The organism is Enterobacter sp. SA197 (genome assembly GCF_054131575.1).
The window spans coordinates 3,912,643-4,143,328 of the sequence record NZ_CP096393.1; the positions used below are offsets into that span (position 1 = coordinate 3,912,643).

Annotated in this window: 202 protein-coding genes, 4 tRNA genes, 1 other RNA gene and 5 pseudogenes (1 of these 212 cut by a window edge); 88 read left to right on the top strand and 124 right to left on the bottom strand. The window is 54.2% G+C overall.

The annotated features are described in order from the left end of the window. Positions 1-134 precede the first annotated feature (134 nt). Together M1D91_RS18365 and M1D91_RS18370 are read left to right on the top strand one after the other, a co-directional pair. Positions 135-500, top strand: coding sequence for a hypothetical protein (locus M1D91_RS18365; protein ID WP_437432591.1), 366 nt, complete (start codon positions 135-137; stop codon positions 498-500). A gap of 10 nt (positions 501-510) precedes the next feature. Next, on the top strand, positions 511-2,607 hold the full coding sequence (locus M1D91_RS18370) for a pyrroloquinoline quinone-dependent dehydrogenase (RefSeq protein ID WP_437432590.1): 2,097 nt from the start codon (positions 511-513) through the stop codon (positions 2,605-2,607). A 123-nt stretch (positions 2,608-2,730) separates the two neighbouring features. Here the strand turns inward: M1D91_RS18370 and pdxR are convergent, their stop codons facing one another. After that, on the bottom strand, positions 2,731-4,209 hold the full coding sequence (gene pdxR / locus M1D91_RS18375; protein ID WP_437432589.1) for a MocR-like pyridoxine biosynthesis transcription factor PdxR: 1,479 nt from the start codon (positions 4,207-4,209) through the stop codon (positions 2,731-2,733). A 380-nt stretch (positions 4,210-4,589) separates the two neighbouring features. Between pdxR and M1D91_RS18380 the strand changes: the two genes are divergently transcribed. The 4 genes from M1D91_RS18380 to M1D91_RS18395 all read left to right on the top strand — a co-directional run bounded on the left by M1D91_RS18380 (position 4,590) and on the right by M1D91_RS18395 (position 9,065). Beyond that, positions 4,590-5,042 (top strand): GNAT family N-acetyltransferase, encoded by a 453-nt coding sequence (locus M1D91_RS18380; protein ID WP_437432588.1) that lies wholly within the window; start codon positions 4,590-4,592, stop codon positions 5,040-5,042. 117 nt (positions 5,043-5,159) lie between these two features. Beyond that, positions 5,160-5,654 carry a hypothetical protein gene (locus tag M1D91_RS18385; protein WP_437432587.1) on the top strand — a complete coding sequence of 165 codons (495 nt, stop codon included), beginning with the start codon at positions 5,160-5,162 and terminating at the stop codon, positions 5,652-5,654. A gap of 285 nt (positions 5,655-5,939) precedes the next feature. Further along, positions 5,940-8,501 (top strand): DNA mismatch repair protein MutS, encoded by a 2,562-nt coding sequence (gene mutS, locus M1D91_RS18390; protein ID WP_437432586.1) that lies wholly within the window; start codon positions 5,940-5,942, stop codon positions 8,499-8,501. A 135-nt stretch (positions 8,502-8,636) separates the two neighbouring features. Then, the gene (locus M1D91_RS18395) at positions 8,637-9,065 is read left to right on the top strand and encodes an OsmC family protein (protein WP_437432585.1); all 429 of its coding nucleotides are present in this window, start codon (positions 8,637-8,639) and stop codon (positions 9,063-9,065) included. Between the two features lie 338 nt (positions 9,066-9,403). Here the strand turns inward: M1D91_RS18395 and rpoS are convergent, their stop codons facing one another. Then, positions 9,404-10,396, bottom strand: a complete 993-nt coding sequence (gene rpoS / locus M1D91_RS18400; protein WP_437432584.1) for an RNA polymerase sigma factor RpoS — start codon at positions 10,394-10,396, stop codon at positions 9,404-9,406. 117 nt (positions 10,397-10,513) lie between these two features. Further along, positions 10,514-11,587 (bottom strand): murein hydrolase activator NlpD, encoded by a 1,074-nt coding sequence (gene nlpD, locus M1D91_RS18405; RefSeq protein WP_457976349.1) that lies wholly within the window; start codon positions 11,585-11,587, stop codon positions 10,514-10,516. On the opposite strand from nlpD, the gene M1D91_RS18410 reads away from it, so the two are divergent. Beyond that, the gene (locus tag M1D91_RS18410; RefSeq protein ID WP_457976350.1) at positions 11,529-11,660 is read left to right on the top strand and encodes a peptidase; all 132 of its coding nucleotides are present in this window, start codon (positions 11,529-11,531) and stop codon (positions 11,658-11,660) included. The two genes, nlpD and M1D91_RS18410, sit on opposite strands and share 59 nt — an antisense overlap. Before the next feature lie 92 nt (positions 11,661-11,752). On the opposite strand, the gene M1D91_RS18415 is transcribed toward M1D91_RS18410, so the two are convergent. The 11 genes from M1D91_RS18415 to cysG all read right to left on the bottom strand — a co-directional run bounded on the left by M1D91_RS18415 (position 11,753) and on the right by cysG (position 20,634). Beyond that, positions 11,753-12,379, bottom strand: coding sequence for a protein-L-isoaspartate(D-aspartate) O-methyltransferase (locus M1D91_RS18415; RefSeq protein ID WP_437432582.1), 627 nt, complete (start codon positions 12,377-12,379; stop codon positions 11,753-11,755). Next, positions 12,373-13,134 carry a 5'/3'-nucleotidase SurE gene (surE, locus tag M1D91_RS18420; RefSeq protein ID WP_437432581.1) on the bottom strand — a complete coding sequence of 254 codons (762 nt, stop codon included), beginning with the start codon at positions 13,132-13,134 and terminating at the stop codon, positions 12,373-12,375. Before surE ends, M1D91_RS18415 begins: the two co-directional genes overlap by 7 nt. Continuing rightward, positions 13,115-14,161 (bottom strand): tRNA pseudouridine(13) synthase TruD, encoded by a 1,047-nt coding sequence (gene truD, locus M1D91_RS18425; protein WP_437432580.1) that lies wholly within the window; start codon positions 14,159-14,161, stop codon positions 13,115-13,117. Before truD ends, surE begins: the two co-directional genes overlap by 20 nt. Beyond that, the gene (gene ispF, locus M1D91_RS18430) at positions 14,158-14,637 is read right to left on the bottom strand and encodes a 2-C-methyl-D-erythritol 2,4-cyclodiphosphate synthase (protein WP_437432579.1); all 480 of its coding nucleotides are present in this window, start codon (positions 14,635-14,637) and stop codon (positions 14,158-14,160) included. The genes truD and ispF overlap by 4 nt, the downstream gene beginning before the upstream one ends. After that, positions 14,637-15,347, bottom strand: a complete 711-nt coding sequence (gene ispD / locus M1D91_RS18435) for a 2-C-methyl-D-erythritol 4-phosphate cytidylyltransferase (protein ID WP_437432578.1) — start codon at positions 15,345-15,347, stop codon at positions 14,637-14,639. Before ispD ends, ispF begins: the two co-directional genes overlap by 1 nt. A 19-nt stretch (positions 15,348-15,366) precedes the next feature. Further along, positions 15,367-15,696 carry a cell division protein FtsB gene (gene ftsB / locus M1D91_RS18440; protein ID WP_437432577.1) on the bottom strand — a complete coding sequence of 110 codons (330 nt, stop codon included), beginning with the start codon at positions 15,694-15,696 and terminating at the stop codon, positions 15,367-15,369. Positions 15,697-15,872: 176 nt separating this feature from the next. Further along, the gene (locus M1D91_RS18445) at positions 15,873-16,196 is read right to left on the bottom strand and encodes a DUF3561 family protein (protein WP_437432576.1); all 324 of its coding nucleotides are present in this window, start codon (positions 16,194-16,196) and stop codon (positions 15,873-15,875) included. A 71-nt stretch (positions 16,197-16,267) separates the two neighbouring features. After that, a complete protein-coding gene (cysC, locus tag M1D91_RS18450) occupies positions 16,268-16,873 on the bottom strand; it encodes an adenylyl-sulfate kinase (RefSeq protein ID WP_437432575.1) in 606 nt (201 codons plus the stop codon). After that, positions 16,873-18,300 carry a sulfate adenylyltransferase subunit CysN gene (gene cysN / locus M1D91_RS18455; RefSeq protein WP_437432574.1) on the bottom strand — a complete coding sequence of 476 codons (1,428 nt, stop codon included), beginning with the start codon at positions 18,298-18,300 and terminating at the stop codon, positions 16,873-16,875. The genes cysC and cysN overlap by 1 nt, the downstream gene beginning before the upstream one ends. A gap of 9 nt (positions 18,301-18,309) precedes the next feature. After that, positions 18,310-19,218: a sulfate adenylyltransferase subunit CysD gene (gene cysD / locus M1D91_RS18460; protein ID WP_437432573.1), complete on the bottom strand. Its 909-nt coding sequence runs from the start codon at positions 19,216-19,218 to the stop codon at positions 18,310-18,312. Between the two features lie 9 nt (positions 19,219-19,227). Next, a complete protein-coding gene (cysG, locus tag M1D91_RS18465; RefSeq protein ID WP_437432641.1) occupies positions 19,228-20,634 on the bottom strand; it encodes a siroheme synthase CysG in 1,407 nt (468 codons plus the stop codon). Positions 20,635-20,878: 244 nt separating this feature from the next. On the opposite strand from cysG, the gene M1D91_RS18470 reads away from it, so the two are divergent. Next, on the top strand, positions 20,879-21,922 hold the full coding sequence (locus M1D91_RS18470; RefSeq protein WP_437432572.1) for an aminopeptidase: 1,044 nt from the start codon (positions 20,879-20,881) through the stop codon (positions 21,920-21,922). A gap of 45 nt (positions 21,923-21,967) precedes the next feature. On the opposite strand, the gene M1D91_RS18475 is transcribed toward M1D91_RS18470, so the two are convergent. The 4 genes from M1D91_RS18475 to cysJ all read right to left on the bottom strand — a co-directional run bounded on the left by M1D91_RS18475 (position 21,968) and on the right by cysJ (position 26,993). Continuing rightward, positions 21,968-22,246, bottom strand: a complete 279-nt coding sequence (locus M1D91_RS18475; protein ID WP_437432571.1) for a DUF5339 domain-containing protein — start codon at positions 22,244-22,246, stop codon at positions 21,968-21,970. A 416-nt stretch (positions 22,247-22,662) separates the two neighbouring features. Beyond that, positions 22,663-23,397 carry a phosphoadenosine phosphosulfate reductase gene (cysH, locus tag M1D91_RS18480; protein WP_437432570.1) on the bottom strand — a complete coding sequence of 245 codons (735 nt, stop codon included), beginning with the start codon at positions 23,395-23,397 and terminating at the stop codon, positions 22,663-22,665. A 72-nt stretch (positions 23,398-23,469) separates the two neighbouring features. Continuing rightward, positions 23,470-25,182: an assimilatory sulfite reductase (NADPH) hemoprotein subunit gene (cysI, locus tag M1D91_RS18485; RefSeq protein ID WP_437432569.1), complete on the bottom strand. Its 1,713-nt coding sequence runs from the start codon at positions 25,180-25,182 to the stop codon at positions 23,470-23,472. Next, the gene (cysJ, locus tag M1D91_RS18490; protein WP_437432568.1) at positions 25,182-26,993 is read right to left on the bottom strand and encodes an NADPH-dependent assimilatory sulfite reductase flavoprotein subunit; all 1,812 of its coding nucleotides are present in this window, start codon (positions 26,991-26,993) and stop codon (positions 25,182-25,184) included. Before cysJ ends, cysI begins: the two co-directional genes overlap by 1 nt. 317 nt (positions 26,994-27,310) lie before the next feature. On the opposite strand from cysJ, the gene queD reads away from it, so the two are divergent. Next, complete coding sequence (gene queD / locus M1D91_RS18495) at positions 27,311-27,673, top strand: 6-carboxytetrahydropterin synthase QueD (protein ID WP_437432567.1); 363 nt, start codon at positions 27,311-27,313, stop codon at positions 27,671-27,673. 378 nt (positions 27,674-28,051) lie between these two features. Here the strand turns inward: queD and queE are convergent, their stop codons facing one another. The 6 genes from queE to rlmD all read right to left on the bottom strand — a co-directional run bounded on the left by queE (position 28,052) and on the right by rlmD (position 37,441). Beyond that, positions 28,052-28,723, bottom strand: coding sequence for a 7-carboxy-7-deazaguanine synthase QueE (gene queE, locus M1D91_RS18500; protein ID WP_437432566.1), 672 nt, complete (start codon positions 28,721-28,723; stop codon positions 28,052-28,054). 130 nt (positions 28,724-28,853) lie between these two features. Next, the gene (eno, locus tag M1D91_RS18505; protein ID WP_437432565.1) at positions 28,854-30,152 is read right to left on the bottom strand and encodes a phosphopyruvate hydratase; all 1,299 of its coding nucleotides are present in this window, start codon (positions 30,150-30,152) and stop codon (positions 28,854-28,856) included. Between the two features lie 200 nt (positions 30,153-30,352). Beyond that, positions 30,353-31,990 (bottom strand): glutamine hydrolyzing CTP synthase, encoded by a 1,638-nt coding sequence (pyrG, locus tag M1D91_RS18510; RefSeq protein WP_437432564.1) that lies wholly within the window; start codon positions 31,988-31,990, stop codon positions 30,353-30,355. A 223-nt stretch (positions 31,991-32,213) separates the two neighbouring features. Next, on the bottom strand, positions 32,214-33,023 hold the full coding sequence (mazG, locus tag M1D91_RS18515) for a nucleoside triphosphate pyrophosphohydrolase (RefSeq protein ID WP_437432563.1): 810 nt from the start codon (positions 33,021-33,023) through the stop codon (positions 32,214-32,216). 832 nt (positions 33,024-33,855) lie between these two features. Next, positions 33,856-36,090 (bottom strand): GTP diphosphokinase, encoded by a 2,235-nt coding sequence (gene relA / locus M1D91_RS18520; RefSeq protein WP_437432562.1) that lies wholly within the window; start codon positions 36,088-36,090, stop codon positions 33,856-33,858. A gap of 52 nt (positions 36,091-36,142) precedes the next feature. Beyond that, a complete protein-coding gene (rlmD, locus tag M1D91_RS18525) occupies positions 36,143-37,441 on the bottom strand; it encodes a 23S rRNA (uracil(1939)-C(5))-methyltransferase RlmD (RefSeq protein ID WP_437432561.1) in 1,299 nt (432 codons plus the stop codon). 56 nt (positions 37,442-37,497) lie between these two features. Here rlmD and barA point away from each other — a divergent pair, with 56 nt between their 5' ends. After that, complete coding sequence (gene barA / locus M1D91_RS18530; RefSeq protein WP_437432560.1) at positions 37,498-40,242, top strand: two-component sensor histidine kinase BarA; 2,745 nt, start codon at positions 37,498-37,500, stop codon at positions 40,240-40,242. A gap of 483 nt (positions 40,243-40,725) precedes the next feature. On the opposite strand, the gene M1D91_RS18535 is transcribed toward barA, so the two are convergent. The 8 genes from M1D91_RS18535 to syd form a co-directional block, all read right to left on the bottom strand. Then, a complete protein-coding gene (locus M1D91_RS18535; RefSeq protein ID WP_437432559.1) occupies positions 40,726-41,865 on the bottom strand; it encodes a glycerate kinase in 1,140 nt (379 codons plus the stop codon). An 87-nt stretch (positions 41,866-41,952) separates the two neighbouring features. After that, a complete protein-coding gene (gudD, locus tag M1D91_RS18540; protein WP_457975821.1) occupies positions 41,953-43,293 on the bottom strand; it encodes a glucarate dehydratase in 1,341 nt (446 codons plus the stop codon). Positions 43,294-43,312: 19 nt separating this feature from the next. Continuing rightward, positions 43,313-44,653, bottom strand: a complete 1,341-nt coding sequence (locus M1D91_RS18545; protein ID WP_437433657.1) for an enolase C-terminal domain-like protein — start codon at positions 44,651-44,653, stop codon at positions 43,313-43,315. Between the two features lie 2 nt (positions 44,654-44,655). After that, positions 44,656-46,008, bottom strand: a complete 1,353-nt coding sequence (gene gudP / locus M1D91_RS18550) for a galactarate/glucarate/glycerate transporter GudP (protein WP_437433658.1) — start codon at positions 46,006-46,008, stop codon at positions 44,656-44,658. A gap of 495 nt (positions 46,009-46,503) precedes the next feature. After that, positions 46,504-46,953, bottom strand: a complete 450-nt coding sequence (locus tag M1D91_RS18555; RefSeq protein WP_437433659.1) for a flavodoxin — start codon at positions 46,951-46,953, stop codon at positions 46,504-46,506. Between the two features lie 17 nt (positions 46,954-46,970). Continuing rightward, on the bottom strand, positions 46,971-47,753 hold the full coding sequence (gene truC, locus M1D91_RS18560; RefSeq protein WP_437433660.1) for a tRNA pseudouridine(65) synthase TruC: 783 nt from the start codon (positions 47,751-47,753) through the stop codon (positions 46,971-46,973). Continuing rightward, positions 47,753-48,082, bottom strand: coding sequence for a YqcC family protein (locus tag M1D91_RS18565; RefSeq protein ID WP_437433661.1), 330 nt, complete (start codon positions 48,080-48,082; stop codon positions 47,753-47,755). Before M1D91_RS18565 ends, truC begins: the two co-directional genes overlap by 1 nt. A gap of 656 nt (positions 48,083-48,738) precedes the next feature. Beyond that, entirely contained in the window at positions 48,739-49,284 is a 546-nt protein-coding gene (syd, locus tag M1D91_RS18570) for a SecY-interacting protein (RefSeq protein WP_437433662.1), read from the bottom strand. A gap of 69 nt (positions 49,285-49,353) precedes the next feature. On the opposite strand from syd, the gene queF reads away from it, so the two are divergent. The 5 genes from queF to xni all read left to right on the top strand — a co-directional run bounded on the left by queF (position 49,354) and on the right by xni (position 55,724). After that, a complete protein-coding gene (queF, locus tag M1D91_RS18575) occupies positions 49,354-50,199 on the top strand; it encodes an NADPH-dependent 7-cyano-7-deazaguanine reductase QueF (RefSeq protein ID WP_437433663.1) in 846 nt (281 codons plus the stop codon). A gap of 118 nt (positions 50,200-50,317) precedes the next feature. Further along, the gene (gene ppnN / locus M1D91_RS18580; RefSeq protein WP_437433664.1) at positions 50,318-51,682 is read left to right on the top strand and encodes a nucleotide 5'-monophosphate nucleosidase PpnN; all 1,365 of its coding nucleotides are present in this window, start codon (positions 50,318-50,320) and stop codon (positions 51,680-51,682) included. A 458-nt stretch (positions 51,683-52,140) separates the two neighbouring features. Then, positions 52,141-53,430, top strand: coding sequence for an HAAAP family serine/threonine permease (locus M1D91_RS18585; RefSeq protein WP_437433665.1), 1,290 nt, complete (start codon positions 52,141-52,143; stop codon positions 53,428-53,430). Between the two features lie 60 nt (positions 53,431-53,490). Continuing rightward, entirely contained in the window at positions 53,491-54,858 is a 1,368-nt protein-coding gene (locus M1D91_RS18590; RefSeq protein ID WP_437433666.1) for an L-serine ammonia-lyase, read from the top strand. Positions 54,859-54,965: 107 nt separating this feature from the next. Then, on the top strand, positions 54,966-55,724 hold the full coding sequence (xni, locus tag M1D91_RS18595) for a flap endonuclease Xni (RefSeq protein ID WP_437433667.1): 759 nt from the start codon (positions 54,966-54,968) through the stop codon (positions 55,722-55,724). 49 nt (positions 55,725-55,773) lie between these two features. Here xni and rlmM read toward each other — a convergent pair whose 3' ends face one another. From rlmM to M1D91_RS18615, 4 genes are all read right to left on the bottom strand, one after another. Further along, positions 55,774-56,874, bottom strand: a complete 1,101-nt coding sequence (rlmM, locus tag M1D91_RS18600) for a 23S rRNA (cytidine(2498)-2'-O)-methyltransferase RlmM (protein WP_437433668.1) — start codon at positions 56,872-56,874, stop codon at positions 55,774-55,776. Next, positions 56,867-57,262 (bottom strand): DUF423 domain-containing protein, encoded by a 396-nt coding sequence (locus M1D91_RS18605; protein WP_437433669.1) that lies wholly within the window; start codon positions 57,260-57,262, stop codon positions 56,867-56,869. Before M1D91_RS18605 ends, rlmM begins: the two co-directional genes overlap by 8 nt. 37 nt (positions 57,263-57,299) lie before the next feature. Then, positions 57,300-58,214, bottom strand: a complete 915-nt coding sequence (gcvA, locus tag M1D91_RS18610; protein ID WP_437433670.1) for a glycine cleavage system transcriptional regulator GcvA — start codon at positions 58,212-58,214, stop codon at positions 57,300-57,302. A gap of 350 nt (positions 58,215-58,564) precedes the next feature. Continuing rightward, positions 58,565-58,795: a YgdI/YgdR family lipoprotein gene (locus tag M1D91_RS18615; RefSeq protein ID WP_437433671.1), complete on the bottom strand. Its 231-nt coding sequence runs from the start codon at positions 58,793-58,795 to the stop codon at positions 58,565-58,567. 192 nt (positions 58,796-58,987) lie between these two features. Between M1D91_RS18615 and csdA the strand changes: the two genes are divergently transcribed. Next, on the top strand, positions 58,988-60,193 hold the full coding sequence (csdA, locus tag M1D91_RS18620) for a cysteine desulfurase CsdA (protein ID WP_437433672.1): 1,206 nt from the start codon (positions 58,988-58,990) through the stop codon (positions 60,191-60,193). Further along, complete coding sequence (csdE, locus tag M1D91_RS18625) at positions 60,193-60,642, top strand: cysteine desulfurase sulfur acceptor subunit CsdE (RefSeq protein WP_437433673.1); 450 nt, start codon at positions 60,193-60,195, stop codon at positions 60,640-60,642. Before csdA ends, csdE begins: the two co-directional genes overlap by 1 nt. Here csdE and tcdA read toward each other — a convergent pair. After that, entirely contained in the window at positions 60,633-61,439 is an 807-nt protein-coding gene (tcdA, locus tag M1D91_RS18630; RefSeq protein ID WP_437433674.1) for a tRNA cyclic N6-threonylcarbamoyladenosine(37) synthase TcdA, read from the bottom strand. The genes csdE and tcdA overlap by 10 nt on opposite strands. 80 nt (positions 61,440-61,519) lie before the next feature. Further along, the gene (gene mltA, locus M1D91_RS18635) at positions 61,520-62,617 is read right to left on the bottom strand and encodes a murein transglycosylase A (protein WP_437433675.1); all 1,098 of its coding nucleotides are present in this window, start codon (positions 62,615-62,617) and stop codon (positions 61,520-61,522) included. 205 nt (positions 62,618-62,822) lie between these two features. On the opposite strand from mltA, the gene M1D91_RS18640 reads away from it, so the two are divergent. The 3 genes from M1D91_RS18640 (at position 62,823) to M1D91_RS18650 (ending at position 63,142) form a co-directional block, all read left to right on the top strand. Continuing rightward, a tRNA-Met gene (locus M1D91_RS18640) sits at positions 62,823-62,899 on the top strand. 45 nt (positions 62,900-62,944) lie between these two features. Next, a tRNA-Met gene (locus M1D91_RS18645) sits at positions 62,945-63,021 on the top strand. A gap of 44 nt (positions 63,022-63,065) precedes the next feature. Further along, positions 63,066-63,142 (top strand) — tRNA-Met (locus M1D91_RS18650). A gap of 404 nt (positions 63,143-63,546) precedes the next feature. On the opposite strand, the gene amiC is transcribed toward M1D91_RS18650, so the two are convergent. After that, positions 63,547-64,800, bottom strand: coding sequence for an N-acetylmuramoyl-L-alanine amidase AmiC (amiC, locus tag M1D91_RS18655; RefSeq protein WP_437433676.1), 1,254 nt, complete (start codon positions 64,798-64,800; stop codon positions 63,547-63,549). A 231-nt stretch (positions 64,801-65,031) separates the two neighbouring features. Between amiC and argA the strand changes: the two genes are divergently transcribed. After that, the gene (gene argA, locus M1D91_RS18660) at positions 65,032-66,363 is read left to right on the top strand and encodes an amino-acid N-acetyltransferase (RefSeq protein ID WP_437433677.1); all 1,332 of its coding nucleotides are present in this window, start codon (positions 65,032-65,034) and stop codon (positions 66,361-66,363) included. 177 nt (positions 66,364-66,540) lie between these two features. Here argA and recD read toward each other — a convergent pair whose 3' ends face one another. From recD to rppH, 12 genes are all read right to left on the bottom strand, one after another. Further along, positions 66,541-68,382, bottom strand: a complete 1,842-nt coding sequence (gene recD / locus M1D91_RS18665) for an exodeoxyribonuclease V subunit alpha (protein WP_437433678.1) — start codon at positions 68,380-68,382, stop codon at positions 66,541-66,543. After that, complete coding sequence (gene recB, locus M1D91_RS18670; protein ID WP_437433679.1) at positions 68,379-71,924, bottom strand: exodeoxyribonuclease V subunit beta; 3,546 nt, start codon at positions 71,922-71,924, stop codon at positions 68,379-68,381. Before recB ends, recD begins: the two co-directional genes overlap by 4 nt. Then, positions 71,921-74,812: a pitrilysin gene (gene ptrA / locus M1D91_RS18675; protein ID WP_437433680.1), complete on the bottom strand. Its 2,892-nt coding sequence runs from the start codon at positions 74,810-74,812 to the stop codon at positions 71,921-71,923. Before ptrA ends, recB begins: the two co-directional genes overlap by 4 nt. 151 nt (positions 74,813-74,963) lie before the next feature. Beyond that, entirely contained in the window at positions 74,964-78,335 is a 3,372-nt protein-coding gene (gene recC, locus M1D91_RS18680) for an exodeoxyribonuclease V subunit gamma (protein ID WP_437433681.1), read from the bottom strand. Positions 78,336-78,347: 12 nt separating this feature from the next. Continuing rightward, complete coding sequence (locus M1D91_RS18685) at positions 78,348-78,668, bottom strand: prepilin-type N-terminal cleavage/methylation domain-containing protein (RefSeq protein ID WP_437433682.1); 321 nt, start codon at positions 78,666-78,668, stop codon at positions 78,348-78,350. Beyond that, positions 78,653-79,060, bottom strand: coding sequence for a DUF2509 family protein (locus M1D91_RS18690; RefSeq protein WP_437433683.1), 408 nt, complete (start codon positions 79,058-79,060; stop codon positions 78,653-78,655). The genes M1D91_RS18685 and M1D91_RS18690 overlap by 16 nt, the downstream gene beginning before the upstream one ends. Then, positions 79,057-79,620 carry a prepilin peptidase-dependent protein gene (locus M1D91_RS18695; protein WP_437433684.1) on the bottom strand — a complete coding sequence of 188 codons (564 nt, stop codon included), beginning with the start codon at positions 79,618-79,620 and terminating at the stop codon, positions 79,057-79,059. The genes M1D91_RS18690 and M1D91_RS18695 overlap by 4 nt, the downstream gene beginning before the upstream one ends. Next, complete coding sequence (locus M1D91_RS18700; RefSeq protein WP_437433685.1) at positions 79,614-80,075, bottom strand: prepilin peptidase-dependent protein; 462 nt, start codon at positions 80,073-80,075, stop codon at positions 79,614-79,616. The genes M1D91_RS18695 and M1D91_RS18700 overlap by 7 nt, the downstream gene beginning before the upstream one ends. A gap of 183 nt (positions 80,076-80,258) precedes the next feature. Next, entirely contained in the window at positions 80,259-81,053 is a 795-nt protein-coding gene (gene thyA, locus M1D91_RS18705; protein ID WP_437433686.1) for a thymidylate synthase, read from the bottom strand. Between the two features lie 6 nt (positions 81,054-81,059). Beyond that, entirely contained in the window at positions 81,060-81,935 is an 876-nt protein-coding gene (lgt, locus tag M1D91_RS18710; RefSeq protein ID WP_437433687.1) for a prolipoprotein diacylglyceryl transferase, read from the bottom strand. Positions 81,936-82,173: 238 nt separating this feature from the next. Further along, positions 82,174-84,420, bottom strand: a complete 2,247-nt coding sequence (gene ptsP, locus M1D91_RS18715) for a phosphoenolpyruvate--protein phosphotransferase (protein ID WP_437433688.1) — start codon at positions 84,418-84,420, stop codon at positions 82,174-82,176. 12 nt (positions 84,421-84,432) lie between these two features. Then, on the bottom strand, positions 84,433-84,963 hold the full coding sequence (gene rppH / locus M1D91_RS18720) for an RNA pyrophosphohydrolase (RefSeq protein WP_437433689.1): 531 nt from the start codon (positions 84,961-84,963) through the stop codon (positions 84,433-84,435). Positions 84,964-85,415: 452 nt separating this feature from the next. Between rppH and M1D91_RS18725 the strand changes: the two are divergent. The 5 genes and pseudogenes from M1D91_RS18725 to M1D91_RS18745 form a co-directional block, all read left to right on the top strand. Continuing rightward, positions 85,416-85,490: pseudogene (locus M1D91_RS18725) on the top strand (hypothetical protein); the annotation flags it as partial. 151 nt (positions 85,491-85,641) lie between these two features. Further along, positions 85,642-86,337 (top strand): DNA mismatch repair endonuclease MutH, encoded by a 696-nt coding sequence (gene mutH, locus M1D91_RS18730; RefSeq protein WP_437433690.1) that lies wholly within the window; start codon positions 85,642-85,644, stop codon positions 86,335-86,337. Between the two features lie 64 nt (positions 86,338-86,401). Next, on the top strand, positions 86,402-87,115 hold the full coding sequence (locus M1D91_RS18735; protein ID WP_437433691.1) for a TerC family protein: 714 nt from the start codon (positions 86,402-86,404) through the stop codon (positions 87,113-87,115). Positions 87,116-87,250: 135 nt separating this feature from the next. Continuing rightward, positions 87,251-87,469, top strand: a complete 219-nt coding sequence (locus M1D91_RS18740; RefSeq protein WP_437433692.1) for a YgdI/YgdR family lipoprotein — start codon at positions 87,251-87,253, stop codon at positions 87,467-87,469. 130 nt (positions 87,470-87,599) lie between these two features. Next, positions 87,600-88,640 carry an NADP(H)-dependent aldo-keto reductase gene (locus M1D91_RS18745; protein WP_437433693.1) on the top strand — a complete coding sequence of 347 codons (1,041 nt, stop codon included), beginning with the start codon at positions 87,600-87,602 and terminating at the stop codon, positions 88,638-88,640. A gap of 33 nt (positions 88,641-88,673) precedes the next feature. Here M1D91_RS18745 and lplT read toward each other — a convergent pair. Both lplT and aas read right to left on the bottom strand, forming a co-directional pair. Next, positions 88,674-89,868: pseudogene (gene lplT / locus M1D91_RS18750) on the bottom strand (lysophospholipid transporter LplT). Continuing rightward, entirely contained in the window at positions 89,861-92,020 is a 2,160-nt protein-coding gene (gene aas / locus M1D91_RS18755) for a bifunctional acyl-ACP--phospholipid O-acyltransferase/long-chain-fatty-acid--ACP ligase (RefSeq protein ID WP_437433695.1), read from the bottom strand. The pseudogene lplT and the gene aas overlap by 8 nt, the downstream one beginning before the upstream one ends. Positions 92,021-92,632: 612 nt before the next feature. On the opposite strand from aas, the gene galR reads away from it, so the two are divergent. Continuing rightward, entirely contained in the window at positions 92,633-93,640 is a 1,008-nt protein-coding gene (gene galR / locus M1D91_RS18760; protein ID WP_437433696.1) for an HTH-type transcriptional regulator GalR, read from the top strand. On the opposite strand, the gene M1D91_RS18765 is transcribed toward galR, so the two are convergent. From M1D91_RS18765 to M1D91_RS18785, 5 genes are read right to left on the bottom strand one after another with little or no spacing between them, the layout of a single operon-like run. Next, complete coding sequence (locus M1D91_RS18765; protein WP_437433697.1) at positions 93,637-94,086, bottom strand: GNAT family N-acetyltransferase; 450 nt, start codon at positions 94,084-94,086, stop codon at positions 93,637-93,639. The two genes, galR and M1D91_RS18765, sit on opposite strands and share 4 nt — an antisense overlap. Beyond that, the gene (locus tag M1D91_RS18770) at positions 94,083-94,856 is read right to left on the bottom strand and encodes a GntR family transcriptional regulator (RefSeq protein WP_437433698.1); all 774 of its coding nucleotides are present in this window, start codon (positions 94,854-94,856) and stop codon (positions 94,083-94,085) included. Before M1D91_RS18770 ends, M1D91_RS18765 begins: the two co-directional genes overlap by 4 nt. Before the next feature lie 59 nt (positions 94,857-94,915). Next, positions 94,916-95,233 carry a PTS sugar transporter subunit IIB gene (locus tag M1D91_RS18775; protein WP_437433699.1) on the bottom strand — a complete coding sequence of 106 codons (318 nt, stop codon included), beginning with the start codon at positions 95,231-95,233 and terminating at the stop codon, positions 94,916-94,918. Positions 95,234-95,242: 9 nt separating this feature from the next. Next, complete coding sequence (locus M1D91_RS18780) at positions 95,243-96,670, bottom strand: glycoside hydrolase family 1 protein (protein WP_437433700.1); 1,428 nt, start codon at positions 96,668-96,670, stop codon at positions 95,243-95,245. Between the two features lie 11 nt (positions 96,671-96,681). Then, positions 96,682-98,019 carry a PTS sugar transporter subunit IIC gene (locus M1D91_RS18785; RefSeq protein WP_437433701.1) on the bottom strand — a complete coding sequence of 446 codons (1,338 nt, stop codon included), beginning with the start codon at positions 98,017-98,019 and terminating at the stop codon, positions 96,682-96,684. Between the two features lie 289 nt (positions 98,020-98,308). Here M1D91_RS18785 and M1D91_RS18790 point away from each other — a divergent pair, with 289 nt between their 5' ends. Beyond that, a complete protein-coding gene (locus M1D91_RS18790; RefSeq protein ID WP_437433702.1) occupies positions 98,309-99,322 on the top strand; it encodes a LacI family DNA-binding transcriptional regulator in 1,014 nt (337 codons plus the stop codon). A gap of 211 nt (positions 99,323-99,533) precedes the next feature. On the opposite strand, the gene lysA is transcribed toward M1D91_RS18790, so the two are convergent. Further along, complete coding sequence (gene lysA / locus M1D91_RS18795) at positions 99,534-100,796, bottom strand: diaminopimelate decarboxylase (protein WP_437433703.1); 1,263 nt, start codon at positions 100,794-100,796, stop codon at positions 99,534-99,536. A 116-nt stretch (positions 100,797-100,912) separates the two neighbouring features. On the opposite strand from lysA, the gene M1D91_RS18800 reads away from it, so the two are divergent. After that, complete coding sequence (locus tag M1D91_RS18800; protein WP_437433704.1) at positions 100,913-101,839, top strand: LysR family transcriptional regulator; 927 nt, start codon at positions 100,913-100,915, stop codon at positions 101,837-101,839. On the opposite strand, the gene M1D91_RS18805 is transcribed toward M1D91_RS18800, so the two are convergent. From M1D91_RS18805 to kduI, 3 genes are all read right to left on the bottom strand, one after another. After that, on the bottom strand, positions 101,836-102,528 hold the full coding sequence (locus M1D91_RS18805) for an aspartate/glutamate racemase (protein WP_437433705.1): 693 nt from the start codon (positions 102,526-102,528) through the stop codon (positions 101,836-101,838). The genes M1D91_RS18800 and M1D91_RS18805 overlap by 4 nt on opposite strands. Positions 102,529-102,643: 115 nt before the next feature. Beyond that, complete coding sequence (gene kduD / locus M1D91_RS18810) at positions 102,644-103,405, bottom strand: 2-dehydro-3-deoxy-D-gluconate 5-dehydrogenase KduD (protein ID WP_437433706.1); 762 nt, start codon at positions 103,403-103,405, stop codon at positions 102,644-102,646. Between the two features lie 63 nt (positions 103,406-103,468). After that, positions 103,469-104,305 (bottom strand): 5-dehydro-4-deoxy-D-glucuronate isomerase, encoded by an 837-nt coding sequence (gene kduI / locus M1D91_RS18815; RefSeq protein WP_437433707.1) that lies wholly within the window; start codon positions 104,303-104,305, stop codon positions 103,469-103,471. Between the two features lie 750 nt (positions 104,306-105,055). Here kduI and dinQ point away from each other — a divergent pair. Continuing rightward, positions 105,056-105,139 (top strand): damage-inducible type I toxin DinQ, encoded by an 84-nt coding sequence (dinQ, locus tag M1D91_RS18820; protein ID WP_437433714.1) that lies wholly within the window; start codon positions 105,056-105,058, stop codon positions 105,137-105,139. A 104-nt stretch (positions 105,140-105,243) separates the two neighbouring features. Here the strand turns inward: dinQ and M1D91_RS18825 are convergent, their stop codons facing one another. From M1D91_RS18825 to M1D91_RS18840, 4 genes are all read right to left on the bottom strand, one after another. Continuing rightward, on the bottom strand, positions 105,244-106,425 hold the full coding sequence (locus M1D91_RS18825) for an acetyl-CoA C-acetyltransferase (RefSeq protein WP_437433708.1): 1,182 nt from the start codon (positions 106,423-106,425) through the stop codon (positions 105,244-105,246). A gap of 155 nt (positions 106,426-106,580) precedes the next feature. Further along, positions 106,581-107,393: a MetQ/NlpA family ABC transporter substrate-binding protein gene (locus tag M1D91_RS18830; protein WP_437433709.1), complete on the bottom strand. Its 813-nt coding sequence runs from the start codon at positions 107,391-107,393 to the stop codon at positions 106,581-106,583. A 144-nt stretch (positions 107,394-107,537) separates the two neighbouring features. Next, positions 107,538-108,206 (bottom strand): methionine ABC transporter permease, encoded by a 669-nt coding sequence (locus M1D91_RS18835; protein ID WP_437433710.1) that lies wholly within the window; start codon positions 108,204-108,206, stop codon positions 107,538-107,540. Then, positions 108,199-109,218: a methionine ABC transporter ATP-binding protein gene (locus M1D91_RS18840; protein ID WP_437433711.1), complete on the bottom strand. Its 1,020-nt coding sequence runs from the start codon at positions 109,216-109,218 to the stop codon at positions 108,199-108,201. The genes M1D91_RS18835 and M1D91_RS18840 overlap by 8 nt, the downstream gene beginning before the upstream one ends. A gap of 397 nt (positions 109,219-109,615) precedes the next feature. Between M1D91_RS18840 and M1D91_RS18845 the strand changes: the two genes are divergently transcribed. Then, positions 109,616-110,986 (top strand): pyridoxal-phosphate dependent enzyme, encoded by a 1,371-nt coding sequence (locus M1D91_RS18845; protein WP_437433712.1) that lies wholly within the window; start codon positions 109,616-109,618, stop codon positions 110,984-110,986. A gap of 9 nt (positions 110,987-110,995) precedes the next feature. Continuing rightward, the gene (locus M1D91_RS18850) at positions 110,996-112,138 is read left to right on the top strand and encodes a trans-sulfuration enzyme family protein (RefSeq protein ID WP_437433713.1); all 1,143 of its coding nucleotides are present in this window, start codon (positions 110,996-110,998) and stop codon (positions 112,136-112,138) included. Between the two features lie 493 nt (positions 112,139-112,631). Here M1D91_RS18850 and M1D91_RS18855 read toward each other — a convergent pair whose 3' ends face one another. Next, positions 112,632-113,504 carry an aldo/keto reductase family oxidoreductase gene (locus M1D91_RS18855; RefSeq protein ID WP_437434543.1) on the bottom strand — a complete coding sequence of 291 codons (873 nt, stop codon included), beginning with the start codon at positions 113,502-113,504 and terminating at the stop codon, positions 112,632-112,634. 187 nt (positions 113,505-113,691) lie between these two features. Here M1D91_RS18855 and M1D91_RS18860 point away from each other — a divergent pair, with 187 nt between their 5' ends. From M1D91_RS18860 to gudD (M1D91_RS18870), 3 genes are all read left to right on the top strand, one after another. Continuing rightward, positions 113,692-114,693: a sensor domain-containing diguanylate cyclase gene (locus M1D91_RS18860; RefSeq protein ID WP_437434542.1), complete on the top strand. Its 1,002-nt coding sequence runs from the start codon at positions 113,692-113,694 to the stop codon at positions 114,691-114,693. Between the two features lie 215 nt (positions 114,694-114,908). Next, on the top strand, positions 114,909-115,061 hold the full coding sequence (locus M1D91_RS18865) for a hypothetical protein (RefSeq protein WP_437434541.1): 153 nt from the start codon (positions 114,909-114,911) through the stop codon (positions 115,059-115,061). A 733-nt stretch (positions 115,062-115,794) separates the two neighbouring features. Further along, positions 115,795-117,135, top strand: coding sequence for a glucarate dehydratase (gene gudD / locus M1D91_RS18870; RefSeq protein WP_457975822.1), 1,341 nt, complete (start codon positions 115,795-115,797; stop codon positions 117,133-117,135). A gap of 53 nt (positions 117,136-117,188) precedes the next feature. On the opposite strand, the gene M1D91_RS18875 is transcribed toward gudD (M1D91_RS18870), so the two are convergent. Then, positions 117,189-118,022: a helix-turn-helix transcriptional regulator gene (locus M1D91_RS18875; RefSeq protein WP_437434524.1), complete on the bottom strand. Its 834-nt coding sequence runs from the start codon at positions 118,020-118,022 to the stop codon at positions 117,189-117,191. Between the two features lie 107 nt (positions 118,023-118,129). Here M1D91_RS18875 and M1D91_RS18880 point away from each other — a divergent pair, with 107 nt between their 5' ends. The 13 genes and pseudogenes from M1D91_RS18880 (at position 118,130) to M1D91_RS18940 (ending at position 132,746) form a co-directional block, all read left to right on the top strand. Further along, entirely contained in the window at positions 118,130-118,870 is a 741-nt protein-coding gene (locus M1D91_RS18880; RefSeq protein ID WP_437434523.1) for an AzlC family ABC transporter permease, read from the top strand. Continuing rightward, positions 118,871-119,194 carry an AzlD domain-containing protein gene (locus M1D91_RS18885; protein WP_437434522.1) on the top strand — a complete coding sequence of 108 codons (324 nt, stop codon included), beginning with the start codon at positions 118,871-118,873 and terminating at the stop codon, positions 119,192-119,194. A gap of 298 nt (positions 119,195-119,492) precedes the next feature. Continuing rightward, positions 119,493-120,035, top strand: coding sequence for a cysteine hydrolase family protein (locus tag M1D91_RS18890; protein ID WP_437434521.1), 543 nt, complete (start codon positions 119,493-119,495; stop codon positions 120,033-120,035). A 248-nt stretch (positions 120,036-120,283) separates the two neighbouring features. Beyond that, a complete protein-coding gene (locus M1D91_RS18895) occupies positions 120,284-121,012 on the top strand; it encodes a MerR family transcriptional regulator (RefSeq protein WP_437434520.1) in 729 nt (242 codons plus the stop codon). A gap of 433 nt (positions 121,013-121,445) precedes the next feature. Further along, positions 121,446-122,405, top strand: a complete 960-nt coding sequence (locus tag M1D91_RS18900) for an IS110 family RNA-guided transposase (RefSeq protein WP_457975823.1) — start codon at positions 121,446-121,448, stop codon at positions 122,403-122,405. A gap of 330 nt (positions 122,406-122,735) precedes the next feature. Further along, the gene (locus tag M1D91_RS18905) at positions 122,736-123,050 is read left to right on the top strand and encodes a nuclear transport factor 2 family protein (protein ID WP_437433931.1); all 315 of its coding nucleotides are present in this window, start codon (positions 122,736-122,738) and stop codon (positions 123,048-123,050) included. A gap of 20 nt (positions 123,051-123,070) precedes the next feature. Further along, positions 123,071-123,352, top strand: a pseudogene (locus M1D91_RS18910) (DUF3833 family protein); the annotation flags it as partial. Next, on the top strand, positions 123,349-124,308 hold the full coding sequence (locus M1D91_RS18915; RefSeq protein ID WP_437433932.1) for a YbgA family protein: 960 nt from the start codon (positions 123,349-123,351) through the stop codon (positions 124,306-124,308). The pseudogene M1D91_RS18910 and the gene M1D91_RS18915, both read left to right, overlap by 4 nt. 306 nt (positions 124,309-124,614) lie before the next feature. Further along, complete coding sequence (locus M1D91_RS18920; RefSeq protein ID WP_437433933.1) at positions 124,615-127,551, top strand: ligand-binding sensor domain-containing diguanylate cyclase; 2,937 nt, start codon at positions 124,615-124,617, stop codon at positions 127,549-127,551. Between the two features lie 61 nt (positions 127,552-127,612). Continuing rightward, on the top strand, positions 127,613-128,245 hold the full coding sequence (locus M1D91_RS18925; RefSeq protein WP_437433934.1) for an ECs1377 family protein: 633 nt from the start codon (positions 127,613-127,615) through the stop codon (positions 128,243-128,245). Between the two features lie 37 nt (positions 128,246-128,282). Continuing rightward, entirely contained in the window at positions 128,283-128,864 is a 582-nt protein-coding gene (locus M1D91_RS18930; protein ID WP_437433935.1) for a GNAT family N-acetyltransferase, read from the top strand. Between the two features lie 706 nt (positions 128,865-129,570). Further along, a complete protein-coding gene (locus M1D91_RS18935) occupies positions 129,571-131,010 on the top strand; it encodes an MFS transporter (RefSeq protein WP_437433979.1) in 1,440 nt (479 codons plus the stop codon). 56 nt (positions 131,011-131,066) lie between these two features. Then, positions 131,067-132,746 carry a glycoside hydrolase family 43 protein gene (locus M1D91_RS18940; protein ID WP_437433936.1) on the top strand — a complete coding sequence of 560 codons (1,680 nt, stop codon included), beginning with the start codon at positions 131,067-131,069 and terminating at the stop codon, positions 132,744-132,746. A gap of 214 nt (positions 132,747-132,960) precedes the next feature. Here M1D91_RS18940 and M1D91_RS18945 read toward each other — a convergent pair whose 3' ends face one another. The 3 genes from M1D91_RS18945 to actS form a co-directional block, all read right to left on the bottom strand. Next, positions 132,961-133,833: a DUF6998 domain-containing protein gene (locus tag M1D91_RS18945; RefSeq protein WP_437433937.1), complete on the bottom strand. Its 873-nt coding sequence runs from the start codon at positions 133,831-133,833 to the stop codon at positions 132,961-132,963. Positions 133,834-134,170: 337 nt separating this feature from the next. After that, positions 134,171-134,244: transfer RNA gene (locus M1D91_RS18950), tRNA-Gly, on the bottom strand. 93 nt (positions 134,245-134,337) lie between these two features. After that, on the bottom strand, positions 134,338-135,042 hold the full coding sequence (gene actS, locus M1D91_RS18955; protein ID WP_437433938.1) for an amidase activator ActS: 705 nt from the start codon (positions 135,040-135,042) through the stop codon (positions 134,338-134,340). Positions 135,043-135,403: 361 nt separating this feature from the next. Between actS and idi the strand changes: the two genes are divergently transcribed. Further along, positions 135,404-135,955, top strand: a complete 552-nt coding sequence (idi, locus tag M1D91_RS18960) for an isopentenyl-diphosphate Delta-isomerase (protein WP_437433980.1) — start codon at positions 135,404-135,406, stop codon at positions 135,953-135,955. A gap of 45 nt (positions 135,956-136,000) precedes the next feature. Here the strand turns inward: idi and lysS are convergent, their stop codons facing one another. The 5 genes from lysS to xerD form a co-directional block, all read right to left on the bottom strand. Continuing rightward, positions 136,001-137,518 (bottom strand): lysine--tRNA ligase, encoded by a 1,518-nt coding sequence (gene lysS, locus M1D91_RS18965; RefSeq protein WP_437433939.1) that lies wholly within the window; start codon positions 137,516-137,518, stop codon positions 136,001-136,003. A gap of 9 nt (positions 137,519-137,527) precedes the next feature. Beyond that, a protein-coding gene (gene prfB / locus M1D91_RS18970; RefSeq protein WP_437433940.1) for a peptide chain release factor 2 occupies positions 137,528-138,626 on the bottom strand; the annotation gives its coding sequence in 2 pieces (ribosomal slippage) (positions 137,528-138,550 and positions 138,552-138,626; 1,098 coding nt in all). A gap of 91 nt (positions 138,627-138,717) precedes the next feature. Beyond that, positions 138,718-140,451 (bottom strand): single-stranded-DNA-specific exonuclease RecJ, encoded by a 1,734-nt coding sequence (gene recJ / locus M1D91_RS18975; RefSeq protein WP_437433941.1) that lies wholly within the window; start codon positions 140,449-140,451, stop codon positions 138,718-138,720. A gap of 5 nt (positions 140,452-140,456) precedes the next feature. After that, positions 140,457-141,170 (bottom strand): bifunctional protein-disulfide isomerase/oxidoreductase DsbC, encoded by a 714-nt coding sequence (gene dsbC, locus M1D91_RS18980; protein ID WP_437433942.1) that lies wholly within the window; start codon positions 141,168-141,170, stop codon positions 140,457-140,459. Positions 141,171-141,193: 23 nt separating this feature from the next. Continuing rightward, positions 141,194-142,090 carry a site-specific tyrosine recombinase XerD gene (gene xerD, locus M1D91_RS18985; RefSeq protein WP_437433943.1) on the bottom strand — a complete coding sequence of 299 codons (897 nt, stop codon included), beginning with the start codon at positions 142,088-142,090 and terminating at the stop codon, positions 141,194-141,196. Positions 142,091-142,191: 101 nt separating this feature from the next. Here xerD and fldB point away from each other — a divergent pair, with 101 nt between their 5' ends. Next, positions 142,192-142,713, top strand: coding sequence for a flavodoxin FldB (fldB, locus tag M1D91_RS18990; RefSeq protein ID WP_437433944.1), 522 nt, complete (start codon positions 142,192-142,194; stop codon positions 142,711-142,713). 9 nt (positions 142,714-142,722) lie between these two features. Here the strand turns inward: fldB and M1D91_RS18995 are convergent, their stop codons facing one another. Together M1D91_RS18995 and sdhE are read right to left on the bottom strand one after the other, a co-directional pair. After that, positions 142,723-143,139, bottom strand: coding sequence for a protein YgfX (locus M1D91_RS18995; protein WP_437433945.1), 417 nt, complete (start codon positions 143,137-143,139; stop codon positions 142,723-142,725). After that, complete coding sequence (sdhE, locus tag M1D91_RS19000; RefSeq protein ID WP_437433946.1) at positions 143,120-143,386, bottom strand: FAD assembly factor SdhE; 267 nt, start codon at positions 143,384-143,386, stop codon at positions 143,120-143,122. Before sdhE ends, M1D91_RS18995 begins: the two co-directional genes overlap by 20 nt. A 249-nt stretch (positions 143,387-143,635) precedes the next feature. On the opposite strand from sdhE, the gene ygfZ reads away from it, so the two are divergent. Then, positions 143,636-144,616, top strand: a complete 981-nt coding sequence (gene ygfZ, locus M1D91_RS19005) for a tRNA-modifying protein YgfZ (protein ID WP_437433947.1) — start codon at positions 143,636-143,638, stop codon at positions 144,614-144,616. 44 nt (positions 144,617-144,660) lie between these two features. On the opposite strand, the gene trhA is transcribed toward ygfZ, so the two are convergent. Both trhA and yqfB read right to left on the bottom strand, forming a co-directional pair. Continuing rightward, positions 144,661-145,320 carry a PAQR family membrane homeostasis protein TrhA gene (trhA, locus tag M1D91_RS19010; protein ID WP_437433948.1) on the bottom strand — a complete coding sequence of 220 codons (660 nt, stop codon included), beginning with the start codon at positions 145,318-145,320 and terminating at the stop codon, positions 144,661-144,663. 159 nt (positions 145,321-145,479) lie between these two features. Then, positions 145,480-145,791: a N(4)-acetylcytidine aminohydrolase gene (gene yqfB / locus M1D91_RS19015; protein ID WP_437433949.1), complete on the bottom strand. Its 312-nt coding sequence runs from the start codon at positions 145,789-145,791 to the stop codon at positions 145,480-145,482. A gap of 52 nt (positions 145,792-145,843) precedes the next feature. On the opposite strand from yqfB, the gene M1D91_RS19020 reads away from it, so the two are divergent. Together M1D91_RS19020 and M1D91_RS19025 are read left to right on the top strand one after the other, a co-directional pair. Beyond that, complete coding sequence (locus M1D91_RS19020) at positions 145,844-146,572, top strand: MurR/RpiR family transcriptional regulator (RefSeq protein ID WP_437433981.1); 729 nt, start codon at positions 145,844-145,846, stop codon at positions 146,570-146,572. Between the two features lie 119 nt (positions 146,573-146,691). Then, positions 146,692-148,125, top strand: coding sequence for a 6-phospho-beta-glucosidase (locus tag M1D91_RS19025; protein ID WP_437433950.1), 1,434 nt, complete (start codon positions 146,692-146,694; stop codon positions 148,123-148,125). 351 nt (positions 148,126-148,476) lie between these two features. Here the strand turns inward: M1D91_RS19025 and M1D91_RS19030 are convergent, their stop codons facing one another. The 8 genes from M1D91_RS19030 to M1D91_RS19065 all read right to left on the bottom strand — a co-directional run bounded on the left by M1D91_RS19030 (position 148,477) and on the right by M1D91_RS19065 (position 158,544). Next, positions 148,477-149,220, bottom strand: coding sequence for an SDR family oxidoreductase (locus M1D91_RS19030; RefSeq protein ID WP_437433951.1), 744 nt, complete (start codon positions 149,218-149,220; stop codon positions 148,477-148,479). 70 nt (positions 149,221-149,290) lie between these two features. Further along, a complete protein-coding gene (gcvP, locus tag M1D91_RS19035) occupies positions 149,291-152,164 on the bottom strand; it encodes an aminomethyl-transferring glycine dehydrogenase (protein ID WP_437433952.1) in 2,874 nt (957 codons plus the stop codon). A 123-nt stretch (positions 152,165-152,287) separates the two neighbouring features. Further along, a complete protein-coding gene (gcvH, locus tag M1D91_RS19040) occupies positions 152,288-152,677 on the bottom strand; it encodes a glycine cleavage system protein GcvH (RefSeq protein WP_437433953.1) in 390 nt (129 codons plus the stop codon). Between the two features lie 25 nt (positions 152,678-152,702). Then, the gene (gene gcvT, locus M1D91_RS19045; protein ID WP_437433954.1) at positions 152,703-153,797 is read right to left on the bottom strand and encodes a glycine cleavage system aminomethyltransferase GcvT; all 1,095 of its coding nucleotides are present in this window, start codon (positions 153,795-153,797) and stop codon (positions 152,703-152,705) included. Positions 153,798-154,218: 421 nt separating this feature from the next. Next, positions 154,219-155,421, bottom strand: coding sequence for an FAD-dependent 2-octaprenylphenol hydroxylase (gene ubiI, locus M1D91_RS19050; protein WP_437433955.1), 1,203 nt, complete (start codon positions 155,419-155,421; stop codon positions 154,219-154,221). 28 nt (positions 155,422-155,449) lie between these two features. Further along, positions 155,450-156,628: a 2-octaprenyl-6-methoxyphenyl hydroxylase gene (ubiH, locus tag M1D91_RS19055; protein WP_437433956.1), complete on the bottom strand. Its 1,179-nt coding sequence runs from the start codon at positions 156,626-156,628 to the stop codon at positions 155,450-155,452. Beyond that, the gene (gene pepP / locus M1D91_RS19060; protein ID WP_437433957.1) at positions 156,625-157,941 is read right to left on the bottom strand and encodes a Xaa-Pro aminopeptidase; all 1,317 of its coding nucleotides are present in this window, start codon (positions 157,939-157,941) and stop codon (positions 156,625-156,627) included. The genes ubiH and pepP overlap by 4 nt, the downstream gene beginning before the upstream one ends. Positions 157,942-157,965: 24 nt before the next feature. Next, positions 157,966-158,544: a YecA/YgfB family protein gene (locus M1D91_RS19065; protein WP_437433958.1), complete on the bottom strand. Its 579-nt coding sequence runs from the start codon at positions 158,542-158,544 to the stop codon at positions 157,966-157,968. Between the two features lie 214 nt (positions 158,545-158,758). Here M1D91_RS19065 and zapA point away from each other — a divergent pair, with 214 nt between their 5' ends. The 3 genes from zapA (at position 158,759) to M1D91_RS19080 (ending at position 159,937) form a co-directional block, all read left to right on the top strand. Then, positions 158,759-159,088: a cell division protein ZapA gene (gene zapA / locus M1D91_RS19070; protein WP_437433959.1), complete on the top strand. Its 330-nt coding sequence runs from the start codon at positions 158,759-158,761 to the stop codon at positions 159,086-159,088. A 41-nt stretch (positions 159,089-159,129) separates the two neighbouring features. Continuing rightward, positions 159,130-159,313, top strand: a non-coding RNA gene (gene ssrS / locus M1D91_RS19075) — 6S RNA. 18 nt (positions 159,314-159,331) lie between these two features. Continuing rightward, positions 159,332-159,937 carry a 5-formyltetrahydrofolate cyclo-ligase gene (locus tag M1D91_RS19080; protein ID WP_437433960.1) on the top strand — a complete coding sequence of 202 codons (606 nt, stop codon included), beginning with the start codon at positions 159,332-159,334 and terminating at the stop codon, positions 159,935-159,937. 14 nt (positions 159,938-159,951) lie between these two features. Here M1D91_RS19080 and M1D91_RS19085 read toward each other — a convergent pair whose 3' ends face one another. From M1D91_RS19085 to rpiA, 4 genes are all read right to left on the bottom strand, one after another. After that, positions 159,952-160,563 (bottom strand): DUF2238 domain-containing protein, encoded by a 612-nt coding sequence (locus tag M1D91_RS19085; protein WP_437433961.1) that lies wholly within the window; start codon positions 160,561-160,563, stop codon positions 159,952-159,954. A gap of 75 nt (positions 160,564-160,638) precedes the next feature. After that, entirely contained in the window at positions 160,639-161,871 is a 1,233-nt protein-coding gene (serA, locus tag M1D91_RS19090) for a phosphoglycerate dehydrogenase (protein ID WP_437433962.1), read from the bottom strand. After that, entirely contained in the window at positions 161,837-162,097 is a 261-nt protein-coding gene (locus M1D91_RS19095; protein WP_437433963.1) for a hypothetical protein, read from the bottom strand. Before M1D91_RS19095 ends, serA begins: the two co-directional genes overlap by 35 nt. A 40-nt stretch (positions 162,098-162,137) precedes the next feature. After that, complete coding sequence (gene rpiA / locus M1D91_RS19100) at positions 162,138-162,797, bottom strand: ribose-5-phosphate isomerase RpiA (protein ID WP_437433964.1); 660 nt, start codon at positions 162,795-162,797, stop codon at positions 162,138-162,140. 165 nt (positions 162,798-162,962) lie between these two features. Between rpiA and argP the strand changes: the two genes are divergently transcribed. Then, positions 162,963-163,862, top strand: coding sequence for a DNA-binding transcriptional regulator ArgP (argP, locus tag M1D91_RS19105; protein WP_437433965.1), 900 nt, complete (start codon positions 162,963-162,965; stop codon positions 163,860-163,862). A 31-nt stretch (positions 163,863-163,893) separates the two neighbouring features. Here argP and M1D91_RS19110 read toward each other — a convergent pair whose 3' ends face one another. Together M1D91_RS19110 and argO are read right to left on the bottom strand one after the other, a co-directional pair. After that, on the bottom strand, positions 163,894-164,634 hold the full coding sequence (locus M1D91_RS19110) for an oxidative stress defense protein (RefSeq protein WP_437433966.1): 741 nt from the start codon (positions 164,632-164,634) through the stop codon (positions 163,894-163,896). 88 nt (positions 164,635-164,722) lie between these two features. Next, complete coding sequence (gene argO, locus M1D91_RS19115; protein WP_437433982.1) at positions 164,723-165,364, bottom strand: arginine exporter ArgO; 642 nt, start codon at positions 165,362-165,364, stop codon at positions 164,723-164,725. Positions 165,365-165,570: 206 nt separating this feature from the next. Between argO and dctP the strand changes: the two genes are divergently transcribed. Further along, positions 165,571-166,620 (top strand): TRAP transporter substrate-binding protein DctP, encoded by a 1,050-nt coding sequence (dctP, locus tag M1D91_RS19120; protein ID WP_437433967.1) that lies wholly within the window; start codon positions 165,571-165,573, stop codon positions 166,618-166,620. A 46-nt stretch (positions 166,621-166,666) separates the two neighbouring features. Here dctP and mscS read toward each other — a convergent pair whose 3' ends face one another. From mscS to tkt, 11 genes are all read right to left on the bottom strand, one after another. Next, positions 166,667-167,542, bottom strand: a complete 876-nt coding sequence (gene mscS / locus M1D91_RS19125; protein ID WP_437433968.1) for a small-conductance mechanosensitive channel MscS — start codon at positions 167,540-167,542, stop codon at positions 166,667-166,669. 187 nt (positions 167,543-167,729) lie between these two features. Beyond that, complete coding sequence (fbaA, locus tag M1D91_RS19130) at positions 167,730-168,809, bottom strand: class II fructose-bisphosphate aldolase (RefSeq protein ID WP_437433969.1); 1,080 nt, start codon at positions 168,807-168,809, stop codon at positions 167,730-167,732. 100 nt (positions 168,810-168,909) lie between these two features. Further along, the gene (pgk, locus tag M1D91_RS19135; RefSeq protein ID WP_437433970.1) at positions 168,910-170,073 is read right to left on the bottom strand and encodes a phosphoglycerate kinase; all 1,164 of its coding nucleotides are present in this window, start codon (positions 170,071-170,073) and stop codon (positions 168,910-168,912) included. 49 nt (positions 170,074-170,122) lie between these two features. Continuing rightward, complete coding sequence (epd, locus tag M1D91_RS19140) at positions 170,123-171,142, bottom strand: erythrose-4-phosphate dehydrogenase (protein WP_437433971.1); 1,020 nt, start codon at positions 171,140-171,142, stop codon at positions 170,123-170,125. 282 nt (positions 171,143-171,424) lie between these two features. Continuing rightward, a complete protein-coding gene (locus M1D91_RS19145) occupies positions 171,425-172,135 on the bottom strand; it encodes a nucleoside/nucleotide kinase family protein (protein ID WP_437433972.1) in 711 nt (236 codons plus the stop codon). Then, on the bottom strand, positions 172,132-172,641 hold the full coding sequence (locus M1D91_RS19150) for an MltR family transcriptional regulator (RefSeq protein WP_437433973.1): 510 nt from the start codon (positions 172,639-172,641) through the stop codon (positions 172,132-172,134). The genes M1D91_RS19145 and M1D91_RS19150 overlap by 4 nt, the downstream gene beginning before the upstream one ends. 15 nt (positions 172,642-172,656) lie before the next feature. After that, complete coding sequence (gene glpX, locus M1D91_RS19155; protein WP_437433974.1) at positions 172,657-173,628, bottom strand: class II fructose-bisphosphatase; 972 nt, start codon at positions 173,626-173,628, stop codon at positions 172,657-172,659. After that, complete coding sequence (locus tag M1D91_RS19160; protein ID WP_437433975.1) at positions 173,625-174,902, bottom strand: zinc-binding dehydrogenase; 1,278 nt, start codon at positions 174,900-174,902, stop codon at positions 173,625-173,627. Before M1D91_RS19160 ends, glpX begins: the two co-directional genes overlap by 4 nt. Positions 174,903-174,922: 20 nt before the next feature. Beyond that, a complete protein-coding gene (locus tag M1D91_RS19165) occupies positions 174,923-176,302 on the bottom strand; it encodes a PTS mannitol transporter subunit IICB (RefSeq protein WP_437433976.1) in 1,380 nt (459 codons plus the stop codon). Between the two features lie 26 nt (positions 176,303-176,328). Further along, the gene (gene cmtB / locus M1D91_RS19170) at positions 176,329-176,772 is read right to left on the bottom strand and encodes a PTS mannitol transporter subunit IIA (RefSeq protein ID WP_437433977.1); all 444 of its coding nucleotides are present in this window, start codon (positions 176,770-176,772) and stop codon (positions 176,329-176,331) included. A gap of 315 nt (positions 176,773-177,087) precedes the next feature. Continuing rightward, on the bottom strand, positions 177,088-179,079 hold the full coding sequence (gene tkt / locus M1D91_RS19175; RefSeq protein WP_457975824.1) for a transketolase: 1,992 nt from the start codon (positions 179,077-179,079) through the stop codon (positions 177,088-177,090). Positions 179,080-179,360: 281 nt separating this feature from the next. On the opposite strand from tkt, the gene loiP reads away from it, so the two are divergent. Continuing rightward, the gene (loiP, locus tag M1D91_RS19180) at positions 179,361-180,119 is read left to right on the top strand and encodes a metalloprotease LoiP (protein ID WP_437434384.1); all 759 of its coding nucleotides are present in this window, start codon (positions 179,361-179,363) and stop codon (positions 180,117-180,119) included. A 47-nt stretch (positions 180,120-180,166) separates the two neighbouring features. Here loiP and speA read toward each other — a convergent pair whose 3' ends face one another. The 3 genes from speA to M1D91_RS19195 form a co-directional block, all read right to left on the bottom strand. Then, positions 180,167-182,143 carry a biosynthetic arginine decarboxylase gene (gene speA / locus M1D91_RS19185; protein WP_437434385.1) on the bottom strand — a complete coding sequence of 659 codons (1,977 nt, stop codon included), beginning with the start codon at positions 182,141-182,143 and terminating at the stop codon, positions 180,167-180,169. After that, positions 182,136-182,285, bottom strand: a complete 150-nt coding sequence (gene yqgB / locus M1D91_RS19190; RefSeq protein ID WP_437434386.1) for an acid stress response protein YqgB — start codon at positions 182,283-182,285, stop codon at positions 182,136-182,138. Before yqgB ends, speA begins: the two co-directional genes overlap by 8 nt. Before the next feature lie 88 nt (positions 182,286-182,373). Beyond that, the gene (locus M1D91_RS19195) at positions 182,374-182,517 is read right to left on the bottom strand and encodes a hypothetical protein (protein WP_437434387.1); all 144 of its coding nucleotides are present in this window, start codon (positions 182,515-182,517) and stop codon (positions 182,374-182,376) included. Positions 182,518-182,923: 406 nt separating this feature from the next. Here M1D91_RS19195 and metK point away from each other — a divergent pair, with 406 nt between their 5' ends. From metK to M1D91_RS19210, 3 genes are all read left to right on the top strand, one after another. Further along, entirely contained in the window at positions 182,924-184,078 is a 1,155-nt protein-coding gene (gene metK / locus M1D91_RS19200; protein ID WP_437434388.1) for a methionine adenosyltransferase, read from the top strand. Between the two features lie 389 nt (positions 184,079-184,467). Beyond that, positions 184,468-185,862, top strand: coding sequence for a sugar porter family MFS transporter (locus tag M1D91_RS19205; RefSeq protein WP_437434389.1), 1,395 nt, complete (start codon positions 184,468-184,470; stop codon positions 185,860-185,862). Positions 185,863-186,193: 331 nt separating this feature from the next. Beyond that, positions 186,194-186,814 carry a response regulator transcription factor gene (locus M1D91_RS19210; RefSeq protein WP_437434390.1) on the top strand — a complete coding sequence of 207 codons (621 nt, stop codon included), beginning with the start codon at positions 186,194-186,196 and terminating at the stop codon, positions 186,812-186,814. Here the strand turns inward: M1D91_RS19210 and M1D91_RS19215 are convergent. From M1D91_RS19215 to M1D91_RS19235, 5 genes are all read right to left on the bottom strand, one after another. Continuing rightward, positions 186,804-192,407, bottom strand: coding sequence for a trifunctional serine/threonine-protein kinase/ATP-binding protein/sensor histidine kinase (locus M1D91_RS19215; protein ID WP_437434391.1), 5,604 nt, complete (start codon positions 192,405-192,407; stop codon positions 186,804-186,806). The two genes, M1D91_RS19210 and M1D91_RS19215, sit on opposite strands and share 11 nt — an antisense overlap. Then, positions 192,407-192,790 carry a response regulator gene (locus tag M1D91_RS19220; RefSeq protein ID WP_437434392.1) on the bottom strand — a complete coding sequence of 128 codons (384 nt, stop codon included), beginning with the start codon at positions 192,788-192,790 and terminating at the stop codon, positions 192,407-192,409. Before M1D91_RS19220 ends, M1D91_RS19215 begins: the two co-directional genes overlap by 1 nt. A 36-nt stretch (positions 192,791-192,826) precedes the next feature. Continuing rightward, complete coding sequence (locus M1D91_RS19225) at positions 192,827-193,087, bottom strand: XapX domain-containing protein (protein WP_437434393.1); 261 nt, start codon at positions 193,085-193,087, stop codon at positions 192,827-192,829. 2 nt (positions 193,088-193,089) lie between these two features. After that, on the bottom strand, positions 193,090-193,338 hold the full coding sequence (locus M1D91_RS19230; RefSeq protein WP_437434394.1) for a DUF1427 family protein: 249 nt from the start codon (positions 193,336-193,338) through the stop codon (positions 193,090-193,092). A gap of 63 nt (positions 193,339-193,401) precedes the next feature. Then, the gene (locus M1D91_RS19235; RefSeq protein WP_437434395.1) at positions 193,402-194,091 is read right to left on the bottom strand and encodes a hydrolase; all 690 of its coding nucleotides are present in this window, start codon (positions 194,089-194,091) and stop codon (positions 193,402-193,404) included. Positions 194,092-194,445: 354 nt separating this feature from the next. On the opposite strand from M1D91_RS19235, the gene M1D91_RS19240 reads away from it, so the two are divergent. The 14 genes and pseudogenes from M1D91_RS19240 to ruvX all read left to right on the top strand — a co-directional run bounded on the left by M1D91_RS19240 (position 194,446) and on the right by ruvX (position 210,694). Continuing rightward, a complete protein-coding gene (locus M1D91_RS19240; RefSeq protein ID WP_437434396.1) occupies positions 194,446-196,320 on the top strand; it encodes an amidohydrolase in 1,875 nt (624 codons plus the stop codon). A gap of 5 nt (positions 196,321-196,325) precedes the next feature. Next, positions 196,326-196,751, top strand: coding sequence for a DoxX family protein (locus M1D91_RS19245; RefSeq protein ID WP_437434397.1), 426 nt, complete (start codon positions 196,326-196,328; stop codon positions 196,749-196,751). After that, positions 196,735-198,369, top strand: coding sequence for an MFS transporter (locus tag M1D91_RS19250; RefSeq protein ID WP_437434398.1), 1,635 nt, complete (start codon positions 196,735-196,737; stop codon positions 198,367-198,369). The genes M1D91_RS19245 and M1D91_RS19250 overlap by 17 nt, the downstream gene beginning before the upstream one ends. Before the next feature lie 45 nt (positions 198,370-198,414). Continuing rightward, positions 198,415-199,236, top strand: a complete 822-nt coding sequence (locus M1D91_RS19255) for an alpha/beta fold hydrolase (protein ID WP_437434399.1) — start codon at positions 198,415-198,417, stop codon at positions 199,234-199,236. A gap of 327 nt (positions 199,237-199,563) precedes the next feature. Further along, entirely contained in the window at positions 199,564-203,688 is a 4,125-nt protein-coding gene (locus M1D91_RS19260; RefSeq protein ID WP_457975825.1) for an RHS repeat-associated core domain-containing protein, read from the top strand. Continuing rightward, the gene (locus M1D91_RS19265) at positions 203,685-204,266 is read left to right on the top strand and encodes a hypothetical protein (protein ID WP_437433538.1); all 582 of its coding nucleotides are present in this window, start codon (positions 203,685-203,687) and stop codon (positions 204,264-204,266) included. Before M1D91_RS19260 ends, M1D91_RS19265 begins: the two co-directional genes overlap by 4 nt. A 31-nt stretch (positions 204,267-204,297) precedes the next feature. After that, a pseudogene (locus tag M1D91_RS19270) lies at positions 204,298-205,120 on the top strand (RHS repeat-associated core domain-containing protein); the annotation flags it as partial. Between the two features lie 2 nt (positions 205,121-205,122). Then, positions 205,123-205,641, top strand: coding sequence for a hypothetical protein (locus tag M1D91_RS19275; RefSeq protein WP_437433539.1), 519 nt, complete (start codon positions 205,123-205,125; stop codon positions 205,639-205,641). A 671-nt stretch (positions 205,642-206,312) separates the two neighbouring features. After that, positions 206,313-206,813, top strand: a complete 501-nt coding sequence (locus M1D91_RS19280) for a SprT family zinc-dependent metalloprotease (RefSeq protein ID WP_437433540.1) — start codon at positions 206,313-206,315, stop codon at positions 206,811-206,813. Between the two features lie 95 nt (positions 206,814-206,908). Then, a complete protein-coding gene (gene endA / locus M1D91_RS19285) occupies positions 206,909-207,607 on the top strand; it encodes a deoxyribonuclease I (RefSeq protein ID WP_437433541.1) in 699 nt (232 codons plus the stop codon). A 113-nt stretch (positions 207,608-207,720) separates the two neighbouring features. Beyond that, positions 207,721-208,453: pseudogene (gene rsmE / locus M1D91_RS19290) on the top strand (16S rRNA (uracil(1498)-N(3))-methyltransferase). A gap of 13 nt (positions 208,454-208,466) precedes the next feature. Beyond that, entirely contained in the window at positions 208,467-209,414 is a 948-nt protein-coding gene (gene gshB, locus M1D91_RS19295) for a glutathione synthase (protein ID WP_437433543.1), read from the top strand. Positions 209,415-209,714: 300 nt separating this feature from the next. Next, positions 209,715-210,278, top strand: a complete 564-nt coding sequence (locus tag M1D91_RS19300) for a YqgE/AlgH family protein (protein WP_437433544.1) — start codon at positions 209,715-209,717, stop codon at positions 210,276-210,278. Further along, positions 210,278-210,694 (top strand): Holliday junction resolvase RuvX, encoded by a 417-nt coding sequence (ruvX, locus tag M1D91_RS19305; RefSeq protein WP_437433545.1) that lies wholly within the window; start codon positions 210,278-210,280, stop codon positions 210,692-210,694. Before M1D91_RS19300 ends, ruvX begins: the two co-directional genes overlap by 1 nt. A 137-nt stretch (positions 210,695-210,831) precedes the next feature. Here the strand turns inward: ruvX and M1D91_RS19310 are convergent, their stop codons facing one another. After that, positions 210,832-211,524 carry an IclR family transcriptional regulator domain-containing protein gene (locus M1D91_RS19310; RefSeq protein WP_437433546.1) on the bottom strand — a complete coding sequence of 231 codons (693 nt, stop codon included), beginning with the start codon at positions 211,522-211,524 and terminating at the stop codon, positions 210,832-210,834. Positions 211,525-211,588: 64 nt separating this feature from the next. On the opposite strand from M1D91_RS19310, the gene M1D91_RS19315 reads away from it, so the two are divergent. Beyond that, entirely contained in the window at positions 211,589-213,847 is a 2,259-nt protein-coding gene (locus M1D91_RS19315; RefSeq protein WP_437433547.1) for an FAD-dependent oxidoreductase, read from the top strand. Here the strand turns inward: M1D91_RS19315 and M1D91_RS19320 are convergent. Then, positions 213,844-214,824, bottom strand: a complete 981-nt coding sequence (locus tag M1D91_RS19320) for a type IV pilus twitching motility protein PilT (protein ID WP_437433548.1) — start codon at positions 214,822-214,824, stop codon at positions 213,844-213,846. The genes M1D91_RS19315 and M1D91_RS19320 overlap by 4 nt on opposite strands. A 17-nt stretch (positions 214,825-214,841) precedes the next feature. On the opposite strand from M1D91_RS19320, the gene M1D91_RS19325 reads away from it, so the two are divergent. The 6 genes from M1D91_RS19325 to M1D91_RS19350 all read left to right on the top strand — a co-directional run bounded on the left by M1D91_RS19325 (position 214,842) and on the right by M1D91_RS19350 (position 218,578). Beyond that, positions 214,842-215,546: a YggS family pyridoxal phosphate-dependent enzyme gene (locus M1D91_RS19325; protein WP_437433549.1), complete on the top strand. Its 705-nt coding sequence runs from the start codon at positions 214,842-214,844 to the stop codon at positions 215,544-215,546. An 18-nt stretch (positions 215,547-215,564) separates the two neighbouring features. Beyond that, complete coding sequence (locus tag M1D91_RS19330; protein ID WP_437433550.1) at positions 215,565-216,128, top strand: YggT family protein; 564 nt, start codon at positions 215,565-215,567, stop codon at positions 216,126-216,128. Continuing rightward, complete coding sequence (yggU, locus tag M1D91_RS19335; RefSeq protein WP_437433551.1) at positions 216,125-216,415, top strand: DUF167 family protein YggU; 291 nt, start codon at positions 216,125-216,127, stop codon at positions 216,413-216,415. The genes M1D91_RS19330 and yggU overlap by 4 nt, the downstream gene beginning before the upstream one ends. Positions 216,416-216,423: 8 nt before the next feature. Continuing rightward, on the top strand, positions 216,424-217,017 hold the full coding sequence (locus tag M1D91_RS19340) for an XTP/dITP diphosphatase (protein ID WP_437433552.1): 594 nt from the start codon (positions 216,424-216,426) through the stop codon (positions 217,015-217,017). After that, on the top strand, positions 217,010-218,152 hold the full coding sequence (gene hemW, locus M1D91_RS19345) for a radical SAM family heme chaperone HemW (RefSeq protein ID WP_437433553.1): 1,143 nt from the start codon (positions 217,010-217,012) through the stop codon (positions 218,150-218,152). Before M1D91_RS19340 ends, hemW begins: the two co-directional genes overlap by 8 nt. A gap of 63 nt (positions 218,153-218,215) precedes the next feature. Further along, positions 218,216-218,578 (top strand): DUF559 domain-containing protein, encoded by a 363-nt coding sequence (locus M1D91_RS19350; RefSeq protein WP_437433554.1) that lies wholly within the window; start codon positions 218,216-218,218, stop codon positions 218,576-218,578. Between the two features lie 258 nt (positions 218,579-218,836). Here the strand turns inward: M1D91_RS19350 and M1D91_RS19355 are convergent, their stop codons facing one another. Genes M1D91_RS19355 through trmB form a run of 3 tightly spaced genes read right to left on the bottom strand, consistent with a single transcriptional unit; the run spans position 218,837 to position 220,655 of the window. Then, entirely contained in the window at positions 218,837-219,556 is a 720-nt protein-coding gene (locus tag M1D91_RS19355) for a YggN family protein (protein ID WP_437433555.1), read from the bottom strand. A 53-nt stretch (positions 219,557-219,609) separates the two neighbouring features. Further along, on the bottom strand, positions 219,610-219,936 hold the full coding sequence (locus tag M1D91_RS19360; RefSeq protein ID WP_437433556.1) for a YggL family protein: 327 nt from the start codon (positions 219,934-219,936) through the stop codon (positions 219,610-219,612). Continuing rightward, the gene (trmB, locus tag M1D91_RS19365; protein ID WP_437433557.1) at positions 219,936-220,655 is read right to left on the bottom strand and encodes a tRNA (guanosine(46)-N7)-methyltransferase TrmB; all 720 of its coding nucleotides are present in this window, start codon (positions 220,653-220,655) and stop codon (positions 219,936-219,938) included. Before trmB ends, M1D91_RS19360 begins: the two co-directional genes overlap by 1 nt. 143 nt (positions 220,656-220,798) lie before the next feature. Between trmB and mutY the strand changes: the two genes are divergently transcribed. The 5 genes from mutY (at position 220,799) to M1D91_RS19390 (ending at position 225,861) form a co-directional block, all read left to right on the top strand. Continuing rightward, positions 220,799-221,857 (top strand): A/G-specific adenine glycosylase, encoded by a 1,059-nt coding sequence (mutY, locus tag M1D91_RS19370; RefSeq protein ID WP_437433558.1) that lies wholly within the window; start codon positions 220,799-220,801, stop codon positions 221,855-221,857. 27 nt (positions 221,858-221,884) lie between these two features. Then, positions 221,885-222,160: an oxidative damage protection protein gene (locus M1D91_RS19375; RefSeq protein ID WP_437433559.1), complete on the top strand. Its 276-nt coding sequence runs from the start codon at positions 221,885-221,887 to the stop codon at positions 222,158-222,160. 88 nt (positions 222,161-222,248) lie between these two features. Continuing rightward, the gene (gene mltC / locus M1D91_RS19380; protein ID WP_437433591.1) at positions 222,249-223,331 is read left to right on the top strand and encodes a membrane-bound lytic murein transglycosylase MltC; all 1,083 of its coding nucleotides are present in this window, start codon (positions 222,249-222,251) and stop codon (positions 223,329-223,331) included. Between the two features lie 436 nt (positions 223,332-223,767). After that, positions 223,768-225,027, top strand: coding sequence for a nucleoside permease (locus M1D91_RS19385; protein ID WP_437433560.1), 1,260 nt, complete (start codon positions 223,768-223,770; stop codon positions 225,025-225,027). A gap of 159 nt (positions 225,028-225,186) precedes the next feature. Further along, a complete protein-coding gene (locus tag M1D91_RS19390) occupies positions 225,187-225,861 on the top strand; it encodes a class I SAM-dependent methyltransferase (protein ID WP_437433561.1) in 675 nt (224 codons plus the stop codon). A 39-nt stretch (positions 225,862-225,900) separates the two neighbouring features. Here M1D91_RS19390 and citG read toward each other — a convergent pair whose 3' ends face one another. The 6 genes in view from citG to citC are tightly spaced (at most 19 nt apart) and all read right to left on the bottom strand, a layout consistent with a single transcriptional unit that may run on beyond the window. After that, on the bottom strand, positions 225,901-226,731 hold the full coding sequence (citG, locus tag M1D91_RS19395; RefSeq protein ID WP_437433562.1) for a triphosphoribosyl-dephospho-CoA synthase CitG: 831 nt from the start codon (positions 226,729-226,731) through the stop codon (positions 225,901-225,903). After that, positions 226,709-227,248 carry a citrate lyase holo-[acyl-carrier protein] synthase gene (gene citX / locus M1D91_RS19400; RefSeq protein WP_437433563.1) on the bottom strand — a complete coding sequence of 180 codons (540 nt, stop codon included), beginning with the start codon at positions 227,246-227,248 and terminating at the stop codon, positions 226,709-226,711. Before citX ends, citG begins: the two co-directional genes overlap by 23 nt. Next, positions 227,245-228,771 carry a citrate lyase subunit alpha gene (gene citF / locus M1D91_RS19405; protein ID WP_437433564.1) on the bottom strand — a complete coding sequence of 509 codons (1,527 nt, stop codon included), beginning with the start codon at positions 228,769-228,771 and terminating at the stop codon, positions 227,245-227,247. Before citF ends, citX begins: the two co-directional genes overlap by 4 nt. A gap of 10 nt (positions 228,772-228,781) precedes the next feature. Beyond that, the gene (citE, locus tag M1D91_RS19410; RefSeq protein WP_437433565.1) at positions 228,782-229,657 is read right to left on the bottom strand and encodes a citrate (pro-3S)-lyase subunit beta; all 876 of its coding nucleotides are present in this window, start codon (positions 229,655-229,657) and stop codon (positions 228,782-228,784) included. Further along, positions 229,654-229,947 (bottom strand): citrate lyase acyl carrier protein, encoded by a 294-nt coding sequence (gene citD / locus M1D91_RS19415; protein ID WP_437433566.1) that lies wholly within the window; start codon positions 229,945-229,947, stop codon positions 229,654-229,656. The genes citE and citD overlap by 4 nt, the downstream gene beginning before the upstream one ends. 19 nt (positions 229,948-229,966) lie before the next feature. Continuing rightward, positions 229,967-230,686 carry the 3' portion of a [citrate (pro-3S)-lyase] ligase gene (gene citC / locus M1D91_RS19420; RefSeq protein ID WP_437433567.1) on the bottom strand. 300 nt of this gene lie beyond the right edge of the window, so only the last 720 of its 1,020 coding nucleotides appear in the window; the start codon falls outside the window, past its right edge; the stop codon is at positions 229,967-229,969.

The following is a 230,686-nucleotide window of genomic DNA, read 5'->3' on the forward strand; positions in this document are numbered from 1 at the left end:
CGTTTAACTGATGCTGCCCCTGCTTTTTGTGCCGGGCTTCTGTTGAGTTCCTCGCGCTAAAGCGGCCGTTCAGCCCCGGTTAAACGATATTTTGATGTTTTTTTCCGGTACTTTTTAATAAGGGACTTCCTGGTATGTTGCAATCTCAATCCTCACGCGCCGGCACGTTACTGCTGCTGTTAGCTGCAGCGATCGGCGTTGCCGTGGCGTTATATGCCTGGTTTACGCCGCTTACCGGCGTTACCGGTACTATTGGTGCGCTGGGCGTGGCAGTCGCCTGCGTCCTGCTGGCGATTCTGACCTTTCTGTTAGGTGCTGCAACCCGTCGCAGCGCGCGCCTCTTTCTGATCATTGTCATCCTTGTGGTGCTGTGTGGCACGGGCTTCGCAGCCATGCTGTTGCACCAGTACATCATTACGGTAGCTATGGTGGTCGGCCTGGCTGGTCTGATTGCGCTGAGCAGCAATTCCGTTCGTCACACTCATCGCGTCAGAGACTGAGGAGCCACCTGTGCATAAAAATAAACATTACCCGTTACTGAAAATGAGCATGACGGCGCTGGCATTACTGGTCGCTCCGCTCACGCTGCAGGCGCAGGACAAGGCTGCTGAGGCTTCTCAGGGGACGCAGGAAAAACTCAATGTGGATGCGGCCGACCAACAAGCGCCGGGGACAACCAACACCACCGATCATGCATCAACCGAAAATACCGAGGGGCAGAACGTGGCGGCGGTCAGCCAGCCCGCGACGCCGCTGGTTCCTTCTGCCGCAACCTGGGACAGTTTTCACGGGCAGCTCAATGCTCAGAAATACAGCCCCCTGACCCAGATCACGGCGGATAACGTCGGCAAATTAAAAAAAATCTGGGAGTTTCATACCGGCGACGTCTCGGATGGTAAAGGCGACACGCCCGCTACTGTCTGGTCCGCTACCCCTATTTTCGCCAACGAGACGCTTTATATTGGCACCCCCTTCGATCGCCTTATTGCCCTGGATCCGGGCACTGGCAAAGAGAAGTGGCACTATGACACTAAATCGCCCCGCGAGGCCCTGACCCAACCGGTGCTGAAGAATCGCGGCGTCTCCTACTGGCAGGCAAAAAATCCTGTCGCCGGTGAGGCGTGCCAGAAGATCGTTTATATGGGCACCGTTGACGGCAAACTCTTTGCGCTGGACGCCGATTCAGGCAAACCCTGCAAGGACTTTGCGGATAACGGGGTGCTGAATGTGAACCAGTGGAACACGGTTAATGCCAAATTCCCACTGTCCATCCTTCAGCCGCCAACGGTCGTCGGTGACCATCTTCTTGTAGGCTGGGCGGGTAAAGACTGGGCTTATGCCGAGGCGCCTCCGGGCAGTGTATTCTCAATCAATGCCCGGACCGGCAAGCGTGAATGGACGTTTGACGCTATTCCGGCCGAGATCCGCAAACGCACGGGGACGGCAAACGTCTGGACACATATGTCTGCCGATGAGGCGAATGGTCTGGTCTATCTTCCGGTTTCCTCTCCGTCTCCCAACTACTGGGGCGGTAACCGTGTGGATGCCATCCCGCTGGGTACATCCACCACTGCGCTGGATATCAACACCGGTAAAGTGGTCTGGTCCCGCCAGTGGGTGCATCATGATGTGTGGGATTACGATATCAACTCTGCACCAACGCTGATGGATATTACGGTCAATGGCAAACAGATCCCGGCGCTTATCCAGGCCACCAAGCAGGGGTTCCTGTTTGTGGTTAACCGCCTGACGGGCGAGGACGTCTGGCCTATCGAAGAGCGGCCGGTGCCTCAGGGCGACGGTTCAGTGAAGGGCGAAGTGCTCTCGCCCACGCAGCCATTCCCGACCAAACCAGCGCCACTGCTGGATCAATCGAAAAAACCAGAGATCTGGAAGCTGGCTGACGCCGTCGGTGCAGGCCAGTGTTCTCGCCTGTGGGATAAGCTCACCTATGAGGGGATGTACACGCCTCCGACCACCAAAGGCGAAGGTGCGCTGACCTATCCGGACAGCGCCGGCGGGGTCCAGTGGGGTGGTGTTGCTTTCGATCCACACAAACAAATCGCGATCGTGAATACCTCACATATTGTGCAGTATGTGAAGCTCTACAGCCGCGAGGATTATGATAAAGCGGATAAAGATGCGGGCAACGAGAGCGGCTTTGCGCCGCAGGAAGGCGCGCCGTACGGCATGCGACTGCTGGTGGCAAACAACTGGCTGGGTATGCCGTGCTGGCAGCCGCCGTTTGGTGAAATAGTCGCGCTCGATATGCATACCGGGGACGTTAAATGGCGCCGTCCGGTTGGCGCCTCGCAGCAGTATGGTTTCTTTATGCCAGAGAGCTGGGGTTCCCCCACTATTGGTGGTCCGGCTGTGACAGCGGGTGGCGTGATATTCATCGGTGCCTCAATGGATGCCAAAGTGCGTGCCTACTCGGTGGAGAGCGGCGAAGAGCTGTGGTCCGATCAGGTTGAAGCGCCTGCGGTAGCCAACCCGTCGGTCTATGAGTACAAGGGCCGTCAGTATGTGGCGTTCGTGGCCGGGGGAAATACCATTCTGAAGGACCAGGTGGGCGACCAGGTGGTGGTTTACGCACTGCCTGAATAGTTTCCCGCAAAGAGTCTGAGAAATGAGAGTGGGGCCTGCGGGCCCCATTTTTACACCGGGATGTGCACGATAATTGACTGCATGAACTTAAGCCCGGTCAACAAGCGCGGGCCATTGAACGCATTAAAGAAGGCGAAAAATGGCGGCGAGTGCTTCAACTGCGTCTTCTAACTCTTTTTCGTTGTAAGCGGCAAATCCCATCAGAAATCCAGTGCTGGCAGGCTCTGCTGCATATAACGCGGTAAGCCCGAGCATATCAATACCCTTACGACGGGCGGCAAGAGCTATCTCTGTTTCAGAGATCCCATGCCGGAGATGGCAAGGCATCTGCATTCCGCCACTCGGCTTTACATAGAAAACAAAGTCAGAAAGATAGTGGTCTATCAGCGCGGCCAGTTTGTCACGACGAGCGACATAGACACCACGCATCATGCGAACATAAGCGCCAAAATGCCCCCCTTCCAGAAACTTCGCCAGCGTCAGTTGGGTAATTGAAGCGGTATGACCGTCCATTAATGTTCTGGCTATCGTAAAGGGCTCAACCAGTTCCGTTGGTACGATCATGTACGCAATACGTAGCCCGGGAAAGAGGGATTTAGTGAATGTCCCGATGTAGATTGTACGGTTGAAAGAGTCCAGTCCTTGTACGCAGGCCATGGGCTTGCCTTCATAGTGAAACTCACTGTCGTAATCATCTTCAATGACCCAGGCCCCGTTACGGTTTGCCCAGTCGGTAACGGCAAGCCTTCTGTCAAGGGAGAGCGTGGTGCCGGTAGGATACTGATGAGACGGGGTAAGATAGATAGCCTTTGCCGCGACTGGCAGTACGTTAAGGTGTTCAATGCATAAGCCTTTTTCATCCAGGGGGACAGGAATGATATTCAGCCCGGCGGCGTTAAAGGCCTTTTGCGCCCCCTGATAGACAGGATCTTCAGTGACAATGTAATCCTTGCTATCCATCAGCACGTTTGAACAGAGGGTCAGGGCCTGCTGGGAGCTTGTCAGGATAATGATACGATCTGCGGTGGCATGGGCGCCGCGTTCCAGGTTGACATATTCTGCAATTGCCCGTCGCAGGCGTTCCATCCCCTGGGGCGGGCTTTGCTCCAGGGCATGGTGGCGATATTCTTTCAGTACCTGCCGCTGAAGACGCTCCCAGATTTGCAGCGGGAATAAGCGGGTTTCGGGAATGCCCGGAGCCAGGGGGCGGGGTAAGGAAAATTCCCGTATTCCGCCGCTCTCGTAAATCACTGTTCCCCGGGTGCTGAGCTTTGCTTCACGCGAGGTGACGTGTGCCTGGCGCTGTCTTGCGTGGGATTTCAGCAGTCGAAAACTGGCTGAAACGAAGCTGCCTTTTCCGGTATGCCTCTCGATAAAACCCTCCGCATGCAGGCGGGTGTAGGCAGCTTCGATGGTATCCCTGGAGACATCAAGCGATGTTGCCAGTGCGCGTGAGGCAGGAAGCGCCTTACCATTGGATAATACCCCCTCCAGTATTAACGTCCGTATGGCTCTCTGGATCCTTTCATGAAGCGGTAGTGACCCGTTAGCAGGATCAATCATCCACGCCTTCACCGTTTCAAGTTGCGCGTGCTTAAACATTGTTCTCCCCCCACCATGACTCTTTTCCTCATCCAGTCTAAAACAAGAGCGTCTGATGCCATACCGTTAATTGGTCTGGTTTGATTGTGTAAATTGGTGGGGCTAAACCTGCCATTCAACTTTTATACTTATCCCGCTGGCATGAACGGGTGAGGCAGCGGCTGAGTGCAGGGTCGTTCCCTGAAATCAGGATCTTAAGGTAGGCACTTTCACCCTGCCTGTTGTACTGGAACATTGCGACCGTGCGACATTGCCTGGCCACAGACGAAGATGCTCTGCAACTAACCCGTTGGCATACCAGGCGTTAATGGCAGAGTTTGCTATTTTCCTGCGCCAGCACAGAACACAATTTATTAAGAAAAACACAAGAGGTTATAAATATGAATAATGAAATTATTATTGAAGCTGCCAGCGCCACTGATTATGAAGACTGGTTGCCACTGTGGAAAAAATATCAGCAGTTTTACAACGTTGATATTTCTGATGCTGTCACTGAACGTACCTGGCAACGTTTTTTCAGCCCACTTGAGCCCGTTTTCTGCGTAGTAGCAAAACATAATGGAGCTGTCGTAGGGTTTGCTCATTATCTTTTTCACCGCTCAACCTGGGCTGACAGTGATTACTGTTATCTGGAGGATTTATATGTCTGCGAAACACTTCGCGGTAAACAGATTGGCAAACAATTAATTGAATATGTGCAGAAGGAAGCCAGAAAACGTCATTCCAGTCATCTTTACTGGCATACCCATGAAGCCAATTACCGTGGACAACGGTTATATGACTGGGTTGCGAAAAAAAGTGGAATGATTGAATACCGGATGCAGGTCAGATAATTCTCTTATGTAGTAAAAGAAAAGGCTGTTATTCCCTGTTAGCTAAATCAGCCACTTTTCATTTGTGATGCAATTTATTATCTGTTATGGCAATTTGTCTGCATAAGAATTTAGCAGATGCCGAGGTTCATTATGTTCAGGCTACTGGATAACGTAACGCTACAACTCAGGGACGCCCCCACGCCGAAAGCCGTGGGGAAATATGAAGTCCTGATGGCCGGAAAAGGGACGGGCATTATGCTTCCTGTTCAGGTTATAGAGGCGTCGGTTATGGTGGACGATAAGCGGCTGCTGTTATTTCTTACTGATGACGTGCCCTTTGAAGAAATGCTTGAAATCGCACTGCTCGATGTGAATGACGGGGTGAAAGAAATAGTGACGCTGGGTGGAGCCTACCTGACAGGCACCTTTGCTGACCTGAACATTTATCCAAATGCAGTTGAGTTCAGCTTTATTGGCGATACAACATGGCGGGTTGAAATACCCGCGATGCCCTTCATGAAACTTCCATTCATCGGTGATCCACGGGGCGTGTCGCGATCGCCCGCCTGGAAGCATTACATTAAAATCAGCGCCAGCCCCGCACCAGCACGCTTCGACGGAAGCCGCTAATCCAGGTGTCATAATCTTCGCCAGGTTCAGTCTGTAGCCCTAAAAACCCTCGGAATGCTCCATTCAGCGTTAATGTAGCGACCAGACTGCATCATTTCTGCGGCTTTAGACGAGCATGGCTTTCGCGCTTGTTTTCCTGCCATAAAGAGTCCGTTATCATGCTCCCTGCGTATTTATGACACGAAATCCAGGCATACAGCAGATCAAATGAGACGGCGTGATACTTAATCAGAACAACAAACATCACGCACTCATTAAAATTTTAAAAACGGACATTACAAACCGATGAGCACATTAGAGAATTTCGACGCCCACACCCCCATGATGCAGCAGTATCTCAAGCTGAAGGCTCAGCATCCTGAGATTTTACTGTTCTATCGGATGGGCGATTTTTACGAACTGTTTTACGACGATGCTAAACGCGCTTCCCAGTTGATGGACATCTCGCTGACCAAACGCGGTGCTTCCGCGGGCGAGCCGATTCCGATGGCGGGTATCCCGCATCATGCGGTGGAAAACTACCTGGCGAAGCTGGTCAACCTTGGGGAGTCGGTCGCGATTTGCGAACAAATCGGCGATCCTGCCACCAGTAAAGGCCCGGTAGAACGCAAAGTGGTCCGCATCGTCACCCCCGGCACCATCAGTGATGAAGCACTGCTGCAGGAACGTCAGGATAATCTGCTCGCGGCCATCTGGCAGGACGGTAAAGGCTTCGGTTACGCCACTCTGGATATCAGCTCCGGACGTTTTCGCGTCAGCGAACCGGCTGACCGGGAAACCATGGCAGCAGAGCTCCAGCGCACCAACCCCGCAGAGCTGCTTTATGCGGAGGATTTTGCCGAAACGGCATTAATTGAAGGTCGGCGTGGGTTGCGCCGTCGCCCGCTGTGGGAGTTCGAAATTGATACCGCTCGTCAGCAGTTAAACTTACAGTTTGGCACGCGTGACCTGGTGGGATTTGGCGTAGAAAATGCGCCGCGCGGCCTCTGCGCGGCCGGCTGCCTTCTGCAGTATGTTAAAGATACGCAACGCACCTCCCTGCCCCACATTCGCTCAATCACCATGGAGCGCCAGCAGGACAGCATCATTATGGATGCAGCGACGCGTCGCAATCTGGAAATAACCCAGAACCTCGCGGGCGGTATCGAAAATACCCTTGCCTCGGTGCTGGACTGTACCGTGACACCAATGGGCAGCCGTATGCTAAAGCGCTGGCTGCACATGCCGGTGCGCGACAGCAAAACGCTACGTGAGCGGCAGCAGACCATCGGTGCCCTGCAGGAGAGTACCGGCGAGCTGCAACCGGTATTGCGTCAGGTGGGCGATTTAGAACGTATCCTGGCGCGTCTGGCGCTGCGTACCGCCCGGCCGCGGGATCTGGCCCGCATGCGTTATGCCTTCCAGCAACTACCGGAACTGCGTGCGCAGCTGGAACGCGTTGACAGCGCACCGGTGCAGCAGTTGCGTGAAAAAATGGGTGAATTTACCGAACTACGTGAACTCCTGGAACGCGCGATTATTGAGGCACCACCGGTCCTTGTGCGCGACGGTGGTGTCATTGCCCCCGGCTATAACGCCGAGCTTGATGAGTGGCGTAGCCTGGCGGATGGCGCGACCGATTATCTTGACCGACTCGAAATTCGTGAACGCGAGAAACTGGGGCTGGATACGCTCAAAGTGGGCTACAACGGCGTACACGGTTACTTTATTCAGATCAGTCGGGGCCAGAGCCATCTTGCCCCTATTCACTACGTCCGCCGCCAGACGCTGAAAAACGCCGAACGCTATATCATTCCTGAATTAAAAGAGTACGAAGACAAAGTTCTGACCTCAAAAGGCAAAGCGCTGGCGCTGGAAAAACAGCTTTATGATGAGTTGTTCGATCTGCTGTTGCCGCATCTCGAAGCGTTGCAGCAAAGCGCCACGGCGCTGGCAGAACTGGATGTGCTGGTCAACCTGGCGGAGCGAGCGGACACGCTTAACTACTGCTGCCCAACCTTTATCGACAAACCCGGCATTCGTATTGTTGAAGGGCGTCACCCGGTGGTGGAACAGGTCCTGAAAGAGCCGTTTATCGCCAATCCGCTCAGCCTCTCGCCCCAGCGCAGGATGCTGATTATTACCGGCCCAAACATGGGCGGTAAAAGTACCTATATGCGCCAGACGGCACTGATTGCGCTACTGGCCTATATCGGCAGCTACGTGCCGGCGCAGAAAGTAGAAATTGGCCCTATTGATCGCATCTTTACGCGCGTGGGCGCAGCGGACGATCTGGCGAGCGGTCGTTCAACCTTCATGGTGGAAATGACCGAAACCGCCAATATTCTGCATAACGCCACCGAGCATAGCCTGGTGCTGATGGATGAGATCGGGCGCGGTACCTCGACCTACGACGGCCTGTCGCTGGCATGGGCGTGTGCGGAAAATCTGGCCAATAAAATCAAAGCGCTGACGCTATTTGCGACCCACTACTTCGAGCTGACCCAACTGCCGGAAAAAATGGAAGGCGTGGCCAATGTCCATCTTGATGCCCTTGAGCATGGCGATACTATTGCCTTTATGCACAGTGTACAGGACGGTGCCGCCAGCAAAAGCTACGGGCTTGCCGTTGCCGCCCTGGCTGGCGTACCGAAAGAGGTCATTAAGCGGGCACGCGGGAAATTGCGCGAACTTGAAAGTCTCTCTCCGGGCGCTGGCGCGACGCAAATTGATGGCACCCAGATGTCTTTACTCGCAACGCCTGAGGAGACCAGTCCTGCCCTTGAAGCACTGGAAAACCTTGATCCTGACACTTTAACGCCCCGCCAGGCGCTGGAGTGGATTTACCGACTGAAAAACCTGCTCTAACCCTCAGGCCCGCACAAGCGCTGCGGGCCGCACTCCCCGGAATAAATTTCACGAATGCCAGGCAAGCCTGTGTTCGGCTTCTATACTTTTTAATTCTCTCAATTTTTTTCTCTCAATAATGAAAGGAACGATGCGATGGCAATTCAAAAGAAAGGACAGGCTCACTGGGCAGGCGATCTTAAACGTGGCAAAGGGACCGTTTCAACTGAGAGCGGCGCGCTGAAAGAACTGCCTTATGGCTTTAACACACGCTTTGAAGGCACGCCGGGGACTAACCCGGAAGAGCTGATTGGTGCGGCACATGCTGCCTGCTTCTCAATGGCGCTCTCCATGATCCTGGGCGAAGTGGGCTATACGGCCGACAGTATCGACACTACGGCAACCGTTACCCTTGATCAGGTAGACGGCGGCTTTGCCATTACCAAAATCGCACTGAAAAGTGCCGTCAAAGTGCCAGGTGCCGACGCAGCCAAATTTGATGAAGCCATTCAGAAAGCCAAAGCCGGTTGTCCGGTATCCAAAGTGCTGAATGCCGATATCTCGCTGGAATACACCCTTAACTAACCACCGTTGAGTGCACAAACCGCCCGCAGTGGGCGGTTTTTTTTGGCCGGGTACTCAGCTCTTATCTTTCGAGTCAGCGGGGTAAACTGCCCTCGCTCCGCTTCACTCAGTCGTCCGGGGAGGGTATTTCAGTGTCAGCCCTGCCTGTACAGCTGGCGTAATGCCGGGCCGCTAAGACTTAGCATAACTTTATCCCGAGGCTTTCAGATGCAGGAAGGGACTCATGATGCCCCGCAGGAGCCTGCCATTTCGCCTTTGCTGGCGAAAGCAAACCGGTAGCAGTGACTAAAAGAGATAAAAAAAGCCGGTCAGGTGACCGGCTTTTTCGTGTTCAGGACTTATTCGCGGAACAGCGCTTCAATATTCAGCCCCTGTGCCTGCAGAATTTCACGCAGACGACGCAGACCTTCAACCTGAATCTGACGAACGCGTTCACGGGTCAGACCGATTTCACGACCCACATCTTCGAGGGTTGCGGCTTCATAACCGAGCAGACCAAAACGACGTGCCAGTACCTCACGCTGTTTAGCGTTCAGTTCAAACAACCACTTAACGATGCTTTGCTTCATATCATCGTCCTGCGTGGTGTCTTCAGGACCGTTGTCTTTTTCGTCTGCCAGGATGTCCAGCAGCGCTTTTTCGGAATCGCCGCCCAACGGAGTATCAACAGAAGTGATACGTTCGTTCAGGCGCAGCATACGACTCACGTCATCAACGGGTTTATCCAGCTGCTCTGCGATTTCTTCGGCGCTCGGTTCGTGGTCCAGTTTATGGGACAACTCACGCGCGGTACGCAGATAGACATTCAGCTCTTTAACAATGTGAATCGGCAAACGAATGGTACGGGTTTGATTCATGATCGCCCGTTCGATGGTTTGACGAATCCACCAGGTCGCATACGTTGAGAAACGGAACCCACGTTCAGGGTCAAACTTCTCGACAGCACGGATGAGACCCAAATTCCCCTCTTCGATCAGATCCAGCAGCGCAAGGCCACGGTTGCTGTATCGACGGGCAATTTTCACCACCAGACGCAGGTTACTTTCAATCATGCGGCGGCGGGATGCAACGTCACCACGCAATGCGCGGCGTGCAAAATAAACTTCTTCTTCGGCCGTCAGTAATGGGGAGTAACCAATTTCCCCAAGATAGAGTTGAGTTGCATCCAGCACACGCTGGGTAGCCCCCTGAGATAACAACTCCTCTTCGGCCACGTCGTTATCACTGGGTTCCTCTTCTACTAAGGCCTTCTCGTCGAAAACCTCTGCTCCGTTTTCATCAAATTCCGCATCTTCATTTAAATCATGAACTTTCAGCGTATTCTGAGTCATAAGGTGGCTCCTACCCGTGATCCCTTGACAAAGCACTTAGGCTTTCCGGTTTTGTATGTTGCAGCGACATCTGCGTGCTGCAACAACGAAAGAGGAAGGCTTCACTACTTTGCCGAATTATCGCTGCGGCAAATAACGCAGCGGGTTTACGGATTTCCCCTTGTAACGAATTTCAAAATGCAACCGTGTGGAACTGGTTCCGGAGCTACCCATGGTAGCTATTTTCTGCCCCGCCTTGATTTCTTGTTGTTCCCGGACCAGCATCGTATCGTTATGGGCGTAGGCACTCAGGTAATCATCGTTGTGTTTGATGATAATAAGATTACCGTAACCACGCAGTGCATTACCGGCATATACCACGCGACCATCTGCGGTCGCGACAATAGCCTGTCCTTTACTACCTGCGATATCGACCCCTTTATTACCACCTTCGGTGGCAGAGAAGTTGTCGATGACCTTGCCCTCAGTCGGCCAGCGCCACGTTGAAATCGGCGCGCTGTTTGACGTGCTGCTAACAGTCGGTTCGGTTGTACTAACTTGTGGAGCCGTAACAGGCGCTGTGACAGGGGTCGCAGGCTTATTGTTCGGCAACATCTTGTTAGCACTTTGTTCACCTGAGTCCTCAGAATACGTAATTGTCGGTTTGGACGCAACAGCCACGGTTGAATTTTGTGCAGGCTTTGTGATGATTCCTTGAGCAGATGCATCAGCCTGAGTTATAGCATTTCCGCCAGTGATTGGTGTGCCGGAAGCATTTCCAACCTGAAGCGTTTGCCCAACATTCAAGCTATACGGGGCCGCAACGTGGTTTCGCTGCGCCAAATCCCTGAAATCGTTCCCGGTGATCCAGGCGATATAAAAGAGCGTATCCCCGCGTTTTACCGTGTAAGTGCTGCCGCCAGTATAACTACCTTTCGGAATATTCCCGTACTTCCGGTTATAAACTATACGACCATTTGCGGTCTCAACAGGTTGTTGAACGACGGGCTGCACAGCGGCTGTTTGATTTGTTGGCTGAATATTTGGCTGCTGTACCGGTTGGATCTGTGGCTGCGACTGGCTGCTTGTCATGGGTGGCGGCGTGATTAACATTCCGGAACCGTTGCTGGAACCGTTGTCGCCGCCTACGGAACTGACTGGCGCAGGCGCATTGTTGGAGCTTGTACAACCCGCAAGCCAGAGTGAAACCAGTGACAGTGCCGCCACACGACGTACGGTGAATTTTGGGCTTCCCGCGCTCATTTATCCCCCAGGAATGTATTAGTTACCAATGACTTAAACACCGTGAAACCGCGGTGCGCAAATTTGCTCACCATACGCTGATAAAGCATGATTAACCCAGGAAAAATCTGTTTCTCAGGCCAGTTCACCCTTTACCAGAGGCACAAAACGCACGGCTTCGACAGTATCGATGATAAATTCGTCTCCCCGCCGACGAACACGCTTAAGTTGCTGATGTTCATCGCCCACAGGTAAAACGAGAATGCCGCCTTCATCCAGTTGCGACATGAGCGCCGTCGGAATTTCTAACGGCGCAGCCGTCACAATAATAGCGTCAAACGGGGCGCGTGCCTGCCAACCCTGCCAGCCATCACCATGACGTGTTGAAACATTATGTAAATCAAGTTGTTTGAGACGGCGGCGCGCCTGCCATTGCAAACTTTTAATACGCTCGACGGTACACACATGGTGCACAAGGTGCGCCAGTATTGCGGTCTGGTAACCGGAACCTGTGCCAATTTCCAGTACGCGCGACTGCGGAGTGAGCTCCAGCAACGCGGTCATTCTGGCAACCATATAGGGCTGAGAAATGGTTTGGCCCTGCCCTATCGGCAAGGCTACGTTTTCCCATGCCTGGAGTTCAAACGCTTCATCAATAAACTTTTCGCGCGGTACCTGCGCGATAGCTTCCAGGACATGCTCATCCGCGATGCCCAGTGTACGTAACTGATTGAGAAGCGTTTGTATGCGTTTACTCACCATTGCGTGGTGACTCCGGCACGTTCAAGCCACCCCGAAAGCACATCCTGCGCACTGTAGGCGGTGAGATCGACCTGCAGCGGCGTCACCGAGACATAACCTTCATCAACGGCGGCAAAATCGGTATCCGGCCCGGCGTCGTACTTCTCGCCCGGTGGACCAATCCAGTACAGCGTATTACCCCGCGGGTCCTGCTGCGGAATGACCTGATCGGCCGGATGCCGGCTTCCACAACGGGTAACACGAATGCCTTTGATTTCATCAAGCGGCAGATCGGGAACATTGATATTCAGGATGCGCCCCGTGCGCAGAGGCTCACGCGACAACCCGCGTAAAAGAGAGCAGGTTACCGCTGCTGCCGTGTCATAATGTTTGTGGCCATTTAACGACACGGCCAGCGCAGGAAAGCCCAGGTGACGCCCTTCCATAGCCGCAGCAACGGTGCCGCTGTAGATGACATCATCGCCCAGATTCGGGCCGGCATTAATACCAGACACCACCACATCCGGGCGCGGTCGCATCAGTGCGTTAACCCCCAGAAAGACACAGTCGGTTGGGGTGCCCATCTGCACCGCGATATCGCCATTTTCAAATGCAAAGGTACGAAGAGAGGATTCCAGCGTCAGTGAATTCGAAGCACCACTGCGGTTACGATCGGGAGCGACGACCTGAACATCAGCAAATTCCCGAAGGGCTTTTGCCAGCGTCTGAATACCCGGCGCGTGGATACCGTCATCGTTACTCAGCAATATTCGCATAATCACCCGTATTGATAATTTCCCTTACCACACTGGTAGCAAAGCTTCCCGCAGGCAGCCAGAAACGCACCTCAACGGTTACGTCATCCCACCAGTTCCAGCTCATCCGCTGCGGAAAAAGACGCATTGCGCGGCGAGCCGCTTCCACCTTTTCACGCACCAGCAAATGTTGTAATTCCGGCGCATCTGCCACGGCGGCCTGCTCGAATGCCAGCGCATCGCCTTGCGGTCCCCATTCGCCACTGCCCGGCAGTGCAGCCGTTATCATTAATTCTTTTGCATCCACACGCGCCTGCAGCGCTTCGCGCTCGTCAGCCGTTGCCACAAACCAGCTTCCGCGTCCCGCTAATTGTAGCGCATCGCCGTCAACAACTTGATTAAAGTCCGGTTTTTTCAAACGCTCGTGGACTATCTGATTAAACAACGCGCTACGCGCCGCCGACAACCAGAAACTGCGTTTATTGCGATCGCGAACCGGGGCATCGCTTTGTGCCCAGCGCTGCGCACCCAGCAGGTTACTGCCGCCCAGGCCAAAACGCTGCGCGCCGAAGTAGTTCGGCACACCCTGCTCGCTAATAGCCTGCAGGCGCACCTCGACGTCGTGGCGATCGGTGATACCCCGCAGCACCAGCGTAAAGTTATTGCCTTTAAGCGCACCTGTACGCAGCTTACGCTTATGGCGTGCGTACTCCAGCACTTTGCACCCTTCCAGCTGGAACGCGCTCAGATCCGGCATTCCATTGCCCGGCACGCGGGCGCAAAGCCACTGTTCAGTAACGGCATGCTTATCTTTCTGACCCGCGAAGCTCACCTCGCGGGCGTGTATTTTAAGGAATTTTGCCAGCGCGTCGGCAACAAAACGGGTGTTGCAGCCGTTTTTCAGAATCCGCACCAGAATATGTTCACCCTCGCCGTCTGGTTCGAAGCCTAAGTCTTCGATAACGACGAAATCTTCCGGATTAGCTTTCAACACCCCGTTGCCGGCAGGTTTGCCATGCAGGTATGTCAGTTGCTCAAAATCGGTCATTTTCCCGCCTTATGCAGAAGAGCCACCGCTTCGCAGGCGATGCCTTCACCACGCCCGGTAAAACCGAGTTTTTCAGTAGTAGTGGCTTTCACGTTAACGTCATCCATATGGCACCCCAGATCTTCTGCAATGAAGACGCGCATCTGCGGGATATGCGGCAACATTTTAGGCGCCTGGGCAATGATGGTGACGTCGACATTGCCAAGCTGGTAGCCTTTGGCCTGGATACGGCGCCAGGCTTCACGCAGCAACTCACGGCTGTCTGCGCCTTTGAACGCGGGATCGGTATCCGGGAAGAGTTTACCGATGTCGCCGAGTGCCGCTGCACCCAGCAGAGCATCGGTCAGCGCATGCAGGGCAACGTCACCATCTGAGTGTGCCAGCAACCCTTTTTCCCAGGGAATGCGCACGCCGCCAATAATGATGGGGCCTTCGCCGCCGAAGGCGTGTACGTCAAAACCGTGTCCAATGCGCATTATGCTTTCTCCTGGTATTGGGAATGGGTGAGGTAAAACTCAGCAAGTTGTAAATCTTCCGGCCGGGTGACTTTTATATTATCCGCCCGACCCACCACCAGCTCGGGGTGATAGCCGCAGAACTCCAGCGCCGAAGCTTCATCGGTAATGGTCGCGCCTTCGTGAAGGGCCCGCGTGAGGCAGTCATGCAGGAGTTCATGGGGGAAAAACTGTGGCGTGAGCGCATGCCATAAATCGTTACGATCAACAGTGTGTGCAATAGCGCGCTTGCCGGGTTCAGCACGTTTCATGGTGTCACGTACGGGGGCCGCAAGAATACCGCCTACCCGGCTGGTTTCGCTCAGTTGCAGCAGTCGGTTTAAGTCATCCTGATGCAAACAGGGGCGCGCGGCATCGTGCACCAGAACCCAGGGCGCACCTTGTGCCGCTTTCAGACCTGCCAGGACGGAGTCGGCACGCTCGGCGCCGCCATCCACCACAGTGACGGCGGGATGATGTGCGAGAGGAAGCTGAGCAAAACGCGCGTCACCTGGTGTGACGGCAATGAACACACGTTTAACGCGTGGATGCGCCAGCAGCGCCGCCACGGCATGTTCGAGGATCGTTTTATCGCCAATAGAGAGATATTGTTTGGGACATTCCGTTTGCATGCGGCGGCCAAATCCTGCGGCCGGCACCACGGCATAAACGTCCGGAAGGATTGCTGCCATGTCATTAACCCGGGATTGTTTATCGATTATTTTGCGTATTTTGTCTGTTTTGCACTGACCCCTGAGCGCGTTTAGACGCGTCTGGCACCAGACGATAGAACGTTTCGCCCGGTCTGGTCATGGTTAATTCATTGCGTGCGCGCTCCTCAATTGCCTCCTGCCCGCCATTGAGGTCATCAATTTCGGCAAAGAGTTGATCGTTTCGCGCTTTAAGTTTGGCGTTCGTTGCCTGCTGAACCGCAACGTCGTCATTTACACGACCATAATCATGAAGGCCGTTTTTGCCGAACCACAGCGAGTACTGCAGCCAGACAAGCAAAGCCAGCAACAGCAGCGTTAATTTACCCATCCTGCCCCCTGAAAAACGGCCTCATCATCCCATAACTTTTTCTCAGACTCCACACCGGGGCCGGGTGATACAGGATCACCGCGTCAGAATGTAGCATATTTGCCCGTCTTACCGAAGGTTTGTCCCCGCCGGACACATTGTCTTAACCTGCGTTACGGTTTGAAGTATGGATGGGTTTAGCCCATCAGCCACATAAACAAGCCACCAAACATGGCCACGACCATCAGCAGTGTCGAGACGATGCTATACAGCAGCTTTCCATCAAGCAGAGAATGCAGGGCAATGCCTACCACGACAGCGACAGGCATCAGTGCGAGGAAAAAGGGCCACGTATACAAGAAGAAGAACAGCGTATTCGGGCCATAGAGCAGAAACGGAATTGACAGCGCCAGCAGCCATGCGACAAAACCCACGATGGCCCCAGGGAAGGACCAGGTGGTTTCATCGCTGGTCGTTAAGTTCTCCGACCCTGAAATGGTGATGTTCTGACTGTTGCGCATATCGGACCCCATAGCCTTTTCGGCTGGCAAAACCGGGATACCCTTCAGGCATCGGTATCCACGGTGCTGTCTTAGGATCTGATAATATCGTCCCGTCTCATGAGGTCTAATAATTGACTCACTAAATTTGTTACTAATTGTTCACCTTCAAGGTGAACTTCTGGTGATTCAGGCGCTTCGTAAACCGCGTCAATGCCGGTAAAGTTTCGCAGTTCACCAGCGCGCGCTTTTTTATAGAGTCCTTTTGGGTCCCGCGCTTCACAAATGGCCAATGGGGTATCGACGAAAACCTCGATAAACCGCCCTTCCCCCAGACGCTCGCGCACCGTCTGCCGCTCCGCCCGATGAGGTGAAATAAAGGCGGTCAGGACAACCAGCCCTGCATCGACCATCAGGCGTGCCACTTCCCCCACCCGACGGATATTTTCTTTACGGTCATCATCGCTAAACCCAAGGTCACTGCACAGGCCGTGGCGGACATTGTCACCGTCCAGCAGATAGGTACTCACACCCAGCTTATGCAATGCCGCTTCCAGCGCACCGGCGACGGTAGATTTACCGGAGCCAGACAGCCCGGTAAACCACAGCACCACGCCACGGTGACCGTGGAGAGTTTCGCGTTGCTGCGCCGTCACCGGATGGTCATGCCAGACGACATTTTCGTCATGCTGCGCCATTACTTGCCTCCGAGCAGGTCGCGCGCACCCCAGTGCGGGAAATGCTTACGGACAAGCTGATTCAGCTCCAGCTCAAAGGCGCTGAACGACGAAGGAGCGGCGTTGTCATGATGATGCACCTCGCGCACCATACCGGCCCCTACGGTGACGTTGCTTAAGCGATCGATAAAGATCAGGCCGCCGGTCACCGGGTTTTCCTGGTAAGGATCCAGGGTCAAGGGCTCATCAAACGTCAGATCCACCAGCCCGATACCGTTGAGCGGCAGGTTGTCGACTTCACGTTGATGCAGATTATTGATATCGACCTGGTACTGGATCGCATCCACACGGGCGCGGGTCTTCTTACCGGCGATTTTGATGTCATAGCTCTGGCCTGGCGTTAAAGGCTGTTCCGCCATCCACACCACATCAAGCGACGCGTGTTGTACGGAAGGAACCGTTTCGCTGGCGTCCAGAATCAGGTCACCACGGCTGATGTCGATTTCATCTTTCAGCACCAGGGTAATGGCCTCCCCCGCATGGGCTTCTTGTAAATCACCATCGAAGGTCACAATACGTGCAACGGTAGACTCCACGCCTGACGGCAATACTTTTATACGTTGCCCCACGGACACAGCACCGGATGCCAGCGTGCCGGAAAAGCCACGGAAATCCAGGTTCGGGCGGTTTACATACTGCACCGGGAAGCGCATCGGCTGCGTCTCAACCACGCGGTGAATAGCCACGGTTTCCAGTACTTCAAGCAACGTAGGGCCGCTATACCAGGGGAGTTTTGCGCTCTGGGAGGCCACGTTATCGCCTTCCAGCGCGGAAAGCGGCACAAAGCGAATATCCAGATTGCCCGGCAGCTGTTCAGCAAAGGTCAGGTAATCCTGACGAATCGACTCGAACGTCTCTTCACTAAAGCCAACCAGATCCATTTTGTTCACTGCCACCACCAGGTGCTTAATACCCAGTAACGTGGAGATAAAGCTATGACGGCGGGTCTGATCCAGTACCCCTTTACGGGCGTCAATCAACAGGATGGCCAGATCGCAGGTCGAGGCCCCGGTCGCCATGTTGCGGGTATACTGCTCATGGCCAGGGGTATCCGCAATAATAAATTTACGTTTTTCGGTGGAGAAGTAGCGATACGCCACATCAATGGTAATGCCCTGCTCACGCTCGGCCTGGAGGCCATCCACCAGCAGCGCCAGATCGAGTTTTTCCCCCTGCGTCCCGTGACGCTTACTGTCGTTATGCAGAGTGGAGAGCTGATCTTCATAAATCTGACGGGTGTCGTGCAGCAGGCGACCAATCAGGGTGCTTTTACCGTCGTCGACGCTGCCGCAGGTCAGAAAACGCAGCAGGCTTTTATGCTGTTGTGCATGCAGGTAGGCTTCAACGCCGCCTTCATCGGCAATTTGTTGGGCGATAGTGGTATTCATGGCGGCTCCTTAGAAGTATCCCTGACGTTTTTTCAGCTCCATGGAGCCTGCCTGATCGCGGTCAATGACGCGACCCTGACGTTCACTGGTGGTGGAGACCAGCATCTCTTCGATGATCTCCGGCAGCGTCTGCGCCCCGGACTCCACCGCACCGGTCAGCGGCCAGCAGCCAAGGGTACGAAAACGCACCATCTGTTTTTTGATCACCTCACCTGGTTGCAAATCAATACGATCGTCATCGATCATCATCAGCATGCCATCGCGCTCCAGGACCGGGCGCTCTGCGGCCAGGTACAGCGGAACGATTTCAATATTTTCGAGGTAGATGTACTGCCAGATATCCAGCTCGGTCCAGTTGGAGAGCGGGAAAACGCGGATGCTTTCGCCTTTATTAATCTGGCCGTTATAGTTGTGCCACAGCTCCGGGCGCTGGTTTTTCGGGTCCCAGCGGTGGAAACGATCGCGGAAGGAGTAAATACGCTCTTTCGCGCGCGACTTCTCTTCATCACGGCGTGCACCGCCGAAGGCTGCGTCAAAACCGTATTTGTTCAGCGCCTGCTTCAGCCCTTCGGTTTTCATGATATCGGTATGCTTAGCGCTGCCGTGCACGAACGGGTTAATACCCATCGCCACCCCTTCCGGGTTTTTATGCACCAACAGCTCGCAGCCATAGGCCTTCGCCGTACGGTCACGGAACTCATACATCTCACGGAACTTCCAGCCGGTGTCCACATGCAGCAGTGGGAAAGGTAGCGTACCCGGATAAAACGCCTTACGCGCCAGGTGCAGCATCACGCTGGAGTCTTTGCCGATGGAGTACATCATCACCGGATTGGAAAATTCGGCGGCCACCTCGCGAATGATATGGATGCTTTCTGCTTCCAGTTGTCGCAGGTGAGTGAGTCGTTTTTGGTCCATAACCGTTCCTTAAGCCAGATTCACCACGGAGGCATCAAACGCGTCCGGGCCTGTCGAGTGTTGAAACCAGGCGAGTTGATGATGCAATTGTACAACCTCTCCCACCACTAACAGGGCAGGCATCGGCGCATCTTTCGCCAGTTCTTCAAGTTGTTGTAATGTGCCGGTTCTGACCTGCTGGTCAGCCCGTGTGCCGCGAGAAATCACTGCAACAGCGGTGCTGGCATCGCGACCATGCGCAATCAGCTGCTCGGCGATCTCTGCAGCCTTCATTGTGCCCATATATATCGCCAGCGTCTGGCGGCTCTGCGCCAGTTGTGCCCAGTCGAACGGCGTGCTGTCCGCTTTGTAGTGGCCGGTCACAAAGGTGGCGCTCTGAGCAAAATCGCGATGCGTTAACGGAATGCCTGCATAAGCCGTTGCGCCCGAGGCTGCCGTCACGCCTGGCACCACCTGGAAGGGAATGCCCGCCGCCGCCGCGGCCTGCAGTTCTTCGCCCCCACGGCCGAAAATAAAGGGGTCGCCCCCCTTCAGGCGCACGACGGTTTTACCCGCCTGTGCGGCTTCGACCATCATGCGGTTAGTGTCGTGCTGCGCAACCAGGTGCGATCCCGCGCGTTTGCCAACGCTTATCAGCTCCGCATCCCGGCGGACCAGCTCCAGAACGCCTTCGGTGACCAGGTGGTCATAGAAGACCACATCAGCCTGCTGCATGACCTGCAAACCGCGCAGGGTCAGTAAACCGGCATCACCAGGCCCTGCTCCCACCAGAATAATTTCGCCCTGGCTGCTGCCAGGTTTCGCCAGCTCATCCGCCAGTGCCTGTTCCGCCTCCGACTCTTTACCTGCCGCCATCAGGCTGGCAAAACGTCCCCGAAAAGCGACATCCCAGAAACGGCGGCGTTCATCGGTGGTTTTCCGGTACGCTTTAATACGGTTACGCCAGCGGCCTGCAACTTCAGCCATACGACCCAGGTTTGCCGGCAGCAACGCTTCAATCTTTTCCCGCAGCAGACGTGCCAGCACCGGCGCATTACCGCCAGAGGAGATGGCCACCAGCAGCGGGGCACGATCGACAATGGAAGGAAAGATAAACGAGCACAGCGGCTGATCGTCGACCACGTTAACCAGCCGGTGACGTGCGTTGGCCGCGTCGAATACCCGACGATTAAGCGCCGCATCGTCAGTTGCCGCAATCACCAGAAAAACAGCATCAAGCTGAGAGTCGTCAAAGTGGCGTGCGATGCATTTAATCTGTTGTTGGTCAGCCAGACGCTGAAGCGATGGCTCAAGTGCTTCTGCCACCACCTGTACCTGCGCCCCCGCCTTGCGTAAGAAAGTAATTTTCCGCGCGGCGATCTCTCCCCCCCCAATCACCAGCACGGGACGGTCTTTCACAGCAGCAAACAAAGGCAGGTAATCCACAGGCGTTGACTCACTCATCAGCAGGAATAGTGGGACTATAGGGGGAGCCCTCAGGCGAATGAAATTACGAATTGGAATGAGTAGTTCCGCAAAGGAATAACGCGCTGGCAATGGTCATATCAAAAAGTGCTTAAGGCCCCGGTTTTCGCAACCTTGCGAAGAAATGAAATTGTGTAATCGGGGTCACAGTTTCATACTAAGCGCGGTAAAAATTTAGCATCAAAAAGGACTCCCTATGTTTTCCGCATTGCGCCACCGTACCGCTGCCCTGGCGCTCGGCGTATGCTTTATTCTCCCTGCTCAGGCAAGAGCCCCCCATCCTGGCGAATTTGCAAGCACTCAGGCGCGCCATATTGCTACCTATTTTCCTGGCCGGATGACCGGTACTCCGGCAGAGATGCTCTCTGCCGATTACCTGCGCCAGCAGTTTGCCCGGATGGGCTATAAAAGTGACATTCGTAAATTTAACAGCCGCTATACGTGGACGGCGCAGGATAACCAGCAGAACTGGCAGAACGTTACCGGCAGTACGGTGATTGCCGCCCACGAAGGTAAGCATCCGCAACAGATCATCATCATGGCGCATCTGGACACCTATGCCCCTCGCAGCGAGGCAGATATCGACCATAATCTGGGCGGACTGAGCCTGCAGGGTATTGATGACAATGCGGCAGGACTGGGGGTGATGCTCGAACTGGCGGAACAATTGAAGTCCGTGCCAACGGATTACAGCATTCGTTTTATTGCCACCAGTGGTGAAGAGGAAGGAAGCCTCGGGGCGCAGAATGTCCTTAAGCGCATGAGTGAAGCCGAGAAGAAACATACCCTGCTGGTCATTAATCTCGATAATCTCGTGGTTGGGGACCATCTCTATTTTAATAGCGGGAAAAAAACCCCTGCCTCAGTACGTAAACTCACCCGCGACCGGGCACTGAGCATTGCCCGCAGTCTGGGGATCCCCGCCAGCACGAATCCTGGTAAACATCCTGACTACCCTAAGGGGACCAGCTGCTGTGGTGACGCAGAGGTCTTTGATAATGAAGGTATTCCGGTACTGTCAGTGGAGGCAACGAACTGGATGTTAGGCAAAAAAGATGGTTATCAGCAGCGGGCAAAATCCCGGGCTTTCCCCGACGGGGTAAGCTGGCATAGCGTTAAGCTCGATAACATTCAGCATATTGACCAGGCGCTTCCGGGGCGGATTGAACACCGCAGCCGCGATGTGATGCGCATTATGCTGCCGCTGGTAAGGGAACTGGCAAAGGCCACGAAAACATAAAGCGGCCGATAGGGTTAAAGAAGGGAGCACTGGCTCCCTTCTTCATCATTTGATGCCCATCGCCGCGTTTAACTGCTTCATGGCTTCCAGACCCTGTTTGCATCCAACATCCCGCTGCTCAGGCGGATAGCTTTCCAGCTGCTTTTTGGTTTCGGCAATCTGGGTTTTCAGCATATCAACCTGCGCTTTTGCCTCTTCGTGTTTTGAGGCCTCAGCGATGAAATTATCCACCGTCGCGAAGTATTGTTTGCATGTCTCCGTTTGTGCAAAAGAGGAGGCGCAAAGGCCCATCAGCAGTGCTGCCAGCACGATCTTTTTCATCATATTATCCCTGTTTGAAGTATTGAGGTGATGCCATCCCACATGGCGCGGGTACGATAGCAAAATCAGGCAGCGGGGAGAGGTCTGGAACCGGACTGGTTGGGGGAAGGAAGAAGGTTACTGCTGGGCTGAGGAATATATGAACCTGAGCGGCCAGCGTGATAAAGGCTGGTTTATTCCCGCTCGCGCGGGGAACACTCTTAAATTAATTCATTGATTTCTAATAAAAAAATATCACCCTTAAAATTCTACCAACTTTCCTATGTTTTTTAAGAATCTTAAGATATTGATTTTACTCACTATGTGAAATGGTGCCTGGCGCAATATCACCTTTCACCGTCAGAGCGCCCTGCCACAAATAAAAAAACGCCCGGTGGTTAGCCGGGCGCTTATTCCTATGACGCATCCACAATCTACAGTCAGCCTTCGTGCAGGCCGCACTCGCGTTTCAGGCCGAAGAAGCGGGTATCTTCCTCCGCCATGCCGGGTTCCCATTTACGGGTGGTATGGGTGTCGCCGACGGAGAGATAGCCTTCGTCCCACAACGGATGGTATTTCAGGCCGTGCTTTTGCAGGTACTGATAGACGGTACGGTTATCCCAGTCAATGATCGGCAGCACCTTAAAGACGCCACGCTGAAGGCCGAGCACCGACAGATTGGCGCGGCTCTCGGACTGTTCACGACGCAGGCCCGCAAACCAGGTTTGTGCCTTCAGTTCCTTCAGCGCACGGTTCATCGGCTCGACTTTGTTGATATCGTTGTATTTTTCAATTCCCTCAACACCCTGCTCCCACAACTTGCCATAACGCGCCTCCTGCCAGGCAGGAGTTTGCGGCGCACGGAAGATTTGCAGGTTCAGCTTGAGCTTGTCCGTCAGCTCATCAATAAAGCGATAGGTTTCCGGGAACAAATAGCCGGTATCCGTCAGGATAACCGGGATATCCGGGCAAAGCTGATTCACCAGATGCAGGCTCACCGCCGCCTGAATGCCGAAACTGGAGGAGAGCACATATTCACCCGGCAGATTTTCCAGTGCCCAGGCCACACGCTCCTCAGCGTTTTTAGCTTCCAGCTGAGCGTTAACATCTGCAAGCGCAAGCGCACTCTCCTCTTTGGACAACGCATTCAGAGCAGAGAGATCAAGTACGGACATAGGTTCCTCACTTATGAATTTATCCTCATCCTGCTTTTCCCTTAAAAGAGAGCAGGACGAGGCCAAATTAGCTTATTCCCAGAAATCACGGGCCGGGTCGAGCACCGGGCGGATAATGCCCGTGCGGACAGTAAAGTCACCAAAACCTTCCCCTGATTCACGCTCTTTTGCCCAGCGCCCCACTAGCTCATCCAGTGATGCGATAATTTCCGGCTCAGTGATGTTCTCTTTAAACATGCGCGGGATACGCGTTCCTATGCGGTTGCCGCCCAGGTGCAGGTTATAACGGCCCGGGGCTTTGCCCACCAGACCAACCTCCGCCAGCATGGCGCGACCACAGCCGTTGGGACAGCCCGTCACGCGGGTCACAATATGCTCATCCGCCACGCCGTGCTTCGCCATCACCTCTTCCACTTTATCGACGAAGGAGGGCAGGAAACGCTCCGCTTCGGCCATCGCTAACGGGCAGGTCGGGAAAGAGACGCAGGCCATTGAGTTTTCACGCTGCGGCGTGACGGCGTCCATCAGGCCGCTCTGCCGGGCGATTTTCTCAATGTCTGCCTTCTGGCTTTCCGGCACGCCCGCGATGATCAGATTCTGATTCGCGGTAATACGGAATTCGCCTTTATGGATCTTCGCGATCTCAAGCAGCCCCGTTTTTAGCGGCCGGCCGGGGTAATCCAGAATGCGTCCGTTTTCAATAAACAGCGTCAGATGCCATTTATTGTCGATCCCTTTCACCCAGCCAATGCGATCGCCTCGCCCGGTAAATTCATAAGCGCGGATCGGCTCAAACTTAATGCCCGCGCGGCGTTCCACTTCCGCTTTGAACGTCTCAACCCCGACGCGCTCAAGGGTATATTTGGTCTTGGCATTTTTACGATCGGTACGGTTACCCCAGTCACGCTGGGTGGTCACAACAGCTTCTGCAACGGCCAGCGTATGTTCAACCGGAATATAACCAAACTCACTCGCGGTACGGGCATAGGTTTTTTTATTACCGTGTTCAATGGAAAGCCCACCACCTACCAGCAGGTTAAAGCCCACCAGCTTGCCGTTTTCGGCGATCGCCACAAAGTTCATGTCGTTGGCGTGCAGATCGATATCGTTCTGCGGCGGGATCACCACGGTCGTCTTGAATTTACGCGGCAGATAGGTCTGACCGAGGATCGGCTCTTCGTCAGTAGTGGCGACTTTTTCCTGATCGAGCCAGATCTCTGCATAGGCGCGGGTGCGCGGCAAAAGATGCTCGGAGATCTTCTTCGCCCATTCGTAGGCTTCAGCGTGCAGCTCAGACTCGTACGGGTTAGAGGTGCAGAGCACGTTACGGTTCATGTCATTGGCGGTAGCCAGCGCGTCCAGCCCCACCGAGTGCAGCATCTGGTGCACCGGCTTGACGTTCTTCTTCAGAATGCCGTGGAACTGGAAAGTCTGACGGTTAGTCAGACGAATACTGCCGTAAATAGTGTTTTCTGCAGCAAACTTATCAATCGCCTGCCACTGATGGGTGGTGATCACCCCGCCCGGCAGGCGGCAGCGCAGCAGCATCGCGTGGCGCGGCTCCAGTTTCTGGGCCGCTCGCTCGGCGCGAATATCACGGTCGTCCTGCTGGTACATACCGTGAAAACGGATGAGCAGGAAGTTGTCGCCTTTGAAGCCGCCGGTCAGACCGTCATTCAAATCTTCCGCAATAGTACCGCGCAGATAATTACTCTCGATCTTCATGCGCTCGGCGTCTGCCAGCTTACCTTCGACCACTAAAGGTCCTGGATGTTTTTCGCTCATTAGTAGACATCTCGCTGATAACGGCGCTCAACGCGCAGCTCACTTAAATATTCGTCTGCTGCTTCAGCGTCCATCGCGCCAAATTCAGCAATCACGTCCAGTAAAGCCTGCTCAACGTCTTTCGCCATGCGATTGGCGTCGCCACAGACATAAATATGGGCACCGTCATTAATCCAGCGCCACAGTTCCGCGCCCTGCTGGCGCAGTTTGTCTTGTACGTATATTTTTTCTTTCTGGTCACGGGACCAGGCCAGATCGATACGGTTCAGCACGCCCTCTTTGACATAGCGCTGCCACTCGACCTGGTAGAGGAAATCTTCGGTGAAGTGCGGGTTGCCGAAGAACAACCAGTTTTTCCCCTCAGCCCCCTCTGCCGCACGTTGTTGCATAAAGGCGCGGAACGGCGCAATACCGGTGCCTGGCCCAATCATAATTACCGGGGTTTGTGGGTTGGCAGGCAGACGGAAGTTGTCGTTATGTTCGATGAACACCCGAACTTCGCCCTCTTCTTCCACGCGGTCAGCAAGGAAACTGGAGGCTCCACCCGCGCGAGCGCGGCCTTCCACGTCGTAGCGCACGACGCCCAGCGTCACATGCACTTCCGTTTCCACTTCCGCCTGGGATGAGGCAATAGAGTACAGACGCGGGGTGAGCGGACGCAGCAGGCCGGTCAGGGCCTCAGCATCAAGTTGCGCCGGGGAGAAGCGCACCATATCCACAATCGGCGTGGTAGCCGCATAATGTTGTAACTGAGCCTTATCGCCCACCAGCGGCAGCAGAGATTCACTGCGGGTCAGGGTAGCGTAGTTCTCTACGATATTGGCAGTGTTCACCGTCAGTTCGAAATGCCATTGCAACGCTTCCGCCAGCGGCAGCGTTTTGCCGTCGACCGTGACCTGCTCATCCCCTTTCAGCCAAAGCAGTTCTACAAGCTCTTTGACCAGCGCCGGATCGTTCTCGTACCACACGCCCAATGCATCACCTGGCTGGTAACGCAGGCCGGAATCGCCCAGATCGATTTCAAGGTGGCGAACATCTTTTTCTGAGTTACGCCCGGTAATTTTTTGATTAACAGAGAGCGTCGCCGTCAGCGGTTCTTCTTTTGTATATGGGCTGGTGAAGACCTCGTTTACCACACCGCTTGCTGTTACCGCAGCCTGGGCTGGGGTCTCTTCAGGCACACGCGCTTTCAATACCTCGACGATGCGGGCACGCCACTCTGCCGCGGCGGCCTGGTATTCAACGTCAGCATCAACGCGATCGAGCAGACGTTCAGCCCCGAGCTCAGCCAGCTTATTGTCAAAATCTTTGCCCACCTGGCAGAAGAATTCATAGGAGGTATCACCCAGACCAAAGACGGCAAAGGCCGCGCCATTCAGCTTCGGCGCTTTTTTCGAGAACAGGAACTTATGTAATGCGACAGCTTCTTCCGGTGCGTCGCCCTCACCCTGCGTCGAGGCCACCACCACCAGTAATTTTTCGTTGGCGATTTGTTTGAATTTATAGTCGCCCGCGCTTACCAGATTTACGTTGAGTTTTGCCGCGAGCAGATCATCGCGCAGCGCTTCTGCCACACGGCGCGCATTGCCTGTCTGAGAGGCTGAAATCACGGTAATAGTGGGTGTTTCAACAGCAGAGGCCGGTGCTGTCGCGCCAGCGCTGGCACCTGGCTGCTGGTTGAGTACGCCCCAGAAATAGCCAGAAACCCAGGCAAGCTGGGTGGGGGTGAGGTCGGTAGTGGCCGCCGTCAGGCGTGCCAGTTGCTCCGGGTTCAGCGGAAGCAAAGCGGAAGGTGGGACCTGAGTCGTCATGCGTCGTTATGTTCCAGTAAGCAAAGCTGTTTCCACGCCCTGTCAGCGCGATAAAAACAGAAGAGAAAGTAAGGTTAACGGCGGGGATAATAACAATTAAAGAAAGGTTGGAAATATCAAATAACCAAAAGAACTAACCTGTTTTAGTTATAGTTTTTAACAGTAAAACAGATTAAACAAGTGGTTGATATGTAAATAAAAGATCAAAGCAAACCACGGGTATAGCCGCTACAAACACTTTTAGCGGTTTTAGTTAATGCTAAAAAAGGTTATTCGGGCTACCATGCGGCGGTTTTTTTTCAGTCAGAGAGTAAATTATGTCTACCACCTTATTTAAAGATTTCATGTTTGAAGCCGCCCATCATTTGCCTCATGTCCCCGCCGGGCATAAGTGCGGTCGTCTTCATGGCCACTCGTTTATGGTGCGCCTGGAAATCACGGGCGAGGTGGATCCCCATACCGGCTGGATCATGGATTTTGCCGAGCTGAAAGCGGCCTTCAGGCCGACGTACGATCGCCTCGATCACTTTTACCTTAATGAGATTCCCGGCCTTGAAAATCCAACCAGCGAAGTGCTGGCAAAATGGATCTGGGATCAGGTTAAACCTGTCGTGCCGTTGCTGAGCGCCGTAACGATTAAAGAGACCTGTACGGCAGGTTGCATATATCGCGGAGAGTAGCCTTTCGGCTACGCCCTCCTCTTCTGCCTGGGCTGGGGCCCCCATACTTTTGTGAAGGTTCATCCCCGCTGGCGCGGGGAACACTTATCGAGCAACCAGCCATACTCGCCCCCCTGCGGTTTATCCCCGCTCGCGCGGGGAACACCCTAATCGCAACCTGTTGAATGATAAAAAGATTTATCAAGCGCAAAAATCTACCGATTTTTTGACACGTGTGAACAAAACTAACGTATTGATTATTATTGAAAATAAAAAACCATCCAGGCCCAAATCTTATTTCACCGACCATCGTACAAAAGCTAACAGAAGAGAAATAAAAAAGCGCCTTGCTATAACACAAGACGCTTTTTTAAGAGGTGTCGCACCAGACGCGAAAAATCAGGCGATATTGAGGTACTTGTGCGTCTGCATCGATAGCCGCCAGTTGCGAGCGATACAGGTTTCAATGCACAGACGTGTTGCATCCTCTTTCTGGCTGATAGGCTGCAAGGCAATCACCCGGTGTTTATCGTCTTTCAGTTGGGTCAGCAATTCATCCAGCGCCTCAATATCTCGCATACGCCCGACCGGGTGCTTAATTTCATCCGCGCGTTCCAGCGCCTGCTGGAGGATGTCATACCCGCCGCGCATATTCACTTTCGGCGACACGGTCACCCAGGTCGCATGCGAAGTACGTATCTCATGGGTGCCGCTGGTTTCAACCTGGCAGCTGAATCCGTGTTTTGTCAGAAGGTGGGTCAGGGGAATCAGATCATGAATGCAGGGTTCGCCGCCGGTAATCACCACATGGCGAGCCGTCCAGCCCTGACGCTCGATAATCGTCAGCAGGTCTTCGCTGGTTGCCGCGCCCCACTTATCGTTCTCTTTGGTTTTAGCCAGAATGCTGTAGAGGGAGATTTCCCGATCTTCAAGCTTATCCCAGGTGTGTTTGGTGTCGCACCAGGCGCAACCCACCGGGCATCCCTGTAAACGAATAAAAATGGCGGGGACGCCGGTAAAGTAACCCTCACCTTGCAGGGTCTGGAACATCTCATTAATCGGGTACTGCATAGTAAACTCTATTGATGGGGTGAATATAAATTATCGCAGATGTTGTGCATCAGGTCATGTGCGAGAGCTGCTTTCCTGCGCCCATAAAAAAACCCGCCGAAGCGGGTTTTATTTCTCAGGCAAGTCAGGCTTATGCCTGGCCTTTGATCTCTTTACGACCGTGGTACGGCGCTTGTTCACCCAGTGCTTCTTCGATACGAATCAGCTGGTTGTATTTAGCAACGCGGTCAGAACGGCTCATAGAACCAGTTTTGATCTGGCCTGCAGCGGTACCAACAGCAAGATCTGCGATGGTCGCGTCTTCAGTTTCGCCAGAACGGTGAGAGATAACAGCGGTGTAACCAGCATCTTTCGCCATTTTGATCGCAGCCAGAGTTTCGGTCAGAGAACCGATCTGGTTGAATTTGATCAGGATGGAGTTAACGATGCCTTTTTCGATACCTTCTTTCAGGATCTTGGTGTTGGTTACGAACAGATCGTCACCAACCAGCTGGATTTTGTCGCCCAGTACTTTGGTCTGGTAAGCGAAGCCAGCCCAGTCAGACTCGTCCAGGCCATCTTCGATGGAGACGATCGGGTACTGTTTGGTCAGATCTTCCAGGAAGTGAGTGAACTCTTCAGAGGTGAAGGCTTTGTTGCCTTCGCCAGCCAGAACATATTTACCATCTTTGTAGAATTCAGATGCTGCACAGTCCATCGCCAGTGTGATGTCAGTGCCAAGTTCGTAGCCAGCTGCTTTAACCGCTTCTGCGATTACAGCCAGTGCTTCAGCGTTGGAACCCAGGTTCGGCGCATAGCCACCTTCGTCACCCACTGCTGTGTTCATACCTTTGGATTTCAGAACTTTAGCCAGGTTATGGAACACTTCTGAACCCATACGTACGGCTTCTTTCAGGGATTTCGCGCCAACTGGCTGAATCATGAATTCCTGGATGTCGACGTTGTTGTCAGCGTGCTCACCACCGTTGATGATGTTCATCATCGGAACCGGCATAGAGTATTTGCCTGGCGTGCCGTTCAGTTCAGCGATGTGTGCGTACAGCGGCAGACCTTTGGACGCTGCAGCAGCTTTAGCCGCAGCCAGGGAAACGGCCAGAATGGCGTTTGCACCAAAGTTGGATTTGTTTTCAGTGCCATCGAGGTCGATCATGATCTTGTCGATGCCAGCCTGATCTTTTGCGTCTTTACCCAGGATAGCCTGAGCGATCGGACCATTGACCGCGCCAACAGCTTTCAGTACGCCTTTACCCAGGAAGCGAGATTTGTCGCCATCGCGCAGTTCCAGCGCTTCGCGGGAACCAGTAGAAGCACCTGACGGAGCGGCTGCCAGACCTACGAAACCACCTTCCAGGTGAACTTCAGCTTCAACAGTCGGGTTACCACGGGAGTCGATGATTTCACGACCGATGACTTTAACGATTTTGGACATTAGGATTTCCTCAGTACAAGTTAAACTAAAACTCCAGACAAACAATGCCCGCTCTTTCATTCTCCGCCCTACAACTGCGTTAGCCTGCTTGTTCACGCCGGTCACTTAGATTACTAAGCTCCCGGGGGTTCACTCACAGGCTGCCTTGTAGTAGAACGAATGCTAGTGGAGCGCCTTAAGAAGCATTGCCGTTCAAACTCTTACTTCGCCTGACGTTTCTGGAACTCACTGGCGGCTTTCACAAAACCAGCAAACAGTGGGTGCCCATCACGCGGCGTAGAAGTAAATTCCGGGTGGAACTGACAAGCGACAAACCACGGGTGGTTTGGCACTTCGATGATCTCGACCAACTGATCATCGCCGGAACGGCCTGCAACACGCAGACCCGCAGCTTCAATTTGTTTCAACAGCAGATTGTTGACTTCATAACGATGGCGATGACGTTCAACAATGGTAGGCGCGTCGTACAACCGACGGACCAGGCTGTCATCGCTGAGCTGGCATTGCTGCGCCCCAAGACGCATAGTGCCACCGAGATCGCTCTTCTCCGAACGTACTTCAATCTGGCCTTCTTCATCTCGCCATTCGGTAATGAGCGCCACAACCGGGTACTTACAGTCTGGCACAAATTCCGTTGAGTTGGCGTTATCCATGCCCGCAACGTGGCGAGCAAACTCGATGAGAGCCACCTGCATACCCAGGCAAATACCCAGATAAGGAATATTGTTTTCACGTGCATAGCGTGCGGTGGCGATCTTGCCCTCAACCCCACGGTAGCCGAAGCCGCCAGGGATCAGAATAGCATCCAGATCTTTCAGAATTTCTACACCACGGGTCTCAACATCCTGCGAATCAATCAGCTTGATGTTAACGGTCACGCGGTTTTTCAGGCCACCGTGTTTTAGTGCTTCAATTACGGACTTATAGGCGTCAGGCAGTTCAATGTACTTGCCGATCATACCAATAGTCACTTCCCCTGCCGGGTTCGCTTCTTCGTAAATCACCTGTTCCCATTCTGACAGGTTTGCTTCCGGACAGTTCAAGCTGAATCGTTTACAAATATAATCGTCCAGGCCCTGTGATTTCAACAGGCCCGGAATTTTATAAATGGAATCGACATCTTTCATTGAAATAACGGCTTTTTCAGGCACGTTACAGAACAATGCAATTTTCGCACGTTCATTGGCAGGCACCGCACGATCGGAGCGGCAAACCAGAATGTCTGGCTGAATACCGATAGAGAGCAGCTCTTTTACAGAGTGCTGAGTCGGTTTGGTTTTAACTTCACCCGCTGCGGCCATGTACGGCACCAGGGTCAGATGCATGAACAGCGCGTGCTCACGACCAATGTCGACCGCCAGCTGGCGAATGGCTTCAAGGAACGGCAGAGATTCGATATCACCGACGGTACCGCCAATCTCGACCAGCACGACGTCGTGACCTTCGCCACCCGCAATGATGCGCTCTTTAATGGCGTTAGTAATATGCGGAATGACCTGAACGGTCGCGCCAAGATAGTCGCCACGGCGCTCTTTGCGCAATACATCAGAATAGATACGACCTGTCGTGAAGTTGTTACGACGCGTCATCTTGGTACGGATAAAACGCTCATAGTGACCCAGGTCCAGATCGGTTTCAGCGCCGTCTTCAGTAACGAACACTTCCCCGTGTTGGATTGGGCTCATGGTACCTGGATCGACGTTGATATACGGATCCAGTTTCATCATGGTCACATTGAGGCCACGGGCTTCAAGAATGGCTGCGAGGGAGGCTGCGGCAATGCCTTTACCCAGAGAGGATACGACCCCGCCGGTCACAAAAATATAGTTCGTTGTCATGCTGAACCTGAGAAGTTAGGGTGAAACGATGGAATAACCAGGACGGGAAAGTAGTATACCCGAACACGACGAGCGCCACAAACTTTCATTCTCCGTCTCCTGTCTCAGCCAAAACTCGCAATGGGAGTGAGAAAATAGCCACTTTCGGCTAAATGTTTTTGACGCAAATCAAGCGCTTGTTATTTAAAAAATCACACAAATAGCGCTTGATCGCAGAAACTCGTTAGAGATCAGTTTCCTGGCGTTTTACTTCCTGCCAGACTTCTTCCATCGTTTCGAGATCAACCCCGGTCATTTCCAGACCACGTGCGGTCACGATTCTTTCCACTTCGCGGAAACGGCGCTCAAATTTCAGGTTGGCTTTTTGTAAGGCGACTTCGGCTTTTACCCCCAGGTGACGGGAAAGATTGACGGTTGCAAACAGTAAATCGCCCATCTCCTCTTCCAGTTTTTTCTCATCCACGACGGCCTGTTTTGCCTCATCCATCACTTCATCAATCTCTTCATAAACTTTATCCAGCACCGGCCCAAGCGTCGTCCAGTCAAAACCCACCGTAGAACAGCGTTTCTGGATTTTATGGGCACGCATTAACGCTGGCAGGCTATGAGGGATATCGTCCAGCGCTGAATGCTGAGATTTTTCGGCGCGTTCCGCTGATTTGATCGCTTCCCAGCGCGCCAGCACCTCGGTGCTGTTCCCGGCATGGGCGTTACCAAAAATATGCGGATGACGACGTTCCAGCTTGTCGCTTATCGCGGCACAGACATCATCAAAGTTAAACAGCGTCTTCTCCTGAGCCATCTGTGCATAGAACACGACCTGGAAGAGCAAATCACCCAGCTCACCACGCAGATCGTCAAAGTCTTCACGGGCGATAGCGTCCAGCACTTCGTAGGTCTCTTCGAGGGTGTAAGGCGCGATGGTGGCAAACGTCTGTTCTTTGTCCCACGGGCAGCCGTTTTCCGGGTCACGCAGACGCGCCATGATGCCGAGCAGGCGATCGATTTGGGTTTTATTGTTGGTAACAGTCATACAGCCTCTTCTCATTTCAACGTTCACTCATGATAACCTGTCAGCGGACAGCTTCCACCTCCATCCTATATTCGCCGAAGCAATAGCGCATTCAGGACTGCGAAAAGAATGGCGCCCAACTTGATCGTATCGTAATCAGCTATATCGTATGTTCTCAGTATCGCGTACCCATAACCGCGATAACACACCACGTCGTAGTACCCGATAATAATATGAATCGCACCGAAAAAATTTATTATTACAACAAATAAAAAACGAGATAGTCTATTTGAATAAACACAACTATGCAGACGATAGCACCCGATAAAAAAAACGATCCCAGCCAAATAATAAAGTACAACCGGAAGCCATGGTTTTGATAAGAAGATAACATCCTGCTCCATACTTAGTGCCTCAGGTCGTTTTCATTAAAAGCAGGCATCAATGATAAAACTGTCACTTCATCGCTACTGCTTGCAAGCATAAAGCCAAAGGCAATAACACCTGACTTCCGCTATAACCCCTCTTGTCCGATACACATTAATACGCATCGCAGAGGGGGCTGGGGTATTCTCAGAGACCACAAGATAGAAAGTTAAAACACCCTGCTGTTTAAACGTCATTCATAAATGACGTATTATCTCGATGAATGTTTTTTTCATCGCTTTTCTTACGAGCCGTAATGGACAATGAGTGCCAACGCTATTTATTAAAATTTAAATGTTTCAGAAATGAATATCGAGGATAGTTTAACGTTCAGAAGTGCAAAAGGGGACTACCGGATGGTAATTCAGAAATCAGCCCGCTATTAAGAAGAGGCCATTGAACAACGTTCAATGGCCTTACGCTTTTATCAACCACCATGCAGTCGACGGGCGTCAATCACATCCGGCACCTGGTTCAGTTTACTGAGCACGCGGCCCAGTACCTGCAGGTTGTAGATTTCGATATTCATATCGATGGTGGCGAGCTGCTGTCTGGTGTCACTGCGGCTGGCAACGCCCAGCACATTTACCTTCTCGTTGGCGAGAATGGTGGTGATATCACGAAGCAGGCCGCTACGATCATTGGCGGTGACACGTACCACCAGTGAGTAGCCCGCAGAGTAACTCTCCCCCCAGACAGCATCCACCAGACGCTCTGGCGCATGGGCTCGCAGTTCATGGAGTTGATCGCAATCGGCGCGATGGATAGAAATGCCTCTGCCCTGGGTGATAAAGCCCACAATTTCATCGCCCGGAATCGGCTGGCAGCAGCGCGCAATGTGGTGCATCAGATTACCGACACCCTCAACCACCACACGGCCATTATCTTTGCTGCGTGTTTGCGGGGCGTAGGTTTTCTGCTGCAACTGCTTCAACGCCGCCGCATCCTGTTCTGCCGCGCTCGGTTTATTGAACTGCGCCTGCAGGAAGTTGACCATCTGGTTGAGACGAATATCGCCGCCGCCAATGGCCGCCAGCAGCTCTTCCAGATCGTTAAAGTTGTAACGCGGGAGGAGCTGTTTTTCCGCCTCTTTCAGGCTGATACCAAGATGGGCCAGTTCATCATCAAGGATTTGGCGACCGGCAAGAATGTTTTTATCCCTGTCCTGTTTACGGAACCAGTTATGGATTTTCGAGCGCCCACGGCTGGTAGTCACGTAGCCAAGGTTAGGGTTCAGCCAGTCACGACTTGGGTTAGGCTGTTTCTGGGTAATGATTTCAATCTGATCGCCCATCTGCAGCTGGTAGGTAAAGGGAACAATACGCCCACCAATTTTGGCACCGATACAGCGGTGCCCGACATCGCTATGGATATGATAAGCAAAGTCCAGCGGTGTGGAGCCTGCGGGCAGGTCAACCACATCCCCTTTCGGCGTAAACACATAGACCCGGTCGTCAAACACCTGGCTGCGCACTTCGTCGAGCATTTCGCCGGAGTCCGCCATCTCTTCCTGCCAGGCTATCAGCTTACGCAGCCAGGCAATACGATCTTCGTGGCTGGAGCGTGGTCCCGGTGTTGCCGTCCCTTCTTTGTACTTCCAGTGCGCGGCAACGCCAAGCTCGGCGTCCTCGTGCATCTGTTTGGTACGAATCTGAATCTCTACAGTTTTGCCGCCCGGCCCCAGCACCACGGTATGGATCGACTGGTAACCATTCGGTTTTGGGTTCGCCACATAATCATCGAACTCATCCGGCAAATGGCGGAAGTGGGTGTGCACAATACCCAATGCCGCATAGCAGTCCTGCAGACGCTCGGCCACGATACGTACGGCGCGGACGTCAAACAGCTCGTCAAAAGCGAGATGCTTCTTCTGCATTTTGCGCCAGATGCTGTAGATGTGCTTTGGACGACCATAAACCTCTGCCTTAACGCCTTCGTTTTTAATTTCAGAGCGTAAGTGACCCACGAATTCGTCGATGTAATGCTCGCGGTCGATGCGGCGTTCATGCAGCAGTTTGGCGATGCGCTTGTATTCCGCAGGGTGCAGGTAGCGGAAGCAGTAATCTTCCAGCTCCCATTTGAGCTGGCCAATCCCGAGACGGTTCGCCAATGGCGCGTAGATATTCGTACACTCTTTTGCAGCCAGCACGCGCTCGTCTTCTGGCGCATCTTTGACTTCGCGTAGATGGGCAACGCGCTCTGCAAGTTTAATCACCACACAACGGAAATCGTCCACCATCGCCAGCAGCATTCGGCGCACGTTATCGACCTGTTCAGAGGAGACTGAGTCGTTATGGGTGGCTTTAAGTTGACGGATGGCTGCCATATCCCGCACGCCGTGGATGAGCTCCACGATGGCACTGCCTACACTTTCCCGCAGTACATCTTCACTGACAACATCAGCATCTGCCAGCGGGAAAAGCATTGCCGCCCGCAGGGTGTCGATGTCCATACTGAGCATGGAGAGAATTTCCACCATTTCGACGCCACGCCACAGTAGCAACTCGGCATCGGGGTGTCCCTGTGTTTGTCGAAGACAATATTCCCAGGTTTCGGTTAAGCGTTCACACGACGGCTGACTGGAGATGCCCAGACTGGCGATCCATTTTTTAGGATCGAATTCACCCGCTTTATTCAAATGCGCACTTCTTACCGCAACCATTGTCCTCTCCTTTAAGGGACCGGGCCTGCCGAAGTCAGCAAGCCGAAATTAATCACTTATGCTCGAATAAAACCATCGATTCCAGATGACCAGTGTGCGGGAACATATCCAGCATCGCCAGCCGCTGAATCTGGTAACCCGCATTTAATAGCGCTTGACTGTCACGGGCAAGCGTTGCCGGATTACAGGAAACATATACCACTTTTTTTGGTGCCAGTTTTACCACGTACTGCATGACGCCAGCCGCACCCGCGCGCGCCGGATCCAACAGTATTTTATCAAACCCCTGCCGCGCCCACGGTTGCTGAGTGACATCTTCTTCAAGATTTTCATGAAAAAATGTCACATTGTGCAACGCATTTTGCCGCACGTTCTCCTGGCCCTTCTCAACCAGCTCCGCCACCCCTTCCACACCCACCACGCTCGCCGCATGGGTTGCCAGTGGCAGGGTGAAGTTGCCCATTCCGCAAAAAAGATCCAGTACGCGCTCGTCCGGTTGCACGTCAAGCCATGCCAGCGCGGCAGCCACCATTTTCTGATTGACGCCATCGTTGACCTGAATGAAGTCGCGTGGACTGAACGTTAAGCGTAGCCCGTCAGAGCAATACCAGGGAGCCTCACCGCTAATCCTTTCCAGTATCTCGCTTTCCGGGGCGAGATACAGCATCACGCCCTCGGAATGCGAAAAGCGTTCCAGTTTTTGCCTGTCAGCGGCAGAGAGGGGGGCGGTATGGCGCAAAATCATCATCGGGCCGTTATCTGCCAGCACCAGTTCGACATGCCCTAAGTGGCGTGCCCCCTGCAGGGTATCCAGGCAATTGCGCAGTGGCACCAGTAATGCTTCAAGACGGGGCACCAGTACCGGGCAGTGCGACACGTTAACGATGGTTTTGCCATTGGCCTGGCGAAAGCCCATCTCAAGGCGCTGTGATTTCGGCTGCCAGCTAAGGCTCAAGCGCGCTCGCCGGCGATATCCCCACGGGGAGGCGGCGATGACCTCATCAACGTCACGTTTCATCATCCTGGCGAGCGCCGCAGCTTTACTCTTTTGCTGTAGCGCCACACTGGCGTGCTGCTGCTGGCACCCGCCGCACACGCCGAAATGCGGGCAGCGGGGCACAAGTCGTTCAGGACTGTCATTGTGGCGACGCTTAACTTCACCACGGGCAAACTGCCGCTTATCCTCGACGAGAACAACGTCTGCGGTCTCCTGAGGCAATAATCCCGGCACAAACAACGCTTTTCCATTATGCCGCGCAACCCCCTGTCCAAAGGGATCGAGGTCGTTTACTGTTATGGTTACTTTCTGACTTGTCGTCACACGTCGTTTTGCAGAGTAGAATTGCGCCATTGCCGAGAATTTTCTCAATTACAGATAATGGCGACATTCTCCCATAACGGAACCCCATGACCAACTACAGCCTGCGTGCGCGCATGATGATTCTGATACTCGCCCCCACGGTGCTCATCGGTGTGCTGTTGAGTATTTTCTTCGTCGTCCATCGCTACAACGACTTACAGCGTCAACTGGAAGATGCGGGCGCCAGTATCATTGAGCCCCTTGCGGTCTCCAGCGAATACAGCATGACGCTGCAGGACCGGGAGGCCATTGGTCAGTTGATTAGCGTACTGCACCGTCGTCACTCCGAAATTGTCCGTGCTATCTCCATCTATGATGATCAAAACCATCTGTTCGTGACCTCCAATTTTCAGCTTGACCCACGGGGAGTACGTCTGGCCGATGGTGCCCCCTTTCCCCGACGCCTGACCGTCACCCGAATCGGGGATCAGATGATCCTGCGCACCCCCATTGTTTCAGAGGGCTATTCCCCCGATGAGTCTGCCGTAACCGACGCGAAACCGGCGGGGAATATGCTGGGCTATGTGGCGCTGGAACTGGACCTTAAATCCGTTCGGTTACAGCAATATAAAGAAATTTTCATCTCCAGCTTGATGATTTTGTTCTGTATTAGCATCGCGCTGGTCTTTGGCTGGCGCTTAATGCGGGACGTCACCAGCCCGATTCGCAACATGGTAAATACGGTTGATCGCATCCGTCGCGGTCAACTGGACAGTCGGGTTGAAGGTTTTATGCTTGGCGAGCTCGACATGCTGAAAAACGGTATCAACTCAATGGCCATGTCGCTGGCGGCCTATCACGAAGAGATGCAACATAACATCGACCAGTCCACCTCCGATCTGCGCGAAACGCTGGAACAGATGGAGATCCAGAACGTCGAACTGGATCTGGCGAAAAAACGCGCCCAGGAGGCGGCGCGCATCAAATCCGAGTTCCTTGCCAATATGTCGCATGAACTGCGTACGCCGCTCAACGGGGTGATTGGCTTTACCCGACTGACGCTGAAATCTGAGCTAAACCCGACCCAGCGTGACCATATGCTGACCATCGAGCGTTCGGCTAACAACCTGCTGGCTATCATTAACGACGTGCTGGATTTCTCCAAGCTGGAAGCAGGAAAACTGATCCTCGAAAGTATCCCCTTCCCGTTACGCAGTACCCTGGATGAAGTGGTCACGCTGCTGGCGCATTCAGCGCATGACAAGGGGCTGGAGCTGACGCTCAATACCCGCAATGATGTGCCGGATAATGTCATCGGCGACCCTCTGCGCCTGCAGCAGGTCATCACCAATATCGTTGGCAATGCCATTAAATTTACCGAAAGCGGTAACATCGACATTCTGGTGGAAAAACGTGCCATCAGTAATAACAAGGTCCAGATCGAAGTCCAGATCCGTGACACCGGTATTGGCATACCAGAGCGCGATCAGTCGCGCCTTTTCCAGGCGTTTCGCCAGGCCGACGCCAGTATCTCTCGCCGCCACGGCGGCACCGGGCTGGGGCTGGTCATCACCCAACGCCTGGTTAATGAGATGGGCGGGGATATCTCTTTCCATAGTCAGCCGCATCGTGGCTCCACCTTCTGGTTCCATATCAACCTTGACCTTAATCCCAATGCCATTACCGAAGGGCCGGTTACCGGTTGTCTTAAAGGTAAGCGTCTGGCCTATATCGAACCCAATGCGGCTGCCGCGCAAAGTACGCTGGATGTACTGAGCACTACGCCGCTTGAAGTGATATACAGCCCGTCGTTCTCCGCTCTGCCACCGGACCACTACGACATCATGCTTATGTCAATTCCTGTTACCCTCCACGAGCCGCTCAGCATGCAGCATGAACGGCTGGCGAGGGCCAAAGCGATGACCGATTACCTGCTGCTGGCGCTGCCGTGCCACGCGCAAATCAATGCCGAAGAGCTCAAACAGGACGGTGCGGCAGCCTGCCTGCAAAAACCTCTCACCGCTACACGTCTGTTGCCTGCGTTAACCGAGTACTGCCGCTCAGCGCGGCCCACGCCGCCGGTGGATGAGAGCAAGCTGCCGATGACGGTAATGGCGGTGGATGATAATCCAGCCAACCTTAAACTTATCAGCGTACTGCTTGAAGATCAGGTGCAGCATGTTGAGGTCTGCAATAGTGGTGCTCAGGCGCTGGAGCGTGCCAGACAGATGCCGTTAGACCTTATCCTGATGGATATTCAGATGCCGGAGATGGATGGTATTCGCGCCTGTGAACTCATTCGCCAGCTGCCGCATCAGCATCAGACTCCGGTGATTGCGGTGACTGCCCATGCTATGGCAGGCCAGAAAGAGAAGCTGTTGAGCGCAGGAATGAACGATTATCTGGCGAAGCCTATTGAAGAGGACAAACTGCATACTCTGCTGCTGCGCTATAAACCGGATCCCGTCATCACTCCCGAGCCTGCGGCGGTAGCGGAACCCGTGGTCAATGAGGACGTGACGCTTGACTGGCAGCTTGCACTGCGTCAGGCGGCAGGGAAAACCGACCTCGCCCGTGAACTGTTGCAAATGCTGGTGGCGTTTCTTCCCGAAATCCGTAACCGGGTGGAAGAACAACTGGTGGGTGAAGCCCCTGAAGGTTTGATGGAGTCTATCCATAAACTGCACGGCAGCTGTAGCTACAGCGGTGTTCCGCGCCTTAAAAAACTGTGCAAACTGATAGAAAATCATTTGCGCAGTGGTGTCCCTGCAGAAGACCTGGAGCCGGAGTTTCTGGAGCTGCTCGATGAGATGGACAATGTAACTCGCGAGACGCGAAAACTGATGGGGTAACCGGTGAGAGCCTCTCCCGCAAGGCGGAGAGATGCCTGGTAATATTTGGTTTTACAGCGATAACAATGTGCATTGAGAATATAACCGTCAACGCGATGACAGGGTCCGGCTGAAAATCGACGACGCGTATCCGCAAGGCCGGGGCGCCGCGCAGGGATGCGCGGCGAGGGCGGCTTTACAGGGAGGTTTCCTCCGCCCGTCCCCGATAAGCCTGAAGGATTAAGCGAAGTGGACCGCGAAGCGGCGATTTTCGTGGCCGGGAGCCCGGGTCGCCAGGGTGGTGGCGGTGAACCACCCTGGCACGTTCACGGGTTCTGGAGCTACAGAGAAGCAAGGAACATAAGGTGAACGGAATGACCTTCAGAGTCGCATGTTCCCCTCACCCTGACCCTCTCCCCAAAGGGGAGAGGGAACTGTCCATGCTCGTATTCTTTATATGGAGATCACTCAACCTGCCGGGTGAAGGTAACCGATGAACAAACGTTACTTGCCTTGCCCGATTTTTAATACCGCCGCGATGTTACGGGCCGCCATGCGGACGTTCTCTCCCGCACTGGCCAGCGCATCATCCAGCGAACAAATTTTATATATCACGCTGAAGACCGCATCAATGCCGTGGTCGTGAACCACACCCACATCAGCCGTCAGACTTCCGGCGATACCAATAACCGGAATGTTGTAGCGTTTGGCGACCTTTGCTACGCCAACAGGCACTTTGCCATTGATAGTCTGGCTATCGATACGCCCTTCCCCGGTTATCACAAGGTCAGCATCCGCGACATGGGCATCAAGAGATAATGCCTCAGTGACTATCTCAATTCCCCGACGCAGTTCAGCACCACAAAAAGCGTACAGCGCTGCCCCCATTCCACCTGCCGCACCACCGCCCGCCAGGTTGAGTACATCCTGATCCAGGTCGCGGGCAATCAGCTTCGCATAATGGCCGAGCGCCTGATCAAGCCGGGCAATCATTTTCGGTGTCGCCCCTTTCTGGGGGCCAAAGATGGCTGACGCCCCCTCTTTCCCGGTCAGTGGGTTCGTCACATCACAGGCGACTTCAATGCGGCAGTCAGCCAGCCGTTTATCCAGCCCGCGCACATCAATGCTTACCAGCGTTTCCAGGGCGGCACCGCCAGGACCAATCTGCTGGCCCTGCTCATCAAGCAATTTTGCCCCCAGCGCCTGCACCATACCGGCGCCGCCGTCATTGGTGGCGCTGCCGCCAATGCCAATAATGATATGCTTTACGCCCGCATCCAGCGCGTGACGAATGAGCTCACCGGTTCCCCATGAGGTGGTGATCAACGGATCGCGATTGGCGGGAGGAACCAGTTCGAGGCCGCTGGCTGCAGCCATCTCAATAAAGGCACTGGTTTCATCACCAGACAAACCATAAAAACCATCAACCGGCTCACCTAAAGGGCCTTTTACCGCCACACTGACAATGCGTCCGCGGGTCGCGGCAACCATGGCTTCAACCGTCCCTTCGCCACCGTCCGCCACCGGCAATTTCACATAGTCTGCCGTGGGAAAAATTTCGCGAAACCCGCTTTCAATCGCGGTCGCCACTTCTAAGGCACTCAGACTTTCTTTATAAGAGTCTGGTGCGATAACAATCTTCATAAGCCATCCTTACGCATATTCACTGCCGCAAGCATATACCCGGAAGCCTAAGGAAACTGCCAGCCTCCGCAGAGACTGGCGATCCCATTAACGCACCATGCAGGGACGCTTGTTGTCGAACGTCCAGCCGGGGATCAGGTACTGCATCCCCATCGCATCGTCACGCGCGCCCAGACCGTGTTTCTGATACAGCTCGTGCGCCTTCATCACCTGGTCCATGTCCAGCTCCACGCCCAGACCCGGTGTGGACGGCACCTGCACCATCCCGCCTTTGATTTCAAACGGCTCTCTGGTCAGGCGCTGGTTGCCCTCCTGCCAGATCCAGTGCGTGTCAATCGCGGTGATTTTACCCGGTGCTGCGGCCGCCACGTGGGTGAACATCGCCAGTGAAATGTCGAAGTGGTTGTTGGAATGCGAGCCCCACGTCAGGCCAAACTCGTGGCACATCTGCGCCACGCGCACCGACCCCTGCATGGTCCAGAAGTGCGGGTCTGCCAGCGGAATGTCCACCGACTGCAGCGACAGCGTGTGACCCATCTGACGCCAGTCGGTGGCAATCATGTTGGTCGCAGTCGGCAGGCCGGTGGCGCGACGGAACTCCGCCATCACCTCGCGGCCGGAGAAGCCCTGCTCCGCCCCGCACGGGTCTTCGGCATAGGCCAGCGAGCCTTTCAGGTATTTACCGATGCTGATGGCCTCGTTCAGGGACCAGGCCCCGTTCGGGTCGAGGGTCACACGGGCTTCGGGGAAGCGTTTCGCCAGCGCCACGATGGATTCGGCCTCTTCATCACCTGCCAGCACGCCGCCCTTGAGTTTGAAGTCGTTGAAGCCGTATTTTTCATACGCCGCTTCCGCCAGACGCACCACGGCATCCGGAGTCATCGCCTCCTCATGACGCAGGCGATACCAGTCGCAGCGCTCATCCGGCTGGCTCTGGTAGGGCAGTGGCGTCGCCTTACGGTTACCGACGAAGAAGAGGTAGCCGAGCATTTCCACTTCGCTGCGCTGCTGACCGTCACCGAGCAGGGAGGCGACGTTCACGCCCAGGTGTTTACCCAGCAGGTCGAGCATCGCGGATTCAATGGCGGTGACCACATGGATGGTGGTGCGCAGGTCAAAGGTCTGCAGGCCGCGGCCCGCGGCGTCGCGGTCAGCAAAGGCGCTGCGCACGTCATTGAGGACATTTTTATAGGCGCCGAGGGTTTTACCGACAATCAGCGGAGCAGCGTCTTCAATGGTCTGGCGGATTTTTTCGCCGCCGGGGACTTCACCGACACCGGTGTTGCCGGAATTATCAGTGATGATAACGATGTTACGGGTGAAGAACGGCGCGTGGGCGCCGCTCAGGTTCATCAGCATACTGTCATGACCGGCAACCGGGATGACCTGGACTGAGGTAACAACAGGAGTCGAACTTTGCATACTCATCGTGGATCCTTATTGCCTGTTACTGACGACCAAAGACCGGGCGTTTTCTGTCGAATGTCCAGCCTGGGATCAGGTACTGCATGGGGCCCGCATCGTTACGCGCACCGCCTGGCAGACGTTTGTAGGCCTCATGGGCTTTTTCAATCTGCGCCCAGTCAATCTCTACACCCAGACCTGGTGCATCCGGCACGGCAATCTGCCCACCTTTGATTTCCAGCGGCTGTTTTGTCAGGCGGGCATCGCCTTCCTGCCAGATCCAGTGGGTATCAATCGCGGTTGGATTGCCCGGTGCCGCCGCGCCCACATGGGTGAACATCGCCAGCGAGATATCAAAGTGATTATTTGAATGGCAGCCCCAGGTCAGGCCCCAGTCGTCACACAGCTGCGCCACGCGCACCGCGCCGGACAGCGTCCAGAAGTGCGGGTCTGCCAGCGGAATGTCGACCGCGTTAAGCATCACCGCATGTCCCATTTCACGCCAGTTGGTGGCAATCATATTGGTGGCAACTGGCAGACCGGTAGCACGACGGAATTCCGCCATCACTTCACGGCCGGAGAAGCCCTGCTCTGCGCCGCACGGATCTTCCGCGTAGGTCAGCACGTCCTGCAGCCCTTTACAGAGTTCAATGGCTTCATCGAGCAGCCAGGCCCCGTTCGGGTCGACGGTAATACGTGCATCCGGGAAGCGCTTTTTCAGTTCACGTGCGGTTTCGATCTCTTTCTCACCCGGCAGAACCCCGCCTTTGAGTTTGAAGTCTTTGAAACCGTAGCGGTCCTGAGAGGCCTCCGCCAGACGCACCACCGCATCGCTGTTCATCGCTTCCTGATGGCGCAGGTGATACCACTCATGGTTGCCGTCGGTTTTGTCGAGATACGGCAGGTCGGTTTTGGTACGGTCGCCGATGTAGAACAGATAACCCAGCACGGTTACCGCATCACGCTGTTTGCCCGGACCGAGCAGTTCACACACCGGAACGTTCAGCGCTTTGCCGAGCAGGTCCAGCAGGGCGGCTTCAAGCGCCGCCACTGCGTTGACGCGCAGCTCGAAGGTCCAGGCGCCCTTGCCGAAGTTATCAAAATCGTGCGCCTGATTACCTTTGTGCACGCGCTGAACCACTTTGTTCAGTCGGGCTACTTCCTGGCCCAGCACCATTGGAATGGCGTCCACCAGGGTCTGGTAAATCACTTCACCGCCGGGAGCCTCGCCAACGCCGGTGTTACCGGCGTTGTCCGTGAGCACGACGATGTTACGCGTGAAATAAGCGTTATGCGCACCGCCAATGTTCATCAACATGCTGTCATGGCCGGCAACCGGAATGACCTTCATATCTGTAACGACGGGGCTTGCTTGCGTACTCATAGTTATTGTCCTGTTACGGGTTTCAGTTCGATACGTTTGATATTGCCCACCAGTACCAGATAAGACAGTACGGCAACCAGAGCGTGAATACCGACGTAGATCAGCGCGCCGTTAAAGGAACCGGTCGTCCCCACGATGTAGCCGATAGCAATCGGGGTCACGATGCCGGAGATATTACCGAACATGTTGAACAGACCACCGCTCAGGCCACTGATCTCTTTTGGTGCGGTGTCGGCCATCACCGCCCAGCCCAGCGCACCGATCCCTTTACCGAAGAAGGCCATCGACATGAAGCCGATAATCATCCATTCCACGTCAGTGTAGTTACAGAACACCATCACCATGGAGAGCAGCATGCCCAGCACGATAGGTGTTTTACGCGCAATGTTCAGAGAGCCGGTACGACGCATTAACCAGTCGGAGATAATTCCCCCCAGTACGCCGCCCGCAAAACCGCAGATGGCCGGAACAGATGCGATAAAGCCCGCTTTCAGAATCGACATACCACGAGCCTGCACCAGATAAACCGGGAACCAGGTGATAAAGAAGTAAGTCAGGGCGTTAATGCAGTACTGTCCAAGATAGATACCCATCATCATGCGGGAACCCAGCAACTGCTTAATTTGTCCCCACTTCACGCTGAACGGTACTTTCACTTTCGTGTTGGCCTGATCCATGTTGATCAGCGCACCGCCTTCAGCGATATATTCCAGCTCCTTCTTGTTCACTTTCGGGTGCTGGTTCGGTTCATAAATCACTTTCAGCCAGATGAAGCTGATAACGATACCCAGACCACCCATAAAGAAGAACACATGTGACCAGCCCACTTCATGGGTCAACCATCCCATGATCGGTGCGAAAATGACCGTAGCGAAATATTGTGCGGAGTTAAAAATCGCGACTGCCGTTCCCCTCTCCTGTGCCGGGAACCAGGCCGCGACAATGCGACTGTTACCCGGGAAGGAAGGCGCCTCAGCAAGACCCACCAGGAAGCGCAGGGTGAAGAGCGCAACGATGATGCCAAAGCCGCTGAAAATATCGACGAAACCTTGCAGTAACGTGAAAAGGGACCAGATGAAGATGGACCAGAAATAAACACGTTTGGAACCGAAGCGGTCAAGCAACCAGCCGCCCGGAATCTGGCCAATGACATAGGCCCAGGAAAATGCTGAGAAAACATAACCCATACCGATCGGGTCAAGGCCAATGTCTTTGGCCATTTGTGAACCGGCGATCGACAGCGTTGCGCGGTCACCGTAGTTGAAGGATGTGACGATGAACAGCATCACCACTATCCAGTAGCGGGCGTTAGTGCGCTTTTCGGCGCTGCTCGCTGCTTGGCTTAATGAACTCATGGTTGTACTCCCGAAGCATAAATGTTCATGTACATTCGTCCTGAACAGCGCAACCGGTAGGGGAAGTCAGGATGATGTATTTGTGTTTTTCGCAGCTTTTATTGCCGGGTCGCTATTCCCTGCGTACTGCGTTTTATTGACTGGCGAGAAAAGTATAAAAAGGGGTAGGTAAACTCTCACCGTGCAACAACACAACATTCCCCGATCCTGTCAGCCTGGTTTAATGCATAAGCACAACGGGATGGGGACTAACTCACGGAAATGAAAAGTTGGGGCGCTAACATTTGGCCAAAAGTCATGCAGTTTCAATTAATGTGAAACCTGTCGCTTGACGCCGTGTAAGTGCACTTTTTTGGCAGGGAAAACAGGAGGTTTTACTGGCATATGCCTGAGGCTTACTCGATTCAGTTAGCAGATAATGACTTTCGTCGCTATTTCTTTGCTAATTGCCTGAAAAGAACGGTTAGCCCTCCGGGCAGGGGGAGGGCCATAACCTTACTTCAACAGGGTCGCCCAGTGCTCAACCCACGGATTGGAGCGGGTTTCAGGCTCAGGATCTTCGCTGGCATCAATCAGCAACATCTCTCCAACGCGTTGGGCATTTTGCTCCTGCAACAGCGCATCAAACTTTTTACCGCCACCGCAGAAATTCGAGTATGTGCTATCGCCCAGGGCAATCACGCCGTATTGCAGTTCTGGTTGGTAACCCAGGCTGTCGCGTATGAAGTGAAAAAGCGGCGCGATGTTTTCAGGAAAGTCACCCTGCCCGGTCGTAGAGGTTACGATGAGCGCGTATTTATCCTGATAGTTTTTCCAGTCTGCCGCCTCCGGGTCTTCAAAGACCGTGGCGTTGTGCCCCTGCTCAGTAAGGATGCTTTGTGCTTCCTCAGCCACCAGCAGCGCGTTGCCGTACATCGTACCGACAAATATTCCAACTTCAGCCATATCATTCACTCCTTGGGTTAAACACCATGCCTGTCATCCTGACCGCTGCAGGCGGCAAACTCAACCCTTTCATTGTCGGGGAGAAGGCCCCGCCAGCCGAAGTGGGACAGGGCCTGCATCCATACGTCATCAAGCCCGGCGCGAATCATCAAAGGCTCGCCGGTAAAGGGATGCGTGAGCGAAAGCTGGCTTGCGTGAAGCATCAGTCGATCGAGACCAAAATGGGCAGATGCACTACGGTTCTGGCGCAGGTCGCCGTGTTTGCTGTCGCCAATGATAGGGTGACGAAGATGGGCAAGATGGCGACGCAACTGATGCTTACGCCCGGTTTTCGGGTTTAGCTCAACCAGGCCATAGCGGGTGGTGGGAAACTTACTGGTGGCTACCGGCATCTCGGTGGTCGCCAGCCCTCGGTAATGGGTAACCGCAGGCTGCGGGCCTTTATCAACCCGGGAAAATTTATCAGCGATTTTATCCAGCTCTTCCACCAGTGGATAATCAAGGATCGCCTCATCCATTAACCAGCCACGCACGATGGCGTGATACTGTTTTTGGATCTGATGTTGTTCAAACTGCTGTGCGAGCAGCCGCCCCGCTTCGCTGGATAGCCCCATTAACAGCACCCCGGAGGTGGGTCTGTCGAGACGATGCGCAGTGAATACATGCTGGCCAATCTGGTCGCGTACGGTCTGCATGACCACGACCTTTTCATCTCGATCCAGCCAGCTTCGGTGCACCAGCCAACCTGATGGTTTATTGACTGCGACCAGCCACTCGTCCTGGTAGATTATCTCCAGCATTATTCTTCGTCGCCTGCGAACAATGCATCCAGCGCTTCGAGCTGTGCAAGAAGCGGGTCTCTGGCAGGATGCGTGGAATCAAGAGCGATTTCATAATAAGGGGCAACGGCGAATGACGCAGGCAGTGGATGATTACCATCCAGCAGCGCGTGCATACGCGGGATAAGCACCCACTGAAGCCACTCGAATGGCTCCAGCGTGTCCATGCAGAAAGGCTGAGTACTTTCAAACACACTCGCCTCAGGCGCAACAGATTGCCACTGGCCCTGCTCACGCAAAAGTGTCTCAATGAGGTGCAACTGGTGGCGCACGCGCTCAGATATCGTCATGGGAACCTCAGAAGGAAAGGAAAATAGCGCGCAGAATAGCATTTGTCACGGGAAATAAAAAAAGGGAGCACTGTAAAAACAGTGCTCCCGGTTCGTTTCGCAGCAGTCCAGCTACTTTTGGTGCTCCCTGCTCATCCTTGACAACTTTTCCTGTGGTCTCCTGACCTGTTCATCCTTAAACCCGTTTATCCATAAACCTGTGCATCCTGCTCGCATCACCCCGATGCGAAATAGCCTCATCCATAAAGCGTGTCCCTGATCTTCATGATCCGCCGAACATCCTGCCCGGCTCTCATTCTCCTTCCTGGAGGTGTCCCTCAATGCACTCCTGCACTTTCCTTTTGCTTCGTCCTGAAGCCTGTCCCTGAAGCACCGTCCACGGTGTAATCCTGATTCGAAATAACATCATCCTGATGTTCATTTCAGTGTGCGACTCCTTGTCGACGGGGGATAGAATCCCTTATTCCGCTTCGTCTTACAAGTGTTCTTAAGGCAAATATTTACCTGACTAACTATAAATAAACTAAGGGTATTATTTTTAATTAGTTGATTTTTCAGCGTTAGAAGAGAAAGGTTCTGTCATGTCCGGGGAGGCAACAGGCTGATCTCTCACAAGACGTGTAAGAGATCTCTCACAAGAAAAGTAGCAAATGGGATTACAGAACTGGCTCAATACGGTTAAGGAAGTCCGCAAGGTCTGGGGCAAGGACTACTCGCTGTGGGCGACCCAACGTCTCTTTCACTACCTCTCCGCTAAGGTTACAGAGTGAAATCACCTCGGTATCGCTCTCCAGAGTGGCGATAAACAGGGTAGGAGAAAGTTTGAGTCGTTTTTGCGTGACAAGATGGCCAATAAGGTTTTCCTGTACGCGCTGGAAATCTTCAGGGCTCCAGGTTTGCAACAGCGTGAACGTTTCAGACTGAAACCGTGCACACATATCCCCGGCAAACTGTGTGGTATAGAAAGCATGAATCGCTGGTTGTACCACAATATCCAGGGCACGTTCAATCGCGTTTACATTTTGTGAAGGCAAAAAGGGCCGCGGCTGCCAGGTGACCATCGTGTCGGTAGAGGAAAGGATACAGGGAGAGGGGACCCCATAAAGCGCCTCACTTTGTGGCCAGGTTTGATAGGTCGTTTGCCAGGCGTCGCAATAACGTGCGGTAAAAGCTTCCAGGGCCAGGGCAGTCTCTCTTTCCACGGGTTTCTCTCTTTCTTTAAGACAGGATACACTTTGCCCCTAGTGTAACTGTAAAAATGGCGATGAAACATGTCTTCCTATGATAACCATCAGGCGCTGGCTGGCCTGACGCTTGGCAAAAGCACCGACTACCGCGACCAGTACGATGCCAGCCTGTTGCAAGGGGTGCCCCGCAGCCTTAACCGTGAACCTTTAGGCCTCTACCCGGAAAACCTGCCCTTCCACGGCGCGGATATCTGGACGCTGTATGAACTCTCCTGGCTCAATGCCAACGGGTTGCCCCAGGTTGCCATCGGCCATGTTTCTCTGGACTACAGCAGCGTGAATCTGGTGGAATCCAAAAGCTTTAAGCTTTACCTCAACAGTTTTAATCAGACGCGATTCGCCTCCTGGGAAGCGGTCCAGCAAACCCTCACGCGGGATCTGAGCGCCTGTGCCGAGGGTCCTGTCACGGTGGCGCTTTATCGTCTCGATGCAATCGAAGGCCAGCCGATTACCCCTTTTCACGGCCACTGCATCGACGATCAGGATATCACCATCGACAGCTACACCTTCGACGCCGATCTGCTGACTGGGGCTGCCAGTGGTCATGTCGTTGAAGAGACGCTGGTGAGTCACTTACTCAAATCGAACTGCCTGATTACGCATCAGCCAGACTGGGGTTCCGTGCAGATCCAGTACCGTGGACCAAAGATTGACCAGGACAAGCTGCTGCGCTATCTGGTTTCTTTCCGCCATCACAACGAGTTTCACGAACAGTGCGTGGAGCGCATCTTTACCGACATTCAGCGTTTCTGCCAGCCGGAGAGCCTGAGTGTTTACGCGCGCTATACCCGACGCGGCGGGCTGGACATCAATCCGTGGCGCACCAATACCCGCTTTGAACCATCTTTGGGACGCCTGGTTCGTCAGTAAGGGCACGCTTTTTTACACTCTGCGAGAGAGATTCCATCTGGCAGGTTGTTAAACGTCATAAGCGGAGGCTATTGTAATCATCAGGGAAGATAAAATTTTCATCCCGTAAGGAGTTCACTTGATTACACATATTAGCCCGCTTGGCTCAATGGACATGTTGTCGCAACTGGAAGTCGATATGCTTAAGCGCACGGCCAGTAGCGACCTGTATCAACTGTTTCGTAACTGCTCACTCGCCGTCCTCAACTCCGGTAGCCTGACCGATAACAGTAAAGAGCTGTTGTCACGTTACGAAAGTTTCGACATTAATGTGTTACGTCGTGAACGCGGCGTAAAACTGGAACTTATCAACCCGCCCGAAGATGCCTTTGTTGACGGGCGGATTATTCGCTCGCTACAGGCAAACCTTTTCGCCGTGCTGCGCGATATTTTGTTCGTTAACGGGCAAATTCATAACGCAGGGCGTTTCCAGCATCTGAACCTGGAAAGCTCCATTCACATTACCAATCTTGTCTTCTCTATTTTGCGCAATGCCCGTGCCCTGCACGTGGGAGAAGCGCCCAATATGGTGGTGTGCTGGGGCGGCCACTCTATCAATGAAACAGAATATCTCTACGCCCGCCGTGTCGGTACGCAACTGGGTCTGCGTGAGCTGAATATCTGTACCGGCTGCGGGCCTGGTGCGATGGAAGCGCCAATGAAAGGTGCCGCGGTGGGACATGCCCAGCAGCGTTACAGAGACGGGCGTTTTATCGGAATGACGGAGCCTTCTATTATCGCAGCGGAACCACCAAACCCGCTGGTGAACGAGCTCATTATCATGCCGGATATTGAAAAGCGTCTGGAAGCGTTCGTGCGCATCGCCCACGGTATTATCATCTTCCCGGGCGGCGTCGGCACCGCAGAAGAGCTGCTCTATCTTCTGGGGATCCTGATGAACCCGGCGAACAAAGATCAGGTATTACCGCTGATTCTGACCGGCCCGAAAGAGAGCGCCGATTATTTCCGCGTACTGGATGAGTTTATCGTTAACACCCTGGGCGAAGGGGCACGTAAGCACTATCAGGTCGTGATTAACGATCCGGCAGAAGTCGCGCGTCTGATGAAAAAAGCGATGCCGCTGGTAAAAGAGAACCGTCGCGAAACCGGCGATGCCTACAGCTTCAACTGGTCGATTCGCATCGCATCCGATCTGCAGGTGCCGTTTGAACCGACGCATGAAAATATGGCCAATCTTAAGCTTTACCCGGATCAACCCGTGGAAGTGCTGGCCGCAGATCTGCGTCGCGCCTTCTCCGGTATCGTCACGGGTAACGTAAAAGAAGGGGGTATCCAGGCCATCGAAGCATTTGGTCCGTTTAAAATTCATGGCGACCGAGACATGATGCGCCGCATGGATGACCTGCTGCAGGGATTTGTGGCGCAGCATCGTATGAAATTGCCAGGTTCTGCCTACATACCTTGCTACGAAATTATCACCTGACCGTAAGCAAAAATCATAAGGGCAACTTATGTTGCCCTGCTTTTTAGCAGGCGGAGCAAACGATTGCGTACCTTTTCATCAACAAATTTTCATTCATTAAATGGGGTTGAGGTCAGATAAAACGCTGAAATCCCCCTTTTTAATAGCCAGTTTATCGTGTTTTAACCCTCTCCATTTGATCGCAAATCTCGCCAATGATAGCCTTCGCGCCCATATATTTTGGGCATTAAAAACCGTACAGACGTTTTCCCTGCCGATATCCCTATAAAAAGTGAATTATTGCATTTGAGATCGAGATCACTGTTCTATTCATAACATCTATGTATCTTTCCGCCCGCCAATAGTTACGGGAAGAAATTATAAAAAAACCGTAGATGACCGAATTTAATATTACCGCCGTGTTTTTTGGCCTTCGTTTTGACCAAATAGCGGCACATTACAGCTCTGGAGATATGTAAATGGAAACAACACAAACCGGCACCCTTGTTTCGGGTAGCACGCGCAGCGCATGGCGTAAAACGGATACCATGTGGATGCTGGGCCTTTATGGCACCGCTATCGGCGCAGGCGTGCTCTTTTTACCGATCAATGCCGGTGTGGGTGGGATGATCCCACTGATTATTATGGCGATCATTGCTTTCCCGATGACCTTTTTTGCCCACCGTGGCCTGACGCGCTTCGTGCTGTCTGGCAAAAACCCAGGTGAAGATATTACCGAAGTGGTTGAAGAACACTTTGGTACTGGCGCAGGTAAGCTGATTACCCTGCTCTACTTCTTTGCTATCTACCCGATTCTGTTAGTCTACAGCGTCGCCATTACCAACACTGTTGAAAGCTTTATGAGCCATCAGTTGGGAATGACGCCACCGCCACGCGCTATCCTCTCCCTAATCCTGATCGTGGGTATGATGACTATCGTGCGTTTCGGTGAGCAGATGATTGTCAAAGCGATGAGCATCCTGGTATTCCCGTTTGTCGCGGCCCTGATGCTGCTTGCGGTTTACCTGATCCCGCAGTGGAGCACCACCGCTCTGGATACCCTCTCTTTTAGCAGCACGAGCGTAACCGGTAACGGTTTGTGGATGACCTTGTGGCTGGCGATCCCGGTCATGGTTTTCTCCTTTAACCACTCGCCGATTATCTCCTCTTTCGCCGTGGCAAAACGCGAAGAGTATGGTGATGAAGCGGAGCGCAAATGTTCCCGTATCCTGAGCTTCGCCCACATCATGATGGTGCTGACGGTGATGTTCTTTGTTTTCAGTTGCGTACTGAGTCTCTCCCCTGCAGATCTGGCCTCGGCAAAAGCGCAGAACATCTCTATTCTCTCGTACCTGGCGAACCATTTTAACGCGCCTGTTATTGCCTGGATGGCACCGATTATCGCGATTATCGCCATCACTAAATCCTTCCTCGGCCACTACCTGGGGGCGCGTGAAGGTTTTAATGGCATGGTTATCAAATCCCTGCGCGGTAAAGGCAAGTCCATTGAAATCAATAAACTAAACAAAATCACCGCGCTCTTTATGCTGGTGACCACCTGGGCTGTTGCCACCCTGAACCCGAGCATCCTCGGGATGATTGAAAACCTGGGCGGCCCGGTCATTGCGGTTATTCTGTTCCTGATGCCGATGTACGCCATCAATAAAGTCCCGGCTATGCGTAAGTACAGTGGTCACATCAGCAACGTCTTTGTTGTTGTGATGGGCCTGATTGCCATCTCCGCGATTTTCTTCTCTCTGTTCAGCTAAGCCTTTTTGCGCCGTCTTTAGGGGCGGCGCACTTCCCTCTTTTTTCATGGATACTGCCTCATGATCAGCGTATTCGATATTTTCAAAATCGGTATTGGCCCGTCGAGCTCCCACACCGTCGGCCCCATGAAAGCCGGTAAGCAGTTCACGGACGACCTGATCGCACGCGACATGCTGCGCAACGATACGCGCGTAGTGGTAGATGTTTATGGCTCGTTATCCTTGACCGGCAAAGGTCACCATACTGATATTGCTATTATTATGGGCCTTGCAGGCAATCTACCGGACAGTGTCGACATCGACGCTATACCCGCATTTATTCAGGATGTTAATACCCACAGCCGACTGATGCTGGCAAATGGCCGTCAGGAGGTTGAGTTTCCCGTCGACCAGTGCATGAATTTCCATGCCGACAACCTCTCGCTGCATGAAAACGGCATGCGCATCACGGCGCTGGCGGGCGAAAACGTGCTCTACAGCCAGACGTACTACTCCATTGGCGGGGGCTTTATTGTCGATGAAGACCATTTTGGTCAGGAAAACAGCGCGCCAGTTGCCGTACCCTGGCCCTATAAAAATGCCGCTGACCTTCAACAGCACTGTCGTGACAGCGGCCTGTCGCTCTCCGGCCTGATGATGCAAAACGAGCTGGCCCTGCACAGCAAGGAGGCGCTCGAACAGCACTTTGCTCAGGTGTGGGAAGTGATGCGAGGCGGCATTGAGCGTGGCATTACCACCGAAGGTGTGTTGCCGGGCAAATTGCGGGTTCCTCGTCGCGCCGCCGCCCTGCGTCGCCTGTTGGTCAGTAGCGATAAAACCACCAGTGATCCAATGGCAGTGGTCGACTGGATCAATATGTTCGCCCTTGCAGTCAACGAAGAAAACGCAGCAGGCGGGCGCGTAGTCACCGCCCCGACAAACGGTGCCTGCGGGATAGTGCCTGCGGTACTGGCCTACTATGACAAGTTTATCCGCGAAGTGAATGCTAACTCTCTTGCGCGCTACCTGCTTACTGCCAGCGCTATTGGTTCACTCTATAAGATGAACGCCTCCATTTCCGGTGCTGAAGTCGGCTGCCAGGGTGAGGTAGGCGTCGCCTGCTCGATGGCGGCGGCTGGTCTGGCGGAGCTCTTAGGTGGCAGCCCGGCCCAGGTCTGTATCGCCGCTGAAATTGGTATGGAGCATAATCTCGGTTTGACCTGCGATCCGGTGGCAGGACAGGTTCAGGTCCCTTGCATCGAGCGTAACGCTATTGCCTCGGTAAAGGCGGTGAACGCTGCCCGTATGGCGCTACGCCGCACCAGCGAGCCGCGCGTCTGTCTCGATAAAGTGATCGAAACCATGTACGAAACCGGCAAAGACATGAACGCCAAATACCGTGAGACATCACGCGGTGGACTGGCAATGAAAATCGTCACCTGCGATTAATGCCCGGACGCCCCCTTTTGCGGGGCGTCTTCCCAATCCCTGCGTCACCGATAGTCTCCCGCCCCGGTCAATGTTACCCTTAGCGCGTTTCACACCAGGAGGGAACTGTGGCCATTCATCTGCTTATTGTCGACGCGCTTAACCTTATCCGCCGCATTCATGCGGTTCAGGGTTCCCCCTGTGTTACGACCTGCCAGCATGCGCTTGATTTGCTCATACATCATAGTGAACCCACCCATGCGGTGGCGGTGTTTGATGATGAGGCGCGCAAGACCGGCTGGCGTCACCAAATCCTGCCCGATTACAAAGCGGGCCGTCCCCCCATGCCTGACACCCTTCATGATGAAATGCCCGCCCTGCGCACCGCCTTTGCCGAACGCGGGGTTCAGAGCTGGGTATCGCCTGGAAACGAAGCCGACGATCTGGCGGCAACCCTGGCCGTTAAAGTGGCGAAAGCAGGCCATCAGGCAACGATTGTCTCCACCGACAAGGGCTACTGCCAGTTGCTCGCTCCTGGCATTCGCATCCGCGACTATTTTCAGAAACGCTGGCTGGACGCCCTTTTTATTGAGAATGAGTTTGGCGTACTGCCGCAGCAGCTCGCTGATTACTGGGGGCTGGCGGGTATCAGCAGTTCTAAGGTGCCGGGTGTGGCGGGGATTGGCCCTAAAAGCGCCACGCAGCTACTGAAGCAGTATCAAACGCTGGAGGGCGTTTATGCCCATCTGGATGCGGTACAGGAAAAGTGGCGAAACAAGCTGGAAATGCATAAAGCGATGGCGTTTATGTGTCGGGACATTGCCCGTCTGCAAACGGATATACAGATAGATGGCAATTTGCAGCAGTTGCGTTTAGTGAAACGGTAGGCATCAGATTACCGGGCCGGTGCGAAACCAGCCCGATATGCCTCTGAGGCTAGCGCTCGTCGCGACGCCCGCCGACGGCCGCCCACCAGCGACGCACATGTACCGTTACTTCTTCACGATCGTGGTACAACTGACGCGCCTGAATCTCAACGTTAATCCCTTTTTCGTTCAACTGCTCCTGGATATAAGCCAGGTTTTGCTGCACCTCTTCATAGCGCTTTTTCATTGGCAGCTTGAGGTTGAAAATGGTCTCGCGGCACCAGCCGTTAACCAGCCATTGCGCCATCAACGCAGCGACTTTCGCCGGTTTTTCGACCATATCACACACCATCCAGGTGATGTTGTTACGGGTAGGACGATAGCGGAAACCATCTTCCGGCAGCCAGGTTACCTGCCCGGTATCCATCAGGCTTTGCGCCATCGGACCGTTATCAACAGAGACGACCCACATATTGCGCTTCACCAGTTGGTAGGTCCAGCCGCCAGGGCAGGCCCCCAGATCAACCGCATGCATACCGTTTGCCAGGCGCTCATCCCACTCATCGGCAGGAATAAACACATGAAATGCCTCTTCCAGCTTCAGAGTCGAACGACTTGGCGCATCGGACGGGAATTTGAGGCGTGGGATACCCATATAGAACGGCGAGTTGTTATACGAGTAGGAATACCCGGTATAGCAACAGCCTGGTGCGATAAAGAAAACGTGCACTACCGGGCGTTTTGCTGAATCGCTGCGTGCCAGCACACCGGCTTCCCGTAACGCGCTGCGCAGCGGCACGGTGAACTTGCGGCAGAACTTCATCAGCTCTTTGCTTTCGTTGGTATCGGCAACTTCAACGCGCAGATCGCCAGCTTTCTCCACTACGCCCTGCAGCATACCCACAACCGGCGTGATGCGATCCTCAGGGGGCAGATGCTGTAACAACTCCCCGACCACAAACATCTGACGAGCAAAAATCAGCGAACTGAACGGCAGTTCACGCGCCAGTTTGTCCGCATCATCAGGTTGATAACATTCAAAGATGACATACCCTGAATGTTCTTTAACACGTGCGAAGCCAAAGACTTCGCGACGCCCGGCTTTATCGGTAATTTCTGCGGCGCACTCTTTCTCAAAACCAGGGCGACACAACAAAACCACTTTATTCATGAACAACGCCCTTACGTTTCAGACGAATAGCACCAATAAACATCAATACCCAACCGGCGAGGAAACAGACACCGCCAACGGGGGTAACAAACGCCCAAAGGCGTAAATGCGAGAGCGCAAGGCAGTAGAGGCTGCCGCTAAACAACACCGTGCCCAGCGCGAGAAAAACACTACTCCAGTAAAACCAGATACTGATACGACGTTGCATTGCCACCGCTAGCCCAAAGATGGCGAGCGTGTGGAATGCCTGGTAATCAAGGCCGGTCTGGATCCAGCCCATTTCAACAACACCTATCGACTTACTTAAAACGTGCGCGCCGAACGCCCCGAGCGCGACATAAACAAAGCCACTCACTGCGGCAAAAATCAGCATGAAACGGCTGGTCATGTGTCTACCTTATGAAAGAGCGCATCGCGCGCTGCCATTATTGTTCGTAACGGAAACGGAATTTTTCCTGTTCGTTTGCCGCTTTTGCCAGTATCCACTGTCGAAAGGCGGCTATTTTACCCAGTTCTGCCTGACTGTCATGACAAACCAGATAAAAAGCATTCTTACTGACCAAAACATCATTAAAGGGGCAGACCAGACGACCCGCCTCAATTTCCGACTGCGCCATCACATTATTGGCAAGCGCAATTCCCTGTCCGTGGATAGCCGCCTGCAGCACCATTGAACTATGGCTGAAGATGGGGCCCTGCTGAACATTAAGATTAAGCCCTAACTGACGTGTGTAAGTTTGCCAGTCGCGACGAGAAGCATCATGCAACAGAGTATGATTAGCCAGATCCGCAGGGGTTTTCAGCGGCTTCTCACCGGTTAATAACAGCGGCGAGCAGACCGGCAACAGATATTCTGCGTATAATTTTTCAACACGCAAGCCAGGCCAGTTACCGCGACCATAAAAAATAGCGACATCCACATCGTCGGCAAGTTTATCTTCCTGACGATCTACAGCCTGTATTCGAACATCGATTCCCGGATAAGCTGAGTTAAAGCTGGAAAGCCGTGGCACCATCCACTGAATGGCAAAACTGGGCAGTAATGAAACCGTTAATGCCCCTTTTGCGCTACGCGCCTGAAGTTTACGCGTTGCCTCAGTAAGCTGAGAAAAAATCTCTTTAATGTCCTGAAAATAGCTCTGCCCCTCCTCCGTTAACAACAGCGAACGGTTGCGGCGACGGAACAGTTTTAACCCCAGGAAATCCTCAAGAGACTTGATTTGGTGGCTGACTGCGGCCTGCGTAACAAAGAGTTCATCGGCAGCGCGCGTGAAACTTAAATGGCGGGCAGCAGCATCAAAAACACGTAATGCATTAAGAGGTGGCAATCGCTTGGACATGGTTATCAGGCTTAGATGTAATGGCGTTTTAACAAACAGGAAACAACGTTTAACCTATTAGTTTTTTTTATCTGATCCATTATAAATTGTCCGTTGAGCTTCTACCAGCAAATACCTATAGTGGCGGCACTTCCTGAGCCGGAACGAGAAGCTTTTTTTGGAATGCGTGTTCTGAAGGGCTTTTGGCTTGCGGTTGTGATGTTGTGTTGTTGTGTTTGCAATTGGTCTGCGATTCAGACCACGGTAGCCACGCTACCCCTTTTCACTTCCTGTACATTTACCCTGTCTGTCCATAGTGATTAATGTAGCACCGCAAATTTGCGGTGCTTTTTTTTGCCTGAAAAAAGACGTTAGTCCTTTTCGAGCGCAACCATCTCTTTAATATCAGTACGGTTGATTTGCTGCTTGTTACCATTGGCATCTTTATAAGAAATCATGCCGGTCTGGTCATCAGTTTTTGGTTTACCTTCAGAGATAATGGTACGACCATCATTGGTGTGCATCGCATAGTTCGGACCCGAACAGGCGCTCAGTGTAAAAGTGAGCATACAGGCAGAGATAATTGCAGCAGCCTTTTTCATCTTCTTCTCCTTTTAGCAATTAATGCTATCTAAAGCTCATTTCATAACAGGCAAAGAAAGTTGCCCAACACTATTTAGCATAACCTGCTTACTGAACACTGCACGGACAAACAGATAATTCTTATGGTTATCAACCTCCTTGCCCCCAGGCTGAAATTGCGCGACGATCGGCCTAATGAAAAGAGGAACGCTATGAATGCTTTCAGCCCGGCGCAGTTTCGCGCCCAGTTTCCCGCGCTTGCGGATGCCGGTATCTACCTCGACAGTGCCGCGACGGCATTAAAACCTCAGGCCGTTATCGAGGCGACACAGCAGTTTTACAGCCTGAGTGCCGGTAATGTGCACCGTAGCCAGTACGCCGAAGCGCAAAAACTCACGGCCCGTTACGAGGCGGCCCGCGATCAGGTGGCGCGACTTATTAATGCCGCATCCGGGAAGAGTATCGTCTGGACGCGTGGTACCACCGAAGCCATTAACATGGTCGCCCAAAGCTGGGCCAGGCCGCGCCTTAAGCCCGGCGATGAAATTATCGTCAGCGAAGCTGAGCATCATGCGAATCTGGTGCCCTGGCTAATGGTGGCTGAACAAACCGGGGCGCGAATTATCAAACTGCCGTTGGGTGAAGACAGATTGCCGGATCTGGATATGCTGACCACGCTCATCACCCCACGCAGCCGTATTCTTGCGCTTGGGCAGATGTCAAACGTCACCGGCGGCTGCCCGGATCTTCAGCGCGCCACTGCACTTGCTCATGAAGCGGGAATGGTTGTCGTGGTCGATGGCGCACAAGGTGTGGTGCATTTCCCGGCCGACGTTCAGCGTCTGGATATCGATTTTTACGCCTTCTCCGGTCATAAACTCTATGGCCCAACCGGCATCGGTGTGCTGTATGGTAAGCACGCGTTGTTAAAGGAGATGTCCCCGTGGCTGGGGGGTGGCAAGATGATAACCGAAGTGAGCTTTGACGGCTTCGACACCCAGCCCGTTCCGTACAAACTGGAAGCTGGCACGCCTAACGTGGCGGGCGTCATTGGTCTGAGTGCGGCGCTGGAGTGGCTGAATGGCATCGACATTGCGCAGGCGGAAAGTTACAGCCGCGGGCTGGCGACCCTTGCTGAAGAGGCGCTCGCCAGACGGCCCGGATTTCGCTCGTTCCGCGTTCAGGACTCCAGCCTGCTGGCCTTTGATTTCGCAGGCGTTCACCACAGCGATATGGTCACGCTGCTGGCTGGCTATGGCATCGCGCTACGCGCCGGGCAGCACTGCGCTCAGCCTTTGCTTTCGGCACTTGGCGTAAAAGGCACGCTTCGCGCCTCTTTCGCACCGTATAATACACGGCACGATGTGGAGGCGTTGGTTGACGCCGTTGACCGCGCCCTGAACCTGTTGGTGGACTAATGAGCAATGCTGTTTATGCCGGACATCCGTTCGGCCATGCTGTCAGCGAAGCGGCGCTTCGCCAGACATTTTCGCCGCTTAAGCAGTGGGAAGATAAATATCGCCAGTTAATTCTGCTGGGTAAGCAGTTGCCATCACTCAGCGATGAACTGAAAGCGCAGGCGCAGGAGATTGCCGGATGTGAAAATCGGGTCTGGCTCGGCCATACGCTTTCAGACGATGGCACACTGCATTTCTTTGGCGACAGCGAAGGACGTATCGTTCGCGGGATGCTGGCGGTTCTGTTGGCCGCCATTGAAGGGAAGCGCCCGGAGGCGCTGCTTGCCGAAGACCCGCTCGCCCTCTTCGATGAACTGGGTCTACGTGCCGAACTTAGCGCATCACGCAACCAGGGGCTGGCCGCACTCAGCGCCGCCGTCCAGAAGGCGGCCCGCCAGGTTCAGCCCTGACGCGCTGCCTTTGCCATCATCTTTTTCAGCGCATGGGAGACTGCCACAAAACCAAAGGTGGCAGTCACCATCGTTGCCGCGCCAAAGCCAGAGGCGCAGTCCATTCTTTTCGGCCCTTCCGCTGTACTCTTCATGGCACACACTGACCCGTCTGCCTGCGGATAAACCAGGGCTTCGGTCGAGAAGACGCAGTCAACGCCGAGCTTACCTTTACTGTTTTTCACCACGCCAAAATCGCTTTTCAGACGTTCGCGCAGTTTTGCCGCCAGCGGATCCTGAATGGTCTTCGCCAGATCGGTGACCTGGATTTGTGTCGGATCGATCTGTCCACCGGCCCCGCCCGTCGTCACCAGCGGAATTTTATAGCGCCGGCAGTATGCAATCAGCGCCGCTTTGGGTCTTACACTGTCGATGGCATCAATAACGTAGCTAAAGCCCTGGTTCAGAAGGGTGGCGACATTTTCCCCGGTGAGGAAATCGTCCACGACCGTGACACGGCATTCCGGGTTGATCTGCTGAATGCGCTGCGCCATCACTTCCGCTTTCGCCAGTCCTACGTTGTCCCGCAGGGCGTGGATCTGTCGGTTGGTATTGGTGACGCAGACATCATCCATATCAATCAGCGTAATCGCTCCGATGCCGGTGCGGGCAAGTGCCTCTGCCGCCCATGAACCCACACCGCCGATACCCACTACACACACATGCGCGCTGGCAAAGAGATGCAGGGCATTTTCGCCGTACAAACGTGCCGTACCGCCGAAACGCTGGCGCCAGGCGTCGCTGATGACAACAGACATAAAACCTCAGAATGCGTTTAAAAACTGGAAGGAAAAAAACTCTCCCGCCTGAGCGAGAGAGAGTGTGGAGTGTATCACATTCAGCCGCTGAACACGTTGCCGGTGCCTGGTGCGGTTTTCAGCACCCATACACGACCATAATGGTTGTACCACCCCGCACGATGACCGGCATCCGGACCAATGCCCTGATAAATATCAAAGTGTTGCCCTTTGATTGCCCCGCCTACATCAAGGGCGACCATCAGACGTAGTTCATACTGACCGGTAAATTTGCCGTTCACATCCAGCAGCGGGACTTCGGCAAGCAGGGTGGTACCCGCCGGAATAATGCTGCGATCGGACGCCACCGAGGCGCGACCAATCAGCGGCACTGCACTCGCTCCTTTCACCGGTGCATAAGACTGAGGTTTAAAGAAGACGAAGGAGGGGTTTTGCTCCAGCAGCTCGCGGACCTGGGCTTCGCTATGGGTTTCTCCCCAGTGGCGAATAGCCTGCATCGACATGTCTTCTTTCTTCACTTCACCGCGATCGATAAGCACCTTACCGATACTGCGGTACGCATGACCATTCTTCCCGGCGTAGCTAAAGAAGTTCAACGGGCTGCCATCGCCGAAATCGATATAACCACTGCCCTGGACATCCATGATGAAGTTATCCATCAGAGAATTGCTGTAGGCAAGAACATAACTGTCACTCAGACCACCGGCATAAATTTCAGCGCGTGACGGCAAACGCCCGCGTTTAGGCGGCATACGGTAAATAGGGTACTGAAATTCCCCCTGCCGCGTGTGGCGAGCCTGCACCACCGGTGTGTAATAGCCGGTGAACTGGACGTTACCGTAGTTATCTGCCCCTTCCATCTGCCAGGCATCAATGCCGAACTGGCGCATATTACGGGTGTCCCCGCCGGCGCGCAGCCAATCCTGGACCGCGCTGTAAACCGCGCTCTGGCCGGAGTAAAGACGTGGTGATGCACTGCGGATCTGGCTCACTTGCTCAGAGAAATCACCAGCGTTGATTGGCGCGCCAATCGCGTCGGGCTGGTTTACCAGAGAGAAGGGCTGATTAAATTTGCCATCTTTATACTGTTGACCGCGATCGGTCGGTTTTGACGTACAGGCTGCAAGCAGTGCCACCATTGCGCCTGTGAGTAGATATGTTGCCCAACGTCCTTTCATGGTTTCTCATCTTTTAATTAATCCGGAGCGTGATGAAGATAACAAACCACCTCCGCGAATGAAATGCGATTGCGCAACCTGACGCAAATCCGGTACAAAAAACAACCGCATCGTGCTGTTTTTATACAAATATCGCTCAATTACGCCATTCCGTTAAAAAAGGGTTGCATCAGAATGTTAGCGGAGTATAGTGCGCATCCACGGACGCGGGGTGGAGCAGCCTGGTAGCTCGTCGGGCTCATAACCCGAAGGTCGTCAGTTCAAATCTGGCCCCCGCAACCAATTAAAATCAGAAGTAAATTTACTCGATGGAAGAGTAAACGCGGACGCGGGGTGGAGCAGCCTGGTAGCTCGTCGGGCTCATAACCCGAAGGTCGTCAGTTCAAATCTGGCCCCCGCAACCAATTACAATCTGATGCAAGTTTACTCGATAAAGAGTAAAGACGGACGCGGGGTGGAGCAGCCTGGTAGCTCGTCGGGCTCATAACCCGAAGGTCGTCGGTTCAAATCCGGCCCCCGCAACCAATACATTAAACACCTTAACGGGTGTTTTTTTGTTTTTATTCTTCATCCTTCACGCTGCGCCATTGTTGGCTGCCGTCATTTACCCCGGTCACGTACTTTTGTACGCTCCCGGAGATGCATTCCGTTGCCGCCTCGGCGCAACCCGAATGATTCGAATAAAATATTCAGTGTTCATCCTTCACGCTGCGCCAGCGCTGGCTGCCGTCATTTACCCCGGTTACGTACTTTTGTACGCTCCCGGAGATGCATTCCGTTGCCGCCTCGGCGCAACCCGAATGATTCGAATAAAATATTCAGTGTTCATCCTTCACGCTTCGCCAGCCCTGGCTGCCGTCATTTACCCCGGTCACGTACTTTTGTACGCGCCTGGAGATGCATTCAAACAGAGCAACCCGACTAAGGCATTACCCTCTTCTCGCCAGCGTTGCCCCATCGGCAAAATAGGCTTTAATCCCGGCCAGAATAGACTCTGCCACCTCTTGCTGGAATTTTGCCGTCCTGAGCTTGCGCTCCTCTTCAACATTACTGATGAACGCCGTTTCGACGAGGATCGACGGAATATCCGGCGCTTTTAACACCGCAAACCCCGCCTGCTCAACCCGGTTTTTATGCAGGCTGTTAACATTTCCCAACCTGTTGAGCACCGCTTTGCCAAACTTCAGGCTGTCGTTAATCGTAAGCGACTGCACCATATCAAACATCGTATGGTCGAGATATCGATCGCCGCTTTTGCTGACGCCCCCAATTAAGTCCGCGGCGTTCTGCGTCTCTGCCAGATATTTGGCGGCCGTACTGGTGGCCCCTTTTGTTGAGAGGGCAAACACGGAAGATCCATGCGGCTGGCGGCTACTAAACGCATCGGCATGAATAGAAACAAACAGATCCGCACGTTGCTTCTGCGCCTTCGCCACCCGGACCTTGAGCGGAATGAAGACATCTTCATTACGTGTCATATAGGCCTTCATATTGCCCTCTTTCTCGATAAGCGCACGTAAGCGCCGGGCAATCTGCAGCACAACATCCTTTTCGCGGGTCCGGTATTTACCGATAGCGCCAGGATCCTCACCACCATGACCAGGATCCAGCATGATGACAATCGGGCGATCGCGCCCTGCTTTACCGGGCTGCGGGCCACTCTGCGCTGGCGGAACCTGTTTCTCCAGGTCGCCCTGGTTATACTCCTCAAGCAGCGCCAGTAACGGATCCTGAACGTCTTTGGCATTGGCCGGGTAGAGATCCATGACCAGACGCTCTTTGAACCCGGCGACCGGGGCCAGGGCAAAGAGCTGAGGTTTGATATCCTGCTTAAGCTCAAACACCATACGAACGGTTTGTGGGTCAAACTGCCCTACCCGTGCAGATTTAATGAAAGGATCGTCATTACGAATCTGCGCCCCCATTCCTTTCAGAACAGAGTTAAGGTTTACGCCTTCGAGATCCACAACCAGCCGATCGGGATTGCTCAGTGAAAACTGACGATACTGAATGACCCGGTTGGACTCTACTGTTACACGGGTATAGGTAGTCGCAGGCCAGACGCGCACGGCGACCACCTGGCTTACGGCGGCAAGACCGACCTGACTCACGCTTAATAACCACATGGCTCCCGCGCCCTGTATCAATTTGCGGCGACTTAGCGCTTTTTGACTTCCCGACATGCCTCTCCCGAGCAAAAGCAAAATAATGAATGACCGTATAAACGCCAGAATTGACCGAAAACTTTAACGAATGATGCATAAACTGTCATCTATAAAACGGTAAATGAGGGGCTATCCCGCCTTAACGTTTGATAAAGGTCATTAAGCGCTAATGCATTTTTGGCTTGCACAACAGCCAATAAAAGAATAAAAATACACTTTTTACGAATAATCATGCAGTGAGGGTTGGCCGTGGTAAAGGAACGTAAAACCGAACTGGTGCAGGGATTTCGCCACTCTGTCCCCTATATCAATACCCACCGGGGCAAAACCTTTGTCATTATGTTAGGTGGCGAAGCCATCGAACATGAGAATTTTTCCAGTATTGTCAATGACATCGGGTTATTACACAGCCTGGGGATTCGTCTGGTTGTCGTCTATGGCGCACGTCCGCAAATTGACGCCAATCTTGCTGCGCACCAGCACGAGCCGCTTTATCACAAACATATCCGCGTTACGGACGCCAAAACGCTGGAGCTGGTGAAACAGGCTGCCGGGCTTTTGCAACTGGATATCACCGCCCGACTCTCCATGAGTCTGAACAATACGCCACTGCAGGGCGCGCACATTAATGTGGTCAGCGGTAACTTTATCATCGCTCAGCCCCTTGGCGTTGATGATGGCGTGGATTATTGCCATAGCGGGCGCATTCGCCGTATTGATGAAGAGGCGATTCATCGCCAGCTGGACAGCGGCGCGATTGTACTAATGGGGCCGGTTGCCGTCTCTGTTACCGGGGAGAGCTTCAACCTCACCTCCGAAGAGATAGCCACCCAGCTTGCCATTAAACTGAAAGCGGAAAAAATGATTGGCTTTTGCTCATCGCAAGGGGTCTATGATGAAGAGGGGCACATTGTCTCTGAACTGTTCCCGAATGAAGCACAGGCCCGTGTAGAAGCGCTGGAAGAACAAGGCGATTACCATTCAGGGACGGTGCGCTTCCTGCGTGGCGCGATGAAAGCTTGTCGCAGTGGAGTCCGCCGCAGCCATCTGATTAGCTATCAGGAAGACGGTGCACTGCTGCAGGAGCTGTTCTCACGTGACGGTATCGGAACCCAAATCGTCATGGAAAGTGCGGAACAAATCCGCCGCGCCACCATCAACGATATCGGCGGTATTCTTGAACTGATTCGTCCACTGGAACAACAGGGCATCCTGGTTCGTCGTTCCCGCGAGCAACTGGAGATGGAAATTGACAAATTTACCGTCGTTCAGCGCGATAACCTGACAATCGCCTGCGCTGCCCTCTACCCCTTCCCGGAAGAAAAAATCGGTGAAATGGCCTGTGTTGCGGTGCACCCGGATTACCGGAGCTCATCGCGCGGCGAGATATTACTGGAGCGTATTGCCGCTCAGGCTAAGCAGATGGGGCTGACTAAACTCTTTGTTCTGACCACCCGCAGTATTCACTGGTTCCAGGAGCGTGGATTCACGCCGGTCGACATCGACTCGTTGCCGGAAAGCAAAAAAGAGATGTACAACTACCAGCGCCGTTCAAAGGTGCTGATGGCAGACCTGACCTGACAAGCTGCCCCGCCGGGTAAAAATCTTATCCGGCGTTTATCCTCAACTGAACCTGGCCCGAATCCTGCCGCTTTTTAAGTCAGAGAAGGTTAATCAGCGGCCCTGTAAAAGCAGCCGCTGAATTCACGCGGGTTAATTCTCGAGCCTTAACATACTGACCGAATCAAAAGCAGTATCTCAGGTTTCCGGGGATAGCTGAAAAAGAGCATCAAGACCGCTTCGCCGCTCCGTACGGGTGGCGATAGCCTGCGCCAGTACGCGGTCATCCGCATACAGAGAGAGCCGTTTTTTGGCACGGGTGATGGCGGTATAGACCAGTTCCCGTGTGAGCACCGGAACAAACTGCGCCGGCAGGATCAGAGCAGCATGATCGAACTCCGACCCTTGTGATTTATGGACCGTCATCGCCCATGCGGTCTCATGTTCCGGTAAACGGCTCGGCTGCACGGACTTCATCGTCCCATCGGGCATCGGGAACCAGACGCGAAGCCCCTCTCCCTGATTGAGAGCAATGCCAATATCACCATTAAAGAGCCCCAGCGATGAATCATTGCGGGTAATCATCACCGGACGTCCGTGATACCAGTAGCCATGTGCCGGGCGGGAAATGCGTCTCTGGCGCACCAGTGCCATCTCCAGGCGTTCGTTTAATCCACTGACACCGAAGGGGCCCTCCCGCAGGGCACAGAGCAGTTGATACTCACCAAATGCAGTGAGGATTTCCTGAGGACTAACGTCCTTTCTCAGTAACACGAGGTAACGATCATAGCCGGTCAGCGCGTCATCAATCATTACCTGGTACTCTTGCGCAGTCAGCAACCCTTTACGCTCAATGTCAGCGAATGCCTGATTAAGCACGGCATGCGTGGCTGCCTTGTCGCCGCGGTTCACGGCGCCAGCCAGTTGCCCTATGCCGGAGTCACTGCCAAACCGGTAACTTTGTTGCAGCAAACAGAGGCTGTCGCGTAGCGCACGCGCGGCGGTTCCCTCTCCGCTGGGTACCGTAAAACCCGTTATGCGGGAGAGCTCTGCGGCACGTTCAGCAGTAAAACCTGCATTGACCCAGGCGCAGATATCACCCAGTACCGCCCCGGCTTCCACCGACGCAAGCTGGTCGCGATCGCCGAGAAAAATGACGCGTGCATGGGCAGGCAGCGCATCAATCAGACGCGACATCATTGGCAGGTCAATCATTGAGGCCTCGTCCACTACCAGCACGTCCAGATGCAAGGGATTCCCGACATGATGCCGTAAGCGCTGACTGCCGGGCACAGCCCCCAGCAACCGGTGCAGGGTACTGGCTTCGTCCGGCAAGAGGGCCTTTTGTGCTTCTGAGAGCGGTAACTGGCGTAACGCTTTACCGAGCGATTCTGTCAGACGCGCGGCCGCCTTACCGGTCGGTGCCGCCAGTTTGATTCGGCAGCGCTCGCCGTCGGCCATCTGCACCATGGCCGCCAGCAGCCTGGCAACCGTCGTGGTTTTACCCGTCCCCGGCCCACCTGAAATCACTGAAATACGCCGGGTAAGCGCAACCGCCGCCGCGATTTTTTGCCAGTTAATGGCGTCCGTGGCGGGCAAAAAAGCATCCAGCGCTTGCTTGAGGCGATCTTCATTCACCGACAAGGGCTGATTCACCCGGGCAAAGAATTCCGCCACCCGCTGTTCGTTACACCACATGCGGTTCAGATAGAGCCGGTTTCCGGCAAGGATCATTGGCGCGAGGGCCTCCTCTTCGCCCACGGCAGGGGACTTCTGTAGCACATCACGCCAGTTATCCAGATGACCAAGGTGATCGAAAATCGCCTGCATAACGGGGGATGAATGACTTGCGCTACTCTCCTGACTCAGACGTTCCAGCGGCAAACAGACATGCCCTTCCCCCGCGTCACGGCTTAACAGCGCCGCCGCCACCATGACGGCAGGTTGCTCATTACCCGCAACCGTAAAGGCAAACTGCACATCCAGCGGACGTAATAATTTCTGTACTACTGCCTCTTGCAGCAATGTTCGTAACGTCATGACGCCACCTCCTGACATTCACCCGCAAAAAGCGCATCCATTTCGTTGATCAGCGCCGCGTCAGGACGGGTGGTAAAAATGCCCTGTCCCGGCTTACCGGGTTCAACGCCGCGCAGGAAAAGATAGATAACACCGCCGAAATGGTGCTCATAATCATAATTTTCAATGCGATGGCGAAGATAACGGTGCAGCGCAAGGGTATAAAGTTGATATTGCAGGTCGTAGCGGTGCGACTGCATTGCCGCGATCATCGCCTCGCGGGTATATGCTTCGCTGGAGTCTCCCAGCCAGTTGGATTTGTAGTCCAGCAGGTAATAGCGACCGTTGTGGCGAAACACAAGGTCGATAAAGCCTTTGAGCATGCCGCGCACCTCGCGGAAGTCCAGCGGTGGACAGCCCGCCGACAGGGGATCGTAATGCCGAATCAGCGCATCGAGTCGCTCGGCGCGCAGGTTCTGTTCAATGGGGACGTAAAACTCCAGCTCCACCTGCTTGTCTCTGGCGGTGAGCTCGCACAATGCCAGTCCGGTATCGCCCAGAGGCGCATGCAAAACGGCCTCCAGCCAGTCGCTGATGACGGGCTGCCAGTGGGCCTCGAAACCGCCGGCCAGCAGCTTTTCGCTAACCCATTCTGCTGAAATCGCCTGAGTAAAATCGAGATCTTCAAAAAGCCCATGCAGAAAGGTTCCCGGAGAGGCACCGCGCGGAAACTGATGCGCCGTTAACCCGGTTTCAGCCAGCGACTCACGCTCACCTGCAGCATCCACATCCAGCCGCGGGAGAAGATCCTGTGCAATGCCATGAGCGCGCTGCTGCAACCCGGAGTAACTGGTGACGCGCCAGTCATCAGCAACGACGCGTTGCACCTGTCGTGCCTGCAGGGTTAAGGCCCCATTTTCCGGCGTCTCCCAGCGGAGGTTGTCTGGCGTGGCAGGCGTCCGCAGTTCGATATTCTCATTGCAAAGCGCCTCCACCGCCGCGTGAAGTCTACGGGCATCCATCGGTTCACCACGCTGGATAAGACGCCCCAGTGCGCTTAGGTGAAAATCAGTGTCGCCCGTTTTTTCGCCCCGGCCGCGAAACAAGGGTGCAATACCCAGGCTGCAGTGCCAGACCGAACGGGTTAAGGCAACGTAAAGCAGACGCAGGTCTTCCGCCAGCCGTTCTGTTTCAGCCAGCGCCAGGCTTTCTTCATCTCCGCTGAGGTCAAGCACCGACGCGTAAGTGGTCCTGTCGTGATAGAAGGCCTGATCCTGGACGCGGAAATTGGCAATAAACGGCAGCCAGACCACCGGATACTCCAGACCTTTCGATTTATGGATGGTGACGATTTTCACCAGATGCTTATCGCTTTCCAGCCGCAACTGCTCGCTGGCGGCGTTGGTATCCGGCTCTGCAATATGCTGCGCCAACCAGCGCACCAGCGCATGTTCGCTTTCCGCCTGCGTCCCGGCCTCCTGTAACAGCTCACTGAGGTGCAAAATGTCAGTCAACCGACGCTCTCCCCCCGCTGTCGCCAGAAGGTTTTCTGCGATATGGCGTGCACTCATCAGTGCATGCAGCATCGGCATCACGCCCCGCTTTTGCCACAGCTCGCGCCATCGGGCAAACTCTTCTACCACCGCATCCCAGGCCGTTTCGTCGTTGTTTAGCATCTCGATGTCAAGCGCACTCAGACCCAGCATCGAGGTTGCCAGTGCGCTACGCAGCGTGTTTTCACGCTCGGGCGCCAGTATCGCCTGCAGGAGCCATAACATCTCCTGGGCTTCCGGCGTTTCAAAAACACTGTCGCGGTTAGAGAGGTATACGGAGGGGATGTTCAGCAGCCCCAGCGCATCGCGTATAAGCGAGGCTTCATGGCGACTACGGACTAATACGGTGATGTCTGATGCCCTTAACGGGCGCGATTTATCTCCGTCAAGAAGTTGCGCGTCGCCTGCCTGGCCGGCAATCAGCCAGTCACGGATCTGCGCCGCACAGTGCCCAGCCATGAGTGACTGATAGTCAGCAACCCCGACGCCTTCGCCCTCCATCAGCCACATGGACATCGCCGGATGAGGCTTGCCGTTGACCACAAAGCGCAGTGACTGATTTCTGGCCGCCGACTTCACCGGCTGAAAAGGAATTTGCCGGAACATAAAAGCGTCATCAATCTGGCTGAAGATACGGTTTACGCTCTCAACCATGCCCGGCGCTGAACGCCAGTTTGTATCCAGCGTGTAGTGCGCCGTGACTTCTCCACGCGCTTTCATATAGGTAAAAATATCCGCGCCGCGAAACGCATAAATAGCCTGTTTAGGATCGCCAATCAGCAAAAGCGCACCGTCCGGCTGGTTATGCCATATGCGCCGGAAAATACGGTACTGCTGCGGGTCCGTATCCTGAAACTCATCGATCATTGCGACCGGAAAACGTGTGCGAATCGCCGTTGCCAGCGCATCGCCGTTGGCGCTTTGCAATGCGCTGTCCAGCCGTCCCAGCATATCGTCAAAACCTAACTGACCACGACGGCGTTTTTCCCGCGCAATCGTCTCACGGATTTCACGCATGGCGCGGGTTAGCATCAGATCTTTCAGGGTCAATGGCGCGGCGAGCAGTGCCTCGATAGCGTCAAACACCGGGTGTTCAGGCGCAACCGTACCTGGCTTTGTGCGTTCGCGCAGAAACGACTGCGCAAACTTTTCCAGCGGCTCCGGCAACTGGTAACTCAGCGTCTCCTCTTCGGCCCAGGCGCTGATCTTTGCTATCCACCGCGCCTGGTTTGCCCGATTGAATTTCTGCCGCATAATGCCTGAGCCCTCAATAAGGGGGTCCAGTTCTGCCACTGAGGCAAGCCAAAGCTGCTTAACGTTATTGATATGCTCAAGGATTTTCTGGTGACGACTTTGCAGGGTCTCATCGTCAGGTGGCGCGGATTTAATTTTCGGCGCTTCACCCTGTAAATAGCGATCGATAGCCTTTAATAGCTCATGCGGTCCCTTCCAGGAGGCGTGAACAACCTGAGCGAGATCGCGCGGTAACGGATAACAGTGGCGACGCCAGAAGTCTGCACACGCCTGATAACGCAGAAGCGACTCATCCTCAATCAGCTGCTGTTCGAACAACATTCCTGATTCAAAGGCATTAAGGCTGAGCATACGCTGGCAGAAACCGTGAATGGTAAAGACCGCGGCTTCGTCCATCTGGCGTTCAGCAAGCATAAGCAACTCAGCGGCTTGCGAAGTGTCGTCGATCTCTGCAAGCAGACCTGCATAAAGCGGGTTATCGGACGCGCCTCGCAGGCAGGCGATGCGTAAGTCATGAATATTGCTACGAATACGTCCGCGCAATTCAGCGGTGGCCGCCTCGGTAAAGGTGACCACCAGAAGTTCTTCAACATTCAGTGGCCTCGGCCAGGCAGATGCCCCGCCGAGGCCGAGTAATAACCGCAGATAAAGGGCGGCAATGGTGAAGGTTTTACCGGTGCCCGCAGAGGCTTCAATCAGTCGCTCACCGGTTAGCGGCAGGCGCAGGGGATCCAGTGGCTCAGCGGTTTCACTCATTTTTCTCGCTCATCAGGAACTAAAGGTAAGGACTGTTGTAACGAGCTGACGTTTTCCCATACTTTCCAGCCATCAGGATGGACGTACTCCGCTTTCCCGCTCTGGCTTCCTGAAATCTGAGACAAGATAGCCATCCCCTGCGGCTCAACCACCGCCTGGTGGAAAAAGTCGGCAAGTTTTTGCGGCGTCAGCTGTTTTATCTGAGCGACTACTTTATCACGTGAATCAAAGCGCATATTACCGCGATCGAAATCTTTGCTGAGCTTCGAGGCTTCCTCACCCAGGGTCTGCGGCGCTTGTTCAATCTGGGCGATTACCCCCTGCTGTACCTGGGCAAACTCTTCAGGTTTCAGGTTACGTAATTTCGCCTCAGCCGTCGGGAAGAAGGCTTTATAACGTTCCCATAAGTAGGCTGGCTGCTTTTCATTGCTTTGTAGCAAGAAGCCCATCCCCCACTGCCGACCAACGCTCATCGGGAAAGCAAAAACCGCATAACCCAGTTGCTCTTCCGTGCGCAGCTGGTTGTAGAACCACGGCTGGACTATCTGCCCCAGCATTGCGCTGTACGCTGTACTTGTAAACTCATCGTACCCTTTTGGAACAAAGATCGCGGCCAGCGCGGAGTCCGTGCTGTTGCCCGCTTTTTCGAAGATGACCGACTGCTGTTTGTCCACCAGCACGTCTTTATTGCGACACCACTCAGTGCCATTCGCCCCCAAACTTTGCTGAACGCGATGGGCGAGATCTTTTGCCTGCTGTTCCGTCAGATTCCCCACCACGAGGAACTCCGGGCGCGCGTTGGCCTTCAAAGCGTCACGGTAGCTCAGCACATCATTCAGGCTGATAGACGGCAGCAGCGCCCGACGCTCTTCACGCTGGAAATAGGGCACTTGTGAGAGCATCTGAACAGGCATGATTGCCTGATCGAACGCTTTGCCTTTTTCAGCCGAATCCATCATTTGTGCATACCATGACTTCGCCTGCTCAAGCTGCTCTGCGGTAGGGGTATAGCTGAAATAACCGTCGAGTAACGCCTGGAAAAGCTGTGGTAACCGCTGGGTATAACCATTTGCATTAAGCATCAGGCCATTGTTTGCATTGGTAGAGAAGCTTATCCCTCCCACGGCGGCCTGGTTACTTAACTGATCCAGCGCAATGCCCGCAAGGTAATCATTCAGGGCGAACATTACCTGGTTTTTTGCGCTGTCCATCGCCTGCGGATTACGCAAAACGACGCTTACATCTGCCTTCGGCTCGCTGGCAAAGAAACGACTTGGGCTATAAACCACACGCAAATTCGGTTCGTCCACAATAAGCGCCGGATGCTTATCATTTTTTTCAGGCTTGATGAGGGTGAAATCATCAGGAATGTAAGGGTTGAGCTGAGGCGTTTGCAGGGTGATGGCATCGGCCTGCTTTTGCCAGTCAGCAAACGTCTTCGCAGAGATTTTATCAACCTGGTAGGGCGCATTGACGAAGTAGGCTGTTTTGTTGTGCGGTTCGTCAGGGCTGATATACCAGATTCGCGCATTTTCTGGCGTCATCTCATCAAGACGGGCCTGAATAGCTTTCGGGTCATACCGATCGGCAATATTAACCGAATCCAGAGTATGGGCGACCGGTACGCGAATCATGGTATCCGCCAGCCATTCGACATAGCCCATATCGCGGGTGATAGAAGGGTAGCGGAAATCCAGATCCAGGATGTGCGCCAGCTCATCAAAGTACCGTTTGTCGACGCCTTTATCACGCAGCATAGTGAGATAGCTGAAAATCGCGGCGACAACCGTATCACGGTTAGCCAGCCCTTTATCCGTCAACGTGACCGAGATGGCCAGCACGCCACTGTTACCATTGACGACAGGGTCGGAGTCGCCTCTTATCCCTTCAGCCAGCCCCTGTTTTTGCAGCCAGTCAGAGAGCGTACCTGGGCTGCGATTGCCCACAAGATAGGTGATAAGTTCATCCGTTTTACTGCGAAACTGTGCGGTATTGTTATCAATACGGAACTCCACACGCACCACTTTGCGAGGGACTGCGGGGACGTAGTGAATGATGACGCCTTTTTGCGCATCGGTCACCACCGGCACATCAATCTCAGGGCGCGTGATGTGCTTATCAGGAACGCGCCCCCAGGTTTTAGCGGCAATTTTTGCCAGTTCAGGTAGCGGGCGATTACTGTAAATGACCGCCTTCATCAGGTTGGCGGAGTAATATTTATCGCGAAAGGCGAGCAAGGCGTCATGCACCGGGTTGCCTGGCTTATCGCTGAGGGTTTCCAGATTGCCGCCCGAGAATTTCGACCCCGGGTGTGCCGGATTAATGGTCTCCGCGCTGACTTGCGCCATACGCATGCCGTCACGCGTGCGGGCCATCGTCAGTTCGGCATTCACCGCATTACGTTCACGATCGGCATATTTTTTTTGCAGCAGCGGTTCAGCAATTGCATCAGCGAGACGATCGACCGCCCCTTCAAGGGCATTGTTTTCCACTTCAAGGTAATAGGCGGTGCGATAGGGCGCCGTACTGGCATTATGGCTACCGCCGTGAAGCTTGAGGTATTCCGCCAGGCTGTCCGGGGAGGGGTATTTTTTTGAGCCCATCAGGGTCATGTGCTCCAGATAATGAGCAAGCCCCTGGTGAGAATCCGGATCCTGAAGAGAACCTACAGGCACCACCATCGCACAGAGCGATTTTACCGCTTGCGGATCGGATACCAGCAGCACAACCATGCCGTTATCCAGCCGCACGGCCTGGTACTGGCGCGTATCTTTATCGCTCTTGCGGATAGTTTCCTGAACAGGCTGCCAGCCTTTATCTGCCTGACTGTATGACGCCCAGAGGGCAAAAATTACAACAAATGCATTTAACCAGGTGCTGCGGGGCATTCACGAACCTCATCATTAACTATCCCGTTGATTTTCCTGACCATGAAAATCGCGGGGTGAAACCTGTGTTGGCTAAACCGCCAACCGCTGGGTAAATCAGTCCGTGACCCAATGCGCATAATCCGGAAGCTGATCTGCGGTTTTAAGACCGTCAATCCGGCTGATTGAAACGGTAAATCGGCAGCAGATAGCGCTGCGAAAGCTCAGTGATTTGCACGAAATGTTCCGGTGTCAGGGTTCGCCACAAACGTTGATACCAGACATCCTCACCCTCCCCTCGCGCGACCATATTACCTTCGAAGGCCTGCAAAAATTTGCTTTGCGCTTTCTGTAGCGTTGCTTCGTCCCTTAACATGGCATCATTTGCTGCGTCATAACAGGCTTTTATCCAGGCTCCACCACTTTCTGGTAGCAGCAACAGCGGTTTTGCCATCCCTTCGCGGTAACCGTCAATCATTAACGCCAGATGCTCTGATGCGACTTCAGGCGCCAGTACGGGGAAGCGCCACTGACCATTTTTGCGCACCAGGATACGGCTCTCGCCAGCACCACCGCTGGCACAGTAGACAAGATGTTCCAGCCAAAGTTGCAGCCCCTGCGTCACACTCGGCATTGAAGGTCGCCAGCGCAGCAGCCCATCGGGCTGCACATGCGGTAACCATCCGGTCAGATGGACCCCGCCGCAGTGCAAATCAATTTCCATCGTGGTTCCCGGCTGGCGCTGTGCTATCACACGGTCGGCCAGCTCCTGCATTTCATCCTGCTGCGTCTCCCAGAGTATTTCGCCAAAGGCGCCATAAGGGAGCGCCCCGGCCGCCCGATAGCGGCGAAACAGTTTCTCTGCGTCCTGTTCTTCTACCAGTGCGTTCAGTAATTCCTGGTTGAGCTGATAGCGGCTTAGTCCATCGAGAATAAAGGGTTCAGCGTCGGGGATGTCACTCTCTTCCGAACGGAAACTGACCCGCAGACGCATCTGAAAGAATGCGCGTACCGGGTGGCCCCAAAACCGTAAAAGCTGATCAAAGTTGAGCGTGTCTATCGGGACCGGGCTGAGCTGCTGTATAAATTCCGGATGTGGCTCACCGGACTGGCTCGCAGCGGGCAACCAGTCACGCGCATAGCTTTGCCACTCCCCTGCCTGGAAGTTTGCGGCGTCAAAAGGCATACGGGGATGCAAATGACAGATATGCGCTTTGACACGCTTTTCGCTCTCGTCGCAGTTGAGCACTTCATCGCCGGGCAGGTGATGACTTTGACCAATGTAATCAAGTAGCTCTTGTACCAGCACGGAAGGAAAACGCTCGGCATTATCCTGAATCGACCGGCCAATAAAACTGATATAGAGCGTTTGTTGCGCCGACAACAGCGCCTCAAGAAAGAGATAGCGGTCATCATCCCGACGGCTACGATCGCCCCGCTGCGCCTGGTGGCTCATAAGATCAAAGCCCAATGGAGCCAGTGCTCTCGGGTAAATGCCATCATTCATCCCCAGCAGACAAACCACTTTAAAAGGAATGGATCGCATTGGCATCAGGGTACATATATTTACCGGCCCGGCCAGAAAACGCTGACTGATACGTTCCTGATCCAGCCGCTGGGCCAGCTCATCACGCAATACGGAGAGAGGGATCTCTTCGCCGTACGAGGCTTCAACACCCTGGGCAATGATGGCCTGCCACTGTTGTTCGATGAGTGCCAGCGCCGCTTCGGTCTCCTGATCGGGCAGGAAAAAGTCGTTGAGCATTTCACGGCATACCGGTAGCCACTCTTCAAGAGGACGCTCCTGAGCAAGCCCCAGGCGCCATGTCTTCAACTGCATTAACAGTGACGCAAGGTGCCCTACCAGTTCGGCGATGAGTCCGCTGGATTCATCGTAGGGAAGGATGGACTGCCACTCTCCCTGCCGACTTTCCATAGCATAACCCAGCAGCATTCGAGTCAGACCAAACTGCCAGGTGTGTTGCCCGGTCGGCGGCAGCTCGAATTCACGCACGTTGTCATCATCTATGCCCCAACGAATGCCGGACTCATTAACCCACTGACGGAGATAACCCAGTCCCTCTTCAGTGATATTAAAGCGCGCCGCCAGGACAGGCACATCAAGCAACGCCAGCACATCCTCCGACACAAACCGGCTGTCAGGCAAAGAAAGTAGGTTGATGAATGCTTCCAGAGCAGGATGAGCCTGACGAGCCCGGCGGTCAGAAATGGCGTAAGGCAGATAACGCTCGCCCGTCGCGCTGCCAAATACGGCCTGAATGTAAGGGCTGTAACTGTCGATGTCGGCGACCATCACCACGATATCGCGCGGAGTCAGCTGCGGATCTTCTTCCAGCATCGCGAGCAGACGATCATGTAACACCTCCACTTCACGCTGAGGGCTATGGCAAACATGCACGGTCACACTGCGATCGTCAGGATCCAACCTGCGCTTTTTGTCACTACGCGCAAACTCCTGGGCATCCACTCCCGCTACCGCACTGTTTTTAAGCTCCAGCATGTCGTGTTGCAGGTTGCGCAGCAGCAGGCCAGGCGTTGTCTCAACAAAAGCATCAAACTCTTCAAACTCCTCCAGACCTGCAAGCAGATAGACATAGTCACGGCCTAGCTTTCCCCAGGATGCAAGCAAAGGGTTAGGAAGATGTTGTTCGCCCTCACTGTTGAACAAGCCAGCCGTTGCCTCGGAATGACGAAACAGCGGTAAGCGCCTCTGTTCTCCCAAACGCTGGCGGTGGCGGGTCATTAATTTTGCCAGGAAGGCCGGATCTTTAATATCTCCCCAGTATTCCCGGCAGGGATTCGTAAAGAGCACATGCACATCGACATGTTTTCCCAGCGCCTGGAGAGCCTGCAAATAGACCGGCGGAAGCGCCGAAATACCGCAGATAAAAACCCGTGAAGGGAGGCCGGCTGGCCGCGCTTTAGCGGTTTCGAGTTTATGAATAAAACGCTGATACAAGTTTGCACGATGCCAGTGTGGCTGCCCCAGGGCCGCCGTGTGCTCAACCAGTGCACGCCACAGAGGGGCCTGCCAGCGCTGTGCCTCATTGAGTCCGTCGATAAGTTCACCCGACTCCCAGCGTGTCAGCCAGTGCGGGCGATAGACAAGATACTGGTCAAAGAGATCGGCTACGCGGGAGGAGAGCTGAAAAAGCTTACGTTTATCATCATCATCGTTGAGATAGTGGCGCAGCATGGCAAAGTCCTCGCCCTCCAGCATTCCCGGCAGCAGCGACATGAGCTTCCAGCTCATGCTCTGCTTGGTGAACGCACTCTCTTTTGGGATGTCAGGTAAAACGCGCACAAACATATCCCAGATAAAACTGGCCGGGAGAGGAAATTCGATATTGGCGGCAATACCGAATTTTTTTGCCAGCGTCATTTGTAGCCATTGCGCCATACCGGTGCTCTGCACAAGGATGACCTCTGGTTCAAAAGGATCGTCCAGCCTGTCATTTTCAACGATGTACTCCATCAGTGCTTCCAGCACATCCAAATGGTTGGAGTGATAAACCCTTAGCATACGTACTCCTGACTACTGACCGGACGGGCAATGCAGTCTGGTCATCTGCCCTTTTCTGCCTGACGGCGAAACAATAATGGCGTTGATGCTGACACATCCTGCGTCGCTTGTCTGCAACCGCTGCACCTGCCATCCCGGCGGCAAAACCTGGGTTTCCGCTTGCGTTTGTAGCCATGCGTAACGCCATAACGTGCGGTATTGACTCCAGAGCGCAAAGTCCGAAGCCAGAGTTCGTTGAAAGCCGCTAAGGGCGGTAACGATCATGACCAGTAACACCATAGCTATCAGGACTTCAGGCAGGCTGAACCCCTTTTCTTTCATGGCAGTTCGCATAAGGCAGTCTCTTTAAGGGGGCAGAAATCGCTCCAGCCATGAGCGGAAAACAGCACCTTGTTTTTTTCAATGCGCCCCCCTCGCCACAATCGCTGCTCAGCGCTACCTGCTATCAATAAGACACGATTTTCCTCAAGGATACGCAGGCAAACCCGCAGGGAGGTGCCTCGCTGTTCCAGGCATTGTACTGCGGGTTTCGCATCCCACTGCTGCATCCGTCCCCACTCCAGCGCAGACTGCACACTGGCATAGTGCTGCAGGCTTAAACTCTCAGTGGTGACACGCTGAATATGGGTGACACGCTGCTGATTCAAGCCATTCAGCAGCAGGCTGCCAAGAAGTAAAATGAGCAGCACCAGTGCAAGTGAGGACATTCCTCGCTGGCGGTTCATAAGTTAAAACCCGTCACGCTAAAAGTCGCGTTAACTACGCGTGTGGCCTGTCCCTTAACCCTTCCACTCAGACTGAGACTGAATACGGGGTGAAAACCGGGTACTTGCTGCCTTCTGATAAAGAAACCGTCGATGGTTACCACTGCCGGATCGGTCATTTTGTCCCAGCCTTTACCCTCGCAGGACGTTGCCCCCCGAAGCGTTTCCAGTACGCCGCTTTGCAGGCGAAACCCTGTTTGATCGGCATCACTTGCTGGCGTGGTTTCCCAGCGTCCGTTACTGTTTGCATCCCATTGCACTATCACACATTCTCCTGAGCGCCCTATTATTACCGGCTGGCCTGCACAGCTGCCGTTACAGTACCCGGCACGCTGAAGATGCCGCGCTACGGTATAAATACGTTGCCAGAGTTCATCTTCCAGCATTTGAGCACGGGTTTGTTGCAAGACCCCAAGCTGCACTGCAGGCAGGAAACGGGCCGCTGCGAGTAATAAGACACTGCCGATCGCCATTGCCAGTAGCGTCTCCAGTAACGAAAAGCCGTTTTGTTTCGCTAACATACGTCTTCCGATGATGACTGACACATCCTGATTCTCCCCCACCCTGAAACCACTATGCGCCACTCCCCTGCCCCGTTTTTAATGCGGATATGCCCACCCCATGCCGTGTTGCGTAAACCATAAAATCCTAACGATGGTGTTATCTCTACCAATGCAACCTCAGGCCAGGCCGGGCGTAAGGTATAGCGTGAACCCGCCTGACACTGTGCCGTTAAATGGGTATGCAAACACCAGCTTGCGCCATCGCGTGACGCCGCGAGCAACTGCTCACGCGAGTGCCAGTTCGCATCATCACGCAACATTTCCAGAAACTGCCGCACCTGAACCGCGGTTTGCCATAGCCGCTGCTGCGCCTGCCAGTAACGCCAGCCAGAGAGCCCCGCCCCACTGAGAATGGCGATCAACGCGACCGCCACCATTGTTTCTATTAGGGTAAATCCGCATTCTCGTTTCATGTCCGCACTCTGCCGCCAGCGATATTTATTTTCGAGCAGAGTTTGTGGAATTTACGAGACGCGCCGGAGATGGGTGACGGTTTTGCAGGGCGTTGCAACGCAGCCGGAAAGCGGGTCGGAAAAGGAGAAACAGATAAAAAAAAACCGGCACCCGAAGGTACCGGTTATGAGATGCTCACCGGGTCAGATAGCTACCGGAGCCTTGATGGCAGGATGCGGATCGTAACCTTCTATTTCGAAATCTTCAAAACGATAGTCGAACAACGAATCAGGTTTACGTTTGATAACCAACGTCGGCAGGGCACGTGGTTCACGACTTAACTGCAGATGCGTTTGTTCAAGGTGATTGCTGTACAAGTGGGTATCGCCACCTGTCCAGACAAAATCCCCAACGTCCAGATCGCACTGCTGCGCCATCATATGCACCAGCAACGCGTAGCTGGCAATGTTGAAAGGCAGACCGAGGAATACGTCACAGGAGCGCTGGTAGAGCTGGCAGGAAAGTTTTCCATCTGCAACATAGAACTGGAAGAAGGCGTGGCACGGGGCAAGGGCCATTTTATCCAGTTCACCGACGTTCCAGGCTGAAACAATAATCCGGCGAGAGTCCGGGTCATTTTTGATCTGATTGATAACCGTGCTTATCTGGTCGATATGACGGCCATCAGGCGTAGGCCAGGCGCGCCACTGTTTGCCATAGACCGGACCCAGATCACCGTGTTCGTCAGCCCATTCGTCCCAGATGGTGACCTTGTTCTCTTTCAGGTACGCCGTGTTGGTGTCGCCCTGCAAAAACCACAACAGCTCATGAATAATTGAGCGTAAATGGCAGCGCTTGGTTGTCACCAGCGGAAAGCCATCCTGCAGGTTAAAACGCATCTGATGACCAAAAATAGAGATCGTGCCGGTCCCTGTACGGTCGTTTTTCGGGGTGCCCTCATCGAGCACCTTTTGCATCAGTTCTAAATACTGTTTCATGGTTCCTCAGGAAACGTGTTGCGGCGCACGACGACGATACGCCCAGACCATCATGGCAATGCCCGCGACGATCATCGGGATGGACAGAATTTGACCCATACTGATGTACTGCACCCAGGTGCCAGTAAACTGCGCATCCGGCTGGCGGAAGAATTCAACGATGATACGAAACGCGCCATAACCGATCAGGAACAGGCCCGACACCGCGCCCATAGGACGTGGTTTGCGAATGTAGAGATTGAGGATGATAAACAGCACAACCCCTTCCAGCGCCAGCTCGTACAACTGAGACATATGGCGCGGCAGTACGCCGTAGGTATCGAAAATCGACTGCCACTCAGGGTGAGAAGGCAGCAAAGCCATATCTTCAGCGCGTGAGCCCGGGAAGAGCATCGCCAGCGGGAAATTAGGATCCACGCGTCCCCACAGCTCGCCATTGATAAAGTTGCCTAAACGACCGGCACCCAGACCAAACGGAATTAATGGGGCGATGAAATCAGCCACCTGGAAGAAGTGACGTTTCGTGCGTTTAGCGAAGACCAGCATCACTACAATCACGCCGAGCAGGCCGCCATGGAATGACATGCCACCGTCCCATACACGGAACAGATAGAGCGGATCGCTCAGGAAGACTGGGAAATTGTAGAACAGAACGTAGCCGATACGTCCGCCGAGGAAGACCCCGAGGAAACCGGCATAGAGCAGATTCTCTACTTCATTTTTGGTCCAGCCACTGTCAGGGCGACCTGCGCGACGGGTGGCAAGCCACATGGCAAAAATAAACCCAACCAGGTACATCATGCCGTACCAGTGTAGCGAAACGGGTCCAAGGGAGAAAATCACCGGGTCAAAGTCCGGGAAACGCAGATAGCCACTATTCATCTGTCACCACAACTTGTTGTTATTCCGCCGAAAGTGGACAGCGGTATAGATACGCGTCCAGGATAGGGGACGCTCCAAAGTCGCGAATAATAGCATATTGCTTGCAGGCAGGATGCGGCGAAGTTGTAAAAGATATGTATACCGATAATCCGTTACACCACAGGTATCTTGGATGCCTGCAATCGGGAGGGTTCAGAATCGACGATGGCGTTTCGCACCGTTGCCGGGGGGGTATCGCCTACAGCCCACCGCGAATCAGCCCACCCAGACCCCGCCGCTCCATAAACGCAGCAATCTGGTGACGAACTTCGGTGGCCAGTTGTGCGTCAAGCGCACGGTTAGCCAGCGTCTGCGCTTCAGTGAAGTCAATGCGGCGCAGCAGGTATTTAATACGCGCCACCGAGCGACCATTCATCGACAGATGATTAAAGCCAAGCCCAATCAGGATCGCGACACACATCGGGTCGCCGGCCATCTCACCGCATAAGCAAAGCTCAATGCCAAGGCGGTCCGTCTCTTTGGCAATCATGGCCAGCGCGCGCAAAACCGCCGGGTTCAGGCTGTCGTACATATTTGCTACGTGGGTATTATTGCGATCCACCGCCAGAATGTACTGGGTAAGGTCGTTGGTGCCAATTGAGATAAAATCGACCCGATTCACCAGATGCGAAATCATAAAGACCATCGAAGGGACTTCGAGCATCACACCGATCCGCGGTTTCGGGATCGCATAGCCTATCATCTCTTCCACTTCGCGGCCGGCCCGTTCTATTAACCGTCGCGCCTCATCCACCTCGTCAATATTGGTAATCATCGGCAATAAGATGCTGAGATTGCCGCTGGCAGCATTAGCGCGCAGCATGGCACGAACCTGGACGAGAAAGATCTCCGGTTGATCGAGCGTAATACGGATGCCACGCCAGCCAAGACACGGGTTTTCCTCGCTGATGGGCATGTAAGGCAGCTGCTTATCCGCACCAATATCCAGCGTTCGCAACGTGACGGATTTATCGTTGAACATCTGCAACATGCCCTGATATTGCGCCACCTGCTCCTCTTCAGAGGGGAAGCCGCTTTGCAACATAAAAGGGATTTCGGTGCGGTAAAGTCCAATGCCGTCAACGCGGCTGCCAAGTTTTTCCTCATGCTCAGGGCTCAACCCCGCATTAAGCATCACCTTAATGCGTTCGCCGCTTTTCAGGTGGGCGGCACGATTTACATCATCTTCTGCCAGCCGGGTTAACTCATTCTCTTCGGTAATGAGACGCTGGTATTCCTGCAGCAGGACGGGTTCAGGATCGACAAGTAACTCCCCCCGATAACCGTCCACCACCAGCGTTCTGCGATGAAGGACCGAGGGCTGGATATCCGCACCCATGACCGTTGGAATGCCCAGCGCACGCACCATAATGGCTGCGTGTGAGTTGGCCGCACCGTCGCGTACCACGACACCTGCAAGCCTGTCGTGCGGTAATTCTGCCAGCGTGGTGGCCGACAGTTCATCTGCCACCAGCACAAAACGCTCAGGCCAGGTATTTGGGCTCTGAATGTTGTCATCAAGATGGAAGAGCAGGCGCTGGCCCAGCGTGCGTAAGTCACCGGAACGTTCTTTCAGGTAGCCATCGCTGAGGGAGGCAAACTGTTCGGCAAACTTCTCAATCACGGTCTTCACCGCCCATTCTGCCACCAGGCCTTTATCGACTTCGGCAAAGAGTTCGCGACGCAGACGTGCATCGGACAGCAGATGCGAATAAAGATCGAAGATGGCGGCAGTCTCTTTTTGCGCCCCCGCGGAAAAACGTTTGCTGTAGCGACGAAATTCACTCGCCGCCTCTTCCAGGGCGCTGGTCAGTCGTTCACGTTCCAGCGTCGTATTGAGCGTCGACGCTTCGTAAACCTGCTCCATCAGTGGCAGGGTTTCATCCATCCACCCTTGTGCAATCGCAACACCCGACGAGGCCGGCAGCGCACGAATTCGCGTCTGACGATACTGACCAAACAGGGCGTTTAACTGGGACTGCGAAAGGATTGCCGCCATTTGCGTGGCGAGCGTAACAAGAAAAGACTCTTCACTTTCGTCGAACTGACGCAGCTCACGCTGCTGGACGACCAACACGCCAAGCAGCTGGCGACGCTGAATGATAGGCACCCCAAGAAACGCGCGAAAGCGCTCTTCTTTTACGGCGGGGATGAATTTAAAACTGGGATGCTTTTGCGCATCAGCCAGGTTGATAGGCTCAGCGAGCCTGCCAACCAGACCGACAATACCCTGATCGAATGCGAGTGTGACCGTGCGCCCGCGCGGCTTTTTTAAACCGCGCGTTGCCATCAGGTAATAACAGCGTCTGTCATGGTCAGCGAGGTAAACAGAACACACCTCGGTGTCCATCGCATGACAAATATCTGTGACCAGAATTTCCAGCGCTTCGTTTAAACGCGGTGCGCTGGCGACTTTCTCAACGATCTCTCGCAGTCGGGTGAGCATAATGTGCGTGGCTTAACCTCTTTTACGTCGCCAGGCAGGAGCATTTTGCGGCTTAGGTGGTGTTTCCTGAAGCGACATCACTGCGCCTGCAAATTCTTTCATCACCCGTCGGTAGACATCGCGCTTAAACGACACCACCTGACGAACAGGATACCAGTAACTTACCCATCGCCAGCCATCAAACTCAGGGGTACTACTGGTTTGCATATTAACGTCAGCATCACTACTGACCAATTGCAAAAGAAACCACTTTTGTTTCTGGCCGATACAAACCGGCTTTGTGTCCCAACGCACCAAACGTTTCGGTAACTTGTAACGCAACCAGTTACGGGTAGAAGCAAGGATTCGAACATCTTTACGATTTAAGCCCACTTCCTCGAACAGTTCCCGGTACATTGCCTGCTCCGGAGATTCACCAGGATTGATTCCCCCCTGGGGGAATTGCCATGAGTGCTGTCCGAAGCGTCTGGCCCACATAACCTGGCCCTGCCGATTACAGATTACGATACCCACATTTGGGCGGTAGCCATCGTCATCAATCACCGGACTACCTCAAAATAAACCTGAATCAAACGATTGTTTCACACTCGTGGAAAACGGTAAACCACTCAATTACAGCGGAACAAACGGATAACAATTGAATAACTCACAGTTATCGCCATAGTTATAAACAGACGCCCCCTGACGGATCGGGTTTTATTCACGTTTTCTGTGGATAGAGTTGTGAAGAACCCGAGGTTTACCACGGGAAAACCCAGAGTTATCCGAAAACAGCTGAATTATCGCTGCAAAATAAATGCCTTTCATTCATAGCGTTACATTTAAATTTTTGATGATTACATTGCATAATGTGACGATCATCACCTTACCGATCCTTCGACTGATGAAAGATCGAACAACGTCGTTTTTATCCACAGATTATGCCACTATCTTAGGCACATTTTGCGCAAAAATTGGAATTTCGTCGCGCGTCAAGGCTGTAGATCGAACCAGTAGTGAGAGTTTTACCCAGTTATCCCATTTTTCTGTGGATAACATGGTGTAAGATCCTGTTCATTGTCAGTGACCAGATTTGAACAACTTCATGCTTTGTTGCGCAACTGAGAGGTCACGAGAGAAAAATGACTTAGTAATCAGGTAGTTTTTTATCATTTTCCCAAATGCAGACGTTTAATTCACACGGTGTATAAATGCTGTTCATTTTTTAACCAAGGTCTGAGTATGTCCGAACTTTGTCCACTCACATCCCCACCGCAATCTGAAACCCAGCTTTTTTTACAGGCCCAGTCTCTGGCCGGTTACACGCTCGGTGAACTTGCCACACGCATTGGCCTGCCCGTTCCCCGGGATCTTAAACGTGATAAAGGCTGGACCGGCATCCTACTGGAGCAATGGCTTGGCGCGAGTGCGGGCAGCAAACCGGAGCAGGATTTCGCCCATTTAGGCGTTGAATTGAAAACCATTCCTGTGGATAGCGCAGGACGTCCTTTGGAAACTACCTTTGTCTGCGTCGCTCCCTTAACGGGCAACACCGGCGTGAGCTGGGAAACCAGCCACGTGCGCCATAAGTTACATCGCGTGTTGTGGATCCCTATCGAAGGATCGCGCGACATCCCTGTTGGCGAGCGGCGGGTTGGCTCTCCCCTGCTCTGGAGCCCTGATGATGAAGAAGAGAGACAGCTTCGCCTGGACTGGGAAGAACTGATGGATTTGATTGTTCTCGGTCACGTCGAACGCATTACCGCCCGTCACGGGGATGTTTTGCAGCTTCGACCAAAAGCCGCAAACAGCAAAGCGCTTACCGAGGCGGTCGGCGCGAAGGGAGAGCGCATAATGACGCTGCCCCGTGGATTCTATCTGAAAAAGAATTTCACCGGCGCCCTGCTGGCGCGGCATTTCTTTATTCAGGGGGATTAATTTTTTACCTCTGCCCGCCTCACGCTTATAATCAGCGCTTCTTCATTTGGCAGGACTTTTATAGATGTTATTTGCATGGATTACCGATCCCAACGCCTGGCTTGCCCTCGGCACGTTAACGCTGTTGGAAATAGTGCTTGGGATCGACAACATTATTTTCCTCTCTCTGGTTGTCGCAAAACTTCCTACCGCACAACGCAACTATGCCCGCCGGCTGGGGCTTGGTGCTGCAATGATCATGCGGTTACTGTTGCTGGCCTCCATTGCGTGGATAACCAAACTCACCACCCCACTGTTTGATGTGTTCGGCCATGCCGTCTCCGCCCGTGACCTGATTCTCTTCCTTGGCGGCGTTTTCCTTATCTGGAAAGCCAGTAAAGAGATTCATGAAACGATCGAAGGTGAAGAGGAGAGTCTCAAAACCAACGTGAACTCCTTCCTCGGCGCAATCGTGCAGATCATGCTGCTGGATATTATTTTCAGTCTGGATTCTGTCATTACGGCGGTTGGCCTGTCCGATCACCTGTTTATTATGATGGCAGCAGTGGTAATTTCGGTGGGCGTGATGATGTTTGCGGCACGGCCAATTGGCGAATTCGTTGACCGTCACCCCTCCGTTAAGATGCTGGCACTCTCCTTCCTAATTCTGGTCGGGTTTACCCTGATTCTGGAAAGCGTGTCGATTCACGTACCAAAAGGCTACATCTACTTTGCGATGTTTTTCTCTATCGCCGTGGAAAGTCTTAATTTGTTGCGCAACAAGAAAAAACCACTGTAATTCAACGCTTCCCCCCAGGGGAAGCGCTTCTTATTCTGCTTTTGTTCCCGGTTTAAGATTTTCCCGCTTTTTTGTCCCGTAACATCAGGTTATTACTACACTACTGTATTAAACAGGTCAGAGGAGGATGGAAGAATGAAAAACTGGGCAGTGCTTATTTCAGCAGTAGGTTTAGCATTTGCAGTGTCAGGATGTAGCAGTGATTATGTGATGGCGACCAAAGACGGCAGGATGATCCTGACGGAAGGAAAACCACAAGTTGATGATGATACCGGGCTGGTCAGCTACCGCGATCAACAAGGTAATAAAATGCAGATTAACCGCGATGATGTTTCTCAGATCCTCGAGCGCTAAAAGATTCCTTTAAAGGTCAGTGACCTGCTGACCTTTCCTGCTAATTTCTCTTTCCCTTTTTTCTCCCCTCTGCCATGTTTATAGTCCTTTGTCAGGCATCTGACGTTGAAAGTACGTAAGGAAGTTGGCTATGCACTATCACCGTATTCCCCATAGTTCGCTTGAGATAAGCACCCTGGGGCTGGGCACAATGACGTTTGGTGAACAGAATAGCGAAGCCGACGCCCACGCACAGCTGGATTACGCCATCAGCCAGGGCATTAACCTGATTGACGTTGCGGAGATGTACCCCGTTCCACCCGGGCCTGAAACACAGGGGCTGACTGAAACCTACGTTGGCAACTGGCTGGCAAAACGCGGCAATCGCGAGAAGGTGGTACTCGCCTCTAAAGTCAGTGGCCCCTCGCGTAATAACGACAGCGGTATCCGCCCAAACCAGGCGCTCGATCGTAAAAATATCCGTGTTGCGCTTGAAGAGAGCCTGAAGCGCCTGCAAACCGATCATCTTGATCTCTACCAGGTGCACTGGCCACAACGCGCCACTAACTGCTTTGGCACCCTGGGTTATAAATGGACCGACTCCGCACCGGTCATCACCCTGCTGGAAACGCTGGAAGCCCTGACGGAATTCCAGCGTGCAGGGAAGATCCGCTACATCGGCGTATCTAATGAAACCGCCTTTGGGGTTATGCGTTATTTGCAACTGGCAGAAAAACATGAGCTGCCGCGAATCGTCACTATTCAGAATCCCTACAGTCTGCTCAACCGTAGCTATGAGGTGGGTCTGGCGGAAGTGACCCGATATGAAGGAGTTGAGCTGCTGGCGTACTCCTGCCTCGCCTTCGGCACCCTGAGCGGTAAATACTTAAACGGCGCAAAACCAGCGGGAGCGCGTAATACCTTGTTCAGCCGCTTTACCCGCTATAGCGGTGAGCAAGCGCAAAAAGCCGTTGCCGCGTATGTGGATATCGCTAAACGCCACAACCTTGATCCATCGCAGATGGCACTGGCGTTCGTACGCCGCCAGCCGTTCGTCGCCAGCACGCTGTTAGGTGCAACGACGATGGAGCAACTGAAAACCAACGTAGAGAGTCTGCATCTGGAGTTGAGCGAAGAGGTGCTGACTGAGATTGAAGCGGTGCATCAGGTTTATACCTACCCGGCACCGTAATACGAAAAAGGCCGGGTTTACCCGGCCTCTCTGTTAGCGACGTCGCTGCCAGACCCACAATACGGTAATCGCCAGCGCGAACAGAACACCGAAGCCGACGCCTACGCCGACAACGGGCACACCCACCTTCACCGCCAGTGAGTAGAGCCCCAGCATCAGTAACATAGCCGTGTTCTCACCGAGGTTCTGCACGGCGATGGCGTTTCCTGCGCCGACGGTACGTTTCCCCCGCTCCTGTAGCAGCGCATTAAGCGGCACAACAAAAAAAACCGCCCAACAGACCAATCAGCATCAGAATGCCGTAGGCCGGAAGTAATGCATGTTGTAACGAAAAGAAGGCGACCGCCACACCAATCAAAATCCCGGCGGGCATACAGCGTGCCACCTTCTCAAGGGTCACAAGCTTCGCGGCCAGTCCGGCACCTGCCACAATGCCTACCGCCACCATCGCGTTAAGGTAGGTAGGAGTAGCATTATCGGTGATGCCGAGCGCCACGGGCACCCACAGCACTAACAGGAAGCGCAGCGTGACGCCTGCACCCCAGAACAGGCTGGTACCGACCAGGGAAAAGCGTGTTTCACCGTTACGCCAGAGCACGGTGCAGGCCGTGAAAAAGCTGCGGGTCATTGGCGTAAAGCGCCACGACTGCCCGGGCCTTGCAACCGCCAGACGCGGGATCATGAGGTTTGCCGCTACCGCACCGGCATAGACCAGTGCACACACGCTGAGTGCAGCCAGTACGTGCCAGTCAGCCAGAATCCCCCCGGCCATTGAACCGAGCAGGATAGCGGCAATGGTTGACGACTCCATCAGCCCGTTCGCTTTCACCAGCTTATCGCCGGTGGTGAGTTCCCCAAGAATGCCGTACTTCGCCGGGGAATACGCCGCCGCCCCCACGCCCACCAGCGTATAGCCAATGAAAGGGTTGATCCCCACGCAAATGCAGGCCGCGCCAAGCAGTTTGAGGCCATTGGCCACCATCATCACGCGACCTTTGGGGAAGCTGTCTGCCACCTGCCCGACGAAAGGGGCAAAAACAATGTAAGCGCCCACAAACACCATTTGCAGGACAGGTTGACTCCAGTCGGGGTAAAACTCAGCCTTGAGTAACGCCAGCGTCGCGAACAAAAGCGCATTGTCACCGAAGGCCGAGAGAAACTGGGCGGCAACCACCGCCTTCATGCCCCGGGACCACAGCGAGGTGTTAGTGTGTACTGACTCATGCATGTTGGGTGTCTGCCTCTTCTACCATATTTTTTAAGGTCACAAAGTCAGGCTTCCCGCTGCCCAGCAACGGTAACTGCTTGAGGAAACGAATATCGCGTGGTACCGCCAGTTCCGGCACCCCCTGCGCACGCGCCTGCTGCGACAGTTTTTCTCGCGTCAGCGCGTCATCGGTAGTAAACAACACTAATGCTTCACCTTTACTGGCATCTGATTTAATCGCCGTGGCGTGCATCTTCTCCGGAGAGACCGCGAGCGCCAGCTGCTCAACCATCTCCAGCGAAATCATCTCCCCGGCGATTTTGGCAAAGCGTTTGGCACGTCCCTGAATCTGCACAAATCCCTGTTCATCAAAACGGACGATGTCGCCGGTGTCATACCAGCCTGCTTCTGTTTCACCTTGCGCATTTTCTGCCGACGGGGCTTCAAGCACGCCCGGACGTTCTACCCGCAGATACCCGTTCATCACGTTAGGGCCTTTTAACTGCAAACGTCCACCGTCTTCAATGCCGGGGACCGCCATAAGACGTGCATCCATGCCAGGCAGAATACGCCCCACCGTGCCGGGTTTCGCCGCCATCGGCACGTTGATTGACACCACCGGCGCACACTCCGTTACGCCATACCCCTCCAGAATGCGCAGGCCAAATTTGTCCTGCCAGATCTGCCGCGTGCTCTCCTGGAGTTTCTCCGCGCCGGCAACCACATAACGCAAACGGAAGAAATCATAAGGATTAGCAAAGCGGGCATAGTTGCCAAGGAAGGTAGAGGTGCCAAACAGCACGGTGCAGTTACGGTCGTAGACCAGCTCTGGCACGATGCGGTAGTGCAACGGGCTTGGATAAAGGAACACTTCGGCCCCGGTCAGCAGCGGTGTAAATAGCCCAACGGTGAGGCCAAAGGAGTGGAACAGCGGCAGTGCAGACATAAAGCGATCGTTGGCAGTGAAGTCGGCAATGGTTCTGATTTGCTCGACGTTCGCCAGAATGCTTTTGTGGCTGTGCACCACCCCTTTCGGATTACCCTCGGAACCCGAAGTGAAAAGAATGATGGCCGGATCTTCCGGTTTTTGCGGCAGTTGCGCCAGCCCTGGCATCACTACGCGGCTGAAGATCCACAGCTTATCCTCCAGCGTTACGCTGCCTTTCAGATCTTCTAAATAGACCCAGCGCACCTGCGTCAGTTGTTCAGGCAGGTGCCAGAGCTTGCCTTTGTCCATAAAGGTGCGCGAGGTAAAGATGGTTTTAAGCTCCGCCGCCGTAATGGCGCTGGTCAGCCCTTTCACCCCGGCGGTGTAGTTCATCATTGCCGGGATGCGACCACGAGCAATGGCACCGAAAATAACCGCCGCGCTAATGGCAGCGTTTGGCAGCATCAGACCGATTTTGTCCCCAGGCGCGGTGTATTTATCCAGAATACGGGCGACGAAAAGCGTCTTGGTGAGCAATTTGCGGTAGGAGTCAGGGGTGAAATTAATATCTTCCACACAAGGCTTATTCGCCCCATAACGATATTGTGCTGACAGGAAAGCCTCATACAGGGTTTCACGTGGACGCACCGCCATACGCGCTTCCATCATGATCTGATGCAGCATCTCCCCGGCCATTTTACGACGATCGCGGGCACGAGGTGCGTCCGGCATAGGTACGTGGGTCGCAGGCAAAATATGCAGATGAATACGCGGGAAGAGGCGGCGTCTGACCAGCCCTTTCAGACGGCTGAAAAAGGTCAATTCCGCTCCTTCAATACGCACCGGCACCACGGTTGCGCCAGACTTTGCCGCCACAAAACCGGCACCATCGTAAATCTTCATCAACGAGCCGGAGACCGAAATGCGCCCCTCGGGGAAAATCACAACCGGGCGCCCTTCACCAATCAAGCGTACCAGGTGCTTTATCGACATCGGCTTCGTTGGATCAAGGGGAACGAAATCAATAAAGGGTTTCAGCCATCGCATATACCACTGGGTGCTGATGGAGCTGTAAACCGCGAACACGGGACGAACGGGCAGGAACAACGCAAGCAGAATACCGTCAATAAACGAGACATGATTCGGTGTGATAAGTACGCGGTCCCCTTTCAGAGCCTGCGTATCGCCAGTCAGTTGCACACGAAACAGGACGCGAAAAAGTTCGCGGAAAAAGCCAAATAACATTTCAACTCCTTTTGTCAGTCGATTCGACGAGAGATGCGTAAATTGTGGCAGATTACACGAGAAGTGGGGCGGGAGAAATTAAGGCGAAAAAAAACCTGCGCATCTGCGCAGGCTGGTGCAAAAAATGAGTACGAAAAGCGTACTGAAAAATTCACCTATCAATACCTCTGGGATCTTGATTGTGGTTGCCGGAGGACGGGCTTTCCACCGGAAAAAAGCAAGCGAATGCCCCTAAGTGCAACCAGGTGTGTCGAAGGGTTTTTACTGTTACAGATGGATGAAAGGCAAAAAAAAACCTGCACATCTGCGCAGGTCGGTGTAATTCAAGTGCTCAACCCTCAGGGTTGACTTCACCTATCAATACCTCTGGGATAATCACTTTAGCAATGGGTATCCCGGCCGCTCCAGCGGTCAAAAGCAACAGCCCTTCGCAAAGTGTAACTAAAGGTATTAATTGTGTTTTTCAGGATATATTTGTGGTGTAACAGTTTCACCACCGGGCACTGTGTCAGGTCACGTTTATGTAATGCGGCACATCAACCTTCTTGATTAGCCACTGTATTCCCGTACCATTAGTCTCCGTGTAACCGCTTCCCCCAATGAAGGTATGCAATGGCGACAATTAAAGATGTAGCCCGGCTTGCAGGTGTTTCTGTCGCCACGGTATCCCGCGTTATCAATGACTCTCCTAAAGCCAGCGAAAGCTCACGGCTGGCGGTAAAAACAGCAATGGAGAGCCTGAGTTATCACCCCAATGCAAATGCCCGCGCGCTGGCGCAGCAGTCAACGGAAACGGTCGGTCTGGTCGTAGGGGATGTGTCGGATCCCTTCTTTGGGGCAATGGTTAAAGCGGTTGAGCAAGTGGCTTCCGCCACGGGCAATTTCCTGCTGATTGGCAATGGGTATCACAACGAACAAAAAGAGCGTAACGCCATTGAACAACTGATGCGCCATCGCTGTGGCGCACTGGTGGTACATGCCAAGATGATCCCGGATGAAGAGCTCATCGGATTAATGAAACAGATGCCCGGTATGGTGCTGATCAACCGTATTGTTTCCGGCTATGAACAGCGTTGCGTAGCGCTCGATGATCGCTATGGTGCCTGGCTTGCCACCCGTCACCTTATTCAGCAGGGTCATACCCGTATTGGCTATCTCTGCTCCAACCACGAAATTTCCGATGCTGACGATCGCTTGCAGGGCTATTACGATGCGTTGAAAGAGCATGGACTTCCCTGTAACGACCGACGTGTAACCTTTGCGGAACCGGATGAAAGCGGCGGCGAGCAGGCCATGACGGAGCTGTTAGGGCGCGGCAAAAACTTTACCGCCGTGGCCTGTTATAACGACTCGATGGCCGCCGGGGCGTTGGGTGTGCTGAGTGATAATGGTATTGCGGTTCCGGAGGAGATCTCGTTAATTGGCTTTGATGACATTCTGGTCTCACGCTACGTGCGGCCTCGTTTAACCACCGTGCGCTATCCGATTGTAACGATGGCAACTCAGGCCGCCGAGCTGGCGCTGGCGCTGGCGGAAAACCGCCCGCTGCCTGAAATCACTCATCTGTTTAACCCGACGCTGGTGCGACGCCATTCGGTTATCACACCGCAGGAAAGCTAAAGCGTAAAGCGGTAAAGGTGGACGGTCGTGTCCGGGTAATCGAGGCCGTCACCGATATAGTGCCAGCCAAAACGCTCATAAAAATCGCGGCAGGCAGAGTAAAGGTGCAGCTGCGCAAAGCCCATTTCACGTGCGTAATCAATCACGTGTTGCTGAAGCAGACGCGCCAGCCCTTTTCCCCGCGCAGCCTCATCCACGTAGAGCGCGGCAAGCCACGGGAAGAGATCCTGACGGCTGATAAGATCGCAACGCCACAACCCAACCGTACCTGAAAGCGTCTCGCCGTCCAGAAGCACGAAAGTCAGTGGTAACTCACCCGGCCGCTGGCTGTGTTCAATGATGCTCGCGAAAAAGGCCCGCGGCAGAGCGTCACCAAACTCACGCCACAACCACTCGGTCACCTGTTCTGCATGCCAGGGGACCTCGTATAAGGGAACCACCTTCACATCAGTTTCCCCTGAAAAATTGGCACCGATTCAAACAGATAACCGTCAAAGTCCGGGGCATCTTCGTCCGACAGCTCCAGCAAACTCTTTTTTACATTCTCAAGGTGCTGCCACATGGCCTGCCAGGCTCCCATCACGTCGCGGCGGCGCAGCGCAGCAAGCAGGGTTTGCCTGTCGCCAAGCCACTTTAAGCGGTAGGGGCGGCTGGCAATGTGGACGTTGAATTGTTGCCATAGCGGGCTGCTGTCCATGTGGTGCCAGACGCTCTCCACAGTTGCCAGTAGCATCTGATTTTGCGATGCCCCCGCCAGCACCAGGTGAAACATTTTACTGTTGTCCTGTGAGGTGTCGTTCAGGGCGATGGCACGTTGTTCCTGCTCAAGGATGCGGCGCAGGTTGTCGATGTCCGCCCGCGTCGCCATTTTGGCCGCGAAAGCGGCAATATTGCTCTCCAGCAGCTGGCGAGCTTGCAGGATTTCGAACGGGCCGACATCGCTGCTTAAAAAACGCTCTTCTTCGTTTTCGTGCTCCTGAGGGATACGCATGACGTAGACCCCCGAGCCCTGACGGATATCCACCGTACCCTGTAACTCGAGCATCAACAGTGCTTCGCGCACGATGGTGCGGCTGACGCCATATTTTTCCGCAATATTACGCTCTGGCGGGAGGCGGGAGCCCACGGGATAGTGGCCCTGGATGATTTGTGCTCGTAAATCTTCGCCAATCTCCTGGTACTGTTTTTTCTCCGGCGGGATGACGGCTTTTTCCACAGAATCACCTATTGATAGAATGAAAAGCGCGGGCCGGGGAGTGCCCCGGCCTGAGGGCGCTATCTTACCAAACTTAGCGCCTGATCGAGAACTTTCGCGCCATTTAAGGTGCCGTAAGCAACCGAATCGATAACATCGACAGGGATGTTATATTCATCAGTAAGCTTTTTATTTTCCGCCAGTTTGAATCGAACCTGCGGCCCCAACAGTACCGCGATAATCTCACTGTTATGGCTTTCCAGTTCATCACGCAGACTCTGTTCTGCAATAGCGTAGATCTTCAGTTCCAGCCCACGCTCTGCCGCCGCTTTCTCCATTTTTGTGACCACCAGCGACGTGGACATCCCGGCCGAGCAACATAAAACGATGCGTTTCATCACAGCTCCTTATTTCCATTCATCATCAACGGTCAGCGTAAGCTGCCGCTCTTTGCTTAAGCGGCGATACCAGTGCAGCGACGTTTTCGCCCGCCTGTCGCGGTTGTTCTCAAGATCTATTTCCACCAGCCCGTAGCGGTTCTTAAAAGCGTTCATCGGCGAAACGTTGTCGGTAAATGCCCATAACATGTAGCCCTGGCAGTTAGCCCCGTCTTTCCGGGCGCGGAGCGTCTGATAAAGATGCTCGCCAATGAAGGCAATGCGGTAATCATCTTCAATTACGCCATCGCTATTACGAAACTGCCCTTCGTTCTCAACGCCCATACCGCTCTCGGCCACAAACCAGGGAATGTTGCCGTACTCGTTTTTAATGCGCATCGCCATGTCGTAAATGATGAACGGACCGATTTCCCAGCCGCGGGATTTGTTCATTCGTCGGCCCGGCAAGTCGAATGGCTCGTAATAATAGGCCGGATGGAACGGCGTTTCGGGGTGCCAGGCGCGGGAAGGCGCTTTCACCCGGTGGGGGTAATAGAGGTTAATGCCCAGCTCATCAACGGTATTCTCCCGGATAATCGCCAGCTCCTCATCGGTGTAATCCCAGCTCACCTGATGCTTTTCCAGCACCACGAACAGTTCCGCCGGATACTCCCCCTTCACCATCGGGTCGAGAAACACACGGTTGTAAAAGAGATCGTACATTTCAGCGGCACGCAGGTCGTGAGGCGCACGCGAGCGTGGGTAAGTGACCTCCGGGTTGAGAATACAGCCCACCGTACCCTCATAGCCCTTCTCCCTGAATAGCTTCACCACCTTCGCCGTAGCGAGATTTTTATGGTGATTCCACTGCATCCAGGTTGAAGTGTTCTGCTCGTAGGGCCAGCGCAGCGCATCCAGGTAGACACGGGTTTGCACCACAATGGGTTCATTAAAGGTGAACCAGCGCGTCACTTTTTGATGAAAGCGTTCAAAGACTTTTTCGACATACAGCAGGTACAACTCAACCACTTTTTTCGACGCCCAGCCCCCGTAGGTTTCCAGCAGGTAGCCCGGCAGCTCGTAGTGTTCGAGGCAGATCATCGGTACGATGCCCTGTCGCGCCATCTCCGCAAACAGCGCGTCGTAATAGGCGGCGTACTCTTCATCGACTACACCCTTTTCGTAGTCGGTCAGAAAACGCGACCAGTTAATTGAGGTGCGGTAATGGGTCAGTCCCGCATCTTTCATCAACTGCACATCTTCGCGAAAACGGGTATAGAACTGCGTTGCCACCGCCGGGCCGAAGCCCTCATGCCAGACGTGTCTGTCATTCTTGTACCAGAGATCAGGCCACGAATCCTGGCCCTCTTTTTTGCCCTCCCAGCCTTCAGTTTGCCAGGCCGACGCCGCCGCGCCCAGAATAAACGACGGCGGAATGGATACGGTTTTTACGCTCACGTCACGCTCCTTCAGACATTTTTCGCCACATCAGCCGACTCCGCCTGGCGCTGCGCCTGCTCGGCACGGCGGGAGGCAATTTTCACAAATGGCAGGTAGATAATGATGGCAGTGAGTATGCAGATAAGCTGCGTCACCACCGCTCCCATTGAACCCGCGGTGGAAAGCCAGGCGTTGATGAGCGGTGGTGTGGTCCAGGGCACCATTACCACGGCTTTGCCCGCAAAACCGGTGACGGTAGCGAAGTAACCAATCGATCCGGTGACCAGCGGGGTAATGATGAAGGGGATCGCGAGGATCGGATTTAGCATGATGGGCATCCCGAAAATCACCGGCTCGTTGATGTTAAAGATACCAGGGCCAATCGACAGCTTGGCTATCTCTTTCATCTCTTTACGTCTGGTGGCAATCATCACCGCAATCAGCAGGCCGATAGTCAGCCCGGAGCCGCCAATGCTCATGTACACATCCCAGAACGGCATGGTAATGATGTTGGGTACCTCTTTACCCTGCTCAAAGGCGGACATATTGACAGTGATGGCCCCCAGCAGCAGCGGCTCACGAATCGGTTTGATCATCTGGTTACCGTGGATGCCAATCACCCAGAAGAGTTGGGCGACAAACATCAGCAGCAGAATACCCGGCAGACTTTGCACAACGCGCTCAAGCGGCTGCTGCACCACCTGATAGACCGCGTCGTACAGGTACATACCGGTTATCTGATGGAAGACAAAGCCGAAGGTGGCAATCACCGTGGTGGTGATAATCGCCGGGATCAGCGCAGAAAATGAGGCCGACACGTTAGGCGGCACCGTATCGGGCATCTTGATCTTCAGGCCGTCTCGAGTCTCCAGCCAGCAGTAGATTTCCACTGACAAAATGGCGATAAACATGCCGAGGAACAGGCTACGGGTATCAGAGAACTGGCGCAGCAGTACATCTTTCACCACGTGCATCTGCCCATCCACCAGCATCTCCACGGTGGTAGGGGTCACGCAGATAAAACAGATCACCGCGAGCAGGCCAGGAAAAAGCGTTTTGATGCCATTAATCCGGCCAAGCTCAATGCCAATTAAAAACACCGCGCCAATATTAAGAAAGTTCAGCGTGGCATAGTTGATGGCGCTGGTAATGGGTTTAAGCGCTGCCAGGAAGGAGAGCGACTCAAAGCTCGCCAGCCCGTTTTTAGGATCCAGTACCATATTGGAGATCAGTACGGAAAACGCCCCGACGATGATCACTGGCATCAGGGTGATAAAGGAGGCTTTGATCGCCATGATGTAGCGATAGCTGTTGAATTTGGTGGCAAAACTACCCAGCGAATCGATGAGTTTTTCCTGTAGAGCCATGCGTAAGTACCTCGGTAAAAGGGCTTTATTATGATTGCAGGTATACAGCTCACTACCTATTGGTATACCAAAAATAGACATTGGCGAAAAATAGTTCTGTGATTCACCTCGCAACCCCGTTCCTGGTATCCCAAATCAAATGATCTTTATTTATTGGCATACCACCTTATGAGTGACAGGGAATTTCTGCGTAACGCCTCGGGAAAGCCCAATCGCATGCCTATCAGCCCCTTAATCCCGGTAATGAGTGTGGTAAACTGCTGCTCTTCACGTGAAACAGGAACGCGTCATGGCGACAATGCTGGATGTCTCACTGCGTGCGGGCGTCTCCAAAGCGACGGTTTCTCGCGTACTGAATGGCACAGGACAGGTTAAAGAAAGCACCCGCAAACAGGTTTATCAGGCAATGGAAGAACTGGGATACCGCCCCAACTTTCTTGCCCAGTCGCTGGCCAATCGCACCAGTAACAGCATCGGCCTTGTGGTCTCCTGTTTTGATGGTTTCTATTTTGGCCGTTTACTTCAGCAGGCCTCACGTCAGTCAGAAGCGCATGGTAAACAGTTGATTGTGACGGACGGGCATGACACTCCCGAACGGGAAGAGATAGCCGTACAAATGCTGGCCGACCGTCGCTGCGACGCCATCATTCTCTACACGCGCTTTATGAGTGAGAAAGCCATTGCCCGGCTGATTAACATTACGCCAGTACCGCTTATCGTGATTAACCGCGAGCTGTTTCAGGCCCATGATAAATGCGTCTTCTTCGAACAGCAGGACGCTGCGTTCCAGGCTGTCGATTACCTCATCAGCCAGGGGCATCACGATATTGCCTGCATCACCACGCCTATTCATACGCCGACCGGTAAGGCCCGTTTAATGGGCTATCGTAAGGCGCTGGAGAAACACGGTATCCGCTGGGATCCGGCTAAGGTGAAATACGGTGACTCTTCCATGACCCAAGGGTATGTGCTCTGCCAGGAGATATTGCAGGAAGGCGTGAAGATAAGCGCGGTATTCGCCTGCAATGATGATATGGCTCTCGGTGCTTCAAAAGCGCTGCACCAGGCCGGGCTTAACATTCCCGAAGACATTTCGCTGTTTGGCTTTGATGATGCCCCCTGCGCGCGCTGGCTGGAGCCGGGGTTATCGACTGTCTACTTGCCTATCGACAGCATGATTACCACCGCCATCGACCAGGCTATTAAACTTGCCAGCCAGCAGGAGATTGCAGCGATTCCGCCCTTTACCGGTACGCTGGTGTTGCGCGACTCGGTCACTACCGGGCCGTTTTTCCGGGGGTAGTGAGGGCGGGCTGATGCCCTGTCTCTAGTCCTCTCCCACGAGAGAGGGCCAGGGTGAGGGGGGATTGTATGTGGGTACGGACGGTCCCCTCGCCCCTCCGGGGAGAGGCCCAGGGTGAGGGGAATTGTACGCGAGCACGAACATTTCCCTCTCCCTGAGGCAGAGGGTCAGGGTGAGGGGGAGAAGACAGCGCGGGTGAAAACCATTGCCCTTAGATCAGCTCCAGCGCCAGCAGCTCTTCAATGGTCTGACGACGACGAATCAGTCGCGCCACACCGTTATCAAACAGCACTTCCGGCAGCAGCGGGCGGCTGTTGTAGTTCGATGACATTGATGCGCCATATGCCCCAGTATCATGCAACACCAGATAATCCCCCGGCACCACTGCAGGCAGGGCGCGGGTTTCCACCTTGCCACCTTCCTGTTGGGTAAAGACATCGCCCGATTCACACAGCGGCCCGGCCACTACGGTGTCAATAGTCGGTTGCGCCGTTAAATCGCGCCCGTCTGCGGCAAGCGCAGTAATATGGTGGTAACTCCCGTACATTGAGGGGCGCATCAGATCGTTAAAGCCGGCATCAATCAGCACAAAATGGCGGCTCCCCATCGCCTTCACGCTGCGTACCTGGGACACTAATACCCCGGACTCCGCCACCAGGAAACGCCCCGGTTCGATCTCCAGCTTCACCGGATGACCGAGGTGTTTTGCGACCTGCTCACGCGCCGCATTCCACAGGCTGAAGTAGTGATCGGTATCGACACCCTCTTCCCCTTCGTGATAGGGGATCGAAAGGCCACCGCCCGCCGAAATTGCCTGTAGATCCTGACCAAACTCCACTACCTGACGCACCATCGCACCGCACACCTGCTCCAGGTGCGCGTAATCCACTCCCGAACCAATGTGCATATGAATACCCACCAGTTGCAGGTTGTAGCGTTGCATCACCGTCAGCGCCGCAGGAAGATCGCTGTGCCAGATACCGTGTTTGCTGTTTTCGCCGCCAGTGTTGGTTTTCTGGCTATGGCCGTGACCAAACCCCGGATTGACGCGCAACCACACCGGATGGCCGGAAGAAACCTCGCCCAGTTGTTCGAGCATGTCAACCGACCCCGCATTCACTGGAATGCGCAGCTCGCTGACGCGGGCAAGCGTGGCGTCATCTATCACATCGGCAGTGAAGACGATATCTTCGGGGTGGGTTTTCGGGCAGTAACCCGCGGCCAGCGCGCGTTCAATTTCCCCCAGTGACACCGAATCGACCTTCACGCCCTGTTCGCGCATCAGACGCAGAATATGAATATTTGAGCAGGCTTTTTGCGCAAAACGTACCACATCAAACTGCGTCAGTCGGGCGATCTGGTTGCGAATAATCTGCGCGTCGTACACCCAGACCGGGCAGCCAAATTCAGCAGGCAGGCGCAGCAGGTTTTCTGCATTCAGGTCGGTATCAGTTTGTGTCAGTGGGCGTGGCATAGCGGACTCCATCAGCAATTTTTACTGATTACGCCACATCATGAAGAGAATAAAAAATATCGTTTTATCGAGAGTCTATGCAAAAATGATATAGGTTAAATGACCAGGACATTGCCATGCCCGCTGTAAATCTGCGCCACATTGAAATATTCCATGCTGTCATGACCGCTGGCAACCTGACCGAGGCCGCTCAGCTCTTGCACACCTCGCAACCCACAGTCAGCCGCGAACTGGCACGCTTTGAGAAAGTGCTGGGCTTAACCCTGTTTGAGCGCACGCGTGGTCGGTTACACCCGACGGTACAAGGATTAAGGCTTTTTGAAGAGGTTCAGCGCTCCTGGTATGGGCTGGACAGGATAGTGAGCGCTGCTGAAAGCTTACGGGAGTTTCGTCAGGGGGAGCTGTCGATAGCCTGCCTGCCGGTCTTTTCTCAGTCTTTTCTGCCGCTGCTGTTACAGCCTTTTCTCGCCCGCTACCCGGACGTCAGCCTCAATATTGTGCCGCAGGAGTCGCCGCTGCTGGAAGAGTGGCTCTCCGCCCAGCGCCACGACCTGGGGATCACGGAAACCATCAGTTCCCCGGCGGGCACCGAGCGCACCCCGCTGCTGACCTTTAATGAGGTCTGCGTGCTGCCGCAACATCACCGGCTGGCACACAAGGCCGTGCTAACCCCTGAAGATTTTCATGCTGAGAATTACATCAGCCTGTCGCGTACCGACAGCTACCGGCAGCTACTGGATGCCTTATTCAGTGAACATCAGGTAAAACGCCGGATGGTGCTGGAAACCCACAGTGCGGCATCGGTATGCGCGATGGTTCGGGCGGGGGTAGGCATTGCAGTGGTGAATCCGCTGACGGCGCTGGATTATGCCGCCAGCGGCGTGGTGGTGCGCCGCTTTAGTGTCGATGTGCCCTTTACGGTGAGTCTTATACGCCCGCTTCATCGCCCCGCATCAGCACTGGTGGAAGCCTTTAGCCGCCATTTGCAGGCGTCCATGCCGCTTATTACCCGCCCACTGGAGAGGGTACTTGATGCGATTTAGGAGAGCATAAAGTTCACGGCGTCGGCTGCATGGATTGCGGCCGTATCAAAGACCGGAACGGGTGACTCAGCCTGAGGGACCAGTAAACCAATTTCGGTACAGCCGAAAATCACCCCCTCCGCGCCCTGTTCCGCCAGTTGCGCAATGAGCTTCACATAATAGTCACGGGACGCGTCACTGAAGGTGCCAAGGCAAAGCTCGTCGAAAATAATCTGGTTCACGCGCTCGCGGTCGGACTCACCCGGAATCAGCGTTTCGATAGCGAACGCATCGCTCAGACGCCCGCGATAGAACTCCTGCTCCATGGTGTAGCGTGTGCCCAGCAGCGCCACTTTGCGTTGCTTTTCCGCCACGATGGCACGCCCGGTCGCATCCGCAATATGCAAGAAGGGTACATCACAGCGCGCTTCGATTTGCCCGGCGATCTTGTGCATCGTGTTAGTGCAGAGCACAATGCCCTCGGCGCCTGCGTTTTGCAGGCCAACGGCGGCATTCGCCAGAATCTCCCCCGCGTTTTCCCACTCCCCGCTGCGCTGGCAGACTTCAATTTCGTGGAAGTCGACGCTATGTAGCAACAGGCTCGCAGAGTGTAGTCCACCGAGTTTCGCCTTCACGCCTTCGTTAATCAGGCGGTAATAAGGAATAGTTGATTCCCAGCTCATCCCCCCCAGCAACCCTATCGTTTTCATCGTCTCTCTCCGTCGAAGTGAAACTACAGTCAAACAAAGTCGGGGGCGAGTTTCAAGGCGTCCTGCGGACATAAAAAAACCTGCCCGAAGGCAGGTTCTTGGCTCACTCAGCGAATTAGCGCGCCAGCCAGCCGCCGTCGACGGCAACGGTGTAACCGTTGATATAGTCAGAGGCTTCAGACGCCAGGAACACAATCGGTCCCATCAGATCGCTCGGCAGACCCCAACGGCCAGCCGGGATACGCTCAAGGATTGCCGCGCTACGCTCTTCATCAGCACGCAGCTGTTGAGTGTTGTTGGTCGCCATGTAACCCGGTGCGATGGCGTTAACGTTGATTTTATGCTGCGCCCACTCGTTCGCCAGCAGACGGGTCACGCCCATTACGCCGCTTTTTGATGCTGTATAAGACGGTACGCGGATGCCACCCTGGAAGGAGAGCATAGAGGCGATGTTGATGATTTTGCCGCCGTTACCCTGCGCGATAAAGTGCTTCGCCGCAGCCTGAGACATAAAGAACACGCTCTTGATGTTCAGGTTCATTACGTCGTCCCAGTCCTGCTCGCTGAAGTTGATGGCATCTTCGCGACGAATCAGACCGGCGTTGTTGACCAGAATGTCGATTTTACCGAACTCAGCAACCGCACGGTCCAGCAGCGCCGGAATACCGTCGATTTTACGCAGGTCAGCAGTCAGGCTCAGGAAGCGACGGCCCAGTGCGGTGACGCGCTCGATGGTTTCAGTCGGCTCAACGATGTTGATACCCACAATGTCACAGCCTGCTTCTGCCAGACCCAGTGCCATACCCTGACCGAGGCCGGTGTCACAACCAGAAACGACGGCCACTTTACCTTGAAGAGAAAATGCATCCAGAATCATGTCTGTTCCTTAATCTTTCAGCGCCTGCATCTTGCAGGCATATTGTGCTAATGCCTGCTGCGCTTAACGCAGATCTTTTACCGCGACGTGGTCCATGTCATCAAAGACCTGGTTTTCACCCACCATACCCCAGATGAAGGTATAGGCTTTCGTACCCACGCCTGAATGAATCGACCAGCTTGGCGAAATCACGGCTTGTTCGTTCTGCATCACGATGTGACGCGTTTCCTGTGGTTGCCCCATCATGTGGAATACGCAGGCATCTTCTTCCATATTGAAGTAGAAGTAGACCTCCATGCGACGCTCATGGGTATGGCATGGCATGGTGTTCCACAGGTTGCCCGGTTCAAGAACCGTTAAGCCCATGCTGAGCTGGCAGGTTTCCAGCACGTCCGGCACAAAGTATTTATTGATAGTGCGACGGTTACTGGTGAGATTGTCACCCAGGGTCACTGGCGCAACGTCAGCCGGGGTCACTTTTTTGGTCGGGTACGTCGTGTGTGCGGGTGCGCAGTTGTAATAGAATTTGGCCGGGGTCGCGGTATCGACGCTCGCGAATACCACCTCTTTCGCCCCTTTACCCACATACAATGCATCACGGTGGCCAATCTCATAGCACTGGCCGTCAACGGTGATAGTGCCAGGGCCGCCGATATTGATAACACCCAGCTCGCGGCGCTCCAGGAAGTAGCTTACCCCCAGCTGTTTGCCTACTTCACCGCCTACAGAGACGCTTTTAGCAACCGGCTTGATACCGCCAACAATAATGCGGTCAATGTGGCTGTAGACCATGGTGTACTCGTCATCAACGAACACCTTCTCAACAAGAAACTCATTGCGCAGGCCCTGGGTGTCCAGTGTTTTAGCGTGCGCGCTGTGGATGCTTTGTCTTACTTCCACATTAACCTCCAAAGTCAGTTATCTAACCTGAATGTCACCTGGTATTGCCAGGAGCATTCTGCCGTAATCACTATGCGCACATCTTAGCCCGCTTAAAACCGCTTTTCAATGTTAAATAAAACAACGTTTCAATTTTTCTGTTTTATATTTCTAAATCTGCAAAGAGGATCACGAATGAGGTATTTAAACGGGCGCTATCAGACTGTTAGCTGAAGAGGGATTATTATTTTAACCTTTAAAAACATTAGGTTATGTAAATCTTTATATTTTGACAGCAAAGCAGCGTCTTTCCTGCATGAAATCAAAGACAGGCATTCCCTGCAAAAAAGCCTGCAAATTATCTTTTCATTTTTATGGTTTTTTTTTATAAATTGCGCGGGACATCACAACAAATGAAACGATGTTTTGATAAATTTACACCTCGTTTTTGAACGCAAAACTTCACAACATACGCGTTTCAGTAAACGGTTCGTTTGAGGTGAAAAGAGAAATCATGACGCCGGTTGACAGGTTTCGTCGTCCGGTCTGTTTTGAGTTAGTGTTTCTGTAACTGGCCTTGCCCTCCCTGGTGGAGGGCTTTTTTTTGCATAAAAAAACCCAACGGGTGAGGTTGGGTTTTTCCCGCTCCAGGATTCAGCTAACGGCTCTGATCGAAAGGGAACGCACTTCATCTAACACTGAGCGCAACTGCTGATACAGGCAATATACGAGCTTTCAGCAAGCCGCCCTCTCCACGTTGTGGAGAAACGGATGAGCGTTTTTATCGAAAAAGCGATCATCGTGCTTAAAGCCCTTATTGGCTTTCTTGAACTTATTCGCTACTTCCTGGAGTAACAGGGCGTAGGGAAAACGTAACTCAGGCCGGGTAACTCACCATTACCCGGCCTTTAAAATTTACTAATCAGCCAGGCATTCGATTTATCACGGAAAATCCCGGCTTAATCGCGCTCAATAGCCAGCGCCACGCCCTGGCCGCCACCAATACATAACGTCGCAAGCCCCTTGCGGGCACTGCGTTTTTGCATCTCATGGACCAGAGATACGAGGATGCGGCAGCCGGAGGCACCAATCGGGTGACCAAGCGCAATGGCTCCACCGTTCACGTTGACCCGCTTTTCATCCCACTCAAGGATTTTCCCCACTGAGAGCGCCTGCGCGGCAAAAGCCTCATTGGACTCAATCAGATCAACATCGCTTAACTGCCAGCCCACCCTTTCAAGGCAGCGCCGGGTGGCATAAACCGGCGCTATGCCCATTAATGCAGGATCGACACCCACGCTTGCAAATGTCCGGATGCGCGCCATTACCGGCAGATTCAGCTCCAGCGCTTTGGCTTCACTCATCATCATCACCGCTGCCGCGCCGTCGTTGACAGGTGAAGCGTTGCCCGCCGTCACCGAACCGGCAAGCTCAAACGCGGGGCTAAGTTGCGCCAGTCCCTCTGCGCTGGCATCGGTGCGTGGCTGTTCATCAGTGTCGACAAGCAGCGTGCGGCCATCCGCTGTCTGGGTTTTGACAGTGACGATCTCATCGTGAAACCGCCCTGAATCTATCGCCGCGCGGGCTTTTTGCTGTGACCGTAACGCCCACTCGTCCTGATGTGCACGGCTGATGCCGTATTCACGCGCCAGGTTTTCTGCCGTCACGCCCATATGGTAATCATTAAAAGCATCCCACAGCCCGTCATGGACGAGACTATCGATAAGCTGGCTGTTGCCCAGCGGCGCACCGGTTCGGCTGTCGGTTAACACGTGCGGGGCGCGGCTCATATTCTCCTGACCACCGGCAATCACGATGTCCGCTTCACCGCACTGGATGGCCTGCGAAGCCAGATGCAGCGCTTTCAGCCCTGAGCCGCAGACATCATTAATGGTGATCGCCGACACCGTCATTGGCAGGCCACCTTTAATCGCCGACTGGCGGGCAGGGTTTTGCCCGGCACCGGCGGTCAGCACCTGGCCCAGAATCACTTCATCAACAGAATGCGGATGCACACCGCTGCGGTCGAGCAGCGCCTGCACGACGTAGCTCCCGAGCTCTACAGCAGAATGGGTCGAGAGCGCCCCCTGAAAACAGCCGATAGGTGTGCGAACCGCAGCAACAATAACGACATCTTTCATTTCTACCTCGCGCAAGTTAATCCGGGCAATAGTAGTACGTTGTTATCAACAAATTTCGTAATTGTTTAAAATTGGTGAGATTTATCACACAGGATCAAGAAGAGGGCTTCAGGCAGGAAAAACAGCGGAGGATCTCTCCTCCGCCTGAGGGGCAATTAGTTGTTAACCGGAATGACAGCACCTTTATATTTGGTGCGGATCCACTCCTGAATCTCTTTGGAGTGCAGCACGTTCACCAGGGCTACGATATCTTTTTTCTTCTCGTCGCCACGGTGCACGGTGATGATGTTGGCATACGGGTTGTTCTCGCCGCTTTCAACCGCAATCGGATCTTTCACCGGATCCAGACCCGCATCGATGGCGTAGTTGGCGTTGATGACCACCGCGTCACCTTCGTCGTTGTTATACATCTGCGGCAGCAGAGCCGCTTCGACGTTCGGCAGGAACTGCAGCTTTTTCGGGTTTTCCACGATGTCGCTGATGCGCGCAGTCACTTTATCCACGCCCGGTTTCAGCTTGATCACGCCCTCTTTTTCGAAAATAGAGAGGATACGACCTTCTTCTGAGACCGCATCACGCATGATGACTTTGCCACCCTGCGGCAGGTCTTTCAGAGACTTATGCTTTTTGGAGTAGATGCCAATTGGCTCAATATGGATAGCACCGGCGCTGACGAAATCATAGGTCTTATCGTCTGCATGGTCTTTCAGCACGCTGTTCAGGTAAGGAATGTGCTGGAAGTAGTTAGCATCAATTTCACGGCCCGCCAGCGCGGTATTCGGCAGGATGTAGTCCTGGAACGGTTTGATCTCCAGATCGATACCCTGTTTTGCCAGAATCGGTTTCGCCTGCTCCAGAATTTCCGCATGCGGTACGTTAGAGGCACCCACGGTCAGGGTGTCTGCCCAGGAGGAGAAGCTCAGGGCGCTTAAGGTGACGGCGGCGAGCAGTGTCAGTGTTTTTTTCATGTTGTTGGTTTCCATTATTTTATTTGCCTAAGTCATTCGGATTACATGTAGCTGGCAGAGCGTGCCCCCTGGCGCTTACTGAAGTAAGTGACAGGGGTGAACAACGTAGTCAGCGCACATGCAACCTGAAGGACAACGGGTAAATTAGCGTTTATCTAACAGAGAAGTTATGACGTCGCCGCAGTACTGAATGATGAAGACAATGACCAGTATGGTCGCCGTCGCCACCAACGTAACGTCGCCGTGGTTTCGCTGGAATCCTTCCAGATAAGCAAGATTTCCTAATCCACCCGCACCGATAACCCCGGCCATTGCACTGTAGCTCACCAGAGCAATCAGCGTGACGGTAATCCCGGAAACCAGTGCCGGTGATGATTCAGGCAGCAACACCCGAAAAATTAACGTGCTTAAACGCGCGCCCATCGAACGGGTCGCTTCAATCACCCCTTTGTCTACCTCGCGCAGGGCGATTTCGACCAGACGGGCATAGAACGGTGCAGCGCCGACAATCAGCGCAGGCAGCGCGGCATTCGCTCCGAGGATCGTTCCGACAAGGGTCTTGGTGAACGGGATCAGGAGCACAATCAAAATGATGAACGGAATCGAGCGGAAGACGTTCACCAGAATGGAAATCACGCCATACAGGGCACGGTTCTGGAACAACCCCCCTCTGGCGGTAAGAAACAGCGCCAGGCCAAGGATAATTCCCAGCACGAAGGTTGCTGCCCCGGAGAGTGCCGTCATGTACAGCGTCTCCTGGGTAGCCGCCCACAGTTGTTCAATTTTCAGGTGGGGAAATAATGTTTCAAGCATGGGAAATCACCTCGCCTTCAATATCGCTTTGGCGTAAATCCGCGAGGATATTGTCTACTTGTTCTTGTGTGGCTACGACATGCACCCAAAGCTGACCAAACACACCGTGGGCGGTTTGCGTCATCTTGCCGTGCAGAATGTTAAAAGGCAGGCCGTAACGCAGGGTCAACTCCCCAACAATCGGCTTATGCGTACTATGACCGGTAAAGGTCAGCTTAATCACCGTCCCACCCAGATCGCTGTTGAGATCAGGGTTAAACTCATCTTCTTCATACTGACCAATCTGGCGCACGAACTGGCGGGTGATCGGCTGCTGCGGGTGGGTAAAGACGCCGATAACGTCGCCCTCCTCGACCACTCTGCCATTTTCCATCACCGCCACGCGGTCGCAGATCTTACGCACCACATGCATTTCGTGGGTAATCAGTACAATCGTCAGTTTGAAACGACGATTAATGTCCAGCAGCAGATCAAGGATCTGATCGGTGGTTTGCGGGTCCAGTGCCGAGGTTGCTTCATCACACAACAGCACATCCGGGCTGTTGGCCAGCGCTCGGGCAATCCCTACGCGCTGTTTCTGCCCGCCGCTCAGTTGCGATGGATAAGCATCCTCACGGCCTTTCAGCCCCACCAGCTCAATTAACTCAGCAACTCGCGCCTTAATCGCCGCTTTAGGTGCCCCCGCAATTTGCATCGAAAAAGCGATGTTTTCACTGACGGTGCGCGACCAGAGCAGGTTGAAGTGCTGAAAAACCATACTGATCTTCAGACGCGCCTGGCGCAGTGATTCGCCGCGTGCCGCAGCGATATCCTGACCGTTGATCACCACGCTACCGGTAGTGGGTTTTTCCAGCCCGTTCAACAGGCGGATCAGCGTACTTTTCCCGGCACCGCTATAACCGATAATCCCGTAAATTTGCCCCTGCTCAACCGACAGATTAACGCTATCCACAGCGGTAATTGACGCCTTTCCCTGGCTAAAAATTTTGGAAATATTCCTGAGAACGATCATTGCGTTAATGTTTCCGTTTTGGCGGTTTAGCAGTATGGATGTCCAGATGATAATAATCAGTCATGAATTTATTTCAAATAACTAAATAGCCAATGCTTATACCTTTTTGCGCTAAGCGCCGACGAAATGCATCATTCGGCGTTATGGATATTTTCAGTAATGGATAGCTAAAAAATGTATATCGCAGCGACGATAACCCGGTAAATCGCTGTATTTGGCGGCAAAAATGCCCTTTTCCGGCTATCAACACTTCCGGATGGCTAACAATCTCTCCTTCTTGACGTCTGAACAGCAGGTCATATTTCTTTTGGTTCTAAAAGACAAACAAAGATTCTTTAAATGCCAAAAACGGCAGACCTATCATCCGCTCATTGGGTCAATGAGCGGGTAACTCACAATGTCAGTGTTTCATTCAATCAGTGAATTAATTGGTAAGACGCCCCTGCTTCAGCTGCACAAGCTGGAGAGCGGGCCATGTAGCCTCTATTTAAAACTGGAAAACCAAAACCCTGGCGGTTCCATCAAAGACAGGGTCGCGCTATCGATGATTAACGAAGCCGAACGGCTCGGGTATTTGCAGCCTGGTGGCACCATTATTGAAGCCACTGCCGGAAATACCGGGCTGGGGCTGGCGCTGATTGCCGCGCAAAAAGGCTATTCGTTAATTCTGGTGGTGCCGGACAAAATGAGCCGGGAGAAGATTTTCCACCTGCGGGCGCTGGGCGCAAAGGTCGTACTGACCCGTTCGGATGTCAACAAGGGACACCCTGCCTATTACCAGGATTACGCCCGCCGCCTGGCGGATGAAACGCCGGGGGCGTTTTACATCGATCAATTCAATAACGAGGCCAACCCCCTGGCGCACAGTACCACCACGGCCCCGGAGCTTTTTGCGCAGCTTGATGGTGACATCGATGCGATTGTGGTCGGCGTTGGCTCCGGCGGCACTCTGGGCGGCCTGCAGGCCTGGTTTGCTGAACACTCTCCGAAAACCGAATTTATTCTCGCCGACCCCGCCGGATCGATTCTTGCCGATCAGGTGGAAACCGGTCGTTATGGTGAACCCGGTTCCTGGCTGGTGGAGGGCATAGGCGAAGACTTTATCCCACCGCTGGCGCATATCGACGGTGTGCATAAAGCGTACCGCGTTACCGATTCGCAGGCCTTCGCCACCGTCCGCAACCTGCTGCAAATTGAGGGAGTGCTGGCGGGCTCCTCAACCGGCACGCTGCTTAATGCCGCGCTGCGTTACTGCCAGGCGCAAACCGCGCCGAAGCGCGTCGTCACCTTCGCCTGCGACAGCGGTAACAAATATCTGTCGAAGATGTTTAACGATGACTGGATGCGCCAGCAGGGCCTTCTTTCCCGCCCTTCACGAGGTGATTTAACCGATTTTATCGCCCTGCGTCATGACGAGGGGGCCACGGTCACCGCCGCGCCTGACGACACGCTTGCCGCCGCGCTTGCCCGCATGCGCCTGTACGACTTTTCTCAACTGCCGGTACTGGAAAACGGCCGTGTCGTCGGGATCGTCGACGAGTGGGATCTGATTAGCCACGTGCAGGGCGACAGCCAACGTTTCTCCCTGCCGGTCAGAGAAGCGATGACCCGCAATGTGGAAACCCTCGATAAACACGCCCCGGAAAGCGCACTGAAAGCCATTTTCGATCGTGGTCTGGTGGCGGTTATCGCTGACAACGACCGCTTTCTCGGCCTTGTTACCCGCAGCGACGTCCTGACTACCTGGCGTAACCGACTCGAACAGTAAGGAATAACGATGACAAAGTTAAACACATTAAGCGTGCACAGCGGTGCATTCAGCGATCGGCATGGCGCGGTGATGCCACCCATTTACGCCACCTCTACTTTTGCCCAACCGGCACCCGGTCAACATACTGGCTATGAATACTCCCGCAGCGGCAACCCGACGCGGCATGCGCTGGAAACCGCGATAGCTGAACTGGAGAGCGGCACGCGCGGCTATGCGTTTGCTTCCGGGCTGGCCGCAATTTCTACGGTGCTTGAACTGCTCGATAAAGACAGCCACATCGTCGCCATTGACGACGTCTACGGCGGCACCTATCGCCTGATTGAAAACGTGCGTCGTCGCAGCACCGGCCTGCGCGTCAGCTGGGTCAAACCCGACGATCTGGCGGGGCTTGAAGCAGCGATTCGGCCAGATACACGCATGATTTGGGTTGAAACACCGACTAACCCTTTGTTGAAACTCGCCGATTTGGTCGCCATCGCGGCGATTGCAAAGCGGCACAAGATAATCAGCGTGGCGGATAACACTTTTGCTTCGCCAGTTATCCATCGCCCTATTGAGTCTGGTTTCGACATCGTGGTGCATTCGGCCACCAAATACCTCAATGGCCACTCGGATGTGGTCGCCGGGCTGGCCGTGGTAGGCGATAACCCTGAGCTGGCGGAGAAGCTGGGCTACCTGCAAAATGCGGTCGGCGGCGTGCTTGACCCGTTCAGCAGCTTCCTGACGCTGCGCGGCATCCGCACATTGTCACTGCGGATTGAACGCCACAGCAGCAACGCGCTGGCGCTGGCGACATGGCTTGAGCAGCAACCGCAGGTCGAAAAAGTGTGGTTCCCGTGGCTGGAATCGCATCCGCATCACCAGCTTGCCCGTCAGCAGATGGCGCTACCCGGCGGGATGATTTCCGTGGTGGTGAAAGGCGACGATGACTATGCAACGCGGATTATTAATAAACTTACCCTTTTCACCCTGGCTGAAAGTCTCGGCGGCGTGGAGAGTCTGGTAAGCCAGCCGTTCAGCATGACCCACGCTTCTATTCCGCTTGAGCAGCGTCTCGCCAATGGCATTACGCCACAGCTGATTCGGTTGTCGGTGGGCATTGAAGATGAGCAGGAGTTGATTGCCGACTGGCAACAGGCGCTGGGATGAGGTTGGATTGTGTCATAGATAGCCACCTCTACCTCAGGGCTGAGGAGTCCCCACAAAATGCGAGCACGGACGGCCCCCTCTCCATTCAGGGAGAGGGATGGGGTGAGGGGGAACATGCGGCGCTGAGGGTCATTCCGTTCACCTTATGTTCCTTGCTTTTCTGTAGCGCCAGAACCGGTGAACGTGCCAGGGCGGTTCACCGCCACCGCCCTGGCGACCCGGGCTCCCGGCCAGGAAAATCGCCGCTTCGCGGTCCATGATGCTTATGTCGTCTGACTATCGGGTCGGGGACCAGCCTGCCTCCCTGCAGGCTATCCCCTCCGCCCGCTTCCCTGCGGGCGGCCCCGGTCAGCCGTCAACGCCTCATCGATTTTCAGCCGGACCCTGCCATCGCTTTAACAGTTGTGTCCCATCAGGCAGTGTCATCGCTGTAAAACGTCATATTACGGGGGGCTCCTCATCCCTCAGGCAGAGGAAGCTGCTCGTGCTCACCTCAATGTTGAGGTGCGCCCCCAATCCCATTCAGCACTGCCAGCGCTTCGGCTGACAGCACCAGCTTCGCGCTTGCCAGGTTTTCCTGCAAATGGACCGGTGAAGATGTTCCGGGGATCAGCAGAATATTGGGCGAACGTTGCAGCAACCATGCCAGCGCCACCTGCATTGGAGTGGCGTTGAGGCTTGTAGCCACCTCATTCAGCTCATTGGATTGCAGCGGCGTGAAGCCCCCCAACGGGAAGAACGGCACATAAGGAATACCTTGCGCAGCCAGCGTGTCGATTAACGCATCATCCGCACGGTTCGCCACGTTGTACATGTTCTGCACGCAGGCTATTTCTGTCATGGCCTGGGCGTCCGCCACCTGCTTCGCGGTCACGTTGCTAAGACCGATGTGGCGAATGAGACCCCGTTCTTTTAAACCAATCAGCGTTTCCAGCTCTGCTTCCAGCGCCCCTTCTGCCGGGCCATGTGTACCATGCATGCTGCGCAGATTGACCACTTCAATCGCCTCCAGCCCCAGGTGACGCAGGTTATCTTCCACCGCGCTCGTCAGCTCCGCCGCGCTAAAGGCGGGTAGCCAGTTCGCTTTTTCATCACGGCGTGCTCCCACTTTCGTGACAATGCATAAGTCATCTGAATAGGGGTGCAGCGCCTGTTTGATTAGCTTATTGGTGATATGCGGACCATAAAAATCGCTGGTGTCGATATGGTTTACGCCAGATGCCACCGCATCACGCAGAACCTGAATGGCCTTCGCCTCATCCGCCGGGGGTCCAAAAACCCCGGGACCTGCCAGTTGCATTGCACCATAGCCCAGACGGCCGACCTCGCGATCGCCTAAACGGTAAGTAAGCGTGGGTTGAGACATGGAATACCTCCAGTGGGATAAAGGAAATCATTGTAGGGGGAGGCCGTCAGGCACGATAGCGTTATTCGTGCGATGCTTTTGACACCTTTACAAATAGTCCAACGGAACTATTGACCGCGTCACACCGGGCGGCTACCGAAATAAAAAACCTCTGATATAGTAGATCTATAGCTAAAGAGGCCATCTTATGAAATTTCCTGAAATACCAGAAAACGAAGCTGAACGACTTAAATCGCTTTATATGATGGATTTGCTGGATAAAAAGGATGATATACGTCTGGATCGTTTAACCAGGCTTGCCAAAGCGGCATTTGACGTGCCGATTGGGTTGATAAGCCTGCTGGACCGGGATCGCCAGTGGCTGGCATCCTGCAGCGGTACAATCGGCGTGCGCGAGACGGCGCGTAATATCTCTTTTTGCGCCCATGCCATTCTGGCGCAAGGCATTTTTATTGTGAAAGACGCCAGTGTAGATGAGCGTTTTCACGATCACCCTTTTGTTTCAGGCGAACCGCATATTCGTTTTTACGCGGGTTGTCCGGTGCGTCTTCCCGATGGGTCTGTCGCCGGGACCATTTGCATTATTGATGACAAACCCCGGGAATTCACGCCGGAAAATATCAACACATTGCTCGATCTCGGTGCAATTGTTGAAGATGAATTTTATATCATTGGCCTGGCGATGACCGATCCACTAACTGAGTTGCCCAATAAACGTGGCTTTTATAAATTAGGGGAAAAACGCTTTTCATGGTTAACGGATAATAAACGATCGTTTAGCCTGGTTTATCTTGATGTAGAAAATATCACTGCCATAAACGAATTTTTTGGTCATCACGAAGGGGATGACACGCTTAAAAAATTTGCCACGGCGCTCAATCGCTGCCTGAAGAAGAACGACGTAGCCGCGCGCCTGGAGGGGGGAAAATTCGTGGTGCTGCTGGGCCATGATCAGGATCAGGACGTAGACACCTTCCTCTTTAGCCTGCAATCAAGAATTGACGATCTCAATGAAAAGTCCGCAAAGCAGTTTCGCCTGCACTATGCCTACGGCATCGTGGAATACGACCCGGATCGGTACGGTAATCTGCTGGAAATGATGAACAACAGTGAGCATGTGATGTATCTGGAGCGCAAGCGCTCTGCAATGCGCCCTTTACAGCAAAAGCCCTTCAGCGAGAAATCCTGATCAAGCCGCGTCCGGCGGCATTTTAAGACATAAAGTAGAGCACACGCCAGCAGCAGCGGCGGCCGCTGGCGAAAGCAATTACCGCGTGGACTGCAAAAACTTGCGGGTACGCTCTTGTTGCGGCTGGGTAAACAGGGCTTCCGCTGTGTTGTCCTCCACAATCACTCCATCGGCCATAAAGATAACCCTGCCAGTTGCTTCCTCTCGATTTGGGCATGAACCGCGAGCGTGCGCTGTCACGAGGCCTGCCGGAAATCGTCACCCATCAGCAAGGCGAAGAGATTGCGAGCCTGCTGACCCGTCTGAGTCACCGATATGGCACGATCTTTGACTACGACAAAGAGAGCGGTCTGATTCGCTTCTCCTGATAATCCCATTACGCAGCCAGCACTTCGCTGGCTGTTTCTTCTGCCAGGGCTGACCGGGGTTAATTTCGTGACTCTGTTCGCATTTGCTCACCAAAATGACAGCGCTATCATTTTATCTGTTTCTCCCTTCTGCAACCGACCAGCATGCCTGCAAACGCAGGGCGCGCCGTCCTGTTTTCCCGTTACCCTGAACGACTGTGGTGCCACGCTATGATCTAAAAAGCCGGGTTCAGGCGGCAGTTTTGTATCGCGCATCAGGATTATGCGCTTTTTCGTGATTACCATCGTCCATTAATGGACATTTGCATTATTTGTGCATGTATTTAATGAAAAAATTTGGGCTAATGAACGACGCAGGAGACTTTATCTGGGGCTATACTTTTTCTATTCTGGTCGCCTTATGTACGCATTCTTCCCTCCGTTTTTTCCTTTAGGTTTCTGCTGCCTGCTCTCTGTAACCCCAACCCGATGAAGCGATCATTTTTTCTGCCTGCTTGCTCTTAACAATGGGAAAAACCATATTAAGTTACTGATTAAGATAAAAAATAAACCCTAAGGATGCACAAATAAAACGATTCAATAATTGAATCAACAGACCAGTAATTCAGACTTTTTTTGTTAAGTTTGCCGGAATAGAATCTTCCTCATTCGTACTTTCGCGCCACGTTTTTACTTATGGCAGATAGTCGTTTCAGCCCTTAATAAACGGCTTTCCCTTTTCCCAGGAGGAACTATGCCAGCTCAGTCTTCTACTCCCGTCGTCACTTCCGTCCAGGTCATCCCGGTTGCCGGTCATGATAGTATGTTGATGAACCTGAGCGGCGCCCACGCGCCGTTCTTCACCCGTAACATCGTTATCATCACTGATAATTCCGGCAACACCGGTGTCGGTGAAGTCCCCGGCGGCGAAAAAATCCGCCAGACCATTGAAGACGCTGCTCCGCTGATTGTCGGTAAAACCCTCGGCGCCTATAAAAACGTCCTCAATGACGTGCGCAGCGCCTTTGCTGACCGCGATGCCGCGGGCCGCGGCCTGCAGACCTTTGACCTGCGCACCACCATTCATGTGGTCACCGCCATTGAATCCGCGATGCTCGACCTGCTGGGTAAACACCTGGGCGTGAATGTCGCCTCCCTGCTCGGTGACGGTCAGCAGCGCAGCGAAGTGGAAATGCTCGGCTACCTCTTCTTCGTCGGTAACCGTAAGGCAACGCCGCTGCCCTACCAGAGCCAGCCGGATGAGCGCTGCGACTGGTATCGCCTGCGTCATGAGGAGGCGATGACCCCGGATGCCGTGGTGCGTCTGGCGGAAGCGGCGTATGAAAAATACGGCTTCAACGACTTCAAACTCAAGGGCGGCGTGCTGGCAGGTGATGAAGAGGCCGAATCCATCGTGGCGCTGGCGAAACGCTTCCCTGAGGCCCGTGTGACCCTCGACCCGAACGGGGCCTGGTCCCTGAACGAGGCCATCAGCATCGGTAAATACCTGAAAGGCTCGCTGGCCTATGCCGAAGACCCGTGCGGGGCGGAGCAGGGCTTCTCCGGCCGCGAAGTGATGGCGGAGTTCCGTCGCGCCACCGGCCTGCCGACTGCGACCAACATGATTGCCACCGACTGGCGTCAGATGGGTCACACGCTGTCGCTGCAGTCGGTGGACATTCCGCTGGCAGACCCGCACTTCTGGACCATGCAGGGGTCGGTGCGCGTGGCGCAGATGTGCCACGAGTTTGGCCTGACGTGGGGCTCGCACTCCAACAACCACTTCGACATTTCACTGGCGATGTTCACCCACGTGGCGGCCGCAGCACCGGGTAAAATCACCGCGATTGACACGCACTGGATCTGGCAGGAAGGCAACCAGCGCCTGACCAGAGAGCCGTTTGAAATCAAAGGCGGGATGGTTCAGGTGCCGTCCACACCGGGTCTGGGCGTGGAGCTGGACATGGACCAGGTGATGAAGGCGCACGAGCTGTATCAGAAACACGGTCTGGGCGCGCGCGACGATGCGATGGGGATGCAGTACCTGATCCCCGGCTGGACGTTCGACAACAAGCGTCCCTGCATGGTGCGTTAACCGTACTGATTGATGAAAAGCCCGCTGGCATCGCCCTGCGGGCTTTTTTTCACTTATCGGCAGGCTGCCGCAAAGGCACCCGGCGTGACGCCGAAATGGATACGGAAGGTACGGGAGAAGTGGCTCTGATCGAAAAATCCAACATCCTGCGCGGTTTGTGAGGCACTCACGCCACGTGCGAGCAGAGACTTCGCTCTGATCAGGCGGATTTGCGTCAGGAAGCGGTGTACCGACAAGCCGGTGCTGCTCTGAAAGAGGCGCATAAAGTGAAACTCACTCAACCCCACCGCACGGGCAACATCCAGCACGCTGACGGGTTGGTGATAGTGCGCCTGTAAATACTCAACGGCACGACGCATATCAGCCCTTCCCTGGTTTCTCCCCCTTTCGCAGCCTGAGCGTTCACCGTATCGGGCAATCAGCGTGCTAAGCAGTTGAAACAGCGCACACTCTTTTTCCATCGCATCCCGACTATGGGCGAGAACCGATGCAGACTGAAGCAATTCTTCCGCCATCTCTGGCGCGTGGTACATAATTTCCCGGCCAAAATTAACCTGTCCTTTGCCTGGCAGTACCGCGTCTGCAATATCATGCACCAGTGCTTCAGAGGGATAAAATGCGCAGTAATCCCAGCCCAAATCACGCTCGACCGCCTCTCCCGTGTGTACCTCACCGGGGTGAATGAACATTACCGTTCCGGCGGCAGCCACCCCCGTTTTACGGCATACCCGGTTGCGCTGAGCCCCGCGAGCAAAAATCGCCATCACAAACTCATCATGAAAATGGGGGGGATAACGATGATCAAAGCAGGAGGCGCGCAACACTTCCATCTCGCCCTGAAAGGCTTTGTCTTTCCATAACCGGATGTCATCGCGCTTGTCTTTCATCTGGTGTACCTCTCACCCTTTTCTCATGATGAGCAGGATTATCCTATCCTCCCCATGCCGTTCCTTTACACTCAGCGCTTCTCATTCGCGAAGTTTATGGGTAAAGAATGTCATTTAACACGAATTGTGAAAATGCTGAAGCGGCAAACGGCCGCTTTATGGCAGGCGTGATGGCTTGTCTGCCCACCATGCCAGGCTACTGGAGCATTGGCATGGCCGCAGGTGCCATTGGTACATTGTCCGGGTTTTCGCTGTTGCACACGACGCTGCTGGCAGCAGGGTTGTACGCCGGTTCCGCCCATTTCCTTTTCTACTCACTTTGGGCTGCGGGTGCAGAATCGGCCTCGGTCATTCTGAGCGTCGCACTGGTGAATATGCGTTATCTCCTGATGAGCTCGGCATTAAGTATCTGGTTTCGCCACTCCACAGCCTTGCAAAAACTGATCGGCGGTGTCCTGCTCACGGACGAAACCTTCGGCGTGGCCGTTCAGCACGCTACCCGCCAGGGTGCACTGCCCTTTCCCTGGCTCCTGGGGCTCAACATTTCGGCGTGGCTCAACTGGATTGTCGCCTGTGTTGTCGGCGCATGGCTGGCAACTGCGCTGCCGCCGTTCCTGATGGAAGGGCTGAGTTTCAGCCTGGTCTCCATGTTCGTCGGTTTACTGGTGATGACCTGGTACGCCAGCCAGCGCAAACTTCCGGAGACCGTAGCCATTTTCGCTGCCATTCTGATTACGCTGACCACGGCATCGCATTTAGGTACGCATCTGGTGGTAATTATCGCAGCCATGCTCTCTGCCACCGTGGCGACATGCGTGCTGCGCATGCGCAGCAAAAGGGAGAAATAAATGGACTATCCGATTGTTTTCACTATCGCCCTGGCGGCACTTGTAACGGCGTTGATGCGCACGGTTCCACTGTTTCTGCTGGCGAGGTTTCATCTACCGCAGAGACTGCAAGACTGGCTGAGCTTTATTCCAGCGGCCATCATGTCCGCCATCATTACCGCTGAAATCATCGCAAAACCCGTCTGGTCGCCTTCTGGTCTCAGCCTGTCGCTACTGGCTACCATCATTGCCATCGTGGCGGGCATGGTGACCCGCAGCCTGTTTCTCACCGTGGTGGCCGGCATGGGTGCGATGATGGGGCTGAGTTATATGCTGTTGACCTGACACACACGTAGAACGTTAGCCTGGTAAATCGGAGTGCATAACTGGCCGGGCTTCAGTTCATCTCTCCGGCTCTGCCAGGCTTTCTGATGATGCAGTCATTATTCTGTTGACGATTTACTCAAGCTTTTATAATTTCAGTGAATGAATATGTTTGCGCGCCTGACTCAAACCACCACCAGCACGACCCCTGACGCGGGTTGTGAGGGTAATGCGCGCTAAATTTACCCTTAAACCCGCCAGTCCTGGCCGGGTTTACTCTCTTTCTCCTGGCCCCTGGTAACGCAACAGGAGAAAAATCATGTCCTCTCTTCCCCCACGACGTCGCGCTCTATTGGTTATTGATATGCAGGTGGGTTTATTTCATGGCCCGGATAAACCGTATGAAGGGGCGCGCGTACTAACCCATATCAATCAGTTAATTGCCAGAGCCCACGAGGCAGGTGCACCCGTTTTTGCCTTGCAGCATACCGGCCCTGCTGGTTCACCTGTAGAACCTGGCAGCCCCCTGACGCGACTTATTGCGCAGCTGGATATTGATGAAAGCCGTGACCAGGTTTTGGTCAAAACACGACCAAATGGTTTCGCCGGAACCGGCCTCGCAGAATTACTGCACAAAGCCTCTGTTGATGAGCTGGTTGTCGTGGGAATGAAGACAGAATTTTGCGTCGATACGACCTGTCGGGCTGCCGCTGATCTGGGTTTTAAGCCAATTTTAATTGCCGATGCCCACACCACGATGGATACTGCGGTCCTCGCCGCGCAGACCATCATCGCTCACCACAACAACACATTGAACGGCCCTTTTGTGACACTGTTGTCGACAGATGAGTGTCTGTTTTAAGGCGAGAATATCGCGTCCCGCATCCGGGCGGGTGTCTGTCAGCACAGATCACCCGTCAGCGAAGCGGCAACGCCACCGGCAATGAACGCCTGCCCCCCGCCACGTCGACCGCATCAGGCTTTCGTCTTCGTTTTCTTCCCCTGTTCGGCGAATTTCCCCCTCTCACCCCCTCTCCCGTCAGGGCGGCACGTTGAGCAGTGCTATATTCATAGTATATTAATAAGAATCTTTCTTTGCGGGTACCTGGCATGTCTTACTCCATTGGCCAATTCGCCACACTGTGCGGCATTAACGCGACCACGCTTCGGGCCTGGCAACGGCGTTATGGTTTGCTTAAACCCCTGCGTACCGATGGGGGTCACCGCTTATACAGTGACGATGATGTCCAGCAGGCGCTGCGCATTCTCGACTGGGTGAAGAAAGGGGTGCCCGTCAGCCAGGTGAAACCTCTGCTTGAGCGCCCCGGCACACGGCGCGCCAATAACTGGGTAACCTTGCAGACAACCATGCTTGAGCGGCTCAAAGAAGGCAAAATAGAATCTCTGCGCCAGTTAATTTATGATTCAGGCCGTGAATACCCCCGACCTGAACTGGTGACGGAGGTGCTCCGCCCCCTCAGGAGCCAGGTTTCCGCCAACACGCCTGCGATGATGACCCTGCGCGAAGTGCTTGATGGCATTATTCTTTCCTACACCTCATTCTGCCTTGAGGGCGACAAGCGCGCCCCTGGTGATAATTATCTGATCTGTGGCTGGCAACTGACCGATCCCTGTGAAGTGTGGCTGGAGGCGCTAAAGCGTACCGGTCAGGGACATCGTATCGATGTGCTGCCAAACTCCCCCACGGTGCTGGCACCTGAAATTTTCCCTGGCCGCCACTGGCTGCTGGTCACCAGCGGGAAGTTAACCGTTGCTCGCAAGAAGCAGGTTGAAAAATGGCGTGAGCTGGTGACGTCACTGGATGTGATTACGCTCTAGGTCTGGCGGGACGGAATATACAAGTCTGGCGGGCTGTTCCGTTCACCTTACGTTTATTGTTCTTCTGAAGCGACTCTCCCTGTGCACGCGCCATGTGGGTTCACCGCCGCCCTCCTGGCACGTTCACGGGTTCTGGCGTGACAGAAAAGCAAGGGACATAAGGTGAACGGAATGACGCTCAGCGCCGCATGTTTCCCCTCACCCTGGCCCTTATGTCTTGATCTTCTCCGCTCAGCCGGAGAAGATCCCCGACTGATCATCGGGAGGTGACCGGTGAGCATCCCCTGGCCCTGGTGCCTCTGAGCCCGTGGGAGAGATTATGCCCCGGTCACCTGTTTCCCTGTCGCCTCAAGACCGAACGGTATCCTGTGCCCTGAGCACCCACATATAAGGATGGTCCGGCGATATTGTCATAAGGTTACGGAGTGCCATCATGAATCTTGTTCCTGTCGGCGTGGATATCGCCAAACTCAAATTTGATGTTGCCGTTCTGCTTCCTAATCAGAAATACAAAACTAAAAAATTCGCGAATACCTCTTCCGGGGCGCGCGAGTTCCTGGCCTGGCTTAAGCGCTTTGGCGACTGCCATGTCTGCATGGAAGCCACCGGTTGCTACAGCACTGAACTTGCCACTCTGCTGGCTGATAACGGTTGCAGGGTAAGCCTCGAAAATCCGGCGCGCATCAGCGCTTTTGGCAAGGCTGAACTGACCCGCAATAAGACGGATAAAGGTGATGCTGCGCTGATAGCGCGTTACTGCGCCCTGCATCAGCCATCGGCCTGGTTCCCGGCGCCGTTGTACGAGCGGCAACTGACTGCGCTGGTCCGCCATCTGAAAAATCTGGAAGAGATGCGCCAGATGGAGGAAAACCGGCTGGAAGGGGCTGAAGAGGTCATCCTTGCGTCCCTGACTGAACATATCGCCCAGTTGGATGCGCTGATAGAAGAGACGAAGAAGAAAATCAATCAGCACATCGACGACAACCCGGATCTGAAGCGTGATAAAGCCCTGCTGAAGAGCATTCCGGGCGTGGGAGATATGCTGAGTGCCAGCCTGCTGGCATATGCGGGAAACCTGCGCCGGTTCAGTAGCAGCAAGGCGCTGGTGGCGTATGCAGGACTGAATCCACGGCGCTGTGAATCGGGGTTGTGGAAAGGGAAAAGCCGGATATCGAAGGTGGGGCAGGGAGAGTTACGTAGCGCGTTGTACATGCCTGCCATCGTCGCGGGCAGATATAACGAAGTGGTGAAGAGCCTGATGGGGCGGCTGGCTGAACGAGGAAAATCAGGGAAAGAGCAGGTCTGCGCGGGAATGAGAAAGCTGTTGCAACTGGCTTATGGCGTAGTGAAATCGGGTCGCATATTCGACGCTGAGATACCGCTTGCGGCCTGAACCGCAAGACGGTATCTCTCCCCAAAGGGGCGAGAGGACCGATCGTGCCCGCATTTTTTTCTGGGAATTTCTCAGCCTCTGGGAGAGAGGCGGGGTAAGGGAAAGGGTCCGGCTGAAAGTTGGTGAGCGTTGACGGCTGACCGGTCCGCCCGCCTGAATGGGACACCCCACCACATCACCTGCATTAACCCAGAAATTATACAACTTATATATTATTGATTATAAATAATAAATAAAAAATTATTCATAAAAACTTGGACAGATATTTTATTTTGTGTAAGTTCTAAGTAACCATATAGATCCGGATCTTTTTGCGCACGGGTGAAGGCCATGACCACAATCGGTTCCACCACTGACCACTATTTTGATTTCTATACCGCGCTGAACAGCCAGCCCCTGGCGGCCCCCCCTCAGCTCGGTCATGCCGGGGCCATCTTCATCGATCCTGTCGGTGAACATCGTGGTCTGCGTGCATCTCAACGCTATTGCTCTCTCCTGCCGGTAAACCTGGATCGCTGTCGGTTCGTTATCGATTCGCCGCTTCGCAATGCCGCTCGTTTCCTGGTGAGCTGGACGATGCACTGGTCCCACCCCCGCACGCAATATCCTGAACTGCGTGTACAGTTGATCAGAGAGACAACATGAAACGACTGTTGGCCCCCGGCTGGCACATTCGCCCCACCGCCAGCGATCGGTATAAAGGCACGGCGAGCGACATGGAAGGTGTGGCTCAGGGCCAGTCTGCAGGCAATACTTTCCACTGGCGCTACAGTATGAATGTGAAAAACGGGGGCAACACCAGGCAGCTCCATTTCGGCGACGGGATGTATCTGCGGGACGGCAGCCATCTGTTTACCAGAACGGCGATGAAGAAACCGGGCATTATCGTGGCAACGGTCGCCCTCTTCTTCACCAAAAAAGGGTATTTCGCAGGAGAAGAACAATGACAACGCAACCTGTACTCGGTATCAGCGCATGCCTGACGGGCTCAACGGTACGTTTTGACGGCGGGCATAAGCGCATGGATTTTGTCATGACTGCCCTGGCCCAGTGGGTCACCTTTAAACCTGTCTGCCCGGAGATGGCGATTGGCCTGCCGGTTCCCCGCCCTGCACTGCGGCTTATCAGGACCAAAGACGAGAGCATACAGATGCGTTTCACCCATGCGCCGTATGAGGATGTGACCGCCAGAATGACCGACTTCGCGGAAAGTTACCTGCCCGGCGTTGCGGAACTCGACGGTTTTATCGTCTGTGCAAAATCCCCCAGCTGTGGCATGGAGCGGGTGCGTCTGTACGATGAGAAGGGTAACCGGGGCCGCAAAGAGGGTCAGGGATTGTTCACCGCCGCCATGCAGGAAAAATATCCCTGGCTGCCGGTAGAAGAAGATGGACGGTTGCATGATCCGGTGCTTCGCGAGAATTTTGTTGAGCGGGTGTTTGCTCTGCATGAACTCAATACCCTTCGGGCGAAGGGCCTGACTCGCCACGCCCTGCTGGCATTTCATAGCCGCTATAAGTTACAACTGCTCGCGCACCATCAGGCAGGTTATCGCGAAATTGGCCCCTTCATTGCTCATCTGCATGAATGGGACGATCTGGAGGCGTTTTTCGTGGCCTACCGGGAGAAGCTGATGACGATTCTGAAGCACCCCGCCTCGCGTAAAAATCACACCAACGTGCTGATGCATATTCAGGGTTATTTCAATAAGAAACTCAATAGTCGCCAGCGGGCAGAGCTGCGCAAGGTGATTATCGATTATCGCGCTGGCCTTTTGCCTATTCTCGCCCCGCTCACCTTACTGAAACATTATCTGGCGGAACATCCGGATGACTATTTGCTGACCCAAAACTACTTTTCACCCTATCCGGAAAATCTGGGGCTGCGCCTGGCCGTGAGTTAATTTATTCCTCTATTCCTCTCCTGGTCAGGCCCGATTTTTATAAGGGCGACTATTCTCATCATAGACGGCAAAATTTGCCGTCTTTTTTTTCGTTATTCATGACGGCGAATTTCGGGTCTGGCAGAAGGCCTCCCGATAAATGTTATTGATACTTAAATAGAAAACAGAAGACAACGTCGGTTGCGACAGCGCATTATCGTGTAAACCTGCAATTTGCATTTAACCGGCTGACATAATGAAAAAACGCTGCGTTTTATCGCCCGGATGATGAAACGCACTATAGCCAGGGACGATAACTTCATTTTCATGACTATGCACAGACAACCCGGCGCGATAACGCGTGGCTTATGCTTACTTTTTTTTAGCGCGACCGTTTTTTTCAGCGGCCTGCTTCAGGCGCAGGAACCCCCGGTCGCCCTGAGCGAATATTTCGTTGAATCCTGGTCGACAAAAGAGGGCCTTCCGCATAACAGTATCAATGCCATAGCGCAGACCCGAGAAGGTTACCTGTGGTTTGGGACCTGGGAAGGCTTTGCCCGTTATAACGGTAAAAGCTTCCAGCTGTTTGAGCGTGGCGGAGAGGCGGGACTGCCCGATTCGGGTATTCTGGCTCTGCTTGCCGAGGAGGATGGCAGCCTGCTGGTTGCCGGTGCGCGTGGTGGTATCTCCTCCTGGAACAAGGGTCAATGGCATAACTCTGCACCCGCGCCAACCATGATCGCTTCCGTCACCCGGGACAGCAAAGGTAACCACTGGTTTGGTATGCCCGGTATGGGGCTTGTGTTTCGCCCGGCAAACGAGACCAGCGCACTGCATGATGAGCGGGTCATTGACAATGTCACGGTAAATAAAAGTGTGGAAGATGCGAGCGGAACGATATGGGCGGCCACCGACCAGGGCCTGTATCAGATTCGCCATCGCCAGGCGACACGGGTTTCCCCCGCTACCGGATTGCCGCCGGTACGCGTATTTAGTCTGCTGGTCACGGCTGACAATACCCTGCTGGTCGGCACGGAAAAAGGGGTCTGGAAACGTACAGGTGACGCCTTTGTTCCGTTGCACCCGCAACTCACCGGTGAAGTGGTCGCCACGCTGATGCAGGACAACCGCCAGGATATCTGGCTTGGTACCATCAACCACGGTATTTTCCGTCTAAGCCCCCTGGGGCTTGAGCACCTCAACATTGATAACGGTATTGTGCACAACCGGGTGCAAGCCATCCTGCAGGACAGAGAGCACAACATCTGGATTGGCACTAACTCTGGCTTACTGCGCCTGCGCCGTGCCCCTTTTATTACGGTCAGTCGCCGTCAGGGACTGAACGGAGACTATATTCGCACGGTGATGACCCATTCTGATGGCAGCATCTGGGTCGGCAGCAGTACCGGTCTGAACCGCATCCGGGGCGGTAAGGTCGAGCAAATCAACGACGGCCAGAGCATGCCCCCCTCGGTACTCAGCCTGAGTGAAGCGGCAGACGGCAGCGTATGGGTAGGCACTTACACCGATGGCCTTATGCACTGGAAAGACGGAAAGTTATCGGTGGTCCTGCAGCAAAAGGACGGGCTGCTTAGTAATGAGATCCGCGCCATTCTTCCCGACAGCCAGCAAAATCTCTGGATTGGCACCGCGTCCGGTCTGAGCGTGCTGCGTGCGGATGGCACGCTCCAGAGCTATGCCTCCGCCGACGGACTTCCCGCCGGTTTTATTATGGCCCTGCAGGAAGATGAAGCCCATCGTATCTGGGTAGGCACCGGGCTGGGAGCATCCTTTTTCGACGGTAAGACATTCACACCGGTTCCCCTTACCAATATGGAACATGCTGAGTATGTCTTCGGCTTTTATAACGAACCTGACGATATGTGGATGACGTCGGACCGGGGCCTCATTCGCTACCGTAAGCGTGACGGCGCTCTGGGTATGGTCGGGCGTAAAAACGGGCTTCCCATCGACAAGCTCTTTCAGGTCATACCGGACAAGGCGGGTTATCTCTGGCTCACCTCGAACCGGGGAGTGATTCGCATCAGCAAAGCTGACGCCATTGCGGTCGTTGAAGGACGTAAAAAACAGCTTACCGTGACCCACTTTGGCGAGAGCGATGGCATGATAAGCGCCCAGGCGAACGGGGGATCTATGCCTGCCGCCACGGTCGATAAGCAAGGCGGTATCTGGGTGGCGACGGCACGGGGCGCAGTAAGGGTTCTCCCGCAGCGTTTAAGTGAGTTTACTAAAACCCGTTTAAGGCCGATTGTGGAGTCGGTCAGCAGCAATAGTCCCTCTCCAGGCAATAATTACACCTGGCCTGCCGGAACGACCCGTATCCGTATTGACTATTCCGGGCTGGGATATGTTCTGCCGGAGCGTATTCTGTACCGCACGAAACTTGAGGGGTTTGATCCCCAGTGGGTCGATCGCGGCAATGCTACCTCAGCGGAATATACCAACCTGGCGCCGGGCACCTATCGGTTTAATGTCTCTGCGAGCTATCCGAACAGCGACTGGAATGGCGACACCACGTCCATTACCCTGACCATCAAACCCTTTATCTGGCAGCGTCCCCTTTTTCAGGCGCTGTTAGTGCTGCTCATTGGTCTGTCTGTCTTCCTGCTGTTCCGCTGGCGACTGAACCAGGCGCACCGTAATGAAGAGCGCCTGCGTAAGCTGGTGGCGGCTAAAACGCTGGCCTTGCAGGAACAGGCAGAGATTTTTGAGCGACAGGCCAGGGAAGATCAGTTGACCGGGCTTAATAACCGACGCGTGTTTGATGAACAGCTCACCCTCTGTTTTGACGATGCCCGTGATAATCACTACCCGCTGACGCTGGCGATCTTCGATATCGATAACTTTAAGCACATCAACGATCGCTGGTCGCACGTGGTGGGCGATCAGGTTCTGCAATGCGTTGCCAATATCCTGCGCGATACCCAGCAGTCATCCATGTTAAGCGCCCGCTGGGGCGGCGAAGAGTTTACCCTGCTCTTTCCCCGCATGGCCATCGCAGAGGCGGCCCGCATTTGTGAATCTCTGAGAGTACGCTTGTCACAAAGCGACAATCGGCATATTGCCGAAGGGTTGCAGGTCACGGCAAGCTTCGGACTTGCCGAGTCTTCTGCCGCAAGCGACAGCAACGCGCTCATCAAACATGCGGACCAGGCGCTCTACATCGCCAAGCAAACCGGCAGAAATAAAGTGATATGTTGGGCGGCTGAGAAAAATGGCGTCCCTGAAGAGGCCAGCGTCTAGTGTGGGAAACGCTATCGCCACCATGTTATCTTTTCAATCAGTGCAAAAGGAGGAGTAAAGGGTGACCGGAAAAGTTGACTACCATATTGAAAAATATCTCTTTTCGGAAGCCGGTGAGACGCCACGTATTACCGGTCAGTGGCGTGAAGTATTGGACGAATGCCGCCAGCGTAAAGCGGGTGCTGAGGAGCGTATGCGGCTCGCTTTACTGAATGTCGATTACGTTACCAGCTTCGAGCTCCCCTTCCGCTTGCTGCTTACGCGTGCGCCGCAGCTTATTGCCGGGTTGCGTGAAGCGCTCCAGTTGGCTCAGAAAAATGTCATCTTTAACGGAAAACGCTTTGGCTGCGTTTACAGTTTAAAAACTGACATGAGCCAGATCCCGGATGCATTCCAGTATCGGCTGGTAACGCGTATTCGTCGCGAAGATCCTACGGGCGTCACCGCCGCGCCGTTTCAGCAAATCGCCAGAGAGGTGAAGGCGCCGCGCGAGCGTTTAAAGCAGGCCCTTGACGCAGGACTTCAGGTGACAGCTCTGGACGGGCTATTCTGGTTCGGAATTCAGCGCATGGCTGCCGATATTCAGCGGCTTCGTAAATCAGGTATGAAGATTGCCACGGCGGAGGTAGAAATTTTCGACACTCTCACCGCCAGCACTCGTCGTGTGCCTGTTTATCAGCGCCCGCCGGCGTAACCAGGATTACCCATCACCAACAGAACAGGGAGGTAAGATGAATACCCACAGCGCGCTCCATACCCTATGCGTTCACGGCTATGGAGAACATGTCCAGACCGGGCGACTGACGCTGCGCCCCGTCGCCCCCGCTGACCTCGAAGACTTATTCAGAATTTATGGCGATCCGGCGACAAACATGTTTAATCCCGCCGGGCCTTACCCCGATATCGCTCATGCAAGAGCCGTCCTGACACGCTGGCTGCATCACTGGAATAAATACGCGTTTGGCCAGTGGGCAATAGCCCGCATTGATGCGCCAGAGAACGTGATAGGCTTTGGCGGGCTCAGCATTAGCACCTATGCCGACATCACCATCAACAATCTGGGTTATCGCTTTGCCACCGAGGCATGGGGTAATGGGCTGGCAACTGAATTTTCTCACGCTGCCGTGCGCTATGGTTTTGAAGTACTTAACCTGAATGCCATTTCGGGTGTGGTCAGGCCGGACCATCTGGCGTCGCAAAAGGTACTGACCAAAGCGGGATTCCATCACGCCGGAGAAGTGGATGATGTCGCGGATGAAGAACCCAGCCTGCTGTATACGATAAAGGCGCACGAGTGGCGTGCCAGCAGGTGAGGCTTTCAGGGCGGCGAGCGTAGCGCCAGAATAACGATACGCCACCGCCACCGCGTTCCTCCCTGGGTTGAGGCTTCGCAACAGGCACAACAGCAATTCTTGATGCCCCGATGCAGAGCACCAGAGAACGTATTCTCCTGGGTATATGACCAACGCCCATCGCTGGCAGACAGGATAATTATTTACAGCGGCAGCGTTTTGCATTCACGGTTATGCCACTCTCTTTTATGCCGGGAGTGCAGCCGGAAAAGAGCCGATAAAAATAATCTGCATTACCCTGTTCTATTTCCTGCCACCTGCACAGTTCAATTAACCTCTCTTGCGGATTTTCTCATATGAAATTGAAACGCGCTTTACACCACTGCTTTTTCTGAGCAACAGATAAATGTGAACTACTTCGCAAAAATAAGCCTCTAATTAATGCATTACAAGGTATTCGGCGAACTCTTTTTCGGTGCGCAGATGGCTGGTAATTAAACACAACGCCGTTTAAATGGAAAAACACCTGCCACGGCTACGGCTATTGCGCTACTCACCAAAAGCTGGACAGGAGGGCTATTTAAGCACACTGCTTCAAGGATCACAGGAGTAAAAAAACATAATTAATTAATATAAAAACGTAATAGATTCACACGATAAACTATGTCAGAAAGTACTCCACATTGACAAAACAGGCCGGAGATGTGATTAAATGAGTACAGAAATAATTCAAAATCGACATGATGAATATCATATATTATCTCGTGGTGAGCGTATTGGTTATGGCATGGGCGATTTCGCTCAAAACCTTGTTTTTGGTACGGTAGGTGGGTTTCTTGCTCTGCATATGCTCACGGTAAATACCATCAGCACTGCAACCGCTGGGTTTATTTTTCTGTTTGTCCGCATCATTAATGTTGTCTGGGATCCGATGGTAGGAACCTACGTTGATAAAAGAACCTCCAGCGCTGGAAAATATCGCCCCTGGCTTTTAAGGGCCGGTATTCCCCTCGTTATTCTTTCCGCTTTACTATTTGCCCCCATTCCCGGCGTCAGAGGCTCGGTTCCTTATGCTTTTATTATTTATCTGGCGCTGGATTTAGTGTACTCCGTGGTGAATATTCCATATGGCTCTCTTAATGCTTCCCTGACAAGGGACCCTGCATCTATTGATAAACTTACCAGTACCAGAATGATGCTGGCCAACAGTGCCAATCTTCTCGTCTACACGTTATTCCCCATGTTTGTGCAGATGGCCTCTCCTAAAGATCGCAGCCTCAAGGATACCGGATTTTTTGGGCTTGAGCTCAATATGGGGAACTATACTGACCCGTCTGCAAACCATGCCTGGTTTGGTGTGTACTCGATTTATATGGTTATTGGCGCTGTTGCACTTTTTCTCTGTTATAAATTAACAAAAGAACGCGTTGTGGCTACAGCAGAACAAACGGCCAACGTAAAAACTCTGGATCTTTTTCTTGAACTCAAAAACAATAAACCCCTTGTGATTTTGGGATTTTTCTTCATGCTGGCCTTTACATTCATGTTTGTCATGAACACGGCGAACGGCTTTTTCAACCAGTTTGTTGTCGGTCATTCAGAGTGGATGGGGGCAGTAGGACTTGTTGCCTCAGTTCCGGGTATTTTATTTCCCGTTTTCTGGCCAAAACTGAAAAAGTTTTTTGGTAAAAAGGGCTTCTTCCACCTTTTTTTAGGCATGTTTATCGTTGGTGAATTGTTGACTTATGTCTGGTCTCTTGACGGTATGCATGATGCACTCTGGCTGGCTTATATCGCAACCTTCATTAAACAGTGGGGTTTAACCTCAGCAACCGGATTTATGTGGGCTCTGGTTCCTGAAGTGATTGCTTATGGTGAATTAAAATCAGGCAAGCGAAATGCCGCAATTATTAACGCTATTATGGGTATTTTCTTCAAGATTGGGTTTACCCTTGGTGGGGCGCTTCCGCTTTGGTTGTTGGCCGGATATGGTTTTAACGAAACAAGCGTCTATCAACATGCAAATGCTATTGCGGGTATAAATATGACTGCAATTTGGATTCCCATTTTCTTAGCCGTTGTCTCAATGTTCGCTATTCATTTTTATCCCATCTCCGACAAAAACGTGGAAGATATTAACCGGCAACTCGATGAGATCCGCGTATAGTAAAAACACATTAACCACAACCCATTAAAAATCAAAATTAAAAAAGGATTGATGACATGTCATTTATTCAAAACCCTGTACTACCTGGATTTAACGCCGACCCCAGTATTATCCGTGTAAAAGATACTTACTACATCGCAAACTCGACATTTGAGTGGTTTCCTGGCGTTCGATTACATGAATCAAAAGATCTTGCGCACTGGAATCTTCTGCCTGCCCCGCTGTCAACCACAGCCCTTTTGGATATGAAAGGAAATCCTTCATCAGGCGAGATTTGGGCTCCCGACCTCTCTTATGCCGACGGAAAATTCTGGTTAGTTTATACCGATGTGAAAATCACTGAAGGCGCTTTTAAAGACATGACAAACTACCTGACCACCGCAACAGACATACGCGGCCCCTGGTCAGATCCCATCAAACTTAATGGCGTTGGTTTCGATGCCTCTCTTTTTCATGACGATGATGGCCGTAAATATTTAGTCCAGCAGACATGGGACCATCGAGAATACCATCACCCTTTTGACGGCATTACATTGACTGAATTTGATGTAAACACCCTGAAATTAAAACCAGAAACCGCGCGAACCATTTATCGAGGGACTGCCGTTGCGCTTGTTGAAGGGCCGCATCTCTACAAACTGAACGGATATTATTACCTTTTTGCCGCGCAGGGCGGAACCGTATTTACTCACCAGGAGGTTGTTGCGCGTTCAAAAACGTTAGACGCGCACAGTTTTGAAACCCAGCCAGGGGAAGTGTTCTTAACGAATGTTGATACGCCTGACAGTTACCTGCAAAAACAAGGACATGGCTCTTTGGTTTCTACGCCAAAAGGAGAATGGTACTACGCCTCGCTGTGCGCTCGTCCGTGGAATCATGCAGGTGAATCGGTTTATGACCCGCGCGGTTGGTCAACGCTGGGTAGAGAAACATCCATTCAGAAAGTGGTTTGGGATGAAGATGGCTGGCCCCGTATCGCAGGCGGTCACGGCGGAAAAACCTTTGTCGAAGGGCCAGAGGATGCCATCTTCACTGAAAGCCCCAACGATCATAGCCAGTACGATAAATTTACGACCCCAGTCCTTGATATTAACTGGAATACCCTTCGGGTTCCGTTTACAGAAAAAATGGGCGCTACCGGCGACGGAAAGTTGACGCTAATTGGTCAGGGCTCTTTGGCAAATACGCATGATCTGTCACTTATTGCTCGCCGTTGGCAGGCTTTTTATTTTGATGCGCAGGTTAAAGTTGAATTTAATCCATTCTCCTATCAACAAATGGCGGGACTGACGAATTACTATAATGACCGTCACTGGAGTTTTATTTTCATCACCTGGAATGAAATTAATGGCCCTGTTATTGAAATAGGTGAAAATAACCGTGGAAAATATACCTCGTATCTGAAAGATAAGGCAATCAAGATCCCGGAAGGTATGGAGTATGTTTGGTTCCGCACGAAGGTTCGTAAGGAAAGTTATACTTATGAATACAGCTTCGACGGAAGCAACTTTACTGAAATCCCGGTCAAATTAGATGCCGCCGTTTTATCGGATGATTATGTACTACAAAGTTACGGCGGGTTCTTTACCGGCGCGTTCGTAGGGCTTGCAGCCGTAGATTACGCTGGATACGGTACTGGGGCTGATTTTTATGACTTCAGCTATCATGAGCTTGGCGATTGGCTAGCGGCCAAGGACACCTATAGCTGGGATGCAAGTGAAACGCGCCAGCTCTGACATACATTATGACATGCGGGTAACTATACCCTCATTACATTAATGGAAGCCACACTCAGGGATGATTAAGAAGAACGGGTGTCTGAAACAATGAAGCGGGTGAAGGGAGATCACCCGACTTCAAATATAGCGTAATCCAATGGGTTTATTAACAAAAACTTGATGCACTGTAGGACGATTTAATAGGAGGAACTACAACGTTTTACAAATCGCTTCACTCCAGAAAGCTGATAAGTTTTCGCGCGTCATTTCTGACAGAATCTTGTATTCGCCCAGAGCCAGCGATCAATGTCAAAGCTTCAATAGTTAAACCATCCCTGATCACCTTTCGCGCTTTACTGAGACGACTCAGGCAACTTTTTTCTGTATACCCCTCACGTGAGTGCATTTGTTCTATGATGTCAGCGCTTGATAAATTTGGATCGGCAAAATGATGGAAGTATTTTACAAAACATTCCATCCCGATAGCCTTAAGGAGTCCGGCCAGCGTAACACTGCTCGTTATCTTCTCCGGTTGATTCAACACCTCTTCCATTGATTCGGGTGCAGGTATTTGCATTGACACTTTATTGGCCGAAGCTGAACTCCTGACAACCAACTCTTCTTTGATGGAACTAACACGAGGATCAGTAAGAATTGCGCCCTTGAGGTTAATGATATGTGCGTTAACGTGGACGCTATGCCGAGCGTAATCTCGTATTACTTCATGTGGGATTTTGTAGGCTTCAAAGATGTTGTAAGTTTCATCGAAAATAACGGCTATCAAATAATCAAAATCGGCTGCCTCATAGTTACGCAATGCGCTTAATAGCCGGGAAGTATTATCTGGCGTGACTCTTCTTGCTTTGATCTGCACTCTCTTACCATCAGTGTCGATGGCATCAGCACCAGCAGATGAATTGCTAAGAAGAGTCATACCGAATGCCTTAGAAACCAGCCATTCAGCATAGTCACCTACAGGATTGTTCTTGGTGCGAATGACGCCTCTAAAACGCAACTGGGTTAAAATTTCGGAATGAAGCGACAGTAATTCGAGATCACTCAGCGATGTCAGAAAACCATATGATATTAAATGATTATTTTTCAAAAGCACTCTCTACTACTGAAATGAAACGCTACCGTAACGACATCGTAAAGCACCCGCATTTTGATGTTTCAATGACGTTTATAGAAGAGTAATACTGACTCAATGGAAATTCTCATTCTACCGAAGAATACTCATTGATACAGCTGCCGGAATGTATGCGCTAACGTCTCTTTCCCGGTTTGTCCCATCGCACTGCCGGAACAATGCCCCGGTTACTGTCAATATGGGGCTTTGGCCAAATGGGCCATCGGCTGCGCCACTACGCTGTAGGGAGACCCTGAGTGCCGGAACAAAGAAATGAGAAAAATATCGAGGAATGAACAGGTCAGGGAAAAGCTGGAGCGGGTGAAGGGAATCGAACCCTCGTATAGAGCTTGGGAAGCTCTCGTTCTACCATTGAACTACACCCGCTTCGGTGTGTGACAGGCATTATAGACCTAACTCGCTGCCTGGCAAGACATTAAGCGACTAACTGACTATTAATTAGTCGCTTAACGTCAGGCGTTAGCATTTTGGCGGACTTCCCTGCGGCGGCAGATAACGCAGTGGGTCGATAGCCGTGGCCTTGTAGCGCAACTGGAAGTGCAGCCGGACTGAATCGCTATCGGTACTGCCCATCGTGGCAATTTTCTGACCAATCTTCACGCTTTCGCCATTATTTACCAGGATAGTGTCATTGTGTGCATAGGCCGTGATGTACTCTTCGCTATGCTTGATCATGATGAGATTTCCGTAACCACGGAGCTGATTGCCGGCGTAGACCACTTTTCCGGCCCCGGCAGCGTAGATGGCCTGCCCGCGTGGCCCTGCAATATCAATGCCTTTATTGCCCCCCTCCGAGGTGGTGTAGCCCATGACCACCTTACCCGCAGCTGGCCAGCGCCAGCAGCGTTGACCTACCGGAGGCCATGAGGATTGCGGCACCGCAGAGGACGGCACGACTTTGGCGGTTCGGGTCGAACCTTTCCCGGAGGACGATTTTGACGCCCCGTTGTATTTCAGCCGCTGCCCCACTTCGATGGTATAAGGCGGAGAGATGCCGTTCAGCCTCGCCAGCTCGCTGACGCTGGTACCGGTCTGTCGGGAAATTTTATACAGCGTGTCCCCACGTTTTACCGTATACACATCGCCGGACGATTTGCTACCGGAACACCCCGCAAGCAGCAGGGCAATAACCAGACAGCTGGCAATGTGAAAAGGGCTTCTCATCAGGCTTCCTGCACGCACAACCGATCCTCAGTGAAAATAAATGGCGTCTTAGTTTAGCAGCCCGCGACGGGATGCCAACCTTTCCGTGCTATTCAGCGCAAAGGAATAGCCCCGGTCGGTGATGCTCATTATTTCCCGCAGCCGGTCCCAGCAGCCACTGTTACCCTTGCCAGATGAAAACCGGCAGGCTGAAAACGAATGGTGGCTGGCGCTGCGGTTTCGGCCCTGTACGCCACACGCTTTACCCGGGAGTGGGATATAATGTTTTTGCCCGGTGGCGCTGGATTACCGGGCGTAGAGTTATTCAGGCACGTAGGCTGGCAACGCTCAGCGCCATTCGGTTTTTGGTACTGGAGCCATGATGAGCATTCAAGAACACGTTATTTTACTGAACGAGCAGGGACAGGAAATCGGCATACTGGAGAAGTACGCCGCCCACACCTCAGAGACGCCACTGCACTTCGCCTTCTCCTCATGGCTGTTCAACGCCAGGGGCGAGTGTCTGGTGACGCGGCGTGCAATGAGTAAAAAAGCCTGGCCTGGCGTCTGGACCAATTCCGTGTGCGGTCATCCCCAGCGTGGTGAAACCGTCGAGCAGGCGATGGTGCGCCGCTGCCGTTTCGAAGCCGGGGTGGAGATTGCGGGCATTACCCCTATCGCGCCGGGCTTTCGTTATCGCGAGACTGACCCCTCCGGCGTCATGGAAAATGAAATCTGCCCGGTCTTTGCCGCCCAGGTCATGACTCCTGTTGCGATAAACGCTGACGAGATCATGGAATACCAGTGGGTGGCCCTGGACGCTCTACTGACAGCGCTCGACAACACTCCCTGGGCCTTCAGCCCGTGGATGGCCCAGGAAGCGGCCAGTGCCGGAGAGGCGCTTCGCCAGTTCTCTTTACGCATCAGGCAATAAAAAAGCCCCGCGTTTTCACGCCGGGGCTTGTTCACATCAGAAGACTTATTTTACCGGGCGCATCGCCGGGAAGAGGATCACGTCACGGATGGTGTGGCTGTTGGTGAACAGCATAACCATACGGTCGATACCGATACCCAGACCGGCGGTCGGCGGCAGACCATGTTCCAGTGCGGTTACATAATCTTCGTCGTAGAACATTGCTTCGTCATCGCCCGCATCTTTCGCGTTAACCTGATCCTGGAAGCGCTGTGCCTGATCTTCTGCATCATTCAACTCGCTAAAGCCGTTACCGATTTCACGGCCACCGATGAAGAATTCGAAGCGGTCAGTGATTTCCGGATTGACGTCGTTACGGCGCGCCAGCGGAGAAACTTCTGCCGGATATTCGGTGATGAAGGTTGGCTGGATCAGATGCGCTTCAGCCACTTCTTCGAAGATCTCGGTCACGATACGGCCCAGACCCCAGCTCTTCTCAACCTTGATACCAATACTTTCAGCAATGGCTTTCGCTGAGTCGAAGTTATCCAGATCGGCCATGTTAGTTTCCGGGCGGTATTTCTGAATAGCTTCACGCATGGTCAGTTTTTCGAACGGCTTGCCGAAATCGAACACTTCATCACCATACGGAACTTCGGTTTTGCCCAGAATGTCCTGCGCCAGGGTGCGGAACAGAGATTCGGTCAGCTCGATCAGATCTTTGTAATCCGCATACGCCATATAGAGTTCCATCATGGTGAACTCAGGGTTGTGGCGCACAGAGATGCCTTCGTTACGGAAGTTACGGTTGATTTCGAACACACGATCGAACCCGCCGACCACCAGACGCTTGAGGTACAGTTCCGGCGCGATACGCAGGTACATGTCCAGATCCAGAGCGTTGTGATGGGTGATGAACGGACGCGCAGAGGCGCCGCCCGGGATCACCTGCATCATCGGCGTTTCCACTTCCATAAAGTCACGGTTCACCATGAACTGGCGGATGCCGGCCATGATTTTAGAGCGCACTTTAAAGGTATTGCGGGATTCATCGTTGGAGATGAGGTCAAGGTAGCGCTGACGGTAACGCGCTTCCTGATCCTGCAGGCCGTGGAATTTGTCCGGCAGCGGGCGCAGGGCTTTGGTCAGCAGGCGCAGCTCGGTGCAGTGAATGGAGAGTTCGCCGGTTTTCGTCTTGAACAGCTTACCTTTCGCGCCGAGGATATCGCCAAGATCCCACTTCTTGAACTGCTCGTTATAGATGCCTTCCGGCAGATCGTCACGCGCAACGTACAACTGAATACGGCCGCCGACATCCTGCAAGGTTACGAAAGAGGCTTTACCCATAATGCGGCGGGTCATCATGCGGCCCGCAACGGCCACTTCGATGTTCAGCGCTTCCAGCTCTTCGTTTTCTTTGGCGTCGAAGTCAGCGTGCAGTTGGTCAGAAGTGTGGTCACGACGAAAATCGTTCGGGAACGGCAGGCCCTGCTCACGCAGGTGTGCCAGCTTCTCGCGGCGGGTTTTCAGTTCATTATTGAGATCGACTGCCGCGTCGGCGCCCGGTGCGTGTTGTTCAGACATGTTGGTTCCTCATAACCCTGCTTTCAAACTTGCTTCGATAAATTGATCCAGGCTACCGTCCAGCACCGCCTGCGTATTACGGGTTTCAACACCGGTACGCAGATCTTTGATACGGGAGTCGTCCAGGACATACGAACGAATCTGGCTGCCCCAGCCGATGTCGGATTTGTTATCTTCCATCGCCTGCTTCTCGGCATTTTTCTTCTGCATTTCCAGCTCATAAAGCTTCGCTTTCATCTGCTTCATGGCCTGGTCTTTGTTTTTGTGCTGAGAACGGTCGTTCTGGCACTGCGTTACCGTGTTGGTCGGGATGTGCGTAATACGCACCGCCGACTCGGTACGGTTAACGTGCTGACCGCCCGCACCGGATGCGCGGTAGACGTCAATGCGCAGGTCCGCCGGGTTGATATCGATATCAATATCGTCATCCACTTCCGGGTAAACAAACGCGGAGCTGAATGAAGTATGACGACGACCACCTGAGTCAAACGGACTCTTACGTACCAGGCGATGAACGCCGGTTTCGGTACGCAGCCAGCCGTAGGCGTAATCGCCAATGATCTTAATGGTCACGGATTTAAGGCCCGCGACCTCACCTTCTGATTCTTCGATGATTTCGGTTTTGAAACCGCGGGCTTCGGCCCAGCGCAGATACATGCGGGTGAGCATACTCGCCCAGTCCTGCGCTTCGGTGCCGCCAGAACCGGCCTGAATATCCAGGTAGCAGTCGGCGTTATCGTACTGACCAGAGAACATACGACGAAACTCAAGCTGCGCCAGCTTCTCTTCCAGCACGTCGAGTTCGGCAACGGCTTCGTTGAAGGTCTCTTCATCTTCCGCTTCAACCGCGAGATCCAGCAGACCGGAAACATCTTCCAGCCCCTGACTCATCTGATCGAGGGTGTCTACAATAGCTTCGAGGGAGGAACGCTCTTTACCCAGCGCCTGTGCGCGTTCAGGTTCGTTCCAGACGTCCGGCTGCTCCAGCTCGGCGTTTACTTCTTCAAGACGCTCTTTCTTGGCATCGTAGTCAAAGATACCCCCTAAGAACGTCGGAGCGCTCTGTGAGGTCTTGAATGCGGTTTTTTACCGGATTGATTTCAAACATGGTCTGTTTTCTTTTAATGGACTTGTCAAAATGCGGTCATAAGGGCGGAATTGTAGCGGATCCACGCCCTTATTAGTAGAGATTACTGGCGCTAAATTGGCCAGAGATTTTCAATGATCAGTTGCACGCTGCGGTTGCCGCGAAACTCGTTCACGTCCAGTTTGTAAGCGGCTGTCACCTGTCGCACACCATTATCCGGCCAACAGGTGGTATCGACATTAAAAGCAATGCCATCAAGCAGTGGCCCACCGCCAACCGGCTCCAGCATCACTTTCAGATGGCGCTCGCCCACCAGCCGTTGTTGCAGAATACGAAATTCACCGTCGAAGGTCGGTTCGGGGAACATCTGACCCCACGGACCCGCCTCACGCAGCATCTCGGCTATCTCCAGCGTCATCTCCTGGGGTGCCAGCGGGCCGTCAGAGAGAATTTCACCCTGAAGCAACGATGGATCCAGCCACTCGGTGACCAGTTCACCAAAACAGCGCTGGAACTCTTCAAAACGCGATGTTTCCAGCGACAGGCCCGCCGCCATCGCATGACCACCAAACTTGATCATCAGGCCAGGGTAAAGGGTATCCAGACGCTCCAGCGCGTCCCGCATGTGCAAGCCCTGAATGGAGCGCCCTGACCCCTTTAGAGTGCCTTCACCGGCTGGCGCAAAGGCAATGACCGGGCGGTGAAAACGCTCTTTAATACGTGAGGCCAGAATACCCACCACGCCCTGGTGCCAGTCGGGATGGTACATCGCCAGGCCACCCGGCAGCGTGTCACGACTGCGCTCAAGTTTTTCACAAAGCATCAGCGCTTCCGCCTGCATCCCCTGCTCAATCTCTTTGCGGGTCTGGTTGAGGGCATCCAGTTCGCTTGCCAGCACGCGAGCTTCCCCGAGGTTTTCACTTAACAGCAGGGCTACGCCGACGGACATGTCATCCAGTCGCCCGGCGGCGTTCAGGCGCGGCCCCAGCGCAAAGCCTAAATCGCTGGCCGCCAGCTTTTGCGCATCGCGATTGGCAATTTCCAGCAGGGCTTTAATACCGGGGCGGCATTTTCCTGCACGGATGCGACTCAGGCCCTGCCAGGTGAGAATGCGGTTATTGGCATCGAGTGGCACCACATCGGCCACGGTACCGAGCGCTACCAGATCGAGCAGTTCGGCCAGGTTTGGAATTGCGATACCCCGGCTTTCAAACCAGCCGTTGTCGCGCAAAAAGGTACGAAGCGCCAGCATCAGATAAAACGCCACGCCCACCCCCGCCAGCGATTTCGACGGGAAATCACACTCGCGCAGGTTGGGGTTAATAATGGCCTCCGCCTCCGGCAGGGTGTCGCCTGGCAAGTGGTGATCGGTAACCAGCACCGGGATCCCCAGTTGATGGGCGCGATCAACACCCGCATGAGAGGAGATGCCGTTATCAACGGTTAGAATGAATTGCGCGCCGCGGGCATGGGCCTGATCCACCACTTCCGGGCTCAGGCCATAACCATCTTCAAAGCGGTTCGGCACCAGATAAGCGATGTTCTCGCCGCCCAGCGCACGTAACGCCAGTACGCTGAGCGCGGTGCTGGTCGCACCATCTGCGTCAAAATCCCCGACCACCATAATGCGCAGACCTTCACGCAGGGCGTTGTAGAGAACCTCAACGGCTTTGTCTATCCCGTGCAGGCGCTGCCAGGGCAGCATACCTTTTACGCTCCGCTCCAGATCGCTTGCCTGACATACGCCGCGACTGGCATATAAACGACGTAATAACGGGTGCAAATCCGCCGGAAGCGCCGTGGTATCATTCGCTTCGCGGCGGCGAAGATGTATTTCAGATTTCACTGGCGTTATTTACCGCTGGTCTGTTTCTGATGCTCATCGAGGAAGGCTTTAAGCTCTTTCGGCCCCTGGTAACCCGGTACGACATAGCCGTTACTTAACACCATCGCCGGCGTACCGTTTACGCCAAACTGCACGCCCAGCGCGTAATGGTCGGCAATGTCCACATCGCAGCTGGCCGGTTTTACCCCTTTGCCGCCCATTGCGTCATCGAAAGCTTTGTTGCGATCTTTAGCGCACCAGATGGCTTTCATATCCTGCTCAGCCTGGCTTTCCAGCCCCTGGCGCGGGAAGGCCAGGTAACGCACGGTGATCCCCAGCGCGTTATAGTCGGCCATCTCTTCATGCAGTTTGTGGCAATAGCCACAGGTGATGTCGGTGAAGACGGTGATAACGTGTTTTTCCTGCGGCGCTTTATAAACAATCATCTCTTTTTCGAGCGCGTTAAGATGCGTCATCAGCAGCTTGTTGGTCACGTTGACCGGCTGCGCGCCGCTCACGTCATACATCGGCCCCTGGATGATGTGTTTACCATCTTCAGTGACGTAAAGCACACCGCCGTTGGTAAGCACCGTTTTCAGCCCCGCCACTGGCGCGGGCTGAATATCTGAGCTCTGCACGCCCAGTTTTGCCAGTGACGCTTTGATTGCTGCATCATCAGCATGTGCAACCCCGGTCAGCGCGGCGGCCATCAGGGTCAATGCGATAAAACCTTTTTTCATAACAAATCCTTAGTAACCAGCCATCAGGCCCGAGGGTGATGCTGTTGATGAAGCTGTCGCAGTCGCTCTGTCGCAACGTGCGTATAAATCTGGGTGGTGGAGAGATCGCTGTGGCCAAGTAACATCTGTACCACACGTAAGTCTGCACCGTGATTGAGTAAATGCGTAGCGAACGCATGACGCAAAACGTGCGGTGAGAGCTTTTCGCTGTCAATACCCGCCAGTTGCGCATAATACTTAATGCGATGCCAGAAAGTTTGCCGCGTCATCTGCTGCGCGCGCTGGCTCGGAAACAGAACATCATTTGAGACCCCGTTGAGCAGCCAGGGGCGGCCGTGCTGGAGCCAGGTTTCAACCCAGTACACCGCCTCTTCGCCCAACGGCACCAGCCGCTCTTTGTTCCCTTTGCCGATCACGCGTACCACGCCCTGACGCAGGCTGATGTCACTCATGGTCAGCCCCACCAGTTCAGAAACACGCAAACCGGTGGCGTAAAGCACTTCCAGCATGGCTTTATCGCGTAACTCCAGTGGTTGGTCAATGGCTGGCGATGCTAACAAGCGATCAACCTGCGCTTCACTCAGATCCTTCGGAAGACGCTGGGGCAGTTTCGGTGATGCCAGCAGCGCGCTGGGATCGTCCTGACGAAATTTCTCCCGATATAAATGCTGGAAGAAACGACGCATCGCACTCAGCAAGCGCGCCGAGCTGGTCGCTTTGTAGCCTCCTGCCATTCTTTCAGCAAGTAATGCTTGTAAATCCTCTGCTTGCGCGTCTTGCAGACTCAGTTCACGATGATGCAGCCACTCGACCAGCCCCTGAAGATCGCGACGATATGCGCTGAGCGTATTTTCTGAGAGATTACGCTCAAGCCAGAGGGCATCAAGAAACTGTTCGATGCGTGCGAGATCCTCTTCCATCCCAACCTCTCCTTCATTCGTGTCGTTGCATTATGCCTGATTGCCACCTGATTCTGGTACACTGCTGGCAAAGACACATCCAGAATTGAGACGTTTACGTTATGAACATCGGTCTGTTTTATGGCTCCAGTACCTGCTATACCGAGATGGCGGCAGAGAAAATCCGCGACATCATTGGCCCAGAACTGGTGACCTTACACAACCTTAAAGATGACGGTCCTGAGCTGATGGAGCAGTATGACGCGTTAATCCTCGGCATTCCGACCTGGGATTTTGGCGAGCTGCAGGAAGACTGGGAAGCCATCTGGGACAAGCTCGATACCCTTAAACTGGAGGGTAAAATTATTGCGCTTTACGGTATGGGTGACCAGCTTGGATACGGGGAATGGTTCCTGGACGCGCTGGGCATGCTCCATGACAAACTGGCGCCACGCGGGGCAAAATTTGTCGGTTACTGGCCAACCGAGGGCTATGAGTTTACCAGTGCCAAGCCCGTCATTGCCGACGGTCAGCTTTTTGTTGGCCTGGCACTAGATGAAACTAATCAGTACGATCTCAGTGATGAGCGCCTGCAAAGCTGGTGCGAACAAATCCTGCTGGAGATGGCTGAACAGTTCGCCTGATGAAGGCTGTTAGTTCTGTCCCTGCGCCGACTGTTGCGAAATCATTCGGCGCAGATCGCGCCACTCCTGCGCATCCATACTGTCCGCTGCGAGCCATAAATGCTGCCGACGCCTCTCTTTACTTCCCCGCAAACGCACCATCATCCCGGTACTCAGCATCCAGGGCGTGCCGACAATCTCCCACTCCATACCCTGCCAGCGCAGACGGGAATCCATTAGCAGTTTAATTTCACCCTGACAGGCATTGATTCGGCGCTGACTTCGCACGCAGTCAAACACCACCAGCGACAGTAACAACAGCCAGAGTGGCGTGTAACTTAATGGCCAGGGGACCAGCAATACAAAGGCCGCCATCAGACCATGAAGGAGTAAGGAAAGCCATTGTGAGCGCCATGAGACGCGTAAATCAGATTGCCACAGGACCACGTTCCCGATTCCGTGTTTGAATTAACTGTACCATCCGTTGCAACTCGCTATCCTGCGGTTTGCCGTGATTCATAAGCCAATTAAATAAGTCTGGATCATCACTTTCGAGAAGACGTACAAAAACGCGCTTATCGTCGTCGCTTAGCGAATCATATTCATGCTCAAAAAAAGGCATGATAGAAATATCAAGTTCACGCATTCCGCGTCGGCATGCCCAGTGAATACGGGCTTTGTTGTTAATATCCATTTCTGATTCCTGCATAGCCGCGATGGGAATCCATTGTAACGTGTTTTTAATCATCCATTAGCGGAATATTTTGATTTACGAGGAGACTTCCGGAATAAGTCTTAGAGTTGTAAACCATTACCTCTTTTTACGTGGCACCTCGCAACGCGTTATTAGCGCACAAATCGCCTGTTTTTATCGCTTGCAATGATGGATGGCTCTTTTACCATTATGTGATGACACCGCGTCAGGCTAATCAGGATACTATTTATGGCTTTTACTCCGTTTCCTCCGCGTCAGCCGACCGCCTCTGCGCGTTTGCCGCTGACACTCATGACCCTTGATGACTGGTCCTTAGGCTCCATTACGGGTGCGGACAGTGAAAAATACCTGCAAGGGCAGGTAACCGCTGATGTGGCGGCTCTGGCTGAAGATCAGCATCTGCTGGCCGCGCACTGTGATGCGAAGGGCAAGATGTGGAGCAACCTGCGCCTGTTCCGTAAAGAAGACGGGTTTAACTGGATTTTGCGCCGGAGCATAGCAAGCGACCAACTGACCCAGTTAAAGAAATATGCTGTCTTCTCGAAGGTCGTCATCGCCCTTGATGATGAAAAAGTCCTGCTCGGCGTGGCCGGTTTTCAGGCACGGGCCGCTCTGGCAAATCTGTTCACACAGTTGCCGGATGCGGAAAAACAAGTCATTCGCGAAGGCGAGACCACCCTGCTTTGGTTTGCACATCCGGCTGAGCGTTTTCTGCTGGTTACCGATACCGCCACGGCTGAGCGCGTGACCGACGCGTTGCGCGGTGAAGCACAACTTAACAACAGCCAGCAATGGCTGGCGATGAACATTGAAGCCGGGCAACCCGTAATTGACGCCGCCAACAGCGCGCAGTTCATTCCACAGGCAACGAATATTCAGGCGCTGGGCGGCATTAGTTTTAAAAAGGGCTGCTACACCGGTCAGGAGATGGTCGCCAGAGCGAAATTCCGTGGTGCCAACAAGCGTGCGCTGTGGTATCTCGCGGGCAATGCCAGTCGCGTGCCCGACGCCGGGGAGGACCTGGAGATGAAAATGGGTGAGAACTGGCGACGTACCGGTACGGTGCTGGCAGCGGTACAGCTGGATGATGGGCGCGTTCTGGTGCAGGTGGTGATGAATAACGACATGGAGCCCGACAGCGTGTTCCGCGTGCGTGATGACGCCAACACCCTTGCTATCGAGCCACTGCCCTATTCACTGGACGAGTAAGTTTAGCTGCCGGGCGACGGCTTCGCCCTGCCCGGCCATCTTGCTTAAACCTGCCCCACGTACAGATATATCGCCAGAAAGTGGCACACGCAGCCTCCCAGCACAAAGCCATGCCAGATAGCATGATTATAGGGAATGCGTTTACAGACGTAGAAAATCACGCCCAGCGAATAGACCACACCGCCCAGGGCCAGCAGCGTGACTCCGCCAACAGAAAGTCGGGTTGCCAGCTCATAAATCACTATCAATGACAGCCAGCCCATCGCCAGATAGGTGACAAGCGACAGGACCTTGAAGCGATGCGCGATGGTCAGTTTAAACAGGATCCCAAGCAGGGCCATGCTCCAGATCACGACCATCAGTCCACGTGCTAACGGCGAATCCAGGCCAACAAGCAGAAAAGGGGTGTAGGTTCCGGCAATCAGTAAGTAAATGGCACAGTGGTCGAATTTTTTCAGCCACCCTTTCGCCCTTTGATGGGGAATGGCGTGATAAAGCGTTGAGGCCAGAAACAGCAAAATCATGCTGCCACCATAGAGACTGTAACTGGTGATCGCCAGCGTACTGGCATTGCTGTCTACCGCCTGCACCAGCAAAAGCACCAGTCCGACAATCCCAAACACCAGCCCGATGCCATGACTGATGCTGTTGGCTATTTCCTCAGCCAGTGTATATCCCTGCGCGATAAGTGGTTTATCCACCATGATTGACTCCGGGAAAACGCGAATGAAACATTGCGTCTATAGAGTAACTGAGAATGGTTTCAGTGCACACCTGTTCGCTTAAATAATTTTCATAAAAATACAAACCTTTTAAAATCAATATTTTATATTTGCAAATTAAACTTACACATGTAATTTATTTCAAAGGCATTCAAAATCAATGACATAAAAATTATTCTGCCCGGGGTAAATCTCACTAATCACCTGTTTAAGCTCTGCAAGTGTCATATTCTCTTGTTCAGCATGCTGCAGGGTGAGGGTATCAAGGGTGACAGAAGAGACCGCATTCACCCGGATAGTGCAAAAATAGACATTGTCTTCATAGCGCCCTACCCGCAGAACCTCTCCCACCTTAAAATGTGATTCCGTTTCATCACGAATCGTAATGGTTTTGCGTCCGGCCAGTATGTCGCGCTCAAAGCGTGTAAAAAAGGTAATGTCGTTCGACTGCATGGTATTATTCCCTGATGAGAAATCTGATAAGTGAGTACCAGACACCGTGAGTATGTTCTCCCACGCCGCCATTGCCAGTCTCAACAATCTTGAGATGATGGTCTACAACTATGTCGTCAAAAACCGTGACAAAGTGATGTACATGACTATCCGTGAACTGGCCGACGGCGCAGGCGTCTCCACCACCACGGTGCTGCGCTTCTGCCGCAAACTGCACTGCGAAGGTTATTCCGAATTTCGCGTGCGCTTTAAATTATATTTAGAGCAGAATGAACCTCAGCAACCTAATTTCGGCGCAAGCGAAATTATTAGTTTTTTTAAAAGCGTCAATAACGATGATTTTGATATTCTTTTGGATAAGGCCGTTGAAATAATATTATCATCAGAACGCATTATATTTGTTGGTGCAGGGACTTCCGGTGCGCTGGCTAAATATGGCGCGCGATTTTTTTCAAATATTGGAAAGTTTAGCAACCATATTGATGACCCTTATTTTCCGGTCACTAATGATATGGCAAGAAATGCGCTGGCTATTGTGCTTTCCGTCTCTGGCGAAACGGAAGAGATCCTGCGTTTCGCCAGCCAGTTCAGCCTTCACCACTGCAAAGTGTTGTCGATAACCAGCCACGAACACTCCCGTCTGGCGAAGCTCGCCGACTTCAATCTCTCCTGGCATGTCCCCCAAACCCGCATTGCCGGGGTGTATGATATTACGACTCAGATCCCGGTCATTTATATTCTTGAATCTCTTGGCCGCAAACTGGCGAGAAAAATAGCATAAAAAAACATGCTGTTTTTTTGATGTAACAAATTACCGCTGCGGTAATTTGTTATATCGTGACATTTTTATTCCCTTTGTTAGACTCGAGCGCAGAAATTAATTAAGCGGGACGAGCGATAATGAAAAAACTAACCTTACCAAAAGATTTTTTATGGGGCGGCGCGGTTGCTGCGCATCAGGTTGAAGGCGGCTGGGATAAAGGCGGTAAAGGCCCGAGTATCTGTGATGTACTGACCGGTGGCGCACACGGCGTACCGCGTGAAATTACTCAGGACGTCATCGAAGGGAAATACTATCCGAACCACGAAGCCGTCGACTTCTACAGCCACTACAAAGAAGACATCAAACTCTTCGCTGAGATGGGCTTCAAATGCTTCCGTACCTCCATCGCCTGGACCCGCATCTTCCCGAAAGGGGATGAACTGCAGCCGAATGAAGAAGGTCTGAAATTCTATGATGATATGTTTGACGAGCTGCTCAAATATAACATCGAACCGGTTATCACCCTCTCACACTTCGAGATGCCACTGCATCTGGTGCAGGAGTACGGCGGCTGGACTAACCGTAAAGTCGTTGATTTCTTTGTTCGCTTCGCTGAAGTGGTCTTTGAACGTTATAAAACCAAGGTCAAATACTGGATGACCTTTAACGAGATCAACAACCAGCGTAACTGGCGCGCACCGCTGTTTGGCTACTGCTGTTCCGGCGTGGTCTATACCGACCATGAAAATCCGGAAGAGACCATGTACCAGGTGCTGCACCACCAGTTTGTGGCAAGCGCGCTGGCGGTGAAAATTGGCCACCGCATCAACCCGGAGATGCAGATTGGCTGCATGCTGGCGATGGTGCCGTTGTATCCGTTCTCCTGCAAACCAGAAGATGTGATGTTTGCTCAGGAATCCATGCGTCAACGCTACGTCTTCACCGACGTGCAGTTGCGTGGTTACTACCCTTCCTACGTGCTGAATGAGTGGGAACGCCGTGGCTTCAACATTCGGATGGAAGCCGGTGACGAGCAGGCTCTGCGCGAAGGCACCTGCGATTACCTGGGCTTCAGCTACTACATGACCAACGCAGTGAAAGCTGAAGGCGGTACCGGTGATGCTATCTCTGGCTTCCAGGGCAGCGTGCCGAACCCGCACGTGAAAGCCTCTGACTGGGGCTGGCAGATTGACCCGGTAGGCCTGCGTTACGCACTTTGCGAACTTTACGAGCGTTACCAGAAACCGCTGTTCATCGTAGAAAACGGTTTTGGCGCTTACGATAAAGTGGAAGAAGATGGCAGCATCAACGACGACTATCGTATCGATTACCTGCGTGCTCACGTTAAAGAGATGGTGGAAGCGGTCACTTATGACGGCGTAGAGCTGATGGGTTATACCCCGTGGGGCTGCATCGACTGCGTCTCCTTCACCACCGGTCAGTACAGCAAACGCTACGGCTTCATCTATGTGAACAAGCACGACGACGGCACCGGCGACATGTCCCGTTCCCGTAAGAAGAGCTTTGACTGGTATAAAACCGTGATCGCCAGCAACGGCGAGAGTATCTGACCGGGATTTCCTCATTGTGACCTTCACCCGACAGGTTGAGGGATCCCCATAAAAAATACGAGCACGGGCAGTCCCCTCTCCCCTCTGGGGAGAGGGTCAGGGTGAGGGGAAACATGCGGCTCTGAGGGCATTCCGTTCATCTTATGTTCCTTGCTTCTCTGTCACACCAGAACCCGTGAACGTGCCAGGGCGATAACTGTTTTATTCTCATTGCACATAGATATCGCTGCAAAATCTCATATTACTCACGATTTCTCAGCCCCTTCGGAGGAGAAACCCTTCGGCGCGGTACTGGCTCAACCGATTTCCCCCTCGTTCGTTTGCAAGAAGGCCGGAGTGAGGCACTGCCGCTTACTTCCCGCCCGCCAGTTCAATAAAGCTTCCCGTTACATAGGACGCTTTCTCGCTTAGTAGCCATACAATGGCCTGCGCCACCTCTTCCGGCTGGCCGCCGCGCTGCATCGGCAAAGAGGCTTTAACCCGATCCACTCGACCCGGTTCACCGCCGGATGCATGCATATCCGTATAGATAAATCCCGGACGCACACTGTTCACGCGAATGCCCTGTGCCGCCACTTCAAGCGAAAGCCCGGTGGTAAGCGTGTCCATCGCCCCTTTTGAAGCCGCATAGTCGACATACTCCCCCGGCGATCCCAGCCTGGCACCAGCTGAGGAGACGTTCACAATCGCGCCGCCCTGCCCGCCATGCTGGCGCGTCATGCGTTTGATGGCTTCGCGGCAGCAGAGAAAAGTGCCCGTCACGTTGGTCCGCAATACCTGGTTGATACGCTCTGCCGACAGTGCTTCCACACGACTTTGGGTAAACAGAATGCCGGCGTTGTTCACCAGTGCGGTAAGGGGCTCTCCCTCTTGATCAAGACGCTGAAACATTGCCACAACCTGCGCTTCATCGCCAATATCCGCCTGCACTACAAACGCCCTGCCCCCTGCAGCCACAATTGCGTCTGCCACCGACTGCGCAGCCTGTGCATTCTGTTGATAATTCACCGCCACCGTATAACCTTCAGCGCCAAGTTGTAATGCCGTTGCTTTGCCAATCCCCCGACTTGCGCCGGTCACCAGTGCAATTGCCACTTTTCATTCTCCCAATAAAAAAGCCGGGTGCAGCAAACACTGACCCGGCCAGAAGTATAGTGTGATTTATTTACTGATAGTCACTCATCGGCACGCAGGAGCAGAACAGATTGCGGTCGCCGTAGACGTCATCCAGACGCTTCACCGTCGGCCAGTACTTGTTTGCCACGCCCGCAGGGAAGACCGCCAGTTCTCGGCTATACGCATGGCTCCACTCCGCCGCCAGTTCGTTCTGGGTATGCGGCGCATTGACCAGTGGGTTGTCTGTCAGCGACCACTCCCCTGCTTTCACACGCTCAATCTCTGCGCGGATCGCCAGCATCGCGTCGATAAACCGATCCAGTTCAGCTTTGCCTTCTGATTCCGTCGGTTCAACCATCAGGGTGCCGGCAACCGGGAAGGACATGGTTGGCGCATGGAAGCCGTAGTCGATGAGGCGCTTGGCGATATCCAGTTCGCTGATACCGGTCTCCTCTTTCAGCGGACGAATGTCGAGAATACATTCGTGAGCCACATGCCCGTCACGCCCCGTATAAAGTACCGGGAAGGCTGCTTTCAGGCGGGCGGCAATGTAGTTGGCATTCAGAATGGCAACGGAACTGGCTTGTTTGAGCCCTTCAGCCCCCATCATGCGGATGTACATCCAGCTGATCGGCAGAATAGAGGCGCTGCCAAAGGGGGCCGCAGAGACCGCGCCCTGGCGGGTCAGCATACCTTCTATCTGTACCACGCTGTGTCCTGGAACGAACGGAGCAAGGTGAGCTTTCACCCCGATTGGCCCCATACCCGGACCGCCACCGCCGTGTGGAATGCAGAAGGTTTTATGCAGGTTAAGGTGGGAAACGTCTGCGCCGATAAAGTCCGGTGACGTGATCCCCACCTGCGCGTTCATGTTCGCGCCGTCAAGATAAACCTGACCGCCATACTGATGCACGATGTCGCACACTTCACGGATGGTCTCTTCGTACACACCGTGTGTTGAGGGGTAGGTCACCATAATGCAGGAGAGGTTTGCCCCGGTCTGTTCCGCTTTCGCACGCAGGTCGGCCAGATCGATGTTGCCGTTTTTGTCGCACGCGACCACCACAACCTGCATGCCCGCCATCTGAGCAGAGGCCGGGTTGGTGCCGTGGGCAGAACTCGGTATCAGACAGATATCACGGTGGCCTTCGTTACGGCTTTCATGGTAGTGACGGATCGCCAGCAGGCCCGCGTATTCCCCCTGCGCGCCGGAGTTAGGCTGCATACAGAGCGCATCGTACCCGGTCAGTTTTACCAGCCAGTCGGAGAGCTGGTTGATCATCTGGTGATAACCTTCCGCCTGTTCTGGCGGGCAGAAGGGATGTAATTCCGCAAATTCCGGCCAGGTGATGGGGATCATTTCCGCTGCGGCGTTCAGCTTCATGGTGCAGGAGCCCAGGGGGATCATCGCCTGGTTGAGCGCCAGATCTTTGCGCTCCAGAGCGTGCATATAACGCATCATTTCAGTTTCGCTGTGATAGCGATTGAATACCGGGTGGCTCAGGATGGCATCGTCACGCAGCATGGCGGCAGGCACCGAGCGGCTGTCATGAGCGACGTCTTTGTCCAGCACATCGATGTCCAGTCCGTTTGCATCGCCCAGTACCACCGCGAACAGCGCCTGAATATCGGCACGCGTGGTGGTTTCATCCAGGGTGATACCCACGGCGTTGATAGTATCGCTGCGCAGGTTGATCTCTGCGGCTTGTGCACGTGCCAGTACGGCGGCTTTATCCGCCACCTCCACACACAGGGTGTCGAAGTAGTGAGCATGACGCAGCTTCAGCCCTTTTTGCTGCAGACCTGTCGCCAGAATGTCGGTGAGACGGTGGATACGACCGGCGATTCGCTTCAGGCCAATCGGGCCATGATAAACCGCATAGAGGCTGGCGATATTGGCCAGCAGCACCTGTGAAGTACAGATGTTGGAGTTCGCTTTTTCGCGACGGATATGCTGCTCGCGGGTTTGCATCGCCATGCGTAGCGCCGTATTACCCGCCGCATCTTTCGAGACACCGATGATACGGCCTGGCATCGAGCGTTTGAATTCATCTTTTGCCGCAAAGAAGGCCGCATGCGGGCCACCGTAGCCCATCGGCACGCCAAAGCGCTGTGCGGAGCCGAAGACGATATCGGCACCCTGTTTACCCGGCGCCGTTAACAGCACCAGCGCCATAATGTCGGCCGCCACGCTCACGACCACTTTGCGGGCTTTCAGTTCGGCAATCAGCGCGCTGTAGTCATGCACTTCCCCGGTGGTCCCCACCTGTTGCAGCAGCACGCCGAAGACATCCTGGTGATCCAGCACTTTGTTCGCCTCATCAACGATGACGTCAAAGCCAAAGGTTTCAGCGCGGGTGCGTACCACATCCAGGGTTTGCGGGTGAACATCGGCGGCAACGAAGAAGCGGGTGGCCCCCTTAAGCTTACTGACGCGTTTGGCCATCGCCATTGCTTCAGCAGCCGCAGTGGCTTCGTCCAGCAGTGAGGCAGAGGCGATATCCAGCCCGGTTAAATCTAAAGTCACCTGCTGGAAATTAAGCAGTGCTTCCAGACGACCTTGAGACACTTCCGGCTGATAAGGCGTATAGGCGGTATACCAGCCGGGATTCTCCAGCATATTGCGCAGGATAACCGGCGGTAACTGCACGGCGGTGTAGCCCATGCCAATATAAGACTTAAAGCGCTTGTTGCGACCGGCAATCGCTTTCAGCTCCGCAAGCGCCGCGAACTCGGTAGCGGCCTCTCCCACCTGTGGCGGCGTGGCAAGCTGGATGTCTTTCGGGACAATCTGGCCAATCAGATCCTGTAATGAATCCGCACCAATGGTGTTCAGCATCTCCTGCTGCTGCTGAGCATCCGGCCCGATGTGACGTTCAATAAAAGCGCCACGGTTTTCAAGCTGGCTTAAAGTCTGTGTCATGAGCGATGGTTCCTGAAACGTGCAGTGAATTAAGTGTTCCCTCGCCCTTTGGCAGAGGGTTAGGGTGAGGGGAAGGTTGGCACCTCACCCGGCCCTCTCCCAAAGGGAGAGGGCGAAAAGCGATTACTCGTCTTCTAACAGTGCGGCGTAGGCGGTTGCATCCAGCAGCGCATCAACTTCCGTTTCGTCACTGGCTTTGATTTTGAAAATCCAGCCTTCGCCATACGGCTCGCTATTCACCAGCTCCGGAGAATCACTCAGCGCATCGTTTACTGCAACAATCTCACCGCTTACTGGCGCATAGATGTCAGAGGCGGCTTTTACCGATTCGGCAACAGCACAGTCGTCGCCCGCGGCAACGGTCGCGCCCACTTCAGGCAGGTCGACAAACACCATATCGCCCAGTAACTCCTGCGCGTGCTCGGTAATACCGACGGTATAAGAACCGTCCGCTTCTTTGCGCAGCCACTCATGCTCTTTGCTGTATTTCAGTTCTGCAGGTACGTTGCTCATCACAAAATCTCCAAATAAGAATGAATCACGCGACGGCTTTGCCAGCGCGTACAAAAACAGGTTTGGTCACTTTGACAGGCATTTCACGGTTACGGATCTGGACGATGGCCGTATCACCAATCCCCGCCGGCACGCGCGCCAGTGCAATACTGTAGCCAAGGGTTGGCGAGAAGGTTCCGCTGGTTATCACACCTTCCTGCGCGTTACCGTGTACATCGGTAAAACGCACCGGGAGTTCGTTGCGCAGCACCCCTTTTTCGGTCATCACCAGGCCGACCAGCTGTTCGGTGCCCTTCTCGCGTTGGGCTTCAAGCGCTTCACGTCCGATAAAGTCACGCCCGGCTGGTTCCCATGCGATGGTCCAGCCCATATTGGCTGCCAGCGGTGAAACGCCTTCATCCATCTCCTGGCCGTACAGATTCATGCCCGCCTCCAGACGCAGTGTGTCGCGAGCCCCCAGACCACATGGCCTGACGCCAGCGGCAACCAGCGCCTGCCAGAAATCTGCGGCTTTCTCATTCGGCAGCGCAATTTCATAACCCGCTTCACCGGTATAGCCCGTGGTGGCAATAAACAGATCGCCGGTTTCAACGCCAAAGAAGGGCTTCATGCCTTCAACGGCGTGTCGCTGCTCGTCGCTGAACAGCGTGGCAGCTTTGGCCTGCGCATTTGGCCCCTGAACGGCAATCAGCGACAGATCATCACGGACGGTAAGGTCGATGGCAAAAGGTTCGGCGTGTTGGGTTATCCAGGAGAGATCTTTTTCGCGGGTGGCGGAGTTTACAACGAGGCGGAAATAATCTTCGGTAAAGTAATAAACGATGAGGTCATCAATAACGCCACCTGAGGCATTTAGCATTCCGCTGTAGAGCGCTTTGCCAGGTTGGGTAAGTTTTGCGACGTCGTTGGCCAACAGATAACGCAGGAATTCGCGGGTGCGGCTGCCCCGAAGATCGACAATTGTCATGTGCGAGACATCGAACATACCGGCATCGGTTCGCACCGTGTGGTGCTCATCTATCTGCGAACCATAATGCAGTGGCATCATCCAGCCGTGGAAATCCACCATGCGGGCGCCGCACAGCGTATGTTGTTCATATAAAGGTGTCTGCTGAGCCATCTTTTCCTCGTCGAATAAGCGGGGCTATAACGTTGTCCCGGGGCGAAAAAATCACCGCACGAGAGCGCATCAACACCACTTCAGGTTGCCGACGCAAACGTTCACTTTTGCCTGAACTTATCACCGAAAGCGGCGCTTAACCATAAGAGAAAATGGGTCATCAGATTAGCTTATGACCATTTTCGCCAGGAGCATCGACAGAATATTATTCCGTTAAAACAGGAATCATGAAGAATTAAGAAAGTCTGTCAGACTCGAAACCGCCAATAGGCAGTTGTTAGCGCTTTAAAAACGATATTTTTCCCGAATCCGAAAAAACAAGACATGAGAATATCTAATCTGAAAAATGCGGTGAAATTAGAATTTTTCAAATGAGGCGGTGGGTTCCCTTTCCGTTACCGGAAAGGGAAATGTGACGGAGTTAACGTAACCACTCCGGGAGATCGTTTAAGCCCATTGCCTGGCGCAACAGCTGCGGTTTAACACCCGGAAGCGTGTCGGCCATTTTGAGGCCGATATCGCGCAGCAACTTCTTCGCCGGATGGGTGCCGGTGAAAAGCTCACGAAAACCCTGCATTCCTGCGAGCATTACCGCCGCGCTGTGCTTGCGGCTACGCTCATAGCGACGCAGATACATATGCTGACCAATGTCTTTCCCCTGGCTATGCAAACGGCGCAACTCGGTAATCAGCTCCGCTGCATCCATGAAGCCAAGATTTACCCCCTGACCGGCAAGAGGATGAATGGTGTGAGCAGCATCGCCCACCAGCGCGAAGCGGTGACCGGCAAACTGGCGCGCGTAGCGACCGGTCAGCGGGTAAATCTGCCGCTCGCTCTCAACGCGGCACAACCCCAGACGATTATCAAATGCAACGCAAAGCGCCTGGTTAAACTCATCATCACTGAGCTTCTGCAGCCTGTCAGCCTGTTCGGGGGGAAGAGACCAGACAATCGAGCAGAGATGCGGGTCCGCCAGCGGCAAAAAAGCAAGAATACTTTTATCATGGAAGACCTGACGCGCCACCCCTTCATGAGATTCTACGGTGCGGATGGTCGCGACCATCGCGTGGTGGCCATAATCCCAGAAGGTGAGTGGAATGTCCGCTTTGTTGCGCAGCCAGGAGTTCGCGCCATCAGCGCCAACCACCAGACGAGCAGTAAGCATATTGCCGTCCTGAAGCGTGATAAAGGCTTCATTCTCGCCCCACGCTACCTGCTGCAATGCCGCCGGAACCGTCAGCGTGACGTCAGAACACTGCTGCGCCTTCTCCCAGAGTGCCTGCTGAATAATGCCGTTCTCGACGATATGCCCGAGATGACTGTAGCCCAGACTCGCATCGTCAAACGCAATACGCCCGAAGCTGTCTTTGTCCCACACTTCCATGCCGTGATAGCAGCTCACCCGACGAGCGGTAATAGCTGACCAGACACCCAGACGGGAGAGGAGTTTTTCACTGGCAGCGTTAATGGCTGACACGCGAAGCTGTGGCGCGTCTTCATCATGAACCGGCACGGGCGCCTGCTGCTCCAGTACGGCTACGCGCAGACCACTCCCCTGCAACCCACACGCCAGCGCCAGCCCGACCATGCCGCCGCCAACAATTGCCACATCAACACTTTGCACACTTCGCTCCAGAAGCCTGAGTCAGGCCTTAACGCGCCACCCAACCAAGGGTGCGCTGCGCCAGCGCATCACGCGCCGGGGTAAATAATTCCATTGCCATCAATCCCGCGTTACGCCCCACGACCAGGGGTGCCCATTGGTTAGCAAACAGATGCACTAATCCATCTGTCACCCCGATGGTCGCCAGCTTGTCGGCGTAACGGCGATCGCGGTAACGCGTAAGAACCGAATATCCGCCCACATCGTTTTGGGCACTCCAGGCTTCAGCCACCGTTTCTGCGAGCGTCATGACATCCCGCATACCCAGGTTGAACCCCTGCCCCGCGATGGGATGAAGCGTCTGGGCAGCATTACCGACCAGGACGGTACGGTGGGAAACAGGTGACGAGGCAGTCGTCAACGCCAGCGGATAAGCACTGCGTGCACCGGCATGCACGATTTTGCCGAGTCGCCAGCCAAAGGCCTTTTGCAGCTCGTGGCAAAATTTCTCATCACTCCAGCTCAATACGCTGTGCTCTTTTTCCAGAGGATGACACCACACCAGCGAAGAGCGGCCCTGAGACATAGGAAGCATAGCCAATGGCCCGTGAGAGGTGAAACGTTCGAACGCGCGCCCCTGATGCGCCAGCGCAGTGGTGACATTGGCAATAATGGCTACCTGCTGATAAGGCACCTGATGCCAGTGAATACCACACTGCGCCCCCAGCGCCGAACGGGAGCCGTCTGCCGCCACCAGCAAACTGCCGTTAATCACCTCGCCCTCATCCAGCGTTACGCTGACCTGCTGCTCGTCGCGCGTAAAGCTCCTGACCCGGGCCGGGCAGTGCAGCGTGACGCCAGGCGCACGCCGCAGAAGTGAAAACAGGGTCTGACCGACATCATGCAGCTCGACCACCTGTCCGAGAGCCTCGATACGATAATCCTGCGCGCTAAGGGTCACAAAACCCGCATGCCCGCGATCGCTGACGTGCACCGTGGTAATCGGTGTGGCGTTTTTCGCAATATGCGACCAGATCCCAACGCGCGCGAGCTGCTGGCAGGTGCCTGCCGCCAGCGCAATGGCGCGGGCGTCAAAACCAGGATGATGGTTGGCCTCGGGCGCACGAGCCTCCACCAGATGCACGGGCAGGCGCCCTTTGGTTAAGTGTGAGATGGCCAGCGCAAAGGTCGCGCCCGTCATGCCGCCACCGACAATAATCACGCTCATAAGTGACGTGCCGCCGCCATTAAGGCCTCAATATCATCCGCACGCTTGACGACACTGGCAGTGAGGTTTTCATTGCCGTCTTCGGTAATGACGATGTCATCTTCAATACGAATACCGATGCCTTTGTAGGCAGCAGGTACGTCAGCATCGGGTGAGATATAAAGGCCGGGTTCAACGGTGATAACCATACCGGGCTCAAGCACACGGGAGCGCTCCTGTCCGTAAACGCCGACATCATGGACATCCAGACCCAGCCAGTGGCTCAGGCCATGCATAAAGTAGGGACGATGGGCATTTTCTGCGATCAGGATTTCAATATCGCCGTGCAGAATCCCAAGCTTAACCAGCCCGCGAATCATGATGCGCACCACCTCGCCGGTCACCTCCTGAATGGAAGTACCGGGGCGAAACAGGCGTAGTGCTGTTTCAAGGGATTCCAGTACGATGTCATAGACTTCACGCTGCGCCGGGGTGAATTTGCCGTTCACCGGGAAAGTACGGGTGATGTCACCGGCGTAGCCCTGGTATTCACACCCGGCGTCAATCAACACCAGATCGCCATCGCGCATGACGCTCTCGTTTTCGGTGTAATGCAGAATACAGCCGTTTTCCCCGGCACCGACAATGGTGTTATAGGAGGGAAAACGCGCGCCGTGGCGGTTAAACTCGTGATGAATTTCACCTTCGAGCTGATATTCATACATGCCAGGCCTGCAGGCTTGCATCGCCCGCGTATGGGCCAGCGCAGAAATTTCACCGGCGCGGCGCATCACGGCGATTTCTTCGGGAGATTTAAACAGGCGCAAATTGTGCACAATGGGTCGCCAGTCTGTCAGCGTACCTGGCGCCGTCAGATTTTGTCGCGAGCCTTTACGCAATGTGTCGAGCGCGGCGAAGAGGATGTCATCAGCATAAGCATATTCGCCCTGAGCGTGGTAAACCGTATCCAGACCATTCAGCAGCGCAGGCAGGTGCTTACCGATTTCAGGGAACGGCAGCGCTCTGTCAACCGCCAGCTTTTCTGGCGCGGCCTCCTGGCCCAGACGGCGGCCAAACCAGATCTCCGCGTTTTTATCCCGAATACGGTTGAACACCACGCTGTGGTTGTGAGTGTCATCACTTTTGATCAGCACCAGCACCGCTTCCGGTTCGTTAAAGCCAGTGAAGTACCAAAAATCGCTGTTCTGCCGATAGGGATATTCACTATCGGCACTGCGGGTGGCTTCCGGTGCTGCAAAAACAAGCGCCGCGCTGGCGGGGGCCATTTGCGCAAGCAAGGCCTGACGGCGACGGAGAAACTCAGGCTGTGTCATGACACCTCCAGTAGACGAGACACATTAATGCAGGGTAGGTTTACGCACTTCAGGAGCCGTAGGTTGCTGGCGTGTGAATGAATCATGGCACAGCAGCGCGGCGACACGTACGTATTCAATTATCTCTTCCAGAGACATTTCCAGCTCTTCCTGATCTTCCTCTTCGTCGTAACCGAGTTGCGCGATGTTACGTAAATCATCAATCGCTTCGCCCGTTTCGCCGGTCACTTTATCCAGTTTTGGCTGCGTGACGCCAAGCCCCAGCAGGAAGTGGTTTACCCAACCGGCAAGGGCATCAGCACGATCGAACACGCTGACATCATCACCATTAGGTAAATAGAGCTGGAAGAGAAAACCATCATCTTCCAGTGAGTCGCTGGTCGCGGCATGCATATTGCGCAAGGCCTCGGCAAGCTCATGACCAAACGCCAGACCTTCGTTGGTGAGGTCATGTAACATCGGCTGCCAGCTGGCGTCGCCGTTGCCACCGCACAGCATGCCGGCAATCAGTCCATGCATCTCGGCGGGGATAAGTCCCACGCCCTGTTGGTTGAGTAACTTACCAACATCGTTGTAACCAGGTATTTCGTTCTGTATAGACATTCGCATTCGTCGCCGTTGGGGAGAATATTCATGGTATGCTACCACTTTGGACCCTGGTGATATACCCGTCGTACTTCACGTTACATGCGTTTGCATGTACTTAAAGGTATAGCAAAGAGCTTGAATCCTCTCTCCAGGGTGGCTATAGTGACGCCCCTTCGCAGCCTGGACTCGGTTGCGAAGGCAGAGCGCAGTCAAACAGCAGGAAGGTGGCATGTCTGCACAACCCGTCGATATCCAAATTTTTGGCCGTTCACTGCGAGTGAATTGCCCGCCTGAACAGCAAGATGCGTTAAATCAGGCCGCGGAGGATCTGAATCAGCGGTTGCAAGATCTGAAAGTTCGCACTAGAGTCACCAATACTGAGCAGTTAGTCTTTATCGCAGCGTTGAATATTAGCTACGAACTGGCTCAGGAAAAGACGAAAACCCGTGACTACGCCTCCAGCATGGAACAGCGTATTCGGATGCTTCAACAGACCATCGAACAGGCATTGCTTGATCAGGGTCGCATATCCGACAGACCGGGTCAGAAGTTTGAATAACACTTCAGGGTCTACTATGGTAGAGTGACCGTGAAGACAAAATTTCTCTGAGATGTTCGCAAGCGGGCCAGTCCCCTGAGCCGATATTTCATACCACAAGAATGTGGCGCTCCATGGTTGGTGAGCATGCTCGGTCCGTCCGAGAAGCCTTAAAACCATGACGACACATTCACCTTGAACCAAGGGTTCAAGGGTTACAGCCTGCGGCGGCATCTCGGAGATCCCCTTCTTTCTTGCACTACCATGACTCAACTCGTTGAAACGCTCACCTCCCGACAGAACATCCGCAAAGAGATACGGCAACGTCGCCGGGCACTGACCTCTGAGCAACAAACGCAGCTTTCTGAACAAGCCGCAGCACGCATGATGGCTTACCCACCGGTACTGATGGCGCATACCATTGCCCTCTTTCTCTCATTTGACGGAGAACTGGATACGCGGCCTTTGATAGCGCAGCTATGGCGCAGCGGCAAACGCGTCTATCTTCCGGTATTGCACCCGTTCAGTCCGGGGAATTTGCTGTTCCTGCACTACCACCCACATAGTGAACTGGTAGTGAATCGTCTGAAAATTCAGGAGCCGAAGCTGGATGTGCGCGACGTGCTGCCGCTCGACAAGCTCGATGTGTTAGTCACCCCGCTCGTCGCCTTCGACGAACAGGGGCAGCGGCTGGGTATGGGCGGCGGCTTTTACGATCGTACGCTGCAACACTGGCAGCGTTACAACGTGCAGCCAGTAGGATTTGCTCATGACTGTCAGCAGGTGGACGCGTTGCCCGTCGAAGAGTGGGATATTCCACTCCCTGCGGTCGTCACGCCATCAAGGGTGTGGGAATGGCCGCGCGGGTAACGCGCAGCCATGTTTTATTGAGCAGGAAGTTGGCGAATCTGCCGGTTATGCCAGCGTGCCAGCACGAACACCGTCGTGAGCGCGCCGAGTAACGCGCACAGCATGTCTGATTGCGTATCCCAGGGATCGCCCTGCGTACCCAGGAAATCATCCGCGCCCTGCCCCATTGCCAGCGCCGCCCACCATTCAATCAGCTCATAGAAGGCGCTAATCGCCAGCGCAATGCAGCACACCACAAACGCGACCATTTTACGTCCCTGCACATAGCCGCCACGGATGAGGATCTCCCGCGCTGCCAGCGCAGGCACCAGCCCCTGGAAAAAGTGGCCCAGTTTATCGTAGGGGTTGCGGCTCAGCCCCAGCCACGCCTGCACATCAAAACCAACAGGCACTTTGGCGTAGGTATACATTCCGCCCACGATCAGTATCAGCGCATGGAAAAAAATCAGGGTATAAAGCAAGGGCGTCAGTGGATAACGCACCCGGGTCAATAGCAGTAACGGGACCACCACACAGACCGGGATGACCTCCATAAGCCAGGTCATTTTATCGGCAGTGTTGATACCGGTATAAATGAGAATAAGCAGCAGGATAAATGCGCCGCCTCTTAGCATGGTACTTGTCATAACACCCGCCACAGAACAAGAAGTATGCGCATAAGACAACAGGCCGGACGGGGATCTCCGTCCGGCAGAAGTGGATTAGTACAGCATACGGGCGCGAATGGTGCCAGGAATGGCCTTCATGCTCTGTAGCGCTTTCTGCGCTACATCTTCTTCCGCTTCAATATCAATAACTACATACCCCATCATCGGCGTGGTTTGCAGGTACTGGGCGGCAATGTTGATGCCTTCGGCCGCAAAGATTTGGTTGATGGCGGTCAGGACACCCGGGCGGTTTTCGTGAATGTGCAGCAGGCGGCGACCACCATGCAGTGGCAGAGAAACTTCCGGGAAGTTAACCGCAGACAGCGTCGAGCCGTTGTCGGAATACTTGATAAGCTTACCCGCCACTTCCAGGCCGATATTTTCCTGCGCTTCCTGGGTTGAACCACCAATGTGTGGCGTCAGAATCACGTTGTCGAATTCACACAGCGGTGAATTGAACGGATCGCTGTTGGTCGCCGGCTCCGTCGGGAAGACGTCAATCGCCGCACCGGCCAGATGCTTACGCTTAAGGGCATCACACAGCGCCGGAATATCCACTACCGTGCCGCGCGCGGCGTTAATCAGCAGCGAGCCGGGTTTCATCAGGGCAATCTCTTCAGCACCCATCATGTTTTTGGTCGATGCATTTTCCGGAACGTGCAGACTGACCACATCACTCATGTTCAGAAGATCGGAGAGGTGCTGTACCTGAGTGGCGTTGCCCAGCGGCAGTTTGCTTTCAATGTCATAGAAAAAGACATGCATTCCGAGGGATTCCGCCAGGATGCCTAACTGCGTACCAATGTGGCCGTAACCGATAATACCCAGCTTCTTACCACGCGCTTCGTAAGAGCCCGCAGCGAGCTTGTTCCAGATACCACGGTGCGCTTTGGCATTCGCTTCCGGAATACCGCGCATCAGCAGCAGCAGTTCACCGATCACCAGCTCTGCGACAGAACGGGTGTTCGAGAACGGGGCGTTGAACACCGGAATCCCGCGTTTCGCCGCGGCGTCGAGGTCAACCTGGTTGGTACCGATACAGAAGCAGCCGACCGCGACCAGTTTTTCCGCCGCCGCAATAATCTCTTCAGTGAGGTTGGTACGGGAACGTAAACCGATAAAGTGGGCATCACGGATAGACTCTTTGAGCTGCTCGCTGTCCAGCGCGCCTTTGTGATACTCAATGTTGGTGTAACCTGCAGCACGAAGGCTATCGAGTGCTTTCTGATGCACTCCTTCGACGAGCAGAAACTTAATTTTGTCTTTCTCCAGTGATACCTTTGCCATTTACCCGACCCTGTTTTTTGTCATAACTGATGTTGTGTGGAATATCATCCGCTGCAGTCAACATATCAAAAAAAACTATTGCAGCAATATGAACGTTTGCGTCGCCGTTGTGAGGAAAAGTCATACAGCCATAAATGGCAGATGAATATGCTAAAAATGGCTTAAGGTACGGCAGGAAGATAAGGAGGGGCAGGTAAATGTGACAGAAGTCACCAAATTCCGGCATCAAATTTTTTTCAGAGGGGGGAAGTGCTCCCCCACTCAGATCATTTCACAATGGTTTTGACGCCGTCGGCGCTACCAATCAGGGCAACATCCGCACCACGATTAGCGAACAGGCCGACCGTGACCACGCCCGGAAGACCGTTGATCGTATTCTCCAGCGCAACCGGATCAATAATTTCCAGACCGAATACATCGAGAATGACGTTACCGTTGTCCGTCACCACGCCCTGACGGTACTCAGGACGACCGCCCAGCTTAACCAGCTCCCTGGCGACCGCACTGCGCGCCATAGGAATGACTTCAACCGGCAGCGGGAACGCCCCCAGAATATCGACCTGTTTGGATGCATCCGCAATGCAGATAAACTTGTCAGCAACGGACGCGATGATCTTCTCACGCGTCAGCGCGGCACCGCCGCCTTTGATCATCTGCATGTTGCCGTTGATCTCATCGGCGCCATCAACGTAGATCCCAAGACGATCGACTTCGTTAAGATCAAAGACAGTAATACCCAGTTTTTTAAGTTTTTCTGTGGAAGCATCGGAGCTGGATACCGCCCCCTCAATCTGCCCTTTCATTGTTCCGAGTGCATCAATAAAGTGTGCGGCGGTGGAACCTGTCCCCACACCTACGATAGTGCCCGGTTCAACATAGTCGAGTGCTGCCCAGCCTACTGCTTTTTTCAGTTCGTCCTGCGTCATGGTCGTTCGCCTGTGATATGAAATTCAGGCCGCATTATAAAGCACAGGCAGGCTAAAAGTCCCTGTGAGCCTCGTCACATAACTGGCAGACGTATTTTCGTCTGCCAGTGACAAATTTTTATGTCATAGTGCTGAGTAATTATTTTGCAGGAGTAACTCGAAGCAATGAAACGTCCGGACTACAGAACGTTACAGGCACTTGATGCGGTCATTCGTGAACGCGGGTTTGAGCGCGCCGCGCAAAAGCTGTGTATCACTCAGTCCGCCGTATCGCAGCGTATTAAGCAACTGGAAAATATGTTCGGTCAACCGCTGCTGGTGCGCACCGTACCGCCTCGTCCGACCGAACAGGGGCAAAAATTGCTGGCGTTGTTGCGCCAGGTTGAGTTACTGGAAGATGAGTGGCTGGGCGATGAGCAGACGGGGTCGACTCCCCTGCTGCTTTCTCTGGCGGTCAACGCCGACAGCCTGGCCACCTGGCTGCTACCGGCTCTGGCCCCGGTACTGGCAGACTCCCCCATACGTCTGAACCTGCAAGTGGAAGATGAAACACGTACCCAGGAACGCCTGCGTCGCGGGGAAGTGGTGGGTGCGGTGAGTATTCAGCCGCAGGCGCTGCCGAGCTGTCTTGTCGATCAACTGGGTGCGCTCGATTACCTGTTCGTGGGTTCCAAAGCCTTTGCAGAACGTTACTTCCCGAACGGTGTGACCCGTTCTGCGCTGCTCAAAGCGCCCGCCGTGGCTTTCGATCATCTCGACGATATGCATCAGGCCTTTTTACAGCAGAACTTTGACCTGCCGCCGGGCAGCGTACCTTGCCATATCGTTAACTCATCAGAAGCCTTTGTCCAGCTGGCGCGCCAGGGCACGACCTGCTGCATGATCCCGCATCTGCAGATTGAAAGAGAGTTGAATGCCGGTGAGTTAATCGACCTGACGCCAGGGCTGCTTCAGCGTCGCATGCTCTACTGGCACCGCTTTGCGCCGGAAAGCCGCATGATGCGCAACGTGACGGATGCTCTTCTGGAATACGGGCATAAGGTTTTAAGGCAGGATGTGTCATGAAACCCTCTCCCGAAAGAGAGGGTAAAAAGTATTATTTTGCTGCGGCCTGCGGTTCGCCCTGGGCGGCGGCAGGCTCAAGCTGGAACACCACGTCAACCTGATCGGCGAACTGAATGGTTGGCTGTTCGTAGGTCTCCTGCGCGGAAACCGGTGCAGCTTCCGCTTTCATCATCCGCACCATCGGCGTCGGCTGGTAATTAGAGACGTGGTAACGGACGCTGTACACCGGGCCGACTTTGGCATTAAAGCCCGCTGCCAGCTGTTCTGCCTGATGAACAGCGTCATCAATCGCGGCTTTACGCGCTTTATCTTTATACGATTCGGGTTGCGCAACGCCCAGGGAAACAGAGCGAATTTCATTCAACCCCGCTTTTAACGCGCCGTCTAACAGTGAGTTTAGCTTTTCTAAATCACGCAGCGTCACTTCCACGGTGCGCACTGCACGCCAGCCTTTGAGCACACTCTTACCGTTCTGATAATCGTAATCCGGCTGGGTGCGCAGGTTCGCTGAATCGATATCCTTCTTCACCACGCCATTCTGATCGAGGAAGCTCAGGTACTGGGCCACGCGCTCATCGGCTTGTTTCTTAGCAGATGCGGCGTCTTTCGCTGCGATATTCACCTCAATCGCCAGAGTCGCGATATCCGGCACTGCATCCACGCTTGATGTGCCTGAAGTGACAATATGAGGTCCGTCAGGCAGTTCACTTGCCTGAACCGACATTGCACTTACTCCTACTAATGCCGCCAGGGCCATCATTTTGAATTTCACAGTTGCTCCTCCATGTTGCTTTTCACGCCCGTAAGAAACGGCACGCCTCGCAGCAAGAGTAGCGGGCTATGCCGGTTTGTCCATCAGACTACACCGAGTTAAATAGCGCATGAACATGCGCAAGGCCCTCTTTTGCCAGTTGAGCTGCAATTACCCACATCACCAGACCGACAATCGTATTAATAATACGCTGGGCTTTGGCGGTGCGCAGTCGGGGAGCAAACCAGGCAGCCAGCAGCGCCAGACCAAAAAACCAGATAACCGACGCGCTGACAGTCCCCATCGCAAACCAGCGCTTCGGCACGGCGTCAAGTTGCCCCCCAAGGCTCCCGAGTACGACAAAAGTATCCAGATACACATGCGGGTTAAGCCAGGTCACCGCCAGCATGGTGGCAACAATTTTCCACCGTCCCTGCTTCATGGCTCCTGCGGTAGTGAGTTCAATGTTGCGACTTACCGCCGTTTTGAATGCACCGAAGCCATACCAGAGCAGGAAAGCGACGCCACCCCAGGTCACCAGCGCCAGCAGCCAGGGTGACTGCATAAGCAGTGCGCTGCCACCAAAAATGCCCGCACAAATAAGCAGCAAATCGCTGAAGGTACAAAGAAAAGCGGTCATAAGATGGTATTGCCGCCGGATCCCCTGATTCATCACAAATGCATTTTGCGGACCCAGAGGCAGAATAAGCGCCGCCCCAAGGATAAGCCCTTGAAAATAATAAGATACCACGTTCATTTCCCCGTCATTTATTTCAGCAGGCTGACTATACCTGCTAAAAATTATTAGAGGAAATTGAAAAAATTAATCCTTGATAAGTACTACTGATAATGCCGTTTTCAGAATTTGACCGCCGATAACTACCGACGAGAAGTGGAATTTTTTTATGGTTGTGACCTGATAAAGACGAGACGCTTTCCATTAAAAAAGGACTTACTATGCTACACAACGCCCTCCTTTCCCGCTGCCTCCCACTTGTGATGATTTTACTGAGTATTCCAGCCCAGGCCTTAAGTGAGACAGTGTTGCGTTACACCGACCATGAACCCTATGGCGGCATGCGCACACTGCTTATCAAGACGGTCTTCTTTGCCGCCATCGAAAAAGAGTCACAGGGGCGGCTAAAAATTGATGCCCACTGGAACGGCGAGCTCGCTACAAGTTACGCCGCGCTGAAAACGCTTGGGGAAGGAAAGAAAGCCGATATAGGCATTGTGGTGCCGGAATACACCCCTGAAGCACTGCCGTTACATCAGATTTTCAAAAGCTTTCCGGTAGGACCAGGCCTGGGAGGCAAACAAGTCGAATTTTTTCGACGCGTATTCAGTGAACTACCCGCATTCAGCGAGGAGTTGAAGAAAAATAACCTCGTTAACCTGCAATTTTTCCTCGGCTACCCGGCCGGTTTCTTTAGTGCCAAACCTCTGCAAACCTTAGCCGATCTGAAGGGAGAAACCTGGCGCACCGCCAGCTTCTGGCACAAGGGTTTTCTGAAGAATGCGGGCGCAACCCCGGTCACGATGCCCTGGACACCCGCCATCGCTGAGGCATTAGGCAACAGTAAACTCTCAGGGTTGATTGTGAATCTCGACAGTGGATATGACCTGAAGGCACATCATGTCGCTCCCCACCTTTTATTCTCACCTTCACTGTGGCTCGGGCATGTTTACCTCCTGGTCATGAATCAGGAGACCTGGAATGGTCTTGAAAAACAGGATCAACAAGCCATACAGCGCGCCGCTGCCAGCACGCTAACCAACATGGGAACAGTGCTGGACAGTAGCGTGGTCTCTTTGGTGAAAAAGATGGAGGACGAAGGGGTGACGGTACGGTATTTGAGTCATGAAGAACAAATGGCCTGGCAGGCTGACAGCCATTACTCAGAGGTGCAAACAACCTGGGCTGCGGAACAAAAAAAACAGGGAGTTAAAGGGGCTGCGGAAACCATACGCGCAGTAACGCCGATACTGGATTCTGTCATGCGCTAACCCCGGTGAGAACCGATGCCCGCGCCGTTAGGCGCGGGCGAACAGATTATTCCGCGTGCGCGGCTTTATTATCCGCGTCTTTGACACGCTTAAAATTCACGTCCATCTGCGGGTAAGGGAAGCTGATGCCATGCTCGTCGAAGCTGCGTTTCACGCGCTCCAGCACATCCCAGTAAACGTTTTGCAGGTCACTGCTGTTGCTCCAGACGCGCACCACAAAATTGATTGATGACGCACCCAGTTCATTCAGACGTACTGTCATTTCGCGATCTTTCAGAATGCGCTCGTCAGATTCAATAATGTCCGTGAGCAATTTTCTGACCAGATCGATATCCGAGTCGTAAGCCACGCCAATAATAAACTCGTTACGACGCACCGGCTCGCGGGAGAAGTTAATAATGTTACCGGCAATAATCTTGCCGTTAGGGATAACAATGATGCGGCCATCGGCACTGCGCAGCGTAGTAGAGAAGATCTGCACCTGCAGCACCGTACCCGCCACCCCGCCCAGGTCAACGTATTCACCAGAACGGAACGGGCGGAAGGTGACCAGCAACACCCCTGCAGCAAGGTTAGACAGCGACCCCTGTAAAGCAAGGCCAATAGCCAGACCCGCCGCACCCAGCACCGCAATTACCGATGCGGTTTGTACGCCGACGCGTCCCAGAGCGGCAATCAATGTAAAGGCAATAACGCCGTAGCGCACCAGTGCAGAAAGGAAATCCGCCACGGTGGCATCAATATGCCGTGCGCGCATCAATTTGTTTACGGTGTTGGAAATCATCCGGGCAATGATCATACCCACGATGATGATGGCGATGGCGGCGACGATGTTAACAGCGTAACTTAGCAGCAACGCCTGGTTTGTCACTAACCAGGACCCCGCGCTGTTGATGCTGTCGACGACGTTGAGATCTTCCATTCTTCATTCCTTATGTTGATTCGTACGAGATTACTCCAACCCGACGGTGGCGGACAGACTTCTAAAGGGTAAACAAAAGAGGGAATTTTGCCAAATGGATCACATTTAATATCGGTGCATGCCATTGAAGAGACAATAAAAAAGCCCGCACTGAAGGCGGGCTTTTAAGCGTAAAGACTCGCTCAGATTACAGAACGTCTACTGCGTTCAGCTCTTTGAAAGCCTGCTCCAGACGAGTGATCATGGAAGTCTGAGCGGAACGCAGCCATACGCGCGGATCGTAGTATTTCTTGTTCGGCTGGTCTTCGCCTTTCGGGTTGCCCAGCTGACCCTGCAGATACGCTTCGTTGGTTTTGTAGTAGTTCAGAATACCTTCCCAGGTCGCCCATTGGGTGTCGGTATCGATGTTCATTTTGATAACACCGTAGCTTACGGAGTCTTTGATTTCCTGAGCAGTAGAACCGGAACCGCCGTGGAATACGAAGTTCAGGCTGTTGTGCGGCAGGTTATGTTTTTTGGAAACATATTCCTGAGAGTCGCGCAGGATAGTCGGGGTCAGTTTAACGTTACCTGGTTTGTAAACGCCATGAACGTTACCGAAAGAAGCCGCGATGGTGAAACGTGGGCTGATGGCATTCAGTTTAGTGTATGCGTAATCAACGTCTTCCGGCTGGGTGTAAAGTGCAGAAGCGTCCATGTGGCTGTTGTCCACGCCGTCTTCTTCACCACCGGTGCAACCCAGTTCAATTTCCAGGGTCATGCCGATTTTCGCCATGCGCGCCAGGTACTTAGAGCTGATTTCGATATTCTCTTCCAGAGACTCTTCAGACAGGTCAATCATGTGAGAAGAGAACAGCGGTTTACCGGTAGCGGCGAAGTGTTTTTCACCGGCGTCCAGCAGGCCGTCGATCCACGGCAGCAGTTTCTTCGCGCAGTGGTCGGTGTGCAGAATAACCGGAACACCGTAGTGCTCAGCCATCTGATGCACATGATGAGCACCAGAGATAGCACCCAGGATAGCAGCACCCTGAGGAATGTCGGTCTTCACGCCTTTACCAGCGATGAATGCAGCGCCACCGTTGGAGAACTGAACGATAACCGGCGCTTTCACTTTTGCAGCGGTTTCCAGAACGGCGTTAATGGAATCGGTGCCCACGCAGTTAACGGCTGGCAGCGCAAAGTTGTTTTCTTTAGCTACCTGGAACACTTTCTGAACGTCATCACCGGTGACGACGCCCGGTTTTACGAAATCAAAAATTTTAGACATGTTTTCGAGTCCTGTTTCTGTATCTTCGACCGTTGGAAAAATAGTTCGCGAGCTTTACGCGCGCTGAAAAATGGGCAGGTTACCCTGCCCTTTTGAATACTTACTGCTTAGCGCGCTCTTCGAGCATGGCGACTGCTGGCAGCACTTTGCCTTCCACGAATTCGAGGAACGCACCGCCACCTGTAGAGATGTAGGAAATTTTGTCAGCAATACCGAACAGGTCGATTGCTGCCAGGGTATCACCACCACCTGCGATGGAGAACGCTTCGCTGTCAGCGATAGCGTTAGCAACAATTTCAGTACCTTTACGGAAGTTCGGGAATTCGAACACGCCGACCGGGCCATTCCACAGAATGGTCTTCGCATTTTTCAGGATTTCAGCGAGTTTCTCAGCAGAGGCGTCGCCCAGATCCAGAATCTGCTCTTCGTCTTTAATGTCGCTGACGGATTTCAGCGTTGCGGTTGCGGTTTCAGAGAACTCGGTCGCCACGCGAACGTCAGTAGGGACCGGGATATCGCATGTGGTCAGCAGACGTTTAGCTTCGCTAACCAGATCCGCTTCATACAGGGATTTACCCACGTTGTGGCCTTGAGCGGCAACGAAGGTGTTCGCGATGCCGCCGCCGACGATCAGTTGGTCAGCAATTTTAGACAGTGAGTCCAGTACAGTCAGTTTAGTGGAAACTTTAGAACCACCAACGATAGCCACCATCGGACGGGCAGGCTCTTTCAGCGCTTTACCCAGTGCTTCCAGCTCATCTGCCAGCAGCGGGCCAGCACAAGCAACGTCAGCAAATTTGCCGATACCGTGCGTGGACGCCTGCGCGCGGTGCGCGGTACCGAAAGCATCCATTACGAATACGTCGCACAGCGCTGCGTATTTTTTGGACAGCGCTTCGTCGTCTTTCTTCTCGCCTTTGTTAAAGCGAACGTTTTCCAGAACAACGAGCTCGCCTGCTGCGACTTCAACACCGTCCAGGTAGTCTTTAACCAGACGTACTGGGCTCGACAGCTTGTCTTTCAGGTAATTAACAACCGGCAGCAGAGAGAATTCTTCATTGTACTCGCCTTCGGTTGGACGGCCCAGGTGGGAGGTAACCATTACTTTTGCACCCTGCTTCAGCGCCAGTTCGATGGTCGGCAGAGAAGCACGAATACGTGCATCGCTGGTCACTTTGCCATCTTTAACCGGTACGTTCAGATCCGCACGAATGAAAACGCGTTTACCTGCCAAATCCAGATCGGTCATCTTAATTACAGACATGGTGAATCCTCTCAATGATTCATAAAGTTTTGCGGGTGCAACTTACACCCTACCTGAAACCTTTCGCGGCCATCGCTAACGTCGTGTCGAGCATTCGGTTAGCAAAGCCCCATTCGTTATCGCACCACACCAGGGTTTTAATAAGGTGCGAACCACTGACCCGCGTCTGCGTGCCGTCGACAATGGCACTGTGGGGATCGTGGTTAAAATCAACTGAAACCAACGGTAATTCCGTATAGTCAACTATACCATGAAAAGTCCCACGTGCTGCTTTTTGCAGCAACGCATTGACTTCACTGGCTTTTACCGGACTTTTGACCGTTACGCTCAGATCTATTGCCGTCACGTTAATGGTCGGTACACGGACCGCAATTGCCTCAAAACGATCATGGAATTGCGGAAAAATACGGGTAATTCCTGCGGCCAGTTTGGTATCCACCGGGATAATGGACTGGCTGGCGGCGCGCGTGCGACGCAAATCCGGGTGGTAAGCATCAATAACTTGCTGGTCGTGCATGGCGGAGTGAATGGTGGTTACCGTTCCCCACTCAATGCTAAACGCATCATCAAGCAGCTTAATGACCGGAATAATACAGTTTGTCGTGCAGGAGGCATTTGACACAATCCGGTCTTCGACACGAAGTAGCGCTTCGTTTACGCCAAAAACCACCGTCGCGTCGAGATCGTTGCTACCAGGATGGGAGAAAAGCACTTTTTTGGCACCAGCGGCAAGATGGGCTTCCCCATGTTCACGGTTGCCAAACACGCCCGTGCAATCAAGCACAACATCAACGCCCAGTTCTCGCCAGGGCAGTTGTGCGAGCTCAGATTCATGCAGAATGCGGATAACATCATCGCCGATGAATAGCTGCTCACGTTCCTGATGCACATCCCATGCAAACCGCCCGTGGCTGGTGTCGTATTTTAATAAATGGGCCATGCCTGCGGCATCGGCCAGTTCATTAATCGCCACCACGGTGATTTCCGCTCGTCGCCCGGATTCATATAAAGCACGAACCACATTGCGCCCGATGCGACCGAAGCCATTTATCGCTATGCGTACGGTCATAGATCTCCTGCAAGGCTAACCTGTCCTGAAGTGGCTAACAGAGTAATGCAGCAACCTTCAGAGGGGAATCCTCGCCTGTCACAAACGACAACTGATTGATTATTTGTCGAACATTTAAACAACTGAAACGCTTCAGCTAGAATAAGCGAATCATGGAATAAAAGGAACGGCTGTCCCGCCAGACTGAACAATTATCTGACCTGCGTCACATTTTAAGGCCAATCCAGCGGGCAATTATTCCACTCTGTCGCCTTCCAGCTGACTCACAGGGTTGGCTGCCTTTCAGGCAATGTTATAGCGCCCATCGCTGGACATAAACAGTGTCAGGTCAGGCACGCAGCTGCACGTCAGTACGCGTTCAACGTTGGGACCATCAGTCTGGATATAGAATGCTTCCGCCTCCGACAACGTTAATCCTCCCGTCTGCTTCCGGGCAATAAGCCGCTCCCGAAGAACCTCAGCAGGCGCGTTGATGAAGAGCGAAAAATCGCAGTACCGGGCTAACGCCCGCCAGCGGATATCATCCAGTAACAGCCAGTTACCCTCTACAATAACCATCGGCGCCGTCACAATAACGGCCTCTTCGACCGGATCGTGCTTTTGTCTGTCGTACTGCGGCCATGTACCATCTCTCTCGCGAATCTGTTGCAGGTTTTGCTCAAGCTTCGCCACATCAAACGTCTCCGGTGCGCCTTTGTAAGGCCGCAAACCCTGCGCATCCAGCCAGCTGTTGTAATGATGAAAACCGTCCATGGGTAACGTCTGGATCTCGGGCAGGTCGGCATCCCGGCGACAGAGATATTCCCAGAAGGTCGTAAGCGTTGATTTTCCCGTGCCGGGCGGGGCGCTGAGAAAGACGATGGTCCGTCGCGCAGAATGCGCGGCATGTACTTGTGCCAGTTTTCGCAGCAAGGGCTTATGAACATGTTCTATTTCATCATCATGGTAATGGGCCTCTGTCTGTAGCCCATTCACCGTCAGTGCGATTTTCACGGCGAGAGTTCCTTTAATATTGCCGTTACCGCAAGCGTGAGTGCCGTCTTGACCATATCGCTAAAGCGAACCGCAGACCAGGCGGCAAAGTCGGCAAATTTCATCGACTTTAGCGCACCATACAGAGTGGTATTACGGGTTATACAATTCACGTTACTGATGAAATCCCAGGTGATATCGTCAGCAAAACCTGGGATCTCAGTCTGGTCTTTCAGATACTGATAAAACTGAGTGAAATGGGTGATATCGGCATAGAGCCATTTATCCATTTTCCCCAGCGCATAGATCAGTCGTAACGCCACATCAATGTCGTCAAGCGGCCCGCTTTGCGCGAGCAAAGGCTTCACTGCATATTCCACGATCTCTTCATCGTTATCGACGAACAGCGACGGCAGAAAGCGCTTAATCCCCAGTAGCAAGATGTCATGTGCCACCGTCATAAACGCAAATAAGTCCTCCTGAGCGTCCAGTTGCTCAAGCACATCATCTTCTGTCAGCGTCGTCATTCGTCTCTCGATAAATCACCATGAATGCAGGGAGTTTATTATATTACACGTCCGATCCGCGCCGCCGATCAGTAAAGTTTGCGTGCGCACACCGTTCGCTACCTGTTGAATGCCATTAACCAGATCGCCGCCAGTCACACCGGTCGCGCTAAAGAGGATGTCACGCCCCCCTGCCAACTCCTCCAGCGAATAGACACGGTTGACCTCTACACCCATTTCCGTGCAACGCTGGCGTTCCTGCTGCGCGATCGTGCGATTTTCGGCGCTGTCGTCTTTTGCCTGGCAAAAGTCAATCAACTCCGCCTGCATATCACCGCCCAGCGCCTTGACCGCGCAAGCAGAGATCACCCCTTCCGGCGCGCCACCGATGGTGAACATCAGGTCATAAGGATTATCCTGCTGACAGGTCAATACGCTGGCTGCGACGTCGCCGTCCGGCAGGGCAAACACTTTCACCCCGAGGCGTGTGGCTTCGGCAATCATGGGCTGTAAGCGTAGTTTGTCCAAGGTAACCATCCGCAGGCTCTCCAGAGGTTTACCCAGCGCGCTGGCGATGTTGCGTAAATTTTCCGCCAGCGGCAACGCCAGATCGATAGCCCCGGCAGCCCGTCCATTAACGACCAGTTTCTTCATATACATATCAGGGGCATGGAGTAGACTGCCGCGCGGTGCAAACGCCATGACTGCCAGGGCATTACTCTGCCCCATCGCCACCATCCGTGTGCCTTCAATAGGGTCGACCGCAATATCCACTTCCGGCCCGACACCACGACCAACCTCTTCGCCAATCCACAGCATTGGCGCTTGGTCAATCTCCCCCTCGCCAATCACGATGCGCCCGCGAATAGCGATATCATTCAACGCCTGACGCATGGCGGTGACCGCCAGCCCATCGATTCGGTTCTTATCGCCACACCCGGTTTGCGGCCAGGCAGCCAGCGCTGCCTGTTCCGTAATGCGAAAGAGCGGCCATGCCAGAGACATCATGCCGCAGCCTCCCCGATATCCACGCCGAAATGGGCCAGCAGGTATTTCTCCGCCTTCTCATTCCAGATGCCGTGCGTCTCTTCAACCAGCCGTGCCAGTTCACTGAACAGCGGATCGGTTTTCCCTTTTTCAGCAAAATCGGTAATTGCCGTCAGCGGCATCGTCACGCCGTTATAGATGAGCTTTTTACCGCCAGGAATATCCGGTAGGTTAAGAACGGTATCAGGCACCGCATCCAGTCCGCCAATATGGGTCACCATAAAGGATGGCTGGAGCTGACCGGTCGCACTGAGAGCAATCGCCTCTTTCATGTCATCCGTTGAACCACCGGATGTGCCCACCACATGCGTGCTGTTGTAATGCACGTTGTAGAAGTTAAAGGGAACCTTAAACTGGCTGTCGGTCGGCCCGGCAAAGAAATTCAGGCAACCATCTTCGGCGAGAAGCTCGTCGGCCATCTCAATCACGGACGGTACGGCGGCGTAGACAAAAACGTCATCAAAACCGGCATCACCGGTGAGCGCCCGCAGCTGCGTTGCGGGGTTGTCCATGTCACGGGTATTCACATAGATAAGCTCGATGCCTTTTGCCGACGCCAGCGCAACCGGTAACAGCTTTTTCGCCTGCGCCAGGCGGGCTTCATCGATATCCACCACCACCACGCGCGAGGGTTGAATACCACCGTTTATCGCGTAATCAATGGCACCAATCCCCATTGGCCCGGCGCAGGCCAGCAGTGCGATATTCCCGCCAGGTTTAATCCCCATCCGGTGCTCATAAACATACGGCGTGGTGTGATAATTGGCGTTATAGGCACCGATAATGCAACACATTGGCTCCGCCAGCGATGCCGCCGCAAAATAGGAGCCGTGATACGGTAATACGCACCCCAGATTGATGGCGATTTCGGGAATGATCATATAGGTTGCATTCCCGCCAAAATATTCATAGCTATATCCGGCAGAATAACCACTGGGCAAACCCATTGCGGGTTGCAAAACAAAACGCTGCCCTTTTTTATACCTGTCGACCAGGTTTTTACCTACCTCAACAATAATTCCTGCGCATTCATGTCCGGTAATGACCGGATGGTTTTCCAGATCATTCGGAACGCGTTTATGTTCGCTTCCCAGACAGGCGGCTTTCCATGTTGATAAACACACGCTGTCGGAGATAACGCTGACCAATAATTCATTTTCAGTTATTTCTGGCAATTCAAATTCACGGATGCGAACATCCCGCTTGCCATAAATAGCAGCCACTTTGGTTTTCATAACGACTCCAGAAAATAATACTAGTTGGCGGTAAGATGTTTAAAGAGCCCATCCAGGTTCGGGTCGCCAATATAGTTATTAATGAGGACCAGGGGTTTATTCGTAACGCGTTTTACTCGCCCCTCAAGGCTGGCATGAGTCACAATCATATCGGCATCGTCTGGTACATTTTCGATAGCGTAATGATGAACCTCGATTGTCAGTCCCGCCTTTTCAAGACGCTTACGGAATGTGGTTGCGCCCATTGCGCTTGAACCCATTCCGGCGTCACAAACAAAAGCAATGCGTTTTATAGTGCGATATGAAAACGCCCCTTCCTGTTTCATAACCTTCACTGCTTTAGCAGAGTCACTGAATGAATCTTCGTCTGCCGCTTCGCTATTTTTCTCCATTTTCAAAATGAAAGAAGTAATAAGAAAGGTAATCAGGGTTCCTGCGGTGACGCCGGCAATGGTCGCGAGGAAACAACCTTTCGGGGTCAACGCGAGATAAGCAAAAATAGAGCCTGGGCTTGGACCTGCTACCAGCCCGCCACCTAACAGATTAAATACCCATGTTCCGCTCATGCCCCCTGCAATCATGGCGATAAGCGTCAGCGGCTTCATCAGCACATACGGGAAGTAGAGTTCATGGATGCCGCCGAGGAAGTGGATAATCATCGCCCCTGGCGCTGACTTCTTCGCCATACCTTTGCCAAAAAAGGAGAAGGCCAGCAGCAGACCTAAGCCCGGCCCGGGGTTAGAGGCAACCATGAAGAAAATAGACTTTCCGGTTTCCGAAGCCTGTTGCATCCCCAGCGGATAATAAACCCCCTGATCGATGGCATTGTTTAAGAAGAGAATTTTCGCCGGTTCGTTGATCAATGACAGCAGAGGCAGATAGCCCGCGTGGACCAGCGCTTCGATACACTCTTTGACGAAATTATTCGCGATAAGCACGGCCGGACCGATAACCTCAAACCCCAGCAGGCAGAGGATCATCCCGGCAATACCGAGCGAAAAGTTATTAATGACCATCTCAAAACCGGCAGGAATACGCTTTTCCAGCGCCCGATCAATATATTTAATGATCACGCCACCGAGCGGACCGATGATCATCGAGCCGAGGAACATTGGAATATCCGCCCCCACAATGACGCCAATGGTGCCGATTCCTCCCATTACTCCGCCGCGTTTACCTCCAACCAGAAACCCGCCGGTGGAACCGATCATGACTGGTAATAAATAGGTAATCATCGGCCCGACGATTTTGGCGAAATGCTCATCTGGCAGCCAACCGGTCGGGATAAATAGCGCGGTGATAAAACCCCAGGCAATAAAAGCGCCAATATTGGGGATAACCATTGCGGTTAAAAATCCCCCAAAAGCCTGGACCTTCGCACGAGCAGACTTGTGTTCCATAATAATATCCTGAAATGAGAAAATAATTATGCGCGAGCAATAATATCCGCCAGCTGTTTTTCTGACTTTGCCGCTAACAACTCGGTAAGTGATTCCTCCTCACATAATAGTTCGCTTAATGCCTGTATAGCACCGATATGTGAATCTGCATCTGCGGCGGATAATCCGATAAGCAATTTAACGGGTTCATTAGCCTCACCAAAATTAACGGTTTCTTTAAGTAGCGTTAATGACATTCCAGTTTTTAACGCGCCACACTCCGGGCGAGCATGCGGCATTGCAACGCCTGGCGCGAGAATATAATAAGGCCCATTTTTTAACGTCGAATCTTTAATAGCTTGTATATAGTCGGGGGTAACATAATGATTAAACAGCAGCGCAGACATGGAAGTATCAATAGCTTCCTGCCAATCATTCACCGAATTTATTATTGATACGGATTTCTCCGGAAAATAATCAATCAGTCGCATGAATTATCCTTATTTTATTTTCGGGTATAAAGTGCGGTCAAAAATAAAATACGCTTGCCTAAGAATGAGATCAATCTCTGGACAAAAGCGACGATAAGAATAAGTCCTGTTTTAGATGCGATATAAATCAATGCGTTGTAAATCAAAATAAATTTTGCAATAGCATTTACGCGATCACCATAGCAAAATTACAACTAACTTATTTTATGATTTTGTAATGAATATCACACTAAAGCACTTGCCTCTGACAAAAATAAAAAACTACAGGCATAAAAAAAGGGTCGCCTGAGCGACCCTTTGTCATGTTTCTCGCAATTACAGCAGTGCTTTTGCTTTGGCAACAACGTTCTCAACGGTGAAACCAAACTCTTCAAACAGCAGCTCCGCCGGGGCAGACTCACCGAAAGTGGTCATGCCAATGACCGCGCCGTTCAGGCCCACGTATTTGTACCAGTAGTCCGCAATGCCCGCTTCAATGGCAACACGCGCGGACACCGCTTTTGGCAGCACAGATTCACGGTAAGCTGCATCCTGCCTGTCGAACGCGTCGGTGGACGGCATGGACACCACGCGCGCCTTCACGCCTTCGGCAGTCAGTTTCTCCCATGCCGCAACCGCCAGCTCCACTTCAGAACCGGTGGCGATGAAGATAATCTCCGGCTGGCCGTTGCTGTCTTTCAGTACGTAACCACCGCGGGCGATATTCGCCAGTTGCTCTTCGGTACGCTCCTGCTGCGCCAGGTTCTGACGCGACAGAATCAGCGCGGTCGGGCCGTCCTGACGCTCCACGCCGTATTTCCACGCAACGGCAGATTCAACCTGGTCGCACGGACGCCAGGTGGACATGTTCGGGGTCACGCGCAGGGAAGCCACCTGCTCCACCGGCTGGTGCGTCGGACCGTCTTCGCCCAGACCGATGGAGTCGTGGGTGTAGACCATCACCTGGCGCTGCTTCATGAGGGCCGCCATACGCACCGCGTTACGCGCGTACTCGACGAACATCAGGAAGGTGGAGGTGTACGGCAGGAAGCCGCCGTGCAGGGCGATGCCGTTGGCAATCGCGGTCATGCCGAACTCGCGCACGCCGTAGTGGATGTAGTTACCCGCCGTGTCTTCGTTAATCGCTTTCGAGCCGGACCACAGGGTCAGGTTAGACGGCGCGAGGTCCGCAGAGCCGCCGAGGAACTCAGGCAACAGCGGACCAAAAGCTTCAATCGCATTCTGCGACGCCTTGCGGCTGGCGATTTTCGCCGGATTAGCCTGCAGTTTCGCGATGAACTCGCTGGCTTTCGCATCAAAGTCAGCCGGCATCTCGCCTTTCATACGGCGGGTGAATTCAGCGGCCTGCTCAGGGAAGGCTTTCGCGTACGCGGCGAACTTCCCGTTCCACGCGGACTCTTTCGCCTGACCGGCTTCTTTCGCATCCCACTGGGCATAAATTTCAGACGGGATGTCAAAGGCCGCGTGTTTCCAGCCCAGCTGCTCACGGGTCAGGGCGATTTCCGCGTCGCCCAGCGGCGCACCGTGGGAGTCGTGGGTGCCCTGTTTGTTCGGCGAGCCGAAACCAATGATGGTTCTGCACATCAGCAGGGACGGTTTGTCGGTGACGGCGCGCGCTTCTTCCACGGCGCGTTTAATGGCGTCAGCATCGTGGCCGTCCACGCCGCGCACCACGTGCCAGCCGTAGGCTTCGAAACGGGCAGCGGTGTCGTCGGTGAACCAGCCTTCAACGTGGCCGTCGATGGAGATGCCGTTGTCGTCATAGAACGCCACCAGTTTACCCAGTTTCAGGGTACCGGCCAGGGAGCACACTTCGTGAGAAATGCCTTCCATCATGCAGCCGTCGCCCATGAACGCGTAGGTGAAGTGGTCAACGATGTCGTGGCCCGGACGGTTGAACTGCGCCGCCAGAGTCTTCTCGGCAATCGCCATGCCCACGGCGTTGGCAATGCCCTGCCCCAGCGGACCGGTGGTGGTTTCCACACCGGCGGTGTAGCCCACTTCCGGGTGGCCCGGGGTTTTGGAATGCAGCTGGCGGAAGTTTTTCAGCTCGGATATCGGCAGGTCATAACCGGTGAGGTGCAGCAGGCTGTAAATCAGCATCGAGCCGTGGCCGTTGGAGAGCACAAAGCGGTCGCGGTCGGCCCAGGCCGGGTTGTTCGGGTTGTGGTTCAGGAAATCACGCCACAGGACTTCGGCAATGTCAGCCATACCCATCGGGGCTCCCGGATGACCGGATTTGGCTTTCTGTACCGCGTCCATGCTCAGCGCACGAATGGCATTGGCAAGCTCTTTACGTGAGGACATTTTGACTCCAGATCGGACTGTTAAAGGCCATACCCGCAACGACTTGACTACAGCGCGTTTTGGGCTACGCCGGAAAAAAGTGCCAACAATGTAACCCAAGCGGCAAGTCATGTACATGGAGCATCCTTTTGACGATTAAGAAATCTCTGGAAGCTGCCTGCGCGTTGCGCAATGGACTCGCCCGCTTATCATTCTATTCTTTATACTTATGCATCCGCACCGGTTCGATTGTAACCGGCGTGGTATCAGAATGATGAGTCAACCTGCGTGGAAAATAAGAGATGAAAATTCGCCCGGCTTTGCTTGCTTTGGCCACCGCTACCCTGCTGGCAGGCTGCCAGAATATGGACTCTAACGGCTTTTTGTCTTCGGGGGCCGAAGCCTTTCAGGCCTACAATCTGAGTGATGAACAGGTCAAAACCCTGAGTGATGAAGCCTGTAAGCAGATGGACGGTAAAGCCAGTATCGCCCCTGCAAGCAGCCAGTACAGCCAGCGTCTCGCTAAAATTGCCAACGCATTAGGTGACAACATCAACGGCCAGCCGGTGAACTACAAAGTTTACATGGCGAAAGATGTCAACGCCTTCGCCATGGCCAATGGCTGTATCCGCGTTTACAGCGGTCTTATGGATATGATGAATGACAACGAAGTCGAAGCGGTCATCGGCCATGAAATGGGCCACGTTGCGCTCGGTCATGTGAAGAAAGGTATGCAGGTGGCGTTAGGCACCAACGCGGTTCGTGCAGCGGCGGCCTCTGCGGGCGGCGTGGTGGGAAGCCTGTCACAATCACAGCTGGGGTCGCTCGGAGAAAAACTGGTGAATTCGCAGTTCTCGCAGCGTCAGGAGTCCGAAGCGGATGATTACTCCTATGATCTGTTGCGCAAACGCGGTATCAGCCCGCTCGGCCTGGCAACCAGCTTCGAGAAACTGGCAAAACTGGAAGAGGGACGCCAGAGTTCCATGTTTGACGATCACCCGGCCTCAGCAGCGCGTGCGCAACACGTTCGCGACAGACTGGCAGCAGACGGGATTAAATAACGGAAACAGTGCCGGAGGTGTTTTCTGCCTCCGGCAGTATGACTTAATTACTCATCTTCAAGATACGTATAACCGTACAGCCCCGCCTCAAACTCTTCGAGGAATTGCTGCTGTAACGCATCGTCCAGATCCGTTTGCTTGACCTGATCGCGGAACTGGGTCAGCAGGGTTTTCGGATCAAGCTGCACGTATTCCAGCATGTCCGCCACGGTATCTCCCTCATCCGACAACTCCACTTCCACGCTGCCGTCAGGGAAGACAAAGACATCCACCGCTTCGGTATCGCCAAACAGGTTATGCATGTTGCCAAGGATCTCCTGATAAGCCCCTACCATAAAGAAGCCCAGCATCGGTGGATTCTCAGGATCGTATTCCGGCATCGGCATGGTGGTAGCGATGCCGTCACCATCGACATAGTGATCGATAGCGCCATCGGAGTCACAGGTGATATCCAGCAGCACGGCACGACGTTCCGGGATTTGATTTAACCCTTCCAACGGCAGAACCGGGAACAACTGATCGATGCCCCAGGCGTCCGGCATTGACTGGAACAGCGAGAAGTTGACGTACATCTTGTCCGCCATACGTTCCTGCAATTCGTCAATAATAGGCCGATGCGCACGGTTACTCGGATCGAGCTGCTTTTGCACCTCATGACACATATTGAGGTACAACTGCTCAGCCCACGCACGCTCCTGCAGACTGAAGGCACCGGAAGAGTAGCCGATATGAATATCATGCAGATCCATCTGGCTGTCATGCAGCCACTCGCGCAGCGAACGACGCGTGCCCGGCTCGTGCATCTCCTGCCAGGTTTCCCACATGCTTTGCAGCGCGCGTGGCGCATCTTCCGCCGGAGCCGTCGCCTCGGTATACTCGTTGCGCTCAACCCCGATGATGTTAGAGACCAGAACCGTATGGTGTGCTGTTACCGCACGCCCGGACTCAGTAATCACCGTTGGATGCGGCAGGCCATTCTCTTCGCAGGCATCGCCAATGGCCCAGATGATATTATTGGCATACTCATTAAGGCCGTAGTTCACCGAACAGTCGGACTGCGAACGCGTCCCTTCATAGTCCACGCCCAGACCACCGCCGACGTCGAAGCATTGAATATTCACGCCAAGCTTATGTAACTCAACGTAAAAACGTGCCGACTCACGCACGCCGGTGGCAATGTCACGGATGTTGGCCATCTGCGAGCCAAGATGGAAATGCAGCAGCTGGATACTGTCCAGGCGACCACGTTCACGCAGAATTTCCACCAGTTGCAGCACCTGGTTTGCTGCCAGGCCGAATTTAGACTTCTCACCGCCGGAGGACTGCCATTTACCGGAGCCCTGTGAGGCCAGACGCGCACGCACGCCAAGACGCGGGATCACGTTCAGGCGCTCAGCTTCATCCAGCACGATGGCGATTTCAGACATTTTCTCGATGACAAGATAGACCTTGTGACCCATCTTCTCGCCAATCAGCGCCAGACGGATGTATTCACGGTCTTTATAGCCGTTACAGACAATGACGGAGCGGGTCATGCCAGCATGGGCCAGTACCGCCATCAGTTCCGCTTTTGAGCCCGCCTCCAGTCCCAGAGGTTCCCCAGAGTGAATCAGAGATTCAATCACCCGGCGATGCTGGTTCACCTTAATGGGGTAGACCAGGAAATAATCGCCATTGTAGCCATAAGACTCACGTGCACGTTTGAACGCAGCATTAATAGAGCGCAGGCGATGTTGCAGAATCTGTGGGAAGCAGAACAATGCAGGCAGGCGTTGGCCCTGCGCTTCACGTGCTTTCACCAATTGCGCAAGATCGACACGTGCCTCCGGGACGTCAGGATCGGGACATACGCTGATATGGCCCAGTTCGTTGACGTCATAATAGTTATTGCCCCACCAGGCAATGTTGTAAGTACGTAGCATCTTGCTGGCTTCCTGGGAGCTCATCGCAACCTCCTGCATGGAACGTAGTACACCGTGCTCGCCTGCTGACGAAGGCGAAAATGAAGACAGGTCGTCAGACATCGCGAACCTCAAAAGTTTTAAGTGTAAGACAGTCAACTACTATCGCAGCGTAACAATGCGATAACAACCCATAAGCAGTCTGATTTTCCAGCACAAAATGCTGGGACGCAGACTGTGCGACCGGTTTCTTGTTCATATTCATTGTAAAACACGTGACCGAACTTACGTATGACGGTTCGGCGAAACCACGAGAAAACTCCTGTGTGATCAGGAGAGCCCTTGTTCAGTCGTCACCGCGCCATGCCGGCCCGGGAGTCCTGAGAAGCGCCGAAATGGGTATAACATCGGCAGGTTTGCAGACTGGATTTGCGGATTGCGGGAAAAGTATGTGCGTCAGAACGACGCAGCAGATTCTGCAGAAAACGACGGTTCATTATCTCGTATCACCTCCACGCAAATCAGGATGATTCGCGACAAGCCAAAGCCATAAATTGCTTAACCCGGCTGGAAGTGGCAACACGGTAACCCGTGCGCTTTTTAGATAAGCCGCGCGCGGCGTTTTATACCGACTACAGGCTAAAAATGCAAAATAAAAAATTACGTTTGCGGCACGGGCAGGAAAAATTTCTGTAACCATATCAGTCAGTCGGTGTGGCGCATCAAAAAACGCTGGCAATGGGGTTAAGAATTAACCTAGAATAGCCATCCAGATGTTAATCCATCTAAACTGATTAACACTTAGACAGCCTGTGCCTTTACCTGCACGCCTTAGCTGCGCTACGCAAAGGCAACCCGGCACGCTGTCCAGGCCAACCGAATTATTCCAGGTGAAAACAGAACATGGCAAAACACCTTTTTACGTCTGAGTCCGTTTCAGAAGGGCATCCTGACAAAATTGCTGACCAAATTTCCGACGCCGTGCTGGACGCGATCCTTGAACAGGATCCGAAAGCGCGCGTTGCCTGTGAAACCTATGTGAAAACCGGCATGGTGCTGGTCGGTGGCGAAATTACCACCAGCGCATGGGTGGATATCGAAGAGATCACCCGTAAAACCGTCCGCGAGATTGGCTATGTGCATTCTGACATGGGCTTTGACGCTAACTCTTGCGCCGTACTAAGCGCCATTGGTAAACAGTCTCCTGACATCAACCAGGGTGTTGACCGCGCCGATCCGCTGGAACAGGGTGCGGGCGACCAGGGCCTGATGTTTGGTTATGCCACCAATGAAACTGACGTTCTGATGCCAGCGCCCGTTACCTACGCACACCGTCTGGTTGAGCGTCAGGCACAGGTGCGTAAAAATGGCACGCTGCCGTGGCTGCGCCCGGATGCGAAAAGCCAGGTCACTTTCCAGTATGACGATGGCAAAATCGTTGGTATCGACGCGGTAGTGCTCTCTACTCAGCACGCTGAAGATATCGACCAGAAATCGCTGCAGGAAGCGGTGATGGAAGAGATCATCAAGCCGGTTCTGCCGACCGAATGGCTGAATACCTCTACCAAATTCTTTATCAACCCGACGGGCCGTTTTGTTATCGGTGGCCCGATGGGCGACTGCGGTCTGACCGGTCGTAAAATCATCGTTGATACCTACGGCGGCATGGCGCGTCACGGTGGCGGCGCTTTCTCCGGTAAAGATCCCTCAAAAGTGGACCGTTCTGCGGCGTACGCGGCGCGTTACGTAGCGAAAAACATCGTGGCGGCGGGTCTTGCGGATCGTTGTGAGATTCAGGTTTCCTATGCGATTGGTGTCGCTGAACCGACCTCCATCATGGTGGAAACATTTGGCACAGAAAAAGTCCCTGCAGACCAGCTGACTCTGCTGGTGCGCGAGTTTTTCGACCTGCGCCCGTATGGCCTGATTCAGATGCTGGATCTGCTGCATCCTATCTACAAAGAAACCGCAGCCTACGGTCACTTTGGTCGCGAACATTTCCCCTGGGAAAAAACCGACAAAGCGGCACAACTGCGCGAAGCGTCGGGCCTGAAATAATCCTCTGCCCCTGCCGCGAGAAAAGCCAGACCTGTGCTGGCTTTTTCTTTTAATGCCAGCAAAAAATTCCCTCACGCTTCCTGACGCTGACTATAATTGTTATGGATTATCAGCAGCTTATTGAAACCGATTACATCACGTCTGACGCGGCGTTCAGAGCAGAATCCTTAGCTCTACCCGCTTGTTACAGCGCCGATCGGTTTAGTCTGAAACTGCCCCCGCCGGTCCATCATATTCTCCGCTTATATCTATAATATCTTTCAGTTTTATTCAGGGATGTTAATGACCATGCATGTAACCGATTACACTACCGGATCCTGCAGCAGAACACTCCCCCTTTAAACTGACGTCATTATTAATAAAAACGCATAAAACAGATGGAGGGCATCATGCCTGACAATAAAAAACAGGGGCGTTCAAATAAGGCGATGACCTTTTTTGTCTGCTTCCTGGCAGCCCTGGCAGGGTTACTCTTTGGCCTGGATATTGGTGTCATCGCGGGCGCACTGCCCTTTATCGCAGATGATTTTAAAATTGACTCTCACACGCAGGAGTGGGTGGTCAGCTCAATGATGTTCGGGGCTGCCGTCGGTGCGGTGGGAAGCGGCTGGCTTTCCTGGCGTCTTGGGCGCAAGAAAAGCCTGATGATCGGTGCCGTCCTCTTCGTTATCGGCTCACTCTGTTCTGCCGCAGCGCCAAACGTGGAAATTCTGATTATTTCCCGTGTGATCCTTGGCCTGGCGGTGGGTGTCGCCTCTTATACCGCCCCGCTCTACCTGTCAGAGATTGCGCCGGAAAAAATCCGTGGCAGCATGATTTCTATGTATCAGCTGATGATAACCATCGGTATTCTCGGCGCCTACCTCTCCGATACCGCATTTAGCTACAGCGGCGCGTGGCGCTGGATGCTTGGCGTCATCATCATTCCGGCGGTGCTGTTGCTGATTGGCGTCTTTTTCCTGCCGGACAGCCCGCGCTGGTTTGCCGCCAAGCGTCGCTTCCACGATGCGGAACGCGTATTGATGCGCTTACGTGATACCAGTGCAGAAGCGAAAAACGAGCTTGAAGAGATCCGTGAAAGCTTGCAGGTGAAACAGTCTGGCTGGTCACTCTTTAAGGATAACGCTAACTTCCGCCGCGCGGTTTACCTCGGCATCCTGCTACAGGTCATGCAGCAGTTTACCGGGATGAACGTCATCATGTATTACGCGCCGAAAATCTTTGAGCTTGCCGGTTACAGCAACACCACCGAGCAGATGTGGGGAACCGTGATTGTCGGTCTGGCGAACGTACTGGCCACCTTTATCGCTATCGGTCTGGTGGACCGCTGGGGACGTAAGCCGACGCTGGTGCTGGGCTTTTTGGTGATGGCCGCAGGAATGGGGATTTTGGGTACGATGCTGCATCTGGGCATCCACTCTCCAGCCGCGCAGTACTTCGCGGTGGCGATGCTGCTGATGTTTATCGTCGGTTTTGCCATGAGTGCCGGTCCGCTTATCTGGGTGCTTTGCTCGGAAATCCAGCCGCTGAAAGGGCGTGATTTTGGTATCACCTGCTCGACGGCCACCAACTGGATAGCCAATATGATCGTGGGGGCAACCTTCCTGACCATGCTGGACACCTTCGGTAACGCCAATACCTTCTGGATCTACGCGGCGCTCAACGCACTGTTTATTGTGCTGACCCTGTGGCTGGTGCCAGAAACTAAACACGTCTCGCTGGAGCACATTGAACGTAACCTGATGAAAGGTCGTCCACTGCGCGAAATCGGCTCACAACGTTAAGACCACTGCGCTCAGCCTCCAAAGGGGCTGAGCGCCTCTTGCATCCCCTCTCTTCCCTGACCGCCTTCACCATCCTGCCTTTAGTCAGCGCGCTGGTTTCCCGATGTATGGCCTGGAATAAGGGGCTTGTCACACTCCGGCTAATAAAAAATTAACCTATACCTTTTTATTATTTTCATTTGAAACATGATAATGATAATTATTATGTTAACATCCAGTTATTGTTTAGTGAAAATGTATGTATGCCCATGTTTTTTAAAGGAACAACTACGCTTTATCTCTGGAGCACCCTTTCGCTGGCTGGCATACACCCTGATGATTAGGAACCCTCATGGATCACATTGTTTACGTGGTGGACGATGACCATTCTGTCAGGCAGGCACTGGTCAACTTACTGAAAGCGGAAGATTATCGGGTCGCTGACTTTTCCTCTGCCGATGACTTCCTGGCTCACCCTTTCTCACCTCAACCCGGCTGCCTGATTCTGGATATGAATATGCCAGAAACGGGAGGGTTTGACGTTACCGAGGCGCTGACCCGGCTGGGGTATGCCCTGCCCATTATCTTCCTCACCGGATTTGGCACCATTCCTTTATCCGTTAAGGCGATGAAGGCTGGCGCTTATGAATTTATGACCAAACCCGCCGTGCCCGGCTTACTTCTCCAGGCCGTGGCGGGGGCGCTGAAACTGGCAGAGCAGACACTGGGCGCATCTCAGGAAATCCAGCACCTTACGGCCCGCTACGACTCACTGACGCCACGAGAAAAAGAGGTCTTTCAGCTGGCAATCGGCGGGCTGCTGAATAAGCAGATTGCTACCGCAATGGGGGTGAGCGAAATCACCGCCAAAGTGCACAAAAAGCGGGTGATGGAGAAGATGGAGGTGCGCTCTCTGACCGATCTGGTCAGGGCCGCTGACCGTCTGAACATCCAGAAAACGCTCAGCCGCTAAGCTCTCCCTCCTGCACATGGTGGGTGGGCAGCACAAAGGTGAACTGGCTGCCGTGCGGCGTAAGAGGCTCGGCAGACAGTTTCCCCTGATGTTTTTCAATAATCCCATAACTGATGCTCAGCCCCATGCCCATCCCCTGCTCCTTGGTCGTATAGAAGGAGTCAAACAGACGCTCCTGCACCTCAGGGCTAAGGCCAATACCCGTGTCCGCTATCCTCAGACGTATTCGTCCTGGTGCCGGGTTATCAGAGCTCACCGTCAGCATGAGGGCGCGGCTATCAATGCCCGCCATTGCGTCAATAGCATTGACGATAAGGTTCAGCAGCACCTGCTGGATCTGCACGCTGTCGCCCTGGATGAACACATCACTGGCGTCGAGGTTGTAGTGCAGCGCAATCTCTTGTCGCTCAAGTTCACTGCGTGACAGGGCCACAATGCGGTAAACAAGATGGTGTAAATTGATGCGTGTGCAACGTGATGTCTGATTACGGGTCAAGGCCTGCAGGCCACGGATAATATTTCCCGCCCTTTCTCCCTCGCTGATTATCTCCTCCAGACTGCTGCGCGCATTGGCGAACATGGGCGGTTCGCGATTCAGCCAGCGCAGGCTGGCACCCGCATTGGCAACAATCGACATCAGCGGCTGATTGATCTCATGAGCAATAGAGGCGGTGAGTTGCCCGACGGTGGTTGCGCGGGAGACGCGGGCCAGATCGGCCTGCGCCACCCTAACGGCGTCCTCGGACAAACGGCGGCCGGTGATATCGGTAATCACCCCGAAATACTCCGCGACGTTGGTTTCATAGCCCACGGGATTACCCACGCCGAGTATGTAACGGCACTCCCCATCAGGCCGAAAAATACGAAACTCCGCCCGCATGGACACACCGTTGCGAACGCTATCATTCACCAGCGTGTTAATACGCTGGAAATCCTCAGGGTGAACCAGGGTCATAAAATCAGCCATCGACAGGGTTCGCTGTCGTTCTGGCAGCCCCAGAATGCGCGCATATTCATCAGAGACAAACATCACATCCTGTTCGAGCTCCCAGCGCCAGATACCGGTGTTGCTGATTTTTTCACCCAGCATCAGCGACGTCTGACTGGTACGCAGCTCTTTTTCAGCCCGACGGCGCTGCACGTTTTCTTCCACCAGTTCGGCGTACAGGCGGGCAGTTTCCAGCGACACCGCTGCCTGGGCCGCCAGCATTCTGACAATACGCGAGTCTTCCGCGGTAAAAATGTCCGGCATCACCCGGTTTTCGAGATACAACACACCCACCAGCTTTCCCTGTTTATGCATTGGCACGCACAAAATAGCCGCCCCGGAGGTCACGAGGTACGGGTCCTGGCTGAAGGGGCCAAACCGTTCCGGTTTACTGATGCGGATCTCCTGCCCGGTACGCATCACCGCTGCCAGCACCGAAAGCGGCATATCCGTTGCCCCCGGACGCTCTCTGACAAGCTCAACGTTTACCCCTTCAGATGAGGTCTCAGCGCAGGCCTGCGTTTCCGGGATAGTGTTATCAATAATTCGGATCAATAGCCCACGCTGGGCTCCCGCCCGCTCCAGCAGAATGGTCATCAGCGTGTGCACCAGGCGGTCGAGGTCTATCTCTTCGGTCATGGCGCGCACGGCACGCAGGACACTTTCCAGATCGTTCACGGCTTCATTTTGCGCAAATGCGATAGTGTCATAAGGCGAACGCTGCCCGGCGGGTGCCAGATGTGGATACTGGCGTTCAAGATGGCGAACTTTGGCGGTGGCTCCCCACCGACGCCATGCCGAAAAGGCGTTTCGGACATAGCCTTCTGCTGCCGTTACCCAGCCGGTGGCTCTGGCAAAACGGCCCGCTAATTCGCAGGCGAGGCCATTGACTGGATAACATTCGGATTCACCCGACAGGGCAATCGCCTTTTCATACTGCGCGACGGCGGTCTCATTATCCCCGTCAAGCCGTGCCAGTTCGGCACGAAGCAGGGCTGCCCTGTCCGCAAAGGCAGCAGGGTTATGCCCGGCCCAACGGACAATATGCGCATAATGGGCATTAAGGACGTCTCGCTGTGCACTGTCGGCCCCGTTCCGGGTCAGGCATTGCGTCAGTGAAAGCGCACTGTAGAAATGGTAATCGAGCAAATGGATATAGCCTGGCACCATATCAGCGACGGGCGTCGCTTTTGCCAGACAGAAAGCGGCATCTTCATACTCCCCCGCCATGAAGTGCGCCATCCCGCGATACAGCCAGAACCAGAAAACCGCCAGCGGGATAGGCTGGGCTTCCCGCGGGTTGGTCACCGTCAGCAGCGAGTCAGCAAACAGATTGTGGCCGCTAAAGGTGGCGCTGGCAGTATTACGCAAATGGTTAACATACAGACGCTGGATAGAGAGCATAATTTCCACATCGGGAAAATGGAGTTTACGCACAAACCCCAGCCCCCCCTCAATGGTGGAGATAACACCGTCCAGATGATCGCCCCGGGTCAGGAAATTCATCGTCTGATGGCGAAGGACAAAACATGCTGCGGTAAGATCGCCATGTTCGACCGAGGCGGTGAAGCAGGCCTTCGCATGCTCAATCGCCGTACCGAGCGGCTTCACCCAGGCGCTGCACAGATCAACCGCAAGCCAGGTACGCCCGGTAAAATGGGTAAGCTGATGTTCATCTGCAAGGTCGCGCCCCAGTAGCGTGTAGCGATACCCCTTTTCATACTGATGGTAACGGCAGCCAATCATTACGCCATACCAGGCAAGCGCGGTGGTGGACGCGCCACTCAGCCCTTTTTCCAGGGTCATTAGCATGATTCGGGCCAACAGGATGAAGTGCAGTTGCGGACAGGCGAACGCAGAAAACATACTGGCGCTCAGCATCAGGTTCATGATGGCCTCCGCTTCAGGGTCCTCAATGAGCGCAAGCTGGCGGAACGCTGCCTCCGGCGCATCCCCTAAACGCCTTTCAAGCATTTGCCAGATAATTCTGCACTCATCGTCAGCAGGACGACGACTCAGATGAATGCCAAACACCGCCAGCCAGGCTAAGGATGTTTCAAGGGCGAGGCTCATGTCTGACTGACGCATATGCACTTCTGCCAGCATGCCCGCGGCCATTGCTTTTTGTTGCAGGTTCCCCGGCGCACTCATCAGTTGGTGACAAAGCGCCAGCGCAGAGGGAAGGTTTCCCTGTAAAAACTCACACTCCGCCTCTTCAAATGTGAGGCTAAAACTGGCCTGCGCCCGATCGCGCTGTGTTGTGCTTTGCAGACACTTTGCCGCTCTGAGATAGCGCACCGCTGACGCATAATCCCCGGTCAGCCTGGCGCGCTGGGCCGCCAGCCGGCAAACGTGGTGGTAACGCTCTCGCTGCGGTGACAGACGCAGGCTTTCCATCGCCGAGATAATGTGATGCACCGCCAGAAAGAGATGTTCACTGCTGTCATCGTCCGCCACCGTCCCGGTGAGTCGTTCGGCTGCGGCAATGTTTAAACGGACAACGTCCTGCGCATCAAGCAGAGCCAGCGCGGCCTCGTGAACCCGGTCGTGGGTAAAAGCATACTGGGCATCGGAAAGGCTAATAAGCCTTGCGGCCACGGCCGGTTGCAAATCTTCATGCAGCTGTTCCGGTGTTATCTCCAGAATCTGACTGAGCAGCGCGGGCTTGCCGGTTCCCCCCACGCAGGCCAGGCAACCGAGCAGATTTCGCGTCTGCGGCGGCATTTCAGCCAGTTGCTTTAATACCAGACTCGCCACGTTTTCAGTGTAGGTATGCGAGCGAATTGCCTCTAAATCGTAGTGCCACTTGCCATACTCTTTATGATGAGTAATCAAACCATCCTTGAAGATGCGCTGGAAAAACTCATGAGTAAAGAGTGGGTTACCTCCGGTTTTTTCGTGGATCAGCGCAGCCAGCTCGCCCAGGCTCGAGGCACGGGTTTGCAACAGGTTCGCCAGCCAGCGGGCGACCGCTTTCACACTCAAGGGCTCGGGGCGAAGCTCAAGGCTGTAGCGCGCCCGGAGGCGTAACGCCGACAGGAGATCCTGTTCACCAGAGGCGGGAAACGTATCGGTATCGGAGCAGGACACCACAACCAGAAGGGGTAATGATTCCGTGCTGCTGAGCAAATGCTCCAGCAGTTGCATACTGGCCTGATCGATCCAGTGAATATCGCCAATCAGCAGCACCAGCGGGTTATCCGGCGTGGCGAACGCTTCCACCAGACGATGCGCCATCAGGTTGAAACGCATACGGGTATCCGCCGACTGGGTGTTGACCACCGTGAGCTGCCGGTTATCCAGCAACAGCCCCAGCTCCGGCACCAGTTTAATGGCCAGCGCGGCATGGCTGCCTAAGGCCCGCGTCAGGCGCATTTTCCAGCGCGCTACCTCTTCCGCCTCAAGCCCCAGCAGCCACAGCGTCAGCGAGCGAAAAGCGGAGGCGATAACGGTGTAGGGTAATACCGGAGAGTATTGATCGGCCTTGCCAATTGCCAGCAGCGTCTGGCGCTGCTGAAGCACTTTCAGCGCAGAGGAAATAAGCGACGATTTTCCGCATCCTGGCGGCCCGCTGACGGTAACCAGCGCATGACAACCGCTTTCAACCACACGATCAAAGGCGGCCAGCAGTTGCGGGTGCTGAGGGTGATTCAAAAAAAGCGGATCAGGCAACATACGGGTGGGTTCCCTGTCCTGCAAACCGGGCGTAAATGAGGCAATCTCGCCATTTTTTGCAAGCGACGCCTGGCAGCGGCGCAGATCGGCCATCAGCCCTTCTACGGTCTGGTAGCGATTTTCAGGGGATTTTTCGAGCAGACGCAACACGATCTCCGCCAGCGTCGCCGGTACACCGGGCCGGCGCAGGCGGGGGGAACGGGGAGGTGAAGCAATATGGTGATGCGCCCACTCGGCCTGTCCGGCGTCGTTGAGATCAAAAGGCAGTTCACCGGTTAACAGTTCATAAAGCACAATGCCCAGGCTGTAGAGATCGCTACGGCTGTCGACTTTGTCGCGGGTGCGGGCGGTATGTTCCGGGGACATATACGCCAGCGTGCCGCCGGACACCGTCATGCGGGTGGCGCTCAACGTCTCCTCCACCCCTCTTGTCAGTCCAAATCCCCCCAGCCGGTAAGCCCCACCGGGATCGATAAAAAAGTGTCCGGGCTTGATGTCGCTATGAATCAGCCCCTGCGCGTGCATCTGGCGCAGCGGCGCGCACAGACGCATCGCGATGGAGAGGAAATCGGTCATGCTGCGCCCGCGCGTACGACTGGATTGTGCAAGGGTGCGGAAGGGAAACGGGGCGTAAACCAGCGCGTAGTGGCCGTGAAAGCTGGTGCAGTTCATCGGCTTTATGGCCCATGCGCCGGAGAGCCTGGCGCGTAATGAAAACTCATTTTTCAGCCGCTGCGTGGTCGCAAACGCGGCTTCGTCCCCCGCTACCGCCGCGCTGGCGAGGATAAAACTGCTGTCCGAGTGGAGTGGCTGACAGAGCGTCCACGCAATGCCACCCTCCTGTACTAAACGGGTGAAGATAATGTCATCGGTCAGGGTGACGACTTCACCGTCCATCATTTTTCCGGCGGCAGAGAGTTTTTCGCTCATTAACGCTCCTCACGTAAAGAGAGTTCGCGGCGGATCTGTTCCAGCAGCGTATCGATGTTAATAGGCTTACGCAGCAGCGTGACGGACTCGGTTTGCGGCGCATAACGCGACAGGTTTTCGTCTTCATGCCCGGAGACAAAAATGACCGGCGGAGGTGTCATGCTGTCGAGCAGATGTTGGTAGAGCGCCGGACCGCTCATGCCTTTAAGCTTAATATCAATAATAAGCAAAGACGCCAGAGACAGCGCGGCTTCATCATTGAGAAACGCCTCGGCAGATTCAAAGACGTCTGTGTCGTACCCTTCCGACTGCAGCAGGTTGCTTAACCCGCTGCGGACGGAACGTTCATCATCAATGATGACAATGCGCGCTGGCAGCGTCATGTCTGGTCCTCTGTCTTTCACTCACGCGAGTGCGTGTCACTCCTGGCGAACGTCTTTACCGTCAGGGGGAGGAGTGCCACTAATTTTGGGCACGCATTCATGACGAAACCATGCCAGGGTCACCGGCTCGCCGCGCAGGAGCCGACGGCCAACAGGAATAAGTTGTTCACCCACTAACATACCGAACAGGCCCAGCAGAGCTATGACCGGAGGGGCGGGTGAATGCACTTGCATCGCACCATAAATGACGCCAGCCAGCAGGCCAACCGCCAGAGAAACAGCATAGGATTTCAACATGGTTAGCCTGCCTCTGTATAGCGACTTATGGCAGATGCGTTATCCGCATGCGATGGAATAACCTGTGGCTGACTGATGGCCGCGGAGGGCGCATCCTGGGTGATAACGGCGGCGATCAGGTGTTCGCCCGCCAGCATACCGAGCAACCCCACCAATGCAATAGCGGGTGGCGCGGGTGAACGGACCTTAAGCACCGCGTACAGAAGACCGATAAGCACGCCTGCGCCAAGGGAAATGAGCTCTGTGCTCATAGGAGATCTCCCGTTGTGTTGAACTGAACGGGCCGGGGCAAACGCCCCGCCCTTTGTCAGTCGTTATTTATTGGCCGGAACCGGAGCCAGAGTACGGTGAGCGCCTTTCGCACGCGCTGGCGCTTTATGCACCATGGTGTAGGCGTAATCCACACCCATGCCGTAGGCACCCGAGTGCTCTTTGACAATATCCATCACCGCGTTGTAAGTCTCTTTGTGAGCCCAGTCGCGCTGCCATTCCAGCAGAACCTGCTGCCAGGTCACAGGGATCACCCCCGCCTGAATCATGCGCTGCATCGCGTAATCATGGGCTTCTTTAGAGGTGCCACCGGAGGCATCAGCCACCATATAAATTTCATAGTCACCTTCCAGCATGGCGCACAGCGCGAAGGTGTTGTTACACACTTCGGTCCACAGGCCAGCCACCACTACTTTCTTCTTACCGTTTTTCGCCAGCGCATCACGCACTTTCTGGTCATCCCATGAGTTCATGGAGGTGCGTTCCAGAATGTCGTGTTCCGGGAATACATCCAGCAGCTCAGGGAAGGTATTGCCGGAGAAACTTTCTGTTTCTACGGTGGTGATAACGGTCGGAATATTGAAGACCTTAGCCGCTTTCGCCAGGCCAACCACATTGTTTTTCAGCACCTGGCGATCAATAGACTGCACGCCAAACGCCATTTGCGGCTGCTGATCGATGAAAATCATTTGGCAGTTTTGAGGGGTCAGGACTTCAAGCTTAGTGTTGGTCATAAGAATATCCATTGTCGTTAAGTTACAGTTTCCCGCAACGGAGGCGGAAACCATGCTGACAGAGACCGGGATATTCTCGCGCTGCATCAACAGACGAAAGAGAAGCACAAAGCGGCTGCCTTTTAGCGTTCGTCCCGGGCCATGCTGTCGGAGCGGATAGTAAGAGTTGTTTGGAATGAGAACTATTATCTCTGTGTATAACTATACGTTCGTATAGGTATACCTTCGTATAACTAGACGCCGTTTTCCCCTGCTCACCATAATCCTTCCAGTTTTCACGCTCTGCGTTGACGGGGCATCTCATCTTGTCCGGCGGTTTAACTTAAGTGCCGGGCGTTTCAGACAGGAGGATTTATGGTCTCGCTCGATAAAGCAGAGCTGATTTTACTCAACGGCAACTTTCATACGGTAGACAGGGAAAACCCGGTTGCCGCTGCGGTTGCCATCCGCGACGGCAAATTTCTGGCGGTAGGCAGTCAGGCCGAAGTGATGGAACACCACTGCGACGGCAGTAAAGTCATCGACCTCAAAGGCAGTACCGCCATACCCGGCCTGAACGACTCGCACCTGCACCTGATTCGCGGCGGCCTGAACTACAACCTCGAACTGCGCTGGGAAGGTGTGCCCTCGCTGGCGGATGCCCTGCGGATGCTGAAAGAGCAGGCTCTGCGCACGCCGTCGCCGCAATGGGTGCGCGTGGTGGGTGGCTGGAGCGAATTCCAGTTTGCTGAGCGCCGCATGCCGACCCTCGACGAGATCAACGCCGCCGCCCCGGATACACCAGTCTTTATCCTCCATCTCTACGACCGCGCCCTGCTCAACCGCGCCGCGCTCCGCGTGGTGGGTTACACCAAAGACACTCCCAACCCGCCGGGCGGTGAAATTCAGCGCGACAGTAACGGCAACCCGACCGGGATGCTGATTGCCCGTCCGAATGCCATGATCCTTTACGCAACGCTTGCAAAAGGGCCGAAACTGCCGCTGGAACAGCAGGTTAACTCCACCCGCCAGTTTATGCGTGAACTGAACCGTTTGGGCCTGACCAGCGCCATTGACGCCGGTGGCGGTTTCCAGAACTACCCGGAAGATTACGAAATCATCAACGAGCTGCACGCCAAAAAGCAGATGACTATTCGTATCGCCTATAACCTCTTTACCCAGCGTCCGGGTCATGAGCTGGAAGATTTCGAAAAATGGACCGATATGCTCACCCCAGGCCAGGGTAGCGACTTCTTCCGCCACAACGGCGCGGGTGAAATGCTGGTCTTCTCCGCTGCCGACTTTGAGGACTTCCTTGAACCACGCCCGGATCTGGCCCCCGGCATGGAAGATGAATTAGAGCGCGTGGTGCGCCACCTGGTTGAACACCGCTGGCCGTTCCGTCTGCACGCTACCTATAACGAATCCATCAGCCGTATGCTGGATGTCTTCGAGCGCGTTAACCGCGATATTCCGTTCAACGGCCTGCACTGGTTCTTCGACCATGCGGAAACGGTGACCCAGCAGAATATCGACCGCATCAAAGCGCTGGGCGGAGGCATCGCCGTTCAGCACCGTATGGCCTTCCAGGGCGAATACTTCGCGGAACGCTACGGCATGGAAGCGGTACGCCATACGCCGCCGGTGGCAAAAATGCTCGAAACCGGCGTACCGGTTGGCCTGGGTACCGACGCTACCCGTGTTGCCAGCTATAACCCCTGGACCGCGCTCTACTGGCTGGTTTCCGGACGCACCGTAGGCGGCATGCAGATGTACGACGTCAATGCGCGACTGGATCGTGATACCGCACTGATGCTCTGGACCCAGGGCAGTGCCTGGTTCTCCAGCGAACAGGGCAAAAAGGGGCAGATCAAAGTGGGTCAACTGGCTGACCTCGCCGTGCTGAGTAAAGACTATTTCCGGGTGCCGGAAGAAGAGATCAAAGGCATTGAGTCGGTGCTCACCGTGGTGGATGGCAAAGTCGTCTATGCTGCGGGCAGCTTCAGCGGCGAAGCCCCACCGGCTATTCCGGTTCTGCCGGAGTGGTCGCCGGTAGTGAAGGTTCCAGGTCACTACCGTAGCGCACCGCCACAACAGGCACGCGTTGGCATGATGCCTGCCGTCCACCATTGCAGCGGCCCCTGTGGCGTGCACAACCATCAGCATGACGTGGCACGCGGTTCCTCCGTTCCGGTTTCAGACGATAACGCCTTCTGGGGCGCGCTCGGCTGCAGCTGCTTCGCATTCTGATGCCTATGAAAAACGTAACCTCAATGCTGCCCCGTATCGACGCGGGGCTGTTCTTCCTGCGCCTCACCGGTAGTCTGCTGCTTCTCTATGTGCACGGCCTGCCGAAGGTGCTGAATTTCAGCGAAGAACTGACAAAAATCGAAGATCCCTTTGGCTTTGGGCCGTGGATGAGCCTGCTGCCCGCCATTTCTGCTGAAGTGGTCTGCCCACTATTTATCATTCTGGGTATTGGCACCCGCCTGGCCTGCCTGCCGGTTATCGGCGTGCTGCTGGTGGCGATGCTGATGGTGCACCCACAGTGGAGTATTGCTGAAGGACAATTTGGCTGGCTGTTGCTCATCATCTTTACCACGCTGGCGTTGACCGGCGCGGGCAAATGGCGCGTCAGCGTGCCAGGAGAACAGGAGTTCAGGCATGGCACAAGTCAATGATATTCACACGGCGGCGGCGCAGGCCGCGTCAGCAGGCACAGCGCCAGTAAGCGCCTCCTCCTGGCAGCCTCTGCGCCAGCCGGTATTTCGTATGCTGTGGATTGCCACGGTGGTCTCCAACATTGGTTCATGGATGAACGATGTGGGGGTGAACTGGACCATGCTAACGCTGAGCGCTGATCCGCTCGCCGTCGCGCTGGTGCAGGCAGCCAGCAGCCTGCCGATGTTTCTCTTCGCCCTTCCTTCCGGGGTGATGGCGGACATTGTCGACCGGCGTAAATATCTGCTCTTCTCCCAGCTCTGGGTGTTTATTGCCGCTGCCGGACTCACCCTGCTGTCGTTTGCCGGACTGGTGACACCGACCGTGCTGCTGATTGCCGCTTTCCTGTTAAGTACGGGTGCCGCGATGAGTTCGCCGCCGTTTCAGGCTATTGTGCCGGACCTGGTGGATAAGCATGAGCTGGCTCCGGCTATCGCCCTCAACTCGCTTGGCATCAACATCAGCCGGGCAATTGGCCCGGCTCTGGGCGGGCTGGTGCTTTCGTTTGCAGGCCCCTGGGTGGTATTCGCTCTGAATGCGCTCTCCGTCCTCGGTGTGGCGTGGGTGCTCTGGCGCTGGAAAGCGGAGCCCTCCATTCAGCGTCTGCCGCCTGAGCACTTCTTCTCCGCGGTGCGCGCCGGGCTGCGCTATGTGCATGCCGCACCCGTGCTGAGAAATGTGCTGGTGCGCACCGTGGCCTTCTTCACCTTCGCCAGTGCGGGCTGGGCATTACTGCCGCTGGTTGCCCGCCGCGAGCTGGGTCTGGGCCCTGGTGGTTACGGGATCATGCTGGCCTGCATTGGTGTGGGGGCGATTTGCGGGGCGATTGTGCTGCCACGGCTGCGTAAACATTTCGATCCCGACAAGTTAATGGTGCTCAACAGCGGCATATTTGCCGTCAGCATGCTGGCGCTGGCTTTTGTCCGTCACTTCTGGTGGCTTAATGCCTTCGAGTTTCTGACCGGCTTTGCCTGGATTGCGGTGCTCTCAACGCTGAACGTGGGGGCGCAGCGCAGCGCGGCGAAATGGGTTAAAGCGCGAGCGCTGGCGGTCTATCTGACGGTCTTCTTTGGCTCGATGACGCTGGGCAGCGCCATCTGGGGGCAACTGGCCTCGCACTTTGGTATTCCAGCCTCACTCTGCGTGGCAACGGTGGGCATGCTGCTGGCGAGCCTGACGGCCCTGCGCTGGAAGCTGAACAAAGATCCCGACCTGAATCTGGATATTCGCGACGTCGACAGTCAGGCACAGTCGCTGGATATTTCCCATGAGCGTGGGCCGGTGATGGTGATGTACGACTATGAGATAGACCCCCAGGATGTGGCGGAGTTTGTCCTTTGCGTACAGGAAATTCGCCGGGTGCGCGTTCGTGGCGGCGCGCTGAGCTGGTCGGTGTATGAAGATCTGCAGCGCCCTGGGGTGTTTGTCGAGTCTTTCGTGGTCGGCACCTGGATTGAGCATCTGCGCCAGCTGGAACGCCACACGGTCAATGACCTGCTGATCCAGAGCAAAGTGCAGGCTTTTCATCGAGGTAGTCAACTTCCGACGGCGCGGTATCTGATCGCGCCCATAATGTAACAGCAACTCCTATCAACCTAATCACAAACGAGTGAGGTTTCAGGCATGAGCACCATCAAAACGCAGGACGGCACGCAGATTTATTACAAAGACTGGGGCACCGGCAAACCGGTATTGTTCAGCCATGGCTGGCCGCTGGATGGCGACATGTGGGACAGTCAACTGAACTTTCTCGCCGAGCGCGGCTACCGTGTCATTGCTTTTGACCGTCGCGGCTTTGGCCGTTCTGATCAGCCGTGGGAAGGCTACAACTACGACACGTTTGCCTCCGATATTAACGACCTCATCACCACGCTGGATCTTCAGGACGTGACGCTGGTGGGCTTCTCGATGGGTGGCGGTGATGTCTCCCGCTATATCGGTCGCTACGGCACGTCCCGCGTGAAGGCGCTGGTGCTACTGGGTGCGGTAACGCCTATCTTCGGAAAAACCGCCGACTATCCGCAGGGTGTCGATAAGAGCGTCTTCGACGGTATTCGCGATGGGCTGCGTAAAGACAGAGCGCAGTTTATCAGCGATTTCTCTACGCCTTTCTATGGCCTTAACGCCGGACAACAGGTCTCTGAGGGTGTGCTGACCCAGACGCTGAACATAGCGCTGCTGGCGTCGCTCAAAGGGACTATCGATTGCGTAACCGCGTTTGGCGAAACCGATTTCCGCCCGGATATGGCGAAAGTTGACGTGCCGACGCTGGTGATTCATGGCAGCAACGACCAGGTTGTACCGTTCGAATCCACCGGTAAAGTCGCGGCAGAGATGATTCCAGGCGCGCAGTTGAAAGTGTATGACAATGCGCCGCACGGTTTTGCCGTCACCCATCAGGATCAGCTGAACAACGATCTGCTGGCCTTCCTGCAGTCGCTGTAAGTTAAGAAAGGTTCATCGCGCTTTGCCGTGGAAATCCCTTATCGTTATCAAGAAAACCTGACCACGGTTTTATGGTAAGCACGGCATCGCTGCGATGCACAAACAGAGCGACTGTCGCTCAGACAGGAGGCTATCGTGAACTCATCCTTACCCTTTATGGGTTCCGAATTTTCTCCTTCTGCCTGATTATTTCTTCGCCTCTGCACTCCTCTCTGTAATTATCCCCTTCTTATTTAAGGACAATCCGGGCACGCCTCGCAGGAGAAACGCGCGTTTCTTCCGGCGGTAGCGCGCCTGTTTCGCGACATCATTCAGAAGGAACTGACCATGAGCGGAAAACCCGCGGCCCGGATGGGCGATGCCACCGCAAAAGGTGGCCCGATAATTCAGGGCTCCATGGGGGTGATGATTGGCGCCCCCACCGGGGTGGCCTGTTCGGTGTGCCCCGGCGGCAGGACGTCCGGCAACCCGGTTAACCCCCTGCTGGGGGCCAAGGTGCTGCCCGGCGAAACCGACCTCGCCCTGCCCGGTCCGCTGCCCTTTGTGCTCACCCGCGCCTACAGCAGTTACCGTACTCCCACCCCTGCGCCCGTCAGTCTCTTCGGCCCCGGCTGGAAAGCCCCGTTCGATATCCGCTTACAGCTGCATGATGATGCGCTGATACTTAACGACAACGGCGGCAGAAGCCTTCACTTTGACCCGCTGATGCCCGGCGAGACCGCCTTCAGCCGCAGCGAATCCCTGTGGCTCGCCCGTGGCGGGGCGCTGAAACTGCACGAGAGCAACGTGCTGCATGTGCTCTGGCAGACCCTGCCGGAAGCCCTGCGGATAAGCCCGCATCTTTATCTGGCAACCAACAGTGCCCAGGGGCCGTGGTGGCTGCTCGGCTGGCCGGAGCGTGTTCCGGGCGTGGAGGACGTGTTACCCGCGCCGCTGCCCCCGTCCCGGGTGCTGACCGGGCTGGCGGACCGCTTCGGGCGTACACTGCGCTTTCACCGGGATGCCGACGGAGACTATGCCGGGCATATCACCGCCGTCACCGACGGTGCGGGACGTCGCTTCCGGCTTGAACTCTCCACGCAGGCGCAGCGGGCGGAAGCGGCGCGTAAACAGACGACCGCGTCAGATATCAGGGTATCTGAATATCCGCAGACGCTGCCCGGCACCGACAGCGGCGTTCGCCTGGCGGCGGTGTGGCTGACCCATGACCCGGTATACCCCGACAATCTTCCCGCGCTGCCGCTGGTCCGCTACACCTATTCCCCGCGCGGCGAACTGGCGGCGGTGTATGACCGCAGCGGTACCGCGGTGCGCCATTTCACGTATGACCATACCCATCCGGGGCGCATGACCGCGCACCGGCATGCCGGACGACCACCCGTCACCTACCGCTACGATGCCGCCGGGCGCGTGACGGAGCAGCACAACCCCGCCGGGCTGAGCTACACCTATGGCTATGAAAAAAATGCTGTCGTCATCACCGACTCCCTGCACCGCCGGGAGGTGCTGCACACCGAAGGCGAACACGGTCTGAAACGGGTAATTAAAGAAGAAAAGGCCGACGGCAGCACGCTGACCCGTGAATTTGATAATGCCGGGCGACTGCTGGCAGTGACCGACGCGGCCGGGCGCAGAACTGAATACCGGCTGAATGTCGGCTCAGGCAACGTGACGGACATCGTCCACCCGGACGGCAGGTCGGTCCGCTTCAGCTACAACAGCCAGCGTCAGCTCATCTGCACCACCGGCACGGACGGCCTGCGCAGCCTGCAAAAATTTGACGACGCGGGTCGCCTGATACAGGAAACCTCCCGCAGTGGCGATATCACCGGTTATTTTTATGACAATCCGCAGAGCGAATGGCCCTGTGCCACCGAAGGCCCCACCGGCAGCCGCCGGGAGATGACCCGGAACCGCTACGGGCAGCTACTCACCCTCACCGACTGCTCGGGCTGTGTCACCCGCTATGAATACGACCGCTTCGGTCAGCTCACCGCGCTGCACCAGGAGGAAGGGCTCAGCCTTCACTGGCAGTATGATGCGCGGGGCCGGCTTGTCTGCCATACCGGTGCCGCAGGCCATAAGACGCAGTATGACTACAACGCGGCGGGCGACCTCACCACCGTGATTCACCCGGACGGCAGCACACAGACCACGGAGTACGACGCCGCCGGACGCCCGGTCAGCACCACGCAGGGCGGGCTGACGCGGCGGATGGCATACGATGCGGCCGGGCGCGTCAGCGGGCTGGTCAACGAGAACGGCGGCCGCACAACCTTCACGTATGACGCGCTGGACAGGCGGGTGCAGGAGACCGGTTTTGACGGCCGGACGCAGCGTTACCACTACAGCGTCACTGGTCAGCTTATCTGCAGCGAGGATGAGGGCCTTGTGACCCGGTGGCACTATGATGCGTCGGACCGGCTCAGCCACCGCACCGTGGACGGTGAACCGGCAGAGCAGTGGCAGTACGATGAGCGTGGCTGGCTGACGGAAACCAGCCATGTCAGTGAAGGCCATCGCGTTGCCGTGCACTACGACTATCATGAAAACGGTCGCCTGTGCCGCGAGCGACAGACCGTCCATGCCCCGCAGACAGACGCCCTGCTCTGGCAGCACGTCACAAAACACGCCCACCACCACGGGCTGGCGAACCGGACCACCCCGGACCGTCTGCCACCCGTGGAATGGCTCACCTACGGCAGCGGTCATCTGGCCGGCATGAAGCTCGGGGAGACCCCGCTTATCAGCTTCACCCGCGACAGGCTGCACCGGGAAACGCAGCGTGACTTCGGCACTTATGAGCAGAACACGCACTACAGCGCCTCCGGGCAGCTGCTGAGCCACACGCTCAGTGACCCGGTGCTGAACCGGGAATACGGCTATAACGACAACGGGCAGCTGGTACGCATCAGCCAGGAAAACGCGGACCAGCATTACCGGTATGACGGCACGGGGCGACTCGTCGGTACACAGCACCCCGACCTGTTGCAGCGTTACGCCACCGACCCGGCCGGGAACCGTCTGGCTGACCGGGTCGCGCACCCCGCCCTGCCCGCCGTGTGGCCGGACAACCGTATCAGCGGGGATGCGGAGAGTTTTTACCATCATGACGGCCATGGCAGACTCACCGGGCGGGACGAGCGGATAATCCGCGACGGCGGCAGCCACTGCCACCGGTATCACTATGACCACCAGCACCGGCTGGTGCAGTACACCCGCAGCCAGCAGGACCACACTCTGACCACCGCCCGCTACCTGTACGACCCGCTGGGCCGTCGCACCGGCAAAGTGGTACGCGAAACACCCCGTGACGGCCGCCCGGAGCAGGTCAGCCGCGTCTGGTACGGCTGGGACGGCGACCGCCTGACCACCACGCAGACGGACACCACCCGCATCCAGACAGTGTACCTCCCGGGCAGCTTCACACCCCTGCTGCGCATCACAACCACCACGGATGAGCTGAACAAATCCCTGCGCCGCAGCCTGGCCGAAAAACTGCAGCAGGACGGCGGAGTCACCTTCCCGCCAGAGCTGGTCAGCCTGCTCGACCGGCTGGAAGGCGAACTGCGAAGCGGCAACCTCAGCGAACAGAGTCAGCAGTGGCTGGCACAGTGTGGTCTGACGGCAGAGCGGATGCAGAACCAGCTGGAACCGGTGCACACACCGCAGCGCACAATTCACCTGTACCACTGCGACCACCGCGGCCTGCCCCTGGCGCTCATCAACGGTGAGGGAAAAACAGACTGGTCAGCAGAATACGACGCCTGGGGGAATGTGCTCAGTGAAAATAACCCGCACAATCTGGAACAACACCTGCGCCTGCCGGGCCAGCAGTATGATGAAGAAACCGGGCTGCACTATAACCGTCACCGTTATTACGACCCGCGTCAGGGACGGTATATCACGCAGGATCCGATTGGGTTGATGGGAGGATGGAATTTGTATGCGTATCCTTTAAATCCCATTAGCTGGATTGATTCACTTGGGCTTGCATCTAAATATGGTCACTTAAAGAATGGTGGTTATGGAGCGAGACCTACCCCACCACCAAAGCCCAACCCGAGTAAACTGCCTGGCATAGCGGAAAAATTAATGCCGAAATATTCTATTGACCAGGCCAGCAGCGAGCCCAATGTTTTCAAAACATTTTTCACAGCATTCAGCCCTTACGACTACACACCGTATTGTAAAAAGTGGGTGAAACCAAATCTGACCTGTACACAGTGGGATGATCCCAACTATCCAGGGATGGATACAAAAACAGCACGCGACTACCTGTCAAAGGAGGAGTGGCCAATAGATAAATTGCCTGCGGGATATACCTGTGCAGAGCCTTATTTATTCCCAGACCTTGATGACCCCGGAGGACCAGCAACGGCAGGGATAGATGATTTGTCTGAGTTATTTATTAAAGGAATGCAGAGAACAGGAAGAGGAGTAAGGAAATGAAACGCGTTATATTATTGCTGACAGCCCTCATTAATTTTGATTTGCAAGCGTCTTGTGAAATACAGCCTGAAAATCAAGTTTGCCTTACCATGTTTACTAAGAGCAGCATTGCTTCCTCATTTCCCGTTTTAAACGTTAAACCGGTATGGAAATGGTATCAGCGTGAAGATATAGGAGAATACTATTGGCAAACAGAACTGGGTACATGTAAAAATAATAAATTTATGCCAAATAGCGCCAGGATACTAATTCGCCTTGGGTCGCTACGTATTAACGAAACTCCTCCAGCCGAAGGAGCCTTACAGGATTTGCTGGACGCCGCCGATAAAATAGCTTTTTTCGATAACAGGTCTATTAATAAGGATGTGATGAGCCATATAAGAGGGGCATTTGTACAAAAAAAGAGCAGCGACCCGGCACAGTTGCTGGCAATCCTTGATAATTCAATCATGGTAAAATACTTCAAAGCGGAGAAGTCAACTTATGCCCGCATGACAGCACATCTTCCTGAGAAAAATGAGTCTTACGAATGTGTAACGGAAATACAATATGGCGTGCTTCGTAGTGAAAGAAAATAAAATATATAACTGAGGAAATATACGTTAGACGCAGATGTTGCGGCTGGAAGGCGAACTGCGAAGCGGCAACCTCAGCGAACAGAGTCAGCAGTGGCTGGCACAGTGTGGTCTGACGGCAGAGCGGATGCAGAACCAGCTCGAACCGGTGCACACCCCGCAGCGCACTGTCCACCTGTACCACTGCGACCACCGCGGGCTGCCGCTGGCGCTCATCAACGGTGAGGAAAAAACAGACTGGTCAGCGGACTATGACGCCTGGGGGAAGGTGCTCAGTGAAAATAACCCGCATCATCTGGTACAACACCTGCGCCTGCCGGGCCAGCAGTATGACGAAGAAACCGGCCTGCATTACAACCGACACCGTTATTACGACCCCCATCAGAGGCGGTATATCACGCAGGATCCGATTGGGCTGGCGGGGGGGATGGAATTTGTACACGTATCCGCTGGACCCGGTTATGGGGGTGGATCCGCTGGGGTTGTGGGCTTTTGCTATTCCAGCCATACTTGAAGGAATTAACTGGTTATTCTGGGGAAGTGCGGCAGCAGGTGGTGCTGTTTTAGCTACATCTGGGGATTCGGAGCAGTCCAAAACAAATACAGAAAGCCTAACGAAATGTGAGGAGAAAAAAACATGTCCACCATGTATTCCCCCTACAGGAACTATTTGTGTCGGCTCAATTCATACTGAGCATGATCATAAAGGTAAAAAACCACATTTTCACACCTATAAGATGAATCAGAATCCCAAAAACTGTGAATGTAACTGGAATAAAAGAAAAAAAGATGAGCATACTTTAAACTCTCAACCGCCAGGAATTCAACCCTGTATAGCCTATGGGTATAAGGTGTAAAGATGGATGAATTAACTAACTACATATTGCTAGGCTTTGATGTTCGCCTGAATACAGATAGAATAAGAAGTGTAGATATTCTTGTTTGGCCACAAGCAGAAGATGTTATAAATAAACTATACAATCTGGGCTGTAAAGAAAATTTACTTCAACTCCTGGATTGTAGAGAGGATGAAATAGAAAGAGTAGTCGATAAAAATTCAATAGCTGTAGCTATTGCTGTTTCATCCGAAGGGTTAAAGAAAATGGAAGAAGTACTTTTTCACGATATGATAGAATCTCCTGGATCTCCAGTCTATCTACTGAACAGAGGATGGGAGTTTGCTGGTTATGATATCGCTGATGGAAATGGTTATTTCTCAATATTTGGGATTGATTCCTTATCACCTAAAATGAACATTCCTACTAATCTTTTCTCTCTGAAAAAAGATGCCGATTTTTTTATAGAGCCTGCCTCTGAACTATATCCAGAGCATATACCCTTTGTAAACTTTGCGGTTTTTACATACACAAATAGATAGTGTTTCGATAATAACCAGTGGCTTGTCAGGTTCAGATTAGTGCCGGAGCAGATGGAGGGACAATTGGAACTGACGTATGGGTCCCAAAGGAAATCATTCTGGCCCTCACGGTCTGCCGCTGGCGCTGGCGAAGCGGGACAGCAGTGTGATGAGGAAACAGGGCTGTATTATAACCGGCACCGGTATTATGACTGCAGTATGGTAAGTGATTTCTCAACTGAAATTGTGTTGTTCTTAGGCAAGTTAAAACTAACATTAAATCTAATAAGATAACGCCACTCCCGAAGTCATTTAATATTAAAAAATATTTTATGATCATCAATGCAATGGTACATTATAAAAAACATCCCTAAAAAAACTAAAAAGAAAAAGCACATTACCTTCTCGCCGTTAAAGACAATCAAGGTAAATTGTATAATACCTTTTAGGCAAATTTCCCAGTGAAATTAGTTTCAGGGCATTGCTAAGCGCATGTTACATAGAGGATCTGCTCGCAGCCTGCATCGCGCCTGGATTTCGCAGAGAAAAAAAAATTTTAATTCATGATCTTGCCCTACTGACTGCCGTTCCTATTGGTCCATGCTAAAACGCGATGAATCTTAAAAAGCCTCACCCAACCCGGTGAGGCTTTCTCTTGCACTCCCCTGCTCGGCCCCCTATCCTCTGCCGGTATGAAAACCACCCGTCTCCCCATCGCCACTCAGCAGGCCGTTATGCGTAGCCTGCGGGAAAAACTCGCCCTCGCAAACCATAAGCTGGAACGCAACTATCCTGAACCGAAGCTGCTTTACCAACAACGCGGCACGGCGGCGGGTACCGCCTGGCTCAATAGCTGGGAAATTCGCCTTAATCCGGTGCTTTTGCTGGAAAACGAGCAGGCATTTATCGATGAAGTCGTGCCGCATGAGCTGGCGCATCTGCTGGTGTGGAAGCATTTTGGTCGTGTCCCGCCCCACGGTAAAGCGTGGAAATGGATGATGGAGAGCGTGCTCGGCGTGCCCGCCAGGCGCACGCATCAGTTCGAGCTTGAGTCCGTTCAGCGCAATACGTTCCCGTATAAGTGCAAATGCCAACAGCACCAGTTAACCGTCCGCCGACATAACCGTGTGGTCCGTGGTGAAACGACTTATCGCTGCGTGCACTGCGGTGAAACCCTGGTGCCGGAGTGCTAATTACAAGAACCATTAAGAACGTTTTGTGCACCAACTGATTGCATCCCGGAACCGCTTCCGCTACGTTGCGCACTTCATTTGACAGGGAGTGCACCATGTTCCGTATCATCTTCTCTTTATTGTGGGTTCTTGTGGCCGTGCCAGCCTTTGCCGAGGGTATTAACAGCTTTTCTCAGGCCAAAGCGGCGGGCGTTAAAGTGAATGCAGACGTACCCGGCGATTTTTACTGCGGCTGTAAAATCAACTGGCAGGGCAAAAAAGGGGTCGTTGACCTGGCCTCCTGCGGCTATCAGGTGCGTAAAAATGAAAACCGCGCCAGCCGTATTGAGTGGGAGCATGTGGTTCCCGCCTGGCAGTTTGGTCATCAGCGCCAGTGCTGGCAGGACGGTGGGCGTAAGAACTGCGCCAAAGATCCGGTCTATCGCAAAATAGAAAGCGATATGCACAACCTGCAACCGGCGGTGGGTGAAGTGAATGCCGATCGCGGCAACTTTATGTACAGCCAGTGGAACGGCGGTGAAGGGCAATATGGTCGCTGCGAAATGAAGGTCGACTTCAAGGCTAAACTGGCCGAACCGCCTGCCCGCGCTCGTGGTGCAATTGCCCGCATCTACTTCTATATGCGCGATCAGTATCAGCTCACGCTCTCTCGTCAGCAGGCCCAGCTCTTTACCGCCTGGGATAAACTCTACCCGGTGACCGACTGGGAGTGCACCCGTGATGCGCGCATTGCCAACGTCCAGGGCAACCACAACCCGTACGTGCAGCGCGCTTGCATGGCGCGAAAGAGCTAACCTACACTAGCGGCAATTGTTAATCTGGTGCCGCCCTCCCCCTGAAGGCGGGGGGCACGGTCGCGCTACGGGTGAGAAGAAAGCACACCCCATTTCATACGGAACACTGAACTATGCGTATTCCCCGCATCTATCACCCTGAACCTGTTCAGACAGGCGCTGAAATCGCCCTTGACGACGACGCCGCAAACCACGTGGGCCGCGTCCTGCGCATGGTTCAGGGGCAGTCTCTCCAGCTGTTTGATGGCTCAAACCAGGTGTTTGACGCACAAATCCTCCGTGCCGATAAAAAAAAACGTTATCGTTAAAATCAGTCACGGTGAAGTCGACGATCGGGAATCGCCGCTGCATATTCACCTGGGGCAGGTCATGTCCAGGGGTGAAAAAATGGAATTCACTATCCAGAAATCGATCGAACTGGGTGTAAGCCTCATTACGCCACTTTTTTCCGAGCGATGTGGCGTTAAACTGGATGCCGAGCGCCTGAATAAGAAGCTCGGGCAGTGGCAGAAAATTGCCATTGCCGCCTGTGAACAGTGTGGTCGTAACCGGGTGCCGGAAATTCGCCCGGCAATGGATCTCGAAGCCTGGTGTGCAGAAGAGGAAAACGGCCTTAAGCTTAACCTTCATCCTCGCGCCAGCCAGAGCATTAATACGCTGCCGTTACCGGTTGAGCGTGTACGCTTGTTGATTGGCCCGGAAGGCGGTCTGACCGCCGATGAGATTGCCATGACCGCACGTTACCAGTTTACTGATATTCTGTTGGGACCCCGCGTATTGCGCACTGAGACAACGGCCCTGACCGCCATCACCGCCCTGCAGGTACGTTTTGGCGATTTAGGTTAAACGGAGAAGCATAATGATTAAGCTCGGCATCGTGATGGACCCCATCGCGCAGATTAATATCAAAAAAGACTCCAGCTTTGCCATGCTGCTCGAAGCGCAGCGTCGCGGCTATGAACTGCACTACATGGAAATGGCAGATCTTTACCTTATCAATGGTGAAGCCCGTGCCCGTACCCGTCTGCTTAGCGTCGAGCAAAATTACGACAAATGGTACGACTTTAGTAGCGAGCAGGAGATTGAGCTCGCCTCGCTGGATGTCGTGCTGATGCGCAAAGACCCGCCGTTTGATACCGAATTTATCTACGCGACTTACATCCTTGAGCGCGCCGAAGAGAAAGGCACGCTGATCGTTAACAAACCGCAGAGCCTGCGCGACTGTAACGAAAAACTCTTCACCGCCTGGTTCCCTGAGCTGACGCCTGAAACCCTGGTCACGCGAAATAAAGCGCAGCTTAAGGCTTTCTGGCAAAAACATACCGATATCATCCTCAAACCGCTGGATGGTATGGGCGGTACCTCTATCTTCCGCGTGAAAGAGGGCGATCCTAACCTCGGCGTGATCGCTGAAACCCTGACCGAACTCGGCACCCGTTACTGTATGGCGCAAAACTACCTGCCAGCCATCAAAGACGGCGACAAACGCGTGTTAGTGGTCGATGGTGAGCCAGTACCGTACTGCCTGGCGCGCATCCCACAGGGCGGCGAAACACGTGGCAATCTGGCAGCCGGTGGCCGCGGTGAGCCGCGCCCCTTGACCGAGAGCGACTGGGCAATTGCCCGCCGTGTTGCACCGACGCTTAAAGCCAAAGGGCTGATTTTCGTGGGTCTGGATATCATTGGCGACCGTCTGACGGAGATTAACGTCACCAGTCCAACCTGCATTCGTGAAATCGAAGCGGAGTTCCCTGTCTCCATCACCGGTATGTTGATGGATGCCATTGAAGCGCGTCTGGCCAAATAATGATTAGGTGCATAACACGCTAAGCTATACCCTGAATAATTCGTCTTGCTGGCAGGCGGTAAGGCAGTGACAACTTCGTCAGATACGAATTTGAACCGCCAGAGGCTGCCGTGGTGAGGCCCTTAAACTCTCAGCCGCGTACTCTGGTAAGCGGCTGAGGTGAGCAAGGCGGGCCAACGCACCGGCAACGTGAAGTAGGACGGGTATATCGCATCCCCTTAAGTCTGGCAGTGACAGCGTGTTGCTTTCCCCGCATACTGGACTGCCGCTTTTTTGAACCAGGAAACAGAACCTCTGACAATGAATTTACAGCATCACTTTCTGATTGCCATGCCTGCTCTCCAGGATCCGCTGTTTCGCCGTTCCGTGGTTTACATCTGCGAATACAACGACGATGGAGCAATGGGGCTTATCATCAATAAACCTCTGGAAAACCTGAAAGTTGAAGGGGTTCTGGACAAACTAAAAATTCACCCGGAGGAGCGCGATCCGGCGATCCGTCTGGATAAACCCGTGCTGTTAGGTGGGCCGCTGGCGGAAGACCGCGGCTTTATACTGCACACGCCGCCGAACAACTTCTCCTCCAGCATCCGCGTGTCTGATAACACCATCATCACCACATCCCGTGATGTACTGGAGACGATGGGCACCGCCAGTCAGCCAAAAGAGGTGCTGGTCGCTCTCGGTTATTCTTCCTGGGAGAAGGGTCAGCTTGAGCAGGAAATTCTCGATAATGCCTGGCTGACGGCCCCGGCAGATTTGAACATTTTGTTTAAAACGCCCATTGCCGAGCGCTGGCGTGAAGCGGCGAAGCTCATCGGGATTGATATTCTGACCATGCCCGGCGTGGCAGGACATGCCTGATGAGTGGCACCTTACTGGCATTTGACTTCGGAACAAAGAGTATTGGCGTTGCTATCGGACAGCGCATTACCGGGACTGCGCGTCCGCTTAGTGCGCTGAAAGCCCAGGACGGCACGCCGGACTGGAATCTCATCGAAAAATTGATAAAAGAGTGGCAGCCGGAAGCGGTGATCGTCGGGCTCCCCTTAAACATGGACGGCACGGAGCAACCGCTTACCGCGCGTGCCCGTAAGTTTGCCAACCGTATTCATGGTCGTTTCGGCGTGACGGTTACCCTGCATGACGAGCGTCTGAGCACCGTTGAAGCCCGTGCGGGGCTGTTCGAACATGGCGGTTTTCGTGCCCTTAACAAAGGCAGCATTGATTCTGCCTCTGCGGTTATTATTCTCGAAAGCTATTTCGAACAGCACCTCTGACAGAACGGGCTGAGCACGCTTCAGCCCTTCTCTTCTCCTCACAACAGCAGCCATGCTCCCTCGATCGCCCTCACAGTTTTGAGGCGACTTTTTTGCATTCCGCTAATTGTTTCTATAAAAGAAACATAAGAAAGAAATTATGGCTGTTGCGTCAGTCGTCGTGCAAGGGTGTGAAGTTCGCTCAGTCGCTCATCGACGACCGTCGCATCGACCTGCCACATTCCGGCAAACGCCAGCGCGGCGGAGTGTGCGCCGAGAGGTTTTGCCATTGAGACTTCGCCGTCGTCGTGATGCCAGACCACGCGCCCTTCGGCCCGCTGTTGGGCAACATGCGGGGCCAGTTGCTGCCACTGTTCCGCAGTGAACCGCTTTTGCAGCGTCTCATCGGTTTCGGCGGCGAGCAGCGCCATACCGATAACCGATTGCCATGCAGGCAACATATGGAAGCCCGCCAGTGCCTGAGTGACCTGAGTACCGGGTTCAGAGTGATAAATGTAGATAACCTGATCCTCCCAGAGTACGCCCATCGCTACTACGATGTCTTTGGGGGCGTAAGTTTCCAGAAGTGGCAGGGCCTGGGAAAAGAGTGAAGAACCGCGAATGGCCTGGGCTGCCAGCGCGTGAATACCCGGCCCCGGCAGGTAGCGACGTTGTTCATCCTGCATGGTCAGCCCTATAGAAGCCATGGTCATCAGCAAACGGTTCACACGTGTCGTGTTGATGCCCATCAGTCTTGCCAGCTCGCGACAGCCAATCGCGCGGCCGCTGGAGACAAGGTACTGCAGGCAGCGAATTCCATCTATCAGGCTTTGGTTCGGTTGTGAGGACATACAGGCTTATCTCGCAGGTGACATTAAGCGTCGATTTTACCGACAGTAAAGAAGGATACAAGGCATGAACATCTATCCGCAAACCGGGACGAGAACCTTTCCGTCACTGCAGTCAAAGGCCGACCTGCTGGTCGCGGGAGGAGGACTGGCCGGGCTATGTGCCGCCCTTGCTGCCGCACGGGATGGGTTGCAGGTGATACTCGTACAGGACAGACCCGTTCTGGGGGGGAATGCCTCAAGCGAAGTGCGCCTGTGGGCTAACGGCGCCACCTCTCATATGGGGAACAATAACCGCTGGGCGCGCGAAGGCGGCATCATGGGTGAGATCCTGGAGGAGAACCTCTGGCGGAATAAAGAGGGTAACCCGGTGATGTTCGATCTGGTGCTGCTCGATCTTGCCAGAAGCCAGCCGGGCCTGACGCTGCTGCTTAACACCACCATTTACGCGCTGGAAAAAACGCAAAATGCCATCACGCAGGTGAGTGCATTTAACGCCATCAATGAGACGTTTTATACCATTGCTGCCGACCAGTTTTGCGATGCGACGGGCGATGGCGTGCTCGGTTTTCTGGCGGGAGCCGAATACCGCGACGGAGCAGAAGAGGTCGATGAGCTGGGAGAGAAAATGGCTCCCGGTGATAACTTCGGCCATAAGCTGGGTCACTCTATTTATTTCTACACCAAACAGACTTCAGGCCCGGTAAATTTCGTCCCACCCTCTTTTGCCCTGCAGGACATCACCACCATTCCCCGCTATAAGCGTCTGACGTCCACGCTCAACGGTTGCGATCTGTGGTGGCTGGAATGGGGCGGACGCCTGGACACCGTGCACGCGAGCGAAGAGATCAAATGGGAGTTGTGGAAAATCGTCTGGGGTGTCTGGGACTACATTAAAAACTCCGGCGACTTTCCGGAAGCCGCTAACATGACCATTGAATGGGTCGGCATGATACCCGGTAAACGCGAAAGCCGACGTTTCGTTGGAGAGCATCTGTTGTGCCAGCAGGATATCATTGAACAACGCGACCACTACGATGCCGTAGCCTACGGAGGCTGGTCGATTGACCTGCACCCCGCCGATGGCGTTTACAGCACCCACGACGGCTGTCGCCAGTTTCACAGCAAAGGCACTTACACCATCCCTTTGCGCAGTCTCTACAGCCGCTCTCTGGATAATCTCTTCCTGACAGGCCGGCTCATTTCTGCCTCCCACGTCGCTTTTGGCAGTGCACGCGTGATGTGCACCTGCGGCCTGCTGGGTGAAGTGGTCGGTCGCGCCGCCGCGCTCTGTAAAATCCACCAGCTCACCCCGGCGCAGCTGGCAGAGCGCGACCAGGTAAAATTATTACAACAGCAGTTGCAGGCCAGCGGCTGTTACATTCCCCGTCAGTGGCTGGATGACCCGGCGCAAGGCGCTACGGTGAGCGCCAGCAGTGAATATGCCCTCACCTCGCTTTTGCCCAGTGGCAACTGGCATTCGCTGAGCGAGCGAATGGCGGTTTTACTGCCGGTAAAAGCGGGCGAGTCGCTGGGCGAAATCAGTGTGCGCCTGCGTTCGCCTTCGCACCAGCCGCTTACCCTCTCTCTGCTGGGTAGTGCCCGTAGCGGGAACTTCACCCCCGATTATCAGTACGACAGCTGCACCCTCGACGTGGATGGCGAGCAGAACTACAGGTTTAGGTTCGCCTGGCAAAGCGATCGTGACCAGTACGTTTTCCTCGCCTTTGACGCCTGCGAAAAGGTGGAGATCGCGCTGACAGATACCCAACTGCCCGGCATTATGACGGTGTTCAACAGCCTGAACGCCCGCGTCGCTAAACACACCCGCCAGGTTGCAGATGGTGATTACGGCGTCGATGAGTTCGATTTCTGGCTGCCGCGCCGTCGCCCGCATCAGGTGATGCCTGCACTCACTTTTAGCCAGCCATTAACCGTTTTTCGGGCGGAGAATGTTCTAAACGGTCGCCTGCGCCCGGAACAGCAAACCAATGCCTGGGTACCTGCTGCGGATGACCCGCACCCGACGTTGCGCTGGCAGTGGAGTGAAGCTATCCCCTTCTCAGCGCTGACGCTTATTCAGGACAACGATTTCGATAACGCGATGGAAACGGTGCAGATGGGCCATCACCAGGCAGTGACTCCGCACTGCATCACCCATTATCGACTCTGGGCTGACGACAGGTTACTTGCAGAAGTGACCAGCAATCACCATTCCGTCTGCGGGCACCGCTTGCCTGAGCCTGTTACCGCGCACGAAGTGCGCCTGGAGATCCTCGCCACCGCGGGTGCGCTCCCCGCCGTCTATTCGCTGAACATCCGTTAAAGCCAGCCCTGGGCCTGCCGCTGTTGCAGACTCTGGGCAAAGGTCTGCATACCGGCCTGCTGCCCGGTTTGCAGCAGGCCGGGTAGCTGGTGGGTTTTTCCCTCACGGATGAGGTTCGCCACCGCCGGAGTATTAATCAGTAATTCAAACAGCGCCACACGACCGCCCTGCTTGTCCGCCTCCAGCCGCTGTGCCAGCACCCCCTGCAAACTGCCGGCAAGCTGGCTGCGTACCGGGTCTTTCTCCTGGGCGGGAAAGGTATCCACAAGGCGCTCTATAGCCTGATGGGCACCCCGGGTATGCAGCGTTGCCAGCACCAGGTGCCCGGTTTCTGCCGCCGTCAGCGCCAGACGAATGGTTTCGCTGTCGCGCAGTTCCCCCAGCAAAATGACATCCGGGTCCTCACGCAGCGCGGCCCGCAAACCTGCTGCGAAAGAGATACAGTGAGGGCCAATCTCCCGCTGCTGGATCAAACAGCGCTCGCTGGAGTGAATAAACTCCACCGGATCCTCGAGCGTCAGAATATGGCCGTCGAGTTGATGATTAAGATGGCTGACCATCGCCGAGAGCGTCGTCGATTTGCCGCTACCCGTCGCACCGGTCACCAGAATCAGTCCATTCTCCCGCGCCAGCAGGTCGGGTAACAGTGGCGGTGCATCGAGGTCGGCCAGCGTCGGGCAACGGGTCGGCAGCAGTCGCAAGGCCAGAGATAGCCCCCTCTCATGGCGAAATGCGCTGGCGCGCAGCCGCTGCTGGTTTTGGGTAGTGAGCGCAAAATCCGCCTGGCCCTCATGCAGCAACTGGCGCTGCTGGCTCTCGCTTAAGCACTGACTCAGCAAGGCGTTGATATCGGGAGAGTCAAAGGGGGCTATCTCAAGCCTTCCCTGCCTGCGCCAGCGCGGCGCGTGACGATCGCACAGGTGTAGATCCGAGACATTATGCTTTACACTAAGCTCCACGATTTTTTCCATATCCATAAAGCCATCCTGGGACTATGAACGATATAGCGCATAACCTGGCACAGGTCCGGGCCAAAATCTCAGCCGCGGCAACAGCTTGCGGCCGTGATCCAGAAGAAATTACGTTGCTTGCGGTCAGTAAAACCAAACCTGCGAGCGCCGTCGCAGAAGCATTTGAGGCAGGCCATCGGGCGTTTGGTGAGAACTACGTGCAGGAAGGCGTTGATAAAATCCTTCATTTTCGCGAACAGGGCGTGAAAGGTCTGCAATGGCACTTTATTGGCCCGCTGCAATCCAACAAAAGCCGCCTGGTGGCGGAACATTTTGACTGGTGCCATACCGTTGACCGGCTCAAAATTGCCACCCGTTTAAGCGAACAGCGCCCGGCCTCGATGCCGCCGCTGAACGTGCTCATTCAGGTCAACATCAGCGACGAGCAGAGTAAATCCGGCATTACGCCAGAGGAACTGGAAGCGCTGGCAGCCCAGGTGGTGGAACTGCCGGGCATACGGTTACGCGGGCTAATGGCGATCCCCGCCCCGGAAACCGATTACGAACGTCAGTTAGCCGTGGCGCGTCAAATGGCTGTCGCATTTGACGCGCTTAAGGTACGTTACCCTGGCGTAGATACCCTTTCTTTAGGGATGTCTGACGATATGGAAGCCGCGATTGCGGCCGGAAGCACCCTTGTGCGCATCGGAACCGCCATTTTTGGCGCGCGCGATTACACAAAAAACTAAGGAAACCTGAGGAACGCCATGAATACGTTGTCCACACTCCTTTCACTGCTCATCCAGGCTTACACCATGGTACTGCTGCTGCGTATCTGGATGCAGTGGGCGCGCTGTGATTTCTACAATCCCTTTTCGCAGTTTATTGTGAAGATAACCCAGCCGATTGTTGGCCCGCTGCGCCGCGTGCTTCCTTCTATGGGGCCAATAGACAGCGCATCACTGCTGATCGCGCTGGTGCTCTGCGTCATTAAGGTATTTTTAAACCCCTATGTCACTATGGACGGCGTGTTTATCGTACTGGCCGCGCTGCTCATCATCCTCAAAACCGTCGGCTCGCTGATTTTCTGGGTACTGCTGGCGATGGCGATCATGAGCTGGGTAAGCCAGGGGCGTAGCCCGGTTGAGTACGTGCTGCTGCAACTGACCGAACCACTGCTGCGTCCGATTCGTCGTCTGCTGCCGTCGATGGGCGGCATTGATTTCTCACCGATGATCCTCGTGCTGCTGATGTATGTCATCAACATGGGCGTGATGGAGTTTCTGGCCAACACTATCGTGCCGCTGGCCTACATCTGGAGCTGGGCGTGAGTGCTGTCACTTCTGGTGACGACGGGCTGGTACTGCGGCTGTATATACAGCCAAAGGCCAGCCGTGACACGATTGTTGGGCTGCATGGCGACGAGTTGAAAGTCGCCATCACCGCCCCGCCGGTGGATGGGCAGGCTAATGCGCATCTGGTGAAATATCTTGCGAAACAGTTTCGGGTAGCTAAAAACCAGGTGCTGATTGAAAAAGGCGAACTGGGCCGCCATAAACAGGTCAAAATTACCCATCCGCAACAGATTCCTTCGGCCATTACGGCCCTGATTAAGTAGGACCCATTATGCAAAAAGTTGTTCTCGCCACCGGTAATGCCGGTAAAGTGCGCGAGCTTGCCTCGCTGCTGAGTGATTTCGGTCTGGATATTGTCGCGCAAACTGAACTGGGCGTGGATTCGGCCGACGAGACCGGGCTGACGTTTATTGAAAACGCCATTTTAAAAGCGCGCCATGCCGCTAAGGTGACCGGCCTGCCAGCCATTGCCGATGATTCCGGGCTGGCCGTTGATGCGCTGGGGGGCGCACCGGGGATCTACTCCGCGCGTTACTCTGGTGTGGACGCCACTGACGAAGCCAATCTGCAAAAACTGCTCATCACCCTGGAGGCGGTGCCGGATGACAAACGTCAGGCTCAGTTCCACTGCGTGCTGGTCTATATGCGCCATGCCGACGACCCGACCCCGCTGGTTTGCCACGGCAGTTGGCCTGGCGTGATTACGCGCGCACCTGCTGGCCAGGGCGGGTTTGGTTACGATCCGATTTTCTATGTTCCGACGGAGGGTAAAACCGCCGCCGAGCTGACTCGCGAAGAGAAGAGCGCCATCTCCCACCGTGGGCAGGCGTTGAAACTGTTACTGGAAGCATTACGTAATGGCTAAGTTGCCACCTCTGAGTCTTTATATTCACATTCCGTGGTGCGTGCAGAAATGCCCCTACTGCGATTTCAATTCCCATGCGCTTAAAGGCGAGGTGCCGCACGACGATTACGTGCAGCATCTGCTTGCCGATCTTGATATCGATGTCCCTTACGCGCAGGGGCGTGAAGTAAAGACCATCTTTATTGGTGGCGGTACGCCGAGCCTGCTCTCCGGCCCGGCGATGCAGACGCTGCTGGACGGCGTGCGTGCGCGCCTGAACCTGGCAGCGGATGCGGAAATTACGATGGAAGCCAACCCCGGAACCGTCGAAGCGGACCGCTTTGTCGATTACCAGCGGGCCGGGGTCAACCGCATCTCCATCGGCGTGCAAAGCTTTAGCGAACAAAAGTTGCAGAAGCTGGGGCGCATTCACGGTCCGGATGAAGCAAAGCGTGCCGCACACCTGGCGACGGGCCTGGGTCTGCGCAGTTTTAACCTGGATTTGATGCACGGCCTGCCGGATCAGTCACTGGAAGAAGCGCTGGATGATTTGCGCCAGGCCATTGCACTGAACCCGCCGCACCTCTCCTGGTACCAGTTAACTATTGAACCTAACACCCTGTTTGGTTCGCGCCCACCCGTGCTGCCGGACGACGATGCCTTATGGGATATCTTCGAGCGTGGTCACCAGTTGCTGACCGCCGCCGGTTATCAGCAGTACGAGACCTCGGCCTATGCGAAACCGGGTTACCAGTGCCAGCATAACCTTAACTACTGGCGCTTTGGTGACTATCTCGGCATCGGCTGCGGCGCGCACGGCAAAGTCACCTTCCCGGACGGACGTATATTGCGCACGGCGAAAACGCGCCATCCGCGCGGTTATATGCAGGGGCGCTATCTGGAACGTCAGCACGACGTAGAGGCTGCAGATAAACCGTTCGAGTTCTTTATGAACCGCTTCCGTTTGCTGGAGGCCGCACCGCGTGAAGAGTTCACTCTGTTCACGGGGCTGGACGAAAGCGTGATTCGCCCGCAGCTTGATGAGGCGCTGGCAAAAGGCTACCTCACCGAGTGCGATAAATACTGGCAAATCACCGAACACGGTAAGCTGTTCCTCAACTCCCTGCTGGAGCTGTTCCTCGCCGAAGAGTCCTGAAGCCTGCTCCAGGTTTTTGCCTCCCGTTCAGCACGCTGTGGATAGAGCTGGCAGAGTGGCGGGATGGAAATCATACGCTCACATGCAAAGCAGCTCAGGCGCGAACTGACACAAGAAGAACGACGGCTTTGGTATCTGTTACGCAGCCGTCGGTTTTCTCGTTACAAGTTTCGTCGCCAACACCCCGTTGGTCATTACATCCTTGATTTCGCTTTCTGCGAAGCGCGACTTGCCATTGAACTGGATGGTGGTCAGCATGATGAAAGGCACGAATATGATGTTCAGCGAACGGTCTGGTTGAACCAAAAAGGCTGGCACATCATTCGTTTCTGGAATAATGAATTCAGGGGAAATGAAGAGGCCGTGCTGGAGAAGATATTTGAGGTGCTGCAAACGCTGTTACCCTCACCCCGGCCCTCTCCCTGAAAGGGAGAGGGAGAAAAGCCGCACTCGCCTCGCTCTGTGCCCGGGCCTGCCTGGAGAGAGAGGGAAACGGCACCTCGAGCAGCCCCCTCGCCTTTTAGGGAGAGGGGGAAAGCGGCACTACTGCCTGACACGCCTCGATCGGTCCCCTCGCCTTTTGGGGAGAGGCGGAAAGCGGCACTACTGCCTGACACGCCTCGATCGGTCCCCTCGCCCCTTTGGGGAGAGGGTTAGGGTGAGGGGAAGAGACAGCGCAAAACTTTATTTCAGCCCTTTAACCAGCGCCTTACGGCTCTCTTCCAGTGACACGACACGGCTACAGACATCCTTACCGAACTGCTGGAAATCGGCTTCCTGATTTTTCCACTCGTTCTGAATGGCAGTCTGCAAACCGCCGAGGCTACCCAGCACGCTCTGGAGCGGGTTACCGCCGCCTTTGAGCACCGCTTTGGCCCCCATCTCATTGATGCTGTCCTGCAAAATGCCGCCCATCGCCTGGTTTACCAGCTGCTGGCCGTTGGCCTGTACTTCATCAATGGCCTTGTAGTGGAACGTCAGGCCATCGCTGCGCCGCTCGATAATCTTGTTCATCTGTTCTTTAAGTTGCGCATCAAGCTTCGTCAGACGGCCGCGCATACTGCTGCTTTCACCCACTTCTTTGACGATGATGTTGTCGAGCGCAATACGGCCTTTTTCCACCCGAGCGCGCGCCCCCTCATCGATCCAGGGCAGTGCGGTACGCAATTCTGACTGATAGTCTTTCGCCTGCTCACGTTGCGCGGCGCTGAGCGAGTATTGTTTGCCGTTAAACATGACGTTGCCGTCCGGCGTCAGCACGAGATTGCCATTTTCACCCTTTACCTGGACGGTCTGGGGACTTAACACCACGTCATCACGAGGGTTAACGCTACACTTGTATTCCGCATTCGCAGCGAAAGTCGTCACCGTAAGTACCACCGCCAGTAGCGTTTTGCGCATCATTTCCACTCCTGTAGAGACAAAACGGGCCGGCAATTGCCGACCCTGATAACAACTTAGTCCCACCAAATATCGAAAAGTTCGCTGACGCTCACCTCTTCGAGTTTGTGGTCTTCAAGCCACTTACGCACAACCGCCTGATGCTCTGCGGTGCACTTGCCTATTTCCTGCTTACAAATCAGACCTTCCCACGCCAGATAGCCGCTGCCGCCAAAAGTCAGTTTTTGCGACTCCACAGCTTCAGCAATAAAGGCATCAACGACGTTGTCGATCTCTTCTTCAGTGGTGCCTTCCGGGAAACGCCAGTTAACGGAAAAACCAATTTCCTGGAATTCTTCGATGTGCATCTTCTTGCGAAGACGACGACTGCGGTTCGTTGCCATTATTTTACCCTCTCGAACATTAAGTCCCATACGCCGTGACCAAGACGATGGCCACGTTGTTCAAATTTGGTGACCGGGCGCGAATCCGGGCGCGGTACGTAATTTTGCGTGGCAGACTGGTTCTGATAGCCATCGATTGAGGACATCACTTCCAGCATGTGTTCAGCATAGGCCTCCCAGTCGGTTGCCATATGGAAGACACCGCCCAGTTTTAATTTGCTTTTCACCAGCTCAGCAAAAGGTACCTGAACAATACGGCGCTTATTATGACGCGCTTTATGCCAGGGGTCAGGGAAAAAGAGCTGCACCATGTTCAGTGAATTGTCAGGAATCATTTTATGCAGTACTTCCACCGCGTCGTGGCACATTACACGCAGGTTTTCGACCCCCTCTTCATGCGCGGATGAGAGACAAGCCCCCACGCCCGGAGAGTGGACTTCAATACCGAGGAAGTTCTGATGAGGGCGGATTTTCGCCATCTCGACCAGTGAGGCCCCCATTCCAAAACCAATCTCCAGCGTCACCGGCCCGGTGTTGCCAAACAGGGCAGCAAAATCCAGCGGCTGCTCAGCAAACTCAACGCCCATCACCGGCCAGTAGTTATCCAGCGCATGCTGTTGACCTTTGGTCAGGCGGCCCTGGCGGCGGACAAAGCTACGGATACGGCGCAGCGGGCGGCCGTTTTCATCAAATTCCGGTGAAATGACGTCGTTATTCATAAAAAAGTCTGCTCGTGAGAGTGTTCAGGAAACGGGCATTATCCAAAGTTAATTCCAGTATGCAAGCTGCAAGCACAGGAAAGTTCCGGTTTACACCCCGCTGGCGCTGTGCTGCAATCTGCCACCTTATTCAAGCGATGTTGGTGACCATGCAAGCGTCTCAATTTTCAGCCCAGGTTCTGGACTGGTACGATAAATACGGGCGCAAAACCCTGCCCTGGCAAATTGACAAGACGCCCTACAAAGTATGGCTGTCTGAAGTGATGTTGCAACAGACGCAGGTGACAACCGTTATCCCCTATTTCGAGCGCTTTATGGCGCGCTTCCCGACCGTGACCGCTCTGGCCGATGCACCGCTGGACGAAGTCCTGCATCTGTGGACCGGACTTGGCTACTACGCCCGCGCGCGCAACCTGCATAAGGCGGCAAAACAGGTGGCGGAAAAACATGGCGGCGAGTTTCCCGAGACCTTTGAGGAAGTAGAAGCGCTGCCGGGTGTCGGGCGCTCTACCGCCGGGGCGATTTTATCCCTTTCGCTCGGCAAACATTTTCCCATTCTCGATGGCAACGTGAAACGTGTGCTGGCCCGCTGTTATGCCGTTGACGGCTGGCCGGGCAAAAAAGAGGTTGAGAAACGGTTGTGGCGCATCGCTGAGGACGTCACCCCGGCAAAGGGCGTGGAGCGTTTCAATCAGGCGATGATGGATCTTGGGGCGATGGTCTGTACCCGATCCAAACCCAAATGTCAGCTCTGCCCGCTGCAGACCGGCTGTCTGGCTTATGCCAGTCACAGCTGGGCGAACTACCCGGGCAAAAAACCGAAGCAGACGCTGCCGGAGCGCACCGCTTATTTCCTGCTGATGCAGCAGGGTGAGCAGGTCTTTGTGCAGCAGCGACCGCCGGTGGGCCTGTGGGGCGGGTTGTACTGTTTCCCGCAGTTTGAAGATGAAGCCGCTTTACGGGACTGGCTGGCGCAACGTCAGATTAAGGCCGATACTCTCTGCCAACTTGTTGCGTTTCGCCATACGTTCAGCCATTTCCATCTGGATATTGTGCCTATGTGGCTAACCGTGTCCTCGGTCAGTTCATGCATGGATGAAGGAAGCGGTCTTTGGTATAACTTAGCGCAGCCGCAATCCGTCGGCCTGGCGGCCCCGGTGGAGCGCCTGTTGCAACAATTACGCGTCGGCGTGGCAGTGTAATGACACGCGGCCTACAGAGGATTTGTTATGAGTAGAACCATTTTTTGTACCTTCCTGCAACGTGACGCAGAAGGCCAGGACTTTCAGCTGTACCCCGGCGAGCTGGGTAAGCGCATTTTCAATGAGATCTCCAAAGAGGCATGGGGACAGTGGCAGAAAAAGCAGACCATGCTTATCAACGAAAAGAAGCTGAACATGATGAACGTTGAGCATCGCAAACTGCTTGAGCAGGAGATGGTCAACTACCTGTTCGAAGGGAAAGATGTGCATATCGAAGGCTATACGCCGGAAGATAAAAAATAAGAGCCTGGCCACACCTCACCCAGCCTGAGTGTGGCCCGCCTCAAGGGCCGGACAGCCCTTATGTGCAACCAACTGCATCCCCGGAATGATGAAAAAAATTTTAGCGCTTGCGATTATTGCGCCGTTGCTGATGTCGTGTTCCAGCTCCAATAAAAGTGGTGAAACTTACAATGAAGCCTGGGTTAAAGACACTAACGGTTTTGACATTCTTATGGGGCAGTTTGCCCACAACATCGAAAATTTATGGGGATTTAACGAAGTCCTGATTGCCGGCCCGAAAGACTACGTAAAATATACCGACCAGTATCAGACCCGTAGCCACATCAACTTTGATGAGGGTACGATCACCATTGAGACTATCGCCGGGACGGATCCGGCAAACCATCTGCGTCGGGCCATTATCACGACGCTCCTGATGGGCGACGATCCTGGCTCCATTGACCTTTACTCGGACGTTGATGACATCCAGATTTCCAAAGAACCGTTCCTGTACGGCCAGGTACTGGATAACACCGGGCAACCTATTCGCTGGGAAGGTCGCGCCACCCATTTTGCCGACTACCTGCTACAAAATCGCCTGAAGAGCCGCGCCAGCGGTCTGAAAATCATCTACAGCGTCACCATTAACCTGGTGCCGAACCACCTTGATAAACGTGCGCACAAATATGTGGGTATGGTGCGCCAGGCGTCACGCCGCTACGGGGTGGACGAAGCGCTGATTCTGGCCATTATGCAAACTGAGTCCTCCTTTAACCCGTATGCGGTAAGCCGTTCCGACGCGCTGGGCCTGATGCAGGTGGTGCAGCACAGCGCCGGGCGCGACGTCTTCCGCGCACAGGGCAAATCCGGTATGCCAAGCCGTAGCTTCCTCTTTGATCCTGAAAGCAACATTGATACCGGCACCGCCTATCTGGCGATGCTGAATAATATCTACCTTTCCGGTATCTCTAACCCGACCTCACGTCGCTATGCGGTGATCACTGCTTATAACGGTGGGGCAGGCAGCGTACTGCGCGTCTTCTCGGCAGATAAAGTGCAGGCCGCGAATATTATTAATACGATGTCGCCGGGTGATGTCTATTCAACCCTGACCAGCCGCCACCCGTCTGCGGAGTCCCGCCGCTACCTTTATAAAGTGAATACGGCGCAAAAAAGTTACCGTCGTAACTGAGTCAACGGCTTATCCTCTTTCGCCACTGGCGCGAAAGGGGATAAGCAATGCTTTTGGACGCAGGGTAGACGCCTCTCAAAATGTGACCAATATCACCGTATTTGACTGCAACCATACCAAGTTTGCATTTTTATGTCGGATGTAACAATTTCGCCTCAGCTTCGATGATAGAATCGCCACACATAACAACAGTAATTGTCTTAATTCCAACATCTATACCCCAACTAGGTCGAGTTGCAGGCAGGTGGTAACGCAGCGAATCCCCAAAAGCTTACTCTGGTAAGTGACTGAGGTGAGCGAGGACAAACTGGCGTAGCCCGTTTGAACAGCGCTTACGCTGGCCCCAAAGGGGCGAGGCCAAAAGCCGAGTAAAGCCAACGCACATGCAGCTTGAAGTATGACGGGTTTATCAGACTCCTTCGGTGAGGAAACTAACATGAATCTTAAGCTGCAGCTTAAAGTGATTATCTTCCTGCAGTTCTGCCTGTGGGGGAGCTGGCTGACTACGCTTGGCTCTTATATGTTCGTTACCCTGAAATTCCAGGGTGCAGAGATTGGCGCGGTCTACAGCTCTCTGGGTATCGCCTCTGTCTTTATGCCAGCCCTGCTCGGCATCGTGGCGGATAAGTGGCTTAGTGCAAAATGGGTTTACGCGATTTGCCACCTGATTGGTGCCATCACCCTGTGTATTGCGGCAACCGTGACCACCCCTGGCGCGATGTTTGCCATTATCCTGCTCAACTCCCTGGCATACATGCCAACCCTGGGTCTGGTAAACACCATCTCTTATGCCCGTCTGCAAAACGCCGGCTACGATATCGTTAAGGATTTCCCGCCGATCCGTATCTGGGGTACCATTGGCTTTATCCTGGCCATGTGGGCGGTGAGCTTCTCTGGCTTCGAACTGAGCCATATGCAGCTTTACATCGGTGCTGCACTCTCTCTGGCGCTGAGCCTCTTCTCTCTGACGCTGCCGCATATGCCGGTGAGCAATACGCAGAAGAACCAGACCTGGGTGGAAATGCTGGGCCTGAACGCCTTTGCGCTGTTCAAAAACAAACGCATGGCGATTTTCTTTATTTTCTCCATGCTGCTTGGCGCTGAACTGCAGATTACCAATATGTTTGGTAACACCTTCCTGCACAGCTTTGACGCTAACCCGCTGTTCGCGGACAGCTTTATCGTCACCCACGCCTCAGTGCTGATGTCTATTTCGCAGATCTCTGAAACCGTCTTCATCCTGGCGATTCCGTTCTTCCTTGGCCGCTACGGTATTAAGAACGTGATGCTGATGAGTATCGTTGCCTGGATGCTGCGTTTTGGCCTGTTCGCTTACGGCGACCCGACACCGTTTGGCACCGTGCTGCTGGTGCTCTCCATGATCGTATACGGTTGTGCGTTCGACTTCTTCAACATCTCCGGTTCCGTCTTCGTGGAGAAAGAGGTGAACCCGGCTATCCGCGCCAGCGCGCAGGGTATGCTGCTGATGATGACCAACGGCTTCGGTTGTATCCTTGGCGGTATGGCGAGCGGTAAAGTGGTGGAGATGTATACCGTTGCGGGTGTTACCGACTGGAAAACCGTGTGGCTGATTTTCGCAGCTTACTCCGTGGTACTGGCCTTCGCTTTCATGGCGCTGTTTAAATATAAACATGTGCCGCAGGCGACAGGTGCGCAGCAAACCGTCGCGCATTAATCCCTTCAGCCCTCTTCTCCGGAGGAGGGCTATTCCCCTTCAATCCCCACAAATAGGTCACAAAACCCGGCATATTTGCCCTCTTGTTCTGACCCCACAGTGCTAGATTCTTACCCTATCGCCATTCCGATATTTCGATTCCACAGAGAAGGTAAAACGATGTTAGAGATCGCCGACTTACGGGTTTTCTTTGAAGCACCTGAGATTAAGCACGTCATTGATACCACCTGGGACAAGGTGGGCGAAGCGCTCAGGCAGGCTCAGGCTGAACTGCCCGCCGAGTTAGCGATGCCACGTCGCGAGCTCTCTTTTCACGATCAGGTAAAAAGCCTGGGCTACCTTTGCTGGCTGCTTGAGCACAACAAGGTAGCGGGCGATATCATTGAAATCGGCGTCTGGAAGGGCAAATCCACCGCCTTTATGAACGAGATCTGCCAGCATAAGCGCCGGATTATCAGCGTTGATCCGATGGAGTTGCCGAATCAGGAAAACGAACTCCGTTTCTACCATGAGCGTATGTTCCCGCAGGTGAACCTGGTGCGTGGGTATTCGGAACTGAGTATTGAACGCGTGCTGGCCTTCAAACCACAGACCGTGCTGCTGCATATTGATGGTGGTCATGAGGGTCGCCATGTGCTGGTGGACTTCCTGCTCTATTCTCCGACCGTTGTCTCAGGCGGCTTTATCGTCTTTGACGATTACCGTGACTGGCAGTATTCACCGGAAGTCGGCCCGGCAGTCGATCTGCTGCGGGCGGGCGGTTATTTCAAGGATTTCGATGTTATCGGCAGCCTGCCTGGGTTCGAAAACAGCTATCTGCTGCAAAAGCGATAAACTCATTACAGCGGGGCCTCTGCGGCCCCTGTTTATGCCCTACCCCAGGGTCGCCAGCACATAAGAGACCGCCAGCAAATCGGCGCTGCCGCCTGGACTCAGGTTTCGGCTCATGAGCGCCCTGTCCATCGCGTGCAACCGTTCATTATCCCAGCCGTTTTTCAAAAGCGAGGCTGCATAGCGCTGTACAAAGTACAATCCATCAATGCCGCCGCGAGAGACCAGGTTACTGTCAAGATTTCCGGCCATCAGGCGCAGTAAGGCATGATGAAAACGCCGCTCGCCGGACTCTTTAAACCAGTACGGCAGCACGTGCTGTCGCACGGTCGGAAACCCGTTTTCAACCTCACCGCGCGCCCCCGTCAGGCCATACTGCTGGTACTGTATTTCCCCCGCCGTCACCGCATGGGTACGTGAGGCCAGCTCGCGCGCCACCAGCCCCTTACAGATTTCACTGACCTGCTGGCAGACGGATTCGGCACAGACGAGACGGTTTTGTCCGCGCAGACGGCCTGCGGCAAAACAGATAAGCCCAAGGGAAAAGATGCCGCCTTTATGGGTGTTCACGCCGTCGGTCGCTTCAAACATAGCCTGTTCACAGGCCATGCCCGCCGGGCGCAGCAGGCGCAATTGTTCACTGGCGGGTTTGAGCGCATGTTCATAACCGGCCTTTTCGAAGCGGCGAAACCAGGGGGCGATGGCCGCAATACTGCGTAAAAATAACGCATGATCCATATCGCTGTGCGAACCGTTATTCGCCAGATCCACTAGCCCCGGTTTGGGGGTGAGATTGAGTTCAAGACGTAACGCCATCACCGCCAGGGCAGCAACGTCAAAGCGGGCGAGTTTAGTCGCGAGCGAACCAGACATCGATCATCTTCTCCACGCGTCCCACCACCTCGTCGAGGGAATGACGGCGCGAGCGGGCGCAACCGTGACCCGGCTCGTCGCACACCAGACAGCGGCGGGTGGCGAGATCCAGCGACTGACGGCCAATCTGACCATTTTTCGGGCACAGGACGTCAAAGTCCCAGAGCCTGCCGAGCGGATGCGATTGTTCCATCTCCACGCACCGGGCTTTGATTTCCACCGCGGTATGGTCAACGCACCACAAGGCTTCGGGACCGGTCGGAAGCCACAATACCTGGCGGTCCAGTACCGACCAGTGATGTTGCCACAACAGCTGATCGCAGGCCTGCAGGGCAACACCCATCGTATTACGATAACGAATGCTGTCTTTATGGGCGCCCGGTGTCACCAGCGTCAGGGAGATAACCGGGTGTCGATAGTGAGTGAGCCAGTCAGCCTGGCGCGCTGCACGAGCCTCTTTTGAGGCCAGCAGCGCATCAAGGCTGACGCCCGGGCGTTCGGGCGTCAGTACGGTCATGCATTGTTCTCCTTCACCTGGCGAACAACATCAATCACGCTACCATCACGGTAGCGAATCACGCCGACAATACGGTCAGTGAATTCAATGGGTTTCGGTGTGCCGGTAAGGGAAATCGCGCGCTGATAAAGTACATCGATATCCACTACTTTAAGGCCCGCCGCCACCAGGCGCTCGCGAATTTCCGGCCGTGCGGGGTTGACCGCGATACCGTGGTCGGTGACCAGCACATCAATGCTCTCCCCCGGTGTCAGCAGCGTGGTCACACGCTTAACCACTGTCGGAATGCGGGTGCGCAGCAGCGGCGCCACTACAATGGTCAGGTTAGCAGACGCCGCCACGTCGCAGTGTCCACCGGACGCGCCGCGCATCACGCCGTCAGAGCCGGTAATGACGTTGACGTTAAAATCGACATCAATTTCCAGCGCGCTGAGGATAACCACATCCAGCTGGTCGCAACTGGCGGCTTTACTGCCGGGGTTAGCGTAGACGTTGGTGGAGATTTCCACGTGATTCGGATTACGCGCCAGCGAAGCCGCCGCTTCGCTGTCGAAGCACTGGGTGTCGAGCAGCTTCGCCACCAGCCCTTTTTCATGCAGCGAAACCAGACCCCCGGTGATGCCGCCCAGCGCAAAGTTTGCCTTTATGCCGCTGCGCTCCATCTTCTCTTCCATAAAGCGTGTGCAGGCCGTGGCCGCCGCGCCGGAACCGGTCTGCATGGAAAAACCGTTTTTGAAGTAGCCGGAGTGTTCGATAACGTCCGCCGCGTAGCGGGCTATCATCAGTTCACGCGGATTGCTGGTGACACGGGCCGCGCCAACGCTGATTTTCGCCGGGTCGCCCACGCTCTCTACCTGCACGATGTAGTCTACCTGATCCTGCACCAGGCTTGCCGGCATGTTGGGGAACGGCACCAGCTCTTCGGTCAGCAGTACCACGTTGCGGGCGAACTGCGCATCCACCATCGCATACCCCAGCGACCCGCAGGCGGATTTGCCGTGCGTGCCGTTGGCGTTGCCAAACTCATCGCTGCACGGCACCCCGAGAAATGCGACGTCAATGTTCAGCTCACCGTCCTGCAATAGCTTAACGCGACCGCCGTGAGAGTGAATTTGCACCGGCTCTTGCATCAGGCCGTGAGAGATAGCGTCGGCCAGCTTGCCGCGCATCCCGGAGGTATAAATCCGGCTAATTACGCCATTCTGAATATGCTCAATCAGGCTGTCGTTGCAGGTCATCAGCGAACTGGAGGCCAGGGTCAGGTGTTTAAAACCCAGGCGCGCCAGGGTCGCCACGACCGTGTTAATCACCCGGTCGCCTTCACGAAACGCATGATGGAACGAAATGGTCATCCCATCCTTCAGGCCGCTACGGGCAATGGCCTCTTCGAGCGTGGCGCACAGTTTACGGTGATGTTTACTCTCAACATCCGCAAGCCACGGCGTCGCCGTGTGGGCCGTATCAAAGGGTTTTAAGTCGCGCAGGTGCGGAAAATTAACGTGGAGAAGCTCTGTCTGATTCATTGTTCTGTCCTTACCGACGCACGCCGGACGCGGCGGCACGTTCGAGTACAACCTGCGCGTGGTTAATGATAGGGCCGTCGATCATTTTGCCGTTCAGGGAGACCACGCCAAGCCCGTTACGTTCGCCCTCCTGTGCCGCTTCGATCACGCGTTTCGCGTGATCGACTTCCTGCTGGGTAGGCGCATAGGCATTGTGCAGCAGATCGATCTGTCGGGGGTTGATCAAGGATTTACCGTTGAAGCCCATTTTGCGGATCAGCTCGACCTCTCGCAGGAAGCCCGCTTCGTCGTTCAAATCTGACCACACCACGTCAAAGGCATCGATGCCTGCGGCGCGCGCGGCATGCAGTACGGCACAACGGGCGTAGAACAGCTCAGTGCCGTCACCGCGTTCGGTCTGCATGTCCATCACATAGTCGAATGCCGCCAGCGCAATGCCGATCAGACGCTGAGAGCTACGGGCAATGGCCACCGCATTGATCACGCCAATTGCCGACTCGATAGCCGCCATCACACGCGTGGAGCCGATTTCACGGCCACATTCCAGTTCGATGCGTTCCAGGTGGCGTTCCAGTTCGTAGATATCGTCCGGCGTATCGGTCTTCGGCAGACGCACCACGTCCACCCCGGCGCGTACCACGGCTTCCAGATCTTGCAGGCCAAACGGGGTATTGAGCGGGTTAATGCGCACCACGGTTTCGATATCTTTGTACATCGGGTGTTGCAGGGCGTGGAATACCAGCACACGGGCAGTGTCTTTCTCACGCAGGGCTACCGCATCTTCCAGGTCGAACATAATCGAGTCCGGGCGGTAGATAAACGCCGTGGAGAGCATGGCGGCATTGGCACCGGGGAGGAACAGCATACTACGACGAAGTTTTTTCATAGCAGTTTCTCCCAGTTGATCTGGTCACTGTCGCTGGCACGCAGAAGAGCGCTTTGCAGACGGGCACGGATAACGCAGTCCAGCGCACCTTTATCTTCGATAATTACCACTCCCTGGTGGACGTCCAGATTACGCAGCGTGGTGACCACCACCTCACGAATCTGGTCGCCGAACTGCTTAATCACTTCACTGTGGATGACGATGTCCAGCTCCCCTTCGGCGGGGGCTATTTTCACCATCAGGTCGCTGGATTCCAGGGTCCCGGCCAGCGCCTCCCTAACAATTTTCATATTTTATGTCCTGAGTTTTTTAAGCGACTTCCGCGCTGTAGTACATTTCAAGGTGCGCGAAAGTGGTATCCGGTACGATTTCCCGAATACGGGAAAACTGCTGCGTTTTCAGTAAACGCCGAACTTCCGAGGCTGAAATGGCATTGCCCGTCGCTTTGATGCGCGGGATCTCAATTACCTCTACCGCGCCCGCCAGCAGACTGTGCATGGTCTGGTTGTACTGACGGGTGATATCGCAAAACGGCTCGGATCCGATAAAGCGATGGGTAATACCCAGCGCCGGGGCAATGTGGTTGCGGAAAATCAGCAGATCGATCTCGCTCCATGCCTGCTGCACTTTCCCGCTCTCTTTAAGAAAATAGGCCGGGAAGGTGGCGCGGGAGATGATGTACGCCGACCCTTCGTGCACGGTGACGTTGGGCAGATGGGCCACCCCGGCTCTCACCATCTTCATACGCGCGGTAAACGGGAAAAAGGAGGCATCCTCCTGCACCACGAACAGGTGTAAGTGATCACAGGATTTAGCGGCCTGTTCCACCAGGTGACGGTGTCCGAGCGTGAAGGGGTTCGCGTTCATGACGATCGCGCCGATTCGCGCGCCAGCCACGTGCGCACGCTGCAACGAACGGCAATAGCGGCTGATGCCAGACGGTGTGTTTTCCATTAACACGGCGTTATTGCCGCTCTGGGCAATCGGCCAGAATCCACTGCGCGCAAAGCGCTCCCGGTTACAGGGGCG

Coding starts and splice junctions, on each gene's coding strand:
- M1D91_RS18365 (WP_437432591.1), top strand. CDS start 135: ATGTTGCAATCTCAATCCTCACGCGCCGGCACGTTACTGCTGCTGTTA.
- pdxR (WP_437432589.1), bottom strand. CDS start 4,209: ATGTTTAAGCACGCGCAACTTGAAACGGTGAAGGCGTGGATGATTGAT.
- M1D91_RS18380 (WP_437432588.1), top strand. CDS start 4,590: ATGAATAATGAAATTATTATTGAAGCTGCCAGCGCCACTGATTATGAA.
- M1D91_RS18385 (WP_437432587.1), top strand. CDS start 5,160: ATGCCGAGGTTCATTATGTTCAGGCTACTGGATAACGTAACGCTACAA.
- mutS (WP_437432586.1), top strand. CDS start 5,940: ATGAGCACATTAGAGAATTTCGACGCCCACACCCCCATGATGCAGCAG.
- M1D91_RS18395 (WP_437432585.1), top strand. CDS start 8,637: ATGGCAATTCAAAAGAAAGGACAGGCTCACTGGGCAGGCGATCTTAAA.
- rpoS (WP_437432584.1), bottom strand. CDS start 10,396: ATGACTCAGAATACGCTGAAAGTTCATGATTTAAATGAAGATGCGGAA.
- M1D91_RS18415 (WP_437432582.1), bottom strand. CDS start 12,379: ATGGTGAGTAAACGCATACAAACGCTTCTCAATCAGTTACGTACACTG.
- surE (WP_437432581.1), bottom strand. CDS start 13,134: ATGCGAATATTGCTGAGTAACGATGACGGTATCCACGCGCCGGGTATT.
- truD (WP_437432580.1), bottom strand. CDS start 14,161: ATGACCGATTTTGAGCAACTGACATACCTGCATGGCAAACCTGCCGGC.
- ispF (WP_437432579.1), bottom strand. CDS start 14,637: ATGCGCATTGGACACGGTTTTGACGTACACGCCTTCGGCGGCGAAGGC.
- ispD (WP_437432578.1), bottom strand. CDS start 15,347: ATGGCAGCAATCCTTCCGGACGTTTATGCCGTGGTGCCGGCCGCAGGA.
- ftsB (WP_437432577.1), bottom strand. CDS start 15,696: ATGGGTAAATTAACGCTGCTGTTGCTGGCTTTGCTTGTCTGGCTGCAG.
- M1D91_RS18445 (WP_437432576.1), bottom strand. CDS start 16,196: ATGCGCAACAGTCAGAACATCACCATTTCAGGGTCGGAGAACTTAACG.
- cysC (WP_437432575.1), bottom strand. CDS start 16,873: ATGGCGCAGCATGACGAAAATGTCGTCTGGCATGACCATCCGGTGACG.
- cysN (WP_437432574.1), bottom strand. CDS start 18,300: ATGAATACCACTATCGCCCAACAAATTGCCGATGAAGGCGGCGTTGAA.
- cysD (WP_437432573.1), bottom strand. CDS start 19,218: ATGGACCAAAAACGACTCACTCACCTGCGACAACTGGAAGCAGAAAGC.
- M1D91_RS18470 (WP_437432572.1), top strand. CDS start 20,879: ATGTTTTCCGCATTGCGCCACCGTACCGCTGCCCTGGCGCTCGGCGTA.
- M1D91_RS18475 (WP_437432571.1), bottom strand. CDS start 22,246: ATGATGAAAAAGATCGTGCTGGCAGCACTGCTGATGGGCCTTTGCGCC.
- cysH (WP_437432570.1), bottom strand. CDS start 23,397: ATGTCCGTACTTGATCTCTCTGCTCTGAATGCGTTGTCCAAAGAGGAG.
- cysI (WP_437432569.1), bottom strand. CDS start 25,182: ATGAGCGAAAAACATCCAGGACCTTTAGTGGTCGAAGGTAAGCTGGCA.
- cysJ (WP_437432568.1), bottom strand. CDS start 26,993: ATGACGACTCAGGTCCCACCTTCCGCTTTGCTTCCGCTGAACCCGGAG.
- queD (WP_437432567.1), top strand. CDS start 27,311: ATGTCTACCACCTTATTTAAAGATTTCATGTTTGAAGCCGCCCATCAT.
- queE (WP_437432566.1), bottom strand. CDS start 28,723: ATGCAGTACCCGATTAATGAGATGTTCCAGACCCTGCAAGGTGAGGGT.
- eno (WP_437432565.1), bottom strand. CDS start 30,152: ATGTCCAAAATCGTTAAAGTCATCGGTCGTGAAATCATCGACTCCCGT.
- pyrG (WP_437432564.1), bottom strand. CDS start 31,990: ATGACAACGAACTATATTTTTGTGACCGGCGGGGTCGTATCCTCTCTG.
- mazG (WP_437432563.1), bottom strand. CDS start 33,023: ATGACTGTTACCAACAATAAAACCCAAATCGATCGCCTGCTCGGCATC.
- relA (WP_437432562.1), bottom strand. CDS start 36,090: ATGGTTGCGGTAAGAAGTGCGCATTTGAATAAAGCGGGTGAATTCGAT.
- rlmD (WP_437432561.1), bottom strand. CDS start 37,441: ATGGCGCAATTCTACTCTGCAAAACGACGTGTGACGACAAGTCAGAAA.
- barA (WP_437432560.1), top strand. CDS start 37,498: ATGACCAACTACAGCCTGCGTGCGCGCATGATGATTCTGATACTCGCC.
- M1D91_RS18535 (WP_437432559.1), bottom strand. CDS start 41,865: ATGAAGATTGTTATCGCACCAGACTCTTATAAAGAAAGTCTGAGTGCC.
- gudD (WP_457975821.1), bottom strand. CDS start 43,293: ATGAGTATGCAAAGTTCGACTCCTGTTGTTACCTCAGTCCAGGTCATC.
- M1D91_RS18545 (WP_437433657.1), bottom strand. CDS start 44,653: ATGAGTACGCAAGCAAGCCCCGTCGTTACAGATATGAAGGTCATTCCG.
- gudP (WP_437433658.1), bottom strand. CDS start 46,008: ATGAGTTCATTAAGCCAAGCAGCGAGCAGCGCCGAAAAGCGCACTAAC.
- M1D91_RS18555 (WP_437433659.1), bottom strand. CDS start 46,953: ATGGCTGAAGTTGGAATATTTGTCGGTACGATGTACGGCAACGCGCTG.
- truC (WP_437433660.1), bottom strand. CDS start 47,753: ATGCTGGAGATAATCTACCAGGACGAGTGGCTGGTCGCAGTCAATAAA.
- M1D91_RS18565 (WP_437433661.1), bottom strand. CDS start 48,082: ATGACGATATCTGAGCGCGTGCGCCACCAGTTGCACCTCATTGAGACA.
- queF (WP_437433663.1), top strand. CDS start 49,354: ATGTCTTCCTATGATAACCATCAGGCGCTGGCTGGCCTGACGCTTGGC.
- M1D91_RS18585 (WP_437433665.1), top strand. CDS start 52,141: ATGGAAACAACACAAACCGGCACCCTTGTTTCGGGTAGCACGCGCAGC.
- M1D91_RS18590 (WP_437433666.1), top strand. CDS start 53,491: ATGATCAGCGTATTCGATATTTTCAAAATCGGTATTGGCCCGTCGAGC.
- rlmM (WP_437433668.1), bottom strand. CDS start 56,874: ATGAATAAAGTGGTTTTGTTGTGTCGCCCTGGTTTTGAGAAAGAGTGC.
- M1D91_RS18605 (WP_437433669.1), bottom strand. CDS start 57,262: ATGACCAGCCGTTTCATGCTGATTTTTGCCGCAGTGAGTGGCTTTGTT.
- gcvA (WP_437433670.1), bottom strand. CDS start 58,214: ATGTCCAAGCGATTGCCACCTCTTAATGCATTACGTGTTTTTGATGCT.
- M1D91_RS18615 (WP_437433671.1), bottom strand. CDS start 58,795: ATGAAAAAGGCTGCTGCAATTATCTCTGCCTGTATGCTCACTTTTACA.
- csdA (WP_437433672.1), top strand. CDS start 58,988: ATGAATGCTTTCAGCCCGGCGCAGTTTCGCGCCCAGTTTCCCGCGCTT.
- csdE (WP_437433673.1), top strand. CDS start 60,193: ATGAGCAATGCTGTTTATGCCGGACATCCGTTCGGCCATGCTGTCAGC.
- tcdA (WP_437433674.1), bottom strand. CDS start 61,439: ATGTCTGTTGTCATCAGCGACGCCTGGCGCCAGCGTTTCGGCGGTACG.
- mltA (WP_437433675.1), bottom strand. CDS start 62,617: ATGAAAGGACGTTGGGCAACATATCTACTCACAGGCGCAATGGTGGCA.
- amiC (WP_437433676.1), bottom strand. CDS start 64,800: ATGTCGGGAAGTCAAAAAGCGCTAAGTCGCCGCAAATTGATACAGGGC.
- recD (WP_437433678.1), bottom strand. CDS start 68,382: ATGACGTTACGAACATTGCTGCAAGAGGCAGTAGTACAGAAATTATTA.
- recB (WP_437433679.1), bottom strand. CDS start 71,924: ATGAGTGAAACCGCTGAGCCACTGGATCCCCTGCGCCTGCCGCTAACC.
- ptrA (WP_437433680.1), bottom strand. CDS start 74,812: ATGCCCCGCAGCACCTGGTTAAATGCATTTGTTGTAATTTTTGCCCTC.
- recC (WP_437433681.1), bottom strand. CDS start 78,335: ATGCTAAGGGTTTATCACTCCAACCATTTGGATGTGCTGGAAGCACTG.
- M1D91_RS18685 (WP_437433682.1), bottom strand. CDS start 78,668: ATGCGAACTGCCATGAAAGAAAAGGGGTTCAGCCTGCCTGAAGTCCTG.
- M1D91_RS18690 (WP_437433683.1), bottom strand. CDS start 79,060: ATGAACCGCCAGCGAGGAATGTCCTCACTTGCACTGGTGCTGCTCATT.
- M1D91_RS18695 (WP_437433684.1), bottom strand. CDS start 79,620: ATGTTAGCGAAACAAAACGGCTTTTCGTTACTGGAGACGCTACTGGCA.
- M1D91_RS18700 (WP_437433685.1), bottom strand. CDS start 80,075: ATGAAACGAGAATGCGGATTTACCCTAATAGAAACAATGGTGGCGGTC.
- thyA (WP_437433686.1), bottom strand. CDS start 81,053: ATGAAACAGTATTTAGAACTGATGCAAAAGGTGCTCGATGAGGGCACC.
- lgt (WP_437433687.1), bottom strand. CDS start 81,935: ATGAATAGTGGCTATCTGCGTTTCCCGGACTTTGACCCGGTGATTTTC.
- ptsP (WP_437433688.1), bottom strand. CDS start 84,420: ATGCTCACCCGACTGCGAGAGATCGTTGAGAAAGTCGCCAGCGCACCG.
- mutH (WP_437433690.1), top strand. CDS start 85,642: ATGTCCGAACTTTGTCCACTCACATCCCCACCGCAATCTGAAACCCAG.
- M1D91_RS18735 (WP_437433691.1), top strand. CDS start 86,402: ATGTTATTTGCATGGATTACCGATCCCAACGCCTGGCTTGCCCTCGGC.
- M1D91_RS18740 (WP_437433692.1), top strand. CDS start 87,251: ATGAAAAACTGGGCAGTGCTTATTTCAGCAGTAGGTTTAGCATTTGCA.
- M1D91_RS18745 (WP_437433693.1), top strand. CDS start 87,600: ATGCACTATCACCGTATTCCCCATAGTTCGCTTGAGATAAGCACCCTG.
- aas (WP_437433695.1), bottom strand. CDS start 92,020: ATGTTATTTGGCTTTTTCCGCGAACTTTTTCGCGTCCTGTTTCGTGTG.
- galR (WP_437433696.1), top strand. CDS start 92,633: ATGGCGACAATTAAAGATGTAGCCCGGCTTGCAGGTGTTTCTGTCGCC.
- M1D91_RS18775 (WP_437433699.1), bottom strand. CDS start 95,233: ATGAAACGCATCGTTTTATGTTGCTCGGCCGGGATGTCCACGTCGCTG.
- M1D91_RS18785 (WP_437433701.1), bottom strand. CDS start 98,019: ATGGCTCTACAGGAAAAACTCATCGATTCGCTGGGTAGTTTTGCCACC.
- M1D91_RS18790 (WP_437433702.1), top strand. CDS start 98,309: ATGGCGACAATGCTGGATGTCTCACTGCGTGCGGGCGTCTCCAAAGCG.
- lysA (WP_437433703.1), bottom strand. CDS start 100,796: ATGCCACGCCCACTGACACAAACTGATACCGACCTGAATGCAGAAAAC.
- M1D91_RS18800 (WP_437433704.1), top strand. CDS start 100,913: ATGCCCGCTGTAAATCTGCGCCACATTGAAATATTCCATGCTGTCATG.
- M1D91_RS18805 (WP_437433705.1), bottom strand. CDS start 102,528: ATGAAAACGATAGGGTTGCTGGGGGGGATGAGCTGGGAATCAACTATT.
- kduD (WP_437433706.1), bottom strand. CDS start 103,405: ATGATTCTGGATGCATTTTCTCTTCAAGGTAAAGTGGCCGTCGTTTCT.
- dinQ (WP_437433714.1), top strand. CDS start 105,056: ATGAGCGTTTTTATCGAAAAAGCGATCATCGTGCTTAAAGCCCTTATT.
- M1D91_RS18825 (WP_437433708.1), bottom strand. CDS start 106,425: ATGAAAGATGTCGTTATTGTTGCTGCGGTTCGCACACCTATCGGCTGT.
- M1D91_RS18830 (WP_437433709.1), bottom strand. CDS start 107,393: ATGAAAAAAACACTGACACTGCTCGCCGCCGTCACCTTAAGCGCCCTG.
- M1D91_RS18835 (WP_437433710.1), bottom strand. CDS start 108,206: ATGCTTGAAACATTATTTCCCCACCTGAAAATTGAACAACTGTGGGCG.
- M1D91_RS18840 (WP_437433711.1), bottom strand. CDS start 109,218: ATGATCGTTCTCAGGAATATTTCCAAAATTTTTAGCCAGGGAAAGGCG.
- M1D91_RS18845 (WP_437433712.1), top strand. CDS start 109,616: ATGTCAGTGTTTCATTCAATCAGTGAATTAATTGGTAAGACGCCCCTG.
- M1D91_RS18850 (WP_437433713.1), top strand. CDS start 110,996: ATGACAAAGTTAAACACATTAAGCGTGCACAGCGGTGCATTCAGCGAT.
- M1D91_RS18855 (WP_437434543.1), bottom strand. CDS start 113,504: ATGTCTCAACCCACGCTTACTTACCGTTTAGGCGATCGCGAGGTCGGC.
- M1D91_RS18860 (WP_437434542.1), top strand. CDS start 113,692: ATGAAATTTCCTGAAATACCAGAAAACGAAGCTGAACGACTTAAATCG.
- M1D91_RS18865 (WP_437434541.1), top strand. CDS start 114,909: ATGAACCGCGAGCGTGCGCTGTCACGAGGCCTGCCGGAAATCGTCACC.
- gudD (WP_457975822.1), top strand. CDS start 115,795: ATGCCAGCTCAGTCTTCTACTCCCGTCGTCACTTCCGTCCAGGTCATC.
- M1D91_RS18875 (WP_437434524.1), bottom strand. CDS start 118,022: ATGAAAGACAAGCGCGATGACATCCGGTTATGGAAAGACAAAGCCTTT.
- M1D91_RS18880 (WP_437434523.1), top strand. CDS start 118,130: ATGTCATTTAACACGAATTGTGAAAATGCTGAAGCGGCAAACGGCCGC.
- M1D91_RS18885 (WP_437434522.1), top strand. CDS start 118,871: ATGGACTATCCGATTGTTTTCACTATCGCCCTGGCGGCACTTGTAACG.
- M1D91_RS18890 (WP_437434521.1), top strand. CDS start 119,493: ATGTCCTCTCTTCCCCCACGACGTCGCGCTCTATTGGTTATTGATATG.
- M1D91_RS18895 (WP_437434520.1), top strand. CDS start 120,284: ATGTCTTACTCCATTGGCCAATTCGCCACACTGTGCGGCATTAACGCG.
- M1D91_RS18900 (WP_457975823.1), top strand. CDS start 121,446: ATGAATCTTGTTCCTGTCGGCGTGGATATCGCCAAACTCAAATTTGAT.
- M1D91_RS18905 (WP_437433931.1), top strand. CDS start 122,736: ATGACCACAATCGGTTCCACCACTGACCACTATTTTGATTTCTATACC.
- M1D91_RS18915 (WP_437433932.1), top strand. CDS start 123,349: ATGACAACGCAACCTGTACTCGGTATCAGCGCATGCCTGACGGGCTCA.
- M1D91_RS18920 (WP_437433933.1), top strand. CDS start 124,615: ATGACTATGCACAGACAACCCGGCGCGATAACGCGTGGCTTATGCTTA.
- M1D91_RS18930 (WP_437433935.1), top strand. CDS start 128,283: ATGAATACCCACAGCGCGCTCCATACCCTATGCGTTCACGGCTATGGA.
- M1D91_RS18940 (WP_437433936.1), top strand. CDS start 131,067: ATGTCATTTATTCAAAACCCTGTACTACCTGGATTTAACGCCGACCCC.
- actS (WP_437433938.1), bottom strand. CDS start 135,042: ATGAGAAGCCCTTTTCACATTGCCAGCTGTCTGGTTATTGCCCTGCTG.
- idi (WP_437433980.1), top strand. CDS start 135,404: ATGAGCATTCAAGAACACGTTATTTTACTGAACGAGCAGGGACAGGAA.
- lysS (WP_437433939.1), bottom strand. CDS start 137,518: ATGTCTGAACAACACGCACCGGGCGCCGACGCGGCAGTCGATCTCAAT.
- dsbC (WP_437433942.1), bottom strand. CDS start 141,170: ATGAAAAAAGGTTTTATCGCATTGACCCTGATGGCCGCCGCGCTGACC.
- xerD (WP_437433943.1), bottom strand. CDS start 142,090: ATGGAAGAGGATCTCGCACGCATCGAACAGTTTCTTGATGCCCTCTGG.
- fldB (WP_437433944.1), top strand. CDS start 142,192: ATGAACATCGGTCTGTTTTATGGCTCCAGTACCTGCTATACCGAGATG.
- sdhE (WP_437433946.1), bottom strand. CDS start 143,386: ATGGATATTAACAACAAAGCCCGTATTCACTGGGCATGCCGACGCGGA.
- ygfZ (WP_437433947.1), top strand. CDS start 143,636: ATGGCTTTTACTCCGTTTCCTCCGCGTCAGCCGACCGCCTCTGCGCGT.
- trhA (WP_437433948.1), bottom strand. CDS start 145,320: ATGGTGGATAAACCACTTATCGCGCAGGGATATACACTGGCTGAGGAA.
- yqfB (WP_437433949.1), bottom strand. CDS start 145,791: ATGCAGTCGAACGACATTACCTTTTTTACACGCTTTGAGCGCGACATA.
- M1D91_RS19020 (WP_437433981.1), top strand. CDS start 145,844: ATGTTCTCCCACGCCGCCATTGCCAGTCTCAACAATCTTGAGATGATG.
- M1D91_RS19025 (WP_437433950.1), top strand. CDS start 146,692: ATGAAAAAACTAACCTTACCAAAAGATTTTTTATGGGGCGGCGCGGTT.
- gcvP (WP_437433952.1), bottom strand. CDS start 152,164: ATGACACAGACTTTAAGCCAGCTTGAAAACCGTGGCGCTTTTATTGAA.
- gcvH (WP_437433953.1), bottom strand. CDS start 152,677: ATGAGCAACGTACCTGCAGAACTGAAATACAGCAAAGAGCATGAGTGG.
- gcvT (WP_437433954.1), bottom strand. CDS start 153,797: ATGGCTCAGCAGACACCTTTATATGAACAACATACGCTGTGCGGCGCC.
- ubiH (WP_437433956.1), bottom strand. CDS start 156,628: ATGAGCGTGATTATTGTCGGTGGCGGCATGACGGGCGCGACCTTTGCG.
- pepP (WP_437433957.1), bottom strand. CDS start 157,941: ATGACACAGCCTGAGTTTCTCCGTCGCCGTCAGGCCTTGCTTGCGCAA.
- M1D91_RS19065 (WP_437433958.1), bottom strand. CDS start 158,544: ATGTCTATACAGAACGAAATACCTGGTTACAACGATGTTGGTAAGTTA.
- zapA (WP_437433959.1), top strand. CDS start 158,759: ATGTCTGCACAACCCGTCGATATCCAAATTTTTGGCCGTTCACTGCGA.
- M1D91_RS19080 (WP_437433960.1), top strand. CDS start 159,332: ATGACTCAACTCGTTGAAACGCTCACCTCCCGACAGAACATCCGCAAA.
- M1D91_RS19085 (WP_437433961.1), bottom strand. CDS start 160,563: ATGACAAGTACCATGCTAAGAGGCGGCGCATTTATCCTGCTGCTTATT.
- serA (WP_437433962.1), bottom strand. CDS start 161,871: ATGGCAAAGGTATCACTGGAGAAAGACAAAATTAAGTTTCTGCTCGTC.
- M1D91_RS19095 (WP_437433963.1), bottom strand. CDS start 162,097: ATGCCGGAATTTGGTGACTTCTGTCACATTTACCTGCCCCTCCTTATC.
- rpiA (WP_437433964.1), bottom strand. CDS start 162,797: ATGACGCAGGACGAACTGAAAAAAGCAGTAGGCTGGGCAGCACTCGAC.
- argP (WP_437433965.1), top strand. CDS start 162,963: ATGAAACGTCCGGACTACAGAACGTTACAGGCACTTGATGCGGTCATT.
- dctP (WP_437433967.1), top strand. CDS start 165,571: ATGCTACACAACGCCCTCCTTTCCCGCTGCCTCCCACTTGTGATGATT.
- mscS (WP_437433968.1), bottom strand. CDS start 167,542: ATGGAAGATCTCAACGTCGTCGACAGCATCAACAGCGCGGGGTCCTGG.
- fbaA (WP_437433969.1), bottom strand. CDS start 168,809: ATGTCTAAAATTTTTGATTTCGTAAAACCGGGCGTCGTCACCGGTGAT.
- pgk (WP_437433970.1), bottom strand. CDS start 170,073: ATGTCTGTAATTAAGATGACCGATCTGGATTTGGCAGGTAAACGCGTT.
- epd (WP_437433971.1), bottom strand. CDS start 171,142: ATGACCGTACGCATAGCGATAAATGGCTTCGGTCGCATCGGGCGCAAT.
- M1D91_RS19150 (WP_437433973.1), bottom strand. CDS start 172,641: ATGACGACGCTGACAGAAGATGATGTGCTTGAGCAACTGGACGCTCAG.
- glpX (WP_437433974.1), bottom strand. CDS start 173,628: ATGATGTCTCTGGCATGGCCGCTCTTTCGCATTACGGAACAGGCAGCG.
- M1D91_RS19160 (WP_437433975.1), bottom strand. CDS start 174,902: ATGAAAACCAAAGTGGCTGCTATTTATGGCAAGCGGGATGTTCGCATC.
- M1D91_RS19165 (WP_437433976.1), bottom strand. CDS start 176,302: ATGGAACACAAGTCTGCTCGTGCGAAGGTCCAGGCTTTTGGGGGATTT.
- cmtB (WP_437433977.1), bottom strand. CDS start 176,772: ATGCGACTGATTGATTATTTTCCGGAGAAATCCGTATCAATAATAAAT.
- tkt (WP_457975824.1), bottom strand. CDS start 179,079: ATGTCCTCACGTAAAGAGCTTGCCAATGCCATTCGTGCGCTGAGCATG.
- loiP (WP_437434384.1), top strand. CDS start 179,361: ATGAAAATTCGCCCGGCTTTGCTTGCTTTGGCCACCGCTACCCTGCTG.
- speA (WP_437434385.1), bottom strand. CDS start 182,143: ATGTCTGACGACCTGTCTTCATTTTCGCCTTCGTCAGCAGGCGAGCAC.
- yqgB (WP_437434386.1), bottom strand. CDS start 182,285: ATGAATATGAACAAGAAACCGGTCGCACAGTCTGCGTCCCAGCATTTT.
- M1D91_RS19195 (WP_437434387.1), bottom strand. CDS start 182,517: ATGAACCGTCGTTTTCTGCAGAATCTGCTGCGTCGTTCTGACGCACAT.
- metK (WP_437434388.1), top strand. CDS start 182,924: ATGGCAAAACACCTTTTTACGTCTGAGTCCGTTTCAGAAGGGCATCCT.
- M1D91_RS19205 (WP_437434389.1), top strand. CDS start 184,468: ATGCCTGACAATAAAAAACAGGGGCGTTCAAATAAGGCGATGACCTTT.
- M1D91_RS19210 (WP_437434390.1), top strand. CDS start 186,194: ATGGATCACATTGTTTACGTGGTGGACGATGACCATTCTGTCAGGCAG.
- M1D91_RS19215 (WP_437434391.1), bottom strand. CDS start 192,407: ATGAGCGAAAAACTCTCTGCCGCCGGAAAAATGATGGACGGTGAAGTC.
- M1D91_RS19220 (WP_437434392.1), bottom strand. CDS start 192,790: ATGACGCTGCCAGCGCGCATTGTCATCATTGATGATGAACGTTCCGTC.
- M1D91_RS19225 (WP_437434393.1), bottom strand. CDS start 193,087: ATGTTGAAATCCTATGCTGTTTCTCTGGCGGTTGGCCTGCTGGCTGGC.
- M1D91_RS19230 (WP_437434394.1), bottom strand. CDS start 193,338: ATGAGCACAGAGCTCATTTCCCTTGGCGCAGGCGTGCTTATCGGTCTT.
- M1D91_RS19235 (WP_437434395.1), bottom strand. CDS start 194,091: ATGACCAACACTAAGCTTGAAGTCCTGACCCCTCAAAACTGCCAAATG.
- M1D91_RS19240 (WP_437434396.1), top strand. CDS start 194,446: ATGGTCTCGCTCGATAAAGCAGAGCTGATTTTACTCAACGGCAACTTT.
- M1D91_RS19245 (WP_437434397.1), top strand. CDS start 196,326: ATGAAAAACGTAACCTCAATGCTGCCCCGTATCGACGCGGGGCTGTTC.
- M1D91_RS19250 (WP_437434398.1), top strand. CDS start 196,735: ATGGCACAAGTCAATGATATTCACACGGCGGCGGCGCAGGCCGCGTCA.
- M1D91_RS19255 (WP_437434399.1), top strand. CDS start 198,415: ATGAGCACCATCAAAACGCAGGACGGCACGCAGATTTATTACAAAGAC.
- M1D91_RS19260 (WP_457975825.1), top strand. CDS start 199,564: ATGAGCGGAAAACCCGCGGCCCGGATGGGCGATGCCACCGCAAAAGGT.
- M1D91_RS19265 (WP_437433538.1), top strand. CDS start 203,685: ATGAAACGCGTTATATTATTGCTGACAGCCCTCATTAATTTTGATTTG.
- M1D91_RS19275 (WP_437433539.1), top strand. CDS start 205,123: ATGGATGAATTAACTAACTACATATTGCTAGGCTTTGATGTTCGCCTG.
- M1D91_RS19280 (WP_437433540.1), top strand. CDS start 206,313: ATGAAAACCACCCGTCTCCCCATCGCCACTCAGCAGGCCGTTATGCGT.
- endA (WP_437433541.1), top strand. CDS start 206,909: ATGTTCCGTATCATCTTCTCTTTATTGTGGGTTCTTGTGGCCGTGCCA.
- gshB (WP_437433543.1), top strand. CDS start 208,467: ATGATTAAGCTCGGCATCGTGATGGACCCCATCGCGCAGATTAATATC.
- M1D91_RS19300 (WP_437433544.1), top strand. CDS start 209,715: ATGAATTTACAGCATCACTTTCTGATTGCCATGCCTGCTCTCCAGGAT.
- ruvX (WP_437433545.1), top strand. CDS start 210,278: ATGAGTGGCACCTTACTGGCATTTGACTTCGGAACAAAGAGTATTGGC.
- M1D91_RS19310 (WP_437433546.1), bottom strand. CDS start 211,524: ATGTCCTCACAACCGAACCAAAGCCTGATAGATGGAATTCGCTGCCTG.
- M1D91_RS19315 (WP_437433547.1), top strand. CDS start 211,589: ATGAACATCTATCCGCAAACCGGGACGAGAACCTTTCCGTCACTGCAG.
- M1D91_RS19320 (WP_437433548.1), bottom strand. CDS start 214,824: ATGGATATGGAAAAAATCGTGGAGCTTAGTGTAAAGCATAATGTCTCG.
- M1D91_RS19325 (WP_437433549.1), top strand. CDS start 214,842: ATGAACGATATAGCGCATAACCTGGCACAGGTCCGGGCCAAAATCTCA.
- M1D91_RS19330 (WP_437433550.1), top strand. CDS start 215,565: ATGAATACGTTGTCCACACTCCTTTCACTGCTCATCCAGGCTTACACC.
- M1D91_RS19340 (WP_437433552.1), top strand. CDS start 216,424: ATGCAAAAAGTTGTTCTCGCCACCGGTAATGCCGGTAAAGTGCGCGAG.
- hemW (WP_437433553.1), top strand. CDS start 217,010: ATGGCTAAGTTGCCACCTCTGAGTCTTTATATTCACATTCCGTGGTGC.
- M1D91_RS19350 (WP_437433554.1), top strand. CDS start 218,216: ATGGAAATCATACGCTCACATGCAAAGCAGCTCAGGCGCGAACTGACA.
- M1D91_RS19355 (WP_437433555.1), bottom strand. CDS start 219,556: ATGATGCGCAAAACGCTACTGGCGGTGGTACTTACGGTGACGACTTTC.
- M1D91_RS19360 (WP_437433556.1), bottom strand. CDS start 219,936: ATGGCAACGAACCGCAGTCGTCGTCTTCGCAAGAAGATGCACATCGAA.
- trmB (WP_437433557.1), bottom strand. CDS start 220,655: ATGAATAACGACGTCATTTCACCGGAATTTGATGAAAACGGCCGCCCG.
- M1D91_RS19375 (WP_437433559.1), top strand. CDS start 221,885: ATGAGTAGAACCATTTTTTGTACCTTCCTGCAACGTGACGCAGAAGGC.
- mltC (WP_437433591.1), top strand. CDS start 222,249: ATGAAAAAAATTTTAGCGCTTGCGATTATTGCGCCGTTGCTGATGTCG.
- M1D91_RS19385 (WP_437433560.1), top strand. CDS start 223,768: ATGAATCTTAAGCTGCAGCTTAAAGTGATTATCTTCCTGCAGTTCTGC.
- M1D91_RS19390 (WP_437433561.1), top strand. CDS start 225,187: ATGTTAGAGATCGCCGACTTACGGGTTTTCTTTGAAGCACCTGAGATT.
- citG (WP_437433562.1), bottom strand. CDS start 226,731: ATGTCTGGTTCGCTCGCGACTAAACTCGCCCGCTTTGACGTTGCTGCC.
- citX (WP_437433563.1), bottom strand. CDS start 227,248: ATGACCGTACTGACGCCCGAACGCCCGGGCGTCAGCCTTGATGCGCTG.
- citF (WP_437433564.1), bottom strand. CDS start 228,771: ATGAATCAGACAGAGCTTCTCCACGTTAATTTTCCGCACCTGCGCGAC.
- citE (WP_437433565.1), bottom strand. CDS start 229,657: ATGAAAAAACTTCGTCGTAGTATGCTGTTCCTCCCCGGTGCCAATGCC.
- citD (WP_437433566.1), bottom strand. CDS start 229,947: ATGAAAATTGTTAGGGAGGCGCTGGCCGGGACCCTGGAATCCAGCGAC.